Source organism: Methylocaldum gracile (assembly GCF_053646815.1).
On record NZ_CM132196.1, the window covers coordinates 2452191 to 2682876 of the forward strand.

At 56.0% G+C, this 230686-nt stretch carries 213 protein-coding genes and 4 tRNA genes (1 of these 217 running past the window's edge); 126 read left to right on the forward strand and 91 right to left on the reverse strand.

All coding sequences use genetic code 11. The features are described 5' to 3' along the window. From atpD to ACWJJK_RS10830, 4 genes are all read left to right on the forward strand, one after another. Positions 1 to 571, forward strand: partial view of a F0F1 ATP synthase subunit beta gene (gene atpD, locus ACWJJK_RS10815; RefSeq protein WP_156880889.1) — the end only. The gene continues 815 nt to the left of window position 1, outside the view; the window shows 571 of its 1386 coding nt (coding positions 816-1386); the start codon falls outside the window, past its left edge; its stop codon occupies positions 569 to 571. A 194-nt stretch (positions 572 to 765) separates the two neighbouring features. After that, the gene (gene hxlAB, locus ACWJJK_RS10820; protein WP_156880888.1) at positions 766 to 1935 is read left to right on the forward strand and encodes a bifunctional 3-hexulose-6-phosphate synthase/6-phospho-3-hexuloisomerase; all 1170 of its coding nucleotides are present in this window, start codon (positions 766 to 768) and stop codon (positions 1933 to 1935) included. Between the two features lie 279 nt (positions 1936 to 2214). Beyond that, positions 2215 to 3123: a cation diffusion facilitator family transporter gene (locus tag ACWJJK_RS10825; protein ID WP_086133936.1), complete on the forward strand. Its 909-nt coding sequence runs from the start codon at positions 2215 to 2217 to the stop codon at positions 3121 to 3123. Between the two features lie 236 nt (positions 3124 to 3359). Next, complete coding sequence (locus ACWJJK_RS10830; RefSeq protein WP_156880887.1) at positions 3360 to 4229, forward strand: L,D-transpeptidase family protein; 870 nt, start codon at positions 3360 to 3362, stop codon at positions 4227 to 4229. A gap of 409 nt (positions 4230 to 4638) precedes the next feature. Here the strand turns inward: ACWJJK_RS10830 and ACWJJK_RS10835 are convergent, their stop codons facing one another. Then, positions 4639 to 4800 carry a hypothetical protein gene (locus ACWJJK_RS10835; RefSeq protein ID WP_156880886.1) on the reverse strand — a complete coding sequence of 54 codons (162 nt, stop codon included), beginning with the start codon at positions 4798 to 4800 and terminating at the stop codon, positions 4639 to 4641. 511 nt (positions 4801 to 5311) lie between these two features. On the opposite strand from ACWJJK_RS10835, the gene ACWJJK_RS10840 reads away from it, so the two are divergent. From ACWJJK_RS10840 to hxlB, 13 genes are all read left to right on the forward strand, one after another. After that, positions 5312 to 7123: an ABC transporter ATP-binding protein/permease gene (locus ACWJJK_RS10840; RefSeq protein ID WP_077731041.1), complete on the forward strand. Its 1812-nt coding sequence runs from the start codon at positions 5312 to 5314 to the stop codon at positions 7121 to 7123. Further along, positions 7123 to 7755, forward strand: a complete 633-nt coding sequence (locus ACWJJK_RS10845; protein WP_086133938.1) for a transglycosylase SLT domain-containing protein — start codon at positions 7123 to 7125, stop codon at positions 7753 to 7755. The genes ACWJJK_RS10840 and ACWJJK_RS10845 overlap by 1 nt, the downstream gene beginning before the upstream one ends. A 92-nt stretch (positions 7756 to 7847) precedes the next feature. Next, positions 7848 to 10049, forward strand: coding sequence for a bifunctional 23S rRNA (guanine(2069)-N(7))-methyltransferase RlmK/23S rRNA (guanine(2445)-N(2))-methyltransferase RlmL (rlmKL, locus tag ACWJJK_RS10850; protein ID WP_156880885.1), 2202 nt, complete (start codon positions 7848 to 7850; stop codon positions 10047 to 10049). A gap of 18 nt (positions 10050 to 10067) precedes the next feature. Beyond that, a complete protein-coding gene (locus ACWJJK_RS10855; RefSeq protein WP_086133940.1) occupies positions 10068 to 10349 on the forward strand; it encodes an acylphosphatase in 282 nt (93 codons plus the stop codon). Positions 10350 to 10418: 69 nt separating this feature from the next. Then, a complete protein-coding gene (locus ACWJJK_RS10860) occupies positions 10419 to 12485 on the forward strand; it encodes a DCC1-like thiol-disulfide oxidoreductase family protein (protein WP_240506919.1) in 2067 nt (688 codons plus the stop codon). Between the two features lie 172 nt (positions 12486 to 12657). Beyond that, positions 12658 to 13275, forward strand: a complete 618-nt coding sequence (locus ACWJJK_RS10865; RefSeq protein WP_077731046.1) for a MotA/TolQ/ExbB proton channel family protein — start codon at positions 12658 to 12660, stop codon at positions 13273 to 13275. 6 nt (positions 13276 to 13281) lie between these two features. Then, positions 13282 to 13704, forward strand: a complete 423-nt coding sequence (locus tag ACWJJK_RS10870; protein WP_086133942.1) for an ExbD/TolR family protein — start codon at positions 13282 to 13284, stop codon at positions 13702 to 13704. Next, the gene (gene lpxK / locus ACWJJK_RS10875; protein WP_434114193.1) at positions 13697 to 14728 is read left to right on the forward strand and encodes a tetraacyldisaccharide 4'-kinase; all 1032 of its coding nucleotides are present in this window, start codon (positions 13697 to 13699) and stop codon (positions 14726 to 14728) included. The genes ACWJJK_RS10870 and lpxK overlap by 8 nt, the downstream gene beginning before the upstream one ends. Continuing rightward, entirely contained in the window at positions 14709 to 14897 is a 189-nt protein-coding gene (locus ACWJJK_RS10880; RefSeq protein WP_077731049.1) for a Trm112 family protein, read from the forward strand. The genes lpxK and ACWJJK_RS10880 overlap by 20 nt, the downstream gene beginning before the upstream one ends. A gap of 10 nt (positions 14898 to 14907) precedes the next feature. Further along, positions 14908 to 15669, forward strand: a complete 762-nt coding sequence (gene kdsB / locus ACWJJK_RS10885) for a 3-deoxy-manno-octulosonate cytidylyltransferase (protein ID WP_156880921.1) — start codon at positions 14908 to 14910, stop codon at positions 15667 to 15669. 355 nt (positions 15670 to 16024) lie between these two features. Then, a complete protein-coding gene (locus ACWJJK_RS10890) occupies positions 16025 to 16600 on the forward strand; it encodes a hypothetical protein (protein WP_077731051.1) in 576 nt (191 codons plus the stop codon). Positions 16601 to 16943: 343 nt separating this feature from the next. Further along, positions 16944 to 17585 (forward strand): 3-hexulose-6-phosphate synthase, encoded by a 642-nt coding sequence (gene hxlA / locus ACWJJK_RS10895; protein ID WP_086133943.1) that lies wholly within the window; start codon positions 16944 to 16946, stop codon positions 17583 to 17585. Positions 17586 to 17596: 11 nt separating this feature from the next. Further along, positions 17597 to 18130, forward strand: a complete 534-nt coding sequence (gene hxlB, locus ACWJJK_RS10900) for a 6-phospho-3-hexuloisomerase (protein ID WP_077731053.1) — start codon at positions 17597 to 17599, stop codon at positions 18128 to 18130. A gap of 629 nt (positions 18131 to 18759) precedes the next feature. On the opposite strand, the gene ACWJJK_RS10905 is transcribed toward hxlB, so the two are convergent. Further along, positions 18760 to 19284, reverse strand: a complete 525-nt coding sequence (locus ACWJJK_RS10905; protein ID WP_133716093.1) for a hypothetical protein — start codon at positions 19282 to 19284, stop codon at positions 18760 to 18762. Positions 19285 to 19679: 395 nt separating this feature from the next. Continuing rightward, positions 19680 to 20666 carry a transaldolase gene (locus ACWJJK_RS10910; RefSeq protein WP_156880884.1) on the reverse strand — a complete coding sequence of 329 codons (987 nt, stop codon included), beginning with the start codon at positions 20664 to 20666 and terminating at the stop codon, positions 19680 to 19682. Between the two features lie 464 nt (positions 20667 to 21130). On the opposite strand from ACWJJK_RS10910, the gene tkt reads away from it, so the two are divergent. The 4 genes from tkt to ACWJJK_RS10930 all read left to right on the forward strand — a co-directional run bounded on the left by tkt (position 21131) and on the right by ACWJJK_RS10930 (position 26120). Further along, positions 21131 to 23158 carry a transketolase gene (tkt, locus tag ACWJJK_RS10915; protein WP_276205402.1) on the forward strand — a complete coding sequence of 676 codons (2028 nt, stop codon included), beginning with the start codon at positions 21131 to 21133 and terminating at the stop codon, positions 23156 to 23158. Between the two features lie 198 nt (positions 23159 to 23356). Continuing rightward, on the forward strand, positions 23357 to 24421 hold the full coding sequence (gene fba, locus ACWJJK_RS10920) for a class II fructose-bisphosphate aldolase (protein WP_077731055.1): 1065 nt from the start codon (positions 23357 to 23359) through the stop codon (positions 24419 to 24421). Positions 24422 to 24424: 3 nt separating this feature from the next. Further along, complete coding sequence (locus ACWJJK_RS10925; RefSeq protein WP_454128994.1) at positions 24425 to 25204, forward strand: HAD-IA family hydrolase; 780 nt, start codon at positions 24425 to 24427, stop codon at positions 25202 to 25204. Positions 25205 to 25241: 37 nt separating this feature from the next. Next, positions 25242 to 26120 (forward strand): phosphoribulokinase, encoded by an 879-nt coding sequence (locus ACWJJK_RS10930; protein WP_156880883.1) that lies wholly within the window; start codon positions 25242 to 25244, stop codon positions 26118 to 26120. A gap of 221 nt (positions 26121 to 26341) precedes the next feature. Here ACWJJK_RS10930 and ACWJJK_RS10935 read toward each other — a convergent pair whose 3' ends face one another. Beyond that, positions 26342 to 28666 (reverse strand): dynamin family protein, encoded by a 2325-nt coding sequence (locus tag ACWJJK_RS10935; protein ID WP_156880882.1) that lies wholly within the window; start codon positions 28664 to 28666, stop codon positions 26342 to 26344. Positions 28667 to 29004: 338 nt separating this feature from the next. Here ACWJJK_RS10935 and ACWJJK_RS10940 point away from each other — a divergent pair, with 338 nt between their 5' ends. Beyond that, the gene (locus ACWJJK_RS10940) at positions 29005 to 29694 is read left to right on the forward strand and encodes a retropepsin-like aspartic protease family protein (protein WP_454128995.1); all 690 of its coding nucleotides are present in this window, start codon (positions 29005 to 29007) and stop codon (positions 29692 to 29694) included. A gap of 245 nt (positions 29695 to 29939) precedes the next feature. Continuing rightward, positions 29940 to 31451 carry an NADP-dependent phosphogluconate dehydrogenase gene (gene gndA / locus ACWJJK_RS10945; RefSeq protein WP_086133947.1) on the forward strand — a complete coding sequence of 504 codons (1512 nt, stop codon included), beginning with the start codon at positions 29940 to 29942 and terminating at the stop codon, positions 31449 to 31451. A 302-nt stretch (positions 31452 to 31753) separates the two neighbouring features. On the opposite strand, the gene ACWJJK_RS10950 is transcribed toward gndA, so the two are convergent. Both ACWJJK_RS10950 and ACWJJK_RS10955 read right to left on the reverse strand, forming a co-directional pair. Beyond that, the gene (locus ACWJJK_RS10950) at positions 31754 to 32896 is read right to left on the reverse strand and encodes an amidohydrolase family protein (RefSeq protein WP_454128996.1); all 1143 of its coding nucleotides are present in this window, start codon (positions 32894 to 32896) and stop codon (positions 31754 to 31756) included. Further along, positions 32878 to 33147: a hypothetical protein gene (locus ACWJJK_RS10955; RefSeq protein ID WP_454128997.1), complete on the reverse strand. Its 270-nt coding sequence runs from the start codon at positions 33145 to 33147 to the stop codon at positions 32878 to 32880. Before ACWJJK_RS10955 ends, ACWJJK_RS10950 begins: the two co-directional genes overlap by 19 nt. Positions 33148 to 33323: 176 nt before the next feature. Between ACWJJK_RS10955 and ACWJJK_RS10960 the strand changes: the two genes are divergently transcribed. Next, complete coding sequence (locus tag ACWJJK_RS10960; RefSeq protein ID WP_454128998.1) at positions 33324 to 34535, forward strand: alpha/beta fold hydrolase; 1212 nt, start codon at positions 33324 to 33326, stop codon at positions 34533 to 34535. A gap of 26 nt (positions 34536 to 34561) precedes the next feature. Here ACWJJK_RS10960 and ACWJJK_RS10965 read toward each other — a convergent pair whose 3' ends face one another. Then, entirely contained in the window at positions 34562 to 35929 is a 1368-nt protein-coding gene (locus ACWJJK_RS10965; protein WP_156880880.1) for an MFS transporter, read from the reverse strand. 116 nt (positions 35930 to 36045) lie between these two features. Here ACWJJK_RS10965 and ACWJJK_RS10970 point away from each other — a divergent pair, with 116 nt between their 5' ends. Next, positions 36046 to 37116 (forward strand): glycosyltransferase family 4 protein, encoded by a 1071-nt coding sequence (locus ACWJJK_RS10970; RefSeq protein ID WP_454128999.1) that lies wholly within the window; start codon positions 36046 to 36048, stop codon positions 37114 to 37116. Positions 37117 to 37442: 326 nt separating this feature from the next. Then, entirely contained in the window at positions 37443 to 38519 is a 1077-nt protein-coding gene (locus ACWJJK_RS10975; RefSeq protein WP_156880879.1) for a hypothetical protein, read from the forward strand. A gap of 42 nt (positions 38520 to 38561) precedes the next feature. On the opposite strand, the gene ACWJJK_RS10980 is transcribed toward ACWJJK_RS10975, so the two are convergent. From ACWJJK_RS10980 to ACWJJK_RS10995, 4 genes are all read right to left on the reverse strand, one after another. Further along, a complete protein-coding gene (locus tag ACWJJK_RS10980) occupies positions 38562 to 39284 on the reverse strand; it encodes a DUF3142 domain-containing protein (protein ID WP_168175551.1) in 723 nt (240 codons plus the stop codon). Then, complete coding sequence (locus ACWJJK_RS10985) at positions 39281 to 41404, reverse strand: hypothetical protein (protein WP_156880878.1); 2124 nt, start codon at positions 41402 to 41404, stop codon at positions 39281 to 39283. The genes ACWJJK_RS10980 and ACWJJK_RS10985 overlap by 4 nt, the downstream gene beginning before the upstream one ends. Before the next feature lie 275 nt (positions 41405 to 41679). Beyond that, on the reverse strand, positions 41680 to 44334 hold the full coding sequence (locus ACWJJK_RS10990; protein ID WP_454129000.1) for an AAA family ATPase: 2655 nt from the start codon (positions 44332 to 44334) through the stop codon (positions 41680 to 41682). After that, positions 44331 to 45458: a metallophosphoesterase family protein gene (locus ACWJJK_RS10995; RefSeq protein WP_454129001.1), complete on the reverse strand. Its 1128-nt coding sequence runs from the start codon at positions 45456 to 45458 to the stop codon at positions 44331 to 44333. Before ACWJJK_RS10995 ends, ACWJJK_RS10990 begins: the two co-directional genes overlap by 4 nt. Before the next feature lie 290 nt (positions 45459 to 45748). Between ACWJJK_RS10995 and ACWJJK_RS11000 the strand changes: the two genes are divergently transcribed. The 17 genes from ACWJJK_RS11000 to hypE all read left to right on the forward strand — a co-directional run bounded on the left by ACWJJK_RS11000 (position 45749) and on the right by hypE (position 61673). Beyond that, positions 45749 to 46849, forward strand: coding sequence for a hydrogenase small subunit (locus ACWJJK_RS11000; RefSeq protein WP_086133952.1), 1101 nt, complete (start codon positions 45749 to 45751; stop codon positions 46847 to 46849). Beyond that, complete coding sequence (locus ACWJJK_RS11005) at positions 46846 to 48639, forward strand: nickel-dependent hydrogenase large subunit (protein ID WP_077732682.1); 1794 nt, start codon at positions 46846 to 46848, stop codon at positions 48637 to 48639. Before ACWJJK_RS11000 ends, ACWJJK_RS11005 begins: the two co-directional genes overlap by 4 nt. Positions 48640 to 48654: 15 nt before the next feature. Next, the gene (locus ACWJJK_RS11010; RefSeq protein ID WP_454129002.1) at positions 48655 to 49245 is read left to right on the forward strand and encodes a HupE/UreJ family protein; all 591 of its coding nucleotides are present in this window, start codon (positions 48655 to 48657) and stop codon (positions 49243 to 49245) included. Positions 49246 to 49255: 10 nt separating this feature from the next. Beyond that, positions 49256 to 49942 carry a Ni/Fe-hydrogenase, b-type cytochrome subunit gene (gene cybH, locus ACWJJK_RS11015; protein ID WP_077732680.1) on the forward strand — a complete coding sequence of 229 codons (687 nt, stop codon included), beginning with the start codon at positions 49256 to 49258 and terminating at the stop codon, positions 49940 to 49942. Beyond that, complete coding sequence (locus ACWJJK_RS11020) at positions 49939 to 50541, forward strand: HyaD/HybD family hydrogenase maturation endopeptidase (RefSeq protein ID WP_454129003.1); 603 nt, start codon at positions 49939 to 49941, stop codon at positions 50539 to 50541. The genes cybH and ACWJJK_RS11020 overlap by 4 nt, the downstream gene beginning before the upstream one ends. Position 50542: 1 nt before the next feature. Beyond that, on the forward strand, positions 50543 to 50845 hold the full coding sequence (locus ACWJJK_RS11025) for a HypC/HybG/HupF family hydrogenase formation chaperone (protein ID WP_077732678.1): 303 nt from the start codon (positions 50543 to 50545) through the stop codon (positions 50843 to 50845). Next, positions 50842 to 51213 (forward strand): hypothetical protein, encoded by a 372-nt coding sequence (locus ACWJJK_RS11030; protein WP_454129004.1) that lies wholly within the window; start codon positions 50842 to 50844, stop codon positions 51211 to 51213. The genes ACWJJK_RS11025 and ACWJJK_RS11030 overlap by 4 nt, the downstream gene beginning before the upstream one ends. Then, positions 51213 to 52061 carry a hydrogenase expression/formation protein gene (locus ACWJJK_RS11035; RefSeq protein WP_454129005.1) on the forward strand — a complete coding sequence of 283 codons (849 nt, stop codon included), beginning with the start codon at positions 51213 to 51215 and terminating at the stop codon, positions 52059 to 52061. The genes ACWJJK_RS11030 and ACWJJK_RS11035 overlap by 1 nt, the downstream gene beginning before the upstream one ends. A 2-nt stretch (positions 52062 to 52063) precedes the next feature. After that, positions 52064 to 52240 (forward strand): rubredoxin, encoded by a 177-nt coding sequence (locus ACWJJK_RS11040; protein WP_454129006.1) that lies wholly within the window; start codon positions 52064 to 52066, stop codon positions 52238 to 52240. A gap of 194 nt (positions 52241 to 52434) precedes the next feature. Next, a complete protein-coding gene (locus ACWJJK_RS11045; RefSeq protein ID WP_156880873.1) occupies positions 52435 to 53622 on the forward strand; it encodes a nickel-dependent hydrogenase large subunit in 1188 nt (395 codons plus the stop codon). 422 nt (positions 53623 to 54044) lie between these two features. Beyond that, positions 54045 to 55097, forward strand: a complete 1053-nt coding sequence (locus tag ACWJJK_RS11050) for an HAF repeat-containing protein (RefSeq protein WP_156880872.1) — start codon at positions 54045 to 54047, stop codon at positions 55095 to 55097. Positions 55098 to 55782: 685 nt separating this feature from the next. Beyond that, positions 55783 to 56124, forward strand: coding sequence for a hydrogenase maturation nickel metallochaperone HypA (gene hypA / locus ACWJJK_RS11055; RefSeq protein ID WP_086133398.1), 342 nt, complete (start codon positions 55783 to 55785; stop codon positions 56122 to 56124). 2 nt (positions 56125 to 56126) lie between these two features. Next, the gene (gene hypB, locus ACWJJK_RS11060; RefSeq protein WP_156880871.1) at positions 56127 to 56999 is read left to right on the forward strand and encodes a hydrogenase nickel incorporation protein HypB; all 873 of its coding nucleotides are present in this window, start codon (positions 56127 to 56129) and stop codon (positions 56997 to 56999) included. Beyond that, a complete protein-coding gene (gene hypF / locus ACWJJK_RS11065) occupies positions 56996 to 59302 on the forward strand; it encodes a carbamoyltransferase HypF (RefSeq protein ID WP_454129007.1) in 2307 nt (768 codons plus the stop codon). Before hypB ends, hypF begins: the two co-directional genes overlap by 4 nt. Continuing rightward, positions 59293 to 59541 (forward strand): HypC/HybG/HupF family hydrogenase formation chaperone, encoded by a 249-nt coding sequence (locus ACWJJK_RS11070; RefSeq protein WP_077732254.1) that lies wholly within the window; start codon positions 59293 to 59295, stop codon positions 59539 to 59541. Before hypF ends, ACWJJK_RS11070 begins: the two co-directional genes overlap by 10 nt. Then, positions 59528 to 60619 carry a hydrogenase formation protein HypD gene (gene hypD / locus ACWJJK_RS11075; RefSeq protein WP_454129008.1) on the forward strand — a complete coding sequence of 364 codons (1092 nt, stop codon included), beginning with the start codon at positions 59528 to 59530 and terminating at the stop codon, positions 60617 to 60619. Before ACWJJK_RS11070 ends, hypD begins: the two co-directional genes overlap by 14 nt. A 4-nt stretch (positions 60620 to 60623) precedes the next feature. After that, positions 60624 to 61673, forward strand: coding sequence for a hydrogenase expression/formation protein HypE (hypE, locus tag ACWJJK_RS11080; protein WP_245245583.1), 1050 nt, complete (start codon positions 60624 to 60626; stop codon positions 61671 to 61673). A gap of 166 nt (positions 61674 to 61839) precedes the next feature. Here hypE and ACWJJK_RS11085 read toward each other — a convergent pair whose 3' ends face one another. Beyond that, entirely contained in the window at positions 61840 to 62505 is a 666-nt protein-coding gene (locus ACWJJK_RS11085) for a class I SAM-dependent methyltransferase (protein WP_210023969.1), read from the reverse strand. 207 nt (positions 62506 to 62712) lie between these two features. Between ACWJJK_RS11085 and ACWJJK_RS11090 the strand changes: the two genes are divergently transcribed. The 6 genes from ACWJJK_RS11090 (at position 62713) to ACWJJK_RS11115 (ending at position 70098) form a co-directional block, all read left to right on the forward strand. After that, entirely contained in the window at positions 62713 to 63759 is a 1047-nt protein-coding gene (locus ACWJJK_RS11090; RefSeq protein ID WP_210023968.1) for a VIT1/CCC1 transporter family protein, read from the forward strand. A 213-nt stretch (positions 63760 to 63972) separates the two neighbouring features. Continuing rightward, the gene (locus ACWJJK_RS11095; RefSeq protein WP_210023967.1) at positions 63973 to 64830 is read left to right on the forward strand and encodes a DUF2231 domain-containing protein; all 858 of its coding nucleotides are present in this window, start codon (positions 63973 to 63975) and stop codon (positions 64828 to 64830) included. Between the two features lie 337 nt (positions 64831 to 65167). After that, positions 65168 to 65416 carry an OadG family protein gene (locus tag ACWJJK_RS11100; protein WP_077732259.1) on the forward strand — a complete coding sequence of 83 codons (249 nt, stop codon included), beginning with the start codon at positions 65168 to 65170 and terminating at the stop codon, positions 65414 to 65416. 30 nt (positions 65417 to 65446) lie between these two features. Next, positions 65447 to 67240 carry a sodium-extruding oxaloacetate decarboxylase subunit alpha gene (gene oadA, locus ACWJJK_RS11105; RefSeq protein ID WP_210023966.1) on the forward strand — a complete coding sequence of 598 codons (1794 nt, stop codon included), beginning with the start codon at positions 65447 to 65449 and terminating at the stop codon, positions 67238 to 67240. Between the two features lie 8 nt (positions 67241 to 67248). Then, on the forward strand, positions 67249 to 68376 hold the full coding sequence (locus tag ACWJJK_RS11110) for a sodium ion-translocating decarboxylase subunit beta (protein WP_077732261.1): 1128 nt from the start codon (positions 67249 to 67251) through the stop codon (positions 68374 to 68376). 357 nt (positions 68377 to 68733) lie between these two features. Continuing rightward, the gene (locus tag ACWJJK_RS11115) at positions 68734 to 70098 is read left to right on the forward strand and encodes an NAD-dependent succinate-semialdehyde dehydrogenase (RefSeq protein WP_210023965.1); all 1365 of its coding nucleotides are present in this window, start codon (positions 68734 to 68736) and stop codon (positions 70096 to 70098) included. Between the two features lie 89 nt (positions 70099 to 70187). On the opposite strand, the gene phaR is transcribed toward ACWJJK_RS11115, so the two are convergent. The 4 genes from phaR to ACWJJK_RS11135 all read right to left on the reverse strand — a co-directional run bounded on the left by phaR (position 70188) and on the right by ACWJJK_RS11135 (position 73561). Further along, positions 70188 to 70736, reverse strand: a complete 549-nt coding sequence (gene phaR, locus ACWJJK_RS11120; protein ID WP_133716061.1) for a polyhydroxyalkanoate synthesis repressor PhaR — start codon at positions 70734 to 70736, stop codon at positions 70188 to 70190. Positions 70737 to 70757: 21 nt separating this feature from the next. Then, a complete protein-coding gene (gene phbB / locus ACWJJK_RS11125) occupies positions 70758 to 71504 on the reverse strand; it encodes an acetoacetyl-CoA reductase (RefSeq protein WP_077732264.1) in 747 nt (248 codons plus the stop codon). A 213-nt stretch (positions 71505 to 71717) separates the two neighbouring features. After that, the gene (locus tag ACWJJK_RS11130) at positions 71718 to 72896 is read right to left on the reverse strand and encodes an acetyl-CoA C-acetyltransferase (RefSeq protein ID WP_086133389.1); all 1179 of its coding nucleotides are present in this window, start codon (positions 72894 to 72896) and stop codon (positions 71718 to 71720) included. Between the two features lie 116 nt (positions 72897 to 73012). Next, on the reverse strand, positions 73013 to 73561 hold the full coding sequence (locus ACWJJK_RS11135) for a phasin family protein (RefSeq protein WP_077732266.1): 549 nt from the start codon (positions 73559 to 73561) through the stop codon (positions 73013 to 73015). 386 nt (positions 73562 to 73947) lie between these two features. Between ACWJJK_RS11135 and phaE the strand changes: the two genes are divergently transcribed. Together phaE and phaC are read left to right on the forward strand one after the other, a co-directional pair. Continuing rightward, positions 73948 to 75216 (forward strand): class III poly(R)-hydroxyalkanoic acid synthase subunit PhaE, encoded by a 1269-nt coding sequence (gene phaE / locus ACWJJK_RS11140; protein ID WP_434112703.1) that lies wholly within the window; start codon positions 73948 to 73950, stop codon positions 75214 to 75216. Between the two features lie 18 nt (positions 75217 to 75234). Continuing rightward, positions 75235 to 76293 carry a class III poly(R)-hydroxyalkanoic acid synthase subunit PhaC gene (phaC, locus tag ACWJJK_RS11145; protein WP_434151213.1) on the forward strand — a complete coding sequence of 353 codons (1059 nt, stop codon included), beginning with the start codon at positions 75235 to 75237 and terminating at the stop codon, positions 76291 to 76293. Positions 76294 to 76622: 329 nt separating this feature from the next. Here the strand turns inward: phaC and ACWJJK_RS11150 are convergent, their stop codons facing one another. Further along, complete coding sequence (locus ACWJJK_RS11150) at positions 76623 to 77837, reverse strand: phospholipase D-like domain-containing protein (protein ID WP_454129009.1); 1215 nt, start codon at positions 77835 to 77837, stop codon at positions 76623 to 76625. Between the two features lie 309 nt (positions 77838 to 78146). Continuing rightward, positions 78147 to 80225 (reverse strand): thioredoxin domain-containing protein, encoded by a 2079-nt coding sequence (locus tag ACWJJK_RS11155; protein ID WP_454129010.1) that lies wholly within the window; start codon positions 80223 to 80225, stop codon positions 78147 to 78149. Positions 80226 to 80365: 140 nt separating this feature from the next. On the opposite strand from ACWJJK_RS11155, the gene ACWJJK_RS11160 reads away from it, so the two are divergent. Then, the gene (locus ACWJJK_RS11160) at positions 80366 to 81460 is read left to right on the forward strand and encodes an alpha/beta fold hydrolase (protein ID WP_210023962.1); all 1095 of its coding nucleotides are present in this window, start codon (positions 80366 to 80368) and stop codon (positions 81458 to 81460) included. Between the two features lie 442 nt (positions 81461 to 81902). Here the strand turns inward: ACWJJK_RS11160 and ACWJJK_RS11165 are convergent, their stop codons facing one another. Next, positions 81903 to 85970 carry a hypothetical protein gene (locus ACWJJK_RS11165; RefSeq protein ID WP_454129011.1) on the reverse strand — a complete coding sequence of 1356 codons (4068 nt, stop codon included), beginning with the start codon at positions 85968 to 85970 and terminating at the stop codon, positions 81903 to 81905. 874 nt (positions 85971 to 86844) lie between these two features. Here ACWJJK_RS11165 and ACWJJK_RS11170 point away from each other — a divergent pair. The 3 genes from ACWJJK_RS11170 to ACWJJK_RS11180 all read left to right on the forward strand — a co-directional run bounded on the left by ACWJJK_RS11170 (position 86845) and on the right by ACWJJK_RS11180 (position 88740). Continuing rightward, positions 86845 to 87864 carry an Rpn family recombination-promoting nuclease/putative transposase gene (locus tag ACWJJK_RS11170; protein ID WP_077732273.1) on the forward strand — a complete coding sequence of 340 codons (1020 nt, stop codon included), beginning with the start codon at positions 86845 to 86847 and terminating at the stop codon, positions 87862 to 87864. 292 nt (positions 87865 to 88156) lie between these two features. Then, positions 88157 to 88480 (forward strand): hypothetical protein, encoded by a 324-nt coding sequence (locus ACWJJK_RS11175; RefSeq protein ID WP_077732274.1) that lies wholly within the window; start codon positions 88157 to 88159, stop codon positions 88478 to 88480. Positions 88481 to 88578: 98 nt separating this feature from the next. Next, the gene (locus ACWJJK_RS11180; protein ID WP_454129012.1) at positions 88579 to 88740 is read left to right on the forward strand and encodes a hypothetical protein; all 162 of its coding nucleotides are present in this window, start codon (positions 88579 to 88581) and stop codon (positions 88738 to 88740) included. A 323-nt stretch (positions 88741 to 89063) separates the two neighbouring features. Here ACWJJK_RS11180 and ACWJJK_RS11185 read toward each other — a convergent pair whose 3' ends face one another. From ACWJJK_RS11185 to ACWJJK_RS11300, 24 genes are all read right to left on the reverse strand, one after another. Continuing rightward, positions 89064 to 89630, reverse strand: coding sequence for a Uma2 family endonuclease (locus ACWJJK_RS11185; protein WP_086133382.1), 567 nt, complete (start codon positions 89628 to 89630; stop codon positions 89064 to 89066). A 274-nt stretch (positions 89631 to 89904) separates the two neighbouring features. Further along, complete coding sequence (locus ACWJJK_RS11190) at positions 89905 to 90876, reverse strand: glycosyltransferase family 2 protein (protein ID WP_454129013.1); 972 nt, start codon at positions 90874 to 90876, stop codon at positions 89905 to 89907. A gap of 22 nt (positions 90877 to 90898) precedes the next feature. Continuing rightward, positions 90899 to 91282 carry a GtrA family protein gene (locus tag ACWJJK_RS11195; protein WP_454129014.1) on the reverse strand — a complete coding sequence of 128 codons (384 nt, stop codon included), beginning with the start codon at positions 91280 to 91282 and terminating at the stop codon, positions 90899 to 90901. A 21-nt stretch (positions 91283 to 91303) separates the two neighbouring features. Continuing rightward, the gene (locus ACWJJK_RS11200) at positions 91304 to 91969 is read right to left on the reverse strand and encodes a class I SAM-dependent methyltransferase (protein WP_454129015.1); all 666 of its coding nucleotides are present in this window, start codon (positions 91967 to 91969) and stop codon (positions 91304 to 91306) included. Between the two features lie 21 nt (positions 91970 to 91990). After that, the gene (locus tag ACWJJK_RS11205; RefSeq protein WP_454129016.1) at positions 91991 to 93286 is read right to left on the reverse strand and encodes an NAD(P)/FAD-dependent oxidoreductase; all 1296 of its coding nucleotides are present in this window, start codon (positions 93284 to 93286) and stop codon (positions 91991 to 91993) included. 2 nt (positions 93287 to 93288) lie between these two features. Then, positions 93289 to 94227 carry an NAD-dependent epimerase/dehydratase family protein gene (locus tag ACWJJK_RS11210; protein ID WP_454129017.1) on the reverse strand — a complete coding sequence of 313 codons (939 nt, stop codon included), beginning with the start codon at positions 94225 to 94227 and terminating at the stop codon, positions 93289 to 93291. Between the two features lie 2 nt (positions 94228 to 94229). Continuing rightward, positions 94230 to 94973 (reverse strand): SDR family oxidoreductase, encoded by a 744-nt coding sequence (locus ACWJJK_RS11215; RefSeq protein WP_086133378.1) that lies wholly within the window; start codon positions 94971 to 94973, stop codon positions 94230 to 94232. Further along, complete coding sequence (locus tag ACWJJK_RS11220; protein WP_454129018.1) at positions 94973 to 96310, reverse strand: FAD-binding protein; 1338 nt, start codon at positions 96308 to 96310, stop codon at positions 94973 to 94975. Before ACWJJK_RS11220 ends, ACWJJK_RS11215 begins: the two co-directional genes overlap by 1 nt. Continuing rightward, the gene (locus ACWJJK_RS11225; protein WP_086133376.1) at positions 96307 to 97728 is read right to left on the reverse strand and encodes a UbiA family prenyltransferase; all 1422 of its coding nucleotides are present in this window, start codon (positions 97726 to 97728) and stop codon (positions 96307 to 96309) included. Before ACWJJK_RS11225 ends, ACWJJK_RS11220 begins: the two co-directional genes overlap by 4 nt. Positions 97729 to 98256: 528 nt before the next feature. Beyond that, positions 98257 to 100212: a hypothetical protein gene (locus ACWJJK_RS11230; protein ID WP_454129019.1), complete on the reverse strand. Its 1956-nt coding sequence runs from the start codon at positions 100210 to 100212 to the stop codon at positions 98257 to 98259. Positions 100213 to 100525: 313 nt separating this feature from the next. Continuing rightward, positions 100526 to 101080, reverse strand: a complete 555-nt coding sequence (locus ACWJJK_RS11235; protein WP_454129020.1) for a hypothetical protein — start codon at positions 101078 to 101080, stop codon at positions 100526 to 100528. Continuing rightward, positions 101052 to 102164 (reverse strand): acyltransferase family protein, encoded by a 1113-nt coding sequence (locus tag ACWJJK_RS11240; protein ID WP_086133372.1) that lies wholly within the window; start codon positions 102162 to 102164, stop codon positions 101052 to 101054. The genes ACWJJK_RS11235 and ACWJJK_RS11240 overlap by 29 nt, the downstream gene beginning before the upstream one ends. Before the next feature lie 111 nt (positions 102165 to 102275). Next, positions 102276 to 103106 (reverse strand): class I SAM-dependent methyltransferase, encoded by an 831-nt coding sequence (locus ACWJJK_RS11245; RefSeq protein ID WP_454129021.1) that lies wholly within the window; start codon positions 103104 to 103106, stop codon positions 102276 to 102278. Between the two features lie 102 nt (positions 103107 to 103208). Further along, complete coding sequence (locus ACWJJK_RS11250) at positions 103209 to 103298, reverse strand: hypothetical protein (protein ID WP_454129022.1); 90 nt, start codon at positions 103296 to 103298, stop codon at positions 103209 to 103211. Further along, positions 103276 to 103548, reverse strand: coding sequence for a Rossmann-fold NAD(P)-binding domain-containing protein (locus tag ACWJJK_RS11255; RefSeq protein ID WP_086133370.1), 273 nt, complete (start codon positions 103546 to 103548; stop codon positions 103276 to 103278). The genes ACWJJK_RS11250 and ACWJJK_RS11255 overlap by 23 nt, the downstream gene beginning before the upstream one ends. Before the next feature lie 67 nt (positions 103549 to 103615). Continuing rightward, positions 103616 to 108046 (reverse strand): glycoside hydrolase family 99-like domain-containing protein, encoded by a 4431-nt coding sequence (locus ACWJJK_RS11260; protein ID WP_454129023.1) that lies wholly within the window; start codon positions 108044 to 108046, stop codon positions 103616 to 103618. Next, positions 108043 to 109479 carry an ABC transporter ATP-binding protein gene (locus tag ACWJJK_RS11265; RefSeq protein WP_454129024.1) on the reverse strand — a complete coding sequence of 479 codons (1437 nt, stop codon included), beginning with the start codon at positions 109477 to 109479 and terminating at the stop codon, positions 108043 to 108045. Before ACWJJK_RS11265 ends, ACWJJK_RS11260 begins: the two co-directional genes overlap by 4 nt. Further along, positions 109469 to 110287, reverse strand: coding sequence for an ABC transporter permease (locus ACWJJK_RS11270; protein WP_454129025.1), 819 nt, complete (start codon positions 110285 to 110287; stop codon positions 109469 to 109471). Before ACWJJK_RS11270 ends, ACWJJK_RS11265 begins: the two co-directional genes overlap by 11 nt. A gap of 701 nt (positions 110288 to 110988) precedes the next feature. Then, complete coding sequence (locus tag ACWJJK_RS11275; protein ID WP_454129026.1) at positions 110989 to 112779, reverse strand: glycosyltransferase; 1791 nt, start codon at positions 112777 to 112779, stop codon at positions 110989 to 110991. 144 nt (positions 112780 to 112923) lie between these two features. Beyond that, positions 112924 to 113067, reverse strand: coding sequence for a PIN domain-containing protein (locus ACWJJK_RS11280; protein ID WP_139841197.1), 144 nt, complete (start codon positions 113065 to 113067; stop codon positions 112924 to 112926). A 233-nt stretch (positions 113068 to 113300) separates the two neighbouring features. Further along, on the reverse strand, positions 113301 to 113522 hold the full coding sequence (gene brnA, locus ACWJJK_RS11285; RefSeq protein WP_077732287.1) for a type II toxin-antitoxin system BrnA family antitoxin: 222 nt from the start codon (positions 113520 to 113522) through the stop codon (positions 113301 to 113303). Next, positions 113503 to 113772, reverse strand: coding sequence for a BrnT family toxin (locus tag ACWJJK_RS11290; RefSeq protein ID WP_086134743.1), 270 nt, complete (start codon positions 113770 to 113772; stop codon positions 113503 to 113505). Before ACWJJK_RS11290 ends, brnA begins: the two co-directional genes overlap by 20 nt. 611 nt (positions 113773 to 114383) lie before the next feature. Then, on the reverse strand, positions 114384 to 114650 hold the full coding sequence (locus tag ACWJJK_RS11295) for a PIN domain-containing protein (protein WP_210023942.1): 267 nt from the start codon (positions 114648 to 114650) through the stop codon (positions 114384 to 114386). A 180-nt stretch (positions 114651 to 114830) separates the two neighbouring features. Continuing rightward, positions 114831 to 114980 carry a hypothetical protein gene (locus ACWJJK_RS11300; protein WP_205781105.1) on the reverse strand — a complete coding sequence of 50 codons (150 nt, stop codon included), beginning with the start codon at positions 114978 to 114980 and terminating at the stop codon, positions 114831 to 114833. Positions 114981 to 115386: 406 nt separating this feature from the next. Between ACWJJK_RS11300 and ACWJJK_RS11305 the strand changes: the two genes are divergently transcribed. Both ACWJJK_RS11305 and ACWJJK_RS11310 read left to right on the forward strand, forming a co-directional pair. Then, the gene (locus ACWJJK_RS11305) at positions 115387 to 115617 is read left to right on the forward strand and encodes a DUF433 domain-containing protein (protein WP_210023943.1); all 231 of its coding nucleotides are present in this window, start codon (positions 115387 to 115389) and stop codon (positions 115615 to 115617) included. After that, positions 115614 to 115985 (forward strand): DUF5615 family PIN-like protein, encoded by a 372-nt coding sequence (locus tag ACWJJK_RS11310; protein WP_210023944.1) that lies wholly within the window; start codon positions 115614 to 115616, stop codon positions 115983 to 115985. The genes ACWJJK_RS11305 and ACWJJK_RS11310 overlap by 4 nt, the downstream gene beginning before the upstream one ends. Before the next feature lie 46 nt (positions 115986 to 116031). Here the strand turns inward: ACWJJK_RS11310 and mpl are convergent, their stop codons facing one another. Both mpl and ACWJJK_RS11320 read right to left on the reverse strand, forming a co-directional pair. After that, positions 116032 to 117402 carry a UDP-N-acetylmuramate:L-alanyl-gamma-D-glutamyl-meso-diaminopimelate ligase gene (gene mpl / locus ACWJJK_RS11315; RefSeq protein WP_077732292.1) on the reverse strand — a complete coding sequence of 457 codons (1371 nt, stop codon included), beginning with the start codon at positions 117400 to 117402 and terminating at the stop codon, positions 116032 to 116034. Between the two features lie 26 nt (positions 117403 to 117428). After that, a complete protein-coding gene (locus tag ACWJJK_RS11320) occupies positions 117429 to 117941 on the reverse strand; it encodes an ankyrin repeat domain-containing protein (RefSeq protein ID WP_077732293.1) in 513 nt (170 codons plus the stop codon). A 174-nt stretch (positions 117942 to 118115) separates the two neighbouring features. On the opposite strand from ACWJJK_RS11320, the gene apaG reads away from it, so the two are divergent. The 3 genes from apaG (at position 118116) to ACWJJK_RS11335 (ending at position 120691) form a co-directional block, all read left to right on the forward strand. After that, a complete protein-coding gene (gene apaG, locus ACWJJK_RS11325) occupies positions 118116 to 118493 on the forward strand; it encodes a Co2+/Mg2+ efflux protein ApaG (protein ID WP_077732294.1) in 378 nt (125 codons plus the stop codon). A gap of 3 nt (positions 118494 to 118496) precedes the next feature. Further along, positions 118497 to 119324, forward strand: a complete 828-nt coding sequence (locus ACWJJK_RS11330) for a symmetrical bis(5'-nucleosyl)-tetraphosphatase (protein ID WP_454129027.1) — start codon at positions 118497 to 118499, stop codon at positions 119322 to 119324. A gap of 359 nt (positions 119325 to 119683) precedes the next feature. Further along, on the forward strand, positions 119684 to 120691 hold the full coding sequence (locus ACWJJK_RS11335; protein ID WP_139841112.1) for an AI-2E family transporter: 1008 nt from the start codon (positions 119684 to 119686) through the stop codon (positions 120689 to 120691). 147 nt (positions 120692 to 120838) lie between these two features. On the opposite strand, the gene ACWJJK_RS11340 is transcribed toward ACWJJK_RS11335, so the two are convergent. The 3 genes from ACWJJK_RS11340 to htpX form a co-directional block, all read right to left on the reverse strand. Further along, on the reverse strand, positions 120839 to 121678 hold the full coding sequence (locus ACWJJK_RS11340; protein WP_156881186.1) for an HDOD domain-containing protein: 840 nt from the start codon (positions 121676 to 121678) through the stop codon (positions 120839 to 120841). Between the two features lie 28 nt (positions 121679 to 121706). After that, on the reverse strand, positions 121707 to 122678 hold the full coding sequence (gene ygfZ / locus ACWJJK_RS11345) for a CAF17-like 4Fe-4S cluster assembly/insertion protein YgfZ (RefSeq protein WP_156881187.1): 972 nt from the start codon (positions 122676 to 122678) through the stop codon (positions 121707 to 121709). Positions 122679 to 122755: 77 nt separating this feature from the next. Continuing rightward, positions 122756 to 123649 (reverse strand): protease HtpX, encoded by an 894-nt coding sequence (htpX, locus tag ACWJJK_RS11350; protein ID WP_205781108.1) that lies wholly within the window; start codon positions 123647 to 123649, stop codon positions 122756 to 122758. A gap of 132 nt (positions 123650 to 123781) precedes the next feature. On the opposite strand from htpX, the gene ACWJJK_RS11355 reads away from it, so the two are divergent. The 4 genes from ACWJJK_RS11355 (at position 123782) to ACWJJK_RS11370 (ending at position 128861) form a co-directional block, all read left to right on the forward strand. Continuing rightward, positions 123782 to 124900 carry a PQQ-dependent sugar dehydrogenase gene (locus ACWJJK_RS11355; protein WP_077732301.1) on the forward strand — a complete coding sequence of 373 codons (1119 nt, stop codon included), beginning with the start codon at positions 123782 to 123784 and terminating at the stop codon, positions 124898 to 124900. Positions 124901 to 124935: 35 nt separating this feature from the next. Beyond that, positions 124936 to 125676 (forward strand): class I SAM-dependent methyltransferase, encoded by a 741-nt coding sequence (locus ACWJJK_RS11360; protein WP_077732302.1) that lies wholly within the window; start codon positions 124936 to 124938, stop codon positions 125674 to 125676. Next, a complete protein-coding gene (radA, locus tag ACWJJK_RS11365; RefSeq protein ID WP_454129028.1) occupies positions 125667 to 127046 on the forward strand; it encodes a DNA repair protein RadA in 1380 nt (459 codons plus the stop codon). The genes ACWJJK_RS11360 and radA overlap by 10 nt, the downstream gene beginning before the upstream one ends. Before the next feature lie 1083 nt (positions 127047 to 128129). Next, positions 128130 to 128861 carry a class I SAM-dependent methyltransferase gene (locus tag ACWJJK_RS11370; protein WP_156881188.1) on the forward strand — a complete coding sequence of 244 codons (732 nt, stop codon included), beginning with the start codon at positions 128130 to 128132 and terminating at the stop codon, positions 128859 to 128861. A gap of 279 nt (positions 128862 to 129140) precedes the next feature. Here ACWJJK_RS11370 and ACWJJK_RS11375 read toward each other — a convergent pair whose 3' ends face one another. Genes ACWJJK_RS11375 through ACWJJK_RS11385 form a run of 3 tightly spaced genes read right to left on the reverse strand, consistent with a single transcriptional unit; the run spans position 129141 to position 130460 of the window. Continuing rightward, on the reverse strand, positions 129141 to 129506 hold the full coding sequence (locus tag ACWJJK_RS11375; protein ID WP_454129041.1) for a transposase: 366 nt from the start codon (positions 129504 to 129506) through the stop codon (positions 129141 to 129143). Then, on the reverse strand, positions 129442 to 129822 hold the full coding sequence (locus tag ACWJJK_RS11380) for a PilZ domain-containing protein (RefSeq protein ID WP_077732537.1): 381 nt from the start codon (positions 129820 to 129822) through the stop codon (positions 129442 to 129444). The genes ACWJJK_RS11375 and ACWJJK_RS11380 overlap by 65 nt, the downstream gene beginning before the upstream one ends. A gap of 17 nt (positions 129823 to 129839) precedes the next feature. Next, positions 129840 to 130460, reverse strand: a complete 621-nt coding sequence (locus tag ACWJJK_RS11385; RefSeq protein WP_077732538.1) for an FHA domain-containing protein — start codon at positions 130458 to 130460, stop codon at positions 129840 to 129842. 313 nt (positions 130461 to 130773) lie between these two features. On the opposite strand from ACWJJK_RS11385, the gene ACWJJK_RS11390 reads away from it, so the two are divergent. The 15 genes from ACWJJK_RS11390 to waaA all read left to right on the forward strand — a co-directional run bounded on the left by ACWJJK_RS11390 (position 130774) and on the right by waaA (position 145660). Further along, positions 130774 to 132180 (forward strand): sigma 54-interacting transcriptional regulator, encoded by a 1407-nt coding sequence (locus tag ACWJJK_RS11390; protein ID WP_086134751.1) that lies wholly within the window; start codon positions 130774 to 130776, stop codon positions 132178 to 132180. A gap of 110 nt (positions 132181 to 132290) precedes the next feature. Further along, positions 132291 to 133508: a sensor histidine kinase gene (locus ACWJJK_RS11395; RefSeq protein WP_245245566.1), complete on the forward strand. Its 1218-nt coding sequence runs from the start codon at positions 132291 to 132293 to the stop codon at positions 133506 to 133508. Further along, on the forward strand, positions 133492 to 134835 hold the full coding sequence (locus tag ACWJJK_RS11400) for a sigma-54-dependent transcriptional regulator (RefSeq protein WP_454129029.1): 1344 nt from the start codon (positions 133492 to 133494) through the stop codon (positions 134833 to 134835). Before ACWJJK_RS11395 ends, ACWJJK_RS11400 begins: the two co-directional genes overlap by 17 nt. 53 nt (positions 134836 to 134888) lie before the next feature. After that, the gene (gene fliE / locus ACWJJK_RS11405) at positions 134889 to 135200 is read left to right on the forward strand and encodes a flagellar hook-basal body complex protein FliE (protein WP_077732541.1); all 312 of its coding nucleotides are present in this window, start codon (positions 134889 to 134891) and stop codon (positions 135198 to 135200) included. Positions 135201 to 135220: 20 nt separating this feature from the next. Next, a complete protein-coding gene (gene fliF, locus ACWJJK_RS11410) occupies positions 135221 to 136927 on the forward strand; it encodes a flagellar basal-body MS-ring/collar protein FliF (RefSeq protein WP_077732542.1) in 1707 nt (568 codons plus the stop codon). Continuing rightward, positions 136920 to 137927, forward strand: coding sequence for a flagellar motor switch protein FliG (fliG, locus tag ACWJJK_RS11415; RefSeq protein WP_077732543.1), 1008 nt, complete (start codon positions 136920 to 136922; stop codon positions 137925 to 137927). Before fliF ends, fliG begins: the two co-directional genes overlap by 8 nt. Beyond that, complete coding sequence (gene fliH, locus ACWJJK_RS11420; protein WP_077732544.1) at positions 137914 to 138621, forward strand: flagellar assembly protein FliH; 708 nt, start codon at positions 137914 to 137916, stop codon at positions 138619 to 138621. The genes fliG and fliH overlap by 14 nt, the downstream gene beginning before the upstream one ends. Continuing rightward, on the forward strand, positions 138618 to 139979 hold the full coding sequence (fliI, locus tag ACWJJK_RS11425; protein WP_077732545.1) for a flagellar protein export ATPase FliI: 1362 nt from the start codon (positions 138618 to 138620) through the stop codon (positions 139977 to 139979). The genes fliH and fliI overlap by 4 nt, the downstream gene beginning before the upstream one ends. Before the next feature lie 44 nt (positions 139980 to 140023). Beyond that, the gene (gene fliJ, locus ACWJJK_RS11430) at positions 140024 to 140479 is read left to right on the forward strand and encodes a flagellar export protein FliJ (RefSeq protein WP_086134755.1); all 456 of its coding nucleotides are present in this window, start codon (positions 140024 to 140026) and stop codon (positions 140477 to 140479) included. Positions 140480 to 140543: 64 nt separating this feature from the next. Next, positions 140544 to 141917, forward strand: coding sequence for a flagellar hook-length control protein FliK (locus tag ACWJJK_RS11435; protein ID WP_077732547.1), 1374 nt, complete (start codon positions 140544 to 140546; stop codon positions 141915 to 141917). A 274-nt stretch (positions 141918 to 142191) separates the two neighbouring features. Beyond that, on the forward strand, positions 142192 to 142602 hold the full coding sequence (gene rpsF, locus ACWJJK_RS11440; protein WP_077732548.1) for a 30S ribosomal protein S6: 411 nt from the start codon (positions 142192 to 142194) through the stop codon (positions 142600 to 142602). Positions 142603 to 142659: 57 nt separating this feature from the next. Then, complete coding sequence (rpsR, locus tag ACWJJK_RS11445; protein ID WP_077732549.1) at positions 142660 to 142887, forward strand: 30S ribosomal protein S18; 228 nt, start codon at positions 142660 to 142662, stop codon at positions 142885 to 142887. 199 nt (positions 142888 to 143086) lie between these two features. Next, entirely contained in the window at positions 143087 to 143830 is a 744-nt protein-coding gene (locus ACWJJK_RS11450) for a YybS family protein (RefSeq protein WP_077732550.1), read from the forward strand. 54 nt (positions 143831 to 143884) lie between these two features. Continuing rightward, positions 143885 to 144331 (forward strand): 50S ribosomal protein L9, encoded by a 447-nt coding sequence (gene rplI, locus ACWJJK_RS11455; RefSeq protein ID WP_077732551.1) that lies wholly within the window; start codon positions 143885 to 143887, stop codon positions 144329 to 144331. A gap of 60 nt (positions 144332 to 144391) precedes the next feature. Further along, entirely contained in the window at positions 144392 to 145660 is a 1269-nt protein-coding gene (gene waaA / locus ACWJJK_RS11460; protein WP_454128095.1) for a lipid IV(A) 3-deoxy-D-manno-octulosonic acid transferase, read from the forward strand. Between the two features lies 1 nt (position 145661). On the opposite strand, the gene ACWJJK_RS11465 is transcribed toward waaA, so the two are convergent. Further along, a complete protein-coding gene (locus tag ACWJJK_RS11465; RefSeq protein WP_434101857.1) occupies positions 145662 to 148409 on the reverse strand; it encodes an EAL domain-containing protein in 2748 nt (915 codons plus the stop codon). A 369-nt stretch (positions 148410 to 148778) separates the two neighbouring features. Here ACWJJK_RS11465 and ACWJJK_RS11470 point away from each other — a divergent pair, with 369 nt between their 5' ends. From ACWJJK_RS11470 to ACWJJK_RS11480, 3 genes are all read left to right on the forward strand, one after another. After that, positions 148779 to 150242 carry a mannose-1-phosphate guanylyltransferase/mannose-6-phosphate isomerase gene (locus ACWJJK_RS11470; RefSeq protein ID WP_086134758.1) on the forward strand — a complete coding sequence of 488 codons (1464 nt, stop codon included), beginning with the start codon at positions 148779 to 148781 and terminating at the stop codon, positions 150240 to 150242. A gap of 33 nt (positions 150243 to 150275) precedes the next feature. Further along, positions 150276 to 151367: a redox-regulated ATPase YchF gene (gene ychF / locus ACWJJK_RS11475; protein ID WP_077732554.1), complete on the forward strand. Its 1092-nt coding sequence runs from the start codon at positions 150276 to 150278 to the stop codon at positions 151365 to 151367. A 240-nt stretch (positions 151368 to 151607) separates the two neighbouring features. Further along, on the forward strand, positions 151608 to 151772 hold the full coding sequence (locus tag ACWJJK_RS11480) for a helix-turn-helix domain-containing protein (RefSeq protein ID WP_156881191.1): 165 nt from the start codon (positions 151608 to 151610) through the stop codon (positions 151770 to 151772). A 337-nt stretch (positions 151773 to 152109) separates the two neighbouring features. On the opposite strand, the gene ACWJJK_RS11485 is transcribed toward ACWJJK_RS11480, so the two are convergent. The 5 genes from ACWJJK_RS11485 to ACWJJK_RS11505 all read right to left on the reverse strand — a co-directional run bounded on the left by ACWJJK_RS11485 (position 152110) and on the right by ACWJJK_RS11505 (position 155922). Beyond that, entirely contained in the window at positions 152110 to 152937 is an 828-nt protein-coding gene (locus tag ACWJJK_RS11485; protein WP_156881192.1) for a hypothetical protein, read from the reverse strand. 376 nt (positions 152938 to 153313) lie between these two features. Continuing rightward, positions 153314 to 153640 (reverse strand): hypothetical protein, encoded by a 327-nt coding sequence (locus tag ACWJJK_RS11490; protein WP_133716007.1) that lies wholly within the window; start codon positions 153638 to 153640, stop codon positions 153314 to 153316. A gap of 325 nt (positions 153641 to 153965) precedes the next feature. Further along, the gene (locus ACWJJK_RS11495; RefSeq protein ID WP_156881193.1) at positions 153966 to 154730 is read right to left on the reverse strand and encodes an HvfC family RiPP maturation protein; all 765 of its coding nucleotides are present in this window, start codon (positions 154728 to 154730) and stop codon (positions 153966 to 153968) included. Beyond that, on the reverse strand, positions 154723 to 155568 hold the full coding sequence (locus ACWJJK_RS11500; RefSeq protein WP_156881194.1) for an HvfB family MNIO-type RiPP peptide maturase: 846 nt from the start codon (positions 155566 to 155568) through the stop codon (positions 154723 to 154725). The genes ACWJJK_RS11495 and ACWJJK_RS11500 overlap by 8 nt, the downstream gene beginning before the upstream one ends. Before the next feature lie 30 nt (positions 155569 to 155598). Continuing rightward, positions 155599 to 155922: an HvfA family oxazolone/thioamide-modified RiPP metallophore gene (locus ACWJJK_RS11505; protein WP_133716004.1), complete on the reverse strand. Its 324-nt coding sequence runs from the start codon at positions 155920 to 155922 to the stop codon at positions 155599 to 155601. A 417-nt stretch (positions 155923 to 156339) separates the two neighbouring features. On the opposite strand from ACWJJK_RS11505, the gene ACWJJK_RS11510 reads away from it, so the two are divergent. Beyond that, the gene (locus ACWJJK_RS11510; RefSeq protein WP_077732561.1) at positions 156340 to 156633 is read left to right on the forward strand and encodes a zinc ribbon domain-containing protein; all 294 of its coding nucleotides are present in this window, start codon (positions 156340 to 156342) and stop codon (positions 156631 to 156633) included. A gap of 161 nt (positions 156634 to 156794) precedes the next feature. After that, the gene (locus ACWJJK_RS11515) at positions 156795 to 157568 is read left to right on the forward strand and encodes a response regulator (protein ID WP_156881195.1); all 774 of its coding nucleotides are present in this window, start codon (positions 156795 to 156797) and stop codon (positions 157566 to 157568) included. 52 nt (positions 157569 to 157620) lie between these two features. On the opposite strand, the gene orn is transcribed toward ACWJJK_RS11515, so the two are convergent. Further along, entirely contained in the window at positions 157621 to 158166 is a 546-nt protein-coding gene (orn, locus tag ACWJJK_RS11520; RefSeq protein WP_086134764.1) for an oligoribonuclease, read from the reverse strand. A gap of 172 nt (positions 158167 to 158338) precedes the next feature. Between orn and ACWJJK_RS11525 the strand changes: the two genes are divergently transcribed. Beyond that, complete coding sequence (locus tag ACWJJK_RS11525; protein ID WP_156881196.1) at positions 158339 to 159583, forward strand: M48 family metallopeptidase; 1245 nt, start codon at positions 158339 to 158341, stop codon at positions 159581 to 159583. 8 nt (positions 159584 to 159591) lie between these two features. Then, positions 159592 to 160539 (forward strand): ribosome small subunit-dependent GTPase A, encoded by a 948-nt coding sequence (gene rsgA / locus ACWJJK_RS11530; RefSeq protein WP_086134766.1) that lies wholly within the window; start codon positions 159592 to 159594, stop codon positions 160537 to 160539. 138 nt (positions 160540 to 160677) lie between these two features. Here the strand turns inward: rsgA and ACWJJK_RS11535 are convergent, their stop codons facing one another. From ACWJJK_RS11535 to lptM, 6 genes are all read right to left on the reverse strand, one after another. Continuing rightward, on the reverse strand, positions 160678 to 161703 hold the full coding sequence (locus tag ACWJJK_RS11535) for a DUF2333 family protein (protein ID WP_434112647.1): 1026 nt from the start codon (positions 161701 to 161703) through the stop codon (positions 160678 to 160680). A gap of 62 nt (positions 161704 to 161765) precedes the next feature. Continuing rightward, complete coding sequence (xerC, locus tag ACWJJK_RS11540) at positions 161766 to 162689, reverse strand: tyrosine recombinase XerC (protein WP_086134767.1); 924 nt, start codon at positions 162687 to 162689, stop codon at positions 161766 to 161768. A gap of 5 nt (positions 162690 to 162694) precedes the next feature. After that, positions 162695 to 163408, reverse strand: coding sequence for a DUF484 family protein (locus ACWJJK_RS11545; RefSeq protein WP_077732568.1), 714 nt, complete (start codon positions 163406 to 163408; stop codon positions 162695 to 162697). Then, positions 163405 to 164235, reverse strand: a complete 831-nt coding sequence (gene dapF, locus ACWJJK_RS11550) for a diaminopimelate epimerase (protein ID WP_086134768.1) — start codon at positions 164233 to 164235, stop codon at positions 163405 to 163407. Before dapF ends, ACWJJK_RS11545 begins: the two co-directional genes overlap by 4 nt. Further along, positions 164235 to 165482, reverse strand: coding sequence for a diaminopimelate decarboxylase (gene lysA, locus ACWJJK_RS11555; protein ID WP_454128096.1), 1248 nt, complete (start codon positions 165480 to 165482; stop codon positions 164235 to 164237). Before lysA ends, dapF begins: the two co-directional genes overlap by 1 nt. Beyond that, entirely contained in the window at positions 165482 to 165607 is a 126-nt protein-coding gene (gene lptM, locus ACWJJK_RS11560) for an LPS translocon maturation chaperone LptM (RefSeq protein WP_077732571.1), read from the reverse strand. The genes lysA and lptM overlap by 1 nt, the downstream gene beginning before the upstream one ends. Positions 165608 to 165804: 197 nt before the next feature. Between lptM and mutY the strand changes: the two genes are divergently transcribed. Both mutY and ACWJJK_RS11570 read left to right on the forward strand, forming a co-directional pair. Continuing rightward, entirely contained in the window at positions 165805 to 166854 is a 1050-nt protein-coding gene (gene mutY, locus ACWJJK_RS11565; protein WP_077732572.1) for an A/G-specific adenine glycosylase, read from the forward strand. Between the two features lie 88 nt (positions 166855 to 166942). Beyond that, positions 166943 to 167215, forward strand: coding sequence for an oxidative damage protection protein (locus ACWJJK_RS11570; RefSeq protein ID WP_077732573.1), 273 nt, complete (start codon positions 166943 to 166945; stop codon positions 167213 to 167215). Here the strand turns inward: ACWJJK_RS11570 and ACWJJK_RS11575 are convergent. After that, positions 167194 to 168246 carry a L,D-transpeptidase family protein gene (locus ACWJJK_RS11575; protein WP_240502655.1) on the reverse strand — a complete coding sequence of 351 codons (1053 nt, stop codon included), beginning with the start codon at positions 168244 to 168246 and terminating at the stop codon, positions 167194 to 167196. The two genes, ACWJJK_RS11570 and ACWJJK_RS11575, sit on opposite strands and share 22 nt — an antisense overlap. Then, on the reverse strand, positions 168206 to 169132 hold the full coding sequence (gene rdgC, locus ACWJJK_RS11580) for a recombination-associated protein RdgC (RefSeq protein ID WP_454128097.1): 927 nt from the start codon (positions 169130 to 169132) through the stop codon (positions 168206 to 168208). Before rdgC ends, ACWJJK_RS11575 begins: the two co-directional genes overlap by 41 nt. 431 nt (positions 169133 to 169563) lie before the next feature. Here rdgC and ACWJJK_RS11585 point away from each other — a divergent pair, with 431 nt between their 5' ends. Together ACWJJK_RS11585 and ACWJJK_RS11590 are read left to right on the forward strand one after the other, a co-directional pair. After that, positions 169564 to 171990: a Lon protease family protein gene (locus ACWJJK_RS11585; RefSeq protein ID WP_077732575.1), complete on the forward strand. Its 2427-nt coding sequence runs from the start codon at positions 169564 to 169566 to the stop codon at positions 171988 to 171990. Beyond that, the gene (locus ACWJJK_RS11590; RefSeq protein WP_086134773.1) at positions 171983 to 172744 is read left to right on the forward strand and encodes a universal stress protein; all 762 of its coding nucleotides are present in this window, start codon (positions 171983 to 171985) and stop codon (positions 172742 to 172744) included. Before ACWJJK_RS11585 ends, ACWJJK_RS11590 begins: the two co-directional genes overlap by 8 nt. Positions 172745 to 172849: 105 nt before the next feature. Here the strand turns inward: ACWJJK_RS11590 and ACWJJK_RS11595 are convergent, their stop codons facing one another. Next, positions 172850 to 173266, reverse strand: a complete 417-nt coding sequence (locus ACWJJK_RS11595) for a DUF4383 domain-containing protein (protein WP_077729495.1) — start codon at positions 173264 to 173266, stop codon at positions 172850 to 172852. A 487-nt stretch (positions 173267 to 173753) separates the two neighbouring features. Here ACWJJK_RS11595 and ACWJJK_RS11600 point away from each other — a divergent pair, with 487 nt between their 5' ends. From ACWJJK_RS11600 to ACWJJK_RS11665, 14 genes are all read left to right on the forward strand, one after another. Beyond that, complete coding sequence (locus ACWJJK_RS11600; protein WP_276205387.1) at positions 173754 to 173933, forward strand: four-helix bundle copper-binding protein; 180 nt, start codon at positions 173754 to 173756, stop codon at positions 173931 to 173933. A 289-nt stretch (positions 173934 to 174222) separates the two neighbouring features. After that, positions 174223 to 174420 (forward strand): hypothetical protein, encoded by a 198-nt coding sequence (locus ACWJJK_RS11605; RefSeq protein WP_240502448.1) that lies wholly within the window; start codon positions 174223 to 174225, stop codon positions 174418 to 174420. Between the two features lie 542 nt (positions 174421 to 174962). Next, on the forward strand, positions 174963 to 176198 hold the full coding sequence (locus tag ACWJJK_RS11610; RefSeq protein ID WP_077729497.1) for a tyrosine-type recombinase/integrase: 1236 nt from the start codon (positions 174963 to 174965) through the stop codon (positions 176196 to 176198). Beyond that, positions 176195 to 176413 carry a DUF2281 domain-containing protein gene (locus tag ACWJJK_RS11615; RefSeq protein ID WP_026610782.1) on the forward strand — a complete coding sequence of 73 codons (219 nt, stop codon included), beginning with the start codon at positions 176195 to 176197 and terminating at the stop codon, positions 176411 to 176413. The genes ACWJJK_RS11610 and ACWJJK_RS11615 overlap by 4 nt, the downstream gene beginning before the upstream one ends. After that, the gene (locus ACWJJK_RS11620) at positions 176391 to 176792 is read left to right on the forward strand and encodes a PIN domain-containing protein (RefSeq protein ID WP_077729498.1); all 402 of its coding nucleotides are present in this window, start codon (positions 176391 to 176393) and stop codon (positions 176790 to 176792) included. The genes ACWJJK_RS11615 and ACWJJK_RS11620 overlap by 23 nt, the downstream gene beginning before the upstream one ends. A 186-nt stretch (positions 176793 to 176978) precedes the next feature. Next, entirely contained in the window at positions 176979 to 177743 is a 765-nt protein-coding gene (locus ACWJJK_RS11625) for a transcriptional regulator domain-containing protein (protein WP_077729499.1), read from the forward strand. A 411-nt stretch (positions 177744 to 178154) separates the two neighbouring features. After that, entirely contained in the window at positions 178155 to 178718 is a 564-nt protein-coding gene (locus ACWJJK_RS11630; protein ID WP_077729501.1) for a hypothetical protein, read from the forward strand. After that, positions 178703 to 179911: an AAA family ATPase gene (locus ACWJJK_RS11635; protein ID WP_077729502.1), complete on the forward strand. Its 1209-nt coding sequence runs from the start codon at positions 178703 to 178705 to the stop codon at positions 179909 to 179911. Before ACWJJK_RS11630 ends, ACWJJK_RS11635 begins: the two co-directional genes overlap by 16 nt. Beyond that, the gene (locus tag ACWJJK_RS11640; protein ID WP_077729503.1) at positions 179908 to 180516 is read left to right on the forward strand and encodes a TubC N-terminal docking domain-related protein; all 609 of its coding nucleotides are present in this window, start codon (positions 179908 to 179910) and stop codon (positions 180514 to 180516) included. Before ACWJJK_RS11635 ends, ACWJJK_RS11640 begins: the two co-directional genes overlap by 4 nt. A 156-nt stretch (positions 180517 to 180672) precedes the next feature. Next, positions 180673 to 181062: a single-stranded DNA-binding protein gene (locus ACWJJK_RS11645; protein WP_077729504.1), complete on the forward strand. Its 390-nt coding sequence runs from the start codon at positions 180673 to 180675 to the stop codon at positions 181060 to 181062. 22 nt (positions 181063 to 181084) lie between these two features. Next, positions 181085 to 182062 (forward strand): major capsid protein, encoded by a 978-nt coding sequence (locus tag ACWJJK_RS11650; protein ID WP_454128098.1) that lies wholly within the window; start codon positions 181085 to 181087, stop codon positions 182060 to 182062. Between the two features lie 40 nt (positions 182063 to 182102). Further along, positions 182103 to 183059 (forward strand): coiled-coil domain-containing protein, encoded by a 957-nt coding sequence (locus ACWJJK_RS11655; RefSeq protein ID WP_077729506.1) that lies wholly within the window; start codon positions 182103 to 182105, stop codon positions 183057 to 183059. Positions 183060 to 183085: 26 nt separating this feature from the next. Then, complete coding sequence (locus ACWJJK_RS11660) at positions 183086 to 183361, forward strand: hypothetical protein (protein ID WP_077729507.1); 276 nt, start codon at positions 183086 to 183088, stop codon at positions 183359 to 183361. After that, entirely contained in the window at positions 183351 to 183866 is a 516-nt protein-coding gene (locus ACWJJK_RS11665; RefSeq protein ID WP_454128099.1) for a hypothetical protein, read from the forward strand. Before ACWJJK_RS11660 ends, ACWJJK_RS11665 begins: the two co-directional genes overlap by 11 nt. Here ACWJJK_RS11665 and ACWJJK_RS11670 read toward each other — a convergent pair. Next, positions 183849 to 184553 carry a hypothetical protein gene (locus ACWJJK_RS11670; protein ID WP_454128100.1) on the reverse strand — a complete coding sequence of 235 codons (705 nt, stop codon included), beginning with the start codon at positions 184551 to 184553 and terminating at the stop codon, positions 183849 to 183851. The genes ACWJJK_RS11665 and ACWJJK_RS11670 overlap by 18 nt on opposite strands. Further along, positions 184550 to 184741, reverse strand: a complete 192-nt coding sequence (locus tag ACWJJK_RS11675; RefSeq protein ID WP_036268985.1) for a type II toxin -antitoxin system TacA 1-like antitoxin — start codon at positions 184739 to 184741, stop codon at positions 184550 to 184552. The genes ACWJJK_RS11670 and ACWJJK_RS11675 overlap by 4 nt, the downstream gene beginning before the upstream one ends. Positions 184742 to 184871: 130 nt before the next feature. On the opposite strand from ACWJJK_RS11675, the gene ACWJJK_RS11680 reads away from it, so the two are divergent. The 5 genes from ACWJJK_RS11680 to ACWJJK_RS11700 all read left to right on the forward strand — a co-directional run bounded on the left by ACWJJK_RS11680 (position 184872) and on the right by ACWJJK_RS11700 (position 186672). After that, on the forward strand, positions 184872 to 185114 hold the full coding sequence (locus ACWJJK_RS11680; RefSeq protein WP_454128101.1) for a hypothetical protein: 243 nt from the start codon (positions 184872 to 184874) through the stop codon (positions 185112 to 185114). 12 nt (positions 185115 to 185126) lie between these two features. Then, entirely contained in the window at positions 185127 to 185378 is a 252-nt protein-coding gene (locus ACWJJK_RS11685) for a hypothetical protein (protein WP_077729511.1), read from the forward strand. Positions 185379 to 185388: 10 nt separating this feature from the next. Then, entirely contained in the window at positions 185389 to 185601 is a 213-nt protein-coding gene (locus tag ACWJJK_RS11690; protein WP_077729512.1) for a hypothetical protein, read from the forward strand. Further along, positions 185571 to 186008 (forward strand): hypothetical protein, encoded by a 438-nt coding sequence (locus ACWJJK_RS11695; protein WP_205780709.1) that lies wholly within the window; start codon positions 185571 to 185573, stop codon positions 186006 to 186008. The genes ACWJJK_RS11690 and ACWJJK_RS11695 overlap by 31 nt, the downstream gene beginning before the upstream one ends. Before the next feature lie 61 nt (positions 186009 to 186069). Further along, positions 186070 to 186672 (forward strand): hypothetical protein, encoded by a 603-nt coding sequence (locus tag ACWJJK_RS11700; protein WP_077729513.1) that lies wholly within the window; start codon positions 186070 to 186072, stop codon positions 186670 to 186672. Between the two features lie 102 nt (positions 186673 to 186774). On the opposite strand, the gene ACWJJK_RS11705 is transcribed toward ACWJJK_RS11700, so the two are convergent. The 6 genes from ACWJJK_RS11705 to fchA form a co-directional block, all read right to left on the reverse strand. After that, positions 186775 to 187584, reverse strand: coding sequence for a hypothetical protein (locus ACWJJK_RS11705; protein WP_077729514.1), 810 nt, complete (start codon positions 187582 to 187584; stop codon positions 186775 to 186777). Positions 187585 to 187827: 243 nt separating this feature from the next. Then, positions 187828 to 187903, reverse strand: a tRNA-Lys gene (locus tag ACWJJK_RS11710). 27 nt (positions 187904 to 187930) lie between these two features. Further along, positions 187931 to 188006: transfer RNA gene (locus tag ACWJJK_RS11715), tRNA-His, on the reverse strand. Between the two features lie 21 nt (positions 188007 to 188027). Next, a tRNA-Arg gene (locus ACWJJK_RS11720) sits at positions 188028 to 188104 on the reverse strand. A 1-nt stretch (position 188105) separates the two neighbouring features. Then, positions 188106 to 188182: transfer RNA gene (locus ACWJJK_RS11725), tRNA-Pro, on the reverse strand. Between the two features lie 124 nt (positions 188183 to 188306). Next, a complete protein-coding gene (gene fchA, locus ACWJJK_RS11730; protein WP_133716228.1) occupies positions 188307 to 188930 on the reverse strand; it encodes a methenyltetrahydrofolate cyclohydrolase in 624 nt (207 codons plus the stop codon). 175 nt (positions 188931 to 189105) lie between these two features. Here fchA and ACWJJK_RS11735 point away from each other — a divergent pair, with 175 nt between their 5' ends. Further along, positions 189106 to 189963 (forward strand): NADP-dependent methylenetetrahydromethanopterin/methylenetetrahydrofolate dehydrogenase, encoded by an 858-nt coding sequence (locus ACWJJK_RS11735; protein WP_434151104.1) that lies wholly within the window; start codon positions 189106 to 189108, stop codon positions 189961 to 189963. Positions 189964 to 190025: 62 nt separating this feature from the next. On the opposite strand, the gene ACWJJK_RS11740 is transcribed toward ACWJJK_RS11735, so the two are convergent. Next, the gene (locus tag ACWJJK_RS11740; protein WP_434130391.1) at positions 190026 to 190754 is read right to left on the reverse strand and encodes a metallophosphoesterase; all 729 of its coding nucleotides are present in this window, start codon (positions 190752 to 190754) and stop codon (positions 190026 to 190028) included. 187 nt (positions 190755 to 190941) lie between these two features. On the opposite strand from ACWJJK_RS11740, the gene ispG reads away from it, so the two are divergent. After that, on the forward strand, positions 190942 to 192180 hold the full coding sequence (ispG, locus tag ACWJJK_RS11745; RefSeq protein ID WP_454128102.1) for a flavodoxin-dependent (E)-4-hydroxy-3-methylbut-2-enyl-diphosphate synthase: 1239 nt from the start codon (positions 190942 to 190944) through the stop codon (positions 192178 to 192180). Between the two features lie 30 nt (positions 192181 to 192210). On the opposite strand, the gene ACWJJK_RS11750 is transcribed toward ispG, so the two are convergent. Both ACWJJK_RS11750 and acnB read right to left on the reverse strand, forming a co-directional pair. After that, the gene (locus tag ACWJJK_RS11750; protein ID WP_156881198.1) at positions 192211 to 193035 is read right to left on the reverse strand and encodes a ferritin-like domain-containing protein; all 825 of its coding nucleotides are present in this window, start codon (positions 193033 to 193035) and stop codon (positions 192211 to 192213) included. A gap of 92 nt (positions 193036 to 193127) precedes the next feature. Further along, positions 193128 to 195704 (reverse strand): bifunctional aconitate hydratase 2/2-methylisocitrate dehydratase, encoded by a 2577-nt coding sequence (gene acnB / locus ACWJJK_RS11755; protein ID WP_086134775.1) that lies wholly within the window; start codon positions 195702 to 195704, stop codon positions 193128 to 193130. A 231-nt stretch (positions 195705 to 195935) separates the two neighbouring features. Between acnB and ACWJJK_RS11760 the strand changes: the two genes are divergently transcribed. After that, positions 195936 to 196862 carry a histone deacetylase family protein gene (locus ACWJJK_RS11760; protein ID WP_086134821.1) on the forward strand — a complete coding sequence of 309 codons (927 nt, stop codon included), beginning with the start codon at positions 195936 to 195938 and terminating at the stop codon, positions 196860 to 196862. A gap of 42 nt (positions 196863 to 196904) precedes the next feature. Here ACWJJK_RS11760 and ACWJJK_RS11765 read toward each other — a convergent pair whose 3' ends face one another. The 11 genes from ACWJJK_RS11765 to truA all read right to left on the reverse strand — a co-directional run bounded on the left by ACWJJK_RS11765 (position 196905) and on the right by truA (position 208458). Next, a complete protein-coding gene (locus ACWJJK_RS11765) occupies positions 196905 to 198239 on the reverse strand; it encodes a UDP-glucose dehydrogenase family protein (RefSeq protein ID WP_156881200.1) in 1335 nt (444 codons plus the stop codon). Between the two features lie 62 nt (positions 198240 to 198301). Next, positions 198302 to 199486 (reverse strand): O-succinylhomoserine sulfhydrylase, encoded by a 1185-nt coding sequence (locus tag ACWJJK_RS11770; protein WP_156881201.1) that lies wholly within the window; start codon positions 199484 to 199486, stop codon positions 198302 to 198304. 31 nt (positions 199487 to 199517) lie between these two features. Further along, positions 199518 to 201026: an amidophosphoribosyltransferase gene (gene purF, locus ACWJJK_RS11775; protein ID WP_077729522.1), complete on the reverse strand. Its 1509-nt coding sequence runs from the start codon at positions 201024 to 201026 to the stop codon at positions 199518 to 199520. 26 nt (positions 201027 to 201052) lie between these two features. Then, positions 201053 to 201553, reverse strand: coding sequence for a CvpA family protein (locus ACWJJK_RS11780; protein ID WP_086134776.1), 501 nt, complete (start codon positions 201551 to 201553; stop codon positions 201053 to 201055). A gap of 78 nt (positions 201554 to 201631) precedes the next feature. Continuing rightward, positions 201632 to 202726 (reverse strand): SPOR domain-containing protein, encoded by a 1095-nt coding sequence (locus ACWJJK_RS11785; protein WP_077729524.1) that lies wholly within the window; start codon positions 202724 to 202726, stop codon positions 201632 to 201634. 13 nt (positions 202727 to 202739) lie between these two features. Then, the gene (gene folC, locus ACWJJK_RS11790) at positions 202740 to 204002 is read right to left on the reverse strand and encodes a bifunctional tetrahydrofolate synthase/dihydrofolate synthase (protein WP_077729525.1); all 1263 of its coding nucleotides are present in this window, start codon (positions 204000 to 204002) and stop codon (positions 202740 to 202742) included. Between the two features lie 3 nt (positions 204003 to 204005). After that, the gene (gene accD, locus ACWJJK_RS11795) at positions 204006 to 204977 is read right to left on the reverse strand and encodes an acetyl-CoA carboxylase, carboxyltransferase subunit beta (RefSeq protein WP_454129042.1); all 972 of its coding nucleotides are present in this window, start codon (positions 204975 to 204977) and stop codon (positions 204006 to 204008) included. Between the two features lie 8 nt (positions 204978 to 204985). Next, entirely contained in the window at positions 204986 to 205795 is an 810-nt protein-coding gene (gene trpA, locus ACWJJK_RS11800) for a tryptophan synthase subunit alpha (RefSeq protein WP_454128103.1), read from the reverse strand. Continuing rightward, positions 205792 to 207012, reverse strand: coding sequence for a tryptophan synthase subunit beta (trpB, locus tag ACWJJK_RS11805; RefSeq protein ID WP_077729528.1), 1221 nt, complete (start codon positions 207010 to 207012; stop codon positions 205792 to 205794). Before trpB ends, trpA begins: the two co-directional genes overlap by 4 nt. Next, a complete protein-coding gene (locus tag ACWJJK_RS11810) occupies positions 206987 to 207646 on the reverse strand; it encodes a phosphoribosylanthranilate isomerase (protein WP_434112626.1) in 660 nt (219 codons plus the stop codon). Before ACWJJK_RS11810 ends, trpB begins: the two co-directional genes overlap by 26 nt. Further along, on the reverse strand, positions 207643 to 208458 hold the full coding sequence (gene truA, locus ACWJJK_RS11815; protein ID WP_077729530.1) for a tRNA pseudouridine(38-40) synthase TruA: 816 nt from the start codon (positions 208456 to 208458) through the stop codon (positions 207643 to 207645). Before truA ends, ACWJJK_RS11810 begins: the two co-directional genes overlap by 4 nt. Positions 208459 to 208675: 217 nt before the next feature. On the opposite strand from truA, the gene ACWJJK_RS11820 reads away from it, so the two are divergent. From ACWJJK_RS11820 to cynS, 11 genes are all read left to right on the forward strand, one after another. Next, entirely contained in the window at positions 208676 to 209965 is a 1290-nt protein-coding gene (locus ACWJJK_RS11820) for a citrate synthase (RefSeq protein ID WP_086134781.1), read from the forward strand. A 226-nt stretch (positions 209966 to 210191) separates the two neighbouring features. Further along, a complete protein-coding gene (locus tag ACWJJK_RS11825; RefSeq protein WP_086134782.1) occupies positions 210192 to 211286 on the forward strand; it encodes a hypothetical protein in 1095 nt (364 codons plus the stop codon). A gap of 101 nt (positions 211287 to 211387) precedes the next feature. Next, positions 211388 to 213286 carry an ATP-binding cassette domain-containing protein gene (locus tag ACWJJK_RS11830; RefSeq protein ID WP_086134783.1) on the forward strand — a complete coding sequence of 633 codons (1899 nt, stop codon included), beginning with the start codon at positions 211388 to 211390 and terminating at the stop codon, positions 213284 to 213286. Positions 213287 to 213705: 419 nt separating this feature from the next. Beyond that, positions 213706 to 214041 carry a hypothetical protein gene (locus tag ACWJJK_RS11835; RefSeq protein WP_205781106.1) on the forward strand — a complete coding sequence of 112 codons (336 nt, stop codon included), beginning with the start codon at positions 213706 to 213708 and terminating at the stop codon, positions 214039 to 214041. A 55-nt stretch (positions 214042 to 214096) separates the two neighbouring features. Next, positions 214097 to 214318, forward strand: a complete 222-nt coding sequence (locus ACWJJK_RS11840; protein WP_139841116.1) for a GMC oxidoreductase — start codon at positions 214097 to 214099, stop codon at positions 214316 to 214318. A 747-nt stretch (positions 214319 to 215065) separates the two neighbouring features. Continuing rightward, positions 215066 to 216388, forward strand: coding sequence for a CmpA/NrtA family ABC transporter substrate-binding protein (locus ACWJJK_RS11845; protein WP_240507076.1), 1323 nt, complete (start codon positions 215066 to 215068; stop codon positions 216386 to 216388). 315 nt (positions 216389 to 216703) lie between these two features. Next, a complete protein-coding gene (locus ACWJJK_RS11850; protein ID WP_077729535.1) occupies positions 216704 to 217696 on the forward strand; it encodes an ABC transporter permease in 993 nt (330 codons plus the stop codon). Positions 217697 to 217706: 10 nt separating this feature from the next. Further along, positions 217707 to 219437, forward strand: a complete 1731-nt coding sequence (locus ACWJJK_RS11855) for an ABC transporter ATP-binding protein (protein ID WP_156881204.1) — start codon at positions 217707 to 217709, stop codon at positions 219435 to 219437. Positions 219438 to 220089: 652 nt separating this feature from the next. Further along, positions 220090 to 220929 (forward strand): formate/nitrite transporter family protein, encoded by an 840-nt coding sequence (locus ACWJJK_RS11860; protein ID WP_077729537.1) that lies wholly within the window; start codon positions 220090 to 220092, stop codon positions 220927 to 220929. Positions 220930 to 221519: 590 nt separating this feature from the next. Beyond that, a complete protein-coding gene (locus tag ACWJJK_RS11865; protein ID WP_077729538.1) occupies positions 221520 to 223259 on the forward strand; it encodes a bifunctional protein-serine/threonine kinase/phosphatase in 1740 nt (579 codons plus the stop codon). 1 nt (position 223260) lies between these two features. After that, positions 223261 to 223752, forward strand: coding sequence for a cyanase (gene cynS, locus ACWJJK_RS11870; protein WP_205780710.1), 492 nt, complete (start codon positions 223261 to 223263; stop codon positions 223750 to 223752). 89 nt (positions 223753 to 223841) lie between these two features. Here cynS and ACWJJK_RS11875 read toward each other — a convergent pair whose 3' ends face one another. Together ACWJJK_RS11875 and ACWJJK_RS11880 are read right to left on the reverse strand one after the other, a co-directional pair. Next, on the reverse strand, positions 223842 to 224012 hold the full coding sequence (locus ACWJJK_RS11875; RefSeq protein ID WP_156881205.1) for a hypothetical protein: 171 nt from the start codon (positions 224010 to 224012) through the stop codon (positions 223842 to 223844). 313 nt (positions 224013 to 224325) lie between these two features. Further along, positions 224326 to 225144, reverse strand: coding sequence for an alpha/beta fold hydrolase (locus ACWJJK_RS11880; protein WP_156881206.1), 819 nt, complete (start codon positions 225142 to 225144; stop codon positions 224326 to 224328). A gap of 627 nt (positions 225145 to 225771) precedes the next feature. On the opposite strand from ACWJJK_RS11880, the gene ACWJJK_RS11885 reads away from it, so the two are divergent. From ACWJJK_RS11885 to ACWJJK_RS11895, 3 genes are all read left to right on the forward strand, one after another. Next, positions 225772 to 226722: a hypothetical protein gene (locus ACWJJK_RS11885; RefSeq protein WP_086134789.1), complete on the forward strand. Its 951-nt coding sequence runs from the start codon at positions 225772 to 225774 to the stop codon at positions 226720 to 226722. A gap of 614 nt (positions 226723 to 227336) precedes the next feature. Continuing rightward, a complete protein-coding gene (locus tag ACWJJK_RS11890) occupies positions 227337 to 228611 on the forward strand; it encodes an MFS transporter (RefSeq protein WP_077729640.1) in 1275 nt (424 codons plus the stop codon). Positions 228612 to 228653: 42 nt separating this feature from the next. Further along, positions 228654 to 230375 (forward strand): bifunctional protein-serine/threonine kinase/phosphatase, encoded by a 1722-nt coding sequence (locus ACWJJK_RS11895; RefSeq protein ID WP_077729544.1) that lies wholly within the window; start codon positions 228654 to 228656, stop codon positions 230373 to 230375. The last annotated feature ends 311 nt before the right edge of the window (positions 230376 to 230686 follow it).

Here is a 230686-nt window from a genome sequence, read left to right on the forward strand (position 1 = left end):
GGCCACGGTGGGTTACCAGCCCACCCTAGCGAGCGAGGTTGCGGAACTTCAGGACCGAATCGTGTCGACCCATAGAGGCGGTATTACATCGGTTCAGGCGATTTATGTTCCGGCCGACGATATGACCGACCCGGCGGTAAATGCCATCCTGGGCCACCTGGACACCCGCGTGATCCTGTCGCGCGCTCAGGCGGCCAAAGGAATTTATCCGGCGGTCGATCCGCTCTTGTCCGGCAGCAAGATGATGGACCGCTATTTTCTGGGGAATCGCCACTACGCCGTCGCCGAGGCCGTGAGAGAGCATCTGGCCCGTTATCAGGAGCTGGAGGACATCATCACGATGCTGGGTGTCGAGGAGCTTTCCGAAAAGGACAGGCTCATGGTTCTGCGAGCCCGCAGGCTTCAGAGATACCTCAGCCAGCCGTTCCACACGGTTGCCGAACATACCGGCATTCAGGGGATTTCCGTTCCCTTGGAGCGAACTCTGGCCGACTGCGAAGCCTTTCTGCGCGGCGACTATGACGATTTACCGGAGGATCGCTGCTATATGCGCGGAGCAATGCAGTCGTAACCGCTAGGTCGATCATCGCGAGCGCATGGGAGTCGTCCTGTACCGGACATCTTGCCGACGATCCGCACTCTGCTAGCATAGGCAGTCCAACGACGGGGGGAATCGGCCGGCGAACGAGATTCCGTTGGCCTTACCGGTCGCTGGCCCGTGCGGCATACACGATAACCAACGATAAGCAGTCGGAGCACATATTCATGGCAAAACCATTAATACAATTGGCATTGGACTCCTTAGACGTCGATCAAACCCTAAGGCTGGCCAGTCTTACGGCGCCCTATGTCGATATCTTCGAAATCGGAACGCCGTGCATCAAACATAACGGGATCGGTCTGGTTACCGAGCTGAAGAAACGGTTTCCGAACAAGCTGATTCTCGTCGATCTCAAAACGATGGATGCCGGCGAGTATGAGGCTGCGCCTTTCTATACGGCCGGCGCGGATATCTGCACGGTTCTCGGCGTGTCCGGTCTTCCCACCATCGCAGGCGTGATCAAGGCGGCCAACGCCCATAATGCAGAAGTTCAAGTCGATCTCATCAATGTGCCGGATAAGCTGGCATGCGCGCGGGAAGCGGCCAAGCTGGGCGTCCACATCATCGGCGTGCACACGGGTCTCGATGCGCAGGCCGCTGGGCAAACGCCGTTCGCGGACTTGCAAGCGATCGCCAAATTAGGCTTGCCGGTCAGGATATCCGTCGCGGGAGGAATAAACCAATCGACGGCTCGCCAAGTCGCGAAAACGGGCGCGGACATCATCGTCGTCGGCGCCGCGATCTATGGCGCGTCCTCGCCCGCCGATGCCGCGCGGGAGATTCGCGAACTGGTCGAAGGCAAGCATCATAAGTTCATCATGTCGAAGCTTGCGGGCGTGCTCGGGTCTACGGATTCCAACTACGAAGCAAGACTGACTACGATGCTGGACAGGGCGTCCCGAGTTTTTATCGCGGGCGCGGGGCGTTCCGGATTGGTTGCGAAGTTCTTTGGCATGCGCTTGATGCACGGCGGTTATGACGCTTACATCGTCGGCGAGGTCGTCACGCCGAGCATTCGAAAGGGCGATTTGTTCATCGTCATTTCAGGCTCCGGAGAAACCGAGACGATGATGGCGTATACCAAACGCGCCAAGGAAATGGGAGCCAACATCGCCTTGATTACGACGAAAGACAGTTCGTCGATCGGCGATTTAGCGGACGTCGTATTCCGGATCGGCAGTGCGGAGCAGTATCGCAAAGTGGTCGGCATGCCGATGGGAACGACATTCGAACTGTCCACGCTGCTGTTGCTGGAAGCGACCGTATCCCACATCATACATGCCAAGAAGATTCCCGAGGAGCAGATGCGGACCAGGCACGCAAATTTGGAATAACAACCAAGGAGGGAAGCTTGGGAATTCCAGCGCCCCGGCACGCTCCGTCGGATCGGAAGTGGGCGTGTTTTCGTTGAAAACGCACTGACACATCCGGCGAATAAGTTTTTATTCGACAAGAGATTGTTCGCCGATCGGCCGCAGGTGTTCCGCCTGAATCACGCGGCTGTCGGCGAATATGGCGATTTGCCGCGGGCTTTCCGGCCCAGATTGGGGTGCTGCGCAAATGCTATTCTTTTCACTCCTTCGATACGAAAAAGAACGACGCCACGAGGAGTCATGTCCCATCAAGCCGATTCGCTGAAATCCATTTTTTTCGCCCTGGGCGCAAACGCGGCCATTGCCGTAGCCAAGCTGTTCGCCGCCATGCATACTGGTTCCAATTCGATGCTGGCGGAAGCAATTCATTCCTTCGCCGATTGCGGCAACCAAGGTTTGCTGATCCTTGGCCTCAAGCGGGCGAAGCGTCCGCCATCGCCGGATTTTCCTTTGGGATACGGCAAGGCGATTTATTTCTGGTCGTTCATCGTCGCGCTGATTCTTTTCAGTATGGGAGGATTGTTTTCGATTTACGAAGGCATACACAAGCTGGAGGCGCACGAAGGGCTGGAGTCGCCGTGGCTGGCGGTCGGGATTCTGGTGTTCAGCATTGCCATGGAAAGTGTCTCGCTTTACGGATGCCTGCGGGAAGTTAACAAGGCCAGGGGTAACCGAGGACTTTGGCGCTGGTTCCGCGACACGCGTCAGAGCGAACTGATCGTGGTTTTGGGCGAGGACGTAGCGGCCTTGGCGGGATTGGTGTTCGCTCTGATCGCTGTTGGGCTCGCCATGGCGACCGGCGATCCGGTTTACGACGCCGCAGGCAGTATCGCAATCGGTGGGTTGTTGGTATTGGTTGCCGTGGGCATCGGTGCGGAAGTCTCCGAGTTGTTGATCGGCCAAAGCGTTGAGCCCGAGATCAAGCAAGCCATACATAATCATCTGGACAAGTGCGAGGAAGTCGCGCAGATTTTCAATCTGATCACTCTGCAACTCGGCAGCGACGTAATGGTGGCGGTGAAGGCGAAGATGCGTCGAGTGGCCGAAATGAACGAAATGATCGCCGATATCAATCGCTGCGAGGCTGGTCTGAAAACGGCTTTTCCCCAAGTGAAATGGGTGTTTTTCGAACCCGACGCGGCCGATTGACCGGATCTGTGTGCCGTAATGCCGACGAGGCAATTCGATTCGGGCCGAACCGGAATCAAGAAGCCTCTTGAAGAAGAATTTGGACAGAACGGTAAATATATGGTTTTCGGTACAAAGTGTAAGTCGCTACTTGGATTGAATTTTCGTTGTCGAAGAAGTATGGGCTGGCAAGCGACGTTCGCTCGATTGACAGCCGTGCAGCCACGGAGGCGCGATTCTTTTTGAGGGACCTGCATATGAAATCGAAATTCGAGACTATCCTGTTGCTGATGGTGGCGGCTGCCTTTTTGACTGCCTGTACAGGGAGCACTAAAAAGCACACACGAACGAGTGGCAAGCAAGTCCTCAAGGTGGTTAAGAAACATCAGTCAGTAGCGCGCCAATCGCCCATGTCGACTGTTAACCAATCTCCGATGCTTTCGCCGCATATTCTTGAGCCCAGACACCGGACTATCCATGATGTGCTTTACCAATTCGGCCCGTATGCCGAGCAAGAGCTCAAGCCGTATTTCAGCAAGGCCGGTATCTCCTATCCGCCTAGGAAAGTCACGTTTATTGCACTGAAACAGGAAAAGAAGCTAGAACTTTGGGCCAAAGACGAGGGAGAGTTCCGTTTTATCCGCGGCTATGACATCAAGGCCGCCAGCGGCGTGACCGGCCCCAAGCTGCGACAGGGTGACAAACAGGTTCCTGAGGGGATATACCGCATTGTCGGACTAAATCCGAATAGCAATTATCATCTGTCGATGAAATTGAACTATCCGAACGAGTTCGACTGGTTCCATGCCCAGCGCGAAGGCCGTTTCGATCCGGGATCGGACATTTTCATCCACGGTGACAGCGTATCCGCGGGTTGTCTTGCCATGGGGGACAAAGTGATAGAGGAACTGTTCGTGCTCACGGCACAGGTCGGAGAAGAAAACGTCAAAGTGATCATTGCCCCGCGAGACCCACGCGTGTTGCCGCTCGATCCCGATGGTTACGGGCTACCTTCCTGGACGCCCGATCTGTACCGGACGATAGCCGCGGAGATGGAAGTTTTCTCCGACGAGGTCAGGGTTTCGAACAACCGGCCATTTTATCCGGCGCGTGCGCCGCTTCGGTAGTTGCTCTTTACCGATCCTCCGATCGGTGCGGGACTAGCTCAAGACAAATGGTTTTTTCCCGCGCGAGGTAGTGCCGCTGCCCAAGGAGCCTCAGGCGAATTCGGCTCGACTGTTCTTGATCCGCACAAGCCGCCAATCGGGCGGAAAGTTGTAGCGATCCAGATGAAACCACCCAATAGTGTGGTCGGGCCGATCAGCTTGAATTCGTTGGTGATGGGGCGGCGCGGACGGCAAAGCTGAAGGCGTAGCTTTCCGGAAGCATCAGCGCAAATTGTTTGCGCGCGACGAAACTGCCGCCTTTAATTCGTGGAATCTATCCCACCCGCTCGGTTGCTCCGAGCCGGCTGAAGGATTCAGCCTAGCAGCACGGTATGTGCAAGCTTGGCCGATTACGCCTCGAGCCCTGATGTCAGGAGGCGTGCTCGGTACCTTCGGAACTCTGCGTGCGGCCGCTCGCTTCCGCTTCGTCGACTATCCCCGCCACGTGCATTCGCAGGATGCATTTCACATATTTCCATAATGCGGAGAATGTTTGTTCGCTTAATTCGCGCTCGATGACTGTGGTCGACATGACATCTTCCTCCGAATTCACACCCACTCACCCAGGAGTTTGATTTCTATAATTCGTCGGTGGTAAGGGATTGCTCTCAAGCATAACGCTTCGACCGGCCTTTCGAAATACACATGATTTGTGCCAAGAACCGCCGACGCAATATTGCAGACTAGGCGGCTGTACTTTTCAACTGAAGCGTATCGATCGCACCCTTTCGTTATGAATGTTAGCCGATACGCGAAATTACGGAGAGCTTTTTTGTAGAACTCGCTTCGATAGTGGCAATTTTGGCTGGAGATGACCACACTTAAGGCCATCGGTATCTTGCCGTCGCGGGGTCCGGCACCTTGCGGGTGATACGGGACTTGAGTCACACTGCGACCAAAAAAGCATAACGACGTTACTATATTCAGTCGGTCAGTGTGCGCCCGAACCGAATTGAATTCCGGTACCGGCGACTGTGTTCGCGTTTATCGGAACAACGCGCCGGGGGAACATGCTGCGGCGAATAATACAAAGACGATTAATTATGAGTGCAGAATTTTCACAGATTAACCGATTGACGTGGCTTCGTTTCGTTCGCGGCATCAAGAGCTTCGTGTCTTCCGAAGTGGGCCGCAGGGCCGTAATGTTGTTTGTCGGCTTGATCATGTTTCTGTTTGCGATCAACGGTCTAAATGTCCTGAACAGCTACGTAGGTCGCGATTTCATGACGGCTATCGCAGAACGCAACCGAGAAGGTTTCCTGTGGCAGGCTTCCATCTATATCGGCGTTTTGGCGGCATCTACCTTGGTCGCGGTTTATTACCGCTTCATCGAAGAGCGTCTGGGTTTGCTCTGGCGGGATTGGTTGACCCGGCGCTTCGTCAATATCTATCTCGAACATCCCACCTATTACCGGCTCAATGACCGTCTGATAGCAAACGGGGAAATCGCCAATCCGGACCAGCGGATCGCCGACGACGTGCGGGCATTCACGGTTACTACGCTGTCCTTCACGCTGATGTTTCTGAACGGCGCTTTTACCGTTGTCGCTTTCTCGGGGGTGATGTGGTCGATCAGTCCGTTGCTCTTCGGCGTAGCGGTCGTTTATGCCTTGGTCGGATCCTTTTTGACCATTCGCTTAGGCTATTCACTCGTTGGATTGAACTATAACCAGCTCGACAAAGAGGCTAACTTCCGCGCGGACCTCATTCATGTCCGGGAAAACGCCGAATCGATAGCACTGTTGCGCCGCGAAGGTCGAGCTAGAGGCAGAGTCCTGCGCCATCTCGACGAATTGACGGCCAATTTCCGAAAAATCATCGACGTACAAAGAAATTTGGGATTCTTTACTACGGGGTACAATTATCTCATCCAGATTATCCCCGCCTTGATCGTGGCGCCTCTTTATATTCGCGGCGAAGTCGAGTTCGGCGTGATTACTCAAGCGGCCATGGCCTTTGCACATCTCTTGGGGGCATTTTCGCTGATCGTAACCAATTTCCAATCCATTTCTTCGTTCGCCGCAGTCATCGCTCGCTTGGGATCGCTAGCAGAGGCGATCGAGCAAGCACAGGCAACGCCGGTTCCAACGGGCGAAGTCTGCGCCCATCACCGTCGCACCTCCGAGTGTCCTATCTGCGTCAAGACGCCGGTCGCTCCGGCCGCCATCGAAGTGTGCGAAAACGACGGACTGCTTGCGTACGAGCATTTGACGCTGCGAGCTCCCGAGGATGGTCACGTCATCGTCAAGAACTTGTCCGTTTCGGTTCCTTCCGGAACACGTCTTCTGGTTTATGGAGAAGACGACACCGCGAGAGTAGCGCTATTCAAGGCTACCGCAGGTCTTTGGGAAAAAGGCGAGGGGCGGATCATTCGTCCGGAACTCGATCAGATCATGTTTCTTCCCGAGCGCCCTTATCTTCCTCCGGGAACGCTTCGTGAACTGCTGCTCCGGACCGGCCAGGAATTCGTGATCGATGAAGCGCGTATCCGGGCCGTTCTGAGCGCACTCGACCTGGAGCCCATGCTTGCGCGGGCCGGGGGGCTGGATACGGAACACGATTGGGACAGCCTTCTATCTCTAGCCGAACAACAGCTGGTAGCCGTAAGCCGTCTGGTGATTGCCGCGCCCAAATTTGCATTCTTGGACCGTATTGACACTGCTTTGAGCACGGAGCAAGTTGCCACGGTTCTGGACATGCTTAATGCTAACCGCATTGCCTATGTCAATCTCGGCGGATTGCACGACGGACTCGAATATTATGATGCGGTTTTGGAATTTGCCGCTAATGGTGAATGGACATGGAAAGCACTTCAACCCGAGCAAGAAACCTATACGGAACGGTCCGCCGTCTGATGGGCTGCAGAAATGCCGGAAGCGCAAGGTTTCCGGTAAAATTGGCCTTTTGCTGTCTGCTTGCGGCAGTAATGGCCGGTTGTGCAACCGCCCCGCCGAAAAACCCTTCGAATCTGTGCTCGATTTTTCTCGAAAAAGAAGATTGGTACGTTGACGCCCGAAATGCGCAGCGGCGGTGGGGCATACCCGTACCGGTCCAGATGGCGATCATCAATCAGGAATCGAGTTTTGTCGAGGACGCGCGTCCGCCCCGTTACCAATTTTTGGGTGTTCTGCCGTTGTGGCGGTCATCGTCAGCTTTCGGCTACGGCCAGGTCAAAGACGACACCTGGGAATGGTATCGGACGAAAACGGGCAACGGCGGAGCGGATCGGGACGAGTTCGGGGACGTGGTCGATTTTATCGGCTGGTATGCGCATCAAAGTTTTACGCGCCTTGGAATCGCGAAGTTCGACGCTTATAACCAATATTTGGCATATCATGAGGGCCACGGCGGATTCCGGCGTAAGACGTATCTATCCAAACCCTGGCTGCTGCGAGTTGCCCAGCGTGTCGCGGCGACTGCGACGCGTTACCGTCGGCAATTATCGACCTGTCAAACATCTCTTGAACGGTCGTTAGCAAGCGACTGAGAGACTGCAAGAAGCGAAGCCATGCCTTCCGATGCTGAACGGTCCCTATCTTGTCCAATCATCGCGCAATCGATTTTTTTATTAGCCAGTCAATGAATTGTTTTCAGCGTTTCTTTGCGACCGCTCCTCTCGGTATGGAGCTTCTTTTGGCAGACGAGTTAAGAGCATTAGGTGCGGTGGAGGTTGCCGAAACCCGCGCAGGGGTGGCTTTCGGCGGTGACCTCGAAACGGCGTATAAAGCGTGTTTGTGGTCCCGGCTGGCCAACAGGATCTTGCTCCCGCTGGAGCGTTTCCCTGCCGCAAGCCCGGAGGCACTTTACGAGGGCATCCGGCGAATCGAGTGGAGCGCTCATCTGGACTCGCAGGCGACCTTCGCCGTGGATTTCGCCTCCAGCCGGTCGAAGATCACCCATACGCTGTTCGGCGCTCAAAAGGTCAAGGACGGGATCGTCGATTACTTCCGCGAGCATCACGGCGTTCGCCCGTCGGTGCGTCTCGATCGCCCCGATCTCCGGGTGAACGTTTATCTGGATCGCGATATCGCGACCGTTAGCATCGATCTTTCCGGCGAGAGTCTCCACAAGCGCGCCTATCGACAGGAAGGCGGCCGTGCGCCGCTCAAGGAAAACCTGGCGGCGGCCATTCTGCTGCGCGCCGGCTGGCCTAGGATCGCCGAGAGCGGGGGACATTTCGTCGATCCCATGTGCGGCTCGGGCACCTTGCCGATCGAAGCGGCGCTTATGGCAAGCGATTTTGCGCCGGGGCTGCTGCGGCCTCATTTCGGCCTGTTCGGCTGGAAACAACATAACAGCGCGCTCTGGCAAAACCTGGTGATCGAGGCGGAACGGCGCTGCGAGGCGGGGTTGCGAAAACTTCCACCGATCGTCGGCTACGACATCGACCGGCAAGCCGTCCGAATCGCCCTGGCAAACATCGAACATGCGGGGCTCACGGGTTACGTCCATGTGGAGCGCAAAGCCATGGGCGACGCTCGCCCCCGCCATGCGTTCGGTCTGGTTGCCGTTAATCCTCCTTATGGCGAACGATTGGGCGACGAGAAGACGCTGGTCCCTCTGTATATCCAGCTGGGAGAAACGCTGAAAAATCATTTCGTCGGCTGGAAGGCGACTCTACTGACCGGTAATCCGGACCTGGCCTTCAAACTGGGCATAAGGGCGACACGTTATTACACGCTGTACAACGGGGCTCTCGAATGCAGACTTTTCAATCTCGACGTCGAACCAGAGCGCTTCTTCACCCCGCGCGAACCCGAGCCGCTAACCGAGGCGCAGCGTAAAACCCGCGAAATCTTTCGAAAAGCCAAAGCTGTGGAGACAGCGGACAGCGGAACGGAAATGTTCGCCAACCGTTTGCGAAAGAATCTCAAAAACCTTGGGCGCTGGGCGCGGCAAAACGGAATCCACTGTTATCGACTGTATGATGCCGACTTGCCGGAGTACGCCGTTGCCGTGGATGTGTATGAAGGCGAGCAGACTTGGGTCCATGTGCAGGAATACGAAGCTCCTTCAAGCATCGATCCCGCCAAGGCCGAAATGCGGCTGACTCATGCCGTGGCTGCAATTCCAAAAGTACTTGAAATCCCGCCCGAACAGCTTTTTCTTAAAATTCGTCGTAAACAGAAGGGTTTCGCTCAGTACGAAAAACAGGCCGATGCCGGACGGTTTCACGTAGTGGAGGAGGGCGGATGGAAATTTTGGGTCAATTTCGAGGATTACCTCGACACCGGTCTATTTCTGGATCATCGCATTACGCGCCGGATGATTCAGGAGCGGTCGGCGGATAAGCGATTCCTGAATCTGTTCGCCTATACCGGAACCGCTTCGGTGTACGCGGCAAAAGGCGGAGCGGCATCGACGACCACAGTTGACATGTCCCGCACTTATTTGGACTGGGCGGCACGCAATCTAGAGCTTAACGGGATCGGTGGCAGCCGCCACGAGCTCATTCACGCGGATTGTCTCGAATGGATCGATCAGGCATCGCGGGATAAGCGGCGCTTCGACTTGATCTTTCTGGACCCACCCACCTTCTCGACGTCGAAAAGAATGCGGCAAACCTGGAACGTGCAGCGGGATCACCCGATGCTGGTAAAAAAATGCATGAATCTCTTGGCGCCGGGCGGAGCATTGGTTTTTTCGACCAATTGTCGAAAATTCAAGCTTGATTCCGAGGCGCTGGCGGGGATCAGCTTAGCGGACGTCACCCGCAAAACGATCCCGAAGGATTTCGAGCGCAATCCGAAAATTCATCATTGCTGGATAATCAGTCGCTGAGTGTTTCGAGGTGTAACGATGACGAGGCGGGTTCATGTTTTTGTAGGGGGGGTGGTTCAGGGGGTGTTCTTCCGCGCGGCTACCTGTGAGCGCGCCTCGGTCTTGGGATTAAGAGGCTGGGTACGAAATCTTCCGGACGGCCGGGTCGAAATCCTGGCGGAGGGCGCCTCGGAACGTATCGCGGAATTCCTGGATTGGTGCGCGAGCGGCCCTCCGCGCGCTAAAGTCGATTCACTGGAAGTGATCGAAGAAATCCCGGTTGAGGAATTCACTACATTCGAGGTACGCAGGCACTTTTAGCACGCCAAAGGCGGCCTGGACGTTCCTCCTGACTTTGCGGACGAGTTCCCCCAGAGACCTGAGGCACGCGTGGCTTTGGCTTTCCGAGCATTAAAACTTCGCTCATTCCGTCAGCAAAGAGTTACAATTCGCGTCATCGTGCCACACGCAAGTAACGCGACGCCGAATCGTTTTTCATTTCGAATTCCGCTCATAGCGCTCCCCTCACGCCTAATTATTCAAGCAATGTACCGAAAACTGAAATCATTGGTCGAGCAGGGGCTTGCCAAGCAAGTTCCTGCCACCGGCCTTGGTGCTTTCCGAATTGGCTTTTCATTGGTAATACTCCAGGAAATTGTTTTCCTATTTTATTTCCGGCATTTAATTTTTGATCCGGTACCATTTTTTGATAGAGCATCTCCCATACTGCATTTTTTTCTCCTTGCGTGGATTTGCGTCGCGGCATGTCTTGTCGTGGGGTATCACACTCGAAGGGCCGCAGTAGCTAATTATGTATTCTGGGTGACATTCGTCGTTTTCACCCCCATGTGGCAGGACTTCGACGGCGGATTCGATCAGTTGATGACGGGCTCCAGCTTTCTTCTGATGTTCCTGCCTACCGAGCGAGCATTATCCCTGGATAATCTGCGTCGTAAATTAAGACACTCGACATTGAATAACCGGTATGAGCCGCAAGACAAAGTAACGGTTCTTGCCTACTATATTCCACTTGCCATTTCCTTAGGATTACTCTATCTGGATTCGGGTATCCATAAACTTTCAGCGGATTTCTGGCGTAACGGGATGGGACCTTGGCTGCCGCCGACCATGCCTTATTACATGTCGGCAATCGATATGACGCCGTTGTTGAACATAAAGTCTCTGGAAATGTTTATCGGTTACACGATAATCGTCTTCCAATTCGCCTTCTTGTTCCTGTTTTGGTTCCGCCTCTTTCGGGTTCCTCTGTTGCTCACCGGGACGTTGTTTCACACGGGAATTGTGCTCTCGCTCAATATTTACCCCTTCGGTTTTGCGATGCTGGTCCATTATTTTTTACTGGTCCCGTTTAGGTGGTGGCGCAATCTGAAGAAGGCGTTCCAATTCGAGCAACCGGGGCTGACCGTTTTCTATGATCAACAATGCCCGTTGTGCAACCGCACCGTAATCGTCATTCAGCACTTCGATATTCTCAAGGCGGTTGACTTCAAGGGCTTGCAGACTAATGCGAAGGAATATCGGGAACTAGATTCGATTCCTGAAAATAAGCTATTACAAGATCTTTACGCTTTGGACGGTGAGCGGCGCTTGTATTCGGGATTGGATACTTATATCCGCATATTGGTCGGCATGGGATATACCGCCCCAGTCGGTTGGCTGATGAGATTGCCGGGCATTTACCATTTGGGAAACCGGTGTTATCGCCGAATAGCGGACCGGCGAGAACGCATCGTGTGCGATGAGGCGTGTGCGGTTCAATCGCTGCCACCACCAATTGAGGAGCATCCTTTCGCGCAATGGTATCAACGTTATGCGGCGACGACTGGACAACAAACGCAACGCATCGCGAAATTCCTGATTGTGGTCCTGATGCTGCAACTGAACAGCACGATTCATTACGGCATCTTGTACCGCTGCGGAGAGGCTTGCGATATCGGCACTGCCGGCCGATTGCTGGATCACCTCAGCAATTCGGTCATCAATTTTTCCCATGCTTTTTTGGGAATAACGCCCCATGCTCTTTACATGCACGATCATTTCGCCGGCTACAATCACATCCTGGCCCTGACTTACAAGGACCAAAGCGGCCGGGAGCAATGGTTGCCTTTCGTGAACGAGGAGGGGCGGTTGGTTGCGCCAAATTGGGGCCGAGTGCAGTCGATGTGGGCGAACGTCGCAGTGACTTCTCACATGCACCAGGAGCGATTGAGCAAGTTCCTGAAAAAGGTTACGGCATTTTGGGGTACTGAGCTGGGATTGGATTTGTCGAACGCCGAATTTCTCGTCAAATTAAAGGAAGTGCGCGTTCCCATGGACTGGGAAGATGATCTGCGCCACAAGAATATCGCTCAGCCATGGCGCGATGTCGGAAAAGTTATTTGGCAACGCGGAAATTTTCGCGTCGAACTTCCGAACATCGATATAGAAACCTTGTAATGCTTTTATACCTGAGTTTTTTAGGTGTTGGCGGGTGAACGTCGGATGACTCGAAGACTCAGAAGGTGCCCGATTCGGCGTCCTGCTTACCTTGTCCGTGATGTTAACGGACTGCCGGTTTCAAGCCGATCGACTAAAATGGTTGGCTGACTAATGTTGGGGATAATCGACGATGTTCGAAATAATTAAGGCGGGCGGATGGGTCATGGTGCCCATCATTGCCTGTTCGATTTTGGCTTTAGCCATCATACTGGAGCGCTTCTGGACCTTGCGTGCAACCCGTATTATCCCGCCGCAGCTCGTTCCGGAAGTATGGAATCAATATCGGAAAAATCGGCTGGATACCGCCTACATTCGCAGATTGAAGGCGAACTCCCCGCTCGGCGCGGTCCTTGCCGCAGGGCTCGTGAACTATTCGCAAGGGCGCGAGGTGGTGAGGGAAAGTATCGAGCAGGCAGGACGCCAGGTGATCCACGATCTCGAACGATACTTGAACACCTTGGGCACTATCGCATCCGTGTCGCCTTACCTGGGGTTATTGGGCAGCGTCCTGGGTATGATCAAGGTCTTTTCCACGTTTTCCATGGCGAGCGGTATCGGGAATCCCACCAAACTCGCCGGCGGCATATCGGAAATCCTCATTGCCACGGCTGCCGGCCTGGCGGTTGCCATTCCGAGCCTTATTTTCTATCGATATTTTCAGGGGCGAGTGATCGACTTCGCCGTGCGCATGGAGGAGGAGGCCGTGCGATTGATCGAGACTCTTTACAGCAGTCAAGAAGAGGAATAAACGGCAATGAATTTCCGCCCGCGGCGTCGGGACTACCCCGAGCTCAACCTGATCCCGATGATCGACGTGCTCATCGTGCTGCTGATCTTCCTGGTACTGACCACGACATTCAGCCGCGAAGCAGAACTGCAAATCCGCCTGCCCGAAGCTACGGGTCAATCAACAGGTGAAGAAAAGGGCGTAGATGTCGTCATCGATACCGAAGGGCGTTATTTCGTCAATGAGCATCAGGTGGTAAACACGCAAATCGAAACCTTGAAAAAGGCGATTGTCGAAGCCGCGGGCGACAATAAGAATCCGTTGCTGGTCATCAATGCCGATCAAAAAACCACCCATCAAGCCGTAATTACCGTTTTAGACGCGGCCAGCCAGCTCGGTTTCACTCATGTGACTTTCGCCGCGAAGAGCGAGGCGATCGAAAATCCCTAGTCGTTCGAGTCGCGTGAAAAAGCAATTGGCTGGCTGGTTTCAGCGGGAATGGTATGAAAAGCCGCGTCCAAATCCTTTCTTAATTCCGCTCGAAGCCTTATTTCGACAGGTCGTTACGTTTCGCCGCTGGTCATATCGAAACGGACTTAAACGCATAAGCCGCTTGCCGGTTCCGATAATTGTGGTCGGCAATTTGACGGTCGGCGGCACCGGCAAAACGCCTTTGGTCATTTGGCTAGCTCGGTTTCTTAAGGAGAATGGATTTAGACCTGGCGTCATCAGCCGCGGCTATGGAGCATCCCACGGACGTCGGCCGGTTCGAGTCGCTGAAGATTCCGATGTGCATGCTGTAGGTGACGAGCCTCTGCTCATTGCCCGGCGAACCGGTTGCCCGGTGTTCGTTTTCCCGAAACGCACCGAGGCCGCAAAAGCGCTGTTAGAAAGAACCGACTGTGACATTATTCTGTCGGACGATGGGTTACAGCATTATGCCCTGTATCGCGACGTAGAAATCGCTGTAGTGGACGGTGCGAGGCAATTCGGCAATGGTCACTGCCTACCCGCAGGGCCTCTGCGGGAGCCAGTCGAGCGATTGAGTTCGGTAGACTTGAGGATTTATTCGGCAGAGGCTCCGCCCGGTGAATATTTCATGTCTCTGGACGGCGGAGTGGCCGTTAATCTGCAAGAGGAACAAGTAAAAGAGCCCCTAAGATCCTTCGGTGGGCGCGCTTTTTACGCAATTGCCGGAATTGGCAATCCGCAGCGGTTTTTCAGCCATCTCCGGAGCTTCGGGTTGAAGTTCGACAGCCGCGAGTTTCCCGATCATCATCAGTATCGGGTCGAAGACTTAGGTTTTGCCGAAGGCCTCCCAATCGTGATGACCGAAAAAGACGCTATCAAATGCCGAACTTTCGGCGCTTCGAATTTATGGTATGTGCCTGTCGAAGCGACGCTACCGACCGAGTTCGGAGTAAATTTGTTAACCATATTGAAGGCTAAATGCAATGGACAGAAAACTGCTTGAGATCCTGGTCTGCCCTGTTTGCAAAGGCGAACTTCTTTTTAGGAAGGAGCAGCAGGAGTTGATTTGCAAAGCGGACAGACTCGCTTATCCGATACGCGATGACATTCCGGTGATGCTGGAAAACGAGGCACGAAAGATCAGCCTTGAAGAATACGACGCTCTTTCGTAACCGCAGCACCATGCCGTCCTTCAATATCGTCATTCCGGCACGCTACGGGTCAAGTCGGCTGCCCGGCAAGCCTCTGCTTCCTTTAGCCGGACGTCCGATGATCGTCCATGTCTGTGAACGCGCCTTAGAAGCGGGTGATAATGTCATCGTTGCCACCGACGACGAACGAATCCGTGAAGCCGTAAGCCATCTGCCGATACGTGCGCTGATGACCCGAAAGGATCATACTAGCGGTAGCGAGCGAATAGCCGAGGTGGCCGATCAATTGGGTTGGTCGGATGACGAAATCGTCGTCAATCTTCAGGGCGATGAGCCCTTAATGCGGCCGAACTTGGTGAGGATGCTTGCCATGATTCTGGCCGACCAGAGTATCGCTCAGGTCGCTACGCTCGCCACACCCATCAAAAGTCACATAGAAGTTTTCGACCCGAATGTCGTTAAGGCCGTGGTCGATAACACCGGCTACGCACTTTATTTCAGTCGGGCTCCCATCCCTTGGCATCGGGCTGGTTTTTCCTGCGACAGCAGTCTTTTGCCAGAAAACTTTCCGTATCTCCGGCATATCGGTATCTACGCGTACTCGGCCGGTTTTCTGCGGCGCTATGTAAGCTGGCCACCGTCCGAGTTGGAAGCCGTCGAAGCCCTGGAGCAACTGCGCATTTTGTGGCAGGGAAAACGTATTCTGGTCAGGGTAATCGAGGAAGCGCCTGAAGCAGGGGTTGATACCAAGGATGACCTACAGCGGGTCGACCAGCTATTGTCCATGCGTTAGTTCGAGGGGGTGTTTTTCTTTCGCATGGCCGCATCACCGGGCTTGCTCGGAGGGCGCCTGTGTTTACCGGAACTCGCCCCATCATCTGAGATCAGGATTTTCTCCCGATGCAAGTCAGTGATGCACATGTATACTCACTCTTCGGCGGGCAGCTAGCGCTACGGAGGGCTTCGCCGGAATGGTTTACTGAGCTCAGTTGATCATCAAAACGCGCATCTTTTGTGCTCACAGGTCATTGAAAGAGCCTCATATATTCCATTTGATGATGCGCCCCCTTATACTAAGTCAGGAGTGGCCATCCAGCGCATGCTGGCGGGGGTCTTCATCCATTTCTTAAGATGTTTAGGAGAATGATGTGAAAAAACGTAATTTGACGAAAGCGATACTTACGGCGCTGCTGCTAGCCAGCCCGTTGGCGATGGCGGAATCAGAATACCCAGCAGCAGACTTTGAGCCGGTAGTCATTACCCAAGACGCTGATTTAATCGCCAAGCACGCTGAGGCTGCAAAGGAACGAGCAAAAACCGTACAAACCATGCAGGCGAAGCAGGATTCGAGCAGCTCGACGGCGGTATCAGCCGATCAACCCAGCTCTGGTGCTGCTGCCGCAAAAGCCGAGAATCCCTTGGCGGAAAATTATCCAATCGGCTTGATCGTTCTGGGCTTGGCTGGTTTCATCTTCTGGAGCAGCAGACAATCCGGATCTAATGTCCAGCCTGTTCAGCATGCACCTGCGCCAGTTTCGAGCGGTGCAGCGGGCGAAACCGGCGTGGCAAAGTACATGAAAACCCTTTCGGAACCTGCCAAAGCCGCTGCGGGCGAAACCGGCGTGGCTAAATACCTGAAAAATCTACCTTCAGCTGCCAAACCAGCGGCAGCCGTAACGGGGGTGGCGAAGTACCTGAAAAATCTCGAAGAGACCGCAAGATAAAACGGCTGTTATCGCCGAAAGTGATAGGTTCCTCCAAAACTTGGCTTTGGCAGGCGTTAGACGCAGAAGCTGGTTAAGTCATCTCTTATGTGCTGGCTCGAATAATCCCGCATTTTTCGATTCATCGCCGCTATCCACCGATTGTCCCGACGCATAGTCGTGAAACTGCACATGTGTTCACGGTGTCGCGCGCTGGCGATGATAGATACGAGAGAGCGACAGAGGATCGTTGACACCTATCCCGGTTCTACTTTAGAGTTAACAAATAATGCGTTTAAAGAATGCATTTATAAAGATTAAGTTAATAAGTATCTAATCAACTATAACAATTGGAGTACCTATCATGGCAAGACCATTAATACAATTGGCATTAGATTCTTTGGACGTCAACCAGACTTTGAAACTTGCTGGCCTTGCGGCGCCTTATGTGGATATTTTCGAAATCGGAACGCCCTGCATTAAGCATAATGGAGTCAGCCTGGTCAGAGAATTGAGGAAGAAATACCCGAACAAATTGATTTTGGTCGATCTCAAAACGATGGACGCCGGCGAGTACGAGGCGACGCCTTTCTATGCGGCAGGCGCCGATATCTGTACGGTTCTCGGCGTGTCCGGTCTTCCCACCATCGCCGGCGTAATCAAGGCCGCCAACGCGCACAATGCAGAAGTACAAGTCGATCTCATCAATGTACCGGACAAAGTAGCATGTGCCAGAGAGTCCGCCAGGCTTGGCGCTCATATCATTGGCGTTCACACGGGTCTTGATGCGCAGGCGGCTGGGCAAACTCCGTTTGCCGACTTGCAAGCCATTGCCAGACTGAACCTGCCCGTCAGAATCTCTGTTGCCGGTGGAATCAAGCAGTCGACCGTCCAGCAGGTTGCGCGTGCCGGTGCAAACATTGTTGTTGTTGGCGCTGCAATTTACGGTGCTCCTTCGCCTGCTGATGCCGCACGTGAAATTTGCGAGCTCGCTAGCGCCGCATAAAGGGGCATCTTATGCATCAGAAAACGATCATAGAAAAGATTTCTGGCGTCTTAGGAGCCACAGATCCCACCTATGATGAAAAATTGACTCGCATGCTCGACGAGGCGTCGCGAGTGTTTGTGGCTGGTGCCGGTCGATCGGGACTGGTCGCCAGATTCTTTGCGATGCGACTGATGCACGGCGGTTATGATGCATACGTAGTTGGTGAAATTGTTACCCCGAGCATTCGAAAGGGTGATTTATTCATCGTGATCTCGGGCTCCGGAGAAACGGAGACGATGATTGCATTCACCAAACGTGCTAAGGAGCAGGGCGCAAAAATCGTTTTGCTGTCCACAAAGAACAGCTCAACAATTGGCGATATGGCGGATTTCGTGTGCCAGATTGGCACTGCGGAGCAGTATGGCAAAGTTGTAGGCATGCCAATGGGTACCACGTTCGAGTTATCGACGTTGATCTTCTTGGAAGCTACGATCGCCCACATCATTCACGAGAAGGGAATTCCGGAAGAAGAGATGAGGACAAGACACGCTAATCTGGAGTAGTGTCTTAAGGCTAAGGCCAATATGTATGTATTATGTATTGGCCTAGTCGAATGTCAGGGAATCAAATCGTTACGCGCTGTGTGTTAACACAACTGCTCGCGACCGAACAGTTGATACGCAGATAGCGAGTTTGGTCTTGTGGCCGGATTAACTTACGAAGAAAGTCCGGCCACGATGCCTGAGGGGTGCGGTACTATCGTAGTGCCCTTCAATAGACCATGAGCGAGTATTTGACGGGCCTTGTAGCTCGTTAAGATATTGCACCCTGGCAAAGCTCGTATCGAACAATGGTCTTGTGCCGAGACTGTTCGCTTTTCAGCGCCTGCACGTGCGTCAACCATGCACGCTTATATCGCTTTTCACGATGCCAGCGAAACCGATCGGATGGGCGTAGTGATAGCGCCTCACAAAAAATACTCCTCGCCGCCGATTTTCCAGACCGCCAGGTCTGTAGACTACAGATGAAGGACTCATCATCCGAGTCCGTCTCAATTTAAAGGCTCCGTTTCAGTTCCTGGCTCTGACGCATGCGCAACTTCGCGCGTAGCTGCGGCACAGATTCCGGAATAGCTAGCTCGAGCAAAGCATTGCAAATGCTTGAGGCCGGCATGCGCTTTTATCTGAAGCGCTTATTGTTTGGTTTGTCGCAGTTTTTGAGAGCATATGTTCTCGGCTTGGCCCGCCTTGATGAGAAGGGATACGGGGTACTTATTTTCGCGAAGGAATTTTTTCACTTCATCGATCGTAAGGCGCTTTGATTCTTCCTGTGCTATGCATTCACACAGGTTTATGATCGGGGAATCATCGCTTGTAATGACTCTATTCGGATTTGCTTTTTCTTTTTTCACGCACATATCAGCATACTTATGCTCAAAGGCGTGATGGTCCTCTTCACTAATAACATGAGCTAACGCACTGGCTGAAAATAAGCACGTTGCAATGATTAGAGTGACGCCCATTGTGCCCGATAATTTTCGGGGTAACACACGGGTCTTAGATTCATGGATAAATGAAGGGGGCATTTTGCTTCTCCAACTTAACGAATAGAAAACACGTCCGCCCAATTGATTAATTTTTCCTCGCTGAACCATGTCAATATATAAACGACCAGTTTTAGGCATCTTTCTTGGTTGACTCAATGCAAGATGGCGCATATTGGTCTGACAAGGCAGGAAGACCGGAGATAGGGCAGATCGCTCGGATGATTATGGGCTGGCGATCCTTGAAAAAACTATTGTCGAGGACTATTGCGCCGATAAGGACGTTTGGAACCAATGGAAAAGAAAGCGATTAATTGGTCCGCACCGTTGAGCTGAAAGGATCGCATTCCTCGAGGTCGCTTCTTGCTAGGGTGGACAACGTCGGCAATCAACGATGTCTGGCCGACGTTTTAATCGGTGTTCCACCCAAACTCTTACACGAAAATCGCGGCATCGAATAAGCGACTACTTCTTCCAGATTGTCGACGTGTTCCACATCGCCATAGAAGTTGGCCGCCCTCCGGATCTCGGATCCGGAAATATTCTCAGCCGCGTAGTTAGAGTCTCCTCTATCCCTCAAGGTAGGATAGTCGGGTCGCAAGGAGTTTTTCCAACGTTTCCAAGGCCTTGGTGAAACCGTCGATACCCTCTGACAGCTTTTCCGAAGCCATGCGATTCTCGGCATGCATCCGGTCGTAAGTCGCTTTGTCCATAGCGATTTTGTCGATCGAGGCACTAGCGGCCTTTTGCGGATCCAACTTCCGCGGCAGCTCGTCCTCGGTAGACTGTAGCTCGGACAACAGAGAGGGCGCAATGGTCAGGAGGTCACAGCCGGCCAACTCGGTAATTTCGCCGATATTCCGGAAGCTCGCGCCCATGACTTCCGTCTTGTAGCCAAACTTCTTGTAATAGTTGTAGATTTGGGTGACCGAAAGAACACCTGGATCTTCGGCGGGCGGATAAGAGTCGCGTCCGGTATCTTTCTTATACCAGTCCAGAATTCGCCCAACAAAGGGAGAAATCAACGTGACGCCCGCCTCGGCGCAGGCAATCGCCTGATGCAAGCCGAACAATAGCGTCAGGTTGCAATGAATGCCTTCCTTTTCCAGTACTCCGGCGGCTTGTATGCCTTCCCAGGTGGCAGCGATTTTGATGAGCACGCGTTCTTTTGAAATGCCCGCAGCTTCGTACTGCGCGATGATCTCGCGAGCCTTGGCTATAGTGCTCTCGGTATCATAAGAAAGTCTTGCGTCCACTTCCGTGGAAACGCGGCCTTCGATGATTTCCAGAATTTTTAGGCCAAAGGAAACGGCCAACCGATCGAAAGCGAGGGAAGCTACCTGCGATGCCTGTGCATCCTTGCCCAGAGTCTGTCTCGCCCCTTTCAGTGTGTCGTCGACGATACCCTGATACTGAGGCATTTGGGCGGCGGCGGTAATGAGCGAGGGGTTGGTAGTCGCATCTCGGGGCTTAAAGGTTTCTATAGCCTGAATGTCGCCGGTGTCGGCCACAACCACCGTCATTTCTCGGAGTTGGTCAAGTAAATTCTTTGGCATAATCGAATCCTGCATTTCAAAGTAATATGTGTCTGGAGAGCTACGGGAACATCCCGGCTCCCGATTACTATTGCATTTGGCACTACAAGCATTTCTGACGGAACTGCTTGATCAGAAATACTCTAAGACCTGCTACAGCAATAACCGGCTAAGGATACATGGAACCAAACCGTCTTAACAAGAACGGCAGGCTTACGTGTGCAGGTCGTTGCCAAATCGGTTGGGAGAAGACTTTCGATACACTGGCAAGTCTTGAGCGGCGCCCTGACGCATTTACGTTCTTTGGTCCAGGACGATTCTTGGATAATGCTCGGAGCAATGTTTTTGGCTCCAACAGCTGTCAATGATTGACCTCAAAGGGGGAAGAATCCATCAGCCGACGGCACGCTCGTGCGAATCTGGTGACAAAGCCGATCAGGCTGATAAAATTCCATCCCTACTTTCGTAAGCTAACCATAAAAAGTATCAAGGAGAAAAATATGCCTTCGCGTCGAGAATTAGCAAACGCCATACGCGCTTTGAGCATGGATGCTGTACAAAAAGCGAATTCCGGGCATCCGGGAGCGCCAATGGGAATGGCAGATATCGCCGAGGTGCTGTGGAACGATTATATGCGGCACAATCCGGCAAACCCGAAATGGCCGGATCGCGACCGCTTCGTTCTTTCCAACGGTCACGGTTCCATGCTCTTGTACTCGTTGCTGCATTTGACCGGTTACGACCTCCCGATCGAAGAGCTGAAAAATTTCCGTCAGCTCCACTCCAAAACACCGGGCCATCCGGAATACGGTTATGCACCGGGCGTTGAAACGACCACCGGTCCTTTGGGGCAGGGCATCACCAACGCGGTCGGCATGGCGTTGGCCGAACGTACGCTGGCAGGCCAATTCAACCGTCCCGGCCACAAAATCGTCGATCATTACACTTATGCATTCTTGGGCGATGGCTGCTTGATGGAAGGCATTTCCCACGAAGCTTGCTCGCTTGCCGGATCCATGAAGCTCGGCAAGCTGATCGCATTTTACGACGACAACAATATTTCGATCGATGGTGAAGTACGCGGCCACGGCAACACGCCAGGCTGGTTCATGGATGATACCCCGAAGCGTTTTGAAGCCTACGGCTGGCACGTCATCCCGAAAGTCGACGGTCATGACGCAGAGGCTGTGAAGAAGGCCATCGAGGAAGCACGCGCCGTTACCGACAAGCCCTCTTTGATCTGTTGCCAGACGATCATCGGTTGGGGCTCTCCCAATAAGCAGGGCAAGGAAGAATGCCACGGCGCCGCATTGGGTGCCGATGAAGTAGCTTTGGTCCGTGAGACCATCGGCTGGCCGCATCCGGCGTTCGAAATCCCGTCCGAAATTTATGAAGCGTGGGATGCGAATGAAATCGGCGCGAAGGCCGAGTCCGACTGGAACGACCGCTTCGAAAACTATCGCAGCGAGTATCCGGAATTGGCTGCTGAATTCGAGCGCCGCATGGCAGGCGAGTTGCCCCGCGACTGGGCAGAGAAGTCGGAAGCCTTCATCGCGAAAGTTAATGAGAAAGCCGAAACCATCGCGAGCCGAAAAGCGTCGCAGAACGCTCTTAACGGTTTCGGACCGCTGCTGCCCGAAATCATGGGCGGCTCTGCCGACCTTGCAGGCTCCAACCTGACCATCTGGTCCGGCTGCAAGAACGTGAATGCAGAAGGTTACGACGGCAATTACGTCTACTATGGCGTGCGTGAGTTCGGCATGTCGGCGATTATGAACGGCATCGCCTTACACGGCGGTTTTAAACCTTACGGCGGGACCTTCCTGATGTTTTCCGAATACGCACGCAACGCGCTGCGTATGTCGGCCCTCATGAAGGCATCGGTGATTTATGTCTACACCCACGACTCCATCGGTCTGGGCGAAGATGGTCCGACACATCAACCGATCGAACAAACTGCCACGCTGCGCATGATTCCAAACATGCAGGTCTGGCGTCCGTGCGACTCGGTGGAAACGGCGGTGGCTTGGAAAACCGCAATTGAGCGCAAGGATGGTCCTTCATGCCTGATCTTCTCGCGGCAGAACCTGCCTCACGTGTCTCGCACTCCGGCGCAGATCGACGCCATCCGGCGCGGCGGTTACGTCGTTCGCGACTCTGATGGGACGCCGGATGCGATCATCATCGCCACGGGCTCGGAAGTCGAGCTGGCGTTGAAGGCGGCGGAGGAGCTTTCAGGCAAGGGTAAGAAAATTCGCGTGGTTTCCATGGTTTCGACCAATGTGTTCGACGGTCAAGATGCCGCATACCGCGAGTCGGTATTACCGTCTGCCGTTACCAAGCGCGTCGTCGTCGAGGCGGGTGTTAGTGATGGCTGGTTCAAGTACGTAGGACTCAATGGCAAAATCGTGGGCCTGGACCGCTTCGGCGAATCCGCACCGGCCGGCCTACTATTCAAGGAGTTCGGCTTTACCGTCGAAAATGTTGTCAAACAGGTGGAGTCGATTCTCTAGGATTGATTTTCTAGAGATTTGAGAAAGGGCCTAACTGGCGACGATTTTCAACGGATGCTCCCCTTCGGGCGGACGGTTGCCGAAAGGGAGCATACGCCATCCGGCAGTGCTCGGTTCAAGCAAGTCGCTTGGACGAAATCGTCGGTTGGCTGAATTTCGTCGCTAAGTTGGCGATCAGGAGGCGAGAGGAGTCGATCGATGGCTATCATTTCCTTAAGACAATTGTTGGATCACGCCGCCGAGCACAACTACGGTCTGCCGGCGTTCAATGTCAATAACATGGAGCAGGTCAAGGCCATCATGGAAGCCGCTTCCGCAGTCGACGCTCCGGTGATTCTGCAAGGATCCGCCGGCGCGCGTAGCTATGCGGGCGAGCCGTTTCTGCGCCATCTCGTTCTCGCCGCGGCGGAAATGTACCCGCATATTCCGATCTGCATGCACCAGGATCACGGTGCTTCGCCAGCCGTGTGCATTCGTGCCATTCAGTCCGGGTTCAGTTCGGTGATGATGGATGGTTCCTTGCTGGAAGACATGAAAACGCCTTCCAGCTATGAATACAACGTCGAAACCACCCGCAAGGTCGCCGATATGGCGCATGCGTGCGGCGTTTCCGTCGAGGGTGAATTGGGCTGCCTAGGCTCGTTGGAAACGGGAAAAGCGGGCGAGGAAGATGGCCACGGTGCAGTAGGCGAGTTGGATCATTCTCAGCTGCTGACTGACCCCGACGAAGCTGCCGATTTCGTCAAGAAAACCAAGGTCGACGCCTTGGCCATTGCCATTGGTACGAGCCACGGCGCTTACAAATTTACTCAGAAGCCGACCGGCAAAGTGCTACGCATCGACCGCGTCAAAGAAATCCACGCCAGGATTCCAAACGTCCACTTGGTCATGCACGGCTCCTCCTCGGTACCGGAAGACTGGGCGGCGATGATCAATAACTACGGCGGCGATATCGGCCAGACCTATGGTGTGCCGGTCGAGGAAATCGTAGAAGGTATTCGTCATGGCGTACGCAAGGTGAATATCGATACCGATCTTCGTATCGCGTCGTACGGCGCTATGCGCAAGTACATGGTCGAGGACAAAAAGAACTTCGATCCGCGCAAAGTCTACAAGGAAGCGCAAAAAGCTATGACCAGCATTTGTGCAGCCCGTTACGAAGCATTCGGTGCTGCTGGCCAGGCTTCGAAGATCAAAGTCATCAGTTTGGAAGAGATGAACAAGCGGTACAGCAAGGGAGAATTGGATCCGGTCGTCACTTAGACCGTGTTCAAAGCCCTTATTTTCGACGTGGATGGCACACTGGTGGATACCGAACGCCAAGGTCACCGCGTCGCATTCAATCGAGCTTTCGCCGAAGCTCGTTTGAATTGGGTTTGGGACGAAGCCCTGTATGGCGAGTTATTGACTGTTGCTGGCGGCAAGGAGCGCATCCGCCATTTCATAGCCAGTTATCACCCTGAGATCCCCTGCGGCGAGGGCGAACTAAGCCAATTCATCGAGAACCTGCACGCCGCGAAGACGCGCCATTATATCGACCTGCTGAACAGGGAAGGAATTCCGGCTAGGCCGGGTATCATTCGCTTGATCAAGGAAGCCAGGGCTGCAGGATTACGGCTGGCTATCGCGACGACGGCATCTGCGGAAAACGTCGAAGCCTTGCTGGCGGCGTCTCTCGATGCCGACGCACCTGATTGGTTCGAAGTGATCGCTGCAGGCGACATCGTTTTGAACAAGAAACCGGCATCCGATATCTATGAGTACGTGCTGACGAAATTAGGCTTGAAGGCTGCGGATTGCCTTGCATTTGAGGATTCGGAAAACGGCTTGCGAGCGTCGCTCGGAGCTGGCATTCCGACTCTGATTACCGTCAACGACTACACCTCCGGTCAGGATTTTACCGGGGCAGTGCTGGTAATAGATCACCTCGGAGAGCCGGAACAGCCTTTGACGTGCCTGAGCGAAGCTCCTTCGGAAGCGTTCAGTCTGGTCGATATTGACGTTCTCGGGCGATTGTTTGAACGCTGGATTCGCGAAAAACCATAAAGCAACAATAAACTCGCGGTTCCTTGAGGAGTCCTCCATGTCGAAAAAGCACCCTGTCATTGCCATCACCGGCTCGTCCGGTGCGGGTACGACAACTGTAAAGAAGTCTTTTGAGCACATTTTTTTTCGGCTAGGGTTAAAGCCTCTCATGATTGAGGGTGATAGCTTTTATCGATACACCCTCCTCGAAATGCATGAACGAATTACCCAGGCACAGCAAGAAGGAAAATACTTCAGTCATTTTTCGATTGAGGCCAATATCCTGGACGAGCTGGAAAGGACCTTCAAGATATATGGGGAAACCGGCTCGGCTCGGCGTCGATACTATATTAGTAGCGAGGAAGAGGGGAAAAAGCACGGCGGTTACCAAGTTGGGACTTTCACACCATGGGAGAAAGCGCCTCGTGGCAGCGACCTGATGTTCTACGAGGGATTGCACGGCGCGGTCAAGACCGAGACCATCGATGTCGCGAAATACACCGATCTGCTCGTCGGCGTCGTTCCCATCGTCAATTTGGAATGGATTCAGAAAATCCATCGGGATAACGCTCTGTTTGGCTACAATCCGGAAGACATCACCGATACCATCCTCAGGCGGATGGAGGATTATGTGAAGGTGATTACGCCGCAGTTTTCTCGTACGGATATCAATTTTCAGCGAGTTCCCTTGGTCGATACTTCAAATCCCTTCATCGCGCGCGATATTCCGACGCCGGATGAAAGCGTTGTGATCATCCGCTTCAGAGATCCAACGAAGTTCGACATCGATTTCGAGTATCTGGTACAGATGATTCATAAGTCCTCCATGTCCCGACACAATTCTATCGTTATTCCCGGGGGGAAAATGGGCCTGGCGATGGAAATCATATTTCGGCCGATTATGGAGCGTCTGATGGACGAGCGTAAAAAAGCGTAAAGACTGCTGATACCTTTCTGGTTTTATGTAGTATTGATATGGCGGACGCTACACGTTAAGGTGTCCATAAAGAGGTCTACTTGTCGGTAAGGGATTACCGACCTACGGCGGCTTCCTCCGGTCTAGATGTTTGGCGTGCGTCACGCCGCGGCTGCGATGAAAAACACCTCAATAGGAAAATAAACCAAGCCGACGGAAAACCGATAGTCCGCGGTCTCGGTTCAACTGTCGGCGCTTCTTCGACCTTGGCTGACGGCAGTCGTCACGACCTGATAAGCATCCTTGATCACTTTCTGCTTTTGCAGTTCGGAATTCAATTCGGCGTCGATATCGGTATTGAGCTGTTTCATGATCGTTTTGGCTATCTCATCCTTGACAGATTCGAAATATGCCAGCAAATCCTCTTCCAATTCCTCGAAATAGTTTTTAATGCCGCGGCGCGCGAATTTGTTGATTTGACGTTGTTGCTTGCGTGTGTAATCGAGCAAGCCGATCTTATAGCACTCGAGGGCCCGATCGATTTCGTCGGATTGACCTACTGTCACGGGCGATATCGGCTGGGTTTCCGTAAGGGCTCGGTAAATGCTCGTCAGTTTGTCCGCCCCTAAAGCCAGCATCTGCTTGACACCCGCGTCAGGTCCGAGCAGGCGCGCGCTCTTTGCGATTTCCAGGGCACGGTCGGCATTCTTCTGAACTAATTCCACGATGTCTTCTTTGTTCTGGACGGACTCGTCGGCCTCCTTAGCCATAATGGTACGTCCGAGTTCGTCGATGACACCGCCGTACTCGAACAGGAACACGTCACACATACCCTTCAGCCGGTTAACCATATCGCGGCCGCTCAAACGGTCACTTAGAACCGTAAGCACCTCATCCGGCAGCGCCTCGTTGGAAGAAATCCCGTCTAGCAGGCGCAAGAGATAACGGCGTACGATCTGCTCCTCCAAGAGGTGTTGCAACTGACTGCGGAATGTATGCTGAATGTGAAGGTTTTCCTCGATTTTATGCGGCAGTCGGCTGACGACGCTATGCAGATCCAGGCCTTTGAGCAGTTCGTTCTTGAGCGCTTTGCGATCCAAGGTGTCGATGGCGTTGACGATTTGTTCGCCCAGTTGCTCTCGGTCTTCATCACGCCAGAATACAAATTCCGGCAGTACCTCGGTACGCAGTACCTTGATGTGTTCCTCCACGGTGGTACGAAGGTGCCGCAGGACTTCGTCCTGGCGGCGCGATAATTCGCCGGCGATAAAGGTGCTTTTCATACTGTCATCGCTTTTGTTTTTGTAGTTTTGATACAGCGGTTCCAAGCGTTCCCGCAGTCGCTTGGCCAGATCGACATATTCGCTGCGCGCTTCGTCCAGGAATTCGGCTTTGGCGGTGTGAGCTAAATACTCGAACAGACTGCTGCGGAATGCGGCGAAATTCTTGGCTTCGTCCAGCGACTTGATAAAACCTTCAGCCTCGTTTCGTTCAGGTATTTTGCCGATGGCTTTCTGAAGAGCATCTACATGTTCGCGGATACTGCCGCTCTTTTCCAGGCGGCCTTCCTGAATCAGTTTCAGCAGCAGGTAATTAAGCGCCGATACCCGAAACACACGGTCCTTGGCGATATGAAACCCGTAATGATCGATTTTTTGCGCGAAGTTCGCCAACTCTTCCTTTTTCTGCTGACTGCTCAGCACGTCCCACTGATTGATCGCCCAAAAGGCGCGCTGCAGCACGCGCTTGCGTTGGCTGTGGATTTCGGCCAACAGCTCGATCTCTTCGCCTTCCAGCAGGTGAAACACCTTCATGGCGATGACGAACGCCTTGGCGTCGTTTTCGACGTACGATTTGGTCACCTTGCGGTGGCGAGGATTGACCACGCCTAATCCGGGCAAGTCGACGAGAACGACGTTTTCGGGGATGCTGACATCGGTGAGGAAGACTTCTGCCTGATCTACGAACAGCACGTCCTCGTAATCTTCGGTGACATAGCTCGGCAACTCCGCCAGAGCGATTTCTTTGACCGATCCGTTGAGTTTATTCCAGCCTTCGATCAAGGTTTTCAACTCAGCGAAGAATTTTTGCTTGTTGAACGAGCCGAATTGGTTTTTGTACTGTTCGATATCCTTTGCCAATGTGCCCAGCAATTCGCCTTTGCTCAGCTTTCGGTAAGTATCGCTGCTCTTGCGCAACTCCTTGGACAACTCTTCGAGATACAGGTTTTTCAGCTCGTCTCGGGCGCTTTCGTTGAGGTAATGGATAACGGCCCGATTAGCGCGCCCTTTACGGATCAGCGTGGGAATGGCGGTGAAAGACTTGGTTGCCTGGGGCAAGATATCGTCGCCCAGCACGGCGTTGATGATGGTGCTCTTGCCGGCCGAGAATGCACCCAGAAACGCCACCGGAAATTCCGGCGATTTGAGCCGTTCCAACCAAGTGCGCTTGCGGTTGACATAATATTTGAAATCGTCGGTGACTCCTAAATATGGCGCGGCGGCGTCGTAGGCTTCGAACAGGCGTGTGAATGCTTTGACGTAATTGCTGTAATCCGACTCTTTCATCCGTAGGTTTCCTGATTATTTTTAGGTGCCAGCGATATTTTAGGTTTAAGCTGCCGACAGTGGTAAAGGCCGAGCCATAAGACCATGGTCAATTAACGGAATATATTACCATTTATGTTACGCAGACCTTAGCGGCTAAAATCGATCGACTTGCCGCCGCAACGCATTCCGGGAATTTCCGTAAGGTCGTTCCAATGACGGACAAAAAACCCCTGCCTACCACAAGAAGGCGGCTCCAAACGGCGGGCGACGATTTCGGCGTACGGCTTTCCGGATCAACGGACCTGGATCGTGGTCGAAGACGGTTTCAGTGAGAGCATGATTGCATGAGGAAATTCATGGTAAGACGTCTACGCCGGTTTTTCTTAGGAATGCTTCTGATCGGCACATCACCGAAATGGGCCGAAGCGGAAACTCTGCGCATCCAGCTGGAAACGTTAGCGACCGAATACGGATTTGTCGTGCAAGGGCTTGATCGCCTAGGACCCGAATCTGCGCGAAATGCGGCAGGCGACCTGCCGACCCGGCTCAGGATGCTTCTCGAGGATTACAACTACGTCCTCATGAGTGACCGGCCCGGCGCGGTTGACCGGCTGTTGATCACCAGCGCGAAAATGCCGGCGCAAACGCGCGCCTTTAACGCCACCATCAAAACGACGCGGCTCGGCCCCCATCATCAGGTCGAAACGGTGTTGGTAGGACCAAACGGCGTGGCTTTTCCGGTTACTTTGATCGTCGACACCGGAGCCTCGACGCTTGCTTTGCCGGAATCGATGGTCAGCGAACTGGGTTTCGTTCCCGAAGCCCTTCAGCCGGGAGTCAGTCATACCGCGAACGATATTGTGCCGATTAAAGCCGGTATCCTAGAATCGGTTCGGGTGGGACCCGTTTCGGCTGCAGCCGTGCCGGTCGCTTTTTTTCCGGACGACCGTCTCCGCGGTGCGAAGCTTTTGGGAATGAGCTTTTTGAGCCGTTTCCGCGTGACTTTGGACGAAGCAGAGAATGAACTGATTCTGCTTGCGAAATGACCTCTCTTACGCAGGGTATGGAAGACGTCCCGAGATCCAGCCGAACGGCGGTACGAATTACTAATAGTTAAGAAAGTAAAGCCACAAGTGCCCCCTCTCCCTCTGGAAGAGGGGGGTGAGAGCGATTCGAATAGGGCTTTACTTTCTTTACGCACGGTAATCACTTGCTTGGTTCAAGCAACGACCGGCGTGATTAAATGCCATTTGGAAATTCCGCTCATTATCCAGCAACAAGAGGTGCCATTATGAACAGTGACAGTGCGGACATCGGGCTAATAGGATTAGCGGTCATGGGCCAAAACTTGGCGCTGAACATCGCCGATCACGGCTATTCCATCGCAGTCTACAACCGCAGCTCCGAGAAAACAGCGGAGTTCATGACGCGTTGTCGGCAGAAAGAGCCATCCGGCGAGCGCGTCCTGGGCTTTACCGATCTGAAGGAGTTCACCCAAGCCATTCGGCGTCCCCGCAAGATCATTCTACTGGTCAAGGCAGGCGCACCGACCGATCGCACCATCGAAAGCCTGCTGCCTCACCTCGATCCAGGCGACATCATCGTCGACGGCGGCAATGCGCATTGGCTGGACACCATACGCAGAGACAAGGAATTGACCGCAAAGGGATTTCGGTTTATCGGTTCCGGCGTCTCGGGTGGCGAAACCGGCGCGCGGTTCGGACCTTCTCTAATGCCGGGCGGCAGCCCGAGCGCCTGGGCCGAGCTCGAGCCGATCTGGCGCGCCATCGCCGCTAAGGTCGATCCGCAAAGTGGCGTACCTTTGGAAGGCGCCGCGCCCGGAAAACCGGTGGAGGGCGGCGTACCGTGCACTGCGTATATCGGACCGAACGGAGCCGGGCACTACGTCAAAATGGTGCACAACGGCATCGAGTACATCGATATGCAGTTGATCTGCGAAGCTTATTGGCTGATGAAACATCTGCTTGGGCTGGATGCCGGCGCGATCGGGGAGATCTTCCGCGAGTGGAATGGCGGCGAACTGTCCAGCTATCTCATCGAAATTACCGGGGACATCCTGGGACAGAAGGATCCGGCGGGCCCCGGTTTCCTGGTCGACCAGGTGCTGGATGCAGCCGGCCAGAAAGGCACCGGCATGTGGACGGCCGCCAGCGCATTGGAACTGGGCGCACCGGCAAATTCGATCGCCGAAGCCGTATTCGCCCGTGCGTTGTCGGCCCTGAAGGAGGAGCGGGTCGAAGCCAGTCGATTGCTGAAAGGCCCGGATCTTCAGCCGGCGTCCAATTCGGCAGAGATCATCGATGCGGTCCGGCGCGCGCTGTATTGCTCCAAGATTTGCGCCTATGCTCAGGGCTTTCAGTTGCTGTCGGAAGCACAAAAAGCCTACGAGTGGACGCTCGATTTCGGAACCATCGCGCAGCTTTGGCGGGGCGGCTGCATCATCCGCGCGCGCTTCCTGCAAAAGATCACCGACGCCTACACCCGCAATCCGGGCCTGAAGAACCTGATGTTAGACCCCTATTTCAAGGACGTACTGCATGAAGGGCAAAGCCGCTGGCGGCAGACCGTAACCATCGCCATACAGAACGGCATGCCCGTCCCGGCGTTCAGTTCCGCACTGGCTTATTTCGACGGCTACCGGAGCGCCCGGCTCCCCGCCAATTTGTTGCAGGCGCAGCGCGATTATTTTGGCGCCCATACTTATGAGCGGACCGATCAGCCACGAGGCAAGTTCTTTCATCTCGACTGGCCGACGCCCGATCGTCCTCAGATAGAGGTCTAAACGGAAGATTTTCGGCTTCTGTTTTCGATTCGGGAGCCCTGGAGCAGCCGATACGACCAGCACAACCGACGTGCCATCCGACGGGTTAATGCTGAAATCAAACGGCTGACCGACCCGTCGGCTGACCCTGGTTCGATGGCTCTACAGCATTTTACAGTTTGGGTTAGCAGCCTCCTGGCTGTAGTAGGTCGGGAATCCTTTCCCGACATAGCGGGTCGATAAATGGCTTGGTCGGCAAAGGATTGCCGATCTGCGGCTCAAAGTCGCCCGTACGCGCGCATTCCGCATGGAAGATAATTGAGTTACGGCTCGAGAGCATCTTGAATTCGGTTAGCCGCATTCTGCGCGGCTTCTATAACCTTCGCCGGGTTTACGCCGAGTATTTTCCCGTTATTCTTCAGCACTTGCCCTCCCACGAAGACCCATTCCACATTTCGAGGTTGGCCGTTGAACACGATTTGGCTAACCCAATCCCCACGTGGGGCAAAATTGAATTTCTCCGGATCTAGGATGATCAAGTCGGCCTGTTTGCCAGGCGTCAACGAGCCCACACGGTCGGACATATCGAGCAGCTTCGCCCCGTCCACGGTGGCCATGCGCAATGCGTCCGAGACCGTTGGATACACGTCGGGTCGAAGCGTCCTGGCGCGCTGCAGTCCTACCGCCGCCCGCATGTTATTGAACATGTCACTGGTGTCGTTCGTTCCCCCGTCCAGGCCGAGACCTACCTGAACGCCGGCTTGCTTTAGCTCCGGAAGGCGAATCACACCCGATGCCAAGCGCATATTACTGATCGGGTTGTGGAGAACGCGCACGTCCTGGGCTGCGAGTATCCCGATTTCCTCGTCGGTGAGGTGGATTGCGTGTGCACCCAGGAGATCCGGGCCGAGGGCGCCCGACTCCGCGAGTACGTCGAACATGTTTTCGTCGCGGTCCTCGATATTTTCCAACAGGTGAACATGGTGTTTTACGCCCAATTCCTTGGCCAGCTTCGCCATCGCCTTGACGTCCTGACGCAATGCGTCAGCCGGGTGGGATGCAACCTGAAAACTCGCCTTGGGATTGGGATCGATCAGGGTCTGCTTGACCAGCTTCATATGGGCGATAACGCCAGGGTCGTCGCGTCCGAAATACGCAAACACGAAACGCAGCCCTGATTCGGTCAGCGCCTGGAGTTCTCCCCGAACGAATTCCGGCGTAAAGGCGTGGGACCATTCGACGGTGGTGGTGACTCCGGTGTCGATCAGGTCCAGCGTACTCAGCCGTACGCCGGCATAGGCCTCCGAGCGCGATACGGTAATTTGCGGGTCGAACAAGGGAAGCACACAGGCATCCAGCCAACCCATGAGGTCCTGGTCTGTGCCGCAGCCCCGAATGAGCGACTGCCACAGATGATTGTGCACATCGACAAAGCCCGGCATGACGATCATCCCGGTGGCGTCCACGACACGCCCCCGGTACTTCGCAGATGCTGGCCGACCGCCGCGATCTTGTCTTTTTCGATCAGAATATCGGCGTTCTCCACGATCCCCAAATCGCCGGCGCCGACCGAGGAATCCATGGTCAAGATGAGGGAGGCATTTCGAATCAGCGTTTTGGCGGATTCGGCCAAAGACACCGAACAGAAGACGACTGCCCAAACGGTCAGGAAATAGGCGATGATCGCCGGACGACGGAGGCGGACGTTTTCGATCATGAATCGATCTCCTGAACAGAAAAGCGAATCGCGTCGTGATCAGGCTACGCTCGGAAAAAGCGATTGTCACGGTCCAAGCAGGTACTCTCGTCGCTCAGGCATCACTACCACGACCGCAATCTGCATTGCGGCCCTGCGCGCAAACATACCCTTGGCTACCTTTCGGATATAGCATCGTGAAGTTGATTCTCATCCTGGTTTTGTCCATGTTGTGCGGTTGCGCTCATCGGCAGTTCGTCACCCAACCCTATCCCCGATGGGGACAGGAGGTATGGCTGTCCAGAAATGAGCGCGACAGCCCGTTGCCGATGCGCGTGCAAATGCCGCCACGACCCGCGGTCGCTCCGGCCTGTATCCTGATCGTCCACGGCATGAACGAATACATCGGCCGCTACGACGAGATCGCCGCCTATTTTGCGAGGCGTTTCATCGTGGCGGGTTTCGATCTTTACGCTCACGGCTTGTCCAATCCGAGCCTGTTGGCCGCCGACCGGGCCATTACTGGCGGGGCTTCCGAGTTCGACGTCAGCGATGCCTATTTGGCGCAGGCGAGCTTGCGCAATCTGGAGCCGATGCGGCGAGACTTGGATCAAGTGCTGCGGCGCCTGATCGAGGTCTGCGATCAGCGCGGCAAACCGGGTCTTCCGATTTTTATCCTTTCCCACAGCCTGGGTTCGTTGATCTCCGCGTCTTATCTGCTCGAACAAGCGCCGGGGGACGATTTACGATCCCGGATACAAGGCATCGTATTCCTAGGCCCCGCCTTTTCGGTGACCGAGGTTCCGGGCTGGCGCGGCTATTTTCAAACGCCTGTCGTGAAGCTGTCCTTTTACGCCGAGGAGCATTTTCTTCGTTCTCATGGCGAGCTGCTTCCGTTGCTGATTGCCAACCAGGCATTGGCGCTCGTTACCGTCCCTTTGCTGGACGGACTGTTCGAGGTGCTGTCGTGGCCGGGCCTGCGGCATATCTTTTCCCCCACGACACCGGGTTGGGTACCGGATTACTTGAGCGACTGGGAAGACGAGAGGGCACGCCACCGCGCCGACGCCTATATCATCCGCCGCAGCATCCTGCGCTACGTGAAGGGCGTCGAAGGGGAGATCGTTCGCTTCAGACGGCATATGGAGGAGTTGTCCACCCCTTATTTCCTCATTTATTCCGCCAGCGACCCGATCACGCCGGCCTGGGGCAGTCACGATTTTGCCGCCAAGACCTTCGATAAGCACCCGGATAACCAAATCCTGCCGCTCATCGATAAGGTTCACCACGAACAACTGTTTTCCGCGCCGCCATTGCGTCACGAACTGCTCAGGAAAATCGAGGGATGGCTGGACCGCCGTCTTAGCTCCATAAACCAAATTGCCGCCGAGAGAGCGAGCGCGCGATGATCCCAAGAGCGTGTTAAAGAGGCGACTTAGGCCGCCCCGCCTATGTCCGATTTGAAAACGCCGGCTCGCCGCGCAGCGATTTGTTCCCGTAGCGCCCGCTGTCGAATACGGTCGATCGGGAAATTCCACATGATCGGCAGCCCCGACACGATGACCAGGCACGGTAGCCAGCCGTAAATCACCAATAGCCATTTTTTCGCTTCGGCGGATTGAACGGGGGCGGACGGCTCGAAACCGAAGGCGGCAGGGAGGGCGGTGCCCAAGAGAACGCCCAGGGCGACGGCCAGTTTGATGGCTATGCCCCACACCGCGAAAAAGAGGCCCGTCCGTTGCCGGCCCGACGCGACGATGTCGTGATCGACCACATCGGCAGCGATAGAGTTCGCCAACATGAAAATCGAAGCCAGGCTTGCGCCTCTCAATATGATCAAGGTCACATAGAGCACCGTATCGCCCCGATCGACCCAGGGAAACCCCAAGCTCCACAATCCGATCCAAAGCGCGGCGAGAATGATCGCGCGATGTTTGCCGATGCGATTCGCGATACCCATCCAAACCGGCACCATGGCAAGCGAGACGAGGTTTTCGGCAAGGATCATCGTGGCGAAGATGTCGGGGCGGCCGACCACATGGGTCAATACCAGTCGATGCAGCGTGGCTTGAATCAGGACCGCCGTACCCAGCAGCAGCAAGGTAATCAAGGTCCGCATGAAAGCCTGATTGCGCAATACCAGCCGGAGCCCCGCCCAACCGCCGAGGCGTTCGCCCGCCAGCTCCTCGGACGGAAATTCCGGCACTTTGGTCAGCGCTACGGTCACCAGCGGCGGTAAACTGACAACGATGATGATGGCGATAACCCGGAGCTGATCGCGGTTTTCCACGTACCCCAGATAATCCAAGACGGACAGCACGCCTAGGAACAATATCTGGCCCAGCGCGCCTAATCCTTCGCGCCAGGCCGCTACATGCGTACGCTCGGTGTAGTCCGTCGAGAGTTCGGCGCCCCATGCCTTGTGGGGCAGATCCACCAGGGTGAAGGCGAAGAAGAGCAGGCTCGCCCAGACAAACAGATAGAGCAGCGAAACCTTGCCGGCCGGTGCGAAGATCATCCAGGCGGACAGCATCAGGAGCGGCGTCCCGATGGCAATCCAAGGCTTGCGGCGGCCCCATCGCGTCTTGAGGCGGTCGCTCAAAATTCCGATGAGGGGATCGCTGACCATATCCAGCGCCCTTGACGCGGCGATCGCCATGCCTACCCCGGCGAGCGGCAAGGCCATGTCGTCGGCATAAAAGGCAGGGACAAAGAGCGCCACCGGCAAGGTCGCCACCGCATGCGTGAGATGCGGCGACGCATAGTACAGCATGATCTTGTGGTGAAGCGGCGGTCTGTCCATGATATTGCGGAAAGACAATAATCCCGGAGTCTACCCGCCTTGCTGACGATTTCAATGCTGGAAAGCGGTCCGGTTTCCAGTGGTCTCTTTAAACCGGGCGGCCGCATTTCATTCGTATGCCGGCACCGCCCGAAAAATCGACGGTGCGCTTCGCCGATCATGCCCAGGAGGAAGTTTTGCGGATTATCGTGATCAGCGATGCCTGGCATCCTCAAATCAACGGCGTCGTCACGACCTTGACGAATACCCGTCGCGCGCTGGAAAAGTCGGGACACACGGTCGAAATCATCACGCCCGATCGGTTTCGAACCTGGCCGTGTCCCGGTTACCCCGCTGTGGGTCTGTCCTTCCTGTGCGGTCCCCGTCTTCGGCCTCTGATCGAAGCCTTCAAGCCGGACGCGATGCATATAGCCACCGAAGGGCCGATCGGCTTCGCGGCTCGCCGTTACTGCCGCGCGAAAGGATTTCCGTATACAACGTCCTACCATAGTCATTTTCACGAATATCTGAAGCTCCGGGCCGGCATACCCTATTGCGTGAGCTGGACGTATCTCCGCTGGTTCCACAGCCGAAGCCATCGGATCATGGTCGCAACGGAGTCTCTCGCGAACGAGTTGGCCTCCAAAGGGTTTCGCAGGCTGGTGCGCTGGTCGCGGGGTGTCGACACAGAACTCTTTCAGCCCTGGGGAAAGGATTTTCTCGGGGACGAGCGCCCGATATTTCTGTACGCCGGCCGTGTCGCCATCGAAAAGAACATCGAGGCCTTTCTCCGCCTCGATCTGCCTGGCACCCGATACGTCGTCGGCGACGGGCCGCAACGAAAAGAGCTGGAAATGAAATATCCCGAGGTCCGCTTCGTGGGCTATCGGACCGGAGAGCCATTAGCCCGCTACATGGCGGCGGCGGACGTCCTGGTATTTCCCAGCCGGACCGATACCTTCGGCTTGGTGATGCTGGAGGCGCTCGCCTGCGGCGTTCCGGTCGCCGCCTATCCGTTGCGGGGCACACGGGACGTGATCCGGGACGACCGCGTGGGTGTCTTGGACAACGATCTCCGGCACGCTGCCCTTACAGCCTTGTCGCTCGATCCGCAGGAGTGCCGGCGTTATGCACGGGAATTTTCGTGGGACGCATGTTCCCGACAGTTCGTTGAAAACTTGGTCCCGATAGCGATGAGAGCCGATTGAATTCGGCGCGGCTACGAAGCCATCCCCGCTTTTCGCCGTTTTCAAAAACGCAACGGACTTTTTGTCTCCTTGAGCGAGACACTCGGCACCGTATGGGTCTAACTCATCATTGTTTTCACATGACTGTAACGATGCCTGAAGGGTGCAGATAATTCGCCTGCAATAGCTCGCTGGCGACCGGGGGTGGAACGTCTGTGCCGATGCTCGTTTTGGAAGCTGATTGCACCGCTTACGACAAGGTCTGGCGCACGCGGCTGAAAGCATCGCGCCAGGCTGAGAGGCAAAGGATGTGTGAGTTATATCTCGCTTAACATGGAGGACAGGATATGACTGCAAACGGCCAAAGGAACATCGCGTTTTCTCTCGGAGGGATAGGCGGCTCAAACGCCCATGGGGCCGGCTTCCTGCACGCCGCCCAAAAGGAAGGGAAAACCCCGACGCAGCTTTCCTGCACGTCCGGCATGATTTACTGGACCTGGCGCTGGCTGGAAGGGCACGACCTCGAACAGGAATTCAAGAACTCGGCCGATGATACCCGTTCGGAGATATGGCGCCAGCTGCCGCCATCCATGCTCCGATCGTGGCTGGCTTATCTGTATGGCGGCGAGGGCGTGTTCCGGCCGGCGATTCCGGAATATTTCACGCGCCTTTTCTCCCGATGGTATCGGACTCCCCCGGAACGGTGGTGCGATCTCTGGTTTCCCGCGCAACTCCTGGTGCCGACACGCTCCGAGGAGATTTATCGCCAAATCGCAGAGGCGTTCAACGCCAGCGATATCGCGATTTTCTTCAATAGCTTCAGCCCGCGTTTAGGGACCGAGCACCTTCACATGAACACCGCCGCGTGGGAGGCGTACCGCGCGGTCCAGCAGGAGCGCCGGGAAAAACGTCCAGACGATACGCACACGCAGGAGATGCGGAAGAGCGGTGATCTGCCGTCGGTCAAGGCGGAGAAAATCACGGCGGAGGCGGTTCGGGATGCGCTCTGGCTCAGTCTTTACGGATTTGAGCGCGATGGAAAGCCTCAAGAGCGCATCGACGGCGCCTATGCCCGCCAGTTCATTCTGTCGGAGTTGAGCGCCGCCCATGTGATCTATATCCCGCGGCCGCAGCGGTACCAATGGGTGGGCGAGTTGCCGGAAAGCTTTATCGAGGTTCAGGACCTGGAGACGGAGCTTTGGTTCAACGGCGCCTATGCCCAGCAACTCGCCCGCATCGAGTTGGTCAACCGTCTGTTGCGCAACGAACGACTGAAAGGCGCTCTGGAGGAGCAAGGCTTCCACGAGATCGAGCTCGTTCCCATCGAGATTCCGGTGCAGCGTGGCTTCTTCAACTACTTCATCGAGGACACGAGCGTCTTCTATCATGCCGTCGAGCAATCGGCTCTGGCCTTGCGGGATTAATCGGCTGCGATCAGGATGATTCTGACGCCTACCTATCTCACGCTACCGCTTTGCATCGGGCAGCAGGAAAATCACCGTTCCTCGATACGCCGGATGTTTCCTGACTGCGGCCAAAGCGTCCGGATCGTACTGGCCGTGCTCGACGAGGCCGAGTTTGAAGGGCACAGACAGCCCTCGGGCGAATAGGCGCTCGAAATAGCGTCGGTGGTCTTTTATCGGCCCTTTTCCTTGATAAGCCTGGAACACGATCTCATCCACCACGCCTTGCAGGGCATTCAGATCCTCAAGCTTCCCCTGGCTTGCCCAATCCATCAGGCCCGTTACGCTCAGGCGATAACGGGCCGGCAGACGGGCTCTGACCTGCCCGAGCAGTTCCCCGTAACGGTCGAGATTTCGGGTACGGGCATCGAAATCGATCTGGATTCCCCAGACCTGGTTACGTTTTGCCTCGAACGCGGCGAGATCGCGTTCCACCTGCCGTTGCAGCGGCTCCGGCCATTCCATGGCTTCGAGGCGGTACACCAGAACGACGGGGTGAGGCGATGCGGTTGGGGGAGGGAAGCCGCGGCGCTGGAAAAGCGTATCGCCGCCGCGCACCAGAAGCTCGCCCTCGAACAGATAGAGTCTGCCGGCGTCGTCCAGTATCCGCGCAAGATGCACGTTCGGATGCCAGGCCCAGTAGTCAACAGCGGCGCGCGCGCTGCCGAACCACGACGCACAGCCGGCCAGAACGATTGCCGCCCAGGCGCGAAGCCGCCGCCTCACCAATAATATTTCTGCCCCGTGGCCCAAGGCGAATTCTTGTATTGGGTTTTCAGCCGCTTGAACCATGCCGCCCGTTGCGCTTTGGGAATGTCCTGATCGCCGCAATGATTATTGCCCGACGAAGCGAAGCAGGTAGTGGCCCGATGCAGGGCATAGGCCAGGTCGTCATCCGTTCGCGCCAGGCCACGCCGTTCGATGGTTTCGCGGTAATAATCCATGCTGGTGTAGGTCTTCCCGCCGAAGGCATCCTCGGCCGGCGTGGCCGGCAGTCCGTAGTCGCCCGGTTCATGCCAGCGATGGAGATCGAAATCGACGGGATCTGCGTCGGCGATGACCGGAGCAGGGGCATTCCAATTCCAAGTGCGGAGAAAATCCCCCATGCAGTTAAGCCAGCGTCCCGAATCCGGCGTCTTTTGCAGGGCGGCGAGCAGTTCCCTGAACGCGGGACAGGTATAGCCTTCCTTCTCTCCCTCGGATGACAGCGGCGCCAACGTGTCTCCGGCCAATGCGAATTCGGTGGGCGGATAAGCGGCCAATATCAGCTCGGCTGCGGCGAAGTCGCGGTGCCGCACCCATTGGCTGACAAGCCTGAAATAGGCGAGCGATTTTGTACGGGGCGGCAGATCATCCCGCTTGAGGAGGCTTTCCAATAAGGGCGGTTTGGCCTTGTGAATAAAGTAATCCTGAACTTCGGGGAGGGCGACAGGGGAATCCTTGGCATAAACACTGTCCAATCGGCCGGTTTCGTTCCAGGTCAAGGCCAACAGCCATTGCGCCTGTATTTTTTGCCCCGGATGTTCAACGGTTTTCAGCGTTTCCAGCCAATGGCTTTCGGCTTCCGGAAATTGCCGCAGCGCCATTAGGGAAAGTCCCCGCAATACCCAGCGGCTGTAGGCCAGGTTCGAAGGCTTTGCCGCGATGCGCTCGGATGCGGTCTGCCGGATCAGCTCCGAATAATTCTTTTCCATCCAAAATGCATGCGCCAAGGAGAGATAGGACCAGAGCGGTTCGAGCCCGGCGTTGGCGAAGTCGCCCCGATGCGCCGCGAGCATTTCGACATCCACCGGAGGCACCGACGGCTCGCCTTCGTTCTGCGGCCGCCAGGAGGCAAGCGTGCCGAGACTTGCAAGAACCGGCGAAGGCCAGAGGGCATCAACGATGTTCCCCGCCGGATCGGCCTTGCGTTCGGTTTCGTCGATGAAATCCAGGACGGTTTCGCTCGTCGTGCCGTTACCCATCGTCGCCAGCCAGGCTTGATAATCCGCGGCCAGCGCCGCGTTGTCCGCCGCCAGCCAATGAATTTTCCGAAACAAGCCCTTGGCGGAGTCGGCATATCGCCCTTCTGGATACGCCTTCAGGTAATCGCCGAACGCGGATGCCGCCCGGTCCAGAAACGCTTTGTCGATATTCTCGGCACTCGGCTCGCTCCACAGATCGAATCGGATTTGCGCCTGATTCAAGGCCACCCGCCCCAACATGTAAAACGACGTTTCCCGCACCCAATCCGGCGCATCGGCCGAGAGGGCTTTGAACTGGGCCAGCGACGGCTCGTATCGGCCAGCGTAGAAGTTCGCCGCGGCTTCGAGGTAACGGGCATAAGGTTTGGCCGACCCCGATACCGGAAGCGGCTGATAACTCTCTATCGCTTTCTCGCACAAGCCTGCGAAGCGTAAGCGCTCCTGAGCCAGCAGCATCCCGTCCTGGCCGGGCAGGGTAGCGTTCTTGAGCTCCTTGAGAAACGCCTCGACGGCTTGAACATTGTCGGTCAGGCAGCGCCCATAACCGCTCGCTTCCATGCGCTGCAAAGCACTCGCAACGCTATCGCCGCCGACACCGAGGTCGGCCGCCAAGGACGAGACCCCGTTTCTGGATTCCGCCTCGGCGGGATTCGCCGGCTCCATGAACTCGCCGTAATGAAACGGCATGGCCTTCGGCCGGTAACGAACGGCGCCCTGATCTTCGAGCAATAAGCCGAGGTTGGCTCGGCTGTCGTTGTCGGGCGCAAGAAAATAGGCATTGGGATACTCGCCGCACCACGACTCGCAGCCGTCCCCCGATGCCAGCGCGACGGCAGAAGCGAAAGAGAGTGGAAAAATCAGAAATTTAGCTGACAGCTTCATTCGGCTCATCCTCGAATGACCAGAACGAAACTTCCCCCTAAAATCGCCGCTGTGGCGGGTTGGCTCGTTTTTCATTCTTATTCTCAGGGTTGGGTTTATCGATATTGAAACTTCTATCGACAAATTCTAGGTAAGCCTTCGAAATCTACATACTTTGCGAGCACGGTAGGGCGGGTTAGGCGGCAGCCGTAACCCGCCGTGTATGCCACGGAAATGCCGATTACGCGAGTGCGCAAATCCTCCCTCTTGGCTAAGACTCCAAAACGGATCGGCATTTAGGTTCCGGATCGAATCACCTCCAACGATCTCGCCCCGACTCCCAGATCTCGCCACTTCGTCGGATGGCAGGTAAACAGCAGAATCTGGTGCCGCGTCGCGGCATCGAACAGCACGCGTTTCATCTGCGCGAGTCGCTCCTCGTCACTGTGGACGAGAGCGTCGTCGAGGATGATGAGGGTGGGGCGGCCGGCGTCGCGCAATAGCCCTGCATAGGCGAGCCGGCTGATGATGCCCATCTGTTCGCGCGCGCCGAAGCTCAAGTCCTCGAAGTCGCCAAGTTCCGATCCGTTCGATCCGACGCGCGTCAGCGAGCCGGGCGAGAGGTTTTCGTCGATGTCGAGGCAGGCGGCTGGGAACAGGAGCTGGAGATAGCGGTTGAGGTGTTTTTGCAGTGGGGCCTGAAGCCTCTGGGTCAAGGCGTGGCGCTTGTCGCGCAGCAGTTTCAGCAGGTGGTCCAGCGCGTCGGCGCGGCGGTGCAGTTCTTCGACCCTGCGCTGGATCTGCGCGTGGTCGCGGGCGAGTTCCGCGCGGCGCTCTTCCAGCCCTTGGGCGCCGGTCGTCTGAAGCTCGACTTGTAGGCTCATCAACTGGTCGCGGCGCTCGTTGAAGCGCTTTTCGAGCTGCTCGGCGCTGAGGCGGAAACGCTCGATATCCTGTTTCAGAATATCGGGGCGTACTTCGGCCAATTGCCGAGTCAATACCTCGATACGGGCGACCAGAGTGGATTGCTCGGCACGGGCGTCGACCAGGTCCCGGTTTGCCGCCGCCACGCGGTCGGGCCGCTGCGGATCGTCTACTACGGCGCGCGCGGCTGCGAGTTCGCGCGTCGCGGTTTCGAACGCCGTCTGCTCTTTGCCGGCGGCGAGCCGCGCTTCGTGCAGGCTGTCGTTGATCCGCGCGAGCGATTGCCGGCCGGATTCCTCGGCGGTTTCCGCCTCGGCGACGGAGGGGAGTTTGGCCGCCTGCGGGGTTTCGGGCGAAAGCTGGCTCATGGCTTTTTCGATTTCTTGGACGCGCGCTTGCTGGACGGCCAATTCGGCCCGAAGCGGCTCGATACCCTGTGGGGCGAGTGCTTTCAGTGTGGCGTCGGCCGTTTTGATGTCGGCAAGCTGTCGAGTGTGGGTGTGATAACGCGCTTCGGCGGCTTCCAGCGAGGGCAAGCCGAGCCGCTGCAGCAGGGTTTCGTGTCTATCGGCGAGTTCTTTCGCTTCGGCGCGAAGCTGGGACAGGTCGGAGCCGCCGGGCGCGATTTCGAGGTGGCCCAGCCCCGGCAGCGTGAGGGCGGTCGTTTCGAGCAGCAGTCTTTCGCCCTTGCCGGTGACCGATTCGGCGCCGATTCCGATGCTACGGCCGTCTTCGATCGCGAAGCGCAGCCGTGTCGCAGCCGTGTCGAGCCGGATTTGCGTTTCGCGAATCTGCCGGTGTTGATCCCGCAGCAACTCGAGATCTTTAAGCTTGATCTCGGTGACGGCGGCTTGCCGTTTCAATTCGACCAAGGCGGCCTGCTCCGTCTCGGCTCTTGCGAGTGCCTCGGCGGCGTTTTTCAGCTTCAGCCGGCCGGCGTCAAGCTCCCGTGTCAGGCTGAGCCGGGTATCCGCCTGACGGGCAAGGCGCAGCGTCTCGCGAGCCGCCTCGTGGCGCTGTTCCGCTTCGGCACGCTTCGACTGCCATTCCTCGACGAGCGCGGTTGCTCCTTCCAGCCTTTGCCGGATGGATTCGCGTTCTGCCTCGCGTGTTTCGAGCTCCTTCTCCTGCCGCCCGAAGGTTTCCAGTTGACCGTGCAGCAGCCTGATCCGCTCGTCGACCTGGGTCGCGCGCAATTTCTCGGTGGCTAAGGTTTCTTCGACGCGCCCGATAGCCTCCAGCTTTTCGGCCGCGGCTCGTTCCTGTTCGCGAAAGCCGATCCAGGGCCTTTCGGCTTCGTCGGCGGCGTGTTCGCGGCGCAGGGCAGCGAGCGTATCGACTTTCTGGCGATAAGCGGCGATTTCCGAGTCGAGTTCCCGGATGGCGTTCGCCAGTGCAGCCTCCTGATCGAGCGCCTCGGCATACGCTCCCCGCGGCCTGCCGGCCGAAGGAGTCAGCAACTCGTTGCGGGCGGCTTCGACCGTCGCCAGAACCGAATCGCCGCCGCTGCTGGCTATCTCTCCCAGCGATGCGTTCAGAGCAGTACGAAGGTGGTCTATCGCATGCGTCACCGAGTCCCGAATGTCGTGCCCGGCTCCCTGCTGGATCCACAACAACCCCGGAATGCCCCAGTGCTCGGAACCGCTGGCGCCCCGGCCGGCGTAGCGAAAACCCAGGAGTTCCGCGAGATGGTCTTCGGCCTCGGCACTGTCCAGCCGCTGCGTGCCGATCTGCAGCTCGCAGCGCTTCTTGCCCAAAAAGCTCTTGGTAAGCTTGTAATGTTTTTCGCCGATCGCGAACTCCAATTCGACGGTCGGGGAAGCCGACGGATCGCCCCAGGGGCGCAGATCGTCGACGCTGCCGGAACGATGCCGTTCAAAGAACGCAGCGCGGATGGCCGAGACGATCGTGCTCTTGCCGGCTTCGTTCGGTCCGGTGAACAAATTTAGCCCCGGTTCGAGGTCCTTGATCTCGATCGGTTGCCGGAACTTCTTGAACTGTTCGATCCGAATGCGGGAAAGTCTCACAAGGAACCTCCGGCTTTCGCGTGCTGAGCATCGAGGATGCCCGCCAGCAGGGCCAGCGCTTCCCGTGCGACTTCCGCGTCCGCTCCGTCCTGGCTTGCGCGAAGCTCGGCGATGACTTCGCCCAGATAGCCGTCCGCTTTCAAGGCGTCGATGTCCTCCGCGGTCGGTTCGAGACGTAAAGCGGACAAATCGGCCAAGAGGCTCCGGGCTTTGCCGCGGGCCTGCTCGATAGCCGCGCAAAGACGCCGGTATCCGTCGAGATCGGTTTGCCCGGACATTTCGAGCTGCACGACGTCAGCCGGTCCGAAAGCGGAAATTTTCTGCAAGGCTAGCTCGACATCGCTCGGCACCCGAAGCGCGAGCGCTTCCGAATGCCAGCGGTATTGTCCCGTCGCGACCGGCGTTACCGCCGGCAAAGCGCCTCGCTCCGACAGCTCCACGAGCAGCGCCCGGCCGGATTCGTTGGACCGGAATCGATCGGTTTCCGGCGTACCGCTGTACCAGGTACGCGGATCGACCTGTTTCGTGCCGTGCCAGTCGCCCAGCGCGAGGTAGTCGAGGCGCGCTTGCCCGGCACGTTCGGGGGCGATCGGGTTGGGCGAATCGATGTCTTCCGGCAGGATGCCCTGAACGCTGCCGTGGGCCAGTCCGATCCGCAGCATTCCGGCAGGCGTCTCGGCCCCGGCGAACCATTCGGTCAGGTCAGTATGGGTATGGCGCTGGGTCAGCGGTGCCGGCAGCACGGCGACGCCGATCGATTCGAGCAGAACGGGCTCCGGCTGCAGGCAGACGGTCACATTTGCGGGAATGGCCTTGAGGCGGAGCGCGCGGGTCCAGACGGATTCGGCGAGCGCCGCATCGTGGTTCCCCGGGAGCAAGATCGACGGCCCTTCGAAACCCGCCATCGAATGGAAGAGCCGGTGGATGGTCTTGTCTGCGACGCCCTGCGCATCGAAAACATCCCCCGCGACCAGCATGAGGTCGACTCGGTTTTCGCTTGCAAGCTTCGCGAGCCGCTCGACGGCCGCGAATCGAGCTTCCGCGAGAAGAGCGGCATCGTCGGGCTCGAACTGTCCGAACAGCTTGCCGATCTGCCAGTCGGCGGTGTGCAGTAGCTTGATCAAACGGGTGTCCCCGGTTGTAAAGGGTTATTGACGATCGACGAATAGTTTAACGTGAATAACCGATTGACAAGCTCGGTTATCTTCAAGTAAAAACCTTACAAAGGACATGGAATTAAAATGCCTGGGCAAGGACCGCCGGCGAGTGACGGCGCACACTCTTGGGAAACGAATCGCGCCGAACCATGCGTCAACGATGCTTGAGCCATGCCCGCAGGCGCTCGAGCGTCTGATCAGGCCGCTCATTTCCGCAATCCGTCGATCCACACGAACAAAAATATCAGGGGGAGTGGATGGTGAATTCCGAAAGCTTTTACGATGTCATGCGCCGGCAGGGCATCAGTCGCCGCAGTTTTCTGAAATACTGCGGGCTGACCGCGTCGGCTCTGGCCCTGGGGCCGCAGTTCGTCGGCCAGATCGTCCACGCGATGGAAAACAAGCCGCGCACGCCGGTCCTGTGGCTACACGGCCTGGAATGCACCTGCTGTTCCGAATCCTTCATCCGCTCGGCGCATCCGCTGGCCAAGGACGTGGTGCTGTCGATGCTCTCGCTGGACTACGACGACACGCTGATGGTATCCGCCGGCCATCAGGCCGAGGCGATACTCGAAGAGACCATCCGCAAGTACAAGGGCCGCTACATCCTCGCGGTGGAGGGGAATCCGCCGCTGAACGAGGACGGCATGTTCTGCATCATCGGCGGCAAGCCTTTCGTCGAGCAGTTGCGTTACGCCGCCAAGGATTGCCTCGCGGTGATCGCCTGGGGCTCCTGCGCCTCCTGGGGCTGCGTCCAGGCCGCCAAGCCGAATCCCACACAGGCCACTCCGGTGCACAAGGTGATCACCGACAAACCGGTGATCAAGGTGCCGGGCTGTCCGCCCATCGCCGAGGTCATGACCGCCGTCGTCACCTACATGCTGACCTTCGACAAACTCCCGGACCTGGACGCCCAGGGACGTCCCAAGATGTTCTACGGTCAGCGCATCCACGACAAATGCTATCGGCGCCCGCACTTCGACGCCGGACAGTTCGTCGAGACCTGGGATGACGAGGCCGCGCGCAAGGGTTACTGTCTCTACAAAATGGGCTGCAAGGGACCGACCACGTATAACGCCTGCTCCACGGTGCGCTGGAACGGCGGCGTGTCGTTCCCGATCCAGTCGGGCCACGGCTGCATCGGCTGTTCCGAGGACGGGTTCTGGGACAAAGGGCCTTTCTACCACCGCGTGACCGGTTTGAACGCCTTCGGCATCGAGTCGAATGCCGACACCGTGGGGTTGATCGCGGCCGGTGCGGTCGGTACGGCGATCGCGGGCCACGCCGCCGTCTCCGTCGGCAAGCACGTGAAAGGCAAAGAATCCGAAAACGATAAGAACGAGCGAGAACACGTATGACGGTCACTCAAACGCCGAACGGCTTCAAGCTGGACGACAGCGGCAAGCGCATCGTCGTCGATCCGGTCACCCGTATCGAAGGCCATATGCGCTGCGAGGTCAACCTGGACGAAAACAACGTGATCCGCAACGCGGTGTCCAGCGGCACCATGTGGCGCGGCCTGGAAGTAATCCTGAAGGGCAGGGACCCGCGCGACGCCTGGGCCTTCACCGAGCGGATCTGCGGCGTCTGCACCGGCACCCATGCACTGACGTCGGTGCGCGCGGTCGAGGATGCCCTTGGAATCAGCATTCCGGAGAACGCCAACTCGATCCGCAACATCATGCAGCTAACCCTGCAGGTTCACGACCATCTGGTGCATTTCTACCATTTGCACGCGCTGGACTGGGTGGACGTGGTCAGCGCGCTGAAAGCCGACCCGAAGGCAACTTCGGAACTCGCGCAGAGCATTTCGCCGTGGGCGAAGTCCTCGCCGGGGTATTTCCACGATATCGCCACGCGGCTGAAGAAGTTCGTCGAGAGCGGCCAGCTCGGACCGTTCGCGAACGGCTATTGGGGCAATCCGGCCTACAAACTGCCGCCGGAAGCCAATTTGATGGCCGTTGCGCATTACCTCGAAGCGCTCGATTTCCAGAAGGAAATCGTCAAGATTCACACCGTTTACGGCGGCAAGAACCCGCATCCGAACTGGCTGGTGGGCGGCGTACCGTGCGCGATCAACGTGGACGACATCGGGGCGGTCGGCGGGATCAACATGGAACGTTTGAACCTGGTCTCGTCCATCATCGACCAGACCATCGAGTTCATCGAGCAGGTTTACCTACCCGATTTGCAGGCCATCGCGTCCTTCTACAAGGATTGGCTCTACGGCGGCGGCCTGTCGTCGACCAATGTGCTAGCCTACGGCGATATCCCGGAAAAGGCCAACGACCCATCCGCCGACAATCTGCGCTTGCCGCGCGGAGCCATCATCAACGGCAATCTGAAGGAGATTCACGAGGTCGATCTGAGAGATCCGGCCCAGATCCAGGAGTTCGTGACGCATTCCTGGTATCGCTATCCGGACGACGAAATCGGTCTGCATCCCTTCGACGGCGTGACTGAACCGAACTTCGTGCTCGGTCGCAACACCAAGGGCACCCGCACCAACATCGAAAACCTGGACGAGAGTGCCAAATACTCGTGGATCAAGGCGCCTCGCTGGCGCGGCCACGCCATGGAGGTCGGCCCGTTGGCCCGCTATATCGTCGGCTACGCAAAGGGAATGCCGGAAATCAAGGAACCGGTCGACAAGTTGCTGCGCGACCTCGGTCTGCCGCTGGACGCGTTGTTCTCGACCCTGGGCCGTACCGCCGCGCGAGGACTGGAAGCTCAGTATTGCGCAAGGCTGATGCGGCATTTCCAGGACAAGTTGATGAGGAACATCAAGGCCGGTGACCTGAGCACCGCCAACGTTGCCAAATGGGAGCCGAAAACCTGGCCCGCCGAGGCACGGGGCGTCGGCACCACCGAAGCGCCGCGCGGGGCCTTGGGACATTGGGTGAAAGTCAAGGACGGGAAGATCGAAAATTATCAGTGCATCGTGCCGACCACCTGGAACGGTTCCCCGCGCGATCCGGCCGGCAATGTCGGCGCATTCGAAGCCGCGTTGATGAACACACAGGTCGAAAAGGCGGAAGAACCCCTGGAAATCCTGCGTACCCTGCACAGTTTCGACCCTTGTCTGGCCTGTTCGACCCATGTGATGGACCGGGACGGGCAGGAATTGACGCGAATCCGTGTTCGCTAGCGTACGAGGTATCCTATGCGTCATAAACATAAACAAAGCTTTCTGTTGCTGATATTGTCCATCTGCGCCGGTCAGGCCGTCGCCCATACCGGTTTTCACCCGGTGGAAGGATTCGCGAGCGGTTTCGTTCATCCCTTGCTCGGCGCCGATCATCTTGCGGCGATGGTGTGCGTGGGCGTGTGGGCAGCGCTGGTGACCACCGAGCCGGGGCGATTGTGGCGATTGCCCGCGGCGTTCATGGCGGCCATGGTTCTGGGCGGTGCGCTGGGAGCATTCGGGGTGGTGATCACCGGGGCGGAGCCTGCCATTGCCGCATCGGTCCTGGCGCTGGGGCTGTTGCTTTTGGGTAAGGTTCGGCTTTCGGGCGTGCTCGCTGGCATGATCGTCGGCCTTTTCGCCGTGGCCCATGGCTATGCCCACGGCCTCGAAATGGCTCAAGGCGCCGCGTTCGCCGCCTATGCGGCCGGATTCGTGATCGCCACGGGCTTGCTGCATCTCCTCGGCATCGTGCTGGGCCGTTGCCTGCTCCGGGTGCCGGGCATGTATCGCGTCGCCGGCGGGGCCGCCAGCGTGTTCGGAGTCGCTCTGCTCGTTCAGGCCTGGTGAGGGGGCTACCATGTCCGCTATCGATTCGGTGCAGAACCCGGTTTATGTCTACGAACGGCCGGTGCGCCTGTGGCACTGGGTAAACGCGCTGGCCCTGGTGGTGCTCGCCGTTACCGGTTACTTGATCGCTTCGCCCTTGGTCGCTCCGGATGGCGAAGCCAGCGAGCACTATCTGATGGGCTATGTGCGCTTCGTGCATTTCGCGGCCGGTTACGTACTGGCGGTCGGTTTCATCGGCCGCGTCTACTGGGCGCTGGTCGGCAACCAGTATGCGCGCGAGCTGTTCGTGCCGGCGATACACCGCGCCGAATGGTGGGACGGCCTCTGGCACGAAATCAAATGGTATCTGTTTCTGGTGCCGGAACCGCGCAAGCACGCGGGCCACAATCCTCTCGCCAACATGGCCATGTTCGTGTTCTACGTGCTGGGCGCGTTGTTCATGATTGTGACCGGTTTCGCGCTGTACGGCGAAGGCTTGGGGCAGGGGAGCTGGGCCAGCCGCTGGTTCGGCTGGGTGATTCCGCTGTTCGGCCAGAGCCAGGACGTTCATACCTGGCATCATGTGGGCATGTGGTATCTGGTCGTGTTCGCCTTGATCCACGTCTATGTCGTCATCCGCGAACAACGGCTGTCGCGGCAATCCATGACCGGCACGATGATCGACGGCTGGCGCAATTTCCGGGATGATAGGCCATGAACCGGATTCTGATTCTCGGCATCGGCAATGTACTGTGGGCCGACGAGGGATTCGGGGTGCGTGTCGTGCAGGCGCTGCAACGAAACTACGACTTTCCCGAATCGGTGCGGCTGATGGACGGCGGCACCCAGGGATTGGCCTTGCTGCCCTACGTGCAGGAAGCCGATACGCTGATCATCGCCGATGCCGTGGATTTCAAATGCGATCCGGGGACGCTGGTGGAATTGCGCGATGCAGAGGTGCCGGCTTATTTGGGAGCAAAGAAGATGAGCCTGCATCAGGTCTCCTTTCAGGAGGTGCTGGCCTTGGGCGAACTGCTCGGCCATACGCCGCGGCATTTGTACCTCGTCGGCGTTCAGCCTTGCGTGTTGGAGGATTACGGCGGCAGTCTCAGCGAGCCGGTCAAGGCCATACTGGAACCGGCGATGGCCCGCATCCTCCAGTATCTGGCCGAACTCGACATCGTTGTCGAGAAGCGGACGCAGGCGGGGCCGGATTCCGATCCCTTAGGCATGGCGGCCTACGAGGCTCGGCGTCCATCGGCAGGGGAGGCCTGTCGAGTCGGAGATGAACGCTTTCTGGCACTGCGGAGCGACTGAGATGTGCATAGGCGTTCCGATGCAAGTCGTTCGAGCGGAACCGTTTCAGGCGTGGTGCAAGGGCGCCGACGGTGAGGGAATGGTCGACATGCGTCTGGTTGGATCGCAGCCGGAGGGTACCTGGGTATTGACGTTTCTTGGCGCGGCCCGAGAGGTTCTCGAGCCCGAGCGCGCCGCGCAAATTCAGGCCGCGTTGGCGGGACTCCGCGACGCCATGGCCGGCCATTATGACCCGGCCGCGGCCTTCGCCGACCTGGTGGATCGGGAGCCTCAGCTACCCGACTTCTTGCGGGAGCCGACATGACCCTGGCGGAAATGTTCGATCGGCTTTCGGGCAGCCCGGCCATTAACTTGGTGGATAGAGAGGGCCTGGCCGAGTTCGCCGCGGCGCATCCGCAATGCCTGGTCGGTTTTTTCAACGACCCCAAAGCCCATCCGGAGAACGCCGATCTCGCCGTTGTTCTTCCGGAACTGCTGCGCGCGTATCCGTCGCTGCGAGCGGCGGTCTTGAAACCAGAGGCCGTCGTATCCGTGGCCCGGGACTACGGCGTTGCGGTCTATCCCGCGCTGGTATTCTTGAACGACGGCCAGACATCCAAGATCATGGCACGCATACAAGCCTGGACCGATTATCACAGTCAGATCCAGCAATGGCTGGACGGGGAGGGTTAATGACCATGCTCGAACAGCACAGCCCGGTGGCCACCGAGAACGCCGCGCCGGTCACGCCTTTTGACGATCCCGAATGCGGCTATCTCGCGATGCCGCAAGGCATGCACAGCTTTTCGATGCCGCTGCCGGGGGAGATTCCCGCCTGCCAGGCCGGCATCGCCGTCGTGCGCCGATTGGCCGAGTGCTTGTCCGCCGAGTTGAACGGTATCGATTCGGACCGCATCCATCTCGATTCGTACGACGAAGAAACCCGCCGTTTTCTCGACCAGGTGTTGGGCGACGGGGAGGTCAGCGCCTTGATCGATGCTGACGATGTGCGCTGGGCGATACGCGAGTCGGTGTTCATCGGGGTTTGGCGGCTGCGCGAATTCCGCGCCGGAGGAACCGTTCGGGACTATCTCGAAGTCGGCTCGGTTCCGTCGGTGTTGCGGCATGCCGGAACGTACACGGCCGGCGTCGAACGGCCGCGGTCTTTCCCGGACGGCCTCATGAACGCGCCTTCGCTATTGACGGAGCTGTTCGCCAAATCGGTCGCCTTCCAGGAAGGACAAAGCGAGGTCATAAATCTGTCGCTGCTGCCGATGACCGAAAACGACCTGGCTTATCTGGTCGAAGTGCTGGGACTGGCCGGCGTGTCCATATTGTCCAAGGGTTACGGCGACTGCCGCATCCGTCTGACGGGCTTGCCCAATGTGTGGTGGGTCCAGTATTTCAATGCCAGCGACCAAATGATCCTGAATACCGTGGAAATCACCCCGATTCCGCAAGCGGCGCAGGCTACCCAGGAGGATTTCGAGGATTCGCTGCAGCGGATCGAGGAACTGCTCGCGATGCTGAAGGAAAGCTGATCGTGGCCGATGCAACGCGCTTCGAATGCCGCGTCTGCTGGCACGTCTACGATCCGGAGGAGGGCGATGTGCAGGCGCAGATTCCGCCCGGCACCGCCTTTTCCGACCTGCCGGAAAACTGGTGCTGTCCCCGTTGCGACGGGGCGAAATCGGGCTTTCTGCCGTGCTCGGAGGGTTAGCGGATTTTACCGTGCGGCGCCGGGATTCTCGTAGGTCGGCAATCCTTTGCCGACGAATACCCGCTTGCCGACCTGCTGCGTCCGGAAAGGATTCCCGACCTACGACTGTTCGGGAGATCAGCGCTGATACGGTCGTTTTTATTGATAGCCGAACCGTCGCGCGGTCGTGATTCACCGTTGCTCTAGGGTGGCCGTTGAGCACTAACATCGGCACCGCGGAACTGCTGATTCGCTGCGGCATTTCCTCCGAAACGATCGTGTCCGTGAGCATCACGCCGAGGCCGCTCCTTCCGGTCGAGCGCCTGGCGCTGGGCAAACCGCCGGAAGCGGTGCCCACGCTCTTCGGGCGGCTGTTTTCCCTCTGCCCGAAGGCGCACGCCAAGGCCGCGGCTAGGGCGCTGGAAGATGCGCTGGATATTTCCGTATCGCCGAATCTGGAGCGGCTTAGGGACTTGCAGACCACGGTGGAGCGGGTTCGCGAACTGAGTCTGAATCTGCTGTTGGCGTCCGACGGACGAATTTCCCCTTGGCCGCCCCGTTTGATCACCCTGTGTCGGCGTTTGATCGCGGCACTCGGAGGCGATGTCGTGCACTGGCCGGCAGCGCCTTTCGAACCGAATGCCGCTGAATTACGTGTCGGGGCGACCGAGCTCGAGGCTCTAGTGAGTCATTTGCTGGGCGGTCTGTGGCATACGCCGCAGCCAGACCTGAAAGCGGTCCGGCATTGGCTGGAGCACGATACATGCGCGGCAGTGGCGTGGATGCGACCCGCATTACAGCCCGGCTGGCCCGATTTCGGCCGCTGTTCCGTGAAAGGGCTTCCGATGTTCACCGACGCGATGCTGGAAGCAGCGTTGGGGCCGGGAGTGGCGCGCGTGAATTCCGACTCCCCCGAATGGACCGGCGAGCCGCGCGAGACCGGCTGCCTGGTCCGCCAAAGTTCCGATCGGCTGGTACGGGAAGCCTCCTCGGTTTACGGGAACGGCTTGTTCACCCGCATGCTCGCGAGGATCGTCGAACTGAAATGCCTGGCGAGGACGCTGATCCGGGATATCGAACATCTCGGTCCGATCGGCTCCGACCCGTCGCCGCTACGTAGCCACGGCACGGGCGTGGCGCAGACGGAAGCGGCACGCGGCCGGCTGATGCACCGCGTCGAGGTAGCCGGCGGTCTCGTCCGCGGCTATCGCATCCTGGCGCCCACCGAGTGGAATTTTCATCCGCGCGGCCTGGTGTATCGGGCGCTACTGGGCACGACGGTCGGCGATGCGGATTCGGCCGGGGCTCGGATCGATGCTTTTCTGCATGTCGTCGATCCTTGCGTCGATTATCGATTGATTCTGGAACGGGCCGAGCACCCCGCGCCGCCCGCGGAGGGATGACCGTATCCGCACGAAGGAAACCTTGAACCTGAGCGTGTCGATCGCGCCTTTCGACGTTGTTCGGGCTCGGTCCTTCAGCCGGTCGAGACCAGCGTCCGGCCTGCTCGCCCCGAACAACTCGGATCAACGGCCGTTCGTCCCATGTCGGCTGAAGGACTCGAGAGGGAATGGAGCGACTGATGTGGCATTGCGGGCATTTCGGAGATTCAATTGCGGTTTTTGGGTTGAACGGTACGGATCTTGCCATTACAGTTTCGGCCAGCCATGTCAGGGTGCTGTCGCGGGCGTTGCGTAACCTCGGCGACGGTTTCGGGATTACAGCGGGGCGCTCTCGTCCACGCCGCTAAGCAACATGACCCGCAATTCTTCGGCGTCCTTCCGCCGCTCTCGCGGCATCTCAGCAATAAGGAGTATTTGCAATCATGGAAGCACAAAAACACGCGATCGGAAATGGCCGGTCCTGGTCCGGAAAGCCGTCCCTCCAGGCGTTGACCGTTCTAGCCGCGATGGGGCTCGCTTCAAACGCTCACGCGGCAGTTCGCTACTCGATTACCGATCTCGGCACCCTTGACGTTGTCACCGGCATCAACAATGTCGGACAAGTCGTGGGCTACTCCTATACGCCCAGCGGCAGCGCCCGCGCTTTCGTAATGGTAGATGGCGTGATGACCGATCTCGGCACGCTCGGCGGGGATAATAGCTATGCCTTTGGCATCAACGATGCCGGACAGGTGGTGGGAAGGTCCAGTACTGCCAGCGGCGAGGACCATGCTTTCGTAATGGTAGATGGCGTGATGACCGATCTCGGTACGCTCGGCGGGCGCGACAGCCGCGCCAACGCCATCAACGATGCCGGACAAGTGGTGGGATGGTCCAGTACTGCCAGCGGCGGGATACGTCCTTTCGTCGCGGAGAACGGCGTGATGACCGATCTCGGTACGCTCGGCGGGCGCACCGGCGGCGCCGCCGCCATCAACGAGGCCGGACAGGTGGTGGGAGCCTCCTATACTGCCGGCAGCGTGTTCGAACATGCTTTCGTCACGGTGGATGGCGTGATGACCGATCTCGGCACGCTCGGCGGGTCCGACAGTTGGGCCTTGGGTATCAACAATGCCGGACAAGTGGTGGGAGAGTCCTATACTACGCGCAGCGGCGACTACCATGCTTTCGTCACGGTGAACGGGGTGATGACCGATCTCGGCACGCTCGGCGGGGACGACAGCCGTGCCCTGGACATCAACGACGCCGGACAGGTGGTGGGAGACTCCAGGACTGCCAGCGGCAAGTGGCATGCTTTCGTTACGATAGACGGCGTCATGACCGATCTCAACGCGCTGCTCGATCCGGCGGACGCCGCTGTTTGGACGCTTACCTCTGCAATCGCGATCAACGATGCCGGCCAAATCGCGGCCCAGGCCGAGATCAACGGCCAACACCGCGCCGTGCTGCTCACCCGAGTGCCTCGCCGCTTTTAAGGAAACCTTATGCGACTCCGGGTTAATGAAAGGAGGCGATTGTGGCGACGTGTAAGTGTTCGGCGGCCCGCGTTCGATCCAATCGCAAACGTCACTTTAGTCGCGACCTTCATGCGTCCGCCACGCCTACGTACGCCGCTTCGCTCAGCACTCCGGCAGGGCTCCCGCAAATGACTTGACGCCGTGTCGGTTACGCTTCCCGTGCGCCTTCCCGGTGCCAATCCCCGCCGCGATATTGATGGGCAGCGCCCAGCTGGGTTGGGTCGGTCTGAGCCGGGGGAAGGATTCGGATTTGGCCCGCAGCTGATTGATGCGTTATTCCATTCGGCATTCGAGTGAACATTAATCGTAGGGTGGGTTAGCGCAGCGTAACCCACCGATTCGAGGTCGCTCGGTGGGTTACGGCCTCGCGGCCTAACCCACCCTACAAAAATTAATGCCTTATTGAAAGCGATTTGGAATTAATCCGTCGTCAACGCACCGCCTAGGGAAGGGCGGCGTCAATCTGGACATATGTCCCCTGCTCGATAAGACGGGCGAACTCCGGAAAAAAAGACGAGCAACCTCTGTCTCAAGCGATGGCCGCTGTCAAAGCGGCCGTGTGCGAGTAGAATTCTTTCCCCATGGGTCGAGGTTTTTCAGGGCTTCGTTTTTTGCTTCATCAGGTTATTGTTTTCTATTCGCTATGCATGAACTCTCCCTCTGCCAAGGCATCGTCGATATCCTGGAGACCGAAGCGGGCAAGCAGCACTTTGCGCGGGTGCGCAAGGTCAGATTGTTGGTCGGTCCTCTCGCGGGGGTCGATCGTGCAGCCTTGGGCTTCGGCTTCGAAGCGGTGAGCCTGGATACGATCGCCGAAGGAGCGGAACTGGAATTCATCGATACGCCGGGCCTGGCCTGGTGTTTTGCTTGCGATCGTACGGTGGAAATCGCGCAATATTACGACCCGTGTCCCGCATGCGGCGGGCATCGCCTGAAAGTGACCGGGGGCGAGGAATTCAGAATTCTCGATTTGGAGGTGGAATAAGCATGTGTACCGTTTGCGGCTGCGGCGAAGCCGATCAGCACCATCACGCTCACGCCCACGATTCGGAGCATGAGCATACCCACGATCACGGCCATGACCATGGTCATCACCATCATCACCACGGCCAAGGCGCTGCCGGACTGAGTATCGACGGTCTGAGCCAGGAGCGCATCGTTCGCATCGAACAGGACATTCTCGGCCGCAACGACGCCCATGCCCGAGGCAACCGGCAATTTTTCGAAGGCCACGGCATTCTCACCGTGAACCTGCTTTCGAGCCCCGGGTCCGGCAAGACCACGCTGCTCGAGCGCAGCGTCGCGGATCTTAAGGAGCGGTTCGACGTCAGCGTGATCGAAGGCGACCAGCAGACCGAGAACGATGCGGAGCGCATACGCGCCACCGGCGTTCCGGTGTTGCAGATCAACACCGGCAAGGGCTGTCATCTGGACGCTCACATGGTCGGCCATGGCGTGCAAGATCTCAAGCCCGCCGATTACGGCATCCTGTTCATCGAGAATGTCGGCAACCTGGTCTGTCCGGCCATGTTCGATCTGGGCGAGGCGGCCCGCGTGGTCATCCTCTCGGTCACCGAGGGCGAGGACAAGCCGCTGAAATACCCGGATATGTTCCATCGCGCCGATCTGGTCCTGATCAACAAGATCGATCTGTTGCCCTATCTGCGTTTCGACATCGAGCGCTGCCTCGGCTATTTGCAGCAGGTCAATCCGGACGTGGAAACGATCCGTGTTTCGGCCACTACGGGGGAAGGGATGGACCAGTGGTACGGATGGCTGGAACGACGCCGCAAGGCGCTGTTGGCCGAACGACTGGCGGGACTGGAGCGTCAGGCCGCGGCGATTCGGGCGCGGATTTGAGCGTTGCCGCCGAGGCCGGACGGCAGCGCCGGCGGCTGACGCTGAGCGGTCTGGTGCAGGGCGTGGGTATGCGGCCTTTCGTGTACCGCCTGGCGCGGGAACTGGACTTGGCCGGCCGGGTATCCAACGGCCCGGAAGGGGTCATCATCGAGGCGGAAGGCGACGCGCCGGCTTTGGCGGCATTCGAAATCCGTCTGAAGCGCGAATGCCCGCCGCAGGCCGACATCGTCGATTGCAGCGTAGAAAGCGTTCCCGCCGTCGGCGAGCGAAATTTCCGGGTCGCGGCGAGCCGTGCGGATGGCGCAGTCGCTCCGTTCGCTCTGCCGGATCTGGCCCCATGCCCGGACTGTCTTCGGGAACTGTTCGATCCCGGCGACCGCCGATTCCGTTATCCCTTCGTCAGCTGCACCCACTGCGGCCCCCGCTACAGCATCCTGGACGCCTTGCCGTTCGACCGGGAGCGTACCGCCATGGCGGGCTTTCCGCTCTGCGCCGAGTGCATCGAGGAATACCGCGATCCTTCGGACCGGCGTTTTCATGCCCAGACCACCTGCTGTCCAAACTGCGGCCCGACTTTGGCTCTATGGGACGCCGCTGGGCGTACGCTAGCGCATGGCGACGACGCGTTGGTGCAAGCCGTCGACTGCTTGCGGCAGGGACAGGTGCTGGCGCTTAAGGGCGTGGGCGGATTTCAATTGTTGGTCGATGCGGCGGATGAAAAAGCGGTGCAGCGTCTGCGCGAGCGCAAACACCGGCCCCACAAGCCGTTGGCGCTGATGGTGGCGGACCTCGCGGCGGCACGCGAGCTTTGCGATGTGACCGATCACGAAGCGCGGTTGCTGATTTCGCCCGCAGCGCCCATCGTGCTGCTAAAACGGCGTGGCGTGTCTTCGGCAATTGCCTCCGACGTGGCACCTGGCCAGAATCGCTTAGGGCTAATGCTGCCGGCCTCGCCCTTGCACCATCTGTTGGCGCGGTATTTCGGCGCGCCGCTCGTCTGTACCAGCGGCAACCGGGGTAACGAACCAATCTGCATTTCGCCCGAGGAGGCCCAGCAGCGCCTCGCCGGCATCGCCGACGGTTTCCTGGTGCACGACAGGCCGATACGGCAGCCTTTGGACGATTCCGTGCTTCGCATCGCCGACGGCAAAGTCCTGATGTTGCGGCGCGCCCGCGGCTATGTGCCGCGCCCGGTGACCCTGGATGCGGATACGCCGCCGATCCTGGCCGCCGGAGGGCATCTCAAGAACACGGTTGCCTATGCGGACGGAAGGCGCGTGATCTTGAGCCAGCACCTCGGCGATCTCGATACGGCGGAGTCACTGGATCGCCATCGCGCCACCGCCGAGTTGCTTCCGTGCCTGTTCGGCCACCCGCCTCGGTCGGTCGTGTGCGATCTGCACCCCGATTACGCCGCCGGCCGCTGGGCCGAAACCGCCGGGCTGCCGCTGCGGCGCGTGCCTCACCATCTTGCCCATGCGCTGGCCTGCATGGCCGAGCACGGTTTGAAGCCGCCGGTTTTGGCCGTGACCTGGGACGGATTGGGACTGGGCGAAGACGGCACGCTGTGGGGCGGGGAATTCCTGCGCATCGCCCCGGACGGTCATCGCCGCATCGCCGGCCTGCTGCCGCTGTGCCTTCCCGGCGGCGAACGCGCGATCAAGGACCCGCGGCGATCGGCCCTAAGCGTGTTGTACGCCCTGCACGGCGAGCAAACGCCGGACTACTTGCCGGCCACGCTGGAACCGCGGTTTAAACCGGCTGATCTGACTGCGTTATTGCGGCTGCTGCAGACCGGCACGCGGTCGCCCGGGTGCAGCAGCGCGGGGCGCTTGTTCGACGCGGCCGCGAGTCTTTTGGGACTGTGTCAGGGCGTCAGCTTCGAGGGGCAGGCGGCGATGGCGCTGGAGGCCTCTGCGGAGCAAAGCGGGGAGGGCGACGGGACGACTTATCCGATGCCCGTGATCGACGGCGAGCCGAAACGGCTGGACTGGCGTCCCTTGTTCCGGGCGCTGTTGGACGACCACGCGGCCGGCGTGCCGGCGGCCGTTCTCGCCTTTCGGTTTCACGCCAGCCTTGCGGCCGCCATTACCGACGTCGTACTTGCCGAACCGATTTCCACCGTCGCCCTGGCCGGCGGCTGTTTTCAGAACCGCCTGCTGCTGGAGCTGTGCGCAGAGCGGCTCCGCAATGCCGGCTTGCGGGTATACTGGCCGGAGCAGATACCCCCCAATGACGGCGGCCTGGCGCTGGGCCAGATCGCTGCCGCGACATTTTCCGAGGAGCTTCTCACATGTGTCTAGCCGTACCCGGTCAGATCCTCTCCATCGAACAGGCCGACGATCCCTTGCTGCGATCCGGTCGGGTCGATTTCGGCGGCGTGGTCAAGGTGGTGAACCTGGCCTATGTACCGGAAGCCGAAGTTGGCGACTATGTCATCGTTCACGCCGGTTTCGCGATTTCGCGCCTGGACGAGGCCGAAGCGCAGGCGGTGCTGAAGGAGATTGCCGCATTGGAGGGCATAACCGATGAAATATCTTGACGAATACCGCGACGCCGCGTCGGTCAAGGCCCTGGCCGACGCCATCGCACGCCGGCAGACCCAGCCCTTGACACTGATGGAAGTCTGCGGCGGGCAGACCCATTCCATCGTCAAGCACGGCCTGGACCGCTTGCTGCCGGCGTCGCTGAGCCTGATCCACGGCCCCGGCTGCCCGGTTTGCGTGACCCCGGAGGCGATCATCGATCAAGCGCTGGAGCTGGCGGCCCGCCCCGACGTCATCTTCTGTTCCTTCGGCGACATGCTGCGGGTGCCGGGCTCTCGTCATGATCTGTTGACGGTCAAGGCCCGCGGCGGCGACGTGCGCATGGTTTATTCGCCTCTGGATGCGCTGAATCTGGCCCGGGAGAATCCGGAACGCCAGGTGGTGTTTTTCGCCGTGGGTTTCGAAACCACCGCGCCGACGACCGCGATGGCCGTGCTGCAGGCGCAGCGCTTCGGTGTCCGGAACTTCTCGCTGCTGGTCGCCCATGTCCGGGTGCCGCCCGCGGTGGAAACCCTGCTATCGGCGCCGGACAACCGGGTCGACGGTCTGTTGGCGGCGGGTCATGTTTGCGCGGTGATGGGCTATACCGAATACGAGCCGATAGCCGCCCGTTTTCGCGCACCCATCGTGGTGACCGGGTTCGAGCCCCTGGACATCCTGCGCGGCGTCCTGAGCTGCGTGGAGCAATTGGAAGAGGGGCGCGCCGAGGTGGAAAACCGCTACGGACGCGCGGTGACTCGGGAGGGCAATCGGCCGGCACAAGCGCTGATGGAGCAGGTTTTCGAACCCGTCACACTGAGCTGGCGCGGCCTGGACGCCATCGCAGACAGCGGCCTGGGACTGCGTCCCGAGTTTGCCGATTTCGATGCGGTGCGCCGCTTCGAGCTGTCCGTTCCGAAGACTGCCAGCGCCGGTCCCTGCCGCAGCGGAGAGGTCTTGACCGGGCGGCTGAAACCCTTCGAGTGCCCAGCCTTCGGCACGACCTGCACCCCGGAACACCCCCTGGGTGCGACCATGGTTTCGTCGGAAGGCGCCTGCGCCGCTTATTACCGCTACCGCCGCGATGCCGCCTGAAGCCATGAGCGACGACACCCGATTGATTTGCCCGGCGCCCATAGGCCAGTACGCCCAGATCGTCATGGCCCATGGCGGAGGTGGGCGGCTGATGCAGCAATTGCTGGAGCGCCTGGTGCGCCCAGCCTTCGCCAACCCGCACCTGGACCAGCGCCACGACAGCGCGGTCTTGGACGTGGGCGGCAAGCGGCTGGCCTTCACCACCGACGGCTACGTGGTCAAGCCGCTGTTCTTCCCCGGCGGCGACATCGGCAAGCTGGCGGTGTGCGGCACCTTGAACGATCTCGCGATGAGCGGTGCGAAACCCTTGTTCCTGAGCGCCGCGCTGGTGATCGAGGAAGGTTTTCCGGTCGATGATCTGGCGCGCGTTTTGGCTAGCATGAACGCCGCGGCGCAAGGGGCGGGAACGGCGATCGTCACCGGCGACACCAAGGTGGTCGAAAACGGCAAGGGGGACGGGCTGTACATCGCGACCAGCGGCATCGGCCTGATCGAACATGACCTGCAAATAGCCCCCGCCGGCATTCGGGAAGGCGATGCGATCCTGCTGAGCGGCGACATCGGCCGCCATGGCGTCGCGATCATCGCCGAGCGGGAAGGGCTGGGCTTCGAAACCGCCGTCGAAAGCGATTGCGCGGACCTGTCCGGCCTCGTGATGCAATTGCTGGCGGCCGGCGTCGAGCTGCATTGCCTGCGCGATCTGACCCGCGGCGGGTTGGCGGCGGCGGTGCTGGAGCTAGCCAGGGATGCCGGGTTCGACATGGAGCTGAACGAGGACGCCATACCGGTCGCCACGCCGGTGCGGGGCGCCTGCGAAATCCTCGGTTTCGACCCGCTCTACGTGGCCAACGAAGGCCGCATGGTCCTTTTCGTTCCGGCGAGCGCCGTAGGCCGGGCGATGGATGTGCTGCACGCCCATCCTTTGGGGCGCGATGCGTCTCTCATCGGGCGGGTCGGCGCGGCGGGCGAAGGGCGAGTCGGCCTGCGCAACCCGTACGGCATCGTCCGCGTACTCGACCTTCCGAGCGGCGAACAACTGCCGAGGATCTGTTGAGTGCTCGCTAGTACTCAGTAACTAGCCCGGATGCAACGCAGTGAAATCCGGGAAGGTCGGAGCACCGATCATCCCGGATTCAGCAAGGCTTCATCCGGGCTACGCTGGCGGAAGTTAGGTCTCTCCTTCTTGCCCATCGCGCCAGGGTAGAGATGGCCAACCGCCATCAGCCCCAAGCGCGCCCTGAAAAAAGAGCCACGCATCCGACGACCTCGACGGAAACCTCGCGAAACCTTTGACCGAGCGCCGTCTTCAGTCCGTCCAGACTGTCGTGCTCGTTCGACATGATTCCCTTCTTGTTGTAGATGTCCATGAGGCGCTTCGCGAATCGACTTCGCGGAACGCCGCCCTGGAGCAGGGTCGAACCGAACAGGACCGCACCGGGATTCATCAGCGCCTTGAGGTGATCGAAAGCGACCGCCTTGGATTCGATGGGCCCCGGAAGGCAGTGGAGCAGGTAATTGATCCCGACCGAATCGAATTTCGGCTCGTCGATGGATATGGGTGCCAGGACGTTGCGGACATAGGTTTCCGGCTGATATCGGGCGATGCGCCGGGAGGCGAAATCCAGCGAGGTCTCGTTGAGGTCCATCAGTGCAACGCGCGGTACCAGCATCGGAAAGCGGCACTTATCCACAAAATAGCCGGTGCCGACGCCGACATCCAAATGATTCGCCGTGACGTGTTTGTTGTAATGCTCTACGAGTCGCTGAGTTGGGCACTTCCAAATCAGTCGGTTGGATAGCCCGAGCACGGCAAGGTCGTAGATTTTCAGGATAGGTCGGGTATAGACGGCCTGGCCGGCGTGAATCTGGTCTGCGGTAAAGCTCATTGCTCTTGTCTCCCTGTTGTGAATCCCGCACTCAAATCGGGACGATCGACCGGCTTGAGCTCGAGTGATGACTCGGCCTTCAAACGAAGATACATCCCGGATGTCTTCTCGTCCTCAGAGTCGGTATTATGCCCATGGAGGCTGTGCAACGAACAAGGTTTTACGCCGACGCCCGTCCCACACCGATATTCCCATCATTCCAGACCCATGTCCCTTCTCAACAGTTGGTTTCAGGAAAAGCAATCAGCCTGGTTGTATCGCGTGATCGCCGCCGCCGAGAACAATCGCCGGATGCGGCGTTTGTTTCGCAAGCTCGCCGAACAGGCCGACACTCAAGCCGCGCTTTGGGAGAGCCGTTTGAAGGCGGAAGGTTCCGCGTTACCGCCTTTCAAGCCGACGCCGCGGGCCCGATTGATCGGCCGCCTGGTTCGGGCGTTCGGCCCGAAGGCCCTGCGCCCGGTTCTGGCCAGCATGAAGATCCGGGGGCTTTCCGCCTATTCGGGCCAAGGGCTGGAGACACGCCATGCGATGCCCACCAGCGCCGAAGATGTAGGCCGGCGCCATAAAGGGGTGGCCGGCGGCAACCTGCGGGCGGCCGTATTCGGCGTCAACGACGGACTGTTGTCGAACACCAGCTTGATCTTGGGTATGGCCGGAGCGAGCACGGGGACCGGGGTGGTGGCGATGGCCGGCATCGCCGGTTTGTTGGCCGGCGCTTTGTCCATGGCGGCGGGGGAGTATGTGTCGATGCGCTCGCAGCGGGAGTTGTTCGAATACCAGATCGATCTCGAACGGGCGGAGTTCGCGATGTTCCCGGAAGAAGAAGTCGAGGAGCTGGCGGTCATTTATGCGGCCCGCGGCATGAGTTTGCAGCAGGCGCGCCGCGCGACCCGACAGATGATGAGCGACCCCGAAAACGCCCTGGATCTTCTGGCGCGCGAGGAACTGGGCGTCAATCCGGACGATTTGGGTTCGCCCTGGGGCGCCGCGTTGTTCTCTTTTCTGGCATTTTCAGGGGGCGCGAGCATCCCGCTCATCCCGTTTCTCCTGGGTTTCGACATGCATAGAGGCGTTCAGATCGCGGGTCTCTCAGCCGGAGCCAGTTTGTTTGCAATTGGGGCATGCTTGAGTCTCTTCACCGGCCGGAGTGCTCTGTTGGGCGGTCTGCGCATGGTGCTGATCGGCGGCATCGCCGGCATCGTGACGTATGCCATCGGTTCATTGATTGCCCCAGGTGCGCCGGGCCTGACCTGATGAGCGATCCAGCGCGACGTTATACCCGGTGTAGGCTTTTCAGATTCCATATCGAAAGGAGATCGCGGACGGAAAAACGAAGCGAAAGTGGGGTAGGTTTCGATTCCAGGCGTTCTCTGCGAAACTTGTTTTAAGAAAGGGCGACTAAGAAAACGTCTCCGACAGTTCGGCAACGACCCCATTTGACCTTCAACTCAGTATTCGGAAGCGATCATGTTCAATTTTCCAGGTCCGGATTTGATCGGACACTTCATATCCCCCGCCGTGCACGGAGCCGGCGACGGAAATGGCGGCGGATTCCTAATGGTTGTCGAGAGCGCGCTCGACACCGTGTCTCGGACGCTCGAGTCCGGATCTTCCGGCAATCCGTTTGCCGGCATCGAGGCGCTGGGAACCAATTGGCACCCGCTAATTGTCCACTTTCCGATCGCTTTTCTGACCGGTTTTTTTCTGCTCGAGCTCATAGGCGTGGTGCTGAGGCAACCGGGACTCCGAAACGCCGCAAGCTGGATGCTTTATTTGGGAACATTGGGAGCCATTGCGGCCGCCGTTGCCGGATTGATCGCGGAAGACACCGTTCCCCACGGCAGCGCCGTACACGACATCATGGAATGGCATGAAAGGCTGGGATTGACAGTGGCAGGTTTGTCATCGGCCCTGGCCATTTGGCGCCTCTTCAGTAGAGAACGATTTTCCGCCATGGCCCAGACTTTACACTTGTTCCTGGGAGCGATCGTCCTCGCCGGCATCGTTTTTGCCGCGGACTTGGGAGGATTGATGGTCTACCAGCACGGTGTCGGGGTAAAAAGCCTACAGGTCGCAGACGACCATCATCATCACGATGGCCACGAGCATCGCCCAGCCGGCTCGGACATGGCTTTGGATGCTCATCGCGAACCGGATTCCGAGGAGGCCGTGCATATCCATGACGAACCGCCCTCCGACGAAACTGCGCATGCCCATGACAAACCGGCCTCCGACGAAACTGCGCATACCCACGGCAAACCCGGTTCCGACAAGGCAGTTCATACCCACGGTAAACCGCATTCCGGCAAGGCTCTGGCGAAATAATCCAAACTGTCTAAACCGGAATTCCTGGCCGGAGGACGAGCGGGGCAGGGTACCAGGGTTCAAGCAACCTCTGCCGATAGCACTCGGTCGGCGCGACCGATAGGGCCATGGCCGAAATCCGTAGTTCTCGTAGCAATCGGAAAGCCGTCGGCGGCGGTTCTGCCGGCCCTACGGCGAATTAATCTCACCCGAGCCCGCCTCGCTCGCAAGGCCGAGTATCCCTGTGCAGTCAAGCGCTCCGGGACTCGGGAGTTGCTGCAATTCCGTGACAATCCCGTTCGACTTTCGCCGGTTTGCACATTATCATTCGTCCGTTTGCTCAAAGCTTTTGCGAGACATGGAATATTCAATAGCCGAATTGCTGCTTTCCGGTATCAAGCTCATGCTGATCGGCATGACGATCGTGTATCTCTTTTTAGCGTTGCTGGTCTGGGTAATCGGTATTACATCGAAATTGCTCAATCGCTACGTACCCGAACCGGAACACGCTCCAGGCGCTTCTGTCCAGGCCCCGGATGTCGAGTCGGATCAATCCGAAATCGTAGCCGCCATAACGGCGGCCATTCACCGGTACCAGAATCAATAACATACAGAGAAGAACTTAGGAGTTTGTTCCATGGCTAACCCCTTAGGCATAACCGACGTCGTTCTGCGCGACGCGCATCAGTCCCTGTTGGCTACCCGTTTGCGGCTCGAGGACATGCTGCCGATTTGCGACAAGTTGGATCAAGTCGGTTTCTGGTCGCTCGAAAGCTGGGGGGGAGCGACCTTCGACGCCTGCATTCGTTATTTGGGCGAAGACCCGTGGGAGCGTTTGCGCGCGCTCAAAAAGGCGCTGCCTCGTACCCGACTGCAAATGCTGCTGCGCGGGCAGAACCTGCTCGGCTATCGTCATTACGCCGACGACGTGGTGGACAAGTTCGTCGAGCGGGCGGCGGAAAACGGCGTGGACGTGTTCCGCATCTTCGACGCGTTGAACGACCTGCGCAATTTCGAAAGAGCCATCAAAGCGACGATCAATGCGGGCAAGCACGCCCAGGGCACCATCTCTTACACCGTGAGCCCGGTGCACACCATCCCGATGTGGGTCGATTTGGCGAAACGCCTGGAGGACATGGGTGCGCACTCCATCTGCATCAAGGACATGGCCGGACTCTTGAAGCCTTATGTAGCCGAGGAACTGATCAAGAAGCTGAAAAAGGCCGTCAAGGTTCCGATTCACATGCAGTGTCATGCGACGACCGGGCTCAGCACCGCTGCCATCGTCAAGGCGGTGGAAGCCGGCATCGATAATGTTGACACCGCGATCTCGTCGATGAGCATGACCTACGGCCACAGCCCCACCGAAGCCATCGTGGCGACCTATCAGGGGCATAAGCGGGACACCGGTCTGGATCTGCGCCTTCTTGAAGAGATTGCCGCTTATTTCCGCGAGGTCCGGAAGAAATACGCCAAGTTCGAGGGCAGCCTGAAAGGCGTCGACAGCCGCATCCTGGTGGCGCAAGTTCCCGGCGGCATGTTGACCAACATGGAAAGCCAGTTGAAAGAGCAGGGGGCTTTGGACCGATTCGACGAGGTGCTGGAAGAGATTCCACGGGTTCGCGAAGATTTGGGCTTCATTCCGCTGGTTACGCCGACCTCGCAGATCGTCGGAACCCAGGCCGTGATCAATGTGCTGTCGGGCGAGCGCTACAAAACGATTGCCAAGGAAACCGCCGGCGTGCTCAGGGGCGAATACGGGGCGACGCCCGCTCCGGTAAATAGAGAGTTACAACAGCGGGTGCTCGAAGGTTCCGAGCCGATCACTTGCCGGCCGGCGGACCTGCTGGAGCCCGAAATGGACAAGCTGACGGCGGAACTCAGGAAAATGGCTGCCGAGCACAAGGTCAAGCTGGCGGAAAACGAAGTGGACGACGTGCTGACTTACGCGCTGTTTCCCCAGATCGGTTGGCGCTTCCTTCAGAACCGCGGCAATCCTTCGGCTTTCGAGCCGGCGCCGGGAACAGAAGAGACTCCGAAGTCCGAAGCTCCGAGAGCCGAAGTTACGCAGGCGGCGGCATTCTCGGACGGGGCCAAGGCCTATACCGTCACGGTCAACGGCAGGGTTTATCACGTCGAGGTCGCTCCGGGAGGCGCCATCACGTCGGTGCAACCTGTCGCGGGGTCGGCTGTGCAGCCCGCCGTTCGCATCGGTACGGGGGAAGCGGTGAAGGCACCTATGGCCGGGCATATTCTTCGGATCAACGTCAAGGAAGGCCAGACCGTTACGGAAAGCGAGGTCGTGGTGGTGATGGAAGCCATGAAGATGGAAACCGAGGTTCGCACGCGTGTAGGCGGAACGGTGGGCCACATCGCGGTCAAGGTCGGCGATACCGTCGCGGCCAACGATGTCTTGCTGACCCTGGGATGAGGTAACCGATGGAGGGTTTCATCCAGCTTTGGCAAAGCACCGGATTGTCCAATTTCCAGATTGGGCAGGTGCTCATGATGGGCGTCGGCTTTCTCCTGATTTTCCTGGCTATTCGCAAGGGTTTCGAGCCGCTGCTCCTGCTTCCCATCGGATTCGGCGCCGTGTTGAGCAATATTCCGGTAGCCGGTATCGCAGAGGAGGGGGGGCTGCTGTCGTATCTTTACTACGGCATTAAAACGGGAATTTTCCCACTGCTCATCTTCATGGGCGTCGGCGCGATGACCGACTTCGGGCCCATGCTGGCGAACCCCAAGACCCTGCTCTTGGGAGCGGCCGCGCAATTCGGCATCTTCGGAACCTTGTTCGGGGCATTGGCGCTGAACCTGGTTCCGGGCCTCACCTTTTCTTTCAAGGATGCCGCAGCCATCGCCATCATCGGCGGAGCGGACGGGCCCACGGCGATTTACGTCGCCTCCAAGCTTGCGCCGGAACTATTGGGCGCGATCGCGGTGGCGGCTTATTCCTACATGGCTTTGGTGCCCCTGATTCAGCCGCCGATCATGCGCGCCTTGACGACGTCCGAGGAGCGCTTGATCGAGATGGCGCAGCTTCGGATCGTCAGCCGCAAGGAAAAGATCATTTTTCCGGTGGTCTTGCTGATCCTCACCGCGATGTTGCTGCCATCGGCCGCGCCTTTGATCGGTATGTTCTGCCTGGGCAATCTGATGCGCGAATGCGGCGTCGTCGAGCGTTTGAGCAAGACTGCACAGAACGAGCTGATCAATATCGTCACGATCTTTCTGGGGCTTTCGGTCGGATCGAAACTGAGCGCGGCGCAGTTCTTGCGGCCGGAAACCTTGGGCATTCTGGTACTCGGAGCCATCGCCTTCAGCTTCGGCACCGCGTCCGGTGTGCTCATGGCGAAGATGATGAATAAGTTCAGCGAAAACAAGGTCAATCCTCTCATCGGCGCGGCCGGCGTTTCGGCGGTGCCGATGTCCGCTAGGGTAGCCAACAAGGTCGGGCAGGAGAGTAATCCGTACAACTTCCTGCTCATGCACGCCATGGGGCCGAACGTGGCCGGAGTCATCGGTTCGGCGGTGGCGGCCGGCGTTCTCTTGGCTTTGGTCCAGTAACCGCGGTTCGCCGGAGACTTGTTTACGGCGGTCCTGCTCTAGAACTTTTCCGGTTTGGCGTAGCATCCACTGGATGCCGCAGGCCGAGAATTCCTTCCCGGCGTCGGCAAAGGATTGCCGACCTACAGCACCTGGCCCCTTATCGCGGCCTACAGAACCCAGTCACCGATCCGTTACCAAAAACGTGTCTGACTCGCCAGAAGACCGGAATGAGCGAGACGTTTCCGGCCTAGCCGTAGGCCATAACTCTCGCGCATACCGCTGGTCCAATACTGGGACAAATCCCGAATTAGGCGTGCGAATTCCAAGAGCCTTTGGATAACACGCCGCTCTCACTCCCTATCAGCGAGGAGAACGATGGACTTCACAAGCATCAACCCGACAACTGGCGAGATGATCAAGCGCTATGCCTCGTGGACCGACAGCGAACTCGAACAGGCTTTGCGACTGACGGCGGACGCATCGCCGGCCTGGCAATCGACTCGAATCGCCGACCGCTGCGAACGGCTGGAAAAAGTCGCCGCCGCGCTGCGAAACCGTTCGGACTCTTATGCCGCGCAAATCACCCTCGAAATGGGAAAACCGATTCGCGAGGCGCGCGCCGAAATCGAAAAATGCGCGTGGGTCTGCGAGTTCTTCGCTAAAAATGCCGAAAGTTTTTTGCACGACGAACCGGTCGAGACCGACGCAAGCCGAAGTTACGTGGCATTTCAGCCCCTCGGAACAGTGATGGGCATCATGCCCTGGAATTTTCCTTTCTGGCAGGTATTCCGGTTCGCCGTGCCGGTACTGGCGGCGGGCAACTGCGCCCTGCTGAAGCACGCTTCCAACGTACCCCAGTGCGCCGAAGCGATCGAGGAGGTTTTCCTGGAGTCGGGAGTACCGCCCGGCGTCTTTCAGTGGCTCAGAATCTCTCACGCCCAAAGCGAAAAAGTCATCGAAGATAAGCGAGTTCATGCGATCAGCCTGACCGGGAGCGAACTGGCGGGACGGCGGATAGCGGCTTTGGCCGGAAAAAGCCTCAAGAAGACGGTTCTGGAACTCGGAGGCTCGGACCCCTTCGTCGTTCTGGCCGACGCCGACCTGGAACTCGCCGCGACGACCGCGGTAACCGCGCGGTTCCAAAATTGCGGCCAAAGCTGTATCGCGGCCAAGCGCTTCATTCTGGCCGAATCCATCGCGGATGAATTCCTGGCGTTGCTCAAATCAAAAGTCGACGCGCTGGCGATCGGCGACCCTGCACGGGAAGAAACCCAGATCGGCCCGATGGCGAGGAGCGATCTCCGCGATGGAGTCCATCGCGCGGTCATCGAATCCGTTCGGCAGGGAGCGGTCATTCTTTCAGGCTCCGAGCCGATCGAAGGACCGGGTTATTTTTACCGGCCCTCGATCTTGGATCGGGTACAACCCGGAATGCCGGCATACGAGGAAGAGCTGTTCGGACCGGTCGCCGTGGTGTTGCGGGCGAGCGATGAGAAGGAAGCGCTTGAAATCGCAAACCGGCATCGCTACGGCCTCGGCGCATCGGTTTGGACACGCGATCGGGCCAGGGGCGAAGACTTTGCGCGGCGACTCCAATGCGGCGCCGCTTTCGTTAATGGCATGGTCAAGAGCGATCCGCGCATGCCTTTCGGCGGCGTGAAGGATTCGGGCTACGGGCGGGAACTGAGTATTTACGGGTTGCGGGAATTTACCAATATCAAGAGCGTGTGGATCGGCTGACGGGTGACCGGTTTGTCGGCAAGGGATGGCCGACCTACCGCTGTAGGGTGGGTTAGGCGCGCATTGCCACGAGCCATACCGTAAAGGACTTACGCCGAATCGCCTTTAGTCCCCTCTCCCTCTGGAAGAGGGTAAGGGCGTTTCTTTTCTTCGTCCTTTCCATCGTTAGTCCCGCTCGCTTTATCAAGTCCGTATGCCGAGAAAAAGCCGTCCTGCATTGTTTGCCAAAGCTTCAGGTTCTGCCGGGTCAACTCCGTAAACACGGACAAGGGAGCGTTCTTGATCAGATTTGCCATCTGGGCCTGCATCAGCTTTTGCTGCTTTAGAAAGACATCCATGCTTTCCTTGAGATAGGCCGTCATGAAGCCTTGCATCGCATTGCCGTAGGTCCGGATGATCTGTTCCAGAATCTCGGTGGTGAAGATCGGCTGGCCTTTTTCCTCTTCTTCCAGGATCAGCTGCAAGAGAGTGCTCCGGGTGATGTCCTCGTCGGTTTTCGCGTCCACCACCCGGAACTTGATAGCGTCTCTTACGAGTCCACGGATGTCCCCAAACGTAACGTATTTACTGATGGCCGTGTCGTATAGGCGCCGGTTGGGATATTTCTTGATGATGCGTTCGTTGTATGCGTTGCTCATATTCCGGGGTTGTCATGCGGCCTACCCCATATGTTGGCCGCCGTTGATCGAGAAATCGGCTCCCGTGATGAATCCAGCCTCATCACCCGCCAAAAAGCTTATCAGCCGGGCGACTTCCGAGGGCCGACCGAACCGGCCGACCGGGATTTCCGCCAGGATTTTAGCGCGATGCTCTTCCGGGACGCTCATGATCATCGGCGATTCGATATAACCCGGCGATACCGTGTTTACGGTAACTCCCTTTTTCGCGACTTCGCGAGCGACGGACATCGTGAACCCGTGAATTCCGGCCTTGCTGGCGGCATAGTTCGCCTGGCCGAACTGGCCCTTTTGGCCGTTCACCGAGGAGATGTTGATGATGCGGCCGAAGCCGCGATCCTGCATTCCTTCGATGATGCAGCGCGTGGTGTTGAACACGCCGTCGAGATTGGTACGGAGCACCGTATGCCACTGCTCGGGCGTCATTCTGCGCAAGGTTGCGTCGCTTGTGACGCCTGCGGCATTGACGAGAACGTCTACCCCGCCGTACTTGCGCGCGATGTCTTCGAACACGGCAGTGGTGTGCCCGAAATCCGTGACATCGCATTCCATGGCGTGCATCTCGTAGCCTTCGCTCTTGCGCGCCGCTTCCCACGCGTCGGTGATACAGTCTAGCGCCCGCGGACGGCAAAGGGCAACGACGCGGCTAGGCATCGCGGCCAGGTGCCTGCATATTTCGGTGCCGATAGTTCCGGTTCCCCCGGTTACGACGGCCACTCGTCCATTCATGAGAAAATCCTCCGTGCTAGGTATAAAGCTGGGCCGGGCCGGACCGAACCATTCGGAAATGCCGGGATCGGCTGCCCCCTTGCCCCGGCCTACAAATTATGAAAATCGTAGGTCGGCAATCCCTTGCCGACAAATGTGCTCAGGTCCGGCTTCTCCCAGCAGTTGTACAAATCCTGACAAAGCCGATATGGCTTATCGACCTCCAATCTCCGTCTACCGCTCCACGGCGACGGCGATGCCCTGACCTCCGCCGATGCAAAGCGTGGCGGCGCCTTTGTGTACGTCGCGGCGGCGCATTTCGTGCAACAGGGTGACCAGAATCCTCGCGCCGGACGCGCCGATCGGGTGCCCGAGCGCTATGGCGCCGCCGTTGACGTTGAGCTTGTCGGTATCCCATCCAAGTTCGCGGTTGACCGCGATCGCCTGGGCCGCGAAAGCTTCGTTCGCTTCGATCAAATCGAGATCATCGATGGTCCATCCGGCCCGGTTGAGACAACGCCGCGTCGCCGAAATCGGACCGGTTCCCATGATCGCCGGCTCGACACCCGCGGTGCCGAAGGCCGCGATACGGGCCAAAGGCTTCAAACCGTATCGCTCGGCCATATGCGCGGACATCACCAGCACCGCAGCCGCCCCGTCGTTGATACCGGACGAGTTGCCCGGCGTGACGGTACCGTTCGGCCGAAAGGCGGGTTTCAGCTTTGCCAGCGCTTCGGCGGTGGTGCCCGCACGCGGAAATTCATCGGTATCGAACACGATGGCCGGACCTTTGGGCTGCGGAACTTCGATCGGCACGATCTCGTCCCGGAATTTCCCCGCCTTTTGCGCGGCTTCCGTCTTTTGCTGGGAGGCGGCGGCGAAAGCATCCTGTTCTTCCCGGGATATTCCGTACTGATCGACGATATTTTCCGCGGTGCAGCCCATGTGGCAGTCGTGGAAGGCATCCCAAAGCCCGTCCACGATCATGCTGTCGATGAGCGTCCAGTCGCCCATTTTGACTCCGTTGCGCGAATTGGGCAGCAGGTGAGGGGCCGCGCTCATGTTCTCCTGACCGCCCGCAATCACGATTTCCGAGTCCCCGCACTGGATCGACTGCACGGCCAGTTGTACCGCCTTGAGGCCGCTCCCGCATACTTTGTTGATCGTGGTGGCCGACACTTCGACCGGAAGATTGGCCTTGATCGCCGTTTGTCGGGCCGAATTTTGCCCGGTACCGGCGGTGAGCACCTGTCCCATGATGACTTCGTCGATCTGCTGCGGCTCGAGGCCGGTTTTGGAAAGCAGATCCAGGACGAGCTTGGCTCCGAGATGTACGGCCGGAATATTGGCGAGAGTGCCGCCGAATTTACCGATCGCCGTACGCACGGCGCCTACGATTACTACATCTTGCATTGATTGACCTCTTGTTGAGACTGAATTTTGAAATAGGAAAGGGCCGGTGTCGGAGGGCGGACAACCGGCCCGTCGCCTTACGGTCTGATGGAAATGCGCTCAATCCGAACCGTCGCTCATCCTTTCTGAGCTCCTCGCGGCGCCTGTTGCCCTTCGGCGCCGGCCGCGGCTTTGGCTGTCTCGCCGCCGGCGCGCGCCGTGGTTTCCGCCGCGCGCGCCGCTCTCTCCGCGGTTTCTTTCGCGGTCTGATTGGCCCACTCGTTGAATGCGTCCTGGGTTTCCTTCGCCACTCGCAGATAGTCTCCTGCGTGGTCCGCGATCTTTTGACCGAATTCGGAAATCAGTTTCCGTTCCCCGTCCTTCCATTTGTCGGGATCTCTCGTTTCGCAATTCAATTGCGCCTGGCGCGTTCCCATCTCCAAATAGTCCTGAGCCATGGCCAAATTGCATTTGGCGACTTTCTCGACGGCCTGTAACGCAATCTCGTTCCACCGCATGAACGGGTCGACCGCTATACGGTTCATCTCGAACCATTGATCGTAAACTTGCCGATTACCGGCCATCCTTTCGGCCGCCTGAAGGGCGATTTCGTTCCAACGCATCAACGGATCGAACGCCGCGCGGTTGATCTCGAACCATTGATCGCACATTTGACGAGTGTTCATCACAAGCTCCTTAACAAGGGTTTAAACACACTGGGAATCCGGCAGTATCAGTGGTGCACTGCACCATACCGGAGCGGGACAAGCCGATCAATAGGCCGGAATACTTACATTCAGCAAGAGCATTGATGTGTAAAAAGTAATAGTGATCCGATTCGGGAACCGTGCCTGCGAAACACAGGTCGGATGTCTTTGAATGACGATTTTCGTACTGGCAAACGACAGACCAGATGTATTTATGCGTATCGAAAACGAAACGCTTCGATCACGTCTTCGCCGCGAGGAAACAAGCGGTTCACCTCCGGTTTACAATGCTGCGTCGCAACATTGATCTGGTATAGTATCGACACGGCGTCATGCCGTAACAAATCCGACCAACGGAGACTCGAATGACTGATCAATCTTCCTCCCCAGTGGATGCCTGGGCTCGTCTCTGGCTAGACACGCAACGCAAGTACTGGGAGTCGTGGTCCGATCTTTCCCGTAAGGCGATCGAAGAACCTCGAGCGGCTTCCGAGGGAGCAGGGCCGGAAGCTGGACCCGGCCCGTTCGACTGGGGCGATTTCTGGATCGCTACGCAACGGAAGAGCTGGGATCTCTGGCTCGAACTTTCGCGGCAAACCTTCGAATCCAAACCCGGGGCGACGGATGAGAAAGCGCCAGCCGATCCGTGGTCACGCCTTTTCGATCTATGGGGCACCTTTTGGATGCCCCTGATACCGGGACACTCCCGCGAATCGATCGGAAAGCTGCTGGACGCCAATAAAGCCTATTTCCGCATGGGAGAGGGATTGTGGAAGATTCTTTCCAACAGCTACGGTGCCGCTCAAGGCGCGGAAAGCCAGTGGGATGCGCTCAGCCGCAGCGTCAGGCAGATGCACGAACAATTCGGGGAGCAGCTTCGGGCCGCCAAGGATCCCTGGTCCGGGTTCGCCACCTTCTGGGGCATGCCTTTGGACAACTGGCGCCGCGTCTGCTCGGCGTTCTCGATCTTGCCGGGCGACATGGAGAAGGCGGTACGCGGATTCGGCTCCCCATACGGCCCGGAAACCTTGCACCAGGGCATGGTTGGCCTCCTGTCGATGCCGACCATCGGCTATACCCGCGAATGGCAGGAAGAGCTGCAACGCTGGGGCTTGCTATGGCTCGATTATTATCAGGCTCTCCAGGCGTATGCTCTGTCCCTTTCGGGAATAACGGCGAAAGCCATCGATCTGTTCGCCAACGAGCTTTACGAAAAAGCCCAAAAAAGAGAATCGTTCGACAGTCTGCGCGCCCTTTACAACTTGTGGATCGACTGTAGCGAACAGGCCTACACCGATATATCGACTTCGGATGAATTCACCCAGGCTCAAACCCTGTTGACCAACGCTGTCTTTGCCGTAAAACGCCAGGAACAGAAGATGGTCGAGGAGACCCTCAGCGCATTCAACATGCCGACGCGCCGCGAGCTGGACACCAGTCACCGCCGCGTTCACCAGTTGCAGCGGCGGGTTTGGCAGTTGGAACAGACGCTGGAGGAATCCGGCGTACTGGAGCTTCGGGCCGAAGTTTCGGCCTTGCAACGCGAGTTGGAAAACCTGCGCGGGCAAGCGCGAGGCGAAAAGAGCGAAACACCCAGCGCGCCACGCAGAACGAGGGCCAAGACATCTACCTAAGTTATCGAGGAGCGAGCGATGCTACGCCCGGAACAGATTACTCAAGAGCTTTTTGAATTCAACCGCCGAATCGCGAACGGGATGACCACGCTCAGCAAGATCGGCCGAGTCGACGTGGAAGCGAGCCCCAAGGATCCGGTTTACCGGGAGGACAAACTCGTTCTTTACCGTTATCGCCCGCGGCGGGAACAAGTCTCGACCATTCCGCTGCTGATCGTTTATGCCTTGGTGAACCGTCCTTACATGACGGATCTTCAGGAAGACCGTTCCATCATCCGCGGGTTGCTCGATCAAGGCGTCGACGTTTACCTGATCGATTGGGGTTATCCCGATGGAGCCGACCGGTTTCTCGACCTGGAGGACTACGTCAACCGGTACATACGCCGGTGTGTCGATTTCGTCTGCAAACAGCACGACCTGCCCAGCATCAACGTGCTCGGGATCTGCCAAGGCGGCACCCTGAGCCTGTGCTATACGGCCCTGCACCCCGAAAGGGTGCGCAATTTGATCACCATGGTGACCCCGGTCGACTTCCACACGCCGGACAACACATTGAGCCACTGGTATCGCGATCTCGATGTGGACCTCATGGTCGATACCCTGGGGAATATTCCCGGCGAGTTGCTCAACTGGAGCTTCCTGTCCTTGAAGCCGTTCCGGCTGACCGGCCAGAAATACGTGGATATGGCAGACATTCTGGAGGACGAGGACCGCCTCAAGAATTTCCTGCGCATGGAGAAGTGGATTTTCGATAGTCCGGATCAGCCCGGCGAACTGTTCCGGCAGTTCATCAAATGCTTCTATCAGGAAAACCGGTTGATCAAGGGAACCTTGAAAATCGGCGGGCGGACCATCGATCTCAAGCAGATCAAGATGCCGGTGCTGAATGTCTACGCCACCGAAGACCATCTCGTTCCGCCGTCGGCTTCCATTCCTTTGGAGAAATACGTCGGCACCAAGGATTACGGCACGATCGTTTTCAAGGGCGGCCACATCGGGATCTACGTCAGCAGCCGCTCGCAGAAGGACATCCCGCCGGCGATCGCCGAATGGCTTAAGGTACGTTCAGAGGAATAAGCCGCTCGCTACGGAAGCGTGTAAGCCCGGCTCCGGGAAGTGCGCGGAACGCGCCGACCAATTTTCTGCGACGAGGAATCTCGCCGGTCGTGATCGGTGCGGTTCGTCCACCCGCTGCACCCTACAGGTGTAGATATAGGTCGGCAGTCCCTTGCCGACGAACCCGTTGCGTCGGCAAGGGATTCCCGACCCACCTCGCGGTGCCGGTTCGTAGGTCGGCAATCCCTTGCCGACGGAGCCGCATGTCGGGACGCTGCGTCGGGAAAGGATTCCCGACCTACTTGGCGGCGCAGACGTAGGTCGGCAATCCTTTGCCGACGACTGCCCTTTCAAATCCAATACTTCGCGAACAGAACCAAATGCGCCAGAAAGCGCTGCCATAACGGCCGGTTCGGGTAAGCCTCGGGCGATATTTCCTTGGAGTGCTTCAAATCCCTTAGAAACGCAGACGCCAGGGCTGCCTTCGTACCGGCTTGACGCAGCACGTAATCGACTTCCAGATCGTGCCGTAGACTCCGCGAATTCATATTGCTCGAACCCACCGTCATCCACTCGTCGATAATGATGGTCTTGGCGTGCAGAACGCCCGGCTGATACTCGTAAATTTTCACCCCGTGATCCAGCAGACTGCCGTAGAACGTCGCCGAGGTCCATGGCATGAAAAAGATGTCGGATATCGACGGGAGAATGATGCGAACGTCGACCCCTCGCTTCGCGGCTCGGTTAATCTCGTGAAGAAGACGCTCGTCCGGAACGAAATACGCGTTGGTGATCCAGATTCGCCGCTTGCTTCGGCCGATCCGCCGCAAGAGCTCCCTCGTGCGCGCGCGGCGCTGGCGCCGGGTGTCGTTCAGACGGAAGGGAGACCGCAGTGACGTTCGGTGCCGGAGAGGATGCCAGCGCCAAGGATTCCAGGCGCGCCGGAATGCCTGCTCTAGCGGTCGGGTGTAGATGTTCTCGATGCGAACCGCCGTGTCCCTCCATTCTTCTCCGCCGTGCGCGACCGGAAGATGTAGCGCGGAGACATTGAAACTGCCGATCCAGGCGATCCTTCGATCTATTGTGCAGACCTTCCGGTGATTGCGGTTGTTGAGCCGGGTCAATAGCTGCAAGAATCGCGGCGGCACCGCCCGGCCACCCGCCATGTGCCGCCAATGACGGAAAAACCACGGAATCGGATGGAATATCCGGAACGGAAATCCCGACTCCTCGAGCGCGGCGAGCAAGCGGCCTCCGGCAAGCGGCAGTCCCACGCCATCCACCAGGAAGCGGACTCTGACACCCCGCTGATGGGCATGGCTCATCGCGGCAATGAAGGCGCGCCCGACGGCGTCCAGTTCGAAAATATAGGTCTCGAGCTGAACCTCCCGGACGGCCGCGTTGATGTCGCGCACCAGATCGATGAAAAATTCATCCCCTCGAACGTAAAGCCGCTCCTCCACCGGCGATTCCGTCTCGGCATCGGGCCGATAGACAGCGGAGGACCCCGGCTTGAGCTCGGCAATCGATGAAACGGTATGGGGGTTGCTCCTAATTTTCTTCACTTGACGAAAACGTGCTTATGACACACTCCCGATAAGTTTGGCGCCGGGTCCACGCAAGGGCGTGCTAGAGAGCATGTTCCGGTTTGGCGTAGCGCCCGAGGTAGGTCGGCAATCCCTTGCCGATAAAGTCCCTGGCCAAGCCGGCCTGTCGGCAAAGGATTGCCGACCTACGAACCGGCACCGCGAGGTAGGTCGGGAATCCTTTCCCGACGCAGCGTCCCGACATGCAACTCCGTCGGCAAGGGATCGCCGACCTACACAATGCTCGTCCACCAGCAAAAAACCATATCCGATTAGACCCAGCCCGCTCTATAACGTCGTCCCGATAGACGTTCTCAGAAAATCCCTGAACTCCGGCAAGGCGCGGATCGGTGCGAGGCATGTCATGCCCGAACACGCATAAGCAATTTCCCCCGTCTCCGCCTTGCGTTCGGCCAAAGTGCCGGACAAGGACTTTTCCTCGGCGGGTATCGCGAACACCAGGCGCTGCGCGCCGGCAGCCGGCGCATCACGGACCGCATCGATCCACGGCCGAAAAGCTTCCGGCCTTCCTCGCAGCACGATGAATTGCGGCGGATATAGCCAATCCAGCATGGCATTCAGCAAGGCACCGTGGGCATGGGGATATTGGCGCACCGACGGCATCGCGGCCCGCAGCGTACGTTCAGCGGCTTCGGTGTAGCGGTACTCGCCCACCAAATGGCCGAGGCGCAGCAACGCCAGCGCAGCAACGCCGTTACCCGAAGACATCGATTCATCCATGAGCGTTTTCGGCCGCTGGATCAGTTCTTCGTGATCGTCCGAGGTGAAGAAAAATCCGCCTTGTTCCCGGTCTTCGAAACGGGCGAGAAGCTGGTCGGCCAGCTTCGAGAGCCAATCGAGGCGCTCCGTTCGCCACTCGCATTGCAGGAGTTCCAGACCGGCGTCGAGCAGAAACGCGTAGTCGTCCAAATACCCATTCAAATGGGCTCTGCCATCCTTGTAAGTCGCCAGCAGCCGGCTTTCCTCGACACATAGCTCCCGGCGCAGAAACTCGAAGGCCCGGTCCGCCGCGTCGATCCAATCCTTCCGCTCCAGCAACCGGCCGGCGGAAGCCAGTCCCTTGATCATCAAGCCGTTCCAGGCCGTCAGCACCTTGTCGTCGCGTCCCGGCGTGATCCGCTTTTCGCGAGCCTGGAATAGGGTAGCGCGCGCGGATGCCAGTCGGCGTTCGGCTTCCGCCTGATCGATGCCCAAACGGGCGGCCACCTCCCGAAGCGGCGTTTCCACGTGCAGATGCCAATGGCCCTCGAAATTGGGGCTTCGATCCAGACCGTAATGGAGCTCCACGACCGCATATTCCTCGGACGAAAGAAGGTCTTTTATTTCCGCCCGATTCCAAACGTAATACTTGCCTTCCTCACCCTCGGAATCCGCGTCCAGACTCGAATAGAAACCGCCTTCAGGCGATTGCATCTCCCGTACGGCCCATTCCGCCGTCTCCTCCGAGACCTTCCGGAACAAAGGATCTTGGGTCGCTCGCCAAGCCTCGGCATACAGAGACAAAAAAACGCCGTTGTCGTACAGCATTTTCTCGAAATGGGGAATTTCCCAAGCGGTGTCTACCGAATAGCGGGCGAACCCGCCGCCGATGTGATCGTAAATCCCGCCTTCCGCCATCTTGGTAAGCGTCGTCGTCACCATGCGAAGAGCGGATGCATGCTCGTTCGGGTTCTGGCCCCATAAACGCAGCAGAAATTCGAGATTGGACAATTGGGGAAACTTCGGCGCATCGCCGAATCCGCCGTTGACGCTGTCGAAATTGGCTTCCAACTCGCGCTCCGCCCGGATAAGGACACCGGCATCCGGAGCTTCCGAGCCTTCTGCTTGTCTAATGGATTGCAGGATGTCGGCAAAAGACTTGCCGTGGTCCTCGAGATCTTGTTTGTGTCGGCGATAGTATTCGGCAACCTGGGCCAGCAAGGAACGGAATGCCGGTAACTGATAGCGAGCGGTATTCGGGAAATAGGTGCCGCCGAAGAACGGTAACTGATTGTGCGGATTGAGAAACATGGTCAGCGGCCAGCCGCCGGGACGGCGGGCGATAATTTGATGCGCTAGCTGATAGATCTTGTCCAAATCCGGCCGTTCCTCGCGATCCACCTTGATGTTGACGAACAGCTCGTTCATCACCGCCGCGGTCGCCTCGTCCTCGAACGATTCATGAGCCATCACGTGGCACCAGTGGCAGGCCGAATACCCGATGGACAGCAAGATCGGTTTGTCTTCCTTGCGGGCTTTTTCGAGCGCCTCGTCGCCCCAAGGGTACCAGTCGACCGGATTGTCGGCATGTTGCAGCAAATAGGGACTGGTTTCGGAACTCAGACGGTTTCTGTGAATGGAGTCCATGAGACTGCACCTTTTCTGGCGCCGGGGTACGGCGGGTTAATTTTCATTTATAGGGACGGTTGCCACCGGTCCGTCATTCAGGCTTGTGGCAGGCTTTTACCTTAACACTAGTTTGACACTCGAACAGCGGAAGAATCATCGTGGCCACGACATCATTTCCTTCCTACGGAGAGCCACCTTTATTCGTTGCCCATCCGGCGAAGCGATCAACGCGTACGTTTCCGTTCGCCACGCCATTCGACTTCGTCGGGAATTTGCGGACGGCCGAGGGAGCGACCATCCGCTACGGTATCGCTCGCCCCGCCCATGCGTTGAAACGGGGATCCGTGCTGCTGCTTCAGGGCCGTGCCGAATGTCTGGAGAAATATCGCGAAATCGTCGAAGGCCTTACCGCCAGGGGCCTTTATGTTTATTCGTTCGACTGGCACGGACAGGGGATGTCGGACCGCTTCTCGAAAGGTCGGAAAAAAGTCGACGTGACATCCTTCGACGATTATCTGGAAGACATCGCCTTGTTCATCCGGGAAGTGTGGTGCGTTCCGGAAGCCAACCGATATGTCATCGCCCATTCCACCGGCGGGCATGTCGCCTTGCGGTTCATGGCCGAACGGCGCTTGAAAGTCGACGGCGCACTGCTTTGCGCGCCCATGATCGACCTCAAAACCAAGGGCTGGCCGCGCTGGTTCGCGCCCATACTGGTCGGCGCCGTCGCCGGCATGGGATTCGCGGACTTACAGGCCCCCGGGGAACGGCATCATCTCCCGTCATTGCGGCGGTTTGAAGGCAATGCCCTGACCAGCGATCCCGAACGCTTCCGGGTTTTGCCGGAACTCGTCAAATCCAATCCGCTGCTGGAGCGCCGCGGCGCGACGTATCGCTGGGTACGTTCGGCATTCGCCTCGATCGCCAAGCTCAATGCTCGCGGAATCCCCGAGTCCATCGACGTGCCGGTGACCATCCTGATCGGCGACGACGACCGGATCGTCGATGCCGACGCGGCCAAACGCTTCGCGCGCCGACTGCCGAACGGACGGCTGCAGCTATTGAAAGGAGCACGCCACGAAATCATGATGGAAAGAAACGCGATCCTGAAGCGTTTCTGGCTGGCGGTGGACACTATGACCGAAAGGGGCCGGGCGGGGTTGCCAACTGTCCGCGGGGGCAATGGCATGGTGAAGAAGGTTCGTAATGCGTCCGCTAAGACGGACGTCCCGAAACCTGCCTGCCGATCGTAGGGTGGGTTAGGTGCGCGTCCATCCATCCGCGTGTCGCTCGGCGAGTCAGGCGCGCACCGTAACCCACCAAAGCGAAGCGGCAAGGCCATCGAACGTTGCTCCGGTGGGTTACGGCGCACGCGAAGCGCCGTGATCCACGGCCGGTCGACGCCGGAGTGCGCCTAACCCACCCTACGAAACCCCGGTCTTTCCTGGCTCCCAAGCTCTCGCTGCGGAGCCCTACCTCAGAAGCTCTAGCTTCAAGATATGGGGTCCCAAACAGGAGTTTAGGACCCAGCGTAACCGTTCGAAGTAGGTCGGGAATCCTTTCCCGACAAGATGGTCCGCAAAGGATTGCCAACCTACGAATCAGACCAATTCCACGCCGCTATATGGCGGTGAAAAACGCTCTAAGGTTTCAGCCCCGTTCCCGGCAACTCGGAACCATAGGCAAATAGCTGTATCAACCAGGCTGTCCCGGTTCCCCCAGCTTCGCCGGCTCGGCTTTTTCCTTCTTTTTCCGCGGGCGCCATAAGCCTCCCGAGGCATAGCAATTCCATCCCCAGCGCAACCAATCCAGCAGCGCATAGGCCAGCCACAAGGCCCAGGCCAGCATCAGCATGCGATAAACCCAGAGGGGCGCCGACACGATCCAGGGACGGGGAAGCGTCGGGCCGCTGCGGTCCTGATACCAGTTCAACTCGTACGGACCGGAGCCGTTGCCCGCGATTTGCATGTCCGGCAACCCCAGCAGTCCATGCCGAACCGCCTCCAGCAAAAGAGAGAGGGCGGCCAAGGTCAGAACGGCGAGTGCGACTTGGAGCAGGTTGAATCGGGTATCGTCCAGTCTTTGTCCGGCGCTCGCCCGCCATCCCAAGGCCAGCAGCCAGCCGGCCACGACGATGCCGCCGACCACCGGAATCTGGCTGAGGCCGATCAACAGCAGAAACCATTGCCAAGCCTTGACCGGCGTCAACGGCAGTTTTCCCAATGCCACCGAAAGCAATAGGATCACGATGAGCACGCCCCAGAACAACACCGCCGGGCCGAGACGGGGCCCGCCCACCAACAGCACCCAACGGTCGTGTCCCAGCGAAAAGGTAATCGCGCTGTTCACACTGGGGGCGCCGAGATCGATTTCGGGGGAGACCAGACGGCTACGAATCCCGGTTCCGTCGCGCCACACCAGAGTCGCGGTCTGTTCACCCGGATGAATCGGCAGCGAAACCAGCCGTTCTTGCTGCCGGACCGGCTGCATCGCGCCGTCGATGGTCACGGATTGAAGTTCGGCATTCTCGGGAAGTTTTACCGTATGCTGCCCGCCCTGCGAGCTTCGCAGGCTAAGCGTCAGGGTGGCGTCCGTGGCATGCAGCCCTGGATTCAATTCCAACCGGCTGCGGTCTATGGTCAGCGTATTGCCGGGTACGCCTTGAGGCCTAGTCAAGTGAAGCGTAACGGATTCGCCGGGCCAAGGACGCCATTCCGGCAGCCAGTTGCCTTCCGCGTCCTGGTGGTGGATGACCACGAGTCCTTCGGGACGCATGTGCCAGATCGGGCTGATGTCTGCGCGCCAGATCTCGATCCACTCGGTGGTATCCGGAGCCCTGAGACCGATCGCGGGCCTTTTCGCCAGAACGGACTCCCAACTCATTGCATGCTGACCCGGCAATAGATTGACCATTACCTTGCCGTCGTCGACTTGCAGTCCCGGCGTGACGACCGACTCTCCCTCGATGAGCGGAATGCCGACGACCACCGGACGATCCGGCGGCGAAGCGCGGCGCACCACCGTGACCACGCGCCAGTCCAAGCCGATCTTGAGCGTGCGCTCGACCTCCAAAAACGGCGGCAAAGGCCTGGATTCCAGCGCCGGCAGTGCATCCGCGGGCCGGTCGCCGTTCGAGACCCGCACGAGCTGCAATTGAACGTCAGGAACGCCGTTTTCGCGAATGCCTTCGATCCGCCAGCCTTCGCCCGAGGCTTCTACTCGCCGTGGCTTGAGGGGCAGAGGGATTTGCATCTGATCGCGCGAGGGCAAGATTCCGGAAAGCGTGACGACATGACGGCCCGGCTTCAGGGCCAGCCAGAGCGCGCCATCCCGGTTGCGGAACAAACCGTCCGCCGGCACGTTGTCGACCTCGACTTTGGAGGGCGTCCATTGCGCGGCGTTTACCGGCAAGGGCAGGGCGATCAGCTCCTGAGCGTGGACTTCCAGGGTTTGCCGCAACTGCGAGCCCTTGGCTTCGATTTTGAGCAGCGGGATCTCGGCGCATTGCGGCAGGCAATCCGGAGGCGCGAGCAGGCGCGTCTTCAGTTCCTCCAGCAAAGCCGGATCGGGAAAATCCGCCTTGGCATCCGGTATGAACAAAAGCAATGGGAGCAATAACAGCGGCATGGCCGCATGGGGGGCAAAGGGACGAAAACGTGGCCGTCCGCCCAGGAACAGCAAGGCCAAGGCAATCAACACCGCAATACGCAGAAAGTTCAGCAGCAAATTGACCGCCGGTGAGAGCAGCACGAGGCCGATTTCCTGACTGCGGAGAACGGGACCGCTCCAGCCGAGCGGAATCGATTTCCACTGCCATTCCGGGAGACCCGGACCGGTTTGGGTGATCGCATTGGGATCGGTCTCCTTGAAAGCTCTGCCGCCCAGGTCCGCCTGCGACGGAGCGGCCGGAGGCGCACCTCGCTCATAAAGCTTCGGCCGGGGTGCGTACGATTCCATGGTTTGCGGCGCTTCGACGGGCTCTTCCGCCTGCCTCCGAAACTCGGAAGGGGCAGTTGCCGACGCCATCGCGATCCAGGGCTGCTCCAGTTGCGGGTAAAGCGCGAACCGGGCCTGATCGACCATGAAAGGGATGGCGATCAGGACCAGTGCCAGCACGGCCAGATTCCGATAAATACGAACGGCCGAAGCGATCTTTCCTTCCGGCAAAACCATCAGCAAGGCCGCCGCCGCCAGAATGTTGAGCCAGACGTAACGCGGCGCGCCCGGCTCGTGCCAGAGGAGCGCCAGGGCAACCAGCGTAAAGGCGGCATACGGCCAGGACCACAATCGCGCTACCGCCATGGCCGTGATAAGCACCACGAACAGATCGAGCAGCGTCCATTCCGCGACCCAGGTGCCCGGTGCGTGATCCACGCCGGTCGCGGCGAATAAACGCCATCCAGGAGGAAGATTGAGTTCGGCACTCACGCTTCGGAAATCCTTGTTCCAGCCGGTCGCCGAGAGCGTTCGGATTCCGTCGATCCGGCTGTCGGCGGAAAGATCGACCGCCCCGCGCCGGACTTCGACGCCGACCGCGCCGGTTTCGTCCTCGCGCGTGATCGATTGCGGCTCGCCGTCGATGGCGACCCGGCCGAGATCGACGCCCGGCCGAACGTTCAGCCGCCAATCTCGGGTCATACGTCCGCCGATCGCGTCGTTCACCGTATAGCCGCCTCCATCGAAATCCAGCCAGATGCGCCGCTGCAAGGTAAGGCTGTCGGGTTCCGGTTCCGGATCGCCGCGCCGGATGAGCTTAAGATTCATCGTGGCGCCGGATTCCATCCGGTAGGCAGGAAGCGACTTCCATTCATCCGGAAGATTGGTTTGGCGCGGATCGATGGCGGGAACGCCCTCGATTTCGACCACGCGCAATTGCGGCCGAGCGTCGAAAACCCAGATTTCCTCCGTAGGCCAGGGCTCGACGCCCGGCGGCCGGCGAAGCGACTCGACCGGCCCCGGAAAGCGGGCGCCGAGTTGTACGCTCCAATGGCCAGGACGAAGCTGCAAACGCAGCTTGCCGTCGGGCTCAAGGCGGGCGGGCAGGGGAGATGAAACCTGCGCGGGAATCGAATCGGGCGGCAGAGCCCCATCGAGAACGATCTCGCGCTGTCTGCCGGACACATCAAGATCGATATGCGTCACCACGCGCAGCGGGGTGTTGTCCATGATCCGCCGGTAAACCTGCACGTCGACGGTCTCGGCTCTCGCCGATGGCCCCGTATCGTCAGACGCCTCGCTGTAGATCCACAACTGTCCCTGTTGGTTGAAGGCAGGGAAGGGGACGGATTGCCCCTTGACGATCAAAGAAATGATGCCGGTGTCGGTGGGCACCGCGAGATTTTCCGGCAGGCGGTCCCAAACAAAGCTGCCCTTGACGGAGTGCTCTCCCGGAGTGAGGCGGATTCCGGGGCTATTTTCGACCGTTGCGACAACGGCCGGTTTTCCATCCACCTCCACCTGTTGCGGCCAATGCTCGACACCGCCCGGAAGCGGCAACCAGCTCTCCGCGTAAACGCGAGCCTTCAACGCGAACCGGCCGGCATGATCGTCCAAAACCAATTCGAGACTCGTCGGCCAAATGCAGCGCCGTTCCTCCGGGTTGCCTTGTACTTGTGGGCAAAATCGATTCTCGTGGCCGCGCAAGACCCAGTCGGTCCAGGGTTTGAGAGAGTCGGGGACCGAATCCGCCGGGAGCGGATCGGCTAGGGCGATGACCGTGAACAGCAGAAGCGGAAGGAGCAACAGCGCCGATCGACGAAACATGAAGGGTCTCCATCTAAATTGGTAAGAGGAAGGCGGGGCGGAGTTTGCATTTATCAGATTTGTAAAGGTAGTGTAACGCCTGAAACACGTCTATCGAGGAAGAAGACCGAAGTGCGTTGGGGAAAGCTCCGAAAGAACCCTCTCCCGTTGGGATATGGTTGGGTGAGGGCTTATTTATCGCGGGAAAACCCCCGGCTCTGCCGCAATGCCATTAAGTTAAGCCGTCATTCCGGCAGGGATTGCTCACCCCATCCCTGGGGTTCGTCCTACGGACCGTGCTCCGCACGTCCAAATTTGCTCCTGGCAAATTTGTGCCGGACAAATCGGCAGGGCGAGGCGCAATGCGGCGAGCGGGCAGGCCAGGGAAGGACTGCCCCGGACTCGCGAGCGAAGCGGGACGGCGTAGCGTGGCGAGGCCGGTTTGCACGCATCGCGCCCGAAGGGTGCCGGGCAGGATCGCCCGGCATGAATCCAGTTCACAGGGATTGTGAATGGTCGAAACCATCCGTGGTCACTGGACCCCGGCACTCCAATCGCAAACGGTGTCTTCGGGAAGGGCGTGGCCGGCGCTCCCGGCCAGGCCGTTTGCGATTGGAAGGGTCATCCCAGCGCTCCTGGGATGACCGTTTGCGATTGGAGCACCGAAGCCACCCTTCCCTGCCGGGGTGACGAGATGGCTTTTATCCGACGGCGGTCAGGCCCCTTCGAAGGGTCAGCCGTCGAAAGCCACCGGCTTTGCCGGTGGATCGTTACTGGTTCAAACAGCCGTAGGTCAGCAATCCTTTGGCGACCAATGTGGCTCGGAAGGATCGCGATTAAAGCGTCGCGCATGGGGTCTGAGCACCATTCCGCGCGAGCGCTATAATACCGCCCCATGGCCCAGCCCCTTACCGATCCACATGACCGTTTTTTCCGCGAAACCTTCTCCCGTCGCGACGTGGCGGAGGGCTTTTTGCGGAACTATCTGCCCACGGCCGTTGCGGACCGCATCGATTGGGCGAGTCTCGCCATCGCTAAGGACAGCTTCGTGGAAAAAGCCCTGCGTCATCATTTTTCCGACCTGCTGTACAGCGCCCGCCATCGCAATCGGGAAATCAAGATTTATCTGCTGGTAGAGCACAAAAGTCATTCGGACACCTGGGTGGCCCTCCAATTGCTGCGTTATCAAGTGCGTATTTGGGAGCTGCACCGTAAGCAAAAGCCCGGCGAGTATCTGCCGCCTATCGTGCCGCTGGTGCTTTATCATGGCCAGCAGCGCTGGCAGATACCGGACCGTTTCCATGCCCTGTTCGGCGTGCTGGACGAAGACTTAGCGTTCTATGTGCCGGATTTCCACTACGAGCTGTGCGACCTTACCCTGCCGGAACCGGCGAAAGTCCGCGACGCGGTGCTGAGCCGCCTGGTGCTCCTCGCTCTCAAGCACATCTTCGACCCGAATCCGAAGCAGGCGCTGGCAGGCATTCTTCCCCTAGTTCGGGAAATCCTGAATCGAGATACCACTCTTGAAATGTTGGAAGTAGTATTGCGCTACTATGTGCAAGCGAATCCAATATTGGAAGAAAACGACATTCGCGAATTGCTCACCGACATTGCCAACCTGGAGGACTATATGCCCACTTTTATAGACCGTTACATCGAACAAGGTCGGCAGCAAGGATTGTTTATTGGAAGACAGGAAGGAAGACAAGAAGGCAGACAGGAAGGCAGACAGGAAGGAAGACAAGAAGGCAGACAGGAAGGACAGGCTGAATTGTTGCTTCGTCTGATGACCCGCAAATTCGGTCCACTCAGCAAGAAACATCGTCGACTCATCGAGCAGGCCGACGGCGATACCCTGCTGCGCTGGTCGGAACAGGTGTTGTTCGCAACAACGCCGGACGAAGCTTTGCGTTGAGCGGTCATGTTTTGCTCCGTATTTTTGAGGAAGTTCTGCTCAGGTCCTTCGACGGGTTCAGGACGAACGGTAAAGCGTTGATTCCGTTTGTAGTGGGCCTGTCGAACCATGAACGGCAACGGCATCAGCTTGTCCAGAGTTTCCCTAAGCGTAATTTTCTGCAGAGCCGATATGAGGGATATCCTGATCCGGTTGCCTACGGGCCTCATCGGCAACTCGACGAATGATTACCCTGGTGGTGGCAACCCCAAACCTCAGAACCGTCGCTTCACACCGAATCCCGTAACCCTCCATGACCATAGACATTGATCAGTTCACCGAGGCCGAACTCATCGACCTCAACCGCCGGATCGTCGAGCGCCTGCGCTTTCTCCAGCAGATGCGGGCGCACGCCACCATGCTGAAGTTCTCGATCGGCGCCCGCGTCTGCTTCGATACCGACGACTTTCGCCGTATTACGGGAACGCTGGTACGCTACAATAAGAAAAGCGTAACCGTGGTGACCGACGATGGCCATCGTTGGACTGTCTCGCCCGGCTTTCTCCATCCGGTGGAACCCCGCGATATTACGCCCACCGTCGACGGATTAACCTGCAGCATTCACCCTCGAAAGTAAGACTTCATCCTCGGAGATACCCCTGCCCAGTCGTTGCGACTTCGCAGAACGCGTGCATCAGAAAGCGACCCGCAAATATCTGACAGAGGACATTTGAAGTGGATAAAGAAAGCAAACTCGAAGAAGAGATTCTGGCTTTCTTCGAAAGGGACGAGTGGCGATCCGTGCCCAATCTCAAGGAGGAAATCGCGCTATGCATCGACTACCTTCGCTTCGCTTGCCACGGACAAGCGCGTCAATATACGTATCTCATCCCGTGACCTTGAAGATGTTCAAGCTAATGCCGCGGAAGAGGGAATCCCTATCAGACATTGATGGCCAGCATACTTCACAAATACGTCACCGGACGCCTTGTCGAGCCCGCCGTCTCGTTCAACCCAGACCTCGCTCAACCGGGCATTGGATTAGAGCGTTTTTCACCCCGGTTTACCTGTTCGTGTCGAAAAGGAAGATCGTAGGTCGGCAATCCCTTGCCGACGAAGACTTGACGGCCTCGATCCGCCTAAAAAATTGAGACAGTAGTAGGATGGGCGAAGCGCCAGCATGCCCATCAACACATCGCTTGAGACAGCCGACCCTACGGTCAATCCAGCACCTCCGTGAGATCCACATCGATTTCCGGCAGCGCCAGAGGTTTTAGGTGCTCGCCCGCGCCGTGCCGTTGCGGCGCGCGGTAGCCCTCCGCCGACGGTTCACGGAACACCTCGACCGTCCGGCTTTCGAGATCGACCAACCAGACTTCCGGAATACCGTGGCGGCCGTACAGCGGAATCTTGACCGAGCGGTCGTATTCGAGGGACGTATCCGCGACTTCGATCAGGAGCAGGATGTCCTCTGGACTCGGGTGAGCAGCGGAGTAACTGCGATTAGCCACAATTGCGAGATCCGGCTGAGGCTCACTCCCATCGTTAAGCAATACGGGATTTTGCACACGTAGACGTCCCTTTTTTTTTAATTGTCTTGCGATCAGCTGAACAAATTCGTCTACGGTATTTGCATGTTTGCTGCCAATCGGCGCCATATCGATGACTTCCCCCTCGATGAGCTCTACCCGGTCATCTTCGGAAAAAATGCCGGCTTCGCCCATGCGATGGTAGTCCTCGACGGTGATCCGGTGACGGCGCGGAAACGATTCGGCATTGACATTCATGACGGTCCTCCACAGGAGCGGATAGGCCAAAACTTAGGCGCGCAAGAGGCGCCTGTCAATCGGTGGCATGCGCCTGCATTGGTTGCTGGGATATCACGCCGCCCGGCTAGGGCGGCTCTTCATAAGACCCGCAGAGTGGGCAATTGACGCCGCGAGTAGCGAGACCCAAGAAGGTCGGCATACGGACTCGGCAGAGACGCCCACCAGACTTAGAACGTGAGCTTTCCAGCGACACCGGATTCTTCGGACGAGTATCTTGATTTTTCCGTTCCGCTCAGCGACCACGGCGGCTGGGAATAAGACGCTTATCCAACACACGCCAAATTTCCCGAACAGTGGCGACTCGGCTAACTTGGATTTTCTTGCGCTTCGCCCAAGCTTGAGGCAACCCTTTGATAGCATGCCACTTGGCGCGGAGAATTACCCGGCCTTGCCCGCGAGCCGTGAACCACACTACTGTGACAAGGTTCAGCAGCACATGCATAGGTAAGAGGAGCCAAAACAGTGCACCTGGCATGTTTTTAACAAAGGTCCAAACCAGATTGCGATGGCCGTGATAGACAGAAAAGTCGCTATGCTGTCCACCTGTGGTTGCTGAGCCCACATGATGAACCACTGCATTCGGAACATACATAGCTTTGTGTCCCGCAAGACGCAGCCGAAAACCTAAGTCCACGTCTTCCACGTAGCAGAAGTAATCTTCGTCAAATCCGCCAACATCAACCAAAGCCTGTCGCCGATATAGAGCCGCGGCTGCGCACGGAGAAAAAGATTCTTCGGCGATATTGTCGGCCTCGCCTAGAAAACGACCGTGGCCGTCTCGCCAGACTAACCCGGAGAAGTGATAGACATCTCCCTTTCCGTCGAGTATTCCGGTCATTCCGTGCACCATCTGTCGCGAACCGAAAACTGCTACTCTCGGGTGAGACTGTGCCGCGTTGACCAATCGTGCCAGCCAGTCAGGCTCAGGGAAAGCATCCGGATTAAGCAGAGCCACAAACTCAGTATCACATTCTTCGAAGCCACGGTTATTTGCTGCAGCGAAACCAAGATTGAAACCAAGTCGCCTAACTATAACGCCCGGCACCAATTCCGCACGCTCCGCCGAGCCATCCGTACTCCCGTTATCGATGACTAAAATACGCTTTGGTTGAACTGATTGCCGTGATAGATGCGCGAGACATTGATCCAATAAAAAGCTTCCGTTCCAATTAACAACAATGACGGTAACCAATGTTGTCGTCATATGTGACCTATATTAACATCGATTATCGAAAGGTTAGTAACTTGTGTCCGAAATAGCTGGTTATTACAGGAAACAATACACCAGCTAAATGTGCCGAACTTTCAACATGCTCCATAACACCCATTGCAGGTAACATCCACCGAGCAAGCAACACACTGATGGCCAGTGTTTGGGCTAGTGCTAGCATATTTATTAGAACGTACTTTGTTATTTGTGGTAGGACCGGTTTTTTCTCTCCACCAAATACGTAAAGACGCATCAGTAAGAACCCAGAACCTAAGCCTACAAAAAAAGCCGCCACAATGGACGCTTCAAAAGGGATCCAGATTGAAAATAGAAAACGTGATGACCAATTTAACAAAGCAGCTAAACCACCTGATATCAAGAAATAAATAAACTGCCGCATCAGTTGCTTTTTCTTGTCCTTTTATTGCTTATAAGCAACGATAAAAAACTGCTTGCCAAAGACCGGCCAAATAAAACGCATATGTAAATACATCTTTAATGCAATCAAAGGTGGATTCAATCCTCCCGACATCGTATAAGGCAAAAATCTTGGAACTACCTCTTTGATAGCGAACCCACGTAATTTAAGGACTTCAGCCATCGAGCTATCGGTAATTGGGATATAGTGATCCCAGTAATCCCAATAACTCCCTAGCACATAACGGATATTTGGGCCGAGACAAATAATAATACCGTCTTTTTTTAAGCACCGGAAAGCTTCATCAAGAGTCGCTTCAATAGCCGATTTACTCGGAAGATGTTCCAAGAAATTACTCGTGAATACGACATCAAGAGATTCATTGCCTAAAGGCCAAGTAGTGGCACAGTCTTGGTGCAAAAATTTTGCATATCCGTCGATCCGACGACCGCATTCTGGATTCAAATCCATTGCGAATTTCTGGCCGGCTTGGATATTTTTTGAAAATTCCCCCCAACCTGCGCCAAGATCGAGCAAGACTGATTGGTTACTTATATATCGAGAAAAAAAATCATTGCATAAAACTTTCCAGACAGAATCTCTATATTGAGTATTAGAGGTAAATCTCTTCTCGTATTCGTCTTGAAGAAGTTTCGACCGCTGATCCATGGTAAATATTAAATAAGAACTTTAAGTTAAATTGCTCTTCACTAGATTGGCAATGTTCCGACCGAAATCTATACTTTCGGAAATGCCCCGATCTTCAGGATAGTAGTAAGAAGTATCGGCTACCCATAAACCGTTGATGGGGAGAGCAACAGGCGGCAACTTGTCCAAATAGCCTGGCTCACAAATCGGCTGGGCATATCGATATCGGCTGGCGACCAAGCATAAGAAATCGTCATCGGACAGACTTTGGTTGATTTTCTTTAAATAGCGTTTCACCTTTTCCAGAAATACCTGATCTGGTTCGCTGAACTTAGGATTTTCGCCGGGCATGTAGAACGGCACGTATATTACGTGATGATCAAGAGGACGCAGATTGCTGTATTCCACTAAACCTGGAATATCCATTTCAGGATCGTTTGTATTAAGCCAGAAATTGTCGGTTACGGGCTTCCGTAATTTGGCAATTACACAGACGACTGCAATATTCTTGACTGATTGAAAAGCCTGCAAAATCTCCACCGGCAAGTCCGGCATCAATTTAGGCACATAAGGCAAGGGAACAGTACTTATCACTTTGTCAAAGGCATGGAATACACCATTAGTTTCGATGCCTTTAACCTTCCCTGACTCAATTGCAACTTTTGTAATTGGCGACTTCAACCTTATTTCACCACCACGCGTCTCGATAGCAGCCTTCAACGCTTGCAGAAGGGTTTCGGATCCGCCTTCCAGATATCCCAGTTTTTCTCGAAACAGATCGTAGCGTGAACGACCGATTCTGCGGATGCGGCTCCATATCCAAGCAGCCGATAAACCTTCCGCAAAGTCGTAAAACTTATAATCGAACAATCGACGCCACAAAACCTCATATGCTTCTATGCCCACCCAACGTTTGATCCAACCGGTTGCCTCAACCTTGTCCAGAGGCCGCCAATCGTTGCGTTTGGTTGACCAGAAAGCGTGAAGTCCGTAGCGTACTTTTGCACGCCATCCCAGACCCTGAAATTTCAACAAAGCAATCGGATTACCCCAAGGCTGAACGTGGCCTTGAAACCAATAGCCCATTTTGGTCTCGACCCAGTGCATTTTGCTAGACAGCTCTAACTCATCCAAAACCTGAAGAAATGCACTATCAGAAATGCAATGGAAGTGGTAATAACGCTCGATAGGAAGCCCGTCAAAATCGAATGTGGCGGTCATGCCGCCAATTCGGTCATCTGCCTCGAAAACGACAGGCTGATGCCCATCGAGCACCAATTGATAAGCAGCAGCCAAGCCCATCGGGCCAGCGCCAAGTACCGCAATACGTTCGCCCATACTCAAAACTCTAGGACCACTTTACTGTAAATCGGGTCATTAAAGGTCTCATCGAGTGCCTTCGAAAAAGGCGTGTAGGGTACACCGAAAATGCCGGGCCAATCGATCACCTCAAACTCATCTTTGGCGATCAATGCCGACAACTGTTGAGTAGTAAATGGAGGATTCTTATCGAAGACTCCCCAGGTCCAAAGCAGGGCATAAAACAACCTATATGGAATTTTGGTGATTACAGTTTTTGCACTGGTGGCACGCTTTATTTCGTGAATGATGTCAATATAATCGATCTTTTCGTGACCAGATATATTATAAATGCCGTTTGCCTGGTTTTCGATGCACCTGATTATGATGTTACAAAAGTCGCCTACATACAGAGGTTGCCTCATATAACGGCCATGCCCGGGTATCGGGAAAACTGGGGTCTTTTGCATAAAACGAGACAGCCAGCCCAAGTGCTTGCGATCAAACCACCCAAACATCAAAGTCGGGCGCAATACCGAACAAGGGATGCCACTTTCCAACACCAATTTCTCCTGATATTTCTTGGTGTTGGTATAAAAGTCATTAACTACTGATTCGACTACCGAAGAACTGATATGAACTAAGTAAGGCACTCGATGAGACTTGATCGCGTTAAGAACCTCTTGAGTCGAATCTACGTTGTTACGCACAAACTCCTGATACTCCTGGCCGCTAATTTGAGCTTGCAACATGACTACAACATCAGCCCCTTCGAAATGGCGATGCCAAACTCCCGGTTCGGCTAAGTCAGCAAACTCTGCGGTAACTTCTGGCTGAATTTTTTTCAAAACATTCAAATTGGTACGGTGCTTATCTAGTACAACGATGTTGTCGTATCCCTTAATCTTCAGGCGGGCAACAAGATTTTGCCCAACTAGGCCGGCACCGCCGGCTAGAATGACGCGTGTTTGTTTCATCATTCTCACAACTTTATCCGCTTAAGCACTAGATTCGGTATATGTAGGATGATTAGCATGATGAACTGCCAGAACCAAGGTGTATAAAGGACGTCCCGCTTTTTTTCGATTGCACGTACGATGTCGACTGCCACTTTTTTCGCTGGCGCGAGCAAAATCGAGGGCAGAGGGAGTCCTCGGGTCATTGGCGTATCAACAAAACCTGGCTTGATAGTCAAAACATGCACGCCGGACTTGAGTAGGCGGCTGCGCAAGCCGCTAGCAAAGGTATCGATTGCCGCCTTGGCCGCACCATACAGGTAGTTACTCGCCCGGCCACGATCGCCCGCTACCGAACCTATAACCGCGATTACCCCATCGCCCTGCTTCTCAAATCGGATCGCCAGACTTGCTAAGCAAGAGATTATGCTTTCAGCATTGGTTCTAAATTCGCGAACGGCATAATTGATGTCAGTTTCGCAACGAACCTGATCTGGCAACGTGCCGTAGGCGATCAAAACCGCGTCAATACGTGAAAATCTGCGCCATGCTGTATCCAGCATTTCGGGTAGGCTTACAGTGTCATTGGCATCCATGACGTAGGTTGCTATGTCACTTGCACCGCGCACAGACAAGTCGCTGGCTATTACATTCAGTTTTTCGGCATTGCGCGCCACCAAAAAAAGCCGGGCACCTCGACCTGCATAAATACGCGCCACAGCCTCGGCGATGCCGGAGGTAGCGCCAACGATCAGAATGCTTTGTGTCATTATGTTACTCGTTTCCAAAATCGGGATAATAGCTGTGGGTCGCGCAGGGCTTCCACCCGCTGCCAAGCTGGATAGGCTTGTTGAAAGTGGGAGGCGCTCATGTGAGCATCCTTAGCCGGGTAAAGACGGCCACCCGCGTCATGCACCAGAGCATCCAATTTATTGAAGAGACGGGAAATAGCCGGTTCGTATTGAGGAAAATCGAGTGCCAGCGTGACGCCAGATATTGGAAAGGAGAGCAATCCAGGTGAAGAAATGTCTCCGAATTGCTTGAGTACGGCTAGGAACGAGCCCGTGCCACTCCGGGAGATTTCTGTCATCACCGCGCTGAGAACCTCATGGGCATCCTGTCTCGGCACCACACACTGAAACTGCTGAAAGCCATTTCTACCGTACATACGGTTCCAGTGAAGAATGCCATCCAGCGGATAAAAGAAAGGAATATAACCAATGCGTCTTTGGATTTCTTTTGCCCTATGTCGGTAATAATAAAACGTATTGAACGCTCTCACGGTCAGCGCGTTGACCAGCGATATCGGAGGGTCAAACGGCATTGTCAAGGGATTGCTTCGGACGGTCGTTAATTCTCCTTCGTAAGCATGGTTGCCCACGATGTAATGTCCACGGCCAGTATGTGCGCCTTCAGCTAAACAATCGATCCAAGCCACGCTATATTCGTGATGCGGATCGTGCAGACGCGAAAGATCAAAAAACTCTTCCAAGTTGCCAAACCGGATGCTGCGTTGCTCAATCTGACTTGATGTCACCCGGCGTAATTGCATCTCGACAGAGACAATAATTCCGGTAAGACCTAATCCACCCACTGTTGCTGCGAATAACTCGGGATGCTCTTCGGGCGAGCACGCTACCACTCCTTCGTCGCTTCGGTATAAAACCAGGCGACGCACGTGACAGCCAAAGGTACCTTTCACATGATGATTCTTTCCATGCACATCGTTCGCAACTGCGCCGCCTAAGGTCACAAAGCGGGTACCGGGCGTCACCGGCGGGAACCAACCGCGCGGTAGAGCAATGCGAATCAACGCATCGAGCGTCATCCCAGCCTGAGCAGTAATGACACCAGCCGTCCAATCCGCCACCAACACTCGATCCATGCTGCGCATGGAAAGCACGTTGCTAGATGCCGCTAGACAAGAATCACCATAACTGCGGCCCATGCCATAGGCCAAGGCGCCACCGGTGAAAGCACGACGTTTGTCATTTTCCGAAGATGTGCACCCCGCAAGTGTGCTAGCTATCTCGCTAGCCCAATTCACAGGGTGCGGCTGCTGCGGCAGACGGGGGTAGCGTCCCCAAGAAAGCAGGGGCGTACTCATAACGTAGCCAAGACAAATACAGTCAGGAATCCCACACCTGTCCAGCGGCTGACATTGTCTCTCAATGCGAACACAATCGGGTCATCGTGCATCTGTCCGCGGTGCGCCAACAACCAAACGCGGCTCAGCCAGAACAGTAACAGCGGGCAAGCCGCCCACATCCACTCCGGCGAACGGTAAAGTGTGGCCGACGCCGCTTCGTTGATATACAGCGCTAACACTAACACTGAGAGATAACCCGATGCCCCTCCCAGCGACGCCAGCAGCTCGAAATCCGCAGGGTAATAGCCCCGCCCGGCAGATTTATCCTTCTTTCCTTTTTTCCGGGCGTCGTGCAACTCGGTATAGCGTTTAACAAAGGCCAGGCTCAGGAAAATGAACATGCAGAAGGCCAAGATCCAAAAGGTGGCGACCAGTTCCATGGCAGCGGCACCGGCAACCACCCGAATCGTGTAAAGCATCGCTAAGGCAACGACATCGAGCATGACGACGCGTTTGAGCCATAGAGAGTAGGCCAGGGTAAGCAGGTAATAGCCACCTAACAGCATGCCGAAGAGCACAGGCAACTGCCACAACGCCAACGCCAAGGCTCCCATCAGCAATATCGGTATAAAAAACAGTGCGTGTAGAATCGGCAAAGTGCCTGCTGCCAAAGGGCGATTGCGTTTGGTCGGATGCTGTCGGTCATCTGGAAGGTCCAATAAATCATTCAACAAGTAAACGCTGGAAGCACAAGCCCCAAAGGCAATGAATGCCACCAAACCGTTCCACAGCAACGGCCACTCCAATACTCGGTGTGAGGCGAGTAGTGGGACGAATATCAATGTGTTCTTCGCCCATTGATGGATCCGAAGCGCTTTCGTGACGGTACGAACGTAGGATGGTCGCTCGTCGAAAACTTGCCCAATCTCACCCAGCTTACTCGCGGCAGACAGTACACCACGCTCTGGGTTAGCGACATGAATCGCAGCGGCTGAGCGCCATACCGGCAAATCAGCGGACGAATTGCCAACGTATGCGTAACCGTTCTCGCCAAACCGACCGACCAAAACATCCCGCTTGCGATAGGAAGAAAGATTCTGGCTTTCTGTGGCTAACACCTCCTCGAAAATACCGACATGATCCGCTACCGTTTGGGCAATTCGCTTATCCGATGCGGTCGCAAGGACTAGTTTGAACCCAGCTTCATGTTGCCGTTGCAACCATGTCAACAAGGACCTGTTGTAAGGGAGCGACTCCACATTAGGTAGCACAGCATCCGCTAGTCGGCGCTTGAAATGTGCTTTACCTCTCATTAGCCAGAATAGAAGCGAAAACAGTCGCAGAGGATGGTGACGGAGGAACAAAAACAGGTTCTCCACCAGCATGTCAGAATTGACGAGGGTACCATCAAGATCGACTACAAGCGTGCGAGTCACTGGCAAATGTCCATTAATTCGAGTTCGAAACCATTTCGGATTGTTTCAAGAGTACTTCACAACTACAGCCACAGGTACAGTTGCTAGTAGTTTCAGTGGCTTGCAAATGACAAAAGGCCGGCTTAGCGCAAGCAACCAGAAACAGAGAGCTTACAAAACCGGCTGCCGCTTCAAGTTCGAAGCTCGAAACCGCAACGATAGCCGCAGCCAAAGTTTGGGAACTCGGGAACTCAAACGGAATTGCCCAAGGGAAACCTGCAACGGGGATTTGGTAAGCAAGCGTCCAACCTTCTTTAACCATCCAATAGGCAGTTAGCGCAGTTTACGTCTGCCGAAATGCATGTACATTTGCCAGTGGCTGATGAATGTAGCCGGACGCTATATGTGTACAGAATAGGAAGGCTGAAGCGGCGAGCAGGTACACTGTATAAGACCAGGCTGCCGTGTCTCCAATTCTCTGCGGGATCCCATTCGTACACAGTTCCCCAATACTGAACCGAAAGAAATTTCCTTTGCCATGCTTGTTCTCTACTGCCTCTGACTGGATGTCATCGGAATCAATTTTGATACCAATCCCCAAGAAATAAGTGCAGCAAGAGCAAAAGCCGCAGTTGGATCAATGGTCAATGCAGATTGTAAAGGCGAAAAAAACCAGACTGTACCGGTATAGGACATCAATATAATCAGACTCAGACTAAATAGTCGAGGATAGCGTTGGTGAACAACGACCGTGCCGCCCAGAGCCAAGCCAAATACTGCTGCCTGTGGCCAGACAGGCAGTACCGGCGGGACTAAAAACCCAAGGACAACAAGTAACCACGCAGCGATCGAAATTCCTGCCAAAACCAGAAATGGTCCAAGATGATGGAGCACTTCGCTTCTGCGTAATGCGATTAGCGAGACCCATGCGGTCACAATAGCAAATAACGGGATAGCTATGTTGCCTTTGGACAATAACATGAAATCCCAGGCACGAAGTTTGTCGATTGCGCTGGCACCAAAATCCGAGTTCAACCCAATTTGCGTAACCGGATGGTGTAGTGGCAAGAAGGCTTGGAGCAGCATGGCGCTTTTGATATCTAGCCACTGCCCAAAACCCATTTCACGGTATCGGTCAGCCAGCATCTGCCAAAGCGAGAATTCGGGATATTTAAAGCCATAGTCACCCGTTAGAGCGTACTTTGTTACAGGGTCAGCACTCGGTAATACAGCCAATTTGTATACGCTCCAACTGGCAAATAAAGCTAGTGCAATTCCAAATCCGACGAAGATAGTGCGTGTATAGCGGCGCAAATTCCAGAAGAGAAATAGCAAGCCCACCGGTGCAAGGAAAAGCGCGGTGCTTGAATGGGCTAACATGCTGAATGCGCCGAGCGCAAAGAAAAGCAGGATCGCCGATTTGCTAGATTCAACCGCGCTGTGACTACATGATTGCCACGCCAAACCAAACGCCACAAGCGCAAATGCCGCACCAAAGGCTTTCGGCCAACCATAGACTGTATTGAATAAAACGAATGGGATGCAAGCGACAAATACCAGAACAGCCATTCGGCCCCGATCATCCAGCCTCTTGCCAAGCGTCCTCAGCAGCCACCAAACAGCCGGTATCCAAAATGAATTCAGCGCGACCGCTGCCGCGTTGTAAGCGGAGCCAAGAAGATAATTGCCATCATTGTTGGTCTGAAGTAGCGCGAACACATCTGATAGGAGCAAATGGGCTCCCGCCATTAAAGGTGGCCTATCGGTCGGCAACCAGTCTCCTCCAAAAAGTCCTTTCAGATCCCATCCATGGTGTATTGCCTCGGCAAACATCCAAGGCAACTCGTTGTCCGACGACCACGTTGCGGGCCAGAAGCGGTAGTTTGGCTCCCAATGCCCGAGCCCGTTGTAGGCCAAACTCGAAATTGCAAAATATACAAGGCTGAACACTCCCCAGATTCGCGCATAGGGTATCAGTTGGCTCGCCGTTTGACGCCGCGCTTCAGGCCCGGCTAAATTCAAAGAGACTGCTGATGCCGCCAGCACAACAACAATGCTAGTCCACCGCCAACTGTTTGGCATGCTGCTAGCTAGATAAAACATCCCTAGCGAGGCGCTGCCTAACGAAATCAACGCAAGCGGGAGCGGGTCTAATGCGAGCTTCCGTGTTGCAAAAGAAGCTCCAGCGAACATTACAAATGAAAAAATAGCGAGCGCGGTAATAAAGTAGGGTAAGCGCCCGATAAATGATGATTTTAGGTATGAAAGAAACGAAATACCATAAACCGTACCGACACCAGCATAGTGTCCGCCTTCGCTACTACGAAATTTGAGCACCATGTCAGTCTCGCACCAGCTATCTGGTATCGTGACAATAGATTCGCTTAATTGATTGTTAACTGATCCATTGAATACTGGAATTTGTTTCTGGTTGCCTATACACTCGATAACCGCGGTGACAAGGCCGAGTTGCGACTTGGTTGAGCCTGAAATAGCCACCGACATGTATTGTGTCGGTTTAAATGGTGCAGATTCAAACTCGAGAGGCCTAAAACCCTTACCACCCATGAACGTTCGACAGATGACTGATTCTTGAAAAGTAACGACGGATTCGCGTACATGCACGAATTGCTGGGGGTATCTCGATAATGAGATACATGGGCTGCTAACGATGTCTATATCGCTGGTGGGCAATGAGCCCAGGGGCTTTGCTCCTGATTCTCGAGTTATCGCCAACAAGAACGCGACAAATACTAAAACAACTGCTGCCGTAATGAGAAGATTTGCCCTGACCACTTGTTTTTTTGATTTTGCGAATCTAGTAGATATGGAGTTTTCTTCTGTTATCACATCTTTGGTCAAAATCGCCAAATAACAAAATTAAACTAACCGAGTAGAAACCCGGCTGTATTTCTGTTTCGGATAAGTCGAGAACGAAGCCCGAGTTGATGAGGGTTAGTGGGAGATTGAAATAGTCGACGACGTCAGGTCTAGGTAATCCTGCTGTAGCTAGGTAGTAATAGTCCACGCCTGCCTCGCTTTTCAGATGGGCAACGACCCGATCCGGGATTCGCAATTTTTCCTTATCGATCCCCCAACCGGAGATTTCGACATGTTGGCCTTTCTTAACGCTGTGTACAACGTCAGACATTTGCGCGCCGTTAATGTACTCAATATTGCATTCACCACCAGGACGCAAAGAACTAACTCTCAGGGTTTCGGGGGAAATAGAAACGGCCTTTTGAACCACTTTTTCGTCGTTATGCGGCTTTGCAATGACAGGCACTTGGCTAGGCGAAAACCACGTTGCGAGAACAAGGGCCAAAATAAAGACGTATACGCTGTCAGAGCGAGTTGGTAATCTTTTTCCCATAGGCCATACCAGGCATTTCGATGAAACGATACGAGATAAATGCAACCAAGGTTACGGCCCCAAGCGTTACTGATGCGCAAGCCAAAAAGTTTTTCAAGCCACCTCCGAGACGCAACCCGATTAGTAAATAAACATCCAGCAAGGTAATAACAATTAATGGATGCCATAAGTAGAGACTAAAGCTTATTTTCCCAAGGGTAGTTGTTGTCGCATTTGTGACTAATTTGTTCGGCCAAATACAGACTGAAAGGATTAGCATCATAAAAATGATGCTCCAGACATAGAGGTCCAAACGTACACCCTTGATAGCACTAAGCACGCCATATGTAGCAGGCAGGTATATGACGCAAAGAGCGCTTACCAACGCCACTAACATTATGCCCCCCCCTATGACTTTATTCTGTATAAAGCCTGTTTTGTGCCAAATTAAATAACCAAGGACACCAGAGAGAAATGTTGGCAAATGGGTTATTATATTTAAATAAGAATACGATCCAATATTTATTGTTGATGCCGCCGAATAGAATGATGAAGAGACCAGTATCGCAATTGCCACCACCAGGATACCTATTCGCAGGCTATTTATGATTGAAGCCACAAGAGGAAAAAATAGATAAAAAATAATTTCAACGCCTATTGACCACCCTGCCCATACGATACTTTCATGTTTGCCAGGAACCAGTCCGAAAAGCAGCAAAAAGTTCAGCGTAAGATCATGAAGTGTAGCCGGTAGGTACCCCCACTTCATTTTTGTCACTACCATCCAAACAACGATCATGAAATAAAATAACGGCGCTATTCGAAAGTATCTGCGGATGTAGAATTTAGCAATAGACAGACGATCTCCAAGCTTATCCATGTAGCCATAGGCAAGCACAAAACCACTTAAAGCATAAAATAGTGGTACACCAAGGCCAAACCTCTCCTTTATGACAAGCAGATAACTAGGGACTGGAATATTGGGATTTGGCAAGAGGACCATGTGGTAAAGGATAATCATCATTGCGGCAATAGCCCGTAGGGATTCAACTCCATCTAGTCTCGGGCGTATCTCTAATTTGACGGCCCCCACGTCAGCATTCATGAATATTTTTATCCTAACGGCAATTTAATCGGAAGCAAATAAATACAACAGCCCTTCTGTTTGCATATGCACAGTTGCCTATGCAGGAAAGCCTATACGTAGATTTCTAATTCACTTCCTTCTGAAGAACATTATTGGGTGTGATTGCCGTGACGGATCGAAGAGAAACCTTTCAAGGGTGAAAATATCTGTGTATGCGTTCCTGGCATAGTGCTCGGGTATAAAAGTTTCTCCGTAGAAGTCTGAATTCATGGCGCCTCCACCGGTGACACCATTGGCGTTTGAGTGCACGAACTCACCTCTGTCGTAACGCGCTCGGGCGTGACTAAAGTCAGTAAACATCATTGAGAGGGCATCTGAATAGGCGCCGAGGCCTTTGCCTCGCAGAGATTCACAATAGTCAAAAAATGAGCGACCTCTCGTGGTAAGTGCTAATAGCGCGCCGGGCTTAGTAATTCGGTAAAACTCATGCATCCATTCTTTACATGCCTTTTCAGACAAATGAGAAAAAACAGAATATCCAACGACATAGTCGAACGAATTTTCATGCAGCGCCGTTGGCGGGAATGGAGTTGTTACATCAAAATTATTGCTTCTAAATGTTTCTTTACAGATATCGATGAATTCCCTCATAACATCCACACCATAGATGTTAGAGAGTGGTAGCTCGCGCAAAAAAAAGCGAGCAATGCGACCCCAACCGACACCAAAATCGAGCAATTTGTTATTTCCAGTAATAGGCTTGCCCAAAATTTCGAATGTTTCAATGCAATCCTGATAAAAGATAAATGCCTCCTTGAGCGTATTAACTCCAGCCTGTCCGGTTGTATTCGATTGTATCTTGTCTGATGGAAAACCAGGCAGCTCCATGTTGTTGAATAGGACGGGGGGTTGTAAGTAGCTTTTACATACCAAATCAAACCAATTAGCTTGTGAAATCATTATTTATCTCTTCTTGATCGGTTTTATGTTGTCTATATTTTTATATGGTGGCGCCGGTTCGGCAAGCCGTAAAGATTGATTGGGGAAATAAGCCTGCCTCATCTAGTGGCAAATACTGGGATTGCCATAAACACCAGCAGTGGCCGAAAAAACGAGGTACGGCGCCCCTTTACGTGCTACGGAGTTCAACAAGGTGATGGTGTTGGATACATTGTTTTGGTAATAAGATGTCGGACTTTTTCGCCGATTCGCTTATTTGAGCAAACGAGGCGAAATGTATGACCATATCAAAGTCTCCGCTCGTGGACACTAGATCCAGCGAGGCTTCATCGCCCATGTTGCCGAGTACGAATTTATTAGCCATCACCGCGTCACTATAACCGGATGAGAGGTCGTCGAGCACGACGACATCCTTCCAGTGTTTTAGGAGCAATTTGACCATATGGGAGCCGAATGTAATCAGTGCCGCCTATTACTAATACTAATAAGTCGTCAAAGTCGCTGTCTAATCAATTTACGGTAATACCGTGATCTTCTTGCAGCGATTCAATATACCGCTTGGCTTGATTCTGCTTTGCTGCAGCCACGTCGTAACGTTCGGCGATGTAATTCTGCATGCGACGAATTTCTTCCAGATGAGATTTATTGATATTGCTGATTGTCACACCTTGGCTATGTCGGCGGTGTTTGTTCAAGGGTATCGGTGAGAATGCAACTCTGCCGCTGGCGAGAAGTAACACATAGACAAGCCAGTCGCCCGCGATGCGATAAGAACAAATTTCGTCGAAGCTATTTTCCAGCACAGATTTGAGGGCGCTTCTACTAAACAAAACCGCGCTCACATTGGGAATTGTATTCTTGATGCTCAGGAAGTCGACTATCTCGCTCTCACCGTCCAGCACGAACGGGGTCAGCCAGTGTCGGGCATCAATATCGGATAAGTACGGGAGATAGTTGTTGGCCAATAGTGTGCCTAATTCGTCAATCTGCTGGCTTTCGCAGTACGACAGGACAACACCAGGTGTTCGGAACCCTTTGAGCAACTCGTCGATCAGCTTTTCGCCACAGCTATCATCCGCTTCGGCCAGCCAGATGTGGGTGCCAGACGCAAATTCCACACCTTTCCGCCATTGGCGGAATACCGAACCGGAATTCTCTTCGTTGATGAGGATCCTGTAGTCAATGCCGCATTCGCCAAGCAGCTTCTCCGCCACTTCAACACTTTTGTCCGTGGAGCAGTCATCCAGAAAGATGATTTCGTAAATGGGGTAATCCTGTTTGACGATGCTTTGCAAACGCTCCGGCAGATAACGGGCGTAATTATAGTTCGGTATGATCGCGGACACGCGCGCCAACCCAATCCCCAGAAAATCCAGCAGGTCGAATATATAATGCCGAAACGAGAAAAGCCTACTGATAAGTTCGGCCCCGCGCAGACCGAGCCTTTCCCTTTCTCCAGACTTTTCCAACAAGTCCGCTACCGCCGAGGCAAAGGCTTCCGCATTCTCTTTGGGTACCAGTCTTCCGCAACCTTCACTAAGTAGGCCGACAAAACCACCCGCCCCTTCGAATCCGACTACCGGCAGGCACGCGTCCAGCGCTTCAAGCACTACCGACGGAAACGGATCTTCACGCGAGGTTAGTGCGAATACATCCGCACCTCCATAAAAAAGCTCCGTGTCGGTTTGGAGTCCTGGAAATATAAAGCGATCTTGCAATTCCGGGAATTTGGTTAATTTGTTGATGACGTGATCACGCATGCCTTGCTCCCAATGACCAAGCCATACCCATCGTGCCCTAGGTGTGCGCGGAGCCATTTCTAATCCGGCATCAACGAACAGATCTATGCCTTTGCGATGGTCAGCGTAGCCGACACCCAGAACGACTTGGGCGTCGTCAGGCAAGCCGAGTTGTTGACGTAGGCGTTTCCGATGGGTAAATCGATCCACCGATTTATCCCTGCGCTTATACAAGCCCTGTGGCCTTATATGTACTTTTGCCGATTCGCACGGCGCTATAGCGTTAAAGGAAACAGCCACTTCAGACGCAGGAAATACAATTTTGCTTGCATGATCGGCTATCGTTTTGGCTTGGCCCTGTAAGCCCATCTGATTCAGAACCCCGTGCAACTCATGAATTAGCGCAACGCATCGAAATCCATTACTTGCAAGAGTCTCGAGAAAATAGCCAGAAACGGTCGTATTAACCAATGCGCAACGATGACCAGACTCGTACAGCCTTTCAGCAAGGGAAACAGCTTGCTGTCCACGCGGATCTTTCCCATTTAAGTCGTGCACTCTCGCCCATCTAGCAAAATCTGATTTTAATGGGCCGTCTTCCAAGCAAACCACATCGATATGGAATCCAAATTCCTCATTTAATGTCCTCGCCAAATTAAGCGCGAGAAGCTGAGCACCATGTGGATAGGCGTCGTGCGTAACCAATACGACTTTACGCTCTTCTCTGGGAAACATTTGACTTCCAGTCAATGCATTTCTTGTCGCTTGAAGATATGCGTAGCCGAAGCGGGCGTCTGGTTCCAGGTAAGCGCCTTCGGCCCATTCGTTCCATGCGTTGATGAAAACCAACTGTTCGTCCGGATTGGTAAACGACTGCTGTGTACAGCGAATGGCATTTTCTAACCAACGCTGATAAAGCGACGGCGAACTATTCAAAAACACGGTGCTACGGCTTTTTCGCCGAGCCGTGTTATCCCAGGATGGGCACACGCCACGAAAGAGTTTGTACCCGGGTGATTTGTAGTGTTCGCTACGTTCTACGAACGTGCGCCAGTCGTAGACAGTACAGCCAAAATTTTTATCTAGTGGCGTTACACTATTAGTGAGATTTGGCGGCGCTGAGTTATTGGGCGGGAATTCGATCGCAGCATCAAAGCCATACTTGATTGGATCAATCGTTTCGAAGGATTGGGTGTAGGCGAGGTATATCTCGCCGATATCGTTGTCCCTACACCATTGTCGCCACCGACGTGAAGTTTCTTTGGCCGAAGGAAGGAGGCTAGGGCGATACACCAAAAGCAATGGCTTACCGTCGATACGAATATATCGGCGATCGCGCATGTACCGGGCGACATATTGGATGAACGCGATATCGTCTTCAGGGGAATGCTCCTGTGCGATAAGGACTTCGCTGTCCAGGCCATCCCAACGGCGACTCCAATTTTCGTTAGCCCAGCAAAGACAGAATGGCAGATCGAGGCTGATATCATTCAGGTAGTTTTTGATTGGTGCTTCCAGAAGACGTTTTCCGCCGAACCAATAGAAATAGAAGCAAAATCCCTCAATTCCGTACAACTTGGCTAGTTCGATCTGCCGCCGTTGCACAGCTGGGTCGAGCAAATTGTAATAGCCCAATTCGTCCGGTATGCGTGGCTGATAATGCCCCGCAAATTGAGGCAATGCAGGTTGGACATTCGACCATTCGGTAAAACCCTTCCCCCACCATGCGTCGTTCTCCGGAATAGCGTGAAACTGTGGTAGATAGAAGCAGATCAGTTTTACTGGTTTGTTCTCGATCGGTCTTCCCTTAAGCAGAGGTACGTATTCCTTCCTAGTGTTTGGTAACCAGCTATCTCGCGGCATTAATGGAAAGAAAGTGCCTGCGCTATTGACAAATGGTGCGCTAAAGTTTTGCCAATTTCGATAAGCTTGCGTACCGCGAAAGAGAAACGGCAGTGTTATGAATAATGCACTCTTGAATTTCTGCTTTACAGGCACGGACAACGGCAACCGATGCCAAACTGGACGAATGACAGTGAAAAAGTCGCAATGTAAATCTCTTCCGAGGATAGTCGTGAGGCCTCTTCGTAAAGCCCGAAAAGGTTCCGTTAGCCGCCAAGATCTGCTAACAAGAATATGATTCAAACGAGTCTCAAACGCGTCTTTTTCTCGGTGAAGTGTAGCGATCTGGTTGTCTCGCTCGGCGATCGTCTGGTTGAGATTGGAAATTTGCTGAGCACGCTCGATTATCTGTTGGTCGCGCTCGGCTACGGTTTGATCGAGGCTGGTAACCTGGGTATAAAAGGCAGCATTTTGTTCTTCCAGAGTGTTTATGTAAAAGAAAACCGGCGAAAAGGTATTAAATCTAGCACGTAATTCTCGAAAGCAATCTAAAAAGTCCTTGTCCTCCAAAGAAACCTCATCCTTCGCTGCTTTGAGTAGGGTTTGATAAGCAGTAACTACGTCTATAGGAGCACGACGATCCAGTTGTAAATCATCGACGGAAAATGTCGTATGACGTAGAGCTTTTTCTAAAAAGTTATTTGCATAATCCTGAAACGCGGGACTATCCTCGTCGATTGTTGGTAAACCGAGAATCGATGAAATTCTTGCTACCTGTGAGAGGGGAGACTCCATAAGGAGGTCATAATCAATAACTAGACGAGGCGATCCTATAGTATTGAGAACTGTAGGAAGTATATGCTCAAGCCATAGCAAATAACCCTTTTCAATCGAAATACGGTTCCGTTTCTCAAGTGATAAAGCTACACTTAAAGGGTTTCGTAAGGCAATTACGAAATAGACATCACAGCCACAGGCATCAAACACAGATCGCCAAAAACCAAGAAATCTGCAGGTGCGCGGATCTTTAAAGCCCCACTTCCCATTATGAGAAGCAATTCTACTAGTAATAAGTCGAACGGCTTTCGATTTTAACTCAGTTATAAATGAGTCTGGTTCTGAATCCCTCGACGGAATACTCAATTTGTCATACGCTGAACCAAAGTAAGCAAGTAATTGTTCATTAATTTCGAGGCAATCTTTATCCTCCCAGAACCCCTTTGGATTATCAAATCCGGGTGGATGGAGATTATCTCCCAAGTTAACTCCTAACAAATCTAGGGAGCGAGTTATAGCGCTTGTCCCACTGCGATGCATACCTAGGACGACAACAATGCGCTCTTGTTTTGAATTGTTCATGCAGTGTAATCCGATACCAGAGAAACATCAGATGTGCATTTAAAATCAACGATTGCAGTAGCTTGATTATTAGTAACAGGTAACACGCGGAACATATAGACATCCAGTAGTCTGTGAAGATATATTTCCTCCTCACCTCTTGTGCCTATAACACCTGCATTTAGGAAATAGCTACCAGGGTTGAGATTGCATTGAAACCGGAACTTAACTCGAATAATACTATTTTGCGCAACATATGGTATAGCATTTTGAATACTGGAAGCGGAAATGGCGCCACCAAGTTCTATTCCTGATAAAGTCTTGATTAGCATGCCAAAACGCAGATTAGTTGCTCCAGACTCAAACCAAACGAGATAGGTATAAAAGTAGGTTTGACCACGTTGAAGGCAATTTACAGGTTCACCTTTAAGATTAAGAATCTTTGGGGATTTGATCACCGCTCCGTGAGACTCGTAAACGATCGTGCTTTGAGGTTTGAGATTGGGATCAAGCCATTCTACTTTGTTTGCATCTTTGGCAGGCGCATGGGATGCCCACTGGGCAAAACTTAAACCTGTGAAATCCGCTGCGTCCTGCCGCGAGCAGGAGGAAGAACTCTTGATCTCGGATCGGATAGCGGCCCGTTTCTCCTCAGGCGCATATAAAAGCTTTTGATATTTACCTATTATCGTTTTCGGAGTTCCGCTCGTCAGTAATTCGCCACTGTCCAACAAAATGGCACGGTCGCATAATTCAACCACTGTGGTACCTGAGTGGGAGACGAAAAGGATTGTTGTCCCGTTGCGCTTGATGGCCTCAATTCGAGAGAAGCACTTGCGCTGAAACAGTTCATCTCCCACAGAAAGAGCTTCGTCAACGATGAGGATCTGTGGGTCGACGTTGATAGCTACCGCAAAGGCTAGGCGAACCACCATGCCACTGGAGTAGGTTTTTACTGGTTGGTCAATGAACTCACCGATGTCGGCAAATGCTGCTATATCGCTATAACGAGAACCGGTTTCTTCCTTGGAGAGGCCTAGGATGGCAGCATTCATGTATACATTTTCACGCCCAGTGAATTCCGGATTAAATCCTGAACCGAGTTCTAACAGGGCGGCGATACGGCCAACAGTCTGGATAGATCCACTGGTAGGATTGAGCGTGCCGCAGATGAGTTGCAATAAAGTAGACTTGCCGCTGCCGTTGCGACCGACAATGCCTACCGTCTCGCCTTTTTTGACTTCAAACGAAACGTCTTTCAGCGCCCAGAATTCCCGATAAAACTGCTTGCGCCCGCGTATCAACATCTGTAATAGCCGATCTCGGGGGCGGTCGTAGATGTGATAGCACTTGCTAAGGTTGGTTATGCGGATGGCGATTTCGTCGTCCATATCGACACATGCAGTGCTTTCTGTCGTGACAGGCAAGCGAGCTTTGTTCATTTCAGAGGACATCGGCAAATCCTTTCCGTGTTTTTTGAAACCAGGCGAAGCCAAGCCAGCCTATGACGGCCGAGGCCGCAAAACTAATTCCAAAGAACGGCCAGTCCGGCGTTTTTCCCCAAATCAGGAGATCTCTAACTTGCTCGATCACCGGGGCGAGGGGATTAAAAAGCAACAATGTTTGGTATTTTTGTGGCAACACAGAAAGCGGATAAAAGATAGGGCTGAAAAACAAAAGTGCGGTGGTCGCGATGCCGATAACCTGCCCGACATCGCGCAGATAAACGCCCAATGAGGCAAGAAACCACGAGAGGCCGAGGGTCAGTAGTGCCAGGGGGAGTAGAGCGATTGGCAACAACAAGGCTGTGACTGGCGGTAGGCCGAAAAAGAGCAGAAAAAACGATAGCCATACTCCGAAACTGACGGCAGTGTGAAACAGAGCCGCCCCGAAGGATACCACTGGCAGAATCTCTAACGGAAAAACGACTTTCTTAACGTAGTTGACGTTGGAAAGAATCAAACCCGGTGCGCGATTGACGCATTCGGCAAAAAGATTGAATACCATCAATCCGGCAAAGAGGATAAGCGCGAACTCCGTTTTTGAATCTCCGCCGCCGCTCCATCGGGCCTTGAATACGACGCTGAATACAAAGGTGTAGACGGTCAACATGAATACTGGATTGAAGAACGACCATAGGATGCCAAGAACAGAACCGCGATAGCGGCCGATGACTTCACGCTTAACAAGTGCTTTGACGAGATCTTGGTTGCGCCAAAGGGTGGCGGCCATTTCACGGGGAGAAAGGCTGAAATTCTGCATCAGGCGAATGTGCTTCGAGTGTTACTAATAGCTAAGAAAGTTAAGCCACAAGTGCCCCCTCTCGCTCTGGAAGAGTGGTGGGGTGAGAGCGATTCGAATAGGGCTTTACTTTCTCTACGCACGTTAACAGATCGGTGTGTGTTTTGTCTTTGATTGCGTCTAGCCGAAGCTTGTGTACGGACTTTGCGGGAGTGGGAAATAGATCATCCTGGCAATGCAGCGTTTGGCGCTTGTGTTCTTGTGTGTAGAAGCCAGTGGTTTTTGAAAGAGTTTACGACGCTAAAGGTTATTGTGTGTAAAGGAGGTACAAGCCTGTTCCAATCTCCCCAACCCACTCCCCGATGCCGTTAAGTCGGCCCATCATGCCGGCAGGGAAGGGGGCGGTTAAAGCGACTGTTTCCGATTGGGCTGCCGACATTCAGGGCATAGGGATCTGAGTAAGCCGGCGGCATCCTTGGCTTTTGGGTTCCGGGAATCCTTGCCGGAAAGACGAAATACGACTTAACGTAATGGCATTGCTCTTGGGTGAGTGGGACTACTTAAGTCCTTCGTAAAAAAGCTCAAATTATAGTCAGAACTATAAAAAATGCGATGCCCCATATTCTAGTAAACGTAGCATACGAAAGTAAACCATATCTTAATAAACAACGCATAATATTATTTGGTGTCGAACAAAAAGTCTGATAATTAAATAAGGAAGCTTATGAAATAAATCGGCGAGGTTTGAAGCTAATATCTTTAGCGGCATCGGAATGGTCAAAGCACATATCCAAACTTATACGATTCGCGGCTTCTGGCGTGACTTTTTGATAACCCGGTAGATTGGATAACCATCCCAGGAAAAACCTCATAAGTGGTAGAGGTATGTGGACAATCTTACATTTAGTTCCAAGATGCAGGGATATCCGATTTACCATATCCAGATAGGTAAGAATTTCTCCGCCGCTTAAGTTGTAAGCCTTGTTGAATGTTCTTGGATTATCTATAGTTTTGAGGCAGGCCAGTGCTAGATCTTCTGCGTGAACAGGCTGGCGTAATCCATCGCCGGTTCCGACCAAGGGAAAAAACCGGAACCGTTTGATAAACCTAGCGATAGTCGTAACGTTTTTGTCTCTTCCTAGGCTATAGACCATCGTAGGACGAAAGATCGTCCAATCGATATTCCGTTTTGCGCAGTAAGCATGAAGGTCCTCCTCGGCTTTTTTTAGCTTGCTTACCATTTCACGCTCTTGTTCGTACCCCGAGTTCTCTTTCGTAAAGAGGCTGGTCGAACTGAAGGCGATGATGCGTTTTATCTCTGCGCCGGCGAGACCTTCCAATAGAGGCGGTAACGTCCATAAAGGGGCTAAATGGATCAATATTTCGGCCCCGTAGGTGTCAGCTAATCCGCCATTACTGATGTCCTGCCGATGCCAGATGATGTGCCGATGAGTTGCCGGAATCGGCGGTTTGCGGCTTATGGCGTGAACCTCGAAACCGGCTCGAAGCAAAGCGGGTAACAAAAAATCGCCGATTAAGCTGGTGGCTCCAGTGACGATTACCCGCCGGTTAGGGAGAGGATGTTCGACCGTTTCGACCGGTTCAGGATGTATATTCGAGGAGTCGGCAATGTCGTCTTTCTTTTTCGGACCGATCATGACTGCCAACGATCTTACGAAGTACCGAATACCGATACCCGCCATAACAAGCCACATGAGACCGGTCGGATATTGATGGCGAAAGAACTTTCTGTAAAAGCGAACCATCCCTCTGTGCTTGTAGTATTCCACCAAGGCCGGCCGCGAGGCGCTGCAAACGCCGCCGACGTGCAGGATTTCGATGTCGGGTACGAAAAGAATCTGGAATCCCGCCTGCCGGAATCGCATGCACCAGTCCAAATCCTCGCAATGCATGAAATAGCCTTCGTCTAGAGGCCCGACCTTTTCCAGGGCGCCGCGTCGCACCAGCATGAACGCGCCGGAAATGGCTTCGATGCCGACCGGTTCGGTCGGCAGGGGAACATCTGTCTGGATAAAGCTATTTAGTTTTGGATGATACTTCGAGAACTTGTACAGCCGAGTAAGCCGAACAAACGTCCGCCACGGCGTCGGAACGGCGCGCCGGCAGCCGGATTGTTCACTGCCATCCGGGTTGAGGATCAGGCAGCCCGCCATTCCGGTCTGCGGGTGCTGCTCCATCACGGTTAGCATTCTGGAGAGCGTGTCGGGCCGAATCAGACAGTCCGGATTCAGGAATAGGAGATAGTCGCCTTGTGCGACAGGCAGGGCGATATTGTTCGCTTTGGCGAAGCCGAGGTTTTCCTGATTTTCGATGATTTTCAACCGATCTTCGTCCGGAAAATCACGGCGCAGAATATCCATGCTGTCGTCGGTGGACCGGTTGTCGACGACGATTACTTCGACCGGTACGGTGGATGCAAGCACCGAGCGCACGCAGTCGGAAAGAAAATGACCAGCGTTAAAGTTGACGATGATGACGGAAATCGGCTTCATTGCGTCCAGTTTTGGGATAGCCCTGTCATATAAAAATCACAAATGATTGCACTTCGCCCCTGACAATTGTGTGTCCTTTTGAACACATTTGTCGGCAAAGGATTGCCGACCTACGAGCCATACGGGGTATGCGTACCTTATACCTTATGCTTTGAGCACCGTCACGATGCTGGACTTCAGCAATTTACGAAAGCCTTTGTCGAAAGTCACCAGGTGCAAATGATGGCTTTGCGCTGCATCGGCAATCCAGGCATCCGGGACCGCATTGCCGGTCAGATTGTGTCGCACGCACAATTGCTCGACCTCTGGCCATTCGTCACCCAACGACGGAAGTGCGTAGGTTGGGGTGACAAAGGAATCCCAGTACCAAATTGACCAGGCAGGGCAGTCTTTCGGTGGCTCAAAGCAAATTTGGCTATTCTTCGACGGCTTAGAGCCTATCCCGGTAGGTCCCAAAAACCCTTCGACTCGGCTCAGGACAGGCCCTTCGACAGGCTCAGGGCGAACGGCCTGGTAGGCTCTTAGTGGTGTTGCAACTTATCCGCTAGCCAGAGCTTGATTAGGGATTGACGAGTCACACCTAGCCGATGCGCTTCTCGATCGAGCGAACGCACCATCCAGACGGGAAAATCCACATTGACGCGCTTCTGCTCCAGGCCGGGGCGGCGCGCCTTTTCAAGGTCGAGCATGGCCGTCACGTCCTCGCCTGCATCAAATTTCTCGTCAAAATCCGAAGCTTTCATAGATTTCTATCTCTTCTTTCCGGGAGCGCCTGACGGAAATCAGACGGATGTTCTCGTTTCGATAGGTGACGACCGCTGACCAATGCTTGCCGCCGATCATGCCTATGACCAAATAGCGCGGTTCGTCCACTGTCTTCGCTGGAATTTCGATAAGATCGGGATCGTCCCACAAAGTTTGCGCCTCGTCGAAATCAATTCCGTGTTTGTGCTTGTTAGCAGAGCTTTTGTCCTGGTCATATTCGAAAGCCATATTGGGGATATAGCAGAAAAAGAATAATTATAGAACCTTTTTTATACTTTTTATGACGGTAACCAGGACCTCCAGTTCGGGGCAGCGAGCCTGGTGCCATACTCTACACGGCTGCTCTTGATCCTTAAGGAAGCTCTGATTAAGTCCTTCGAGTCGGCTCAGGACAGACTTGTCGAACGCTCTCCTGAGCCTGTCGAAGGGGCATGAACGGAATCCACTTGTTCAGAGCTCCTTAAGGTCATTTGCCCTCAGATACGGTCGTCGGCAAAGAATCACCGATCTACGAGCCATGTACCGCGAACCATGCGGGTGCGGTTCATGCCGCACAATCCCCGTCCGGTGTTTTTCGCGCTGCTTGCCGCGTACCAATTCGCCGGGAGCCGAATGTGGTAAACGACGTTTGCCCTGCGACCAAAGCCTGAGATGGCTTTGGTCGATTGGAACGTGCGAGGCACGGCCCGAAGGATGAGCGTCAGGAATGAGGCTAGTAATCGGTCGTCCTGCTGATTTGTCGTATCTGAGCCCATCCTACAAACGCACCGGGCGGCCAAGAATTGCCGACCCACAAGCCATGCAGGGAACGTATTGAACGCATTTGTGTACTTGATACCTCACGCCTTGAGCACCGTCACCATGCTGGACTTCAGCAATTTACGAAAGCCTTTAAAGCCTTTGTCGAAAGTCACCGGGTGCAAATGATGGCTTTGCGCTGCAGCGGCAATCCAGGCATCCGGGACCGCATTGCCGGTCAGATTGTATCGCGCGCACAATTGCTCGACCTCTGGCCATTCGTCGCCCAACGAAGGTAGGACCACCCCTGGCGAATCCAGCACGGCACGCAGGAAAGCCAAAGCCGCATCAAGGGGCGTAGGCTCCACAAAAACCTAAAAACCTTGGGATGCGTGGCTAGGCGCAGGAATCCCGAAGCCACCACCGACAAAATGGCCAACGATTGCCCTTCGACGCTTTTGGCTAGGGCATCTCCAGCCAAGCCAGGGCCGACTGATGGTGCGGATGATCCTGCCTAGAGGCGGCCAAAAGGACATTGACATCGGGCGTCACTGGGCCGAATCCGCTTCATCTGCCGCCTCGAGTAGGGCGCGCTGGATCAATGTGTCGCGTATCGTCGGCCGCAATCCACCCCGTCCGGCGTAGACCGGCAATACCGGGCGCATCTTGCCAGAACGTTGCGAAGTGCGCAGTCGCATCGAAAGACCTTCCTCGATCAAACGAGTCAAACTGACATGTTCATTGGCCTCACTCAGCAAGCGGTCGTCGATATCTATTAATCAGGCCCGTAAATACCCTCCTGGTATTTCGGGCCGCCGCCCAGGCCCGGTACACGCCCGGCCTGGGCTCACGCGGCTTGTCGCCGCGCCGGGGCATCCCTGCCCCGGATTGACCCGGCCTACATTTATAGGCCGGGTCAATAACGTGGTTCTCATGGAGTAAATTCCAATACTGATTTCTGCATATTTAATCCTGGACCAGCATTCTACGCCATGACCTTAAGCCGGGGAACGTGCGCAACGCATAGGTTCATGTTCGAAAATAGTTCTTGAAATTTGGTCTCAATAGCCTAGTCTCGCAATAAATTAAGATGAGGAGGTGAACATGGAATCACTAAACCGCATTACTCAGCAACCCGGCGTCATGGGCGGCAAGGCGTGCATCCGTGGCATGCGGGTAACGGTCGGTATGATCGTCGGCCAAATCGGAGCAGGGCACAGCATCGAAGAGGTCCTCTCGGATTATCCCTACCTCGAACGCGAGGATATCCTACAGGCGCTACGCTACGCCGCGTGGCGTGCGGAAGAACGGGAAATTACGCTGGCTAACGCATGAAGTTATTGGTCGACATGAATCTGTCACCGCGTTGGGTTAGCCTATTGGCTGACGCGGGCTTCGAGGCGGCGCATTGGTCTACACTCGGCGCAGCCAATGCCCCGGACGCGGAAATCATGGCCTTCGCCAAGGCCAACGGCTACGTGGTGCTCACGCACGACCTGGACTTCAGCGCGATTCTTGCGGCAACCCACGGCGAGAAACCCAGCGTCGTGCAAATTCGTGCCGAGGATGTCAGCCCGGACGCAATCGGCAAGCCGGTTAGCGATGCCCTGTTGCAAATGACGGCCGAGCTGGAAGAAGGTGCGTTGCTCACCATTGATCCGAATCGCACCCGGTTGCGGCTCCTACCCTTACACTTCCGATAGGCCAAGCCGTTTTGGCACTGAGCGGCAAATGCGCGCGGTGCGTACATTACATAGCCGCGCGCAAAGCGTCCTCGACCTTTTTGTGAATCCCGCCGAAGCTGCCGTTGCTCATGAAAACCAGATGGTCGCCGGGGCGGGCGTCTTTCGCCAGTCGCTCCACGATTGAATCCAGCGAGCGGCATACGCTAATGTGTTCGGCTCCCTGAATTGCCTGCTCGGCGTCCCAACCGAGGTCTTCGGGTTGGAAAATGATGGATTGATCGGCAGCCTTCAAGGAATCGGCAAGCGTATCGGCGTGAACGCCCATGCGCATGGTGTTGGACCTGGGTTCCAACACGGCGATGATGCGGGCGCTGTCGACACGCGCGCGCAAGCCTTCGAGCGTCGTGGCGATGGCGGTGGGATGGTGGGCGAAATCGTCGTAAAGGGTGATTCCGTCGATGCGGGCGCGTACTTCCAGTCGGCGTCTGACATTCTTGAACATGCTCAACGCGGCCGCGGCCTCTTCGGGGCTTACGCCGGCATGGTGAGCTGCGGCGATGGCGGAAAGCGCGTTCATCACGTTGTGGCGGCCGGTCAGGCTCCATTCCACGACACCGCTGGGCCGTCCCTGGTGGTAAAGCTGGAATTGGCTGCCGTCGGGTGCCAACAGAGCAGCACGCCAAACGGCGTTCTCGGGATTTACTTCCAAAGTCGTTTTCTCGACCGGCGTCCAGCAACCCATTTGCAGGACTTCGGCCAGGGTTTTGTCCGTCTCCGGAGCGATGATGAGCCCGTTTCCCGGAATGCTGCGTATCAAGTGGTGAAACTGCCGCTGGATTGCGGCGAGGTCGGGAAAAATGTCGGCGTGGTCGAATTCCAGGTTATTGAGAATCGTCGTGCGCGGCCGGTAATGGACGAACTTGGAACGTTTATCGAAAAAAGCGGTATCGTACTCGTCGGCTTCGACGATGAAAAACCGGCCGTCGCCCAGACGCGCGGACAAGCCGAAATTGAGTGGGACGCCTCCGATCAGAAAGCCGGGCTTGAGTCCCGCGCTTTCGAGTATCCAGGCGAGCATGCTCGATGTGGTCGTTTTGCCGTGCGTTCCGGCCACGGCCAGCACCCAGGAGTTCTTCAGCACATAGCAATAAAGCCACTGCGGACCCGACGTGTAGGCGAGTCCCCGATTGAGCACCGCTTCTATTTCCGGATTGCCGCGGGAGATGGCATTGCCTACCACGACCAGGTCGGGCGCCGGGTCCAGATTCTCCGGGCTGTATCCTTTCATGAGCGCGATTCCTTGCTCCTCGAGCTGGGTGCTCATGGGGGGATAAACGTTTTGGTCGGAGCCGGTGACGTGATGGCCCATTTGTTTGGCCATGATCGCCAAACCGCCCATAAATGTCCCGCAGATGCCCAAAATATGAATGTGCACGATCCTGTCCTCTTAGGTTCGGTCCGTTATTTCTTGACGTTGTCCGGGTTTTTGTTCGCGGACGTTCCGTCATCCGTTTTGCCTTCCGAGACGGGTTTAACCATCGCGGCTTGTTCCAATATCGCTGCGATCCGCATATGCCCGCTTTTCTTGGCTCGATCGATAAGCGTGAGTCCTGAATTTTCTTTTGCGGAAACGTCCGCTCCGCCGGCGATCAGCGCCCTGACGGCATCCTCGTAGCCTTGCGCGGCAGCCTCCATGAGCGCGGTCACCCCGCGCTGGTCCGCTGCATCGGGATCGGCGCCGAAACTCAAAAGCTTTCTGATCACGCGGACATTGCCCGAAAATGCCGCCGCCATCAGCGGCGTGCGGCCGGCGCCGTTTTTGCCGTTGACGTCCGCGCCCTGGGCGAGCAGCGAATCCAGCCGTTCCAGCTGCCCGGATGCGGCCGCGGCGAACAGTGCCTGATTCGGATCTTCCGCTTGCAGAACGGTTGTCGACGCGAGCAGGGCAAGAACGAGCATGGCTTTTTTTAACATAGCGAAAACCGGTTTGGTCCGAAAGACATTCTTTAAAATTGCCGAGTACTCCGGAACGCGCCGCGCGACTCCATGGTGATCCAGCTCGTCGGCGGTTGCGAAAGGTGCTTGAAGAACTCTCTTCCGTTTAAACTATCGGCAAAAAAACAATCGTCTGTAACCATAGTCCAAGCCATGAACAACAAGTATCGTATCGATATCGACGCCGTAACCGATTATCTGGAAGCCGAATCCTCCCCGGAGACGAACCGCTATGTGTTCGCCTATACCATCACCATCCGGAACGCCGGCGACGTGCCCGCGAAATTGGTATCCCGGCACTGGATCATCACCGATGCGCACGGAAAGATACAGGAAGTCCGCGGGGAAGGGGTAGTGGGTGAACAGCCTCATCTTTCTCCGGGCGAATCCTTTCGCTATACCAGCGCCGCCATGATCGAAACGCCGGTGGGCACGATGCGAGGCGAATATCAAATGATTGCCGATGACGGTGAGCATTTCGATGCCGAAATACCGTCGTTCACCCTGGCCATTCCGCGAACCTTGCACTGATCGATGGCGATATACGCAATTGGCGACGTACAGGGTTGCTTCGCCGAGCTTCAACGTCTTCTGGACCAGATCCGTTTCGATCCGGCTGAGGACCGGCTCTGGTTCACGGGCGATTTGGTCAACCGCGGCCCGCAATCGCTGGAGACTCTACGGTTTATCCGATCCTTGGGGGACAGGGCCGTTACCGTGCTCGGCAATCACGACCTGCATCTTCTCGCCGTGGCACACGGCGTGTCGAGGACAAAGCGCAAGGACACGTTTTCCGATGTCCTCACCGCTCCCGATCGCGACATCCTCGTCGATTGGTTGCGCCGCCGTCCGTTATTGTTTCGAGACGGAGCATTTTACTTGATTCACGCCGGTTTGCCGCCCCAGTGGAGTGCGGAGGATGCAGAACGTTATGCCAAGGAGGTGGAAAGCTGTTTGCAGGGCGATGATTTCGTTGAGCTGTTTCGGCATATGTACGGCGATCAGCCCGATCTTTGGACAGAGACCTTACAGGGATGGGACAGGCTGCGTTTCATCACCAATTGTTTTACGCGCATCCGCTACTGCGACCGCTACGGGCACACCGATTTCAAGGAGAAAGGCGGTCCCGGGACGCAACCGTCTCATCTGATGCCTTGGTTCAAGGTGCCGGGAAGGAAAAGCGCCGGGGCCGAATTCGTTTTCGGCCATTGGTCGACGTTAGGGTTTTATGCCGACGATGGCGTTTACGGGATCGATACCGGTTGCCTGTGGGGAGGGGAGTTGACGGCGCTTCGACTCGACGGGGAAATGAAACGCTTCTGCGTATCGTGCCGCGAAGGCGGCTATCAAGAACCTTTTTGAGCGCGGCGCAAGTTGGTGTCTTATTCGTATGGATTCAGACATATGTGTCGGCAAAGGATTGCCGACCTACGAGATTTTCTAAGAGAGGGCAGGGTTTGTAGGTCGAGAATCCATTCCCGACAGCTTGCGTATGGCACATTAGCGTTAGCGTAGTGCGCCGAATGGAACGTCTCCGTACGGCGGGATACGCGAGTACGCTATTCTGTCCTACGTGGACTTTTTGAGTCTTGCGCGACGTAACGTTTTGTGCGTATGGCTTCAGCCAAACAGGCATGTTTGACGGATAAGGAACCGCCTCTATCACGTCGAGGAGACTAACCATCGACAGAGTTCTGCGCTTTATCACGCTAGGCGTCTTTTTGACCGTACTGGTGTTCTTGATCTTCCAGGTCATGAGCGCTTTCCTGCAGCCGATCGGCTGGGCCGTGATCTTGGTTTATGCGACATGGCCTCTCCACGTTCGCCTAACGCGCTTGTTGGAAGGACGGAGCAGCCTCAGCGCGCTTACCATGACTTTGCTTTTGGCCGCCTTGCTGATCATTCCGTTTATCGGCCTGACCATTATTCTTCAGGCCGAAATGGTCGAGTTTTTCCAGCGACTCCCCGCCTGGCTGGACCAGAAACCGGAGTTGCCCGAATGGTTAAGCAAGATTCCCATTCTCGGCGCCGAGCTACAGTTCATATTTGATCAATTCGAGGACTTGCAGGGCTTGATGCGCCGGTATGTATTGCCTTGGCTGACCGGACTTTCCGGTAGAGTCGTGGGCATGTTGGAAGGCGTCGGCTACCTGGGCGCGAAGCTTTTCTTCACCGTATTCTTGATGTTTTTCGTTTACCGCGACGGGCACCGGTTGATTTATGAGGTGCGTCAAGGGTTGTTGCTGGCTCTGGGCGAACGCGCCGACGAGTACCTTTCCACCACCGAAGTGACCGTCAAGGCGGTCGTTTACGGCATTGTACTGACGGCTATAGCCCAAGGCGTCATGGCCGGAATAGGGTACTGGATTGTCGGCATCAGGGCGCCGGTCCTTCTCGCCGCATTTACCACGTTTTTCGCGCTGATCCCTTTCGGCACGGTAGCGGTCTGGATTTCCGCAAGCCTGTGGCTGATGCTGAACGGAGACTATTGGGCCGGAGCCGTGTTGTTCCTCTGGGGAACCTTGGTCGTGAGTTGGATTGACAACCTGGTCCGCCCCCTGGTCATCAGCCGCACCACCCGCATTCCGTTCGTGGTCGTGATGTTCGGAGTCTTGGGCGGGTTGGCCAGCTTCGGGTTCATAGGTTTATTCGTGGGACCGGTGATTCTGGCCGTGGGCATGGCGGTATGGCATGAATGGCTGGAGTCCGCGCCGCGTTATCAGCCTTGAGTCGAATCGCCTAGCTATGGCGGACTCGCCGGCAAAAGATTGCCGGCCTACGAACTTGTGTCGCCATGTAGGTCGGGAATCCCTTCCCGACGCAAAGCCGGTCGACAAACGGGTTTGTCGGCAAAGGATTGCCGACCTACTTTGCGCTTACGCAAACAGTTGCTGTGCTTCTTCGACTTCGGCGGCGACGCCTTCGATTTCCAGGACTTCGATTTCGGGATCGAGTCCGAGCTTGGTGAAGGCCGGGACGCCCGAAAGGTCGACATCGGGCGCTGCCTTCGTGCCCATCACGCTTTCCAGATAAGCGACCTGCACCAGATCCACATAATCCGGCGCGGGGTTGCCGCCTCTCTCGAAATCCCTATATTCCCAGGCCGCACGACTCAAACTGTCCGGGAGCCCCCAAGTTTCCATGATGATTTTGCCGATCTGGGTGTGCAAATTCTCGAGGTGGCTTTCCAGCACCGCATCATCTTCCAATAGTTCGGAAAACTTTTCCGCCAACGCGAGGATCGGCAGTTTACCGATCTGATGAACAAGCCCGGCAAGCATGGCTTGGTCGGGATCCAGCGGACGGGCGCGCAACGCCAAAGCGCGGCTCACGGCGGCGACATTGAGACTGTGTTGCCAAATGTCGTGAAAACGGCTTTCCAACAACAGGGAAGTGGGTTTGAAAACTTGCTTCATCGCCAAATTCATCACCAAACTGCGTATGGTGTTATGTCCCATTCGGGTGATGGCGGCTTGAAGATTGTCGATTTTCTGTCTGGCCCTGTAGAGCGGACTGTTGGCGATTTGCAGGAGCCGCGCGGAAAGCGCCGGATCGGACGAAATCGTTTTTGCTATCTCGGCATCCGACGCGTTGTCCTTGTTGATCGCTTGGCGAACCTTGAGGGCGACTTCAGGAATCGTGGGCAATTGCAATTTATCGTTCTCGATCGCGGCTTTGATGTAATCGAGAAAGACCTGCTCGTTTCTTAGGTCCATATTTGACTGAACTCTATCCGCATTATTGTTATGGAACGTCGAAAGTATAGGGCAAAGTCAGAAACTCGGCGGCCGGACCGTCGGGTCGAAAGAGCCGGAGATCGGCATCTGGAGAGCGGTCGAGAGGCAGAACCGCCAGCAATTGAAAACTCCGCTCCGCTTCAGGCGCCGCAGCGACGACTTGCCCGACCCGCTGCCCATCGGCTTCGCCGGACTGATAGAGCGGATCGCCGGGCTTGGGCTCGTGCTCGCTGATCGTTCGAAGACGAAACATCCGTCGTTTCAGGTGCCCGAGAAAGTGCGTCCGTGCCACGACCTCCTGCCCGGTATAGCAACCCTTGCGATAGCTGACGCCGCCCAGAATATCGAGATTGAGCATCTGCGGGAGGAATTCCTCGCTGGTCACCTGCGTTTCGCTCGGAAGACCGTCTTCGATTTCCTTCAAGCGCCACGCACCGGAACTGACCAGGCTGTAATCCGATGACGACAGGAGACCTTCCCAGAGTCGCTTGGCGGTCTCGTTCGGTGCGGCAATCAGAATGCGCGCGGAGCTTTGGTCGACGCGGACCGCCAGCACGTCGCCGCCCTGGCCATCGAGAAGCCCGGAGCCGGGCCGGAAAAGCCCGATGAATCCCCAGTGCGGCGTCAGATTTTCTATGGAAACTTTCGAGCGCAGCACATACATGCGAAGGCGCTTGTGTATCGCCTCCACCAAATCGGCCGGCACAAAGAGGTAATAACCTTCGACGCGGCGAAGGACACGGAAGCTCGCTATGACGCGGCCCTTGGGATTACAAAAAGCTCCGAGCCCGGATTCGTCGAACCCAAGGCTGGCGATATCGCAAGTCGATTGGCCTTGCAGAAAAGTCTCCGCATCGACGCCGGAAACCCGCAACAAGCCTAAATCGGCCAAACCGCAAAACGCCGATCCTTCGCCCTTTGCCCGAAAATCGGCGGTAGCCTCGCTTTCGCTCAGTAGGTCCGACCATTCGATGCTCATGGATGTAGTCCCGTGGTCAATCGATAAAAAAGCCCGCCCGGATGGGGTTCTCGGGCGGGCGGCAAGGGCGCTTTACGTTAGCGCAGATTCTGCAGAGCGGCGATACGCTCCTCCAGCGGAGGATGGCTCATGAAGAGTTTCTTGAAGCCGTAGCCTAAACCGCCGTTGATTCCAAACGCAGCGAACTCGCCGGGCAAATCTCTATGGTCATGGGCTCGCTGCAAGGCCCTCAGGGCTCCGATCATCCTGTTCTGACCGGCCAGGCGCGCGCCGCCGGCATCGGCGCGAAACTCGCGCCAGCGGGAGAACCACATGACAACCATCGTCGCCAGAATGGAGAGGAATATTTGCGCCACAATTTGCGTCAAATAATAGGCCGGTCCATACCCGCCACGGTCATCTTCCGAGCGGAACACCACCCGGTCGATGAGATGGCCCGCGATGGAGGCGAAGAAGTAGACGAACGTATTCACTACGCCCTGAATAAGGCCCAGGGTGACCATATCGCCGTTGGCCACGTGACTGATCTCGTGTCCCAAAACGGCTTCCACTTCATCGGCATTCATGTGGTGCATAAGACCGGTGCTGACGGCGACGAGAGCATCGTTCTTGTTCATGCCGGTCGCGAACGCATTGGGCTCCGGGGAATCGAAAATCCCTACCTCGGGCATGCCGATGCCGGCCTGCTGCGCGTGGCGCCGGACAGTGTCGACCAGCCAGCGCTCGGTTTGATTGGTCGGTTGCTCGATCACGTAGACGCCCATGGATTGTTTGGCCATCCATTTGGACATCATCAGCGAAATGAAGGAGCCGCTCATGCCGATGATGGCGGACATCAGGAGCAAGCTGTCGAGGTTCAGATGAACGCCGCGCTGGGTGAGAAAGTTGCCGAGCCCCAAGACATGGAAAATGATGCTGATCAGAAGCAGTACCGCGGCGTTAGTGAGCAGAAAGAGAAATATGCGCATGATTGTCGGTCACCTATGGAAATCGTGGGTGTTACCATATTTGGAGGCGAAGCATTAAAAATCAAGTCGTTCGCCGTAAACACAATTTTGCCCTCCAAGCCTTTCATGAATCTTTCAGCTCATTGAGGGAGACGTATGGACGTAAGAGAACATTCTTGGCTGAAGCTCGCGGCGTGTGCGCTCGGTTTGACGGTCTGCGCCGAAGTCCGGGCCGAAGCGCTGTTGAGCGAGATCAAGCTCCCTCCCGGTTTTCGAATCGCGCTCTACACCGATCAGACGCCCAACGCCAGGTCTTTGGCTTTGGGGAACGACGGTACCGTATATGTAGGCAGCATGGAGGAGGGCAAGGTTTACGCAGTGCGCGATCGGGACGGCGATGGCAAAGCCGATCAGGTCCAGGTGCTGGCCGAGAACTTGAACATGCCGAACGGCATCGCTTATGTCGATGGCGACCTGTATGTTGCGGAGATTCCGCGCATTCTGAGGTTCAAGGACATCGGGCGGCAGGTATCGAACCCACCCAAGCCGGAGATCGTCTTCGACCGCTATCCCGAGGATGTGCACCACGGCTGGAAATATCTGCGAGTGGGACCGGACGGGAAGCTTTATGCCCCCGTGGGCGCTCCCTGCAATGTCTGCCTTTCCGAAAAAGACATTTACGCGACGCTGACGCGATTGGACAAGGACGGCTCGAACTTCGAAATTTATGCTCGCGGCATCCGCAATACCGTCGGTTTCGACTGGCATCCGGAAACGAAAGAACTGTGGTTGAACGAGAACGGACGCGACTGGATGGGCGACGACGTGCCGCCCGATGAGCTGAATCATGCGCCGAAACCGGGGCTGCATTTCGGATTTCCGCATTGCCATGGCAAGGACATCGTCGATCCGTCTTTCGGCAAAGGGAAATCCTGCGCCGAATTCGAGTCGCCCGCGTGGACGTATCCGGCCCACGTCGCACCGCTCGGCATGCGCTTTTACACCGGCAAGCAATTTCCGGCCGAATATCGGGGCCAGCTTTTCGTCGCCCAGCACGGTTCATGGAATCGAAGTGCGCCCGTCGGCTATCGGGTCGTGATGGTCGAATTCCGCGGGGGAAAACCCGTCAACGACAAGATTTTCGCGGAAGGCTGGTTGCGGCCCAACGGCGAAGTCCTCGGCCGACCGGTGGATGTCTTGGAAATGCCCGATGGAGCGCTATTGGTATCGGACGATAAGGCCGGGGCGATTTACCGCATTGTTTATCGACCGTGAACCGATGCTTAATTTGTAACTCTTAATGATCGATCATGAATGAAGTGACTGCTGAAAAACTTTTTTCCGGCCCGATCGGGGAAGAATACGAAATGCTAAAGCGGATTTGTCCCGCGGCGGCCGACATGAGCCGGCGAGTCGGCGAGTTCGTGGCCGGCTGGACGCCCAAGGTTTCGACGGAATCGTTAAATTTGCTTGAACTCGGCTGCGGCACCGGCGTGACGACTATGAATCTCATCCGCGCACGATCCGATGCGATGATTACTGCGGTCGACAACGAATCCACCATGTTGAGCCAAGCGCGTCGGAATCTGGCCGGCGTTTTGGAGCATGGACGCCTGCGACTGGTCGAAAACGATGCTCTGTCCTATCTACAGGGAGTGCCGTCGGCAAGCATAGACGTCGCCGCCTCGGCCTATACGCTGCACAACTTTCTGAATAGCTATCGTGTCCGAGTGCTCGAAGAAATCTTTCGCGTTCTAAAGCCGGGAGGGGTATTCGTCAACGGCGATCGCTATGCCCTGGACGATTCCCTGACCCATCTGCAGTCGACTCAGGAAGAGGTAAGGCAATACTTCCGTACGTTTACCGAGCTTAACCGCATCGACCTTTTGGAACAGTGGATCGTTCACCTTTTCAGCGACGAATCTCCCGATCACGTCATGCCTCTCGATAAGGGTTTGGGCGCCATGCGCGAGATCGGCTTCGATGCGGTGACGGTGCATTTTCGGCAGGATGTGAACGCTTTGGTCAGCGGGGGTAAACCGTGGCCGTAAGCCGTACCAAAGACCGGAAGATCGTGTTTCGCTGTACCGAGTGCGGGCACGCTCAAACCAAGTGGTCCGGACAGTGTCCGGCCTGCAATTCCTGGAATTCGATGGTGGAAGGCGTGGAGGATCGGGTGGCGCCGCCCGCCTCGCGCTTCTCGGGCTATGCAGGGGCCTCCGAACGCGCGTCTCCCGTCTCGCTCGCGGAGGTCGAAGCGGAAGAAATTTTCAGAACGCCGACCGGCATCGAAGAATTCGACAGAGTCTTGGGCGGCGGACTGGTCACAGGTTCCGCCATCCTGATCGGCGGCGATCCCGGTATCGGCAAATCGACCCTCTTGCTGCAAACCCTCGCTACCTTGAGCGAACGCCAGCGGGTGCTCTATGTGACCGGCGAAGAATCCATAAGGCAGGTAAGCCTTCGCGCCAAGCGGCTGCAACTGTCTTGCGCCGGCGTGCAGATCATTGCCGAAACCTCGCTGGAGCGGATCTTGGCCGTTGCATCGGAGGCCCGGCCGGACGTTCTGGTCATCGATTCGATCCAAACCACGTTCAGCGAAATTCTGCAATCGGCGCCGGGCTCCGTGGCTCAGGTGAGGGAGTGTGCTGCACAATTGGTTCGATATGCCAAGCAGACGCCGACGACCGTATTCCTCGTCGGTCATGTCACCAAGGAAGGCGCCCTGGCGGGCCCCCGCGTGCTGGAGCACATGGTGGATACCGTGCTTTATTTCGAGGGCGATTCGAGTAGCCGGTTTCGGGTTATTCGGGCGTTCAAGAACCGCTTCGGCGCGGTCAACGAGCTTGGCGTATTCGCCATGACCGAAACCGGGCTCAGAGAGGTGCGCAATCCTTCGGCGCTATTCTTGTCGCGCGGCGAGGAAGACGCTCCCGGCAGCGTCGTGATGGTGATGCGCGAAGGCAGCCGGCCTCTTCTGGTGGAAGTTCAAGCCTTGGTCGATGAGTCCCATTCGCCGACACCGCGCCGGGTCGCCGTGGGCATGGAACAAAATCGGCTGGCCATGCTGTTGGCGGTGCTCCATAGGCACGGTGGAATCCCTTTGTTCAATCAGGACGTTTTCGTCAATATGGTGGGTGGGCTGCGCCTTACCGAAACCGCGGGCGATCTGGCGGTGGCCTTGGCGGTCGTGTCCAGCTACCGGGACCGTCCCATTCCGAAGGACTGGGTGGTATTCGGGGAATTGGGACTCAACGGCGAGGTCAGGCCGGTTCAAAACGGCGAGGAAAGGCTCAAGGAGGCCGCAAAACACGGGTTCACCCATGCCTTGGCGCCCGCCAAGAATGTCGCGAAAGGGGGAATCAAGAATTTGGAGATCGTGCCGGTAAGAAGTCTGCGCGATGCCCTGGCCGCGTTGTGATCGAGAACGATGCGGCTCGTGCCGGACCATCCCTGTCCGCACACTGGGGGCTGTTCCGCCGTGCAGATCGGCACAAATTCTCCAGGAGAGAATTGGGACGCGACGCGCCCGGTAGGGTGGAAAACAGGGATACTTTTCATCAATCCTGCCGATTTGTCGTTCCTCACTTCGTCCTACCGGCTGACCTCACCAAGATACTATTAACCCGGCCTATAAATATAGGCCGGGTTAATCCGGGGCAGGGATGCCCCGGCGCGGCGACAAGCCGCGTGAGCCCAGGCCGGGCGTGTACCGGCCTGGGCGGCGGCCCGAAATACCAGGAGGGTATTTACGGGCCTGATTAATAACGAACGCTCCTAGAGCCGAGGAGTTCCTTTGCTTTCTCAGGAGAACCGGCTTAAAGCAGATCATGGGTGGAATTCATTAGTTCCCGAAATCTGCGATTCAGCACGTAGCCTGGATGGAGTGAAACGGAATCCAGGAGGAGTGGTCGATGAACGAGACGGCATAAGCCCTGGATGCTACTTCGTTTCATCCAGGCTATGCTTGCTCTCAGCGTTTCCTCGACCGGCGGTTCGCCGCTGTTCTGGTGCTCCGGCAGGATTGGCAATTTCCGAAAAGACCGGACCGTCTCCTGCCGGCTCGCCATAGCGCTAGCCGATTTGGGAAACGATGCGCCCAGGGAGGTAGGCTGTCAATGTCGGACATTGCGAGTGTAAGAGTAAACCAGCCCATATCCGAGGCCGGTATCGACTCGGTCGATCAAGCACTACCGAAGCCGGACGGTCGGACTTTTGCAATTCGCTTCAGATTTCTTTATGCGGCGCGGCTTGGCAAAACGCAAGGAGTCGAAATCAAAATCAAGCATAAAAAAACCTGACCTGACCACACTCCTGTAGCCCAGCTCGAAACGGACGATTTTAAAGCCGTCAGTCCGAGAAAAACCGATATCCGGATTATTCAGATTTCCCGATTAAACACTGAATTTGACGCGGCGAAAGACCTCATATATTGTCCGGGTTCAGATTCAATGTCGGTTTTTGGAGGCGATTTCACATCGGGCAACTACTTAGGAGTGACAAAATGGACCTGATTCAGAGTCGAGAAAAAGAGTGCGAAGTAATCGTAGACTACATCAAGGCACAATCGACTTCCGCGAAGCCGCTGGAGATACTGGAAGCGGGTTGTGGCCGGAGATGGCAATTGAATCTTAACGGGGTCGAATATGTATTAACCGGCGTTGACCTCGACGCAGCCGCGCTAAAGATGAGAAAGGACGATATCGGCGATCTCGATATAGCGGTTGAAGGAGACCTACGCTCGGTACAACTTCCCGAGCATCACTACGATGTGATCTACAGCTCGTATGTCCTCGAGCACATTAAGGGCGCAGAGCAGGTACTAAACAACCTCAGCCGATGGGTCAAGCCCGGCGGAATCATCGTTATTCGCATACCAGACCCCCATTCCGTTCATGGGTTTATAACCCGCATGACACCGCATTGGTTTCATGTGCTTTATTACCGCATTTTCCTGGGTTTCCGGAACGCTGGCAAACCGGGCTATGAACCCTATCCGGTTCATTACGATCCGGTGGTTTCACGGCGCGGCATATGGGACTTTTGTAAGAAAAATGAGTTTACCGTCCTAGCGGAATACGGCGACGGCTACATGAGACCCGGCAAAGGTGTCTTTCGGCTGCTGATCCACTCCGTAAAGGTAGTAGGCAGCATTTTGTCCTTTGGCGCCCTTAGCTCCAGGTACAGCAATCTTCTGTACATTGTGCAGAAACAGCAGGCGGCGCAGCCGATCTGAGTAGGCCGGACTTTCGTTAGTGGCCGCAGATTTGTGGATGTTTACTTAGACGGCCGAAACCCGACGTCAGATAAAAAACTGACCGTACGGCGTGCCCCGGCTTGAAAAGAAGATTTTCATAGTCGCTGACTCACGAAAAATCCATATCCGGCTTATTCTGGTTTTGTCAATCAGCCGCCAAAATGACGCCAAGGAAGGCGTTGATATGGTCCGGTTCCCAATTCGATTTTAGTTTTCCGGGGCCGACTTTTCGTCCGACGTCTAGTACTACAGCCGCAGTTATGGTGGATGACCGCGACAGCGGCGTCGGTAATGGCACTGCCGGCGCTCCACTGATGCCGGTGCCACCAGCTTGACTAGGCCAAGACGTGTCTGGCTGTTCTCGATGCGACCGGCCGTGTCGCTGTATTGCCGCTTCACGCCAACCGAGTGGATGCCATTCTTCAGAGAGCCCGTCTCGTCCACCATCAGCACCGCCTCCGGGTCGGCCAACGGTTTCACCAGGTAAGCCCTCATGGTGGCCTCCTCAGTCGAGTACCATGCCTCGTTAGACCAACAACTGCGGCTGTAGTACAGAGGGTTAATGGTCCGAGCTCGACGCCAGCGCCTGTAAATCTCGCTCGAGCAGTTCCTCGTCGCCCAGATTGAGTTCGACCAACCTCTTCAGCGCGGAAATGCTGTCCAGGTCCGTACGTTGGCACACGAGGCCGATCTTCGTTCCGCTGCGGTGGGCTAAGGAAACGCCCATCAAGATGCGAACCGTCCCGCTCAGATCGATGCGGAGTTCATAGATATAGTCTGGATCAAGGGGTCGGTCCGCATCGAGCTCGATCAGACAGCCCTTGAGCGAAAGGTCCAGGATTTTGCAGGGAAAGCTGTCATCTTTATGAAATAGCGTGGCGGGCGCGTCATGAGCTATACGATGAAAATGGCGTTTTTCCGAACGCCTGATGCTGGACATTAAGCAGCTCCGTGCGGTTACTCTTGAAAGAATTGCATTAGGGATTCATTGACCTTGATGAGATCGCCGTCGTTCAAGAGCACGGCCTGATCCTTTACGGGCTTGTCGTTGATGGTCAGCGAGGTGCCGTCCGCCAAAGGCGAAATAAAATACCCGCTCTTGCGCTTGGCGATGATGACCACGCCGGAGCCTTCTTTTCCGAGACGAACCAAAGATTTCTTCAATGGTATCACCAGCCCGATCTGCCGTCCGTTCAACACCTGCAAGCTGCCATTGAAAAATTTGGCATCGGCGTCTGTCCAGACTTCCGGTTCCGACTCGGCGTCCGCTTGCCTCTCCGATCTGAAGATCTCTTCCTTGGTGAAGAAAATCACATGTTTGCCGACGGTAATTCGGTCGCCGTGACCGAGCGCATGTTCGGCGATCTTTTTGTCATTGACGAAAACAGGAAACTCGCTATCGACTTCGCGAATGATATTTTGTTCGGGCGTGGACTCGATAATCGCGTGTTGGGGCGCAACGGCCAGACTATCGATATGCAAGAGATTGGACGGATCGCGACCTATGCTGATCTCGCCCGGCCTAAGCGTGATGGCCTGGAGTGACTTGCCTCTGAATGTGAGCGTTAATTTGGCCATTAAAAAGCTCGCCTTGATACATAAAGTCGATTGTTGTCAAAAGTATACATGCTATTCCCTTGTCTCGTTCGCGTCACGTTAATATTTGTGTCGCTAATCGGCGACTCGGCTTTTTTCAAATAAATAAAAAATAGCTTATATCGCTATTTCCCGCTCGCTGAATTGATGCATTTCGATGTTCGCCTAAAAAACGTTCTGTTGACGACGATATTTTGACGGCTAAACTTTCAAGCCGTTTGTTGTTGCATATTTACCATACCATCCGAACCGGTCGACTCACGTTTCAGGGTCGGGCCATTGGAGAGCAAACTAGATGGGCTTGCGCCGAATTTTATTACTCCAAAGCGATAGCGCCTTGTTGACCGAACTGAGGATTATTCTTAGGTTCCTTGATTGTGAGGTCATCGCATGCGATTTGGATACCCTCAGAGACGAAACTGAACCGGAATTCGACGCAATCTTCGTCGGCGTGGACGACGACATCGAAAAGGTGGTTTTGCGGATCGTGGAGCTTTACAGGCAGGCGCCGCTTGTCCTAGTAATGGATAAGTCGCCGACAAGACCTTTGCCGGCCGGGCTGGAAAACAGAGCTTCCGCCGTATTGGCCTGGCCGACCAATCACGCGACGTTGAGCGCCTGCCTCGAAAAGATCAGCCGGGGAGCGCCGGAAGTGGTCAACGTCCGTCCTTCGGAGTTGTTTCGCAGCTTGACCGGCGCCAGCGCAGCCGTCCAACGCACGCGCAAACTCATTCAGCAAGTCGCTCCGTCCGACGCAACGGTTCTGATCTTAGGCGAGTCGGGCACCGGCAAAGAGGTTATCGCTCGCAACTTACATTATTACTCCGCCCGCCGAAGCAAGCCGTTCGTACCCGTGAATTGCGGCGCCATACCGGGTGAGCTGCTGGAAAGCGAGCTTTTCGGTCACGAGAAGGGCGCTTTCACCGGGGCGCTCAGTTCCCGCCAAGGACGTTTCGAAATGGCCGAAGGCGGCACGCTGTTTTTGGATGAAATCGGGGACATGCCCCTGTCGATGCAGGTAAAGTTGCTGCGAGTCTTGCAGGAGCGCTGCTTCGAGAGGGTAGGCAGCAATAGGACCATTCAGTGCGACGTACGCATCATCGCGGCGACTCACCGCAATCTGGAAGAGGAAATCGGCCGGAACCGATTTAGGGAAGATCTTTATTACCGTCTCAATGTCTTTCCGATCGATGTACCGTCGCTGCGCGAGCGACTGGAAGACGTACCGACTCTGGTCGAGGATCTTACCGCCCGTCTCAAAGCCGAAAAGCGGGGAGACATGCGGCTTACGCCGGCCGCTCTTCGGGTTTTGCAGCGGTACCATTGGCCAGGAAACGTACGTGAACTGGCCAATTTGATCGAGCGTCTGGCGATATTATTTCCAAACGGCGTCGTCGATGCGGCAGATTTGCCGGAAAAATTCCAACAGTATGTCAAACCGGAAGACGCCACGCTCAGGCGCGAGCCGAACGCCGAAAGTGTATCCGCTACCGATGGACTCGTCCTTGCCCGCTTGCCGGGAGAAGGTTTGGACTTGCGCGAGCATTTGAACAATCTGGAATGCGAGTTGATCAAGCAGGCCCTGGACGAGTGTAACGGCGTCGTGGCCCACGCCGCCAATCTTCTCAAAATGCGCCGCACGACTTTGGTCGAGAAGTTGCGCAAATACGGCTTGCGGGGAGAAGAGACGACGGTAATTTGACGTCCCTCCAAAAGGAGGCCGTCCAAGCCATTGTTTTTATGGGGCAACAAAGTGGCACTTTGATTGCTTCTCGCCGGTCAGGTTCAACTTTTACCGGACTCGGCGCTCCCTTGGTCAACCAAATTTTCGACAATGCCCAGCGCTTGCAGGATGCCTTCCAGGTATTCAATGCGCTTTCCGAGAATCTGACCCAGTCCTACCTCGACCTCGAAGCCCAAGTCGCGCGTCTCAGCGAAGAGCTCGCGGCTGCCCGAAGCGAGCGACTGAAAACCTTGGCCGAAAAAGAGTTATTGGCCAACCGCCTACAATTACTCCTGAAGACTCTGCCGGGCGGCGTGGTCGTGATCGACGGTCGCGGTCTGATCGTAGAGTACAACCCGGTTGCCGGGCTGTTTCTCGGCGAACCGCTTTTGGGACGGATGTGGCGCGACGTCCTGAATGCCTTGCCGATCGTCGAAAACCCCCACCAAAGACTCTTGCCCGATGGAAAAACCATAAGCCTTACCCTCAGCCCGCTCGGCGATGAACCGGGGCAAATCGTGCTCCTTACGGACGTAACGGAAATGCGCTCTCTCCAGGAGTGGGCGGATCATCAAAGGCGACTCTCGGCACTGGGGGAAATGGTGGCGAGCCTTGCCCATCAGGTGCGCACGCCTTTGGCAACCGCGCTGCTCTACGCCTCTCATCTCGCAAAATCCGATCTTGACGTTTCCCACCGCTCGAAATTTGCAGCCAAGCTGACCGAGCGGCTCCACCACTTGGAGCGTCAGGTCAACGATATGCTGACCTTCGCCCGGATGGGAACCTTGGCCAAGGAGCGGTTTTCGATCAGCGAGCTCATGACCAAGCTCATGGAAAACTGTGAGCCGTTGATGCAGGGCAAACCGATACGTTTCACGGTTGCCAACCGGTCCGACGAAGACGATCTGCACGGCAACGGCGACGCGCTCCTGGGCATACTGATCAACTTGGTCAGCAACGCCGTGGACGCCGTGGGCGGCGAGGGCAGCGTAACGGTCGTGGCGGATCGGCGCGAGCCTCGATATCTGGACATCAGCGTGTCGGACAACGGTCCTGGGATAGCCGAAAACATCAGAGCACGGATTTTCGAGCCGTTTTTCACAACCCGAGCCAACGGCACCGGACTCGGGTTGGCGATCGCCGAATACGTGGTCAAAGCGCATCTCGGGCGAATCTGGTGCGAATCCTCGGAGGGTTTTGGTACGACCTTTCGTATTCGACTGCCTTTAAGTCCTGGCGGCACGCCTTTGCCGGGCAACTTTTCCGGCCGTGCCGCCTTTATGGGAGGAGATGATGCAGCAAACTGACATTTTGATCGTCGAAGACGACCCCTCCTTGTCGGAGGCCTTGACGGATACTTTGGAAATCGCCGGTTATCGGACCATGGCCGCAGGGGATGGCGCGGAGGCGCTCGCCAAATTGGCAGAGTCGCAGGTAAGACTGGTGATCAGCGACGTGCAGATGCCTAAATTGCACGGACTGAGCTTGCTCGAACGCATCAGAGCGGACTATCCGGATGTTCCGGTCCTCCTCATGACCGCCTACGGCACTATCGAAAATGCGGTTCAAGCGATGCAGGCAGGAGCCTGCGACTATCTGGTCAAGCCCTTTGCGGCGGAAACCTTGGTCGAGCAGGTATCGCGACGTATCCTGCCGAAGCCGGAGAAAACAGACGGACGAGTGGCGGAAAGCCCGGCGATGAAAAAGCTGCTAGGCTTGGCGGCACGGATCGCGAAATCCGACGCAACGGTGCTCATTCAGGGTGAGAGCGGAACCGGCAAGGAAGTTCTGGCTCGCTATATCCATCAGAGTTCCCTTCGGCACGAGGGCCCTTTCGTGGCCATAAACTGTGCCGCGATCCCCGAAAACATGCTCGAGGCGGAGCTTTTCGGCTACGAGAAAGGCGCTTACACCGGAGCGGTCCAAACAGTGCCTGGGAAACTCGAAATGGCTCAAGGCGGCACCGTGCTGCTCGATGAAATATCCGAGATGAACCTGCCCCTGCAGGCGAAGTTGCTCAGGGTTCTCCAGGAACGCGAAGTCGAGCGTCTCGGCGGACGCAAGCCGCTCGCACTGGATATCCGCATATTGGCGACCACCAACCGGAATCCGAAAGAATGGATCAGCCGCGGGCTTTTCAGGGAAGACCTTTATTACCGCTTAAGCGTCTTTCCGCTGACCATCCCGCCGTTACGGGAACGGAAGGAAGACATTGTTCCGCTGGCGGAAGCCTTTGTCCGGCGTCACTGGCGTAGCGGCGAACCGTTACCTGAACTGAGCAAGGAAGCGGCCGATCGGCTGTCGGCCTACCGATGGCCGGGTAACGTGCGGGAGTTGGACAACTCGATTCAAAGAGCCTTGATACTCCAATCCGGCGGTCGCATCGCGCCCGAAGATCTGGTGTTCGAGGATGATCTCTACGGCAGCGACGGAATTTCGCCGGAGCCCGATTCATCCGCCGCCGACTCGCTGATGGGCGGCCTGCGGACCCACGAGGAAAAAATCATTCTGGATACGCTGAAGGAGCAGAACGGCAGCCGTAAATCGACTGCGGAGCGGCTGGGAATCAGCGAACGGACGCTCCGCTACAAGCTTGCCAAGATGCGCGAAGCCGGCCATCTGGCGGCCGTATAACGTTGGCGCGGATCATGCATTTATGGGCGTAGTGACAAAAAACGGGCATTACCATGAGCGAGCTCGATATCAATAAGGTTCTCACACAAATGCGCATCATGCGGGATCAGGCCCGCAGCACCGCATTGCCTACCGATAACGCGGTCGATTTTGGCACTTTGCTCAAGGATTCGATCGACAAGGTCAACGAAACTCAGCAGCAAGCCAACAAATTGGCGGAAGCGTTCGAGTCCGGCGCGACCGATGCCAATCTGTCGGAAGTGATGATCTCGCTGCAGAAAGCCAGTCTGTCGTTCCAGGCCATGGTACAGGTCAGGAACAAGCTTGTGGAGGCTTACAAGGACGTCATGAACATGCCCATGTAGTCCGGAAACGATAGCGCCAGATGGAACTCAGTCAAAGCGAAAGCAAAAACCTGGTGCCGGGCGGGCAAGCCGCGGTCGTCCAAAGCGAGAAATCGTCGCCGGTCCTCAGGACCTGGATGCGGATGCCGCGCGGCCGACAAATCGGCTTGATCGCCGCTCTCGCGTTCACGGTGGCGACGGCGATCGCCGTGCTGCTGTGGGCTAACAAAACCGAATATGCAACCTTGTTTTCCAACTTGGAGGAAAAGGAGGGCGGAGAAATCGTCGAAGCGTTGCAAAAACTCAACATACAACACCAGATCCAGCCGACGACCGGCGCCATATTGGTTCCGGCCGATCAGGTCCATGCGGTGCGATTGAAACTGGCCGGGATGGGGTTGCCCAAGGAAAGCGGTACCGGCTTCGAACTGTTGGAAAAACAGTCGGGTTTTGGCGCTAGCCAAATGGTTGAGGGCGCGCGGTATCAACGCGCTTTGGAGGGAGAGATTGCCCGTTCGATCACCACCATTCGGAATGTCAAATCGGCCCGCGTTCATCTGGCCTTGCCGAAAGAATCGGTATTCGTGCGGCAAGCTAAAAAACCCAGTGCTTCCGTTATGGTCGAATTGCATTCGGGACGCGGCCTGGAGCCGGGACAAGTGGAGGCTATCGTCCATCTAGTGGCGTCCAGCGTGCCGCAGTTGGAACCCGGACAAGTTACGGTCGTCGATCAGCGGGGGCATCTGCTCAATGCCAAGGACAACGGCAATGACCTATATCCGAACGCCAAGCAATTCGACTACAAAAAGCAGGTCGAGGAGCATCTCATCGAGCGTATCGAAAACATCTTGAGCCCGGTGGTCGGCAGGGATGGGCTTCGCACCCAGGTCACCGCTGATATCGATTTCACCGTCACCGAGCGCACTCAGGAAGTCTACAACCCGGACCTGCCCGCCTTGCGCAGCGAACAGACCAACGAGGAACAAAACAAAGGCTCGGCAGTGCAGGGCGTGCCAGGAGCCCTGTCGAATCAGCCGCCGCCTGCCGGTATCGCGCCTGAAACAACTGGCGCAGCGCAACCCGGGCAAAACCCTTCGGAGCCTCCTCTCAGCACCGTCAAAAGCGCTACCCGAAATTACGAACTGGACAAGACCATCAGTCACTCCCGTCTAGGGGCGGGTGTCATCCGCCGCATCACCGCCGCGGTGGTAGTCGACTATCAGCACGTTCCACAAGGCGATAATGGGGTGACTCTCCAACCCTACAGCGAGGAAGATCTGACTCGTTTCGCCAATCTGGTGAAGGAGGCCGTAGGGTACGATGCCGCGCGCGGAGACCGGGTTACCGTAACCAACGCGGCCTTCCGCAGCGAGATCGAAACTTTGCCGGTTGCGCCGGTTTGGGAGCAGGATTGGTTTTGGTCGATCGTCAAGCAAGCGGGAGCAGCGCTAATCGTGCTCGTGCTGGTCTTCGGCGTCCTTCGTCCGGCGGTGAAAGGCCTAGTGGGACGAGGCGAATCGTCCGGCGCCGATGCGAATGACATAGCGGATTCGGCTACTAAAGATGGCGCGATCGTCGATGCCCGCGAGCCACGCGAAATCTCAAAGGAGAACGAGGACGAAGAGCTGTTGATGCTGGAAGCGCCCGAAAGTCATGAAAAGCGCGTGGTTTTCGCGCAGAGGGCAGTGGATCAGGATCCAAAGCGCGTCGCGCAGGTCATCAAGAACTGGATGAACGTGAATGGCTGAAGCAGAGTCGAGCAGATTGGACGGGCCGCAGAGGGCCGCGCTGTTCTTTCTGACGGTCGGGCAGGATAGGGCGGCGGAAGTGCTCAAGCACATGTCGCCGAAAGAGGTTCAGCAAATCGGTGCGGCCATGGCTGAGCTTCGCAACATCACCATGCCAATGGTGGAAGACGTCCTCGGGAAATTCGTGGACGATATCCGCAACCAGACCGCCCTGGGCGTGAATTCGGAAGAATATATCCGCAATCTCCTTACCCAGGCCTTGGGAGCCGACAAGGCCAGCAGCGTTTGTGACCGTATCCTGTTGGGCCGCAACAGCAAGGGCCTGGAACAACTCAAATGGATGGACCCACGCGCCATCGCCGATCTGATCCGGCTCGAACACCCGCAAATCATCGCGATCATCTTGTCTCTATTGGACAGCGACCAAGCCGCGGAAACCCTCGGCTATCTCCCTGAACGGGCGCGGCCGGACCTCATCATGCGCGTGGCTACGCTCACCGGCGTACAGCCGGCGGCCCTTCGCGAGCTTGACGACATCATGGAAAGACAGCTGAGCGGGAATGCGAATGTCAAATCGTCGACACTCGGCGGCATCGAAACCGCGGCCAATATTCTCAATTTTATCGAGAGCACCGTCGAAGCCTCGATCATGGAGCAGATCAGCGAAGTCAATCCGGACCTCAGCCAAAAGATCCAGGACAAGATGTTCGTATTCGACGATCTGGTCGATATCGATGATCGGGGCATCCAGACCTTGCTTCGCGAAGTGTCGACGGATTCGTTATTGCTCGCGCTGCGCGGCGCCGATGACGCGCTGAAAGAAAAGATTTTCAGCAACATGTCGCGCCGGGCGGCAGAGATGTTGCGCGACGATTTGGAGGCCGCGCCCCCGGCCCGCTTAAGCGAGGTGGAGGCCGCACAAAAGGATATTCTAGCCATTGCAAGGCGCATGGCGGAGGCCGGCGAACTCTCGTTAGGCGGTAGCGATGAGCTCATTTAAAGGCTTCTCCGCAGAGGAGCTCGCTTCACTCGAACCGTGGAAGCTGCCGGTCATGGGCGAACCCGAAGAGGAATGTCCCGTGGTCGTGGTCGAGGAGGAAACGGACTATCCGGCGATGCCCACGGCGGAAGAAATCGAAGCGATGCAGAAGCAAGCTTATGAGGAAGCCCGCGCCGCTGGATTCAAAGAGGGTTCGGAGCAAGGCTATCGGGACGGTCGCGAAGAAGGTTACCGCCAGGGATACGACGAAGGACGCGTAAACGCAGCGTCTTTGGCCCAGCGCTTACAGGAATTGATCGACTGCTTGAGCGAACCGCTGGCCGAAGTGGGCGATCGCGTCGAGCAGGAACTGGTCGCGTTGGCGATTGCTGTCGCGAAGCAGCTCATTCGGCGAGAGCTGAAAACCGAGCCCGGCGAAATCATTGCCGTGGTGCGCGAAGCCATGGCAATCCTTCCTTCCAGTGCGCGGAAAATAGCGCTTCACTTGCATCCGGACGATGCGGAGCTGATTCGGTCTACACTCGCGCTGGACGAATTGGGGCCACGCTGGAAGGTCGTCGAAGATCCGCTCTTGACCCGCGGCGGCTGCCGGGTAACGACCGACACGTCTTACATCGACGCCACAGTCGAAAAACGCCTCGCATCGACAATCGCACGTTTATTCGGCGGCGAACGGGACGAGGATCGGTCATGACCAATCTCGCTCCGGCACCTAGACTCAAGGAATTGTGGGCCGCGAAACTGGCCAGTTACCGCGCGCGTCTCAACGAGCCGCCGGAATTGCTGGTGGAAGGCAAGCTGAGCCGTATGGTCGGCCTCACCCTTGAGGCAGTCGGCTGCCGAGCGGCCGTCGGAGCTCGTTGCCTGGTCAAGACAGCGCATGGAAACGGCGTGGAAGCGGAAGTTGTCGGTTTCGCAGGAGAGCGGATTTATTTGATGCCGACCGGCGATATCCAGGGTTTGGAGCCGGACTGCCGGGTCATACCGCTGACCAAAACCTCTTCCGTGCGAGTGGGCTTCGGTTTGCTCGGACGGGTGTTGGACGGGGCCGGCAAGCCATTGGACGGCAAGGGGCCTGTGCAGAGCGATTGCTCGATGCCGCTGACCGGGAGCGCGATCAATCCGCTGGCGCGGAAGCCGATCCGCGAGCCCTTGGATGTCGGGGTCCGCGCAATCAACGCCTTGCTCACTGTCGGCCGTGGACAGCGGCTCGGATTGTTTGCGGGAACGGGCGTTGGCAAGAGCAATCTGCTCGGCATGATGACCAAATACACGAATGCCGATGTAGTGGTGGTGGGCCTGATCGGCGAGCGGGGCAGAGAGGTTAACGAGTTCGTGCAGAAAATTCTGGGCGAAGAAGGACGCGCCAAGGCCGTCGTAATCGCAACCCCGGCGGATTACCCGCCTTTAATGCGCATGCACGGCGCTTTGTTGGCCACGAGCATAGCCGAGTTTTTTCGCAATCGAGGTCTCGATGTCCTGCTCTTGATGGATTCGCTGACCCGCTTTGCGCAGGCGCAACGCGAGATCGCTCTGGCGATCGACGAGCCGCCCGCCACCAAGGGCTATCCTCCCTCGGTATTCGCAAAACTGCCGCAACTCGTGGAGCGGGCGGGAAACGGGAACGAAGGGGAAGGGTCGATCACTGCCTTCTATACCGTGCTCGCCGAAGGCGACGATGCCAACGACCCCATCGCCGACGCGGCGCGCGGAATACTGGACGGCCATATCGTGCTGTCGCGTGCCTTGGCTGACTCCGGGCATTATCCTGCCATCGATATCGAAGCCTCGATCAGCCGCGTGATGACGGACATTGCCGATGATCGGCATATGCAACTTGCCAGGCGTCTAAAACGCCTATACTCCCTCTATCAACAAAATCGCGATCTGATCACCGTGGGGGCCTATCACAAGGGATCCGATCCGCGTATCGATGAAGCCATCGCCATGAATCCAGGCATCATGAGTTTTCTGCAACAGGATCTGCACGAGGCGGTCGGCTTCGAAAGAAGCCTCGACGATTTGGAAAAATTATTGGGCGCATCCGCGTAACGACATCCGGCATGCCTCACAACTTCAGAGAACGGGACTAAGGTATGAAACGATCGAAGCGCTTGAGCCCGGTTTTGGAGCTCGCCGAATCACGGGAGAAACAAATGGCTCAAATTTTGGGGGAAAGCCAAAAAAAGGTGGAATCCGCGCGGCGAAATCTCGATAGTCTCATGACGTTCCGCGACAATTATTCAGCCCAGTTTCAACGATCCGGAAACGCGGGCCTCGGAACTCGTCAGTTGATCGAGTACCGGATGTTTCTGGCCAAGATCAATACCGCAATCGCCGACCAAGAAAAGGCCGTTCATGCGGCGCAAGCAGAGCTTCAGAATCGCCAAGCCGAATGGGAAGCGGCGCGCAAGCGAAGTCTGGGCATCAAGAAAGTTTTCGAGCATTCGCTTAGGGAAGAGACGCGCATGGAGGAAAAGAAACAGCAAGCGGAGCAGGATGAGAGAGCGGGCCGCCGCTCAAGCGGCGGCACCTTGACCGTATTCATATGATTTCGATTCAGCATTCTGGCATTCGATTTGCTGACCATGGTCATGCGAACTCGGAATTTATGACATGAACATCAATACTTCTATTACTTCAGTGTCGGCCGCGCCGACTTCCATTCTTGAATTGGTCCAGCTTGTCGGCAATACCTCGCCGGAAAGCAAAGCGGATCCGGCCGCCTTTCTCGCGGCGCTGGTCAGGCAATTTGAAGCGATGAAGGGGAACACGGGATCCAATGGGACCGGAGAAAGTCCTGAAATCGCCGCCGCGGAAACGAACGAAACAGGCGCGGATCCGCTGCAGGAGCTTCTCCAGTATGTATCCAATCTCGAAGCATTTTCCGATCGGCAGTTCCAAGACTATTCGGGTGCTGAAGTGCCCGGCGGCAACGGCTTGCCGGCGGAAGGCAGTTCGTTGCCTAAGTCCGTGCCGCTCGATGAGGATCTGGAGTCTGAAAACGAAAACCGTGCGGCCGATTCGCTGTTGGCGGCACTCGCCGCCCATGGGATTCCGTTGACGTCCTCTCAACAGGCGGAATCTTTAGGTTCTGAGAGTGCAGAAGCATTCACCTCGCAGGACGAACTCATTCAAACAAGCCAAGAGCTCCGCACCAGCGAGTTAGCCGATCATGGTGAATCCCGTTCGCACGACAACCTTGGCGTAGGGCTGCGCGGCGAGCAATTCTTCTATCAATCCCAAGGCGAAGAAAAGGGGTTGACGCCTGCAGAAAAGGGCTTATCCGGAATGGCGTCATCTGGAGTCGAAGAGCCGGATGCGCTCCTGGCGCAATTGCTTGCCGCTGAATCGGACGGTCAGGATTCGACCAAGCGTGGAGCCGGTGAAAGTCTCTTTTCGCAGTTCGACAAGTACATGTCACCGCCGACCGCCGTTCCCGCCGAGGGAGTCCAAAACTCGATCGAGACCGGTTTTCCGTTACAAGCGGTTCCTTCGGCATCTCAGCTCACCACGGTTGTTGCCAACGATTCGATACCGGCATTGGATAAGCCTTTGAATCAAGCTGGATGGCAGGAAGGACTGGGAGAACGCATCCTATGGATGACCGATAAAGGCCTGCAGACGGCCGAAATCAGGCTCAATCCTGCACACTTAGGACCTCTGGAAATCCGTATCCAGATCGATCAAGACCAAGCGACGGTCCATTTCGCGACCCATCACGCTTCAGTTCGGGAGGCCATCGAGGCCGCTGTACCCAAGCTACGCGAAATGCTCGGCGCTCAGGAGATTGCGCTGGCCGACATCAATGTAACGGCTCCGTCGGGATTGTCCGATGAAAGAGGGCAGCCCTTCGATTTCAATCAACAGTCAAGTTTTGGCGATCGGAGCCAGCCTTTTTCGGAGCATGTTTCGACTCAAGAGGAAAATGGCCCCACAGACTCAGATCGAGGCACGGCGGTTAACGGCTTACTCAACTTATACGCATGAATCTTATTGTGCCTTTGCCGTTACGCAACAAAGAAGGCCGAGTGTCGGTTGTGGGGACGTCGGCTCGGCTCAGAAAAATGTCGAGAATCCGATCCGCGATGCCGATCGATTCAAAGTATATTCACGGCTATCGTTCTCTCTCACAGCAATTCATTGACTTGTAAGCTCACGGCGATCGCATTACAATCGCTGATTCTGGTTGGCAGCTCAAAAGGCCGCCACTCCTTGCCTTACCGTCGTGTGCGGAAGGCTGTTTAACCCATAAGGAGCATACATGCGACATTATGAGATCGTTTTTATGGTTCATCCGGACCAAAGCGCGCAAGTCCCCGCCATGCTGGATCGTTATCGCACCATGATCGAGTCCAGTGATGGAAAAATCCATCGCCTGGAAGACTGGGGGCGTCGCCAATTGGCCTATCCCATCAATAAGGTTCATAAAGCACACTATGTGTTGATGAACATCGAATGCGACCAGCAGACCCTTGATGAACTGGAGAGCGGGTTCCGCTTTAATGATGCCGTTTTGCGCAGCTTGACGGTTCGTCGTGACGAGCCGGTAACCGAACCCTCGCCGATGGCAAAAGCCGGCCAGTCCGAACCCGAAGCGGAACGAGGCGAAGAAGTCGCCGCGAACGCCGACGAAGAGGGTGGCGACGAAGCCGAGGCTTCATCGGATACCTGAGGCTGCAAGCCAGTTTCAGGTCGCGTACGACAACCTTAATCAAGAAATAGGTCTTCTATGGTTCGCCAATTCAAGCGTAAGAAATATTGCAGATTTACCGCCGAGGGCGTTAAAGAGATCGATTACAAAGATCTCGACGTACTGAGGGAATATATCTCGGAGACAGGCAAAATCGTCCCGAGTCGGATTACGGGAACAAAGGGAAAATACCAAAGGCAACTCGCCACTGCTATCAAGCGGGCTCGTTTTTTGGCGCTGTTGCCGTATACCGACGCCCACAAATAAGTGAGTTTAGTTCCGGCGGAAGCGCGGCCTGATTATGCGCACGTTGGCCGCTTTTATCATGAGAGGAAGGGTGCAAGCCGTATTTGCGGCCTGCACCCTGGCTCTCGTATCTTGGGTCGTTCCGTTTCTTAGCCTATTAGCTGCGGCAGCCGTAGGCCTCCCCACACTGCGAAAAGGCGTATACGAGGGTGGCCTTATAATGGCGGCATCCATCGTGGTTTTGGGTGCTCTAGGCGGGGCTCTTATCGGCAGCATGGCCGATGCGGTTGGTTACGGGCTTCTCCTTTGGGTTCCGATGTGGCTAACAGCAGCGATTCTCCGAGAATCGGGCAAGCTATCGACCGCTTTGGGATTTGTGTCGATCATGGGCATTCTCATGGTGACCGCGGTCTATTGGCTTCATCCGGATCCTTCGTCCATTTGGATGGAAGGTTTGGAACGGTTTTTCAAACCGTTGATGGATGGCGCTTCTCCGGACTTGGATGCGGATCAGCTCTGGAACGACTTCTCGGCGGTGGCCGCACGTTACATGACCGGGATCGTGTCCGCTAGCCTGGTGATTAGCCTGATGCTGGGTTTATTGATCGCCCGATGGTGGCAATCAGCGCTTTTTAATCCGGGCGGATTCCGTTCAGAATTCATAGAACTCCGTATGCACGCGGCATTTCCCTATTCCGGGATAGGGGCGCTGATAGTCGCTGTTACGGCGAATGGAGGAATGGCGGAGCTCGCTTTGAATTTGAGCCTTCCGCTTTTCGCGCTATTTCTGTTGGTTGGCTTTTCGGTGCTTCACGCATTGGTATCCCGCAGCAAATCGTGGAAAGCTTGGCTAGTCGGAACTTATGTAGCGCTGTTATTCATTCCTTATATTATCGTGCCAATCGCATTAGTCGGGTTGAGCGACCTTTGGTTTGATTGGCGAGAAAGGCTATCGCCAAGCTGAGCTGAACTATTGCTGTCATTATTAGAACGCTAAAAACTATCGAGGCATTCGACGATGGAAATTATTCTTTTAGAAAAGATTGCGGGTCTAGGGAATCTCGGCGACAAAGTTGCCGTCAGACCCGGTTATGGCCGGAATTATTTGATTCCACAGGGCAAGGCGGTCGCGGCTACTGCCGAAAAATTGGCTGAGTTCGAGAAAAGACGTGCCGAGCTCGAGAAGAAAGCCGCTGCGGACTTGGCTGCGGCTCAAGCTCGAGCCGAGGCTATTGGTAAACTAGCCGTAAAGATCGCTCAGAAAGCGGGCGAAGAAGGACGGCTATATGGCTCCGTCGGCACAAAAGATATCGCCGAAGCAGTGACGGCCGCCGGCGTGAGCATTCAGAAACACGAAGTACGCTTACCGTCGGGCCCTATCCGCCAAGCGGGCGATTACGAGATCACCGTGCAGCTGCACGGCGATGTCGTAGCCAGTGTGGCGCTCTCGATTGTCCCTGAATAAAGCCGAAGCGCGTCCACATGGCCTGTAAAGCCATGTGGACCCTCGCCCCCTGCTAGCCTAGTGAGGCTAATCTACTCAGCGCTGTTCTATTTCCTTGCGCCAGCCATCCTTGCGCGCCTCTTCTGGCGGGCCCGTAAGGAGTCAACTTACTCCCAGCGCTGGCTCGAAAGGCTGGCCGTCTATGATTCCGAGCCGGAATCCGGCGTGATTTGGTTCCACGCCGTTTCCGTCGGCGAGGCCGAAGCCGCGTTTCCTCTGATTCGTGCGGTTAAAGATCGTTTTCCGGCAAGTACCATACTCGTTACGGCGACAACACCGACGGGTTCCGCGCGAATAAAAGATGTTTTAGGCGAAACAGCAAAGCATGTTTATTTGCCTTATGACTTACCCGATTGCGTAAATCGGTTTATCCGGCATTACAGTCCGATACTCGCGGTCGTGTTGGAGACGGAAATCTGGCCGAATCTATATCGCGTCTGCGGACTGCGAGACATACCCCTCGCCATTGTTAACGGTCGCCTATCCGAAAAGTCGGCGCGCGGTTACCTCAAGCTTCGTTCCCTAACGCGCGAAAGTTTATCTCACGTCCGGTTGATCGCCGCTCAGACACCGGAGGACGCCAGACGATACGTGGCGATCGGTGCTGATCCGAATTCCGTTGCCGTAACCGGCAACATCAAATTCGACACGGAACTCCCGACCGAAGCGCAAGATCGAGCCAAAGCTCTGCGAGACACGCTTTTCGGTAAACGCCCGATTTTTATCGCGGGTAGTACACACCCCGGCGAAGAAAGCCAAATTCTAAGCGCTTTCGACAGGCTTCGTAGCCAATTCCCTGAACTGTTACTGGTGCTCGCGCCACGACATCCCCACCGCATCGCCGATGTCGTTGCGGAGTGTGAAAAGATGGGCCTGGGGATCCGGCTCAGGAGTGAGAGTGAGCCTTGTGACGAATCCATCGACGTCTTCTTGCTCGACACACTGGGGGAATTGCGCGTTTTTTACGCCGCTTCCGATGTTGCCTTCGTCGGTGGCAGCTTGGCGCCCGTCGGTGGCCACAATGTGCTCGAACCGGCCATTGCAGGGGTGCCGGTCTTGTTCGGCCCACACATGTTTAATTTCGCCGATATCGCTTGCAAGCTCAAAGAGAGCGGCGGAGGAATCGAAGTGAAGAACGTTGAAGAGTTAGCCCTTTGGACAGGGCGCCTGCTAACTGACGAATGTCTTCGTAGCGAGGTCGGCGAAAATGGGAAACGCTTCGTTTCGTCGAATCAGGGAGCTGTGGATCGAATAGTCGAACAACTCGGTTTGTTGATCAGCAATCCTTAGTTCAATCGCCCGCCAGCGGTGCCGGGCGCCCGATAAAATAGCCCTGTGCCATATCGACGCCCAACTCGCCGAGCGCAACAAGAGTAGCTTCGTTCTCCACGCCTTCGGCGATCACCTCGATATCGTTCCCATGGGCAAGTGTCGTGATAGCCGAGACGAAGGCTCGATCCTGCGGGTTATCGATTAGGTTGGTCACATAACTCTTGTCGATCTTCACGAATTTCACCGGTAGATGTCTCAAATAAGAGAAAGAAGCGAACCCCGCGCCGAAGTCGTCTATCGCGAAACGGAAGCCCAGAGTGGCGAGATCTTCCATGATTTCTTTTGCTGTACCGAAGTCGGCGATGGCGGCCGTCTCGGTGATCTCGAAGATTAATTGCTCGGGCTTTAACACATTGTTTTTTAGGGCCGATTTTAAAGCCACAGTCCAATCGCGATTGGTCAACGCGGAGCCTGAAAGATTCACATGGACAGCTCCCGCGGGAGCCCGTTCAGCAAATTCGGTTAGCAATCGTATGTTTGCTTCAACGGCATAGCGGTCGATTTCGTTGATTAGACCCGTAAGCTGAGCGAATTCGAGAAACTCTGCTGGCGCGACCAATGAGCCGTCAATCCGTTTCAGACGTATTAATGATTCGAAAAAGCGGATTTCACGCCCCTTGATGACGGCAATCGGTTGATAATGAAATACGAGCCGGCGCGCCGTAAGCGCTTCCTGGATGGCCTGTTTCCACAACGTCCGTTCGCTAATACGCTGCTTGGATTGATCGTCATAAGAAAATAAATGGACCCGGCCGCGACCGCGATCTTTCGCTTGATACATCGCGAGATCGGCATTCGCCATGACCTCGTCCATCACGGTTCCATGCTCGGGAATCATGGCGATACCGATGCTTGCCGAAATCCGGAAGATTTTTTGCTGGATTTTGAGCGGTTGTTCGGTGAGTCTTTGATTCAGAAGATTGGCGAATGCCAATGCACCTTCCGCGGTCTGACTAGGCATGAGAATGGCGAACTCATCGCCTCCCAGTCTCGCTGCGATATCAGTCTTGCGCACGCGATTTTTCAGTTCCTGCGCGATTTTTCGAAGTAGGGCGTCACCGGCGAGATGCCCGCTGGTGTCATTGATGTCCTTGAAGTGGTCAAGATCAAAAAGAAGGATGGCGGCTCGCGTGCTGTTTCTATCCGCTTCGATAAATTGACGCTCCAATTCCTGTTGGAAACGGTGACGATTATATAGGCCGGTCAACGGGTCATGGTTCGCGAGCCAAATCATACGGTTTTCCGCTTCGACTCTATCCGTAACGTCGAGACCGACCGACAGAATCGCAATGCCCTCCGGGTTATTTTCATGAAGCCGGGTGTGCACCCAGACCACGAAGCGGCGCGTCCCGTCTTTACACAGTAATTCCGCCTCGTGCTGCAGACGTTTCCGTTGCCCATTCCATAACCCGAGCAGTGCCTGCTCCAAATCGTCCCCGATTTTGCTTTCCAAAATTAAGGAAAGAAAATCCTTGCCGCTAAGGTCGCTTTGGCTATAACCGGTAATTTGTATGACAAAGTCGTTAGCCGTAAGAATTCGCCCTTGACTTGTTTGGGTCAGGATAATGACCTGCGCAGTGTCCAATAGCCCTTGAACGAAATCGCGCTCGGCGGCCAGTTCGGTGGTCTTGTGCGTTATTGCCTGTGCTTGCTCCTCAAGTTGGTGGGACAGAGTCAATGCTGTTGCACTCAGAATCGTGATTTCATCGTTGAGTCCGGATGCCCGATGGGCAAGCCGCTGTCGAGCTTCCTTATAGGCGCCTTGTGCCAACATCGGTAGGGTGTCGGCCAGCCGGCGAAGCTGACGGATCGGCAGGCGCATTAGTAGAAGCAACAGCAGCTCAGCCGTTAAGAGGCTCAAACCGCTCAGCAAAATACCGTCACGGGCAGCTCGCCTAATGTGACTCACCTGAGCGGTGACGTCGCTTATCATCAGAACCGATCCTTCCGCTTGAAGCAGATTCTTCAACGGCATGACATCGATCGCATAGTAGCGTCCTTTCCAAGTATGAATGTCCTCACTCGCCATAACCGGATTAGGTAAACGCTCGGACAGCTGCTTCAGAAATGGAGCGAGGAGGTCCAAGTGGGTGAGGGCGGCTATCCTCATAGACCACTTAGGGATAGAGTAGGCATTGTCTTCCGTGCCATTCGCGATCAAGATCCCCAGGTCTGAACCGGTCAATGAGCGGTGTTCGACTACGAGCTGCGCGATAGATTGGGTAAGACTGAACACGCCAACGACCTGTCCCTGGGACAAAACCGGTTGGTATGCGTTTAGAGTGCAATGTTGGGCGCACGACAACAACGACAAGGGCTTTTCTTCCTTGAATACCTGTAAAACCGTAGCTTGCTCTTCTGGACGCGGCGCCTGCGCCGGCGCAGGAGTACCCCCCCATTGCCAGAATCGCTGTGCATTCGGCTTAAACAATGCAAGACGCTCGATGTCCAGATCGTACTGAAAATCGTTGAAAACGTTAGCGGCTTGCCGTAATCCCGCATAGTCCTCTCCGGTCAAAGCAGAAGCAAAGCCGCCGACCGAGGCTAGCAAAGAGCCGATTTGCTGCAAACGGGAAGTCGAACGGTCCAGCAAGTCTTGAACTTGTCTGCTTAGCAAACGTCTATCGAGTTGGCGCTGCTCCTGAAATTGGTACTCGAGATAGAAATAATTCAGAATGGCGAAGGCGCTGCCAATTCCGACGATCATGATGCTGAGAAACAAAAAACCTTTCCAAAAGAGGCTCAGGAAGGGTGATCGTGGTTTGGAACTAGCCCGAGCCTGCCCAGCCGAAAGACGCGCCGGATATGATTTCGGTCTGGCAGTACTACCGAATTCGGGTCCGTTGAAAATTTTTCGAAGTGCCAAGATTTTGAACTGAATTGAGAGAACGGGCTTAGGCGTTTATCCGGATAACCTTTTTTTCAGTATAACCCATGTAATGATAATCAATCGTTTGCCGCCTCGCTCTTTCGTGACGAATGGAAGTACAAGTCACCTGTGAGCAACTGGGATGGCTAGGATTCAGCCGCCTCGTTTATACTCTTGTACTGATCAGACGATTTTTACGGAAAGCTCATGAAGATATCTGTTCAGGCTGTGGTTTTATCTGGAGGGGCCGGTACTCGATTATGGCCATTTTCACGGGAAGCTTACCCAAAACAATTTCTCCCGCTTGTCGGAGATAAAAGTCTCTTTCAGGAAACGATTTATCGGGTCATTAGCATGGGCGCTCAGGAGGGCCAGTTAGAGTTACTGTCGCCCTTGGTCGTCTGCAACGAAATGCACCGGTTTATCGTGGCAGAGCAGCTTAGACAGATGGGCTTGGACCGAAGCGCTATTCTTCTTGAGCCTATCGGAAAAAATACCGCGCCGGCAGTGACTCTTGCAGCTTTGTACGCTTTAGAGGATGAGTGCGATCCCGTTTTGGTGGTATTACCCTCCGATCATCACGTAGAAAATGTCGCAGAATTTCAGGCGCGAATGTCGAAAGCCGTGGAACTGGCTGCCAAAGGTGACATCGTCACGTTCGGCATAGTGGCTCAAAAGCCGGAAACAGGCTTTGGTTATATTCGGCGCGGGGCTGACATTGAGCAGGGCGTATTCGTTCTAGATGGGTTTACGGAAAAACCGGATGCCAAAACGGCTGCCGATTATCTCGCGTCCGGCCGCTATTTCTGGAACAGTGGGATATTTATCATGCGGGCCGGAATCTGGCTTGACCAAATTAGTCGTTGCCAGCCTGCAATCTTTGACGCTTGCAAGGCGGCATTGTCGGCCAGCAAACGTGACGGTGATTTCATACGTGTCGACAAGGACGCATTTGCACAATGTCCTAGTGACTCGATCGATTACGCTGTCATGGAAAAGCTGAACACCGCGGCGGAGGAGGTGCCTAGAGGCGTCGTATTGGCGCTGGACGCGGGTTGGTCGGATCTTGGATCGTGGCCGGCGCTCAGCGAAGTGAAGCCTGCGGATGATTCCGGCAACGTCGCGATCGGCGATGTCTTTCTCAAAGATACGAGAAACTCGTTGCTGTATTCGCAGAACCGTTTTTTGGCCACGGTCGGTATAGAAGACGTTGTAGTGATCGAAACCACGGATGCTGTTTTAGTGGCCCACAAAGATAGAGCTCAGGATGTTAAGTCGATCACGGAGTATCTCAAGAAAGCCAATAGATCGGAGCACGTGTTCCACGCGAAAGTTCACAGGCCCTGGGGTGATTATGAGTCGATCGATAACGGCTCTCGTTATCAGGTAAAACGCCTTACGATTAAGCCTGGCGCGACTCTCTCGCTACAGATGCATCACCATCGCGCGGAACATTGGATCGTCGTCAAAGGCACGGCGCAAGTGACGCGCGGTGAAGATACCTTTCTTCTCACCGAAAACGAGTCCACTTATATCCCGCTCGGCATTAGGCATCGCCTTGAAAATCCGGGCACAATTCCTTTGGAAATCATTGAAGTACAATCCGGAAGTTATCTCGGCGAGGACGATATCGTTCGGTTCGAAGACCGATACCATCGCCTCGAATCTTAAATAATCTACAGACTCTATATAAATTATTCACGTATGACGCTTCACTGCGGAATCGTGGGTTTGCCGAACGTCGGCAAATCCACCTTGTTTAATGCACTGACAAAAGCAGCCATTGCGGCGGAAAATTATCCTTTTTGTACCATCGACCCAAACGTCGGCGTGGTTCCCGTACCGGATCCCCGATTGGACGCACTGGCCGAAATTGTAAAGCCGGAGCGCGTTGTACCGACGACCATCGAATTTGTCGATATTGCAGGCCTGGTAGCCGGCGCGTCTAAAGGGGAGGGGTTGGGAAACCAATTCCTCGCGCACATTCGAGAGACCGATGCCATTGCCCATGTCGTCCGCTGCTTCGAAGACGAAGATGTTGTGCATGTGGCAGGAAAAGTCGACCCCATTTCGGATATCGAAATCATCAACACAGAGCTGACTTTGGCTGATCTAGCTACGGCCGATAAAGCTTTGCAGCGTGTATCGAAATCGGCGAAATCCGGAAGCAAGGAAGATTTAGCAAAGAAGCAGCTGATTGAGAAATTGCTGGAACATCTCGATTCCGGTCAACCGGCACGAACTCTGCCGATGGAGGAAGAGGCCAGAGCGTTTGTTCGCGACCTGCATCTTCTTACGATGAAGCCGACGATGTACATCGCCAATGTACGCGAGGATGGATTCGAAAATAATCCCTACTTAGACCAAGTACGCGCCTTCGCAGAAAAGGAGGGGGCTGTGGTCGTGCCGGTTTGTGCAGCTTTCGAAGCTGAAATAGCGCAACTGGAAGATGATGAGAAAGGAGACTTTTTAAAGGAAATGGGATTGGAAGAACCGGGCTTGAACCGTGTCATTAGAGCCGCGTATCGACTGCTCAACCTGGCGACTTACTTTACGGCCGGAGTTAAGGAGGTACGGGCTTGGACCATCCCGATCGGAGCGACGGCTCCCCAAGCTGCGGGTGTAATTCACACGGATTTCGAACGCGGCTTCATTCGCGCCGAAGTCATTGCATACGATGACTTCATCGGCCATCGAGGCGAACAAGGCGCCAAAGATGCTGGAAAGTGGCGCCTCGAGGGAAAGGACTACGTCATGCACGATGGTGATGTAGTTCATTTCCGCTTCAACGTTTGAGTCTTAATTTAGTAAACGGCATTAGTCATCGAGGCACGCGATAGCAGTGTCGATCGATCTGTTTGTTGGAAGCGGTTCAGAAATGGGAGCCGCTTTCAACACTATGTATTTAGCCCGTGGCTTCTGATTTAACATAATATACATTATGCGTAATTAGCTTAATGGTAATCCGTCACTTACACCGGCGGTTCCGCTGGTTACGGTCATTCGTCCTTCAAACAATAACAACGAGAGGACAACATGAACGAGTTTTATTGTGTGCGCGCTAAGACGGGTTTCCAGTGCCCCAAGAAGGCCGCCGCGTTCCTGGGGGTGTCGGTCTGGACCGTGAAGAACTGGGAACGATCCGGCGCACCCGTCGCGATCATCAAACTGTTTCGGCTGATAGCCCAGGATCTCGGCTGAATCGGTAAGGATTGGGAAGGCTGTTACATCGCGGAGGACCGCATCATCGGCCCAGGACGGGCCTTCATCACGCCCGGCATGACCGGGCCTATCCGTACCTCGAAAGCGAACTGGAAGGACGCCGAGCCACCGATTTAGATCGTTGGAACCGTCGCCAGCGCTGGCGGCGTTGGCTCAACGAAGGCCGGGAACTGGTTTCCAACACCGAAACGCCCAATTTAGGCCAAGAGTGCCACCCATAGCACTAAGTCCGGGTTATTACTACTGACCCGAACTTCCCAAACTCGGACCAAAGCAGCTGAGGCTTACATCCTCAAGTTACCGAACAAACGCCGTGTTAGGTTTGCTTCTTATGTTTTGCGGAACCATGGCCTATATGTTCAGATAATGGTTGCTCAACAGCTAGAACAACCTCGCCCGTATCGGTATTAATTACCAGCTCTTTGTAATAATCATTCTTGCGGTCAATAATTCGTTCCTTTTCCATTAGATGTCCTGCTTCGCTAAATTCCTGGCCACGAAGTGCCTCGTGATCATATTTGCCTCGCCCTCTCTTCCCAATGCGCGAAACCCCTTTTGCGGCGACACGACCAACCTCAGCCTTGGCGGAGACGCCCACGAGTTGAACCGTTACATCTGATGAGTCTGTGTCTGTGTTGACTGCTAGATCCTTATTGATATGTTTGTCTATGAAATCCATAACCATTTCCAGTAGGCCTTTCATTCCAATCGCGAGATGGTGAACATTTTTGGCCAAGTCGTAAATTTCGTCATACTTGAAGGTCTTGGTCTCCAGCCCAAATGGAGAACCGTCGAATGAGTGACGGACAAACTTAATTGTTTGATCGTCATTGGCCTCCGTTAAATGACCGTGAATGAACCAATTACGAAATTTCGCGGCAGATTCTAACTGCTCTAGGACAGGGAGATACGGGGAGGCCCACTGCATAGTTTCTAGTCGCGTGAAACTCGCGCGCAGGTATGCTGCTTTCCGTCCAAATGCGCGAGGCCTGTACTTTTCTATGATCTTTCCATGAAAAAAGGTGTGGAAATAAGCAACTAACGCGTCAATAAGAAATTCGAGGTGGGCCCACTGCAACGTCACCTGACCAATGCATTCAGCAATGGCTTTTTTTCTTCTTACTTGCAGGCTTTCGCTCGTCATGTCATTCCTGATAATTCGATTATTCAACGTCTTCAACGAGACTGTAGAAAAACTCTGCTTTCGCGAATTTTAGGGTCTGTAGCTCATTGATTGTTCATTTTGAGTTTAGCGTTTTCCTACACCTTCAATGTGCGCCCTTAAAGGGCCGAGGAAAGTGCGCAGCGCTTTCCTCGGCCCCTATCTCGAAGGCATCGCTAGGGCCGTTGGGGGCAAATCTCTTCCAACTAAAACCCCGATAAAAAAATATGATTTACCACCAGATTCATACGGAATAAACTGAGCCGACAGAGGAAACTGACCAAGCGCGCCAATCGATCCCGTCATGGAGTAAATTCTTGGTCGCCAACGGAAGTTCGTCATAACCAACGATCGGCCGTTAATTTTGAGTTACGTAACGATTCGACTTCAGGTTGGAAATCTCAAGTCCCGCATCATTCAACAGCTTAATTACATCCGCCAACTCGCTTTGAACCTGGATCAGTTCCCGCTGCACCGATTCAAGCTCGGCTTTCATCCGCTCAACTTCATGCCCACCAGTCCCCTTCCCTTTTTCGTCACGTAACGCCTGTAATTCGGCCTGCCTCTTGGCTCGCCATTCCGCCTGTCGCTGCGCATTGGTTTTTGCTTGACCAGTTGCAGGACGCCCCCGTCGACGTTGCAAGGGGGCACTTTTAACGGGCTGCTTATCAGTCTGGTCTTTCATTTCTCGTTACTAACGGCATTTAGCGAAGGCAGTTCTATTATAGTTACGTAACGACTAATTTCAAATATTTTTCATTACGTAACACCTATCGTTTACCGCAGTTGCGACGTCGGACAGGACGAGACGAAATGCGCCGATATCCAGCCCGAGCAGTAGAACTCGGAGCGTGAAGCCTTGTTGTGACAGCAAGAAAATCGGAGAAACTCCAATGCCAGGAAAAATCCGATCGGGAGCGGAGGAGGCGCCGGTTAAAACGTTTTTTAGTGAGAGGGACAGCTTGGATGCTCGAAGCGCGGAACTCCCCCGCAAATCGAGTGGGCGTTCGTTATCGGCAAATCCCGATGACGCCACGCTCCGAAAGCGATCGCAGGATCTCAGCGCCATGGCAGGCTAAAGCTTGAGGATCTGAATGCCCGATTTCCGCTGCCAACTTGAAGAGGCAATCGATCCCCCGCATCTCTTCTTCTTGTTGAAGAATCTGCAGGAGCCGGCACGTTACGGGGCTAATTTCCAAGAATTTCACCGTATCGGCACGGTCGCGATACACGACAAGACAAGTGGGCTGGTCCGGAGGTTCGCTCGGCTGCTGCCCCGGGCCGATTTTGTGTACGGGGAATTGGTAAACCAAGGGCCAGGCAAGTTCCGACAGGTGGAACGTTTGCTCCAGCGGGTCATCAGCCGAGTCGATATTTCCTTGTGGCACCTCGCCTTCAGCGATGACTAAAGCCAACTCGGTCCACTCGTAATGCGCGAGTTCCAACAAATATGGCGGATCGCTAGGGCGGCTTATGTATTCATTCTGGAGATAATCCAGAAATTCTTCGGCTATTTCGGCAAAGTACGGCGTTTTACTTCGATGCCTTGCATAGAACGCCTGAACTAAAGCAAGCCAATCAGTCTTGCTCAAGATACTCTTAAGCACCGGAAAACCGGTTGCTAGAAAGTTCTCGATGTTGTTGAAGAACAGTTCTCGGTAAACCTTCATCCGTTCCGGCGCGGGTCCGCACGGAGGTGGATTTTGATGTGGTTCACGAATATATGCGGCAAACGCATATTGTATCTGTTGGAATGGAGCGATCTCTTTAGCCATAACGCCGAACAGGTTGCGACGATGCAGCCGTCTGAAGCGCTCGAATCCGTTGAACTTCAGAAAGAAGTTCGGATAAAGGAGGAATGTTGAAATCCCGCTCTAAAAGAGTCGGAAATACGCCGAATTTCTCATAAGCCATGCTCAGCAATCGCCAAACCGGATCTATAACCGTCGCGCCATGGGTGTCGACCAGAAAATCAACCGCCTCGACGTAGTGCCCCGCTACATGGGCATAGGCGATACGATGCGCCGGTATCGCGCTCAAAAACGCTTCCGCATCGTAGCCGTGGTTAACGCTGTTGACATAAATATTATTGATGTCGAGCAGCAGATCGCAGTCAGCTTCTTCAAGCACCGCGTTGAGGAAATCGATTTCTTCGAGTTCTTTGCCCGGTGCGGCGTAATAGGAAATGTTTTCGATCGCTATCCGCCGCTCGAGAATCTCTTGAGTTCTGATGATGCGCTCAGCTGTGTATTTGACCGCTTCTTCCGTAAATGGAATCGGCATGAGGTCGTACAGATGGCCGTCATCTCCACAGTAACTCAGATGTTCGCTGTACAGGCGAATATGATGCCGGTTGAGGAAAGTCTTGAGCTCGGTGAGAAATTCTTCGTCAAGCGGCGCAGGACCACCCAGCGACAGGGATAATCCGTGACAGACGAAGGGAAACCGCTCGGTTAAGGTTCGTAGCTGTTTTCCAAGCTTCCCCCCTATTCTCGTCCAATTTTCCGGTGCGATTTCGTAAAAATCGACCGATTCCGGCGGATGCTCGGTAAGCGGGCCAATGAAGGCCCGCCTAAGACCGAGCCCGGCGCCTTGGATGGCGAAATTCTTCATGTTCCCCGGAGGGTGGCAACACGAAGTCGCTTATTGTGGTTTCGTTTCCGTGCTGGGAGGCTGCGCTTGATCCGTTTTCATACCCGCACATTTGCCTTCCATTGCTTTTTTCTCCTGCTCCTGGCTTTGTTTTTTCATGGCGCCGCAATTCATTTCCTGGGATTTCATCATTTGCCCGCCGCATTTCCCCTCACCGCATACCATTTCTTTTTGCTCCTTGCCGGCCTCTGCCACCTGCAGATAGCCATTATCCAAGTCTTTAATTCCAAACGGGTTTTCGGACGCATTAGCGACAGCGGACAAGGATGTTACGACAGCGGCTCCCATTACGGTTTTTAATACTCTTTTGCTCATTGCCTCTTATTCCTCTCAATCGATTTCGAATTGTCGAGCGCCACGCGCGCCAAACTGTTAGACATCAGGATTCAACAAAGCGGCAGGTCATTCTCCAGGACGGCACGTGCCGGGACGATATCTCCGTGTCAGACTTTGTTAAGTCCGTTATTCTCACACAATAAGCGAAAATTGTGCACTCTATCAGCCCTGAACCGCCGCCTTTTTCCTAAGCTGACGGTGCCAATTGGCCATCACGTTTCTCAGTTGCTGATGAAAATCTCGAAGTAATAAAGGGAACTGTGGCCGGAATGATATGGTCAGCAACTGAGCATTGAGCTATTCTCTCGATTCCATAATTCTCGATAAAGCAGACGCCTTAAAGAAGTTAAAGGCGCTTTCTGACAGGTAGACATAAAGACAAGTTCTGGGGCATGTATGTATTGTCAACATTGCGGAAAAGAGATTAAAGACAAAGCAGTGGTTTGTACGGGGTGTGGCCATCCGGTCGACAGCGTCGGAGACGTCGAAGGCAAAACCGTGGCAGGCGAGCCTTGGAATCTCTTGATGATGAGCGGTTTGATTGTTGCCACCTTGTTTGTGCCTCCGGTTGGCCTCGTCTTTGGGATAATGGGCCTGATGGATGAGGCGAAGAAGGTTCAAGGGGCGATTCTCACGACTATAGGCGTTTTCATGACCCTCCTTATGGTCGCGATCATTCTCGGTTTGTAGGTGTTCGGTAAGCCGCGAAAATAATTTCGCCAGATTATCTCGGCGCTTTTAATTCAATACATCGATTTTCGATCCGTCTGCCAGAACTCATTCGACCGGCTAACTTATTCTTGAACCCTGCTTTGATTATCCTGTCATAAATCTACGCGAAGGGCCTTGGGGTGTTCCGCCAAAAGAACTTCCTGGTTGTCGATGATAATGAGATCAACCGCATTCTCCTGACAACGCAGCTTTCCGATTTGGGCGCGCATGTCATCGAAGCAGGCAGCGGCATCAAGGCAGTCGAGAAAATCCGGACACACTATTTCGACTTGATTTTTCTCGATCTGCGCATGCCGGGAGTAAGTGGCTTCGACGTAATACAAGCCATTCGGATGGACGCTGAGTTTTTTAATCGAAATACGCCGATAATCGCAGTTACCGCCCATGCGCTTCCTCAACAGCGAAAGGAGATTCTCGAAGCTGGATTTTGCGACTGTCTGATCAAACCCATCTTGGAAGACCAGCTTTTGAGAGTCATCGACACCTGGCTGGGCGTCAGTGCAGGCCCATCACCTCGCACCACCCTACCCTCTGCCGATTCGTATGATCTTTATCTCAATGCGATCATCGAAAAAACCGGTGGTAACCGGGCACTAGCCGAAAAGCTCATGCTTAGACTGGCTCAAGAACTGCCTGAACAGCTAGCCGACGTGGAAAAAGCACTCTGTGATGATAATTACCGCCAAGCCAGAGAAATTACCCACAAGATCAACGGATCAGCGAGCTTCTGTGGTTTGTTTGGCATCAGAAAGGCAGCTAGCGAATTAGAAACCGCTCTGGTGGCATCACCGTCGCGTGACACCCTTCGCGAGTATCTCCGGGCAATGGAATGCGAGATCGGAGCGTTTCTCTCAAAGAAAATGGGTCTCGTAGGTGCATTGAATAATTCGTGAAGAGATTTTTCTCGGCACAAGCATTTGTAAATCCAACGGCGGGGAATATGCCTCAAAGCTTAAAGAGGTATTTCCGGTAGTATTGGAGTTCTGCAATCGATTCCAAAATATCGTCGAGAGCCCGATGCGAATTCTTTTTTCTAAATCCTTCTTTGAGATGTGGTGCCCAGCGCCCCGCCAACTCCTTCAGAGTCGATACATCGAGATTACGATAATGGAAATAAGCTTCCAATTCCGGCATCCATCGTGCGAGGAACCGCCGGTCCTGACAGATACTGTTGCCGCACATCGGCGATGCTCCGGCGGGTACCCACTGTTGCAGAAATGAGAGCGTAAGCTTTTCGGCATCCGATTCGGCCGTGCGGCTCTCCCGGACCCGATCGATTAATCCGGATTCCCCATGGTGTTTCTTGTTCCAATCGTCCATGCGAGCAAGCGCTCCATCGCTTTGAAAAATCGCCAATACCGGCCCCTCAGCCAAAACATTCAAATCTTTGTCGGTCACCACCGTCGCAATCTCGATAATATGGTCAGTTTGAGTGTCGAGGCCGGTCATCTCCAAGTCTACCCAGATGAGGTTTTGTGAATCTTGCGCCATGAACGTTCCTTTATTATGGAGGGAATGATGATGATGGGGCTCATCGCAGTTATGCTCTAAGCTTCGCATGAAAACGGCGAGCTAAGGGAGTCATTAACCGAGAAATCTTGTCAGGGATTTTACCAAAGGCTAAGCTGTAAAGCCGATATAGAGAAACCAAGCCCCTAATCCGATGAACATGTTCACTGTCCTATTTCTCGTGACGCTCACCCTTGCCTTTGCTATCGAGTGGTGGCTGTCGCATCGGCAGTTGGCTTACGTCCGCACTCATAGGGATGCGGTTCCCGACGCGTTCAAAGACACCATCTCGCTAGAGGCGCATCGGAAAGCGGCAGATTACACGATAGATAAAGCGCGCTTGGCAAACGTCGATCGAATAGTCGGCTTGGTGATCTTGTTGCTGTTTACACTCGGTGGCGGCATCGACGTCGTGAATCGATTTTGGGCGGGCTTCGAGTTGTCCCCCCTCGTTACGGGGATCGCCGTGATTCTCTCGACGATGCTTTTGATCAACCTGTTCGAGCTGCCCATAAGCCTCTATCAAACTTTCGTGATCGAGGAGCGCTACGGCTTTAACCGCAATACGCCCAAACAGTTCATCACCGATCTATTGCTCCAAACCGGGTTGAGTTTGGCTATCGGCGGACCTTTGCTCGCTTTGATACTGTGGATCATGCAGAGCGTGGGAAATTATTGGTGGCTCTTGGCGTGGTCGATCGTGATGGGGTTTTCCATTCTGATGAGTTGGGCCTTTCCTACTTTCATCGCACCTTTGTTTAACAAGTTCACGCCGCTCGAAGATGAGACGCTGAAAAAGCGCATCGAAACTTTGCTGGACCGGTGCGGCTTTCAAAGCAAGGGTATCTTTGTAATGGACGGCTCACGTCGGTCCGGGCATGGAAACGCCTATTTCACTGGAATTGGAGACAACAAGCGTATCGTTTTCTTCGACACCCTGATCAATTCTCTAAATCATGATGAGTTGGAGGCGGTATTGGCTCACGAGTTAGGCCATTTTCGGCGTAAGCACGTATTGAAAATGCTTGTTGCGAGCGCGCTGATTACACTTACCGGCTTCGCCCTGCTGGGGTGGCTAAGTGGACAGGACTGGTTTTACAGTGGCCTTGGGGTAAGCAGCCAATCGAATGCTCTTGCGCTTCTTCTATTTATGCTGATCGCACCGGTATTCGCCACGTTTTTGCAACCGATCATCGCTTATTTTCAACGACGCCATGAGTTCGAAGCAGACGACTTCGCGGCTTATTACACCAGGCCGATCTATCTCATCAATGCCCTCGTCAAGCTCTATCGCGACAACGCCAGTACCTTGACGCCGGACCCCTTGTATTCTGCCTTCCATTACAGCCATCCCCCCGCGTCGATTCGTATCGCTAACTTGTCGGCCAAGTCTTCATAAGACTGCAGATGAATAGAGGGCGGAATAGCAGAACCGTTACGTCAAAATCTGCTGCTCCGGGCTCTCCGTTCCGTGAGGGGCTCGTGATCGCTCACCTAGGCCAAGGCTTGGCCGTCGAAGGATCACCGGGTGACATAATCCTTTGCCACACCCGGAGGCGCCTGGGCTTCGCCACAGTGGGAGATCGTGTGTTGTGGGAGCCGAGCGAAGGGAATCTAGGGCGGGTTGTGGAAATTCTACCCCGCCGAAACGTACTGACCCGCCCTGGCCATAACGAAACCATACGTCCGGTGGCCGCCAATCTCGATCGGGTTTTCGTGGTCGTTGCCGCCGAACCGGAACCCGATTGGTTATTGGTCGATCAATATCTGGCCGCTTGCGAGCGCCGAGATCTCCGCGCAGCAATTATCTTCAATAAAGTCGACCTACTCCCGAGCCAGGCGGTGGGGGAAGGCTTATTGGCTGATTATCACGGAATCGGCTATGACTCCTTTCTAGTCAGCGTCAGGACCGGCGAAAGGCTCTCCGAGTTGCGAAAAGAGCTTATCGGACAATGCAGCATGCTGGTCGGACAATCGGGCGTAGGCAAATCATCGCTCACGAATGCGCTATTACCGGATAGGCAACTCCAGACACGAACGCTTTCGGAAAAGACGAGTTTGGGTCGGCACACGACGACCACGGCAACCCTTTACCATCTTCCAGATGGGGGAGACCTCATCGATAGTCCGGGAGTCTCGGTCTTCGGTCTGGCTGAAATGAGCATTCGTGACCTGGCATCGGGCTTTCGGGAGTTTCGTCCGTGGATACCCCGTTGCCGGTTCAACGATTGCAGGCATATCAATGATAAAGGCTGCGCCGTGCGGGAAGCAGCGGAGACCGGCGCCCTGCCCTATGCTCGCTATGAGCGCTATCTAAAGCTCATTGAAAAGCTTCCGCCATCGCAAAGACCATAGCGGAAGTCGAAAACTGCCTGTAACTTGGGGCTCTTACGCGTTCGGATGTTCAGGCATTTTTTGAGGGGTATCGTCGATCGATTAGCCGCAAGGCCTTTACTGTGCCGCGTGGAAGCGTGACCGAGTCCAAAACGACAATTATCCTTGCTGGAGGAGACTGCGCAAGTCGATAGTCGCGGCGTTGGCTCTAGCAATGTAGTTAGCCAAAGTGAGTGAATAATTGGCGAATAAGCCAAAACCGCCACCGTTTAGAATGACCGGGCTCAAATATGTGGCTTGGCCATCCTCGAGTTCATGAGTAATTTGCTGCAGCGTCACCGAAGCGGTTTTATTGCCGAGAATGTCCCTGAAATCGAACTCGATGGCTTTGAGAATATGCATCGCCGCCCAAGTATAGCCGCGTGCTTCGAAGAAAACGTCGTCGATAATCAGCCAAGGCGTCCTGGTGACGACGGTACGACGCTCATCGGCACTGACTTGCCTGGTGTCGCCCGCACTGGCACTTAAACGATTGGAAAGGCTACCCAACCGTTTTTCCAACACCTCTAAATATTGGCGCAGATTGTCGGCACGGGAATAAAAGTTCGCGTCACGTTTCATCAAACGCAAGCGGTAACTTTCAAGTGCCTCGATTCCTTTTTCGTATTCCGACTCGGATGAAGGCAGCTGCCACGATTTGTGATCGAAATAGAAAAAAGGCTCGGCTCTTGCCAGATCCGGATCTTCTCGTGACTGGGTTTGAGCCCGTGCGATATGGTTACGGAGTGCCGTGGTCGCGTCGCGCAACGCCGTAAGAGCGCCGTACTCCCAGGAAGGAATGTTGTCCAACAAAACCCCGGGTGGAAAGACGTCGTTAACCAAAAGACCGCCCGGTTTCCTTAGCAACGTGTCCCCGATTTGCACAAGAGCGGAGGCATACGTGTATCCGAGAGGCAATTCTTTTGGATTCTTGACATTCCCGTGCCTTGCGGCTATTTCGAGTACGTCGAACTTACTGGGTTCTTTACTCCAGTACCATGAAACGGCGACGAAAATCAGCACGACCACAACCGCTAACGCACCGATTACCCAAATGAGCCCTTTTTCGGTCGTCGTTTTGGGGGTGAATACTCCCTTAATTCGCGAACCGAGTGATTCCGGCCGACTTTCGGTTTGTTCTGGCACTGACATGAATAAAGCCCTTTAGCGGTTCCCCGAATCAAACCATTATAGCGTAAAGGTTCTGCTTAAGTCACAGAAGAACCCGGACGCCGCCTTTTCGCACGAGGATGTGACTGATCGTATACGGCCGCCAAATGCTGAAAATCGAGATGGGTGTATATCTGCGTGGTACTGAGATTGGCATGTCCAAGTAATTCCTGCACGGCCCGCAAGTCTCCGCTGGACTCCAGTATGTGGCTCGCGAACGAATGTCTGAGCATGTGCGGATGCACGTGTTCAGGCAAGCCCAGCTTGCGTTGCCAGCGTTCAAGGCGCAACTGAACCGTTCGACCGGCGATTCGGTTCCCTCTCTTGCTGACGAACAACGCCTTCTCTCCGGCGTGCGCGTAGCGAGATCGCAAGACCAGCCAGCGCTCGATGGCTTGGCAAGCGCATTGACCGACCGGTAGGATGCGAGACTTCTGTCCCTTACCGTGCCTAACCAGCATGGATCCAGCGTTCAAATCCAGATCTTGAATTTCGAGCGAAACCAGTTCGCTCAATCGTAGGCCCGAGGAGTAGAAAAGCTCCCACATGGCCACATCGCGAATCTCCAGTTCGTCATCTTGCTCACCTTCCAAGAGCCCCGTCATTTGATCGGCATCCAATAGCGCCGGCAGTTTCCGCGGCGATTTGGGAGGACGTATTCCGCGTGCGACGTTGTCCGGAACTTGGCGTCGTTTCACCAAAAAATTGAGGAAGCTGCGGATCGCCGACAGTTCTCGTTGAAGGCTCCGGCTGCTCAGCCCCTCGATATGACGGGAAGCGATATGGTCCCGAACATGCCGAGGGATTAAAGCGTCCCAGCACGGTATGCCATGAACGTCGCAGTATCGCTTTAGCTGCACTAGGTCGCGTGAATAATTGGCCAAAGTATGTGGGGATACCCGCTGCTGAAATCGCAGAACATCGAGAAAATCGGTAACCTGCTGTTCCGCGTCTTTTTGCATCAAGATTACGTCGCTTCGCTAAGCAAAGATGCCAGTCGGGCGGAAACGACCTCCCCCAACTGCCCGAGAAAATGTAGTCCCATACCGGTTTGGAATCGGCTTGCGTCACGGCTGCCGATAGCGAGCAATCCCTTAAGTCCTGCATGTTGCAGGGGTATCAGTGCGTATGAGAGCACGCCGGAGGCGTTGTTGCCGAACATGTATTTGGCATGAACCGGGTCCGGCTTTCCGCAGTAGGGTTTTCCAGTCTCCAAGACCGATGCGAAAAGAACTAGCCCAACGTCGTCGGAGGGCACGTAAAGGCCGGCGATTGGGCTTTCGATGGATGGCTGCACAATTTTTACCGTGACGAAGTCGGCTTGAAAATACTCGTGCAGGCACCACGTCAGACTGCCTAAAGTGTCGTCTAGAGTCGCAGCATCGAGTAACGTCAGCGTCAATTGATGAATCCGCTGATGCAAGGCATCGTTATCGCGGGCGATTTGCAAGATATCGTTCAACTGTGATTGAAGTTGCCGATTGCTGTCCCGCAATAGCGAAATTTGGCGCGCCACCAGGGAAACTGCCTCCCCGCAGGGATGCGGCACCTTCAGCATTTCCAGCAAATCCAATTGATCGTAAAAAAAATCGGGATGTTGGCGCAAATAGGCCTCCACTTCGTCAGCGGAGATAGTCGTTTCTTTATGACGCTTTGGCGCCTTTGGAGTAATCAAGCTCATAATTCGATTTCGCCCTCGAACACGCGAACGGCCGGTCCAGTCATGAACACCGGCCTCCCCCGTCCTTCCCAAGTTATATTAAGGGACCCGCCAGGGAGATCAACTTGCACCGGACTGCTCAAATCTCCCTGCTCTATGCCAACAACTGTTGCGGCGCAAGCTCCACTGCCGCAAGCCAAGGTTTCTCCGGAACCGCGCTCAAAAACTCGGAGCCTAATGTGATGTCGGTTGATGATCTGGACAAAGCCGATGTTTGCGCGTTGCGGAAAAATCGGATGGTTTTCCAATAGCGGTCCTACGGTTTCGACCGGCGCACGATCTACATCACCGACCTTGAGCACGGCGTGCGGATTGCCCATCGATACAGCGCCGAACAGCCGCGGGTTTCCACCCACCATCACCTCATAAAGAACGGCCTCATCCGGAATGTCCAGCGGGATTTCGGCAGGAGCATGCCTGGGAACTCCCATGTTAACGGTCACGAGTCCATTATCTCGAAGGAGCAAGCACAATTGACCGGCGTCCGTATCGACTACGATTTCGCTTTTGTCGCACATGCCGTGATCGTGAACGAATTGTGCAAAGCAGCGGGCACCGTTTCCGCATTGCGCTACTTCGGAGCCATCCGCATTGAAGATTCGATAGCGAAAATCGGCGTTTGAATTGATCGGGGCTTCAACGACCAACACCTGATCGCAGCCGATTCCAAAGTGTCGGTCTGCAATATGACGGACCTTTTCCGGCGTCAATGAAACGCTCTGCCGCACGCCATCGATAACAACGAAGTCGTTGCCTAGCCCATGCATTTTGGTGAATTTCAGTGCCATCAGTCTACTACGTGCTCGCCCTGAAAAAGTTGCGCGGTGGTCTCCCGCTCTCGGATCAGGTGAGTCCGGCCTCCATCCACCATGACTTCGGCGGGCCGGGGGCGGGAATTGTAATTTGAACTCATGCTGAATCCGTACGCGCCTGCGGAACGGACTGCCAGCAGATCGCCCTCGGCGATCGAAAGCTCGCGCTCTTTGCCGAGAAAATCGCCGGTTTCGCAAACGGGTCCGACGATATCGTAGCGTTTTTTGTCCACGCTGCTTGCCGTTCGGACCGGCACGACTTCCTGCCACGAATCGTAGAGCGCTGGTCTAATGAGGTCATTCATAGCGGCATCGACGATGGCGAAGTTTTTCTCCTGATTGGATTTCAGGTATTCCACGCGGGTCAGCAAAACGCCGGCATTGCCGATAATCGCGCGGCCGGGTTCGATGAGAATCTCGTAATCCGTTTGCGCGAGCCGTCCCAACAGCGCAGACGCGTATTCGCGAGGCTCGGGCGGCTGCTCATCGCGGTAGCGTATGCCTAGACCTCCCCCTAAATCCAAGTGATGGAGGTTGATCCCCTGCTCTTTCAAGGTATCGACAAGCGCCAGAACTCGATCGAGAGCATCGAGGAAGGGCCTGACAGACGTCAGCTGAGAACCAATGTGGCAGTCGATGCCGGTAATTTCGAGATGCGGCATATCGGCTGCACGCCGATATTGATGCAGTGCTTCGCTGACGTCGATGCCGAATTTGTTTTCCCGAAGCCCGGTAGAAATGTACGGATGCGTAAGAGCGTCCACGTCCGGATTCACGCGCAGCGAGATCGGAGCTTTTACACCGAGTTCTCCGGCGATTCGATTTAACCGATCCAGTTCGCCCGGAACTTCAACGTTGAAGCAACGGATACCGACTTCCAGAGCGCGGCGTAGTTCATCTTCGCGCTTGCCCACTCCGGAAAAAACGATCTTCGCCGGCTCGCTGCCCGCCGCCAGTACCCGCTCCAATTCGCCGACGGATACGATATCGAAACCCGAGCCCAGGCGCGCTAAGACGTTCAGCACCGCCAGATTGGAATTGGCTTTCACCGCATAGCAGACCAAATGTGGCTCACCGGCGAAAGCGTCGTCGAAAGCCCGCCAGTGGCGTTCGATCGTGGCACGCGAATAGACGTAGCAGGGGGTCCCGTAACGCTCTGCGATGGCAGGCAGGGACACATCCTCGGCGTACAACGTACCGTCGTGATAATTGAAATAATCCATCAGCGCTGTTCTTCTTTCGAAGCAGGATCTTCGCTGGGTATGTAAAGTGGTCCTTTCTGGCCGCAAGCGGAGAGGACGAGACTGAAAAAAATCAGCGGGAGGAGTGTTCGAAACGAAAGAGACATGATTTTTCGGTTTGCTGCGTCTTGTCGACAATAATCTTGCTTATTCTAATGGAAAAATGGGGGCGGCCCAATGCACGGACCGCCTTATATCGTTTATGCAAAGGAAGACTGACCGAAGCTTCAAGCGTCCGTTCCGGAAAAATCTGCGGACGCCTGAAATTTGAAACCAGCCGTTCAATCACTCGTCTTACACGCGTATGCAAAATGAACTATTCCGGGCGACCGTACTTGCCTGGTTCGATCGATACGGGCGCAAGCAACTGCCCTGGCAAGTCGACCGAACACCTTATCGGGTTTGGATCTCGGAAATCATGCTCCAACAGACCCAAGTCGTAACGGTCATCCCGTACTTCGAGCGTTTTGTAGGCCATTTTCCTGTTGTCGACGCGCTCGCCCAGGCATCCTTGGACGAGGTTATCGCACTTTGGGCCGGGCTCGGCTACTATGCGCGCGCTCGTAACCTACACCGGGCGGCGCGGATAATCGTGGAACAGCACGACGCACAGTTGCCCGTCACTCTCGAGGAATTGAGCGCTCTGCCCGGCATCGGACGCTCTACGGCTGGAGCGATCCTGAGTCTCGGATCGGGTATTCGTGCACCCATCCTGGATGGCAACGTCAAACGGGTTTTATGCCGATATCAGGGTATCGAAGGCTGGCCTGGAGACACCCGGATTCTCGCGAGATTATGGCAACTCAGCGAAGAATTGACGCCTTCGCTCCGTATCGCCGACTACAACCAAGCCATGATGGATCTGGGAGCAACCGTATGCACCAAGCGGAAACCGGTTTGTTCCGCCTGTCCGATCAGCGCGAACTGCGTGGCACTTCAGTCGGGGCGAGTCGACGCCATCCCAGCGCCGAAACCAAAACAAACCCTACCTGTCCGACAATGTTTTATGTTGGTGTTAAGAAACGCCTGTGGCGAGCTTTACCTGGAAAAGCGTCCGAATACCGGCATTTGGGGAGGTCTTTGGAGCTTGCCGGAGTTCGATAGCGAAGAGGACGTATATGCTTGGTGCACGAAACAGCATATCGATTGTTTTGAGCTTGAGCGCCTCCCGCAGCGCCGGCATACTTTTTCCCATTATCACCTTGATTTTGTTCCGCTGGTGGCTCGCACACATTCCGAGTACTACGGAATCAGCGAACCATCGCTCTATCGATGGCTTACACCGGATAAAACGATCGGGCTCCCGGCGCCGGTACTGAAACTGGTAAACGAGATTGCCGGCCAGGATCGATAGCTGCGAATTCAAGCGAATTCAATGGGCGCGGATGGCGCGGAACGAGTCGAATTGGGTTTCTATAGTGCTGATCATTACGAGGTAACTGATGACGCGACGAGTTAAATGTGCACGTTTGGGAGTCGAGGCCGAAGGCTTGGAGAAACCGCCCTTCCCTGGAGTAGAAGGGCAGCGGATTTTCGACCATATCTCCGCTCAGGCATGGCAGGATTGGCTCAAACTCCAGACCATGCTGATCAATGAGCACCGGCTCACACCATTCGAGCCCGAAGCACGACGATTCCTGGCGAAGGAGCGCGAGAAATTTCTATTCGGCGGCGGAGCTCAGATGCCTGAAGGCTACGTGCCGCCCAAAGTCTGAATCGGCTCCGGAATCGGCTCAGACGGTTTGGAGATAGCGACCGGAATACCAGTTGGCTGCTGCAGCGCTTGCTTTAGCGCTGCGCCATCGAGAATGATCTCGCGACCCTTCGTTTTCTTCTCAATCAAATCCATAGCCGAGTCGAGCAACTGTTCGTAAGTCATGCGGTCTTCGTCCAACGGCTGATGGACTTCCATATATAAAATCCCTGCCGACCAGCCCAGCTTGACCGGCTGGTTGACCAGATGGACCGGGGTACCGACATTGACGAGCGGAAAAAGCCGCTCGATATCTTCTGGATACATTCGAATGCATCCGTGAGTGACTCGCATTCCGATGCCGTAGGCCTTGTCAGTGCCGGTGCCGTGGATAAGGTAGCCCGGAACGCCAAGCCGCATGGCGAAGCGGCCGAGCGGATTCAGAGGTCCCGCTGGGACCACGTCCGGTAAAATATCCCCGTCCCGGGCGTGTTCTTGCTTGATGGTTTCCGGAGGTACCCAAACCGGGTCCTTTACTTTCTGCGCAATTTTGGTGGCGCCCAAGGGAGTGCGCCAATCCATTCGGCCGATGCTCACCGGATAGCTAACGACTTGTATCGCTTTCGCTTTCCGCTGAGCCGGATAGTAGTAAAGGCGCATTTCCGGAATATTGATGACAACGCCGGAACGTGGCGCATCGGGAAGGATAAATTGGCGTGGGATCAATACATCCTTACCGTCACCAGGCAACCAGCGGTCGACGGTCGGATTGGCCATGACGATTTCGTCCTGACCGACGCTGAACTCCCGCGCAATATCGATGAGCGTATCTTCATGCTTCGCCTTCGTATACCGAATCTCGCCGATTAGATCGCTACCGTCCGTCGGAAGTGCGAACACCTCCGCTGTAGAATTGAGCGGGGCAGCAAGCATGAGCGCGATCGCTAGCCAGGCCGCCCCCCGTCTCTTGATGCGCGCCAATTCGATTGTTTTCAGCAACATTGCGTTTTTCCTACACCACAGGTTGTTTCGTTTGAAGGTTTTCGCCGCCAAAGAGCTCGATGAAGCGTGGCAAGAATGTCGCTAACTCGAGGCTCATGATTGCAAAATCCGCGTCGAAGCGTTCTACCGGATCGGACGTTTCGATATCCGCCGCATCTTCCTGTACCAGGTCCAGAAAACGGAGTTTCTTGATGCCAAACGCCTCGTCGAGAACAAAGCTTAGACGGTCATTCCAAGTGATAGCCAATTTGATGACCTCTTTACCGGCCTCAATGTGATTTTGAATCTCCGGTGCGCTCAGATCGTGGCGGCGGCAGCGCACGATACCGCCGTCTTCTTCCGGAGATCGCAACTCGCATTCGCTTTCCAGAGTGATATCCGACGGCAAGTCGGCATCCATAACCCAGTGGGTCATGATAGCACTGGGCCGCTCACGGGTCGCAGGAGGAACCACTGGCAAAGAACCAAGACACTGACGCAGCAGCGAAGCAATTTCCTCGGTTTTCTTAGCGCTGGCGCTATCTGCAACAAGCCAGCCGCCCTTCGGGTCAATGTAGGCATAGGTGCGCCGGCTGTGGCTAAAGGCGCGAGGCAGTAAATCCTGCATCACCTCATCGCGTAGCGCGTCCCGCTCTTTCCGTCGCATCGGCCGGCCTTGCCGGTCTTCGACTTCGGCTACCCGCTCCGAGAGGATTTCGTTAACTACCGAGGCAGGAACGATTTTTTCCTCCTTTTGAACACACACCATCGCAAATCCGTTGGTGACGTGGACCAGGGGAAAAGTATCCTTGCCGAGCGGTGCGCACCAGCCGTAACTGACGGGCTCTAGACTCCCGCAAGGACGAAAGCGGCGTTGATCGAGCTTTTGCTCGAACTCTGCGACGTCAAGATCGAAAGGTTCTGTAAAACGTAATAAAGATAAGTTCTTAAACCACATAATTCGGAAGCGGCAACCAAAAGGGGCGAATTATGGCGATTGGCGCGTTTTTTGTCATCAATACCGTTTAATCGCCATTTAAATCAGTCTGAAAACTCGACCTAAAGTATATTCGTTACATGTAGAGCGGAAGATCAGGCCTGTCATTGGATGTCAGAATCTTCATTATCATTCGTCGCACTACATTATGATTGATGAAAATGCCCTCGGAATCGGCTTGTCAAATTCGGGAATTAATTGACGCCATCCAGTCCTAACTATTTTGTGAGTTCCATGCTGATCTTTGTTCGAGAATTCTAGCTTTCCGGAATCAGTTGGAAAAATCGGCATTTAAATCATCTCGGATTCATGCTGAGCCATGAGTGATTGCCGGCCTTATTGAAATATCCGACTATTTTTTCGACCATCCTTTTGAAGAGTTGAGTAATTCTATGGGCTACTACCGACAGTCTCTTCCAGCGAGCGTTCTCTACAAAGCGTGCGATCCACAGGAATTCGACTTCTCCACCACCGACGAGTTGGCCGATATCGGTGTCGTGATAGGCCAAGAGCGAGCGCTGGATGCAATTCAGTTCGGCATTTCCATCGTCCAGAAGGGCTACAACATTTTCGCTCTAGGTCCGAGCGGATCCGGGAAGCTGGCGGCGGTTAAGGAAATCGTCGGCCGCGAAGCTGAAAACCGGCCGGTACCCGACGACTGGTGCTACGTCAACAACTTCGGCGAAGCTTCGAAGCCCAAGGCCTTGAGATTGCCGGCCGGTCAGGGGCGCCGCTTCGCCCGGGACATGGAGCAAGTCATCGAGGAACTCAGTACCGTCATTCCGGCGACGTTCGAGGGTGAAGAATACCGCGGTCGCGCAGAAGAAATCGAGGAGGAAGCAAAGGAGCGCGAGATCAATGCTCTAAATGAGTTACGCCGAAAATCTTTGCAGCACGGCATCGCTTTAATCGAAACGCCTACCGGATTTGCGTTTGCTCCGGTGGACGAAAAAGGCGAAGTGCTCGGACCCGAGCAATTTCAAAAGCTTTCGGAGCATCAGCAGGAACAGATTCAGGAGGCGGTAACGGATTTGCGTCAGCAGTTGCAAAAGCTGTTGAAGCAATTTCCGGTGTGGCGCAAGGAAGCAAAGGAAAAGCTGAAAACGCTGAATCGAGAAATTGCCGAGTTTGCCGTCAACCATTTGATGGACGATTTGAAAGCCCGTTACGAAGCCATTCCCGGAGTCGTTCAGTATCTGAATGAAGCTCAACGGGAAATCATCGATCACGCGGAAGATTTTTTCCCGAAGCAGGAAGGTGGCATAGCGACGTTGATCGGGCATGCGCCGCGGCCAAGTCCTTTTCTGCGCTATAAGGTGAACCTATTGGTCGACAATAGCGAGTGCAAATATGCCCCAGTCGTCTTCGAGAGCTTGCCGAGTCACAACAATCTGGTGGGACGGGTTGAATACCAAGCCTACATGGGCGCTTTGGTCACCGATTTCACAATGATCAAACCAGGCGCCTTGCATATCGCCAACGGCGGCTATTTGATCCTGGACGCTCGCAAAGTGCTGATGCAGCCGTTCGCTTGGGACAGCCTGAAACGCATTCTTCAGTCGCGCGAAATCCGTATCGAATCTTTGGAGCGTGCGCTAAGCGTAATCAGTACCTCGAGCCTGGAGCCGGAACCGATTCCGCTGGATATCAAGATCATTTTGATCGGGGATCGCGTTCTTTATTATTTGCTCAATGTTTACGATCCTGAATTTCGCGAGCTTTTCAAAGTTTCGGCGGATTTCGAAGAAACGATCGATCGAGATGCCGACGGCAATGCACTATACGCTCGGCTTATCGCCAGCCTGGCGCGGAGAAACCAGTTGCGCCCGCTGGACAAGGAAGCGGTAATCCGGGTAGTGGAACATGCGGCTCGCTTGGTGGAAGATTCGGAGAAATTATCCACCCATTTGCGCAGCCTGGACGATCTTCTCAAGGAAGCCGACCACTGGGCGGCACAGGTACAGCGCGCGATCATCACTCGGGACGACGTGCAGGCCGCCATCGATCACCAGATCCGTAGGGCTGACCGGCTCCGCGAGCGAGTTTATGAAAACATTCGACGCGGAACGATTTTCATCGACACTGAAGGCGCGGTGGTTGGCCAGGTCAACGGCTTGTCCGTAATCAGTTTGGGTGATTTTTCATTCGGCCAGCCGTCCCGCATTACCGCCACCACTCGGTTGGGCAGCGGCAAAATTCTTGACATCGAGCGGGAAAGCGAACTGGGCGGCGCCATTCACAGCAAAGGTGTGATGATTTTGTCCGGTTTCCTAGCACATCGTTATGCTAAGACCCGGCCGTTTTCAGTGACCGCCAGCCTCGTCTTCGAACAATCCTACGGCCAGGTCGAGGGCGACAGTGCGTCCTTGGCGGAACTCAGTGCGATTTTATCGTCACTGGCCGATTTACCGATTCGCCAGTCGCTGGCGGTAACCGGTTCGGTCAATCAAAATGGACAAGTTCAACCTATTGGCGGGGTCAACGAAAAGATCGAAGGCTTTTTTGACATTTGCGCCTCGATTGGCCTAAGCGGAAAACAGGGAGTGATCATTCCCCGTGCCAACGTCAAACACCTCATGCTGCGGCAGGATGTAGTCAAAGCCGCGGAATCGGGCAAATTTCACGTCTACGCGGTGGACACGGTAGATCAGGCTTTAGAGCTGCTCATGGATAAGCCGGCCGGCGAACGTGACGTGACAGGCGCATTCCCGCCAGATAGCATTAACGGGCGTATCGAACAACGCCTCAGGGAGTGGATCGATATCCAGAAGGAGTTCAGGAGTCAAGAAAGAGCCGGAGAGAATCAAAGCTATGGCTGAAGACGCTCCCATCTCCGAACGAGTCGTGGTTGCTTTGAACGTGCTGCGCCATGATATCGGTATTCTCGAATTGGCGGCGCATCTCGCCGCACGAAAGCAGGCGCAGTTGATTGCAGTTTATGTGGAAGAGACGAACTTAATCAATTTGGCCGAGCTTCCGTTCGCGATAGAGATTGATCGCATCTGCGCGGCCGAGCGTAAAGTCGATTTGCCACGCCTGATGCGCACCCTGCGCTCCAGCACCGAACAAATTCAGCAAACGTTGTACCGGCTGAATCAACGCCTGCGAATTGACGTAAGTTTCCGGACAGTGCGCGGACATCTCGTTTCCGCCGTCATGTCACAGATCGAGCAGGTTGACGTCGTTTTCCTTCCCAAGAGAACCGAGCCGTATAAAAGCGGCGTTAAGAAGAAGATCTCTACATTCCCTATCTGGGTTGTATTCGACGGATCTATGGAAGCTAAGCGCGCCTTACGGATGGCTGTCGAGTTGGCCGAGCTCGAATCAAGCCGACTTAATGTTGCCCTTCCGGCAGAGACTGAGGCCGAATCCGAGGCATTAAAAAGGTTGGCGTTGGAAAGCTGTGTTCAAAGCGCAGCCGCGCAGTTTGTTTCCGTCCGCCCGCTTGATGCTCCAAATTTACTGCGTTCGATGCAGCGCACTGGCTGCCGCTTATTGGTAGTCAAACGTCAAAACGGCGATTTCAGCAAAGCCATTTCGGAGATCGTCGCTTGCCCCGTCGTCCTGGTTTGAATCGCGGCTATGCCGGTAGTATAAAGATGCAAATTACGAGCGGTCGCGATTCCATTTCGCGACCGCTCGTTCAGTGATTGCCCGTTACGATTCACTATCCAAGCTTCACGTATGCCAAGCATGTACCCGTGCTGCACCGGCAAATCCAAAATACGCGGCTACCGCTGCGCTCAATAGGTGCAACCAGGCGTCGATACCGTATATTGGAGCCAACCCGAACAGTGTGTTCGTTGCCGGAATAATCCCCAACAGGAATAACACACCGAAGAGGATCGCATTGGCTCGCGCGAAGGTCACGGCCCTAGGAATACTCCGGGCGGCAAGAATACCCCAGACTCCAACGCCGATATGTACCAAGTTGTGAATCAGATTAACCGGAAAGAGGCCAAACAATCTGCCGTAGCCAGCTTCTATAGCCAATGGAGGACCTCCTACTATCGGCTGTACAAGGCCCGGGATAAAGCCAAGAATACCGATTATCAGGTACACAATGCCAAACACTTTCGCGAAAGTCTGAACCATGACACATCTCCTTCAATATCAGGATAAAACACTCGCTACCTTACTTATCCTCGGACATAAAATATTGCCTCTCTGAAAGGCGGCAGCGCGGTATTTTTCATTTCGCACTGCTAGTCCGAGAAAAGCTTATGTTGTCAATTAGAGCCTTCGAAAAATCGCTAGTTCAGGCTTTAAGGCGTGTCTTTTGACCATTTGAAGACCGAGACGGCAGCTTGCGTACTCTTACCTATTCAAAAGTGAATCTCATGGCAGCATCCTATTTTGAACTACACCGTTAACTCGAAGTTTGAGAGGTGCCGATATGCTGACTCAAGAAGCATCTTCAACTGGCTCCATGCAAGCATGTATCGAGCAGTGTCTGGATTGCCATTCTATATGCCTGGAAACGGTAACCCACTGTCTGGAAAAAGGAGGGCCGCATGCGGAAGCCGATCATATTCGACTCCTCCTGGATTGTGCCGAAATTTGCCAAACCAGTGCGAACTTCATGCTCCGCGGTTCAGAGCTTCACACGTTAACCTGCGAAGTCTGCGCAGAAACATGCGAACAGTGCGGGGACAGTTGTGAGCAATTCGAGAATGACCCCCAAATGCAGGCATGCGCGCAAACTTGCCGAAGCTGTGCTGACGCCTGTCAGGCTATGGCCGAAGAAGCAGGTGTTGAATGATGGGTTTTGGGTTTTAGATAGTCCGACTGAAATTACACCATCGGAGCCCGCATTTCCGGAGCATGCCGCTCGTCAAGCGCAATTTGTCATCATCACCGTACGAGAGCGGTAGCTAAGCGTGTGCGTAAATTGGAGAGCTTAGGCTCCTCAGCTTATGGCTCGGAGCGATTACTCTCATGCCGCTCTCGACCGACCACTGAGAAAATTCACGACCACTCACCGGTTCCTGGACGCCTATTCATGGAGGCTGACGCGTAGCGATCGTGTGTCAAGGGAGCGTCGAAAAGGAATGGACTACAACACCCGACCGATTATGAAAAAAGCCGCGCCAGGAAACAGCAACGCGGCTCCCCACCAGGTACCGGCCATCATCGCAAGAATGCTGACTGCAACCAGAATGGTGCCGATCGCCTGCAATTTTCCGCTCAAGCTGCGTATTGGAGCTGCTTTTAAAGCCCGCCCGCAATGTGGACAAGCATTGGCTTGATCGGGAATCTCCGAGTCGCACGCGGGACATTTCATGGGGGCCATAGCTATAAACTCCGTTACCTTAACAGCGTGAGATTAGCGGAGATTCAGCATGCCTACAACAGTTCGTACTATCGAAATTCGAATGTGACTCTCGGCAATTTCGAACAATGCCTGGATTGGGATAGATCAGGAAAACCTTGCTCCTAAAGCTGGAGATGCTCCAAATTACCGGTAGGACACGGCGGAGAGGTTTCAAAAATGAGGCCCGGTTAAATTCCGACAAGAGATGAGTTTTGGGAATTTTTGAAAACCCGAAAACAAAAAGGCCTGCATTACTGCAAGCCTTTGTTTTAATTGGTGGGCCATGTAGGGATCGAACCTACGACAAACGGATTAAGAGTCCTGTTTTTGGCTGTTTTACCGAGCTCTACCAAGTTTGAAAGAGACATAAAACATGCTTGCAATCAGTCGCTTACATGACATAATAAATCCGACTGTCTTTGAAGCTGTTTGAATCGTACTGTCTACCATGCGTCTACCACGATTCCAGGGGGGGATATGAAACTGACGAAATCCGTAATCGACCGGCTACCCATTCCCGAGACCGACCCCACGTTCTACCGTGACGACGAGATCAGGGGTTTCGGCATGAAGGTTTTCCCGTCTGGCGTGAAATCCTTCTTTCTCGAAAAGCGGATCAATCGGCGAGTCAAGCGGATCACGATAGGCCGATACGGAGAGATCACGCCGGAGCAAGCCCGCAAGCAGGCGCTCAAGCTGGCCGGGGATATCGCAACCGGCGGCGATCCCGTAGCCAAGAAGCGGCGCGCCAAGCTGGAAGAAAAGACGCTGAACGAGGCGTTCGCCGATTACTTGGAGACCCGGAAGGATTTAAAGGAGCGAACGCGGCGCGACATGCGTGCGTCCATGGACGAAATGTTTTCCGATTGGCTGGATAAGCCAATAACCAGAATCACCCCGGCGATGGTCGCCAAGCGACATAAAGAATTCGGAGAGCAGCGCTCTGAGGCGCGCGCTAATCTCGGGTGCCGCTATCTGCGAGCGATTCTTAATTTTGCTCGGGCCAAGTACAAAGACGACGAAGGCCGCCCGCTGATCGGCGAGAATCCGGTGAAAGCCTTGTCTGAAACTCGCGCATGGTTCCGCGTTGACCGGCGCTCGACGGTCATCAAGCCGCACGAGATCAAACCTTGGTTTGAGGCCGTTCTGAACCTGCCGAGCAAGGATATCGGCGACTATTTCCAGGTTCTGATTCTGACCGGACTGCGGCGGGAAGAAGCCTTGAGCCTCAAATGGTCCGAAATCGACCTGAAAGCCCGCACGCTTACCGTGTTGGACCCCAAGAACCGGCGGGATCATACCCTGCCTATGGGTGACTACCTGTCCGCGATCATGACCCGGCGCAAGGCTGCGGCTGATGCGAGGAAGGAAGAAGCCGAATCCCCGTTTGTCTTTTCCGATTCCGCTGGCCGGCGTATCTCGAATTTCCGCTACGCCCTGGCCGCGATTGAGAAAGCATCCGGCGTTCGCTTTACCCCGCACGATCTACGGCGGACGTTCGCAACCATTGCCGATTCGCTGGACATTCCCGCCTATGCCTTGAAAGCCCTGATGAACCATAAGTCGGGGGCGGACGTGACGGCCGGCTATGTGATCGTCACGGCCGAGCGGCTGCGGGCGCCGATGCAGAAGATCGAGGACTTTGTTTTAAAGGCGGCTGGACTGAAACCCACGGCTGAGATTGTCGAACTGAAACGGGAGGTGACCGTATGAGCATCGCTGAAAAGATTTACGAAACCGTCAAGGCCCTGCCCGAGCAGCAAGCGGCCGAGGTCTTGAGCTTTGCGGAAAGCTTGAAAACCAAGCAAGAGATCGAAGACAAGGCGCGCCGGGAAAAAGCGCTGTCTACCCTGGCGAAATACCGCGGGCGATTCAAAGCGGAGAAATTTGACCGGGAAGCGTGCTATGACCGCCCGAGTCTTCGCTGATACCAATCTGTTCATTTATGCGGAATCGGAGAACGGCGAGAAGACCACGCGGGCGATCTCGATTATCGAGGACCGTCCGGTAATCAGTGTCCAGGTGATCAACGAGACCGTCAGCGTCTTGACTCGAAAATATGGTTTCACCCTAGCGGAAGCTCATGACATCGCCGAAAGCCTGCTCGATCTATGTGAAGTGGTTCCGGTCGAAACGGCGACTTTACGGGAGGCGTTCCGATTGGTGAGGCGTTATCCGCTTTCCCATTGGGACAGTCTGATCGTGGCGGCGGCGCTATTGGCGAACTGCGATACCCTGTATTCAGAGGACTTGCAGCATGGGCAGGTATTCGACGGCCGTTTGACGGTCGTTAACCCTTTCTTGTGAATCCCTAACCGGCGAGAGGATCGCCGGGAGGTCGCGGACGATTTAGCGGGGCACCAGAGTGCGGGCACACTCGGGCGCCCCTGACCACAACCACCTACCACGGAGGTGAATCATGGTTACTGTTCATCCTATCACCCTGGCCGGCTGGAGCGGCAACCATCTTGAAACACTGCCGTGAGGTGGTGGATGAAGAACGACAATCCAGACTGGAAAAATCCGGCCGATTACCCTGACGCCGACACCACGTCCTTATATCAATGGGCGTGGGAGTTTTTCAGGCGAAACCCATCCTATCGGCGGGATTACGACGAGTACGCCCGCCTGCCAAGGGAGTCTCTAGGGGATGGTTTACTGCCTGACGGGATTATCTCCCGGTTCTGCAAGTGTGAACCGGCCGCTATGCCGGGCGAATCAGTCACTCAGTTTGCATTACGAGGTGGCAAGCGAATTGGAACGCCACGAGAATATTTTTCCGAACGCTATCGCCTTTCAAAGCTTTTGCTTGCTGTCCCCAACCCATATCGAAGTCTTCCGCCAAACACCCCGGTGTTTGACACTGACTTGACTAAGATGCTCACGTACGACATTTCCAAGGTGTACGAGCACTGCGGAATAAAAACCGGACTGACGCCGGAAACGGACCGCGAGATTGTCATCACGATCGACCTTGACCTTCCGCTTGAAACACAGTTCGAGAACATCAAGACAATCATCGAGACAAAAGGGCTGATACGCGGCTTCAAGCACAGAAAGAATCACCGCTCTAAATATCCACTGTACCTACGTGCTTTCGATGCGCGGCAGGAAAACAAAGGGGCGGCTGAGATTGCCGACGGGCTGAGGATCAATGATCCGCAAACGATCAATAAGTATTTGAAAGCCGCTAACAATCTAATCCATCGGGACTACTGGAAGCTGGCCGCAATGCACAAGCTTGAACTCGGAAAATAAAATTCTTTTTTACTTTCCGTGACTCGCCCCGCCTGATCGATAAAGCTAGCCGTGTTTTGAACAAAGCCGAACGAGGTTGTTTAAAGACATGGCGACTTCTAGCACCGCAGAATCTTCAACCGTTCATGATCGAGTAACCAGCAAGCGAGTTACTCCCCCCAAAAAATCTCGGATCGAACTCGCCCGCGAATTCGCGGAATCGCACGACGACGCATTGGTCACCACAGACCAGGTTGCGGCGTTCCTCAACTGTTCCGAAGCGAAGCTTGAGCGCGACCGATGGGCCGGCTCGGGCTTGCCGTACATCAAGCACGGCCGACACGTCCGGTACGTGAAGCGTGTTGTTGTGGAGCACGTGCAGCGGAGCATCCGCGCTTCTACGTCCGACCGGGCGTAAGGGGGTGGCATGGTATGGATTTCGACAACCGCGACGGGCGGCCAGGAGAGTTGCGCCCTGCGTTTCAAGGCGGCTCGGATGGGGCGCCCCCGAGCGCTCGGGGTCATCACGAACAGGCCACGCTAAAAGGGAACGGCCGGGGGCGATGCTTTTCGGAGCAGAGCCATTATAACGCCGAACGCATAGTTATTCCCTTCCCCGCTGGTCCGAAGCTTCCGCCGTATGGCCGGCGCGTGGTTGCGCTCCGGCGAACTCGAGAAACGCTGTCGATTTTGACCGGATCGGCCGCGATGGACGAAGCGGCGCGGCGCTTCGAGCTAGAAGCCAAGTACGGCGATCCGCCGACCCTGTTCGTTTGCCTGCCATTCGAGCGCAACCCGAGCGGCTACGATTGGACTTTTTGCCGGGGTTTGGACGTGGCCATCGTATCGGCTGGAACGTCGGAAAGCGATATCAGCCTGTTGCACTTGGCCGGCTTGGTGCTGGCAGCGGGCGCGGCGCATGTAGTCGTCCGACTGGCGGCGCGGATCGAGATATTACGGCGCGATGACGGGGGGGCAGTATGGCGGATGCACTGACTCCCCCGGGCGAGCGGATCGAGCTAGCCGACCTGTCCAGGCTGGCGACGGACATCAAGACCTACACGCTACTGAGCGTGGATGATTTGGCGGCGCTGCCGGCACAACACTACCGCGTCAAATCCACTTTTCCCGAAAACGGGTTTGTCGCTTTTTTCGGGCCTCCCGGCTCTGGTAAGTCGTTTCTGGCGTTCGACATGGCGGGCGCAATCGCCGGGCGAGATGACTGGTTCGGGTATCGCGTCCGGCGTGGTCCGGTCGTCTATCTATTCCTTGAGGGCGAAGCGGGCGCGCGCAATCGGATCGCGGCTTATCGGACAGAATACGGCGGGACGTCATTGGCGAACATGCGATTGATTTTTCAGTCCGTAAATTTACTGTCGACCGATATCGTCGGCCTAATCGCGGCGCTCAGGGACGCGGGCATGGATCGCCCGACAATTTTTGTCGACACGTTGAATCGAGCGGCACCCGGCGCGGACGAGAATAGCTCCGTGGACATGGGGCTCATTATCGAATCCTGTAAGCGCCTACAGGCCGAAACTGATGGGCTTGTCGTTATCGTCCACCACACAGGAAAAGACGGCACCAGGGGGCTGAGAGGCCATTCCAGCCTGCTCGCGGCGCTGGATGCGGCCATCGAAGTATCGAGCGACGGCGAGACTAGGAAATGGACGCTTACGAAATCAAAGGACGGGCAGGACGGGCTTAGCCATGCGTTTAGGCTCAAGGTCCACGAGCTTGGATTTGATGAGGACGGCGACCCCATAACATCCTGCACCGTCGAACTCTTGGACGACATTCCCGACCGGGACAAAAAACCAAAGGCTCCGACTGGCGGAAACCAAAAGATCGTTTGGGATTACCTGCACGACGTACTCAAAGACCGTCCGTCTATTCCGACAAGCGAGCTCATCGAGGGTGTACGCGGTCGTTTGGTTTGCGACGAAAAACGCAAACCCGAACGAATCAGGCAAGCGCTCACCGCGATGATTAACGCCGGTTTGGTGACCTGTTATGACGATACCCTTTCGTTTCCCGTTCCCATTCCCGTTCCCGTTCCCCCTAAAGGGGGAAACGGGAAAACGGGAAAATGGGATTCCCGAAACTTCCCGAAAGCGGGAATTTCGGGAAGCTGGTATGAAACGGAGAAGGACACCGACAACGAAGTCGCGGGAGGATTCGACCTATGACGCCGGCAACGATCCTTTCACGCTGCCGGGAGTCGGGTATTCCGCTATCCGCGAATGGCGACCGCCTACACGTTGGCGTCGAGCCCGACCAGATACCGGCCGACCTGCTGGGCGAACTCAAAGCGCACAAGACCGAACTGGTGGCGCTTTTGGCGAACCCTTGGGCACCCGGCGGCGAGTATTACGAACGGATTCGTTCGGGCTGGCGATTGTCGCGGACGGAGGACGGCGGCTATGTGTGGCTGGAACCCGGAACGTGGCGGCCGAACGAACCGGCCGATGAAGGCGACGCCGGGGCGATCCATTGCGCCGATTGCCGGCACAAGGTCACGACCGAGCACCCGGTTTTGACCGACTGCGCGGCGGGCATTCAAGCACCCGGCGCGGGCGGGCTTTGGTGGAGTATGGACAGGCACGCGTGCGGAGAGTTTGAGCGGGCCGGCGCACCGCCCGCGCAATCGCGCAATGAACTGCGCCAGGGCAGTACCGGCGCAGTGGGCCGGGCCGGAGCGAAAAGGGATTCCGAATCCATTGTCGGCTACCCTGAAACGCCCGAGCAACGGGGGCTTTGCCACGGACGGCGGCAGACGGTAGACGGATGGTAGACTTTGGACACGAAAAACCCCCGACGGAGCGGGGGCGACAGATGATTTTCGGCTACTACCTGCCGAGCAAAACGATAACACGAACCGACGGATCGGAGAACGACGAGGTGAGCCTGATACCGGACGACTTTGTTCGACAGATGAGAGGCTACCCCAATGATCGATGTTCTAATCGCGGGCCGACTGCTACGCGACCCGCAACGCCGAACCGGGCAATCCGGTAAAGCATTTACCACCGCGATGATTTCCGCAGCCGTCGAGGGCGCGGACGATCGGCAACTTGTTTCCGTCATCGCGTTCGGCGACCAGGCCGAGCGGTTGGGCCGGCTGAAAGCGGGGGATTCCGTTTTCGTTGCTGGGCCGGCGAAGCTCACGACGTGGGACCGCGACGGCGAGACGCGCCAGGGGCTGAACGTCACCGCAACGGGCATTCTGACCGCCTACGACGCACGCAAACGGCGGGGCGACACGAACAAGCCGAAAGAGCATCAAAACGGCTCAACGCGGCAGGCCGTGCCCGAATTCGACGACGCCATTCCCTTCTGATTTGACCCGCGAGGTAACCACCATGCAGACCTTTGAATTCACGTCCAATTACGAGGAAACCGGCGCCGGCACCCTCGACTTCGCCGATGCCCCGTATCCGATCAGCCCCGAGTTGACGAAAGTCGCGCGGGAATACCGCAATGATCGGTTCATCGCCGACGAGGTTCTACCGCGGATTCCCGTCGCCAGCATGGAGTTCAAATATTTGACGGCGAACGCGGCCGAGTTGCTGGCGCGGCTGGAGACCCGCGTCGGGCGTAAGAGTAAGCCGAACGAAGTTTCGTTCACGGCCGGCGAAATCCTGGACGCGGTGCACGGCGCCGGGCTGGAGCACGTCCTTCCCTGGCATGACTTGGCGAACGCACCGGACCCGGACGAAATGAAGCGGAAAGCGACCAGGGACACGACGGATTTGATTTTGCTGGACCGGGAGCGGCGCGTTGCGAATCTGGTGTTCAGCAGTATCAGCTACCCGGCCGGCAACGTTCAGACGCTCGCCGGTTCAGCCCAATGGAACGACCCGGCAAGCGACCCGATTAAAGCCATCATGGACGCCCTGGACACTTGCATCATGCGGCCGAATATCGCCGTCCTCGGCCGGCGAACCTGGACCAAGCTCAAATTGCACCCGAAGATCGTCGAAGGCGTTTATTGGGTGGACGCCAATGCGGGAGTTGTAGGCCCCGACGACGTGGCGCAGGTTCTGGAAATCGACAAAATTTTCGTCGGCGATGCTTGGCACAACTCGGCGAAGAAGGGCCAAGCGGCGAGCTTGACCCGGTTATGGGGACCGCATGCGGCGTTTCTCTACATGGGCCAGCCCGGAAACCCGAACCGCTGGGGTGCAACGGCCGCATGGGGCGAGCGCTTCGCGTTCAGCTACGAGGACCCGAACCGAGGCGTCCGCGGCTCGCATGTGATTCGCGTCGGCGAGTACGTCGAGGAATTCCTCGTTTCCCCCGAACTCGGCTGTCTGATCCGCAACGCCGTCGCCGGCTGATCCACGATTCATTCACCAGACCCACGGAGAAACACGACCCATGAACGCCGTCACCAATCGCGTATCAATCCGTCACGAAATCAGAACCAGGCTCGACGAGACCCGTCGCGCCTACGTTGAGGCCACGGACCGGGCCGAACAGCTACGCCGGGAGGAAATGGAACTCGGCCGCCGGCTGGACGCCCTGGAGCGGAAAATCCAGAACCTTGAGAATGCCTGCGAATACCCGGACGACGAGCTCACCGCCGAACACGAGCGCATTAAAGCTGCGTTCCGGAAAGCGACCGAGGGCGCAGCCGAAGCCGAGGCTGCGGTTTCCCGCCTGAATTCGGAAATTCTCGCCATCGAGGGCGATATGAAAACGGTTCCGGACACGACCCTTGACGATATTTTGCGGGCTCAACAGGCGCGCGACGAGGCGCAGGCCGAGCGGGATCGATTGGCCGCCCTGATCGGGCAGCAAGCCGGAATCGACCTGTCCGCCCGCGAATCGGAACTCGCCGCGCTCAAACGGCAGTACGGTGACATCCTGGCCGACGAGGCCGCAGGAACGCCGGTGGGCGCCGAGTATCTGACCGCTTTGGTCGAAAACATCGACCGGCTTGAGTCCGAAATCTCGGAGGCTCGAAAAACGGCCGAGCGGGACCGAATCCGGAACGAAGGGCTCGCCCGCAAGCTTGCGGCGGCCGACGACAAGCTTGCGGCAGCCGAGGCCGAATTCCGGGAAACCTTCCGCTGCTTCGTTACCCTACAGGAACAGCGCGCCCAACTCGATTACGTCAAGGCCGCGAACGACCTGATCGACGCCTACGCACGATTCATGCAAATCAGCCGAATTCAGTCGCAGAACCGGCACCAGACGACCCCGATTTACGGATTCCTCAGCCTCCCAGGATTCAACGGCCGGCCGCTGATCGATAAGGCGACGCTGCTGAAGCTGCCGATCGACCCCGAACCGATGCTTGCCCAATGGCGCAAAAAGGGGCTCAAAGTCTGACGTAAAGGCCGCCTAAACCGCGCGTTATGAGCCAATCAACGCCGCCCGACGACCCGCGACAGGAGTATTTGCCGGCGAACCCTCCCCGTCTCCGGCAACGCCGGATCAAATTGGCGACGCTGCGGGACGTTCAACGGGAAATGGCGCGGCTGTACCGGGATATGCGCAACGGGCGGCTCGATCCGAGCGACGGAGCGAAAATGACTTATACCCTGGCTACCCTCGGCAAGCTGATCGAGGTCGGCGACCTGGAGCGGCGTGTCGAGGCGCTGGAACTGGAGAGGAACCGAAATGACCCTTGAGAAGCGCATTGCACGACTAGAGAGCGAAGCCGGCCGGCACCCCGCGCGGCTGATCGTTCGGCGCATCGTGGGCCGGTTCGAGGATCGGCCGGAATGCTACCGGATACACGGCCGGCTGCTCGGATCGCCGACGGCGCTGGAGTTGCACCGGAAGGCCGGCGAGACGGAACAGGCGTTCATGCAACGGGCGGCGCGGGAGTTGCGGCGGTTCGAGCGTGACCCCGGCGGCTATGTCTCGCCGATCGCCGAAAACCCGCTGCTGCCCAGCGACTCGGAGCCCGCGACAGGCGAGCACCGGGCGGCGCTGGAGCACGAAACGCCGGAACCCGGTACTATCCTACCGACCCCGGTCGAAAACGAGCCCGTGGCCGCCCCGCAAGCGCAAGAACCGGCCGACCCGAAACCCTGGCGGCGCAATCCAGCCGGGAGCGAGGTCGAGCGGACCAGCACGGCGATGGTTCGGGAGATCGATCGGATGATTGCCCGGTTATCCGGGCGATCCTGAGCAGAGAAACACTTCGGCGAGATAGGCCGAGACCGACCCTTGAGCGGCCGGCGAGCAGCGGGACACCGGGAACGACCGCAGGATGTTCGGGCATTGCCGTTCTATCCATTCAAACGATATTTCCCTGATGGTGGCGCGGCGATCCGGGCCGCATCCGGGATCAATCGCGGCGGTTAGATGGTCGGCAGCCCGTTCGAGCACGTGCAGCCGTTTTTCGAAATCCCGAACCCCTTCGGCATAGAGCACGTTCCAGAACCGCACGACCAACCGATCCGATCGACGCCCGACCCGGCGTACCGACCGCATGAGAATCGGCGAGCAGTAGGGCTTTCCGTCGTCGAGGTAGCCGGGCGACATTTCCCATCCGTACCAGCAACCCGGCGAGAGTTTGAAATGGGTTTCAATCGGCTGAATCACATACCCTCCAAAACGCCCCTCTTCCGCGAGGCATTTAACGCCCCTGACATAGCAAAACGGTCGATTCCGAGTCTCGCCGGTGTCTGCGTAGCGCACCTGGAGCCCGCCAGTCGCGTCAACATTACCGAAGGTTAGCCGGCGGCCGTTCTCGTCCGTGGCTTCGCTGGCGCATTGGACGCATAGGGCGCGAGGATAGCGGGAACTGGCCGGAACCTTTCCGCCGCAGAGTGGGCACGACTGGAAGCCATCGGCAGGATAAAAAAACGTCATCGTGTGCTTCCGGGGCCGCGCTTGGGCCGGATCCCCGCCTTTTCCGCTTCGCGCAGAATCAGCGACTCGACCCAGTTGGATAGAGTCCGATTTTCACGTTCCGCCAATTCCTCGGCGAGTCTTTTGATTTCCGGTTTCACCCGGACGTTGATGGATTCGGTTTTCAGTCGTTTTTCTTGTATTGCCATTAGCGTTACTCTCTGATACGGTAATTAACGCCAATGGTAACACATTGCATTACAAGAGCGGGCCGACATGGTGCAGCCACACCACGCCGACCCTAACCACAACCGCAAACCTACACAGGAGGTTGCAATCATGGCTAATCAGCATCATAACACCCCGACCGACCTGACCGCCCGATTCTGGCGTGTCGAGACCGACGAGTTCGCCCCCCGTATCAGGCGGGGCGATTATGTGTTACTCGACGACGTTCCGCCCGACGAGGTCGACATCGTCGCCGTTCGCGCCGAAAACCCGGCCGGCTTTAAGCTGGCAACGTGGGCGCCTGGAATGGACCGTCTAGCGACGGTCGTGCAGGTTTCGCGGCAATACAGGTGAGGAGGCACAGTCATGGCTATTCACGGACAAAACCGCGCGGCATTCATGGACCGCGAGCAGATGATTGAGGTGATCGGGATCAGCGAAATCGAATGCGGTCACCTGATGGCGCTGGCCCGCAGCATTCGCCGTTTGTCGGACGATCCGACGGTTCAGGGACTGGCCGATCAGGTTCTGTATTGGTCCGAGTCGATCGGGAACGACCTTGCGTGCGTTCGGGAAACGCTGGAACGTGGGCCGGTCTCTCCGGTCGTCGGCGGATAAGGGTGCACGTATGGAACGGCAGAACCTGACCGACGCCCGCGAGCTCCTGGAGCAAGCCGGGCATATCCTGGAAACTATTCAAGTCGCGCTAGGCTGCGAATCGATCGCCAAGGAGCCCGGATCGACCGGCGCTTACCTGATCCTGAATGACGTGCGGCTGAGAGTTGAACGGGCCGGGCTTCTGATCGACCAATGCCGATTCGTGGCGAAACTATCGAAGTGAAGTACAAAGGGGAAATCGTGGATTTAGACAATTCTCATGACGACGCTATGTTGCGAGGAAGGATTGAGAACAAACGCGTTGAGCATTACAAGAAATACCAAAAAGAGCCGTATCGTCCGCCAAGTAAAGGTGGAAACACAAGCGCATTACACTCGCACGTTCTGATCATTGACGGCGAGAAATACAGTTTCCTTGCACTTGGAGGTCAGCAATGGGCTTACAAATCGGACACGGTCTCGTTTGAATACGAGATCACAAAGGAAGGATACAGAAACATCATTGTGGAAACCTTTGTTGCTCGGACAAAGGACGGCGCTGAAATCGTTCGTGGAAATCGCGGATTTAAGTCACGGCTACGAACAGCAGGAACGCGTATGCCAGCAAGTCGCCGTGAGCGGCTTGATTAATGGCCAATAGCAGCGGAATCCGGCTGGGGGAACCTAGCCGGGTTTAATTTTGGACACTGAAATGTTTAAAAAGCTAGGTCAATTCTTCAACAAAAAACGCATCAACAAGGCTTTGCTGATGGCACAAATTGAAGCGCTTGCTAACGATCTGTTTGGCGCGGCGGTGGCGTGCGCTGACGTACTGATCGATGGCAGCATAGCGCGCAAATTGGGCGAGAATTGGGAAATCACCGAGGATGAGCGAGTCGGGATCGTTATTCAATACCTGAACGGATTGCTCGCGATAGCCGATCGCGTCGCGTTCGCGCACCATGGCCCCGAGACGCGCGCGGAAATAATAGACAACCTGATCATTCTGGCGCATGGACACTTGATAGATACGGTTTTGAAACCTGATGTCACAATGCCCGAAAAACTTGACACGCTTGGCGGCGCAATAGAGTCATACAACGCGGCCGTGATCTTATTTTCGGGCTGCAAGGCAATGGTTCCTGGTGACGGCGTTTCGCGGAGCGATTCGTTTTTTTGGCGATTCGGGGAGTGCGTGAGCAACCATGTAGGCTACCCCGACGATTTTACTTTCATCATGGCAGCCGGTGGGCTGCTTTTCGATTCGTTCATAGAGATCAGGGCCGCCGATAAGATTCGCTTGGCTGGTCATTGATTGCAACCCGGCCGGGGAAACCTGGCCGGTTTTTTTGGGTGATTGATAGTCAGAAGAAAGCCCTTGCGGTTTCGGCTTTTTAGGGGTTGGAGTTGCTGGGAACTATCTGACCATGGGAAAACGGTACCGTACGCGCGCTAACTGGCTTTGAAGGAATTTCCCCGTATCGGACTCGCCAGTCATGTGGCTACACATGTAGGCTGCGATATCTGCGAGCTGAAGCATCGGAGCTTCTTGAACTTTACGTAGCAGTGGCTGAAATTTGAAGGGCATCGCATTCGCGGTGCCGAAATCTAAATAGAAGTCGCCGTAGCGACTACTAACTTGGGCTTTGCTTGGGCCGATAAACTTTATTCTGCTGGGATCTTCGGCCAAAAAAATTTCACATTCCCAGGCTGTTGGACCGTAAGAGCTACCGGGTGGAACGCTAAAACAGGTTTTTGCAAGTTCTACCAGCATCCCTTTTGCAAAGTGTTCAGTTTGTTCCGTTACCGAAAGAGTAACGTACGATCCGTCTACCGGATTCTCGAGCCTTAGTTCTTTGCCAATTGCCGCTTGAGAAGAGGGCAGATTCGTTACTGCATATCGAAGAATTACACCGGATTGATTCATGATTGTCACGACACGGCCGATGATGGCGTGCACGTCTCTTAGGGAGAGGTGAGATAGTCCTTCCGTCTTAGCTGGATTAATCTTGTCCAGGCTAAAAAGAGTCCTGCAATGCAACTGAACATGTGCGGGAATATCAAATTTATCCTTTAAGCGGGCGATACTGGTTTCTACCTGCTTAAGTCGAGTTCGCGGAATAATGACGACCGCGAACACAAGTGTGTTGTAGAAGCGACTATCGTCCCCAAAAGCCAGGTATGGTGTACTCCTGTTCGAGCCAACCGGCAGAATGTTCGCGTTCATGTTTCTATAACGTTGATCGTGACAAATCTGGTCCAAGCTGAAATTCGACGAGCTGTTGTCCTTCTATGCGCTTGACCTATGGCGGCGCGATAACACGACTCCAGTCAGCGAGGCCGGTTTTTTTATTTCCACGACGGAATCAAACGGCTTTGGCCGGGGGCTCGATTTTTCGTCTACCGTCTACCATGCGTCTACCATGAAAAAAGGCTTACCGGATAAAACCGCGTAAGCCTTTGATTTTATTGGTGGGCCATGTAGGGATCGAACCTACGACAAACGGATTAAGAGTCCGCTGCTCTACCAGCTGAGCTAATGGCCCGATATGGAGTGCTTGACGAGCTAGAAGTGGGGTGACCGATGGGGCTCGAACCCACGACAACCGGAATCACAATCCGGGGCTCTACCAACTGAGCTACGGCCACCGTCGGAAAATTACAAATAGATGGCGCGCTTGGCAGGACTCGAACCTGCGACCCTCGGCTTAGAAGGCCGATGCTCTATCCGGCTGAGCTACAAGCGCTTGGTCGGGGTAGAGGGATTCGAACCCCCGACATTCTGCTCCCAAAGCAGACGCGCTACCAGACTGCGCTATACCCCGGACGACCTTCTTTAACGAGAAGCCGTTCGGCTAACCATCAAGACTCACAATAATACCCATGTCGTTACAGATCGTCAATCGGTATGCTGCATACCTCTGTCGTCAATGATAACAAGCGCTTGCTTTACAGCTTGCTCTTGACGGTCTGGAAAATTTCCTCATTCAGGAGATCCATTCCGCTCAAAATCCCGTTCAATTCCGCTAAGCGGGAAGATACGAATTTTTCATCCTTTATAGCACCGGCGTTCACATAAACATTTAGCGCGGCGCTTTTCAGCGCAGCGTAACCTGCCACGACGGCAACGCCGGCATCACTGACTACGTTTCGATTCCCTTTTTCCGCTACGATTTTGCTCAACCTGATCACTTCGGCACAGGCTTTCGCGCACGCGATCGGCACATCGGTCGCCTCCTGCAAAGCCGATTGTATCTGCTGGCTTCTGGCGGTCTTCTGTTCTTGCGTTTCTTTTGGTAAACCGTAGGCGCCCATGACCTTATCAAATACTTCGACATCGGCTCTAACCATGTCCATCAGCTGCGCACGCAAGTTTTCCGCTTTCGTCAGCAGCTCTTTCATCTCTGGTTCGACGGCCTCATAATTTTTTTTTCCTATGGTGAGATTACAAACCATGCTCACCAAAGCGGCGCCCATAGCTCCCATAATGGCCGCTGCGCTGCCGCCACCGGGAGTTGCCGACTTGCTGGCCAAGTCGTCCAAAAATTGATGGATTGTTTTGTCTTTGATCATGCCATTCGCTCCATCAGGTTCATAGTATGAAAAATGGCCGGAAAGTATAAAACACAAGGCGTTACGGGTTAAAATTTTCCGTTTTTTCCGATTGGCGATATCTCGCCGGTTCGATGACGAATCGGAAAAATCCGCCAAACCCGCTCAAGGTTAAGTGCCATTCCAAGGAAAAAGAATGAAGAAGCTTTTGTTCCAATTCGATACCGATTTTTACCCATCTGTGTTCGACACCGTTGTCGCCTATGATGGCGGCGCGGATCATGTAATCGGCCACGGTGGCCTGACGCCGGAGAACGTTGGGGCATTGGTGGACGGCACAATTTTTACAAGAGCGCCCAAGGATAAAAAAAATACGGCAATCTTCATCGGGGGCAGCGATTTGATGGCCGGACAAGCGCTATTGAAGGCGGTCAAGAAAAAGTTTTTCGGAGGTTTTCGAGTCTCCGTAATGCTGGATAGCAACGGCAGCAACACCACGGCCGCAGCGGGCGTCGCCAAACTCGCAGCGAGCGGAGCAATTGCCGGAAAACGGGCTGTCGTTCTTGCAGGTACCGGGCCTGTGGGCCAGCGGGCGGCGGTAATGCTGGCCAAAGAAGGCGCTCGGGTCTCGATCACATCACGCCAGATGGCTCGCGCCGAGAAAGCTTGCCAAGACATGAAACAGCGGTTCGGCGTCGAACTGACCCCTATTGAGGCTCATGATAACGACGCACGCGGGAAATCCATAGAGCAAGCGCATATCGTGTTTGCGGCCGGCGCAGCCGGTGTAGAACTGTTGGAAGAACGTCATTGGCAGGATAATCCGTCGATCGAGCTGGTGGCGGATGCCAACGCGACTCCTCCAATCGGTATCGGCGGGACCGATATGATGGACCGTGGAACAGACCGAAACGGAAAAATCGTTTGGGGAGCCATTGGCTTCGGTACGCTGAAACTGGCACTGCACCGTGCCTGTATCGCTAAGCTTTTCGAGAGTAACGATCAAATTCTGGATGCCGAAGAAATTTTCGAAATCGCGAAGACAATGGCCTGAAGGACACAGGCGCGATTCGAACAGGGCAGCCGCTGACGTTTTCGCTTGACCTCGGAGAGCGCCTAAATTTCCAAGATTTTTCTTGGGTCGAATTCGCTTACGAGCTGATTTGGGAAATAGCCTCGGGGATTGCAGAGAATTCGCGTGCCAGAGCACCGATAGTCGGAGACGGCATGGGTATGGCCATGGAACCAGGCTGCGATTTCGAAACTGTGCAGGACTTCTCTCAGGTCATTGCAGTAGGCATGGCGTTTGATCTGGCTGGGGCTGTCCCGCCAGCTCCAAGGCGTCGGAGCGTGGTGGGTGACCACCACGGTTTTCCCGGGAAACGGTTTTGCGAGCTCGGCAAAGAGCCATTCGCGGGATTCCCAATGCAATTGGCGATAGCTTTTCGCATTCAAAGCATCTGTGCGGTATCGAATCTTTCGGAAATCATTGACGATAGAAACCAGTTCCTCCAGCTGATCGTTATCGTCGCCCCCGAGATCGCTCCACAGGGAACAACCCAAAAATCTCACTCCGTCATACACCCACGCGCGTTGTTCCAGGAACTGCACATTGGTTCCGCTAGCGGCACTAGTTAGGTTTGCCAGGGTGAAGAGATATTCTTGGCCGTAAAACTCGTGGTTACCCGCTACATATATGACAGGCTTTCCAAATGATTTAAGCCAGTCCAAAGCTTGCAGGCCAACACCGATATCTCCGGCTGCGACGACGACGTCCGCATCGGTCGCCGTCGTCTCCAAAGATCCGAATTCGAGATGTATGTCCGAAAAATACTGAATACGCACGGTGTAATGTGATCCTTGGCCGGAGCATCCTTCGAGGGCTTATTATTCCGGCACACGCTGTAAGTTCCATAATTATAACTTGACACCCAAGTAAAGAACTCGGAAATTACCGCAAGCCTACGATAGGCTTGAGCTGTGTCATTGATAAAATAGCGGACTCGCGAAGTATCCCAGTAGGTTTTTAAGCATGATGAATAGAAGAGATTCGGTCGGTGTAAAAGTCGGTGAGATCCAGATCGGCGGCAATGCGCCGGTGGTCGTCCAATCCATGACCAACACCGATACCGCGGATGTAAAAAGCACCGTCAGACAGGTGATGGATCTGGCCAAGGCCGGTTCCGAATTGGTCCGCATTACCGTAAACAATGAAGAATCAGCACAGGCCGTATCTCAGATACGCGAAGAATTGGACAGGAATGGCTGCTTCGTTCCTCTAATCGGCGATTTCCATTTCAACGGTCATAAGCTGCTGGACAAGTTTCCCGGTTGCGCCGAAGCACTGGCGAAATACCGTATCAACCCCGGCAACGTGGGCCGCGGATCCAAGCGCGATCCCCAATTCGCCCAGATGATCGAATTTGCCTGCCGCTACGAAAAACCCGTGCGGATCGGCGTCAATTGGGGGAGCCTCGATCAATCCGTGCTGGCACGCCTGCTCGATGAGAACGCGCAGCTTAGTGACCCAAGACCACTCGCCGAAGTGATGCGCGAGGCGGTCATCACCTCGGCTTTGGAAAGCGCCGAGCGTGCCGTGTCATTAGGATTGCCTAAAAACCGCATCGTGCTGTCATGCAAGATGAGCGGCGTTCAGGAGCTGATTGCCGTTTATCAAGCGCTCGCCGAACGCTGTGATTACGCTCTGCACTTGGGGCTTACCGAAGCCGGCATGGGATCCAAAGGCATCGTGGCGTCTACGGCCGCATTGGCGGTACTACTGCAGCAGGGCATCGGCGATACCATCCGTATTTCCTTGACCCCCGAGCCGGGCGCCGATCGCACTCACGAAGTCATCGTCGCCCAGGAGATTCTCCAAACCATGGGCATCCGCTCGTTCACGCCGATGGTGATCTCCTGCCCCGGTTGCGGCCGTACGACCAGCGACTATTTTCAAAAGCTGGCTCAGCAGATTCAGAGCCATCTCCGTCACAAGATGCCGGAATGGCGCAAGAAATATTCGGGTGTCGAGGACATGCACGTGGCCGTGATGGGCTGTGTGGTCAACGGCCCGGGCGAGAGCAAGAACGCCAATATCGGAATCAGCTTGCCCGGCACGGGTGAGCAACCGGTCGCCCCGGTCTTCGAGGATGGCGTAAAGACGGTAACACTGAAGGGCGATCGTATCGCCGAAGACTTTCAGGAATTGGTCGAGCGTTATATCGTGTCCCACTACGGCCCGAATCAGGAACATCAAGCCATCGCCGAGTAAGGAATCGAAAGCTCCCCGGCCCGCGGCTCCTCAGTCCGGGCGGGCCGGACTTTCGCTAGCCATCCCCTTCAAACGCTGCAACTCCAGATCGCTAAATCCCGCCGCTCGGCGCAATTCGATATTGAACGGACCGCGGACAGCCCCCCGAAGATAGCGTTCGACAAGATCGAAATATTCCGTTACGGGATCGATTCCCTGTTCGTTGCACACGTATTGAAACCAACGAGTACCTCGCGCCACATGGCCAACCTCGTCCCTCAGGATAATCCTGAGGATATTCGCGGTTGCGTCATCGCCTAAGGCATCGAGCTTGTCAATCATTGCCGGGGTGACGTCCAATCCCCTCGCTTCCATCACGCGCGGAACCAACGCCAGGCGGGCTTTCACGTCGTGCGCCGTGTCCTCGGCTAATTCCCATAATCCTCTATGTGCCGGAAGTTGGCCGTAGTCGGCATTAAAGTCTTTTAGCCTTCCTCGAACCAGAGAAAAGTGATAAGCCTCCTCGATGGCTACTTCCAGCCAATCGTCATAAAACGCCGATGGCATTTCGCGAAACCGATAAACCATATCCCATGCGAGCTGAATCGCGGTGAATTCGATGTGGGCAACCGCATGCAGAAACGCGATCTTCCCGGCAGGGGTCGTGAGTTTCCGCCGCGGCAAATGCCTCGGGTCCACCAGCTCCGGACGCTCCGGGAAGCGGACTTCCGATGCCGGCTTGGGCGGCAAGCGATCATCCAGAGAAAAGCCTTCTCCCCGGAAGGCCAGCGCAGCCCGCTCGGTCGCTTCCAGTTTGGCTTCCACGGATGGCGTGTATAGGCACGATTCCGCAATCTCGAATAAATTGGACGACATGAGTTTCGTAATCGTTTCGGAATAAGAACAACAGGCCGCCACTTGCCGATGCCTCGTCGGGTGCGGCAAGCGGCGCTGTCGCACTTGGCATGTCAAGCCGTGGCGTCTAAAGCGACTTGTTCCGCCTTTCTGACGTAGTCGGGAATCTGATCGAAATTCAGATATCGATAGGTATCCGTTGCGTCCTTTTCCAGAGACTGAACGAAAGCCATGTATTCTTCGTACGACGGGATGCGCCCTAAACTCGAACATACGGCCGCGAGTTCTGCCGAGGCCAGAAACACATTGGCACCCGCTCCCATCCGATTGGGAAAGTTTCGCGTCGAGGTCGATACCACGGTGGCATGGTCCGCCACCCGTGCCTGATTGCCCATGCACAATGAACATCCGGGCATTTCGGTCCGAGCGCCCACTTTGCCGTAGATGCCGTAATACCCTTCCTCGGTCAATTCCAACTGATCCATCCGGGTCGGCGGAGCGATCCATAAACGCCCTGGAACTTGCGTCCCGAAGTGCTCCAGGATTTTTCCGGCCGCACGGAAATGGCCGATGTTCGTCATGCAGGAACCGAGAAAGACCTCGTCGATCTGGGTGCCGGCAAGGGCAGACAAGGGTTTTACGTCGTCAGGATCGTTCGGGCAACACAAGAGCGGCTCTTTAATCTCGCTCAGGTCGATCTCGATCACTTCGTGATATTCGGCATCGGCATCGGGCTCCAGGAGCATGGGATCAGCCAGCCAATCCTCCATGGCCGCGATTCGCCGGATTAAGGTTCGTACGTCGCCATAACCTTGCTCGATCATCCATTTGAGCAAAACGATATTGGACCGCAAATATTCCTCGATCGGCTCTTTGTTCAGGCGTACGGTACAGGCGGCGGCGGACCGCTCGGCGGAAGCATCCGCCAGCTCGAATGCCTGCTCTACCTTTAGAGTCGGCAGTCCTTCGATTTCCAAGATGCGTCCTGAAAAAACGTTCTTCTTGCCCTTTTTCTCGAGAGTCAAAAGCCCGCGCTGCATCGCCGCATAAGGAATGGCATGCACCAGGTCCCTGAGCGTGATGCCCGGCTGCATTTCGCCCTTGAACCTGACCAGTACCGATTCCGGCATGTCCAAAGGCATCACACCGGTGGCGGCAGCGAAAGCGACCAGGCCGGAACCCGCGGGAAACGATATCCCGATAGGGAAGCGGGTATGCGAATCGCCGCCGGTTCCGACGGTATCCGGAATCAGCATGCGGTTGAGCCATGAATGGATGATGCCGTCGCCGGGACGAAGCGAAACGCCGCCGCGATTCATGATGAAATCGGGCAAAGTGTGGTGGACATCGATGTCTACGGGCTTGGGATAGGCCGCCGTGTGACAGAAGGACTGCATCACCAAATCTGCAGAAAACCCCAAGCAAGCTAAATCCTTGAGCTCGTCGCGCGTCATCGGGCCCGTAGTGTCTTGAGATCCTACCGTCGTCATATGAGGCTCGCAGTAGGTGCCGGGACGTACACCCTTTACCCCGCAGGCTTTTCCGACCATCTTTTGGGCGAGGGTATATCCCTTGCCGCTGTCCAGTTTAGATTCCGGACGTCGGAATACCGGCGAGATGTCGAGACCCAGTGCCTTGCGAGCACGATCGGTAAGGCCGCGTCCGATGATGAGCGAGATCCTCCCCCCGGCCTGCACCTCGTCCAGCAGAATATCGTTCTTCAAGGCGAAAGTGCAAAGCAGCTCGCCGGTATCGTGGCGCTTGATCTCGCCTTTGTAAGGGTAGACGTCGATAACGTCGCCGGTATGCAAGTTCGAGACATCGCACTCGATAGGCAGGGCACCGGAATCTTCCATGGTGTTGAAGAAGATGGGAGCGATCTTTCCTCCGATGCACATGCCTCCCGCCCGTTTGTTCGGAACACATGGAATATTCTCGCCGATATACCACAGCACCGAGTTGGTCGCGGATTTCCGAGAAGAACCCGTACCTACGACGTCGCCCACGAATGCGACCGGCCAGCCTTTTGTCTTGAGTTCCGCTATCTGCGCCTCGGCATCGGTGACGCCTTCGCGCGGCACTTTCAGCATGGCTTTGGCGTGCAGCGGAATATCGGGCCGCGACCAAGCATCCTGGGCGGGCGACAAATCGTCGGTGTTGATCTCACCCGGCACCTTGAATACGGTCACCGTAATGACGTCAGGCACCTTCGGCCGGCTCGTGAACCATTCGGCTTCGGCCCAAGCCCGCATGACCGCCTGTGCGTTCGCATTGCCGGCTTCGGCCTTCTCGCAAACATCGTGGAACGCATCGAACATCAGCAAGGTATGCGACAAGCCCTTTGCGGCCAGCGTTCCCAACGCCGGATGGTCGAGCAGTTCGATCAGCGGGGCTACGTTGTAGCCGCCCAGCATAGTGCCGAGAAGCTCGGTCGCAAGGCGCGGATCCAATATCGGCGAGACGGTTTCACCTTTCGCGACAGCTGCCAGAAAACCTGCCTTGACGTAGGCCGCTTCATCCACGCCTGCCGGCACGCGGTTGGTCAACAGGTCGAGCAAGAATTCTTCCTCGCCTCGAGGCGGATTTTTGATGAGCGATATCAGAGCCGTGGTCATTTCCGCGCTCAGAGGTTTCGGCACAAGCCCTTGTGCCGCTCGCTCGGCAACGTGTCTGCGATATTCTTCCAGCATGGTTTCCCCTAAAGTTTGCAATTCTGTTCGACTCGAGCCCCACGCACGATTCGAAACGGTTTCATTTGTCGTATAAAACGACCGCCGTTTTCCATTCCCGAGAACGAGTCATCGATCATTGGTCCAAATACCGGGGAACGATCAATCATCAAACCGTATCGGTTCTATTCCAACGGCAATACTCGGGTATTATATGGATCACTCATACGTTTATCACGCCGGATGCTCGTCATGACTACGATTTGCTTCAGTCATCGGAGTTTCTTGGAACACGACACCGGCCTTGGGCATCCGGAAAACGCGGAGCGCTTGCGTTCGATCGAGCGCGCACTTAGTCGACCCGATTTTTCCGGTCTCGATCGACGGGAAGCGCCGCGCGGTACCCGCGAACAGATTCGTTTAATCCACACCGATCGGCACATCGATTACGTCTTGGGAGCCGTGCCCAAACTGGGTTTTGCTTACCTCGACGGCGATACGGTCGTGTCGCCCGGTTCGGGCGAAGCGGCTTTGCATGCCGTAGGTGCCGCATGTGCCGCGGTGGATGCCGTTTTTGCCAAGGAGTCCACGAACGCTTTCTGCGCTGTCCGGCCGCCGGGACATCATGCCGAACCCGACGCGGCCATGGGGTTCTGCTTGTTCAACAATATCGCCATTGCCGCCGAATATGCCCGCAAACACCATGGAATCGAACGGGTCGCCATCATGGATTTCGACGTGCACCATGGAAACGGTACCCAACGAGCATTCGAAACGAATAAGGACGTCTTATATGCATCGACTCACCAGTTCCCTTGGTATCCCGGGACCGGGAGGTCCGGCGAAACCGGTGCGGGCAATATGATCAATGTGCCTCTGGCAGCCGGCAGCGGGTCCCATGAATTTCGCTTGGCCGTGGCGGACAAGATTCTGCCCGCTATCAATCGTTTTACGCCGGAGCTTGTCTTGATTTCCGCCGGCTTCGATGCCCATCGGGACGATCCCCTGGCCGATCTGAATTTGGTCGAGGACGATTATGCTTGGGTAACTTCGGAACTGGTGAAATTGGCGAAAGAACACGCACGAGGCCGACTAGTATCCGTTTTGGAAGGTGGATACAACCTGGAGGCTTTAGGAAAGAGTGTGGCCGCGCATGTACGTGCGCTGATGAAGAGCTGATGGCTGGAAAAGAGGGGGCGCCGAGCGCCCCCGCTATTCTAATCAGGCTAAGGACGCGCCCCGCCCAATGCCGAAATAATCAAATCCCATCATTTTCATCCGGGCCGGATCATAAAGATTCCGACCGTCGAAGATGACGGGATGCGACAGTTCGGCCTTGATCGTATCAAAGTCGGGGCTGCGGAATACATTCCATTCAGTGACGATAATCAAGCCGTCAGCACCTTTCAAGGTAGCTTCGGGGCTGTCGCAAAGCGCGAGATCGGACCTATGCCCATATAATCGCCCGGCTTCGTGCGTCGCGACCGGATCGAACGCTTGTACCCTGGCGCCCGCCTCCCAAAGGGCTTCGATGATCACCCGGCTGGAAGCTTCGCGCATGTCGTCCGTATTCGGCTTGAATGCCAACCCCCAGAGAGCGAGTGTCTTTCCTTTTAGATCGTCCTTAAAATAATCCTTAACTTTTTCGTAAAGTCTCAGTTTCTGCCGGTCATTGACATCCTCGACCGCCCGCAGCAACTGGGCCTGATATCCGACGTCCCGCGCGGTGCGCTCGAGTGCTTTAACGTCTTTCGGGAAGCACGAACCGCCGTATCCGCAGCCGGGATAAATGAAGTGGTAACCGATCCGCGGATCGGACCCGATGCCCACCCTCACCTTCTCGATATCCGCGCCCAGACATTCGGCGAGATTCGCCAATTCGTTCATGAAGCTGATTTTCGTCGCCAGCATGGCATTGGCCGCGTACTTGGTCAGCTCGGCCGAGCGGATATCCATGCAGACCAGGCGGTCGTGATTGCGATTGAATGGCGCGTACAAGGCCCGTAGAAGTTCGGTAGTGCGGGGATTGTCGGTGCCCACCACGATACGATCCGGCTTCATGAAATCCTCGATGGCTGCCCCCTCTTTCAGGAATTCCGGATTTGAAACCACATCGAATTCACATGGCTTCTGCCGGTCGTTGAGCACCGTATTTATCGCCTGGCGGACTTTATCCGCCGTGCCGACGGGCACGGTCGACTTGTTGACTACAACGCGATAATCCTCCATGCGTTCGCCAATGCTGCGCGCGACGGCCAACACATATTGCAGGTCGGCCGACCCATCCTCGTCGGGAGGCGTGCCGACTGCGATGAACTGGAATAAACCATGCTGAACCGCCAGGTCCACATCGGTGGTGAAATGCAGACGTTTCGCGGCCATGTTGCGTTCGATGATGCTATCCAGACCAGGCTCGTAAATCGGAACCTCGCCTTGATTGAGCCGGGCAATCTTGCCCTCGTCGATATCTAAGCATACCACCTCATTGCCTACCTCGGCCAGACAGGCTCCGGTAACGAGGCCGACATAACCCGAACCAAAGACGGTGACTTTCATGACTGTTCCTTTTTGTTACGAATGAGATTCTGCACGCGGAGGTCGATACGACCAATCCGATCTTATGCAAAGGCGCGAAGCAAATCGCGTCTGATGTCATCGATATTTTCAAGCCCCACGGCGATACGGACCAAACCCTCGCTGATACCGGCAGCGGCACGTTCGTTCTCGCTCAGCCTGCCATGAGTCGTGGTTGCGGGATGGGTGATGGTCGTTTTGACATCCCCTAGATTCGCAGTGATGGATAGCAGGCGGGTCGAGTCGATCAGGTTCCAGGCCCCTTCCCGGCCCCCTTCGACCTCGAAACTCACGATGCCGCCGCCCGCAAATTGTTGCCGCACGGCTAACTCATGTTGGGGGTGGGACGGCAGTCCCGGATAATACACGCGCTTGACCCAAGACTGGGCTTCCAGCCACTCTGCAAGATTCAGGGCATTCTCGCTATGCGCGCGCATGCGTATCGCCAAGGTTTCCAGCCCCTTGAGAAATACCCAGGCATTGAACGGACTCATGGAAGGGCCACCCGTCCTTAGAAAGGGATAGATTTCCTTATCCAATAACTCCTGCCGGCCAACGATCGCGCCTCCGACGCATCTCCCCTGCCCGTCCAGGTACTTGGTTGCCGAATGAACGACGATATCCGCTCCCAAATCCAGAGGCTTCTGCAAAGCGGGCGTACAGAAACAGTTATCGACCACCAGAAGGCTCCCATTTTGCCTGGCTATCGTTGCAATGCGATGAATATCCGCAATTTCGGTCAGCGGATTTGAGGGAGTCTCGAGAAAAAGAAAGCGCGTTTCGGGCCTGACGGCTGTTTCCCAGGCCGCATAATCGGTCATATCCACGAAAGTGGTCGTGACGCCGAATTTGCTCAGGTAATTCTGGAACAGCAGAACTGTGTTGCCGAACACGCTCCGGGAGCACACGACATGGTCTCCGGCCTTTAACAATCCGAAGGCCGTCGTAGCGATAGCGGCCATTCCCGAAGTCACCGCAATGCAGCGTTCTCCGCTTTCCAGGGCGGCGAGCCGTTCCTCGAAAGCTCGAACGGTGGGATTGGTGAAGCGCGAATAGATATTGCCGGGAATCTTACCGGAAAACCTCGCGGCGGCATCCTCGGCGCTGTCGAACACGTAACTGGACGTCGCAAAGATCGGATCGGAATGTTCCTGTTCGGACGTCCGTCGCTGCCCGGCGCGTATCGCCTGAGTTTCGATGGCATACTGCTGCCATTCCCAATCGGTCATGTGGTCTACCTCGCAAAAAGCGTCCGTGATACTAGCCCGCGTTGTGCAACTCGATGATCGAACCATCGGCCGAGCGTCTGGCCTTGGACTGATCGTTACGGTGCTTGCTGAGCCGATCGAGGTATTCCTGATTGATATCCCCGGTGACATAGTCATCGTTGAAACACGATGTGTCAAACCGCCCGATGGAAGGATTTCCTCTCTGCACGGCCTCGATCAAATCGCTCAAGTCCTGATAAATCAACCAATCCGCGCCAAGCTCATCCTGCACCTCCTGTTCGCTGCGCCCATGGGCGATCAATTCATGCGCCGCAGGCATGTCGATGCCGTATACATTAGGATAGCGTACCGGCGGAGACGCGGACGCGAAGTAAACTTTGCGCGCTCCGGCATCCCGCGCCATTTGAATGATTTGCATGGACGTAGTGCCTCGGACGATTGAATCGTCGACCAGCAAAACGTTCTTGTCCTTGAATTCGAGGTCGATCGCGTTCAGTTTCTGTCTGACCGACTTCTTGCGAAGCTGTTGTCCGGGCATGATGAACGTACGTCCGATGTAGCGATTCTTGATAAAGCCCTCCCGGTATTTCACGCCCAGCCGGTTGGCGAGCTGCAACGCCGCAGTCCGGCTCGTATCCGGAATGGGGATCACGACATCGATGTCGTGATCCGGGCGCAGCCGCATAATTTTCTCGGCCAGTTTATCGCCCATGCGAAGCCGGGCCTTGTAGACCGAGATATTGTCGATGATGGAGTCGGGACGCGCGAAGTAAACGAATTCGAATATGCACGGCGAATAAAGCACTTTTTCGGCGCATCGACGCGTATGTAGCGTACCGTTCTTTTCGATGATCACGGCCTCGCCAGGCTGCACATCCCTAATCAGCTTGAATCCCAACACGTCCAGGGCGACGCTCTCCGATGCGATCATGTAGTCGGTGCCCTTGGCGGTCTTGCGTTCGCCGAACACCAAGGGGCGAATGCCGTAAGGGTCCCGGAAACCGATGATACCGAAACCGGTGATCATCGCCACCACCGAGTAAGCGCCCCGGCAGCGTTGGTGTACGGCCGCCACGGCACGGAACACATCTTCGGGGCCGACCCGAAGTTTCCCCAGTTCCTGGAGTTCATGAGCAAAGACGTTAAGGAGAACCTCGGAGTCGGAATCGGTGTTGATGTGTCGTTGATCTTGGGCGAACAGATCTTCCTTCAGCACCTCGGCATTGGTCAGATTACCGTTATGCGCCAGACTGATGCCGTAAGGAGAATTGACGTAAAACGGCTGGGCTTCGGCCGAGCTCGTGCAACCGGCGGTGGGATAACGGACGTGGGCGATGCCCATCTTTCCCCTGAGGTTCACCATGTGGCGAGTATGAAATACGTCCCGTACCAAACCGCTGTCCTTGCGCAAGTTAAAGCGATCGTGTTCGCAGGTGACGATACCCGCGGCATCCTGTCCCCGATGCTGCAATACGGTCAGGGCTTCATACAGCTCCTGATTGACTTCGTCACTGGAAACGATGCCGGCAATACCACACATAGGTCAACTCACTTAACAATGAAAAATCATCGAAACTTGACATAACTGCCGAAGTCCGACGGAAGTTGGTCGCGAAGCCATAAAGCTAACGACTGAAATGGCGGAATCAAGGCAGATTCTTTCCACCAAGGGTCTGCCGGAAGAGGTGTCGCTCCGGCCAAAAGAACCAGCACTGAAACGATGACGACTCCGCGGCCGATACCGAATACCATTCCGGCAAGACGATCGGTCCCCGTCAACCCGGTACTTTTCACCAGCATGTGCAGCAAAAAAGTAACCAGGCTGGCCAATATCAAACTGGCTAAAAAGAGTATCCCAAACGATGCAGCCATCCGGGCGGAGGGAAGGGAAATGACGGAATCGAGATAAACCGAAAAATCACGGCTGAATTGCAACCCGATCCACGCTGCCGCAACCCATGCACAGAGTGAAAACACTTCGCGAATAAGACCGCGCAACAGCCCGATGAAGGCTGATAAACCAATGATTCCGGCAATACAATAATCGACCCAAACCAGATTAGACATGTCGTACTCTCGCCGACGATAGCACTGTCGTATTGATAATCGTCTGGTCAGAAATCCGGTATCCGGGAATGCCAGCGATCACGGATGCGGAACCACGATACCCTTGATACCGATAGTATTCTCAATCTGCTTCTGTATCTGCTCTGCCCGTGTCCGGTTCAACTCGGGACCTACCTGAACGCGGTAGACTGAGGTTCCGGCGTTGTTAACGACCTCCACAAATGCGGGAAAGTTCGATTTTCGCAGCTTATCGGCCAGTGACCGCGCATTGCCCTCGGTGGTAAAACTACCGGTTTGGACTACCCATGCCGCCAAGTCATCGGATGCCTCCGGTGCAGGAATTGGCGGCTCAGGAAGCTTCGCTCCCCCACCTCCAACGGCTGGTTTCGATGGGATTTCAGGAGCTTTTGAAACCGCTTCGGACGGTGCCGCCTTCGAATTATCCAATGAAGGCTTGATCTGCGCCGGTTTTTGGGGACTCACCGGAGACGACGCAGATTTAGCCGATTCGGCAGCTCTTGTCGTCTCGGACTTCTTCGATCCTTTTTCGATCGGTTTCGCGGGCGGGGCTTTTGGTTTCGCCTTAGGCAGTGCGGCGGGCTGGTCCGGCGGCATCGTATCAACGGCGCCCTCTTCCGAATTGACCGTCAGGGTTGTCGGCTCGAGTTTGCTTTTTCTGGCGAGAGCCTGTTTTGATTTGCTAACTCCGGCGGCTTTTGCCGGTTCATCGGTTTTAGCCACTTGCGCTTTGTCCGATTCAGCGGGATCGGCTGCGCGACTAGTTTGCGCATCGCCCGTGGCTTTCAAAACATCCTCATCGGCAACCGTCGGTTCACTATCCGCTATAGAAGCCGCCCGATTTTCGGGCTTTTCGCCGGACTCGGCAGAAGCGGACTGCTCGCTTTCCGCGGCGGTCGAATCGCCATCGGTCAAGGGGATTATCCGATAACCCGTACTAGTGCTTTCGCTCTCCTCCGACGGAGCAACATCGGCTGCCGAGTTCGGCAGCTCGATGGCCTTGGCTTCAACCTCTTTGGGAAGTGCCGGAATCTCGCCGGAGCCGGCAGCGCTTAGATCGTCCTGCCGTTCCTCGAACAGCATGGGCACGAAAATAACTACCAGAGAAACAATGATGATAGCGCCGATGAGACGTTGTTTCAGTTGCTGATCCATGAATACCTCGGACTCAGCTCATTTGAGCCAAATACTCGGAAACTAGAAAGAATGAGCCAAACACGAGCACGAGGTGATCGTTTTCCGCGTCCTGTTTGGCGGCACCGAATGCCGCTGCAGCATCGGCGAACCCAGACCGGACTGCTGAAACGCCAAGACTGTCGAAAATAGCTAAAAGTTGATCGGCAGTCGCTGCCCGGGGCATTTTGAGGGGAGCCAAATACCAATGCTCGACCAGGTCTTTTATGTTAGTGATAATCCCGAGAACGTCCTTGTCGCGCATAACGGCGAAGACTGCATGTATGGTTTTCCCGCCAAACCGGGAGCCCAGATATTCCGCCAATACCCTCACCGCCTGAGGATTGTGCGCCACGTCCAATAATACAGGAACACTTCCAGGGATGTACTGAAACCGTCCGGCCAAAGTGACATTTCTCAACCCATTCCGAACGGCCGCCGCTGATACGGGCATGTGGGTTTCGATCCTCTGCAAGACTTCCAACACAGCCGACGCATTGATCAATTGGTGACTACCTTGGAGCGCCGGAAACGGCAAATCGGCCAGCTGGGTGTTTCGCCCCAGCCAGTTCCATCCGTCGCCGGACACCTCATACATAAAATGCCGCCCCGCATACGAAAGCGGCACGCCACCCTCCTCGGCATATCGGACCACGGCCTCCGGCACATCGCTGTCTCCGATGACCGCGGGTCTGCCGGGTCGAAAAATACCGGCTTTCTCCAGCCCTATGGCCGTGCGGGTTTCACCCAACCAATCCTGGTGATCGAGGTCGATGCTGGCAATCAGGGCCGCATCCGCGTCGATGATATTGACGGCGTCCAGACGACCGCCCAAACCGACTTCGAGCACTTGTACGTCCAGATCGGCGGTAGCGAAGATATCGAGCGCCGCTAAGGTGCCGAACTCGAAGAAACTGAGAGTCGTCTCGTCGCGCACCCGTTCAATACGCTCGAACGCGTCGCAAATCCGGTCGTCGCTGACGGGTTCCCCGTCAATACGGATTCGCTCGTTATAGCGTAGAAGATGCGGCGACGTATATGTGCCGACCCGGTAGCCCTCCTGGCGTAAAATCGCGTCCAACATCGCTACACATGAGCCTTTTCCGTTTGTGCCGCCGACGGTGATGGTGAAAGGCGGCTTTTCGCGACGACCAAGCCGTCCATGGACCATTTTGACGCGGGACAAGCCGAGGTCGATAGACTTCGGGTGCAGGGTCTCCTGCCAGGCCAGCCAATCAGCCAGCGTTTTGAAACGCATGAACTATTCGTTGCCCGTAAGTTCTTCGGCAGAAAGAGAGGTATAAGCCGCGGCAAGCATTTCGGGTCTTTCGACGCGCTTTTCGACGACGACCGGCTCGATACTGGCCGCAGCCGGCTTTTCAAAGGCCAGTATCGACAACAGGGACGCGATTTTTTCACGCATCTCCCGACGATCGACGATCATGTCCAGAGCGCCGTGATTGAGCAAAAACTCGCTTCTCTGAAATCCTTCCGGCAGTTTTTCGCGGACCGTCTGTTCGATCACGCGCGGTCCCGCAAACCCGATCAGAGCGCCCGGCTCACCGATGTTGATGTCGCCCAGCATGGCCAAACTGGCTGATACGCCTCCCATCGTCGGATCGGTCATCACGGAAATGAAAGGAATGCCCGCATCGGCTAACCGCGCCAAGGCGGCGCTGGTTTTCGCCATTTGAAACAGGGACAACAAGGATTCCTGCATGCGGGCGCCGCCGCTGGCGCTGAAGACGACCAATGGAACTCCCTGCTCCAGGCAGTGATTGACGCCCCGCACGAAGCGCTCTCCCACGACCGACCCCATGGAACCGCCCATGAATTCGAAATTGAATGCGGCAGCGACTAATGGCCGGCCTTGGAGCTGACCGGCGACGACGATCAGCGCGTCCTTTTCGCCGGTGGCTTTTTGCGCCTGAACCAAGCGATCCTTGTACTTCTTGCTGTCTTTGAACTTAAGCGGATCGACGGGCGTAAGTCCTTCGCCGATTTCCAGGCGATTGCCGGGGTCGAGAAACAGATGCAGGCGCTTGCGCCCGCTGATGCGCATGTGATGGCCGCACTTCGGGCAAACCTCCAGATTCCGTTCGACTTCCGACCGGTACAGAATTGCGTTGCAGGCCGGACATTTGCTCCACAAGCCTTCGGGGATCGCGCTTTTCGTAGACGCTTCCGTGCGGATTTTCGAAGGTACTAATTTGTGAAACCAGCTCAAGGTGATGACTCTCGCTAAAAAGATGCGTCCATCGCGGTACGCATGGATTTCAACAGATCGACGATATCGTTGAGCGCTCGCCCGGAATCGCCCCGTGCAACCTCGATTTTCTCGACTAGCGCACTGCCCACTACCACCGCGTCGGCAAACTTGGAGATCGTGGCAGCGATCTCGGCGTTCTTGACGCCGAACCCGACGCCCAGCGGCAGATCCGTCAGCGCGCGAATTTCGGAAAGCTTACGCTGGACATCGCTCAAATCCAAATGCGAGGCGCCGGTGACACCTTTCAGAGAGACGTAATACAAATAGCCCCGCCCCAACTGGCCCATCTTGCGTATCCGCTCATCGGTACTGTTGGGGGCGAGCAAAAAGATCGGATCGATACCGGCTTGCTCCAAAAGCGACAACAGGTCGGACGATTCTTCGGGAGGCATGTCCACGGTAAGAACGCCGTCGACGCCAGCGCTCCTGGCCCTGTCGGCGAACGCGCGGTACCCCATGCACTCGACCGGGTTGAGATACCCCATGAGAACGACAGGAGTCTCGCTATCGTTCGAACGGAACTTTTCTACCATGTCCAGCACGCGGCGAAGGCTCATCTTGTGCAGAAGAGCTCGCTCGCTGGCCTTTTGGATGACCGGACCATCCGCCATCGGATCGGAGAAAGGCACGCCCAGTTCGATGATGTCGGCCCCGGCCTCCACCATCGCGTGCATCGCCGGAACCGTGAAATCCGGATGGGGATCGCCCGCCGTGATGAAAGGAATGAGAGCTTTCCGGTTGGCTTGTTTTAAAGTCTGGAACTTGGCGGTCAAACGGCTCACAGAGTAATTCCTTCGCGCCTTGCAATGGTGTTGATGTCTTTGTCCCCGCGTCCCGATAGGTTGACCAGGATTTTTTGATCCTTGCTCATGGTGGGCGCGAGCTTCATGGCGTACGCCACGGCGTGACTGGACTCCAATGCCGGAATGATTCCTTCGATCCGGGTCAGCGTGTGAAAGGCCTCCATCGCCTCGTCATCGGTGATGCTGACGTATGTAGCCCGACCGCTGTCCTTTAACCAGGAATGCTCCGGACCCACGCCGGGGTAATCGAGGCCGGCTGAAATCGAATGGGTTTCGATGATCTCGCCATCCTCGTCCTCCATGAGATAGGTGCGATTGCCGTGCAGAACGCCCGGCTTGCCGGCGCTCAAAGGAGCCGAGTGGCGACCGGTCGCAATGCCCTCGCCCGCCGCCTCGACGCCGTACATCGCAACGCCGTGTTCGTTTATGAACGGATAGAACAGGCCTATGGCGTTCGAACCGCCTCCGACGCAAGCTACCAGCGCGTCCGGCAAGCTTCCGGTCAGCTCCTTCATCTGCTGTCTGGCTTCGCGGCCTATGACCGCCTGAAAATCGCGGACCATGGCCGGATAAGGATGAGGACCGGCCACTGTGCCGATGATATAAAAGGTATTGTCCACATTCGTAACCCAATCGCGCATGGCCTCGTTGAGCGCGTCCTTGAGGGTTTTCGAACCGGATTCCACCGGCACCACGGTCGCGCCGAGCAACTTCATGCGGAACACATTGAGGGCCTGGCGCTCGACGTCGACAGCCCCCATATAAACCACGCACTCCATTCCCAAGCGGGCGGCGACTGTAGCGGTAGCCACGCCGTGCTGTCCGGCGCCGGTCTCGGCTATAACGCGCTGTTTGCCCATACGTTTGGCGAGCAAAGCTTGTCCTACGGTATTGTTGACCTTATGGGCGCCGGTGTGATTGAGATCCTCGCGTTTGAAGAAAACTTGCGCGCCGCCCAGCATCGAACTAAGGCGCTCGGCGTAATAGATCGGCGAAGGGCGCCCCACGTAATGCTTGAGATCGTAATCTAATTCCGCAAGGAACTCGGGATCTTTCATGTAGCGATAATACGCGTCCCTCAACTCCTGAATCGGATACATCAAGGTTTCGGCAACGAATACGCCGCCATAGGGCCCGAAGTGGCCCCGCTCGTCGGGCAGGTTGTACGATTCAGTCGATGTGTACTCTATGGTCATATTCGTGTACCTGTTCTAGAAACGCCGCCATTTTATCGGCATCCTTGATGCCCTTGCCTGCTTCTACACCGCTGGATACGTCGACGGCATAAGGCTGCACCGTCCGCAAGGCTTCCACAACGTTATCAGGAGCAAGCCCTCCGGCCAAGATCACCGATCGGCGGAGTTCCTTCGGAATCAAGTCCCAGTCGAAGCGATGACCGGTCCCCCCCTTGGCATCCGAATGCCATGCGTCCAACAGAAAACCTGCAGCATCCGGATAAGTATCCACAATTGTCGTCAGATCTGTTTCCGACCGCATCCTTACGGCCTTGATATAGGGTTTTCCGAAACGGCGGCAGTAATCCGGGCTTTCATCACCGTGAAACTGAATCAGATCGATACGTACCTGTTGCAAAATCTCGCGGACGACAACCTCGTCTTCATCGACGAACAACCCGACCACCGTGACGAATGGCGGCAAAGCAGACACGATGCTTTGCGCCGTCTCGACGTCGAGATTTCGTGGACTTGGCGGATAAAAAACCAAACCGACGGCGTCGGCGCCCAGTTGAACAGCTATCAAGGCGTCGTCCGGGCGGGTGAAGCCGCAGATTTTAACGCGAGTTCTACGGAAGGGATACGGAAATTTCACTCGCTTTCCGAAGGAGTATAACGACTGGCGTCTTCCGGCAGATAATCGAATATCGGATGACGGGGTAAACCGAAATGGGGAGGGTAATAAACACCGCCTAAGTATAACCCGTCGGCCGGCGCCGTAACACCGGCGCACTTTCGGTCTCGGGCCCCGAGAACCTCGGCCGCCCAATCCGGGCGCTGCTTGCCCGATCCAACCTCCATCAAGACGCCTACGATATTCCGAACCATATGATGCAGGAAAGCATTGGCGCACAGCTCGATGATAACCCTGTCATTCTCCCGCCGCACGTGGATGAAATGCATCCGGCGCATGGGACTCTTGGATTGGCAGTCCTGGGCTCGGAACGAGGAAAAATCATGTTCCCCGATCAGATTGTTTGCCGCCTCCTGCATGGCTTTCTCATTGAGCGGATGAAAATGCCAGGTGAGTTGTCGTCTGAAGAGCGCGGACTTCATCGGGCGATTCAGGATGACATACCGATAGAATCGAGCGATGGCGCTGTAGCGCGCATGGAAGTCCTCCGGAGTCTCTTGAACCCAGAGGATACGCACGTCTTCGGGAAGCGCCGTATTAGTCCCCATCAGCCAGGAATACGGCTTACGGTACACCTTGGTATCGAAATGGACGACTTGCTCCAAGGCATGCACGCCCGCATCCGTCCGGCCAGCACAGATGACGCGAATCGACTCGGCCGCAACGCGGCTTAGAGCGTCTTCGACCGCGCCCTGGACGGTAAGCTTCCCCTTTTGCCATTGCCAACCGGAGAAGGCTTGACCGTCATACTCGATACCCAAGGCGATACGCATCGTTTTAGAAATTATTTGTTTAACAAGATAACAGGAAAGAACGTTCCGCTATCAGTCCAATGTTACCATCTTGAAACAATCGCGGCCGAAACGGGCCTACTGAAAAGCATCGAAAAACGACTGAGCACTCTTTAGGCAGGCTAGCGTTAAATGACCGGTTGTCGTTACACTGAAACAGAAACGAGAACAAAGTCCGTATTTAGGGTTTCTTAGCATTATGGCAGACACAGCAAAGCTCGAACTGGACGGCAAACGGTTCGATATTCCCGTCGTCGTCGGTACCGAGAACGAAAAAGGGCTGGATATCACCCGGCTCCAGGCATCGACCGGTTACATCACCGTCGATCCCGGTTACGCCAATACAGGCTCCTGCACATCCGCCATCACCTACATAGACGGCGACAAAGGAATTCTCCGCTACCGCGGGATCGACATTGCCGAGCTCTGCGAGAAGTCGACGTTCATGGAAGTCTGCTATTTGCTCATTTACGGCGAGTTGCCGAACGCCGAGCAATTTACGAAATTCAAGGACAAGGTCCTTTTCCACTCGCTGATTCACGAGGACATGAAGAGCTTCTTCACCTCGTACCCCGGCCATGCCCATCCCATGGCCATTCTTTCGGCAATGGTGTGTTCCCTCTCGGTTTATCATCCGGAACTGTTGAAACCGGATCAGTCGCCGCACGAGCGGGACCAAACCATTACCCGGCTCCTGTCCAAAGTGCGTGTGCTGGCCGCCTTCGCCTACAAGCGATCGGTGGGTGAAGCTTTTGTCTACAGCCGTCCGGAACTGGACTACCTCTCCAACTTCCTGCACATGATGTTCACGACGCCGGTCAAACTGTACGAGCCGGACGAGGTGACGCGCAAGGCGCTGGACGTATTGTTCATCCTGCATGCCGACCACGAGCAGAATTGCTCCACCTCGACCGTTCGCATGGTGGGATCTTCCAAGGCCAACCTTTTTGCATCCATTTCGGCCGGCATCTGCGCCTTGTGGGGTCCGCTGCACGGCGGCGCCAACCAGGCTGTGATCGAAATGCTGGAGGCGATCGCGGCCGACGGCGGAAACTACAAGAAATTCATCGACAAGGCCAAGGATAAAAACGATCCATTTCGACTGATGGGGTTCGGACACCGAATCTACAAGAATTACGACCCCAGGGCGCAGATCATCAAAAAGCACTGCGACGAAGTACTCGGAAAGCTGGGCATTCACGACCCGATTCTCGAAATCGCCAAGGGCCTAGAGGAAGTGGCGCTCACCGATCCCTACTTCATCGAGCGCAAGCTTTACCCCAATGTCGATTTCTATTCGGGAATCCTCTACCGTGCCATGCGGATTCCGACGAACATGTTTACCGTAATGTTCGCTTTGGGAAGACTGCCTGGCTGGATTGCTCACTGGAAGGAAATGATCGAGGAACCCGGCATGAGAATCGCACGGCCCCGCCAGATATACATCGGCGAACGGCAACGGGCCTATAAACCCATGAACGACAGGTAGAATCCGTCTTCGAATTATGCTTTGCTCCCGGTCCGACGGGGACATCCGAACCGGGCGCGTAGCATCGGCGCTTGCCCGCCATTGACCGCTTCCGAACGCATCGCCCACCGGCAAAGCGGCCGCTGACGTTTACCGCTTCGGACTTCCGGCTTCTTTCGATCGCCTTGGGGCAACCCGATGCTGTTTATTGAGTCAAATTTGATACAAGGGTTATCGTATCGCCGTCTTGAATCGAAAATCGCACGTCATTGCCTGGCTTGCTTCCCACTTTCTCGTCCTGTCCTTTCTTTCCGCGTCAGCCGCCGAAGAAAGCCTGTGCAAACCTGAATCGGCCCCAGCGGCCGCATCGACTCCCGTTCGTTCGCCGACTCGGGTATTGCTTATTCCCCTCTTAAGAAAAGATCCGGATTCCGCGGAAAACGAACGCTGGCCAGAACGCCCGGCGGCGGAAATCGAGGCTTTTTATCGAACCAGCTTCTCCGCACAAGTCACTTGGTTGCGGGATGTCCGCAAATGGGAGGACTACTACCGCAAGGCCGATATGTTGGCGCAGCGCTCGGCGCCTTTCGACCGAGTGATTCTTATCGGACACGGCGGATATGACGGACCGATTCTGAACGGTCATATCATTCAGAACGCGCTCACCATCGAGGGAGATCACGCTAAAGCGACCCGGATCGTCGAGGCGCAGCCCGGAGTTGCGGAGATTTTCACCGTTACCTATGACATCCGCCAGAATCGGGAATTCAGCAGCTTCATGGACGGCCGTTGGAAAGAACTTTCCCGAAAAGATTCTACGGAAATCAGAAATATTCTGATAAGCAAAGAGCGCAGACTCCAACCCTTGGATACCGCTTGCCTGCAGCGCCAATGTTCGGCCGCGATGCTGGCCTCCATTCCGAACGATACCGATCGGGATCTCAAGCGCGCAGCCTGCGAATCCATATGCAGAGTTCCGCTCTTCGTTTTGCGCTCATTCGAAGAGCTTAGCCCGGAGCGGTTTCGAAACTTCGTCCAAAGTTTGCGTTCTCTCGTCAAGCCGAACGGCTTGATCGTGCTCGGCATGTGCAATCCGGGCAGCAGCGTACCGGAGAGAGAATCTCCCTGGGATGTCGGCGGTGCCTTGGTACACTCGAAGCTTGCCTCCGGCCCTCATCAAACCTATGTACACTTGCTCGCTACCGCGACCGGGCGGAGCGTAGCCGGCCCCATCGGCAAGACCAGTGCCGAGGATGTCGTGAACCGGGTGAAGCTGTTCGAAGAGCGGCGACCCCAACGATATCTGCGCATTGTCGCTCCGACCGAACGCTGCGCTCCCTGAGTGCCCCGCAACGATCGTCCAGCGGTCTCGATTGCTCCGGATTCGGTGCGACAAACTACTTCTGCGCGTAAAATTCCCGTTTTTTCCTGTCCCACACTCCGATGGCTTTAATCACCTTCCGCAATATACACGTCAGCTTCGGTCAGCCTCTGCTGGACGGCATCGGCTTTTCCCTGGAAAAAGGCGAGCGGGTGTGCCTCGTCGGACGCAACGGAGCGGGGAAATCCACGTTGCTCAAACTTTTGACAGGCGATTTGATTCCGGATGAAGGGGAAATCATCGATCAAGAGGGCTTGCGCATCGCCCGGCTCGATCAGGAAGTCCCGCTGGACGCCACCGGCAGCGTGTTCGACGTCGTTGCAGGCGGGTTGGGCGATACGGGCGAGTTGATCCGCCGGTTTCATGACGTATCCCATCGCGTTGCGAGCCATTCCGACTCGAAGTCCTTGGCGGAATTGGAGCAATGCCAGCACGCGATCGATGCCATCGGCGGCTGGGATCTCCACCGGAAAGTCGAATCCCTGCTGTCTAAGCTCGACCTGCCGGTGGATACCGATGTCGAGTCTCTGTCGGGCGGCCTGAAACGCCGGGTGTTGCTGGCCCGAGCCCTAGTCTCAGAGCCCGACGTATTATTGCTCGACGAGCCCACCAACCACCTCGATCTCGCGGCGATTCTTTGGCTGGAGGAATTTCTGCTCGGTTGGCCGGGAACTTTGATCTTCATCACCCACGACCGGATGTTCCTGCAAAGGCTGGCAACCCGGATTATCGAGCTCGACCGGGGCAAGCTGTTCGACTGGCCCGGCGATTACGCCACCTATCTGAAGCGCAAGGAAGAACAACTGAACGCCGAAGCCAAGGCTCAATCGGAATTCGATAAAAGGCTCGCGCAGGAAGAAGCCTGGATTCGCGAAGGCATCAAGGCGCGCCGCACCCGCAACATGGGCCGGGTACGGCGTCTGCTCGACATGCGCCAGGAACGCGCGGAACGGCGGGGCCGTACCGGCCAGGTCAGCATGCTGCTGCAGCAGGCGGAAAAGTCCGGACGACTGGTGGTGGAAGCCGAGAACGTTCGGTTCGATTACGGCGGTCAACCGATCGTGCGCGATTTTTCCACCACGATCCTGCGGGGCGACAAGGTCGGCATCATCGGGCCCAACGGCTGCGGCAAGACCACCCTGCTTCGCCTGATGCTGGGCGAACTGCAACCGACGTCGGGCCGCATCCGTCTTGGAACCAACCTGCAAATCGCCTATTTCGACCAGTACCGGGCACAGCTCGAGGAAGAAAAATCGGTGATCGACAATGTCGCCCAAGGCAGCGACCGGGTGAGCGTCAACGGGCGCAACGTTCACGCCATCGGCTACCTCAAGGATTTCCTCTTCACTCCCGAACGGGCACGTCAGCCGGTGAAGTCGCTTTCGGGGGGCGAGCGCAACCGCCTCCTGCTCGCGCGGCTGTTCACTCAGCCCGCGAATCTCCTGGTGCTCGACGAACCCACCAACGATCTGGACGCGGACACGCTGGAACTGCTGGAAGAACTGTTGACCGATTACGACGGCACCGTATTGCTGGTGAGCCACGACCGGGCGTTCCTGAACAACCTCGTCACCAGCGTGCTGGCGTTCGAAGGCGACGGCATTGTCAACGATTACGTGGGCGGCTACGACGACTGGGTGCGGCAACGCCCGGCACCTCAGCCCGCCCCGGCAAAGCCGGCCGTTGAAAAACCGATTCCGCCCAAGCCGGTCAAGGAAAAGCTGAGAAAGTTGAGCTTCAAGGAACAGCGCGAACTCGAGGCTTTGCCCCAGCAGATCGAGGCGCTCGAAACCGAAATAGCCTCATTGAATGAAGCGATCTCCCGCCCCGAGTTCTATCAGCAGACGAAAGACACCATTACCGGAACCCAGGCCCGGCTGGCGGAATTGCAGCAGACGGTGGAGGCGGCGTATATGCGCTGGGAAGAACTGGAGGCCTTGCGGGAACAGCTGAGCACTTGAGCCGGCGCCCGCAGGCTCATTTTCCGTAGTGGTCCCAATGCCCCCGAAACAGAGCGTGCTCGCTGATCGGACTTCGCGACGACCGCGACGGCGGCGGCCGCCGCCTATTGCGGTCTGGGCTATACCGCCGTCTTCTGGGGCGACGCGCCCGAGCGTATCGACGGCAACTACCGCATCACCCGCATGCTGCAAGCCGAGACCATGTTCACCGGCGATCCCGACAGAGCTTCGATGGATCATGGTATATAGGCGGTCTGCGAGGACCTGCGGCTCAGGGTCGCCATCCCTACCCCATCCGCCTGTGCTCTAGGCGCATTGGGGCATGCGCTGGCGGCGCGGGAACTTCAGCGGTTGGCATCGGCATTCGCCATGATCTTCCGGGAGTCGGCAAGAACCTCCAGGACCATCTCCACACGAGGGTGCGCTGCGAGATCACACAAGCGTTGACCTTCGCCCCGCTTCCGGAAGCGCAAAAGGCCGCTGCGCTGCGGGAATACGAAGCGAGCCGAAGCGGCGCGCTGGCTTCGAATTTCCTCGAGGCGGGGGCCTTCGTCAAAAGCCGTCCGGAAGAGACGATTCCCGGGCTACAGCTGTTCTTCCTGATGACCCTGCCGCCCGATTATCCCGAAGCGGGAGCCACCAACCGGCACGGCATCACGTTCACCGCCTACATCAATCGGCCCCTGAGCCGCGGAGAGGTCACGCTGGCCTCGGCGATCCGCTCGACCGGCCGGTCATCGACCCCAACTACCTGAGCCATTCCGACGAGGTCGCACCGGGAGCACACCTCCGAAGCGACGCGGATCTCGAATCCTTCGTGAGGCGTACGGCCTCCACCACCTGGCACCCGGCCGGCACCTGCGAGATGGGCCACGACGCCATGGCGTCGTCGATTCCCGCTTGAAGGTGCACGCAATCGAGGGACTGCGGGTGGTCGATGCTTCGATCATGCCGACCATCGTGAGCGGCAACACCAATGCGCCGACGATCATGATCGCCGAGAAGGCAGCGGATCTGCTTCGGAACGGCTAGAGCGTTTTCCGGTTTGGCGTAGAGCCCGAAGTAGGTCGGCAATCCGTTGCCGACAAATCGCACGTAAGGATTGATTGCAAATGGCCTTATTCCATTCGGCATTCGAGTGAACATTAATTGTAGGGTGGGTTAGCGAAGCGTAACCCACCGATTCGAGGCCGCTCGGTGGGTTACGGCCTCGCGGCCTAACCCACCATCGATGGGTTTCGCTTCGCTCTACCCATCTTACAAAATGAATGCCTGATTGAAAGCGATTTGGAATTAGTGTGAGAGCGGGCCGTAAACCAATCCGACAGCCGCTCCAGTGCGTCGGCAACGGATTGCCGACCTACGAATTTCCGGTCCTTGCCTACGCGCGCAGCCCTTCCGAATGCATTGCGTGTTTCATATTCGTGCGGCATCCCTGCATTGGTGCACGAAAGGTCGACGAGTTCTGCCAATAAGCGGATCGCAAAGGCTCGAATATCCATAGCTCCGTGACTTTCCGGCGCCTGGCATACCTTCTGCTTCTATGACTCATTGAACAAGCTGCGCGCCAAAGGCGGCGCGCGAAAAATCGACAACGGCGTCTCGCTGCCATCGATGATGGCAGCCAGGCGCTTTTTTTTGCCCGACGATAAACACTGGAGCACAAAAATGGGAGACGAAAAGGCTGTACGGGGAGCGGGGGTCCAAAGGGCCGGCGTCGGTCGGCGCCGGTTCATGCGGCAGGCGGCCGGCATGGCCATGGCGGTTGCGCTTTGCGCGATGATGGCGGCGGGTCCCCACGAGGCGCAAGCGGAGGTGGGGCCACCGGAAAAAGTTTCGCTCAAGTTCGGCTTCATCAAGCTGACCGATATGGTGCCGCTGGCGATCGCCTACGAGAACGGCTATTTCGAGGACGAGGGGCTGTCCGTCACGCTGGAAGCCCAGGCCAACTGGAAAGTGCTGCTCGATCGGGTGATCTCGGGCGAACTCGACGGCGCCCACATGCTGGCCGGGCAACCCATAGGAGCAACGATCGGCTTCGGCACCCAGGCCGACGTCATCACCGCCTTCAGCATGGACCTCAACGGCAACGGCATCACCGTTTCCAACGCCGTTTGGGAGGAATTGAAGAAGAAGCTGCCGATGAAGGACGGCAAGCCGGTGCATCCCATCGACCCCAAATACCTCAAGACGGTCGTCGACGGTTACAAGAAAAAGGGCAAGCCCTTCAACATGGGCGTGGTGTTCCCGGTATCCACCCACAATTATGAATTGCGTTACTGGCTGGCGGCAGGCGGCATGAATCCGGGCTATTACGCGCCCACCAAGGGCGACATCAGCGGCACGCTCAAGGCCGATGTGCTGATATCGGTGACGCCGCCGCCGCAGATGCCGGCCACCATGGAAGCGGGCACCATCGACGGCTATTGCGTAGGCGAGCCCTGGAACCAGCAGGCCGTGTTCAAGGGGATCGGCGTGCCGGTGGCCACCGACTACGAGGTCCAGGTGAACAATCCGGAGAAGGTGTTCGGCGTCACCAAAGCCTGGGCGGACGCCAATCCCAACACCCATATCCGCGTGGTGAAGGCGCTGATCCGCGCCGGGTACTGGCTGGATGCAGAGAACAACAAGAACCGCGCCGAGGCTGTGAAAATCATCTCGAAACCGAACTACGTGGGTGCGGACGAAGCGGTGATCGCGAACAGCATGACCGGCACCTTCGAATACGAAAAGGGCGACAAGCGCGAGGCACCCGATTTCAACGTGTTCTTCCGTTATCACGCCACCTACCCCTACTACTCCGATGCCATCTGGTACCTCACCCAGATGCGCCGCTGGGGCCAGATTCCCGAGGCCAAGCCCGATTCCTGGTACATGGAGACGGCGAAGAAAGTCTATCGTCCGGACATTTACGCCGCCGCGGCCAAAGAGTTGATTGCCGAAGGCAAGCTTAGCGCTCAGGACTTCCCCGATTTCGACAAGGAGACCGGATTCAAGGGCCCGCAAAAAGGTTTCATCGACGGCACCGTCTACGACGGGCGTAAACCCAACGATTACCTGAAGCAGTTCAAGATCGGCCTCAAGGGCAACGAAAAGCCGTAACCCTGGAAACGGCAGTTGACCGCTTCGATGCACGAGAAAAGCCCGCTGCCTTTTGTAGCGCGTTTTTTTACCGCGGTTTGGCTGAGCATCGGAAATGCGCAGGTCGGCAATCCTTTGCCAACCGAGTCCCTTGCCGACGGCGTGTGTCGGAAGGGTCGCGACTAAAGCGACCGTTTGCGATCGGGAATGGATTGCCGACCTACTTCGGGCTCTACGCCAAACCGGAAAACGCTTTGGGTAACCAGTGAAACCATCTTCATTCAGTCACGTCGAAGGCCCTTGCGCTGCGCGGGCTCTCCGACAGGGAGGATCAACATGACGGCACAAACATTATTGCAACGATTGGGCACTCTGACACAGGCCAACGCCAACGGAGATTCGAAACTGGCGGCCATCTTCCACAGCAACTGGCCGCCCCTATTCGGCATCGCCCTCTTTCTGGTGCTCTGGCACGTGGGAGCCGCCGGAGTCAAAACCTCGCTCGGGGAACTGCCGGGTCCTGCGGCGGTGTGGGAACAAACCCAGAACCTGTACCAGGAACACATCGCGGAACGGGAACGCGAGGCCGCGTTCTACGAACGTCAGGAAAAGCGCAAGGAGCGGTTCTTGGCGGAAAATCCGGGCAAGGAATTCACCCCGCTGCCGTACACCGGCAAGCCGACCTACCTGGACCAGATCTTTACCAGTCTTTACACGGTGTTCGCCGGATTCACCATGGCGACCTTGGTCGCCGTGCCGCTGGGAATCCTGTGCGGCCTGAGCAAATCCTTCCAGAACGCGATCAATCCGCTGATCCAGATCTTTCGGCCGGTGTCGCCTCTGGCCTGGCTGCCCATCGTCACCCTGGTGGTGAGTGCGGTATACGTGACGAGCGGCACGCCCATGTTCGAGAAATCCTTCATCATCTCGGCTATCACCGTGACCCTGTGCTCGCTCTGGCCGACCCTGATCAATACGGCCGTCGGGGTTGCCTCCATCGACAAGGACCTCATCAACGTGTCCAAGGTGCTGCGGCTTTCCACCCGCACCAAGGTGATGAAGATCGTCATTCCGTCCTCGCTCAAGCTCATCTTCACGGGGCTCCGCCTGTCCCTGGGTGTGGGCTGGATGGTGCTGATCGCGGCGGAGATGCTGGCCCAGAACCCCGGCCTCGGAAAATTCGTGTGGGACGAATTCCAGAACGGCAGTTCGCAGTCGCTAGGGCGCATCATGGTGGCCGTATTCACCATCGGCTTCGTCGGCTTTCTGCTGGACCGCATCATGCAGACCTTGCAGCAACTGGTCAGCTTCGGCGAGCGTTCAAGCTAAGGAGTCCAATATGTTAAGCCTACAACGCATCTACACCGACGATTTCGACAGCCAGCCGCCCGAAGAGCCGGCGCCGCGGACCGTGGCGCTGGAACTGAAAGGCGTCGGCAAAGGCTACGGCACCGGCGCCCGGCGGACCGAGGTGCTGAACGACATCAACCTCCGTATCGTGGAGGGGGAGTTCGTCGCCATCGTCGGTTTCTCCGGCAGTGGCAAGACCACCCTCATCTCCCTCATGGCGGGTCTCATCGAGGCCGACGCCGGCGAACTGCTGTGCAACGGCAGGCCGATCGAAGGTCCGGGACCCGACCGGGGCGTGGTGTTCCAGAACTATTCGCTGATGCCCTGGATGACCGTGCGCCAGAACGTGGCGCTGGCGGTCGACCAGGTGTTCAAGGATGCGCCCAAGGCAGAGCGGGCGGCGCGGGTGGAGAAATACATTGCCATGGTGAATCTCACCCCCGCCATGGACAAGCGTCCCGCCGAACTTTCCGGCGGCATGAGACAGCGGGTTTCGGTGGCGCGCGCGCTGGCGGCTTCGCCCGACATCCTGCTGCTCGACGAACCCCTGAGCGCTCTGGATGCGTTGACTCGTTCCAAGCTCCAGGACGAAATCATCCGCATCTGGCGCCAGGAAAAGAAGACCGTCGTGCTCATCACCAACGACGTGGACGAGGGCATCATCATGGCGGACCGCATCATTCCGCTGAAGCCCGGCCCGAACGCAACCCTGGGACCGGAATTCCGGGTGGTCCTGCCCCGTCCGCGCGACCGCCAGGCCATCAACCATTCCCCGGAGTTCAAGCGCATCCGGCGCGAGGTGACTCAATATCTCATGCAAATCAGCCATGAGCGGGAAGTTGCGACTTCCGACAACATCATCAGCTTGCCGACGGTCCTTCCCAACACCGCACGCGAACACCAGGCTCCCGACATCAAGCCGGTTCCGGCAAAAGCCGGTTTGGAGCGCTACGTGGAATTCTCCCGCGTCTCCAAGATCTATCCGAGCCGCAAGGGTCCCATCAAGGTCGTCGACGGCTTCGATCTCAAGATCCGCAAGGGCGAATTCATTTCCATCATCGGCCACTCCGGCTGCGGCAAATCGACGGTGCTGTCCATGGTGGCGGGTCTCAACGACATCAGCGAGGGCGGCATCGTCCTGGACGGGCGGGAAGTGGTCACCGCCGGCCCGGACCGCGGCATCGTATTCCAGGCGCCCAGCCTGGTGCCCTGGCTCACGGCGTACGAGAACGTCTGTCTGGGGGTGGAACAGGTCTATCCCCACGCCAGTAAGAAAGAGCGCATAGCCATCGTCGAGCACTATCTCAGCCGGGTCGGCCTGACCGACGCCAGGGACAAGAAAGCCAGCGAACTTTCCAACGGCATGAAACAGCGGGTCGGCATCGCCCGCGCCTTCGCGCTATCCCCCAAGCTGCTGCTGCTGGACGAGCCGTTCGGCATGCTCGATTCACTCACCCGATGGGACTTGCAGGAAGTTCTGATGGAGGTGTGGACCCGCACCAAACTGACCGCCATCATGGTGACTCACGACGTGGACGAGGCCATTCTGCTCGCCGACCGCGTGGTGATGATGACCAACGGGCCGAACGCGAAAGTCGGCAAGATCCTCGAGATCGACCTGCCCCGCCCCCGTACCCGCACCATGCTGCTCGAACACCCGAACTACTACGAATTGCGCGAGCAGTTGCTCACCTTCCTGGCGGAGTGCGATCACAGTTGATGAAATGGGTCACGCTGAGGAACCGCCACGCCGGACGCTGCGAGGGCGGTGAGTAGTCCGCACGGAGCGCAACGCGATGTCGTTGCCGAATGGCCTTTTGGCTCGTTCCCAGATGGATGGGAACGGAAAAGCCGGAGGTTGAGGACCCGCGCAAAAGGAAAGCGGCGGATCAGCGAGCCGCTTCCCTTTCCTTTCCCTTCCCTACCCCGCCGGCTGCCGCGTAGGCCACCTCCTTATATAACCGAGGCCAGCAGCCGCAAGCTCCCATTCGGCTCCAGGGCATGTTGGCATGTGGAACAGACCCTATATGCACCCGCGTTCAAGCGGTGAGCCTCGAGAAAACAAGGCTGTCGAGGATGGTCAGGCAAAATTCCTGAGAGCAGACCCCGTATGCACCCCTGTTCCGCTGTGCACCATGTTAGTTCAAGCAATATCTTTTATTCTATTCAAAGTCGTACAAAATTACGTAATTGCCAGTATCTATCAATAACTTAGCAAGAATAACGACACTTGGCACAAAATACGCTTATATCGAGCTGAGGTTTATTAAGCAACGGCGCTTTAACCCCTTTAGGGTTATGGCGCTTTTTTTTTGCCTCACTGGTTCTTCGTTGCATGACCGATACCAATAATCGAGCTAAAGGAGAAAATTATGTCTTATTTAGTCCCGTCAGAATTTGTCACCAAGATGGTGGATGCAGGTGAATCGAAAGTATTCATGTCAACCAGGGATACGGTGATCAGAGCGTATATGGCCGGCGCCATCCTGGCATTGGCTGCGGTGTTTGCGGTTGCGATGACCGTACAGACGGGCTCTCCGCTCATTGGCGCCATGTTGTTCCCCGTCGGTTTTTCCATGCTGTATTTGTTGGGCTTCGATCTACTGACCGGGGTATTTGTTTTGACGCCGCTTGCATGGCTCGATAAACGCCCGGGGGTGACAATTGGCGGTATCTTACGGAACTGGGCGTTGGTCTTTATCGGCAATTTCATGGGGGCGTTTACCGTGGCGGTGATGATGTCGATCGTTTTCACCTTCGGTTTCTCGACAGAACCCAATGAAGTAGGTCAAAAAATTGCCGGTATCGGGGAAGCGCGTACGCTAGGTTATGCAAAGTATGGAGCGGCAGGCATGCTGACGCTCTTTATCAGAGGCATGCTTTGCAACTGGATGGTCTCTACCGGCGTTGTCGGCGCGATGATTTCCACGTCGGTGAGCGGTAAGGTGATCGCCATGTGGATGCCGATCATGCTCTTCTTTGCAATGACCTTCGAGCATTCGATCGTCAATATGTTTTTGTTTCCGTCAGGTCTGATCATGGGCGGAAAGTTTTCGATCATGGATTACCTTATCTGGAATGAGATTCCGACCGTTGTGGGAAATCTGGTTGGCGGGCTCGCGTTCACCGGACTGACTTTGTATTCCACACATGTAAGAACGGCGCCAAAACGGGTCAGTAAGGAACGTGTCTCGGTGGGAAGAGCAGCCTGACGAGTGACCTCTCATGCCAAAAAGTTGGTGAAGAGGAATCAGTGAGGCTGGTAATAAAGGATGATGGCTGGCGGGAATTCCGGATGAGTTGTGGGAGCGGAACGGTGGGTCGGGAGGCGCGCCCATAGCCGGCTTATTAACCCGGCCTATAAATATTGGCCGGGTTAATCCGGGGCAGGGATGCCCCGGCGCGGCGACAAGCCGCGTGAGCCCAGGCCGGGCGTGTACCGGGCCTGGGCGGCGGCCCGAAATACCAGGAGGGTATTTACGGGCCTGATTAATAATCTGTTCAGCCGTAATTTGATCCATTGGGAACAACGGGCGATAACGATCTTGCCATGCTCTACTTGGCCTGCAGCATCATCGCCTGACGTGCGACCAGCCTACTGGGATCGGCTCCAAATAATATGCAATAAGATGAAAGAGCTTCAGCTGTCTACACGGTTGAAGCTCCCTCAATCTCGTTCTTGATCCGGTCCCCATGAAGTATTAGGCCGTTTGTGCTGGGCTTGCCGAAGCTTTGTAGTCTTTCGACAAACTCAAGGCGGGCGGCTTAAAAGCTTTACCAGGTCGGATCTATAAAAACAAAAATGTCCAGTCAATTAAGAATCTCCGTAGGACAATACTCCGACAAAGGCCGTAAGGAAACCAATCAGGATTTTCACGGTGTTTGCATACCGAAAGAGCCCCAGTTGAGCTCGAAAGGAATTGCGATTGCGCTGGCCGACGGGATCAGCAGCAGCGATGTGAGCCAGATTGCCAGCGAAGCCGCTGTTAGGAGTTTTCTCGAGGATTATTTCTGCACTTCGGACGCTTGGTCTGTCAGGAAGTCAGCACAGCGGGTTTTGATCGCGACCAACTCCTGGTTACATTCACAGACACAGCAAAGCCAGTATCGTTACGATAAAGACAGAGGTTATGTGTGCACCTTTAGCGGCATGGTGATCAAGTCAACCACCGCACATATTTTTCACGTGGGCGATACGCGCATCTATAGATTGCATGATGATGCCTTGGAGCAATTGACCAACGATCATCGATTTTGGGTATCGCAGGATAAAAGCTATCTTGGTCGGGCTTTAGGCGTTAATCCTCAGCTCGAAATTGATTATCGAGTATTGCCAGTGGAAGAAGGCGATATTTTCTTATTCGCGACAGACGGCGTTTATGAATATGCCAGTCCTCGGTTCATCATCAATGCCATCAGAGAGCATGAAGACGATCTCGATACCGCTGCGAAAGCGATCGTGGACGCGGCATACCAACAAGGCAGTCCGGATAATCTCACGGCTCAGGTCGTTAAAATCGAAAACTTGCCTAAGCAGAATCCGGATGAACTCTATCAGCAGTTAACCGAACTGCCGTTCCCCCCGATTTTGGAAGCCAGAATGGTTTTTGATGGCTACAAGATCGTCCGGGAGGTGCATGCCAGCAGTCGCAGCCATGTTTATCTGGCGGTTGATAACGAAACCGGCACACCGGTCATCATCAAAACGCCATCGATCGATCTTCGGGGCGACCCGGCTTATTTGGAAAGATTCTTGATGGAAGAATGGATCGCTCGGCGCATCAATAGTGCGTATGTACTGAAGCCTTGCGCACAGACGCGGAAACGCAACTATCTCTATATCGTCACCGAATTCATTGACGGTCAGACATTAACGCAGTGGATGATCGACAATCCGAGACCGGACCTGGAAACCGTGCGCGGCATCGTTGAACAAATTGCCAAAGGATTACGCGCTTTTCACAGGCTGGAAATGCTGCATCAGGACCTGAGACCGGACAATATCATGATCGACCGTACCGGCACGGTGAAGATCATCGATTTCGGTTCGACGAAAGTTGCCGGCCTGATGGAGATCACAACGGCAATCGAGCGAAGTCATCTGCTAGGTACTGCCCAATATACCGCGCCGGAATATTTTCTTGGCGAAAGCGGGACAACATATTCCGATATGTTTTCGCTGGGCGTTATAGCTTATCAAATGCTGTCGGGTAAACTGCCTTATGGCGCCGAAGTCTCCAAGGCCAGAACCAGAGCCGCACAAAAGAAATTAGCCTATCACTCTGTACTCGATGACGATCGGGAAATCCCTGCCTGGATCGATGATGTGCTCAGGAAGGCAGTACATCCGAACCCGTATCAGCGTTATGGGGAATTATCCGAGTTTATCTATGATCTGCGCCACCCGAACCAAGCGTTTCTGAATAAGACCCGTCCACCGCTCATCGAACGTAATCCAGTAGTTTTCTGGAAAAGCGTTTCCTTCATTCTGGCAATTACTGTTGTTGCCTTATTGTTTAAGTTAACAAATAGGGGTATCTAAAATGAAAACAAAATCGACACAGACACCGTCATCTTGCAAAGCCGATTCTCTGCTGACCAAAGAACAAATGACGGACCGCATTATTACTGCAAAAGTAAAAAAACAACTCACTTGGACAGCCATTGCCGAACAGATTGGCGTCAATGAGGTTTGGCTGGCCTCGGCTTGTCTTGGCATGAACAGCATGAAACACGACATTGCCGAAAAGCTCTGCGCCATTTTGGAGCTGCCTATTGAAGTTCGAGCCGCCTTGGAAATGTTTCCTCACAAACAATGGCCCTTCGAAATACCCCAAGACCCGCTTATTTATCGGCTTTATGAAATCGTCGGCGTTTACGGAGAAACCTTGAAAGAAATCATTCATGAAAAATTCGGAGACGGTATCATGAGCGCGATAGATTTCAGCATGACGGTCGGCAAAGAAGAAAACCCAGCCGGCGATCGCGTCGTCATCACCATGAACGGTAAATTTTTGCCTTACAAATCCTGGTAAATCGGTAAAGGATTGCTTTGCCGGGCTCTATGAGACGAGTCGGCAACCGGCGGATCGGGCGAAAGAGCGGGCTCGAGTGAGAGCCGCTACTAGCTCACCGCCCGGTCGAATTCGAACTCCGGCGCCGGCTCGCCCCGCTCCAAATCGTTGGCGGAGGTTGAGCCCCAATCAGACACAGTCTGGGCGGCGATATGGAGCTGGCGTGGCATCACACAGTCGCGATGCTCGGCCAGGAACGCCCCGATGTTGGAACGGTGCATGGCGCGGGCCGCCTCGATACCCAGCAGCAAGCCGCCGAGCACCACGGTGCGGTGGGTGCAGCCGAATCCTCACGGTCGAATTTGTATTCGGGTAGTGCCGACATTTCTCTTCCGAAGCCGAAAAAAAAAGCGCCCATGCCGGTTCCGTACGAAACCGGCCAAGGACGCCTTTGTCCGAGGAAGCTATGAACGCCGCTGTTCGCGCTTCCCCTTGATTTTCAAAAATTCCTGTCATGGAAGGAAAATCGGCTCCCGGTCTGCGAAGAACACGTTGCTTAGACGCAGTGCAACGGTAACTTCCGCCGTTGGACGATCACGAGTGCATACGGACGAACTCGATAATAGCCTTAGCGTACACGTCCGGGTGGGTGGCGTGCGGGATGTGCCCTGCTCCCGGAAATTTCAGGACCTCCGCGCGAGGCATCGCCTCTGCAAGCTTGCCGACTACTGGTCCGAAGATGGGTGGGCTCTGGTCGCCCAGCGTGAGGAGAGCCGGACGCGTAAACTCCTTGATCCACTCCAGCTCGAAAACCAGCTGTTCGGGATCTTTCGCCTCGTCGAGGAAGGTCGGAGCATTATCCATCATGATCTTCTTGTACTCCGGCGGCAGTTGAGCCCAGGACCCCGGGCCGAGCACAACAGTCTCGACGAACTGTTCGGCGGCGCCGGCATGATCGCCCGAGGCGATCCGTTCGACCACGCCCCCAACTCGTTGCCGAACCTGCTCCAGCATCGGCGCAACGGCGGAGTCGTCGGCGAGCAGCGCGAAGAGGGGCCGCTCGTGAATGATGAGGCCGCGAAGGAGGTCGTGCCGCTCACCGGCCAGCCGGAGCGCAATCGATGCGCCGAACGAGTTTCCCGCTACCCATGCCGGCGCGAGTCCCAGGTCCTGTATCAACGCAGCAAGGTCGGCCACGTCCTCGCGCACACTGCCTTGTCCCGGTGGACACGTACTCTCGCTGTGGCCACGGCGATCGTAGGTGAGAACTCGAAAAGAGTCGACCAAACGGGGAACGAGCAGGTCCCAGTCGCGATGAGAATCCCATGAGCCGTGAACCAATGCGAGGGGAGCCTCCCCGCTGCCTTGGAGTTCATAGAAAAGCCGCACACCGTTGACATTTGCGGCTGCCATGCCGACCTCCTATATCCGCGACTTCGCCCTGCAACAAAGCGTCACGGGCGATGCTCGGTGTATTTCTTTTCCTTTAATCTCGCCGTCAAACAATATCTCGCCACCCGCTTTGCAATCGGACGTTACCTTTTTGAGGGGAAAGTATTTGACGATTTCATCATACCGCGTGAGCGCATCGAATATCGTCTCCGGCCTTGCTTCGATAAAAATACTTTTCCTTATCGTAAAGCTATCCATTCTCCGTAGCGCTCCGTCTGTTTGTTGGGTATTCAAAGTGAGTAGGTTACGCCGTATTGCTTTTCTCCATTCGGCTAACAACCCGCGCTTAAAGTGCTTTTCCATCGTTTCCCGCGGTTTCTGCTGATGGCGTTCATAGAGGATGCTCCAGACGGCTTGATCCGTCAGCGAGACGGGTCCTTGATATCGAGGATGACGAGCCGACCACCAGGCCGAAGCGAGCGGGCTGCGTCCCGAGCCCTACGCGTTTTTCCATCTCCAGTGATCTTGCCATTCCGCAAGTTAAATAAGGCAAACCTGCCCGTCTCCGGGGAAGGTTGCAACTCGTTCCTCCCCGGGATATAAGAAACACCCATTCGTTGTCCGGAAATCGTGCCCGCCATCCGCAAGATGAGTACTCGTATCGAATATCCGCACCACAGGTTGCAGCTCATGTTCCTGTTGTCGATAACCGCCGGCGTGGTTCTTCACCTGCTGCAACTGCCGAGCCTGTTGCCCCAGCGGGAGGCCGGGACGATTATGCTGCTGGCGGCATGGCCTCAGCGCTTCTATTTCTGGACATTCGAAGCGCTGGCCTGGTTGCTTGCCGGAACTGCACTTGCCTTGAACCTCTTCTCGCCGAACCTTCCGGCCTGGTACGAGGGCGCAACCCCAACTCAGCGAGCGCGTGCATTGGGTACCGCCCTGGTCCTGGTTCAGCTCCTGCTCGGTCTCGGGTTTTGGCTTACCCGAGACAAGGGAGCGGACCAGCTCAGATGGCTGCGTGCCGCGTTCTGGATGGGCGGCGAGTTCCGAATTCCGGCCATTTTTGCAAGCTTACAGCTCTGGTTTGCCGCGTGGCTTTCGTTCCAGTGCTACCGCCTCGACCGCGCGATTTTCTGGTTCGCGTCCGCGCTGGTATGTACCTACCTCGGGTTCGATGAGTTGCTTTCGTTCCACGAGGCGGTCGGCGTCTTGCTGAAAGGCAGCACACTGATCGGCGACGGCGAGAACACCCTGAGCGTCGGCCCGGTCAGGACGTATTTCTGGCCACTGGTTTTCCTGCCGTTGCTGCTGGTCATGAGCGCCTGGTTTCTTGTCGCGGCACGTCGAGCGGTCGGCCCCCGCGCCCTGTGGCAACTGGTATTGGCCGGGCTCGTATTCGCGACAGGCGCGCTGGGCTTCGAGATCGTCGAGGCGAACGGCGCAGCACGCCTGGGAGAAGCATGGTTTAACTCCACGCCGGGGCAGGTCGTACTTCTGGCGGAGGAATCCTTCGAAACACTGGGGGTGACGCTCGCCGTCGTCGTATTCGCGAGGCACCGCTGGCAAACCCTTGCCGTGTCCCGCGGCGTCGATTGAACGGCCGGTTCACCCCGGCCGTACCTCGGTGGATGCCGGAGGCGGAAACACCACCGAAACCTTCAAGTCGCGCTGTTCCGGGCCTTCCAGCAATTTCAGCGTTGCGCCCGACGGGACCGTAGGCTGGGTTGCAGCGATAGCGAAAACCCAGCTAATCCACGTCTTAAACTGACGAAAAAACCGCATCACTCGCGAACGATGCGGTTTATGCCCGGCCAGTCCCGGTTCGGCATCCAACCGGCTCCACCTGCTCTATCCGTTACTTTATATAGACTCACCGGAATACGGGTGCCGTCTTACCACCGTTAAGCGCCCGCGATCCGTACCTGCGCTTCAACTCGGTGCACCGTAGGCGCAACAATGGTGCAAATAGCTGCGGGAAGGCATTCTGCACAGCCCAGCGGACCGCCGAAATGCCTAGCCGACGTGCTTCCGCGCTGTTTGGCACGCGAGCTGCTTACATGAATCAATAGAATGTACCTGCGCCAACGGTGGCGTTCAGGAACATGGCAAAGGCGTCTTGCGATCATCGTGCATCGATGTTCGCCGGGCGCTTTTTTTTTGCTCCGGATTCACCGGAGAGCGGCTCTAGGATTTTTCGAGAAGATTTGTCGATGGACTTCAAAGAATTCAAGCGTGCCGGCCACTGGCCAACCCTGTTGTCCGCCTTTCTTTATTTCGACGTCTCCTTCATGGTCTGGGTGATGCTCGGGCCCTTGTCCCTGTACATCACCAAGGATCTGGGGCTACCGGTGGCGGAGAAGTTCACCATTGTCGCGATTCCCATCCTGTCCGGCGCAATATTCCGCATCGTTCTGGGTTCGATGGCCGACCATCTGGGACCCAAGCTGACCGGCGTTCTGGCCCAATTGCTGGTGATCCTCGGGCTCACCTATGTATTCGTGTTCGGCCTGCATTCCAAGCTGGAAGTGGAGTTGCTGGGATTGCTCTTAGGTATAGCCGGAGCCAGCTTCGCCGTGGCCTTGCCCCAGGCCAGCCGCTGGTATCCGCCCCAATACCAGGGCGTGGTGATGGGTATCGCGGGAGCCGGCAATATGGGGGTAGTCTTGGACTCCATGATCGTCCCTTGGCTGGCGGAACGTTTCGGCTGGCAGGCGGTGTTCGGTTTCCTGCTCATTCCTCTGGTGCTGGTGCTCGTCATCTACGCCGTTCTCGTCAAGGATGCCCCCGACAAACGCACGCCGGTCACCCTGGCCAACTACGCCGCGGTCATGAAGGACCCCGACACATGGTGGTTCATGTTCTTTTATTCCATTACCTTTGGGGGCTTCGTGGGGCTCGGCAATGCCCTGCCTCTTTATTTCACCAACTGGTATCACGTCTCCGGAATAGCCGCGGGCATGATGGTCGCGCTCGTGGTATTCGCCGGCTCGATGTTCCGGCCGGTGGGAGGGCTTTTGGCCGATCGGGTAGGCGGCATCCGTGCCCTGCAAGTTCTGTTCGTAATCGTTTCCCTGAGCTATCTCGCGATTTCGTTCTTGCCGGAGGGGCCGGCGCCGCAATCGGCGAGCGACGCGAAAGTGGCCGGCTGGGGTCTGTTCGAACTGCCGGCGCTCGCATGGTCTGCCGTCGGCATTTTTTTCGTCGGCACGCTGGCCCTGGGGATGGGCAACGGATCGGTATTCCAGTTGGTGCCGCTGCGTTTCCGCAGGGAAATCGGCGTGATTACCGGACTCGTCGGCTGCGCCGGAGGTGTGGGCGGATTCTTCCTGGCCAAGACCCTGGGCTGGTCCTGGAATGTGCAACACGGCTTCGCGCTGGGTTTCAGCGTGTTCGCGGGGCTGCCGCTCCTGGGGCTCGTCGGCCTGATCATGGTCAAGAAACGCTGGCGCACGACCTGGGGCGCGGTATCCGGTGCGCGGGTCTGAGCATGGCGGAATGGGGATAAGGGAACACACCGGGGTGCGTCAGTGACTGCGAACGGACAACTCGCCTTGAGCGCCGCCTTCGCTTCCCGCCAAGGGCGGCGCGAAGACAACCAGGACTACGCCGGTATCGCTCAACCGTCGCAGCAGGAACTGGCCTGTCGCGGCGTCGTCGCGGCGGTGGCGGACGGCATGGGCGGGGCCAAGGGAGGGCGGGTAGCCGCGGAGTTGTGCATGCACAGCTTCATGGAAGCCTATTACAGCCTGGCCGAAACCTTGGCGGTGGAGCAGTTGCTGGATCGAAGCCTGGATGCCGCCAATCGCTGGATACACGCGATGGGCAAGCGTGACCCGAATCTCGCCCACATGGCTACCACCTTCAGTGCCTTGATTCTTCGCGGCCGCCGCGCACATCTAATACACGTCGGCGACTCGCGCATCTACCGCCTGCGCGGCGAGCGGCTGGAGCTGCTGACGAAGGATCACACTTTGAACGGCCCCGAACTGGACCATATCCTGTACCGGGCCGTGGGCCTGGAGCCCCTGCTCCGGACCGACTACGCCGTGCACACGCTCGAAATCCACGACCGTTTCCTGCTGTGCAGCGACGGCCTACACGGCGGACTTAAACAAGCCGAGATCGCGCGCATCCTGCTGGAAAGGGCCGCGCCCCAAAGCAGTGCGGACGCTCTGGTCGAATCGGCGCTGGAGCGCGGCAGCACCGACAACGTCACCGCGCTGGTGGTGGATGTCATCGCCCTGCCCCGGGCCGACCGGCAATCGCTGCGGGAAATCATCGAGTCCTTGCCGATCCTGGAACTACCCCGTCCCGGCGATACGGTGGATGATTTTCAACTGGAAGAACTGCTGTCTTCCGGGCGCTACAGCGCGCTGTTCCGCGCGGTCGACCGGCGCAACGGCAACCCGGTGGTCATCAAGTTCCCTCATCCGCGGGTAGCCAGCGAGCGGCAATATCACGATGCCTTTGTCCGGGAAGCATGGATCGGCGGGCGGGTGAAGAGTCCGTGGGTGGCCGAAATTCTGGAACAGCCGCCGGAGCGGCAAAGCCGTCTCTACTCGGTCATGCCGTATTATCGCGGCGCCACGCTCGAACGGCACCTGCGGCGAAACGCACGCATCGGCCTGGAGCCGGGCATCGACCTCGCTCTCAAACTGTGCAAGGCGGTGCACGCACTGCACCGCCAGCAGATCGTGCACCGCGACATCAAGCCCGACAACATCCTGCTTCCGGACGACGGCGGCCTGAAACTGCTGGATCTCGGAATCGCCCGGTTGCCGGCCTGGGACGAGGACCAGGCCGATCCGATGCCGGGCACCGCCAGCTACATGGCGCCGGAACTGTTTCACGGCGAGCGGGGCAGCGTCGCCAGCGACATCTTCGCGCTGGGGGTAACGCTCTATCGCGTGTTCTCCGGAGGTGCCTATCCCTACGGCGAGATCGAGCCATTCAGCACGCCCCGATTCGGAAAACCCAAACCCCTGACCAGCCGCCGTCCGGATTTGCCGGTCTGGCTGGACGCCGCCTTGGCGCGCGCGGTCGCGATCGACCCCGGCGAACGCTATGCCGACGCCATCGAGCTGGCCTTCGAGCTGGAATCCGGATTATCGAAAGGCGGCGGCAAGCGTGTCTCCGCCCGTCCCCTTCCCCTGTACCAGCGCAATCCGGTTCTGTTCTGGCAACTGACCGCGCTGCTCCTGTTCGGATTGCTGATGGTGTGCCTGTTTCAGGTCTACGGGAGGGTTTAGGTGTTTATCAATGCAGTAAGTAAAGCCGTCATGCCGGCAGGGAAGGGTCATCCGGGCGCTCCCCGGATGACCGTTTGCGATTGGAAGGGTCATCCGGGCGCTCCCTGGATGACCGTTTGCGATTGGAATGCCGGCATCCAGAGCACAGGGATTGTGATCCGGGCCGATGCCATCCCTGGCGTCTGGATTCCGGCACAAAACCGTCGGGAACGGTTTTGGACAGCCGCAGGCTGGTCTGAAGGACGAGCCCCCTGGGAAGGGGCGAGCAATCCGTGCCGGAATGACGAGGTTCATCTCACGTCCCCGCATCC

Coding starts and splice junctions, on each gene's coding strand:
- lptM (WP_077732571.1), bottom strand. CDS start 165,607: ATGTCTCTTTCGTTTCGAACACTCCTCCCGCTGATTTTTTTCAGTCTC.
- ACWJJK_RS11635 (WP_077729502.1), top strand. CDS start 178,703: ATGGCGGATGCACTGACTCCCCCGGGCGAGCGGATCGAGCTAGCCGAC.
- ACWJJK_RS11135 (WP_077732266.1), bottom strand. CDS start 73,561: ATGAACACTCGTCAAATGTGCGATCAATGGTTCGAGATCAACCGCGCG.
- ACWJJK_RS11705 (WP_077729514.1), bottom strand. CDS start 187,584: ATGAACGCGAACATTCTGCCGGTTGGCTCGAACAGGAGTACACCATAC.
- fliJ (WP_086134755.1), top strand. CDS start 140,024: ATGAAACGATCGAAGCGCTTGAGCCCGGTTTTGGAGCTCGCCGAATCA.
- ACWJJK_RS11785 (WP_077729524.1), bottom strand. CDS start 202,726: ATGGATCAGCAACTGAAACAACGTCTCATCGGCGCTATCATCATTGTT.
- ACWJJK_RS10910 (WP_156880884.1), bottom strand. CDS start 20,666: ATGCCAAAGAATTTACTTGACCAACTCCGAGAAATGACGGTGGTTGTG.
- ACWJJK_RS11095 (WP_210023967.1), top strand. CDS start 63,973: ATGTTCAATTTTCCAGGTCCGGATTTGATCGGACACTTCATATCCCCC.
- fliG (WP_077732543.1), top strand. CDS start 136,920: ATGGCTGAAGCAGAGTCGAGCAGATTGGACGGGCCGCAGAGGGCCGCG.
- ACWJJK_RS11860 (WP_077729537.1), top strand. CDS start 220,090: ATGTCTTATTTAGTCCCGTCAGAATTTGTCACCAAGATGGTGGATGCA.
- ACWJJK_RS11680 (WP_454128101.1), top strand. CDS start 184,872: ATGGCTAATCAGCATCATAACACCCCGACCGACCTGACCGCCCGATTC.
- ACWJJK_RS11290 (WP_086134743.1), bottom strand. CDS start 113,772: ATGGCTTTCGAATATGACCAGGACAAAAGCTCTGCTAACAAGCACAAA.
- ACWJJK_RS11370 (WP_156881188.1), top strand. CDS start 128,130: ATGGACCTGATTCAGAGTCGAGAAAAAGAGTGCGAAGTAATCGTAGAC.
- ACWJJK_RS10955 (WP_454128997.1), bottom strand. CDS start 33,147: ATGATCGAAAACGTCCGCCTCCGTCGTCCGGCGATCATCGCCTATTTC.
- ACWJJK_RS11245 (WP_454129021.1), bottom strand. CDS start 103,106: ATGATTTCACAAGCTAATTGGTTTGATTTGGTATGTAAAAGCTACTTA.
- ACWJJK_RS11490 (WP_133716007.1), bottom strand. CDS start 153,640: ATGAAAGACCAGACTGATAAGCAGCCCGTTAAAAGTGCCCCCTTGCAA.
- ACWJJK_RS11660 (WP_077729507.1), top strand. CDS start 183,086: ATGAGCCAATCAACGCCGCCCGACGACCCGCGACAGGAGTATTTGCCG.
- ACWJJK_RS11340 (WP_156881186.1), bottom strand. CDS start 121,678: ATGGACCTAAGAAACGAGCAGGTCTTTCTCGATTACATCAAAGCCGCG.
- ACWJJK_RS11500 (WP_156881194.1), bottom strand. CDS start 155,568: ATGAAGAATTTCGCCATCCAAGGCGCCGGGCTCGGTCTTAGGCGGGCC.
- ACWJJK_RS11630 (WP_077729501.1), top strand. CDS start 178,155: ATGGATTTCGACAACCGCGACGGGCGGCCAGGAGAGTTGCGCCCTGCG.
- dapF (WP_086134768.1), bottom strand. CDS start 164,235: ATGGCACTGAAATTCACCAAAATGCATGGGCTAGGCAACGACTTCGTT.
- ACWJJK_RS11230 (WP_454129019.1), bottom strand. CDS start 100,212: ATGTCGGTGGCTATTTCAGGCTCAACCAAGTCGCAACTCGGCCTTGTC.
- ACWJJK_RS10830 (WP_156880887.1), top strand. CDS start 3,360: ATGAAATCGAAATTCGAGACTATCCTGTTGCTGATGGTGGCGGCTGCC.
- ACWJJK_RS11165 (WP_454129011.1), bottom strand. CDS start 85,970: ATGTTTCGTCGATCGGCGCTGTTGCTCCTTCCGCTTCTGCTGTTCACG.
- ACWJJK_RS11185 (WP_086133382.1), bottom strand. CDS start 89,630: ATGAATGTCAATGCCGAATCGTTTCCGCGCCGTCACCGGATCACCGTC.
- ACWJJK_RS11570 (WP_077732573.1), top strand. CDS start 166,943: ATGACGCGACGAGTTAAATGTGCACGTTTGGGAGTCGAGGCCGAAGGC.
- ACWJJK_RS11400 (WP_454129029.1), top strand. CDS start 133,492: ATGATGCAGCAAACTGACATTTTGATCGTCGAAGACGACCCCTCCTTG.
- hypE (WP_245245583.1), top strand. CDS start 60,624: ATGAGCGACGACACCCGATTGATTTGCCCGGCGCCCATAGGCCAGTAC.
- ACWJJK_RS11465 (WP_434101857.1), bottom strand. CDS start 148,409: ATGATCGTCGGAATTGGCAGCGCCTTCGCCATTCTGAATTATTTCTAT.
- fba (WP_077731055.1), top strand. CDS start 23,357: ATGGCTATCATTTCCTTAAGACAATTGTTGGATCACGCCGCCGAGCAC.
- ACWJJK_RS11525 (WP_156881196.1), top strand. CDS start 158,339: ATGAACATGTTCACTGTCCTATTTCTCGTGACGCTCACCCTTGCCTTT.
- ACWJJK_RS11190 (WP_454129013.1), bottom strand. CDS start 90,876: ATGACGACAACATTGGTTACCGTCATTGTTGTTAATTGGAACGGAAGC.
- ACWJJK_RS10930 (WP_156880883.1), top strand. CDS start 25,242: ATGTCGAAAAAGCACCCTGTCATTGCCATCACCGGCTCGTCCGGTGCG.
- purF (WP_077729522.1), bottom strand. CDS start 201,026: ATGTGTGGTATTGCCGGCATCGTTTCCAGTGACGAAGTCAATCAGGAG.
- ACWJJK_RS11210 (WP_454129017.1), bottom strand. CDS start 94,227: ATGATGAAACAAACACGCGTCATTCTAGCCGGCGGTGCCGGCCTAGTT.
- hypB (WP_156880871.1), top strand. CDS start 56,127: ATGTGTACCGTTTGCGGCTGCGGCGAAGCCGATCAGCACCATCACGCT.
- ACWJJK_RS11625 (WP_077729499.1), top strand. CDS start 176,979: ATGAAGAACGACAATCCAGACTGGAAAAATCCGGCCGATTACCCTGAC.
- ACWJJK_RS11760 (WP_086134821.1), top strand. CDS start 195,936: ATGACTACGATTTGCTTCAGTCATCGGAGTTTCTTGGAACACGACACC.
- ACWJJK_RS11765 (WP_156881200.1), bottom strand. CDS start 198,239: ATGAAAGTCACCGTCTTTGGTTCGGGTTATGTCGGCCTCGTTACCGGA.
- ACWJJK_RS11170 (WP_077732273.1), top strand. CDS start 86,845: ATGGCCCAGCCCCTTACCGATCCACATGACCGTTTTTTCCGCGAAACC.
- mutY (WP_077732572.1), top strand. CDS start 165,805: ATGCAAAATGAACTATTCCGGGCGACCGTACTTGCCTGGTTCGATCGA.
- ACWJJK_RS11005 (WP_077732682.1), top strand. CDS start 46,846: ATGACGGTCACTCAAACGCCGAACGGCTTCAAGCTGGACGACAGCGGC.
- ACWJJK_RS11270 (WP_454129025.1), bottom strand. CDS start 110,287: ATGCAGAATTTCAGCCTTTCTCCCCGTGAAATGGCCGCCACCCTTTGG.
- ACWJJK_RS11355 (WP_077732301.1), top strand. CDS start 123,782: ATGGACGTAAGAGAACATTCTTGGCTGAAGCTCGCGGCGTGTGCGCTC.
- ACWJJK_RS11640 (WP_077729503.1), top strand. CDS start 179,908: ATGACGCCGGCAACGATCCTTTCACGCTGCCGGGAGTCGGGTATTCCG.
- ACWJJK_RS11240 (WP_086133372.1), bottom strand. CDS start 102,164: ATGAATGCTGACGTGGGGGCCGTCAAATTAGAGATACGCCCGAGACTA.
- ACWJJK_RS11220 (WP_454129018.1), bottom strand. CDS start 96,310: ATGAGTACGCCCCTGCTTTCTTGGGGACGCTACCCCCGTCTGCCGCAG.
- ACWJJK_RS11255 (WP_086133370.1), bottom strand. CDS start 103,548: ATGGTCAAATTGCTCCTAAAACACTGGAAGGATGTCGTCGTGCTCGAC.
- ygfZ (WP_156881187.1), bottom strand. CDS start 122,678: ATGAGCATCGAATGGTCGGACCTACTGAGCGAAAGCGAGGCTACCGCC.
- ACWJJK_RS11685 (WP_077729511.1), top strand. CDS start 185,127: ATGGCTATTCACGGACAAAACCGCGCGGCATTCATGGACCGCGAGCAG.
- ACWJJK_RS11070 (WP_077732254.1), top strand. CDS start 59,293: ATGTGTCTAGCCGTACCCGGTCAGATCCTCTCCATCGAACAGGCCGAC.
- ACWJJK_RS11385 (WP_077732538.1), bottom strand. CDS start 130,460: ATGGCCAAATTAACGCTCACATTCAGAGGCAAGTCACTCCAGGCCATC.
- ACWJJK_RS11650 (WP_454128098.1), top strand. CDS start 181,085: ATGCAGACCTTTGAATTCACGTCCAATTACGAGGAAACCGGCGCCGGC.
- ACWJJK_RS11360 (WP_077732302.1), top strand. CDS start 124,936: ATGAATGAAGTGACTGCTGAAAAACTTTTTTCCGGCCCGATCGGGGAA.
- ACWJJK_RS11700 (WP_077729513.1), top strand. CDS start 186,070: ATGTTTAAAAAGCTAGGTCAATTCTTCAACAAAAAACGCATCAACAAG.
- ACWJJK_RS10935 (WP_156880882.1), bottom strand. CDS start 28,666: ATGAAAGAGTCGGATTACAGCAATTACGTCAAAGCATTCACACGCCTG.
- ACWJJK_RS11855 (WP_156881204.1), top strand. CDS start 217,707: ATGTTAAGCCTACAACGCATCTACACCGACGATTTCGACAGCCAGCCG.
- ACWJJK_RS11850 (WP_077729535.1), top strand. CDS start 216,704: ATGACGGCACAAACATTATTGCAACGATTGGGCACTCTGACACAGGCC.
- ispG (WP_454128102.1), top strand. CDS start 190,942: ATGATGAATAGAAGAGATTCGGTCGGTGTAAAAGTCGGTGAGATCCAG.
- ACWJJK_RS11695 (WP_205780709.1), top strand. CDS start 185,571: ATGCCGATTCGTGGCGAAACTATCGAAGTGAAGTACAAAGGGGAAATC.
- ACWJJK_RS10835 (WP_156880886.1), bottom strand. CDS start 4,800: ATGTCGACCACAGTCATCGAGCGCGAATTAAGCGAACAAACATTCTCC.
- fliH (WP_077732544.1), top strand. CDS start 137,914: ATGAGCTCATTTAAAGGCTTCTCCGCAGAGGAGCTCGCTTCACTCGAA.
- ACWJJK_RS10880 (WP_077731049.1), top strand. CDS start 14,709: ATGGACAGAAAACTGCTTGAGATCCTGGTCTGCCCTGTTTGCAAAGGC.
- ACWJJK_RS11510 (WP_077732561.1), top strand. CDS start 156,340: ATGTATTGTCAACATTGCGGAAAAGAGATTAAAGACAAAGCAGTGGTT.
- ACWJJK_RS11495 (WP_156881193.1), bottom strand. CDS start 154,730: ATGGCTAAAGAGATCGCTCCATTCCAACAGATACAATATGCGTTTGCC.
- ACWJJK_RS11830 (WP_086134783.1), top strand. CDS start 211,388: ATGGCTTTAATCACCTTCCGCAATATACACGTCAGCTTCGGTCAGCCT.
- phaE (WP_434112703.1), top strand. CDS start 73,948: ATGACTGATCAATCTTCCTCCCCAGTGGATGCCTGGGCTCGTCTCTGG.
- ACWJJK_RS11435 (WP_077732547.1), top strand. CDS start 140,544: ATGAACATCAATACTTCTATTACTTCAGTGTCGGCCGCGCCGACTTCC.
- ACWJJK_RS11390 (WP_086134751.1), top strand. CDS start 130,774: ATGGGCTTGCGCCGAATTTTATTACTCCAAAGCGATAGCGCCTTGTTG.
- cynS (WP_205780710.1), top strand. CDS start 223,261: ATGAAAACAAAATCGACACAGACACCGTCATCTTGCAAAGCCGATTCT.
- ACWJJK_RS11115 (WP_210023965.1), top strand. CDS start 68,734: ATGGACTTCACAAGCATCAACCCGACAACTGGCGAGATGATCAAGCGC.
- folC (WP_077729525.1), bottom strand. CDS start 204,002: ATGCGTTTCAAAACGCTGGCTGATTGGCTGGCCTGGCAGGAGACCCTG.
- fliE (WP_077732541.1), top strand. CDS start 134,889: ATGAGCGAGCTCGATATCAATAAGGTTCTCACACAAATGCGCATCATG.
- ACWJJK_RS11865 (WP_077729538.1), top strand. CDS start 221,520: ATGTCCAGTCAATTAAGAATCTCCGTAGGACAATACTCCGACAAAGGC.
- ACWJJK_RS11305 (WP_210023943.1), top strand. CDS start 115,387: ATGGAATCACTAAACCGCATTACTCAGCAACCCGGCGTCATGGGCGGC.
- ACWJJK_RS11010 (WP_454129002.1), top strand. CDS start 48,655: ATGCGTCATAAACATAAACAAAGCTTTCTGTTGCTGATATTGTCCATC.
- ACWJJK_RS11330 (WP_454129027.1), top strand. CDS start 118,497: ATGGCGATATACGCAATTGGCGACGTACAGGGTTGCTTCGCCGAGCTT.
- ACWJJK_RS11750 (WP_156881198.1), bottom strand. CDS start 193,035: ATGTCGTCCAATTTATTCGAGATTGCGGAATCGTGCCTATACACGCCA.
- ACWJJK_RS10825 (WP_086133936.1), top strand. CDS start 2,215: ATGTCCCATCAAGCCGATTCGCTGAAATCCATTTTTTTCGCCCTGGGC.
- ACWJJK_RS11770 (WP_156881201.1), bottom strand. CDS start 199,486: ATGACCGATTGGGAATGGCAGCAGTATGCCATCGAAACTCAGGCGATA.
- phaR (WP_133716061.1), bottom strand. CDS start 70,736: ATGAGCAACGCATACAACGAACGCATCATCAAGAAATATCCCAACCGG.
- ACWJJK_RS11275 (WP_454129026.1), bottom strand. CDS start 112,779: ATGAAGCCGATTTCCGTCATCATCGTCAACTTTAACGCTGGTCATTTT.
- ACWJJK_RS11675 (WP_036268985.1), bottom strand. CDS start 184,741: ATGGCAATACAAGAAAAACGACTGAAAACCGAATCCATCAACGTCCGG.
- ACWJJK_RS11175 (WP_077732274.1), top strand. CDS start 88,157: ATGACCATAGACATTGATCAGTTCACCGAGGCCGAACTCATCGACCTC.
- ACWJJK_RS10965 (WP_156880880.1), bottom strand. CDS start 35,929: ATGGACAGACCGCCGCTTCACCACAAGATCATGCTGTACTATGCGTCG.
- ACWJJK_RS11085 (WP_210023969.1), bottom strand. CDS start 62,505: ATGAGCTTTACCGCAGACCAGATTCACGCCGGCCAGGCCGTCTATACC.
- ACWJJK_RS11000 (WP_086133952.1), top strand. CDS start 45,749: ATGGTGAATTCCGAAAGCTTTTACGATGTCATGCGCCGGCAGGGCATC.
- ACWJJK_RS11590 (WP_086134773.1), top strand. CDS start 171,983: ATGGCTGAAGACGCTCCCATCTCCGAACGAGTCGTGGTTGCTTTGAAC.
- ACWJJK_RS11670 (WP_454128100.1), bottom strand. CDS start 184,553: ATGACGTTTTTTTATCCTGCCGATGGCTTCCAGTCGTGCCCACTCTGC.
- ACWJJK_RS11880 (WP_156881206.1), bottom strand. CDS start 225,144: ATGGCAGCCGCAAATGTCAACGGTGTGCGGCTTTTCTATGAACTCCAA.
- ACWJJK_RS11645 (WP_077729504.1), top strand. CDS start 180,673: ATGATCGATGTTCTAATCGCGGGCCGACTGCTACGCGACCCGCAACGC.
- ACWJJK_RS11215 (WP_086133378.1), bottom strand. CDS start 94,973: ATGACACAAAGCATTCTGATCGTTGGCGCTACCTCCGGCATCGCCGAG.
- ACWJJK_RS11110 (WP_077732261.1), top strand. CDS start 67,249: ATGGAGGGTTTCATCCAGCTTTGGCAAAGCACCGGATTGTCCAATTTC.
- hxlB (WP_077731053.1), top strand. CDS start 17,597: ATGCATCAGAAAACGATCATAGAAAAGATTTCTGGCGTCTTAGGAGCC.
- xerC (WP_086134767.1), bottom strand. CDS start 162,689: ATGCAAAAAGACGCGGAACAGCAGGTTACCGATTTTCTCGATGTTCTG.
- ACWJJK_RS11035 (WP_454129005.1), top strand. CDS start 51,213: ATGACCATGCTCGAACAGCACAGCCCGGTGGCCACCGAGAACGCCGCG.
- ACWJJK_RS11655 (WP_077729506.1), top strand. CDS start 182,103: ATGAACGCCGTCACCAATCGCGTATCAATCCGTCACGAAATCAGAACC.
- ACWJJK_RS10865 (WP_077731046.1), top strand. CDS start 12,658: ATGTTCGAAATAATTAAGGCGGGCGGATGGGTCATGGTGCCCATCATT.
- ACWJJK_RS11605 (WP_240502448.1), top strand. CDS start 174,223: ATGGACTACAACACCCGACCGATTATGAAAAAAGCCGCGCCAGGAAAC.
- ACWJJK_RS11845 (WP_240507076.1), top strand. CDS start 215,066: ATGATGGCGGCGGGTCCCCACGAGGCGCAAGCGGAGGTGGGGCCACCG.
- ACWJJK_RS11100 (WP_077732259.1), top strand. CDS start 65,168: ATGGAATATTCAATAGCCGAATTGCTGCTTTCCGGTATCAAGCTCATG.
- ACWJJK_RS11545 (WP_077732568.1), bottom strand. CDS start 163,408: ATGAGCTTGATTACTCCAAAGGCGCCAAAGCGTCATAAAGAAACGACT.
- ACWJJK_RS11585 (WP_077732575.1), top strand. CDS start 169,564: ATGGGCTACTACCGACAGTCTCTTCCAGCGAGCGTTCTCTACAAAGCG.
- ACWJJK_RS11130 (WP_086133389.1), bottom strand. CDS start 72,896: ATGCAAGATGTAGTAATCGTAGGCGCCGTGCGTACGGCGATCGGTAAA.
- ACWJJK_RS11310 (WP_210023944.1), top strand. CDS start 115,614: ATGAAGTTATTGGTCGACATGAATCTGTCACCGCGTTGGGTTAGCCTA.
- ACWJJK_RS11620 (WP_077729498.1), top strand. CDS start 176,391: ATGACCGCCCGAGTCTTCGCTGATACCAATCTGTTCATTTATGCGGAA.
- ACWJJK_RS11820 (WP_086134781.1), top strand. CDS start 208,676: ATGGCAGACACAGCAAAGCTCGAACTGGACGGCAAACGGTTCGATATT.
- fliF (WP_077732542.1), top strand. CDS start 135,221: ATGGAACTCAGTCAAAGCGAAAGCAAAAACCTGGTGCCGGGCGGGCAA.
- hypA (WP_086133398.1), top strand. CDS start 55,783: ATGCATGAACTCTCCCTCTGCCAAGGCATCGTCGATATCCTGGAGACC.
- gndA (WP_086133947.1), top strand. CDS start 29,940: ATGAACAGTGACAGTGCGGACATCGGGCTAATAGGATTAGCGGTCATG.
- ACWJJK_RS10940 (WP_454128995.1), top strand. CDS start 29,005: ATGGTAAGACGTCTACGCCGGTTTTTCTTAGGAATGCTTCTGATCGGC.
- ACWJJK_RS11885 (WP_086134789.1), top strand. CDS start 225,772: ATGAGTACTCGTATCGAATATCCGCACCACAGGTTGCAGCTCATGTTC.
- ACWJJK_RS11615 (WP_026610782.1), top strand. CDS start 176,195: ATGAGCATCGCTGAAAAGATTTACGAAACCGTCAAGGCCCTGCCCGAG.
- kdsB (WP_156880921.1), top strand. CDS start 14,908: ATGCCGTCCTTCAATATCGTCATTCCGGCACGCTACGGGTCAAGTCGG.
- ACWJJK_RS11300 (WP_205781105.1), bottom strand. CDS start 114,980: ATGCGACTGCGCACTTCGCAACGTTCTGGCAAGATGCGCCCGGTATTG.
- ACWJJK_RS11690 (WP_077729512.1), top strand. CDS start 185,389: ATGGAACGGCAGAACCTGACCGACGCCCGCGAGCTCCTGGAGCAAGCC.
- truA (WP_077729530.1), bottom strand. CDS start 208,458: ATGCGTATCGCCTTGGGTATCGAGTATGACGGTCAAGCCTTCTCCGGT.
- ACWJJK_RS11155 (WP_454129010.1), bottom strand. CDS start 80,225: ATGGACTCCATTCACAGAAACCGTCTGAGTTCCGAAACCAGTCCCTAT.
- ACWJJK_RS11025 (WP_077732678.1), top strand. CDS start 50,543: ATGTGCATAGGCGTTCCGATGCAAGTCGTTCGAGCGGAACCGTTTCAG.
- ACWJJK_RS10855 (WP_086133940.1), top strand. CDS start 10,068: ATGACGAGGCGGGTTCATGTTTTTGTAGGGGGGGTGGTTCAGGGGGTG.
- ACWJJK_RS11050 (WP_156880872.1), top strand. CDS start 54,045: ATGGAAGCACAAAAACACGCGATCGGAAATGGCCGGTCCTGGTCCGGA.
- ACWJJK_RS11485 (WP_156881192.1), bottom strand. CDS start 152,937: ATGACGAGCGAAAGCCTGCAAGTAAGAAGAAAAAAAGCCATTGCTGAA.
- ACWJJK_RS11195 (WP_454129014.1), bottom strand. CDS start 91,282: ATGCGGCAGTTTATTTATTTCTTGATATCAGGTGGTTTAGCTGCTTTG.
- ACWJJK_RS11600 (WP_276205387.1), top strand. CDS start 173,754: ATGCTCCGCGGTTCAGAGCTTCACACGTTAACCTGCGAAGTCTGCGCA.
- ACWJJK_RS11020 (WP_454129003.1), top strand. CDS start 49,939: ATGAACCGGATTCTGATTCTCGGCATCGGCAATGTACTGTGGGCCGAC.
- orn (WP_086134764.1), bottom strand. CDS start 158,166: ATGGCGCAAGATTCACAAAACCTCATCTGGGTAGACTTGGAGATGACC.
- hxlA (WP_086133943.1), top strand. CDS start 16,944: ATGGCAAGACCATTAATACAATTGGCATTAGATTCTTTGGACGTCAAC.
- ACWJJK_RS11380 (WP_077732537.1), bottom strand. CDS start 129,822: ATGTCCAGCATCAGGCGTTCGGAAAAACGCCATTTTCATCGTATAGCT.
- ACWJJK_RS11090 (WP_210023968.1), top strand. CDS start 62,713: ATGTCCCTTCTCAACAGTTGGTTTCAGGAAAAGCAATCAGCCTGGTTG.
- rsgA (WP_086134766.1), top strand. CDS start 159,592: ATGAATAGAGGGCGGAATAGCAGAACCGTTACGTCAAAATCTGCTGCT.
- acnB (WP_086134775.1), bottom strand. CDS start 195,704: ATGCTGGAAGAATATCGCAGACACGTTGCCGAGCGAGCGGCACAAGGG.
- ACWJJK_RS11235 (WP_454129020.1), bottom strand. CDS start 101,080: ATGGGAAAAAGATTACCAACTCGCTCTGACAGCGTATACGTCTTTATT.
- ACWJJK_RS11480 (WP_156881191.1), top strand. CDS start 151,608: ATGAACGAGTTTTATTGTGTGCGCGCTAAGACGGGTTTCCAGTGCCCC.
- ACWJJK_RS11890 (WP_077729640.1), top strand. CDS start 227,337: ATGGACTTCAAAGAATTCAAGCGTGCCGGCCACTGGCCAACCCTGTTG.
- oadA (WP_210023966.1), top strand. CDS start 65,447: ATGGCTAACCCCTTAGGCATAACCGACGTCGTTCTGCGCGACGCGCAT.
- ACWJJK_RS11030 (WP_454129004.1), top strand. CDS start 50,842: ATGACCCTGGCGGAAATGTTCGATCGGCTTTCGGGCAGCCCGGCCATT.
- fliI (WP_077732545.1), top strand. CDS start 138,618: ATGACCAATCTCGCTCCGGCACCTAGACTCAAGGAATTGTGGGCCGCG.
- ACWJJK_RS11450 (WP_077732550.1), top strand. CDS start 143,087: ATGGCGGCATCCATCGTGGTTTTGGGTGCTCTAGGCGGGGCTCTTATC.
- ACWJJK_RS11735 (WP_434151104.1), top strand. CDS start 189,106: ATGAAGAAGCTTTTGTTCCAATTCGATACCGATTTTTACCCATCTGTG.
- ACWJJK_RS11505 (WP_133716004.1), bottom strand. CDS start 155,922: ATGAGCAAAAGAGTATTAAAAACCGTAATGGGAGCCGCTGTCGTAACA.
- ACWJJK_RS10970 (WP_454128999.1), top strand. CDS start 36,046: ATGCCGGCACCGCCCGAAAAATCGACGGTGCGCTTCGCCGATCATGCC.
- phbB (WP_077732264.1), bottom strand. CDS start 71,504: ATGAATGGACGAGTGGCCGTCGTAACCGGGGGAACCGGAACTATCGGC.
- lysA (WP_454128096.1), bottom strand. CDS start 165,482: ATGGATTATTTCAATTATCACGACGGTACGTTGTACGCCGAGGATGTG.
- ACWJJK_RS11780 (WP_086134776.1), bottom strand. CDS start 201,553: ATGTCTAATCTGGTTTGGGTCGATTATTGTATTGCCGGAATCATTGGT.
- fchA (WP_133716228.1), bottom strand. CDS start 188,930: ATGATCAAAGACAAAACAATCCATCAATTTTTGGACGACTTGGCCAGC.
- ACWJJK_RS10985 (WP_156880878.1), bottom strand. CDS start 41,404: ATGAAGCTGTCAGCTAAATTTCTGATTTTTCCACTCTCTTTCGCTTCT.
- hxlAB (WP_156880888.1), top strand. CDS start 766: ATGGCAAAACCATTAATACAATTGGCATTGGACTCCTTAGACGTCGAT.
- brnA (WP_077732287.1), bottom strand. CDS start 113,522: ATGAAAGCTTCGGATTTTGACGAGAAATTTGATGCAGGCGAGGACGTG.
- cybH (WP_077732680.1), top strand. CDS start 49,256: ATGTCCGCTATCGATTCGGTGCAGAACCCGGTTTATGTCTACGAACGG.
- ACWJJK_RS10845 (WP_086133938.1), top strand. CDS start 7,123: ATGGGCTGCAGAAATGCCGGAAGCGCAAGGTTTCCGGTAAAATTGGCC.
- apaG (WP_077732294.1), top strand. CDS start 118,116: ATGAACAACAAGTATCGTATCGATATCGACGCCGTAACCGATTATCTG.
- ACWJJK_RS11875 (WP_156881205.1), bottom strand. CDS start 224,012: ATGCACCGTTCCAACATCGGGGCGTTCCTGGCCGAGCATCGCGACTGT.
- ACWJJK_RS11265 (WP_454129024.1), bottom strand. CDS start 109,479: ATGTCCTCTGAAATGAACAAAGCTCGCTTGCCTGTCACGACAGAAAGC.
- ACWJJK_RS11610 (WP_077729497.1), top strand. CDS start 174,963: ATGAAACTGACGAAATCCGTAATCGACCGGCTACCCATTCCCGAGACC.
- ACWJJK_RS10905 (WP_133716093.1), bottom strand. CDS start 19,284: ATGCGCCATCTTGCATTGAGTCAACCAAGAAAGATGCCTAAAACTGGT.
- rlmKL (WP_156880885.1), top strand. CDS start 7,848: ATGAATTGTTTTCAGCGTTTCTTTGCGACCGCTCCTCTCGGTATGGAG.
- ACWJJK_RS10975 (WP_156880879.1), top strand. CDS start 37,443: ATGACTGCAAACGGCCAAAGGAACATCGCGTTTTCTCTCGGAGGGATA.
- ACWJJK_RS11260 (WP_454129023.1), bottom strand. CDS start 108,046: ATGAACAATTCAAAACAAGAGCGCATTGTTGTCGTCCTAGGTATGCAT.
- ychF (WP_077732554.1), top strand. CDS start 150,276: ATGACGCTTCACTGCGGAATCGTGGGTTTGCCGAACGTCGGCAAATCC.
- rpsF (WP_077732548.1), top strand. CDS start 142,192: ATGCGACATTATGAGATCGTTTTTATGGTTCATCCGGACCAAAGCGCG.
- ACWJJK_RS11470 (WP_086134758.1), top strand. CDS start 148,779: ATGAAGATATCTGTTCAGGCTGTGGTTTTATCTGGAGGGGCCGGTACT.
- ACWJJK_RS11665 (WP_454128099.1), top strand. CDS start 183,351: ATGACCCTTGAGAAGCGCATTGCACGACTAGAGAGCGAAGCCGGCCGG.
- rpsR (WP_077732549.1), top strand. CDS start 142,660: ATGGTTCGCCAATTCAAGCGTAAGAAATATTGCAGATTTACCGCCGAG.
- rplI (WP_077732551.1), top strand. CDS start 143,885: ATGGAAATTATTCTTTTAGAAAAGATTGCGGGTCTAGGGAATCTCGGC.
- ACWJJK_RS11320 (WP_077732293.1), bottom strand. CDS start 117,941: ATGTTAAAAAAAGCCATGCTCGTTCTTGCCCTGCTCGCGTCGACAACC.
- ACWJJK_RS10870 (WP_086133942.1), top strand. CDS start 13,282: ATGAATTTCCGCCCGCGGCGTCGGGACTACCCCGAGCTCAACCTGATC.
- rdgC (WP_454128097.1), bottom strand. CDS start 169,132: ATGTGGTTTAAGAACTTATCTTTATTACGTTTTACAGAACCTTTCGAT.
- trpB (WP_077729528.1), bottom strand. CDS start 207,012: ATGACCATAGAGTACACATCGACTGAATCGTACAACCTGCCCGACGAG.
- phaC (WP_434151213.1), top strand. CDS start 75,235: ATGCTACGCCCGGAACAGATTACTCAAGAGCTTTTTGAATTCAACCGC.
- ACWJJK_RS10840 (WP_077731041.1), top strand. CDS start 5,312: ATGAGTGCAGAATTTTCACAGATTAACCGATTGACGTGGCTTCGTTTC.
- ACWJJK_RS11595 (WP_077729495.1), bottom strand. CDS start 173,266: ATGGTTCAGACTTTCGCGAAAGTGTTTGGCATTGTGTACCTGATAATC.
- ACWJJK_RS11200 (WP_454129015.1), bottom strand. CDS start 91,969: ATGGATCAGCGGTCGAAACTTCTTCAAGACGAATACGAGAAGAGATTT.
- hypD (WP_454129008.1), top strand. CDS start 59,528: ATGAAATATCTTGACGAATACCGCGACGCCGCGTCGGTCAAGGCCCTG.
- ACWJJK_RS11205 (WP_454129016.1), bottom strand. CDS start 93,286: ATGGGCGAACGTATTGCGGTACTTGGCGCTGGCCCGATGGGCTTGGCT.